Annotated in this window: 254 protein-coding genes, 11 tRNA genes and 1 pseudogene; 128 read left to right on the top strand and 138 right to left on the bottom strand. The window is 60.3% G+C overall.

Annotated features, from left to right (window positions below):
* Positions 1 to 793, top strand: a 793-nt coding sequence (locus tag QXU97_00005; GenBank protein ID MEM4034994.1) for a TCP-1/cpn60 chaperonin family protein, incomplete at its 5' end; no start/stop codon positions are given.
* A gap of 7 nt (positions 794 to 800) precedes the next feature.
* Here QXU97_00005 and QXU97_00010 read toward each other — a convergent pair.
* Positions 801 to 1853, bottom strand: a complete 1053-nt coding sequence (locus tag QXU97_00010; protein ID MEM4034995.1) for a DUF1152 domain-containing protein — start codon at positions 1851 to 1853, stop codon at positions 801 to 803.
* A 184-nt stretch (positions 1854 to 2037) separates the two neighbouring features.
* Between QXU97_00010 and QXU97_00015 the strand changes: the two genes are divergently transcribed.
* From QXU97_00015 to QXU97_00030, 4 genes are read left to right on the top strand one after another with little or no spacing between them, the layout of a single operon-like run.
* A complete protein-coding gene (locus QXU97_00015; protein ID MEM4034996.1) occupies positions 2038 to 3147 on the top strand; it encodes a radical SAM protein in 1110 nt (369 codons plus the stop codon).
* 4 nt (positions 3148 to 3151) lie between these two features.
* A complete protein-coding gene (locus QXU97_00020; protein ID MEM4034997.1) occupies positions 3152 to 4114 on the top strand; it encodes an ROK family protein in 963 nt (320 codons plus the stop codon).
* Positions 4111 to 5313 (top strand): hypothetical protein, encoded by a 1203-nt coding sequence (locus QXU97_00025; protein ID MEM4034998.1) that lies wholly within the window; start codon positions 4111 to 4113, stop codon positions 5311 to 5313. The genes QXU97_00020 and QXU97_00025 overlap by 4 nt, the downstream gene beginning before the upstream one ends.
* Positions 5314 to 5348: 35 nt before the next feature.
* Complete coding sequence (locus QXU97_00030; protein MEM4034999.1) at positions 5349 to 5927, top strand: flavin reductase family protein; 579 nt, start codon at positions 5349 to 5351, stop codon at positions 5925 to 5927.
* A 30-nt stretch (positions 5928 to 5957) separates the two neighbouring features.
* Here QXU97_00030 and QXU97_00035 read toward each other — a convergent pair whose 3' ends face one another.
* From QXU97_00035 to QXU97_00045, 3 genes are read right to left on the bottom strand one after another with little or no spacing between them, the layout of a single operon-like run.
* Entirely contained in the window at positions 5958 to 6977 is a 1020-nt protein-coding gene (locus QXU97_00035) for a hypothetical protein (protein ID MEM4035000.1), read from the bottom strand.
* 23 nt (positions 6978 to 7000) lie between these two features.
* Positions 7001 to 7537, bottom strand: coding sequence for an AAA family ATPase (locus QXU97_00040; GenBank protein ID MEM4035001.1), 537 nt, complete (start codon positions 7535 to 7537; stop codon positions 7001 to 7003).
* Positions 7534 to 9138: an oligosaccharide flippase family protein gene (locus QXU97_00045; protein MEM4035002.1), complete on the bottom strand. Its 1605-nt coding sequence runs from the start codon at positions 9136 to 9138 to the stop codon at positions 7534 to 7536. The genes QXU97_00040 and QXU97_00045 overlap by 4 nt, the downstream gene beginning before the upstream one ends.
* Before the next feature lie 125 nt (positions 9139 to 9263).
* Between QXU97_00045 and QXU97_00050 the strand changes: the two genes are divergently transcribed.
* The 10 genes from QXU97_00050 (at position 9264) to QXU97_00095 (ending at position 18474) form a co-directional block, all read left to right on the top strand.
* Positions 9264 to 9836, top strand: coding sequence for an XTP/dITP diphosphatase (locus QXU97_00050; protein ID MEM4035003.1), 573 nt, complete (start codon positions 9264 to 9266; stop codon positions 9834 to 9836).
* Positions 9837 to 9900: 64 nt separating this feature from the next.
* Entirely contained in the window at positions 9901 to 10359 is a 459-nt protein-coding gene (locus QXU97_00055) for a 30S ribosomal protein S15 (protein ID MEM4035004.1), read from the top strand.
* Positions 10360 to 10369: 10 nt separating this feature from the next.
* A complete protein-coding gene (locus QXU97_00060; GenBank protein MEM4035005.1) occupies positions 10370 to 11551 on the top strand; it encodes a hypothetical protein in 1182 nt (393 codons plus the stop codon).
* Between the two features lie 12 nt (positions 11552 to 11563).
* The gene (locus QXU97_00065) at positions 11564 to 11851 is read left to right on the top strand and encodes a KEOPS complex subunit Pcc1 (GenBank protein ID MEM4035006.1); all 288 of its coding nucleotides are present in this window, start codon (positions 11564 to 11566) and stop codon (positions 11849 to 11851) included.
* Between the two features lie 55 nt (positions 11852 to 11906).
* The gene (locus QXU97_00070) at positions 11907 to 12539 is read left to right on the top strand and encodes a 30S ribosomal protein S3ae (protein MEM4035007.1); all 633 of its coding nucleotides are present in this window, start codon (positions 11907 to 11909) and stop codon (positions 12537 to 12539) included.
* Between the two features lie 56 nt (positions 12540 to 12595).
* Entirely contained in the window at positions 12596 to 13684 is a 1089-nt protein-coding gene (locus tag QXU97_00075; protein MEM4035008.1) for an SPOUT family RNA methylase, read from the top strand.
* Complete coding sequence (locus QXU97_00080) at positions 13681 to 14988, top strand: sugar phosphate nucleotidyltransferase (GenBank protein MEM4035009.1); 1308 nt, start codon at positions 13681 to 13683, stop codon at positions 14986 to 14988. The genes QXU97_00075 and QXU97_00080 overlap by 4 nt, the downstream gene beginning before the upstream one ends.
* On the top strand, positions 14939 to 16369 hold the full coding sequence (locus QXU97_00085; GenBank protein MEM4035010.1) for a radical SAM protein: 1431 nt from the start codon (positions 14939 to 14941) through the stop codon (positions 16367 to 16369). The genes QXU97_00080 and QXU97_00085 overlap by 50 nt, the downstream gene beginning before the upstream one ends.
* A 3-nt stretch (positions 16370 to 16372) precedes the next feature.
* Complete coding sequence (locus tag QXU97_00090) at positions 16373 to 17599, top strand: redox-regulated ATPase YchF (GenBank protein MEM4035011.1); 1227 nt, start codon at positions 16373 to 16375, stop codon at positions 17597 to 17599.
* A 35-nt stretch (positions 17600 to 17634) separates the two neighbouring features.
* Complete coding sequence (locus QXU97_00095; protein ID MEM4035012.1) at positions 17635 to 18474, top strand: nicotinamide mononucleotide deamidase-related protein; 840 nt, start codon at positions 17635 to 17637, stop codon at positions 18472 to 18474.
* Here QXU97_00095 and QXU97_00100 read toward each other — a convergent pair.
* Positions 18445 to 19032 (bottom strand): hypothetical protein, encoded by a 588-nt coding sequence (locus QXU97_00100; protein ID MEM4035013.1) that lies wholly within the window; start codon positions 19030 to 19032, stop codon positions 18445 to 18447. The genes QXU97_00095 and QXU97_00100 overlap by 30 nt on opposite strands.
* A gap of 39 nt (positions 19033 to 19071) precedes the next feature.
* On the opposite strand from QXU97_00100, the gene QXU97_00105 reads away from it, so the two are divergent.
* Genes QXU97_00105 through QXU97_00130 form a run of 6 tightly spaced genes read left to right on the top strand, consistent with a single transcriptional unit; the run spans position 19072 to position 25740 of the window.
* Complete coding sequence (locus QXU97_00105; GenBank protein ID MEM4035014.1) at positions 19072 to 22392, top strand: S8 family serine peptidase; 3321 nt, start codon at positions 19072 to 19074, stop codon at positions 22390 to 22392.
* A 32-nt stretch (positions 22393 to 22424) separates the two neighbouring features.
* On the top strand, positions 22425 to 23153 hold the full coding sequence (locus QXU97_00110; protein MEM4035015.1) for a phenylalanine--tRNA ligase beta subunit-related protein: 729 nt from the start codon (positions 22425 to 22427) through the stop codon (positions 23151 to 23153).
* Positions 23154 to 24014: an inositol monophosphatase family protein gene (locus QXU97_00115; GenBank protein ID MEM4035016.1), complete on the top strand. Its 861-nt coding sequence runs from the start codon at positions 23154 to 23156 to the stop codon at positions 24012 to 24014.
* The gene (locus QXU97_00120; GenBank protein ID MEM4035017.1) at positions 24011 to 24166 is read left to right on the top strand and encodes a hypothetical protein; all 156 of its coding nucleotides are present in this window, start codon (positions 24011 to 24013) and stop codon (positions 24164 to 24166) included. The genes QXU97_00115 and QXU97_00120 overlap by 4 nt, the downstream gene beginning before the upstream one ends.
* Positions 24167 to 24169: 3 nt before the next feature.
* Complete coding sequence (locus tag QXU97_00125) at positions 24170 to 24712, top strand: NUDIX hydrolase (protein ID MEM4035018.1); 543 nt, start codon at positions 24170 to 24172, stop codon at positions 24710 to 24712.
* Complete coding sequence (locus QXU97_00130) at positions 24709 to 25740, top strand: hypothetical protein (GenBank protein ID MEM4035019.1); 1032 nt, start codon at positions 24709 to 24711, stop codon at positions 25738 to 25740. The genes QXU97_00125 and QXU97_00130 overlap by 4 nt, the downstream gene beginning before the upstream one ends.
* Here QXU97_00130 and QXU97_00135 read toward each other — a convergent pair.
* Genes QXU97_00135 through coaBC form a run of 3 tightly spaced genes read right to left on the bottom strand, consistent with a single transcriptional unit; the run spans position 25706 to position 28618 of the window.
* Positions 25706 to 26521, bottom strand: a complete 816-nt coding sequence (locus QXU97_00135) for a phosphopantothenate/pantothenate synthetase (protein ID MEM4035020.1) — start codon at positions 26519 to 26521, stop codon at positions 25706 to 25708. The two genes, QXU97_00130 and QXU97_00135, sit on opposite strands and share 35 nt — an antisense overlap.
* A complete protein-coding gene (locus QXU97_00140; protein MEM4035021.1) occupies positions 26518 to 27375 on the bottom strand; it encodes a hypothetical protein in 858 nt (285 codons plus the stop codon). The genes QXU97_00135 and QXU97_00140 overlap by 4 nt, the downstream gene beginning before the upstream one ends.
* Entirely contained in the window at positions 27356 to 28618 is a 1263-nt protein-coding gene (gene coaBC, locus QXU97_00145) for a bifunctional phosphopantothenoylcysteine decarboxylase/phosphopantothenate--cysteine ligase CoaBC (protein ID MEM4035022.1), read from the bottom strand. Before coaBC ends, QXU97_00140 begins: the two co-directional genes overlap by 20 nt.
* 123 nt (positions 28619 to 28741) lie before the next feature.
* Here coaBC and QXU97_00150 point away from each other — a divergent pair, with 123 nt between their 5' ends.
* From QXU97_00150 to QXU97_00165, 4 genes are read left to right on the top strand one after another with little or no spacing between them, the layout of a single operon-like run.
* The gene (locus QXU97_00150) at positions 28742 to 28987 is read left to right on the top strand and encodes a hypothetical protein (protein MEM4035023.1); all 246 of its coding nucleotides are present in this window, start codon (positions 28742 to 28744) and stop codon (positions 28985 to 28987) included.
* On the top strand, positions 28968 to 29624 hold the full coding sequence (locus tag QXU97_00155) for a hypothetical protein (GenBank protein MEM4035024.1): 657 nt from the start codon (positions 28968 to 28970) through the stop codon (positions 29622 to 29624). Before QXU97_00150 ends, QXU97_00155 begins: the two co-directional genes overlap by 20 nt.
* Before the next feature lie 31 nt (positions 29625 to 29655).
* Positions 29656 to 30036 carry a DUF2258 domain-containing protein gene (locus QXU97_00160; GenBank protein MEM4035025.1) on the top strand — a complete coding sequence of 127 codons (381 nt, stop codon included), beginning with the start codon at positions 29656 to 29658 and terminating at the stop codon, positions 30034 to 30036.
* A 21-nt stretch (positions 30037 to 30057) separates the two neighbouring features.
* Positions 30058 to 30681, top strand: coding sequence for a hypothetical protein (locus tag QXU97_00165; protein MEM4035026.1), 624 nt, complete (start codon positions 30058 to 30060; stop codon positions 30679 to 30681).
* A gap of 14 nt (positions 30682 to 30695) precedes the next feature.
* Here QXU97_00165 and aspS read toward each other — a convergent pair whose 3' ends face one another.
* The 7 genes from aspS to QXU97_00200 all read right to left on the bottom strand — a co-directional run bounded on the left by aspS (position 30696) and on the right by QXU97_00200 (position 36966).
* Positions 30696 to 32015 carry an aspartate--tRNA(Asn) ligase gene (aspS, locus tag QXU97_00170; GenBank protein MEM4035027.1) on the bottom strand — a complete coding sequence of 440 codons (1320 nt, stop codon included), beginning with the start codon at positions 32013 to 32015 and terminating at the stop codon, positions 30696 to 30698.
* Between the two features lie 91 nt (positions 32016 to 32106).
* The gene (locus QXU97_00175) at positions 32107 to 32697 is read right to left on the bottom strand and encodes a 2-oxoacid:acceptor oxidoreductase family protein (GenBank protein MEM4035028.1); all 591 of its coding nucleotides are present in this window, start codon (positions 32695 to 32697) and stop codon (positions 32107 to 32109) included.
* Positions 32694 to 33539, bottom strand: a complete 846-nt coding sequence (locus QXU97_00180; protein MEM4035029.1) for a thiamine pyrophosphate-dependent enzyme — start codon at positions 33537 to 33539, stop codon at positions 32694 to 32696. Before QXU97_00180 ends, QXU97_00175 begins: the two co-directional genes overlap by 4 nt.
* Positions 33536 to 34699, bottom strand: coding sequence for a 2-oxoacid:acceptor oxidoreductase subunit alpha (locus QXU97_00185; GenBank protein ID MEM4035030.1), 1164 nt, complete (start codon positions 34697 to 34699; stop codon positions 33536 to 33538). Before QXU97_00185 ends, QXU97_00180 begins: the two co-directional genes overlap by 4 nt.
* A complete protein-coding gene (locus QXU97_00190) occupies positions 34696 to 34902 on the bottom strand; it encodes a 4Fe-4S binding protein (GenBank protein MEM4035031.1) in 207 nt (68 codons plus the stop codon). Before QXU97_00190 ends, QXU97_00185 begins: the two co-directional genes overlap by 4 nt.
* A 121-nt stretch (positions 34903 to 35023) precedes the next feature.
* Positions 35024 to 36229, bottom strand: coding sequence for a SufD family Fe-S cluster assembly protein (locus QXU97_00195; GenBank protein MEM4035032.1), 1206 nt, complete (start codon positions 36227 to 36229; stop codon positions 35024 to 35026).
* Complete coding sequence (locus QXU97_00200; GenBank protein MEM4035033.1) at positions 36226 to 36966, bottom strand: ATP-binding cassette domain-containing protein; 741 nt, start codon at positions 36964 to 36966, stop codon at positions 36226 to 36228. The genes QXU97_00195 and QXU97_00200 overlap by 4 nt, the downstream gene beginning before the upstream one ends.
* Before the next feature lie 37 nt (positions 36967 to 37003).
* Between QXU97_00200 and QXU97_00205 the strand changes: the two genes are divergently transcribed.
* The 6 genes from QXU97_00205 (at position 37004) to QXU97_00230 (ending at position 40575) form a co-directional block, all read left to right on the top strand.
* Entirely contained in the window at positions 37004 to 38362 is a 1359-nt protein-coding gene (locus tag QXU97_00205) for a hypothetical protein (GenBank protein MEM4035034.1), read from the top strand.
* A gap of 126 nt (positions 38363 to 38488) precedes the next feature.
* The gene (locus QXU97_00210; GenBank protein ID MEM4035035.1) at positions 38489 to 38671 is read left to right on the top strand and encodes a hypothetical protein; all 183 of its coding nucleotides are present in this window, start codon (positions 38489 to 38491) and stop codon (positions 38669 to 38671) included.
* Between the two features lie 152 nt (positions 38672 to 38823).
* Complete coding sequence (locus QXU97_00215) at positions 38824 to 39105, top strand: hypothetical protein (protein ID MEM4035036.1); 282 nt, start codon at positions 38824 to 38826, stop codon at positions 39103 to 39105.
* On the top strand, positions 39069 to 39395 hold the full coding sequence (locus QXU97_00220) for a proton-conducting transporter membrane subunit (GenBank protein ID MEM4035037.1): 327 nt from the start codon (positions 39069 to 39071) through the stop codon (positions 39393 to 39395). Before QXU97_00215 ends, QXU97_00220 begins: the two co-directional genes overlap by 37 nt.
* A gap of 102 nt (positions 39396 to 39497) precedes the next feature.
* The gene (locus tag QXU97_00225; GenBank protein ID MEM4035038.1) at positions 39498 to 39689 is read left to right on the top strand and encodes a hypothetical protein; all 192 of its coding nucleotides are present in this window, start codon (positions 39498 to 39500) and stop codon (positions 39687 to 39689) included.
* Between the two features lie 43 nt (positions 39690 to 39732).
* Complete coding sequence (locus QXU97_00230; protein MEM4035039.1) at positions 39733 to 40575, top strand: hypothetical protein; 843 nt, start codon at positions 39733 to 39735, stop codon at positions 40573 to 40575.
* Here QXU97_00230 and QXU97_00235 read toward each other — a convergent pair.
* Complete coding sequence (locus tag QXU97_00235) at positions 40502 to 41851, bottom strand: replication factor C large subunit (protein ID MEM4035040.1); 1350 nt, start codon at positions 41849 to 41851, stop codon at positions 40502 to 40504. The genes QXU97_00230 and QXU97_00235 overlap by 74 nt on opposite strands.
* Positions 41848 to 42840, bottom strand: coding sequence for a replication factor C small subunit (locus QXU97_00240; GenBank protein MEM4035041.1), 993 nt, complete (start codon positions 42838 to 42840; stop codon positions 41848 to 41850). Before QXU97_00240 ends, QXU97_00235 begins: the two co-directional genes overlap by 4 nt.
* Before the next feature lie 90 nt (positions 42841 to 42930).
* Between QXU97_00240 and QXU97_00245 the strand changes: the two genes are divergently transcribed.
* The 3 genes from QXU97_00245 to QXU97_00255 are packed head-to-tail and all read left to right on the top strand — an operon-like array spanning position 42931 to position 47765.
* Positions 42931 to 43494 (top strand): hypothetical protein, encoded by a 564-nt coding sequence (locus QXU97_00245; protein MEM4035042.1) that lies wholly within the window; start codon positions 42931 to 42933, stop codon positions 43492 to 43494.
* Positions 43495 to 43499: 5 nt separating this feature from the next.
* Positions 43500 to 45590 carry a minichromosome maintenance protein MCM gene (locus tag QXU97_00250; GenBank protein ID MEM4035043.1) on the top strand — a complete coding sequence of 697 codons (2091 nt, stop codon included), beginning with the start codon at positions 43500 to 43502 and terminating at the stop codon, positions 45588 to 45590.
* A gap of 21 nt (positions 45591 to 45611) precedes the next feature.
* Positions 45612 to 47765: a DEAD/DEAH box helicase gene (locus QXU97_00255; GenBank protein MEM4035044.1), complete on the top strand. Its 2154-nt coding sequence runs from the start codon at positions 45612 to 45614 to the stop codon at positions 47763 to 47765.
* Positions 47766 to 47792: 27 nt separating this feature from the next.
* Here the strand turns inward: QXU97_00255 and QXU97_00260 are convergent, their stop codons facing one another.
* Genes QXU97_00260 through QXU97_00270 form a run of 3 tightly spaced genes read right to left on the bottom strand, consistent with a single transcriptional unit; the run spans position 47793 to position 50114 of the window.
* Positions 47793 to 48614, bottom strand: coding sequence for a KaiC domain-containing protein (locus QXU97_00260; protein ID MEM4035045.1), 822 nt, complete (start codon positions 48612 to 48614; stop codon positions 47793 to 47795).
* Positions 48611 to 48892 (bottom strand): winged helix-turn-helix domain-containing protein, encoded by a 282-nt coding sequence (locus QXU97_00265; protein ID MEM4035046.1) that lies wholly within the window; start codon positions 48890 to 48892, stop codon positions 48611 to 48613. The genes QXU97_00260 and QXU97_00265 overlap by 4 nt, the downstream gene beginning before the upstream one ends.
* On the bottom strand, positions 48858 to 50114 hold the full coding sequence (locus QXU97_00270; protein MEM4035047.1) for an ORC1-type DNA replication protein: 1257 nt from the start codon (positions 50112 to 50114) through the stop codon (positions 48858 to 48860). The genes QXU97_00265 and QXU97_00270 overlap by 35 nt, the downstream gene beginning before the upstream one ends.
* A 155-nt stretch (positions 50115 to 50269) precedes the next feature.
* Between QXU97_00270 and QXU97_00275 the strand changes: the two genes are divergently transcribed.
* Positions 50270 to 51646, top strand: coding sequence for an MmgE/PrpD family protein (locus QXU97_00275; protein ID MEM4035048.1), 1377 nt, complete (start codon positions 50270 to 50272; stop codon positions 51644 to 51646).
* Positions 51647 to 51670: 24 nt separating this feature from the next.
* On the opposite strand, the gene QXU97_00280 is transcribed toward QXU97_00275, so the two are convergent.
* Positions 51671 to 52249 (bottom strand): hypothetical protein, encoded by a 579-nt coding sequence (locus QXU97_00280; GenBank protein ID MEM4035049.1) that lies wholly within the window; start codon positions 52247 to 52249, stop codon positions 51671 to 51673.
* Positions 52250 to 52368: 119 nt separating this feature from the next.
* On the bottom strand, positions 52369 to 52881 hold the full coding sequence (locus QXU97_00285; GenBank protein ID MEM4035050.1) for a hypothetical protein: 513 nt from the start codon (positions 52879 to 52881) through the stop codon (positions 52369 to 52371).
* Between the two features lie 84 nt (positions 52882 to 52965).
* Here QXU97_00285 and QXU97_00290 point away from each other — a divergent pair, with 84 nt between their 5' ends.
* Complete coding sequence (locus tag QXU97_00290; protein MEM4035051.1) at positions 52966 to 54174, top strand: pyridoxal phosphate-dependent aminotransferase; 1209 nt, start codon at positions 52966 to 52968, stop codon at positions 54172 to 54174.
* On the opposite strand, the gene QXU97_00295 is transcribed toward QXU97_00290, so the two are convergent.
* From QXU97_00295 to hypA, 9 genes are all read right to left on the bottom strand, one after another.
* Complete coding sequence (locus QXU97_00295) at positions 54171 to 54671, bottom strand: adenosine-specific kinase (GenBank protein MEM4035052.1); 501 nt, start codon at positions 54669 to 54671, stop codon at positions 54171 to 54173. The genes QXU97_00290 and QXU97_00295 overlap by 4 nt on opposite strands.
* 211 nt (positions 54672 to 54882) lie before the next feature.
* Positions 54883 to 55344: an archaellin/type IV pilin N-terminal domain-containing protein gene (locus QXU97_00300; GenBank protein ID MEM4035053.1), complete on the bottom strand. Its 462-nt coding sequence runs from the start codon at positions 55342 to 55344 to the stop codon at positions 54883 to 54885.
* 100 nt (positions 55345 to 55444) lie between these two features.
* On the bottom strand, positions 55445 to 55858 hold the full coding sequence (locus tag QXU97_00305; protein ID MEM4035054.1) for a CopG family ribbon-helix-helix protein: 414 nt from the start codon (positions 55856 to 55858) through the stop codon (positions 55445 to 55447).
* Positions 55859 to 55898: 40 nt separating this feature from the next.
* On the bottom strand, positions 55899 to 58226 hold the full coding sequence (gene hypF, locus QXU97_00310) for a carbamoyltransferase HypF (GenBank protein ID MEM4035055.1): 2328 nt from the start codon (positions 58224 to 58226) through the stop codon (positions 55899 to 55901).
* 23 nt (positions 58227 to 58249) lie between these two features.
* Positions 58250 to 59305 carry a hydrogenase expression/formation protein HypE gene (gene hypE, locus QXU97_00315; protein MEM4035056.1) on the bottom strand — a complete coding sequence of 352 codons (1056 nt, stop codon included), beginning with the start codon at positions 59303 to 59305 and terminating at the stop codon, positions 58250 to 58252.
* Positions 59302 to 60429, bottom strand: a complete 1128-nt coding sequence (gene hypD, locus QXU97_00320) for a hydrogenase formation protein HypD (GenBank protein ID MEM4035057.1) — start codon at positions 60427 to 60429, stop codon at positions 59302 to 59304. The genes hypE and hypD overlap by 4 nt, the downstream gene beginning before the upstream one ends.
* Positions 60395 to 60658, bottom strand: coding sequence for a HypC/HybG/HupF family hydrogenase formation chaperone (locus QXU97_00325; protein ID MEM4035058.1), 264 nt, complete (start codon positions 60656 to 60658; stop codon positions 60395 to 60397). The genes hypD and QXU97_00325 overlap by 35 nt, the downstream gene beginning before the upstream one ends.
* Positions 60659 to 60664: 6 nt before the next feature.
* The gene (locus tag QXU97_00330) at positions 60665 to 61402 is read right to left on the bottom strand and encodes a P-loop NTPase (protein ID MEM4035059.1); all 738 of its coding nucleotides are present in this window, start codon (positions 61400 to 61402) and stop codon (positions 60665 to 60667) included.
* Positions 61403 to 61405: 3 nt separating this feature from the next.
* Positions 61406 to 61804, bottom strand: coding sequence for a hydrogenase nickel incorporation protein HypA (hypA, locus tag QXU97_00335; protein MEM4035060.1), 399 nt, complete (start codon positions 61802 to 61804; stop codon positions 61406 to 61408).
* Between the two features lie 175 nt (positions 61805 to 61979).
* On the opposite strand from hypA, the gene QXU97_00340 reads away from it, so the two are divergent.
* Complete coding sequence (locus QXU97_00340) at positions 61980 to 62363, top strand: hypothetical protein (protein MEM4035061.1); 384 nt, start codon at positions 61980 to 61982, stop codon at positions 62361 to 62363.
* 62 nt (positions 62364 to 62425) lie between these two features.
* On the opposite strand, the gene QXU97_00345 is transcribed toward QXU97_00340, so the two are convergent.
* The 9 genes from QXU97_00345 to infB all read right to left on the bottom strand — a co-directional run bounded on the left by QXU97_00345 (position 62426) and on the right by infB (position 68884).
* Positions 62426 to 62575, bottom strand: coding sequence for a hypothetical protein (locus tag QXU97_00345; GenBank protein MEM4035062.1), 150 nt, complete (start codon positions 62573 to 62575; stop codon positions 62426 to 62428).
* Positions 62575 to 62796, bottom strand: a complete 222-nt coding sequence (locus tag QXU97_00350) for a hydrogenase maturation protease (GenBank protein MEM4035063.1) — start codon at positions 62794 to 62796, stop codon at positions 62575 to 62577. Before QXU97_00350 ends, QXU97_00345 begins: the two co-directional genes overlap by 1 nt.
* Positions 62793 to 63362, bottom strand: coding sequence for a DUF359 domain-containing protein (locus tag QXU97_00355; GenBank protein MEM4035064.1), 570 nt, complete (start codon positions 63360 to 63362; stop codon positions 62793 to 62795). The genes QXU97_00350 and QXU97_00355 overlap by 4 nt, the downstream gene beginning before the upstream one ends.
* Complete coding sequence (gene spt4, locus QXU97_00360) at positions 63359 to 63544, bottom strand: transcription elongation factor subunit Spt4 (protein MEM4035065.1); 186 nt, start codon at positions 63542 to 63544, stop codon at positions 63359 to 63361. The genes QXU97_00355 and spt4 overlap by 4 nt, the downstream gene beginning before the upstream one ends.
* A gap of 27 nt (positions 63545 to 63571) precedes the next feature.
* Positions 63572 to 64093 carry a DNA-directed RNA polymerase gene (locus QXU97_00365; GenBank protein ID MEM4035066.1) on the bottom strand — a complete coding sequence of 174 codons (522 nt, stop codon included), beginning with the start codon at positions 64091 to 64093 and terminating at the stop codon, positions 63572 to 63574.
* Positions 64094 to 64166: 73 nt separating this feature from the next.
* The gene (locus QXU97_00370) at positions 64167 to 64604 is read right to left on the bottom strand and encodes a hypothetical protein (GenBank protein MEM4035067.1); all 438 of its coding nucleotides are present in this window, start codon (positions 64602 to 64604) and stop codon (positions 64167 to 64169) included.
* Positions 64586 to 65830: a translation initiation factor IF-2 subunit gamma gene (locus QXU97_00375; GenBank protein MEM4035068.1), complete on the bottom strand. Its 1245-nt coding sequence runs from the start codon at positions 65828 to 65830 to the stop codon at positions 64586 to 64588. The genes QXU97_00370 and QXU97_00375 overlap by 19 nt, the downstream gene beginning before the upstream one ends.
* 29 nt (positions 65831 to 65859) lie before the next feature.
* Positions 65860 to 66501, bottom strand: a complete 642-nt coding sequence (locus QXU97_00380) for a S6e family ribosomal protein (protein MEM4035069.1) — start codon at positions 66499 to 66501, stop codon at positions 65860 to 65862.
* 115 nt (positions 66502 to 66616) lie between these two features.
* Positions 66617 to 68884, bottom strand: a complete 2268-nt coding sequence (infB, locus tag QXU97_00385; protein MEM4035070.1) for a translation initiation factor IF-2 — start codon at positions 68882 to 68884, stop codon at positions 66617 to 66619.
* 101 nt (positions 68885 to 68985) lie between these two features.
* Here infB and rpl7ae point away from each other — a divergent pair, with 101 nt between their 5' ends.
* On the top strand, positions 68986 to 69372 hold the full coding sequence (rpl7ae, locus tag QXU97_00390; GenBank protein MEM4035071.1) for a 50S ribosomal protein L7Ae: 387 nt from the start codon (positions 68986 to 68988) through the stop codon (positions 69370 to 69372).
* A 75-nt stretch (positions 69373 to 69447) separates the two neighbouring features.
* Here rpl7ae and QXU97_00395 read toward each other — a convergent pair whose 3' ends face one another.
* Positions 69448 to 69687: a 30S ribosomal protein S28e gene (locus QXU97_00395; GenBank protein ID MEM4035072.1), complete on the bottom strand. Its 240-nt coding sequence runs from the start codon at positions 69685 to 69687 to the stop codon at positions 69448 to 69450.
* Positions 69688 to 69815: 128 nt separating this feature from the next.
* Here QXU97_00395 and QXU97_00400 point away from each other — a divergent pair, with 128 nt between their 5' ends.
* Positions 69816 to 70004 (top strand): 50S ribosomal protein L24e, encoded by a 189-nt coding sequence (locus QXU97_00400; protein MEM4035073.1) that lies wholly within the window; start codon positions 69816 to 69818, stop codon positions 70002 to 70004.
* 5 nt (positions 70005 to 70009) lie between these two features.
* Positions 70010 to 70432, top strand: a complete 423-nt coding sequence (gene ndk / locus QXU97_00405) for a nucleoside-diphosphate kinase (protein ID MEM4035074.1) — start codon at positions 70010 to 70012, stop codon at positions 70430 to 70432.
* On the opposite strand, the gene QXU97_00410 is transcribed toward ndk, so the two are convergent.
* The 16 genes from QXU97_00410 to QXU97_00485 form a co-directional block, all read right to left on the bottom strand.
* Entirely contained in the window at positions 70423 to 72165 is a 1743-nt protein-coding gene (locus QXU97_00410; GenBank protein MEM4035075.1) for a glutamate--tRNA ligase, read from the bottom strand. The two genes, ndk and QXU97_00410, sit on opposite strands and share 10 nt — an antisense overlap.
* Positions 72166 to 72211: 46 nt before the next feature.
* Complete coding sequence (locus QXU97_00415) at positions 72212 to 73231, bottom strand: polyprenyl synthetase family protein (GenBank protein MEM4035076.1); 1020 nt, start codon at positions 73229 to 73231, stop codon at positions 72212 to 72214.
* A 65-nt stretch (positions 73232 to 73296) separates the two neighbouring features.
* Entirely contained in the window at positions 73297 to 74415 is a 1119-nt protein-coding gene (gene fni / locus QXU97_00420) for a type 2 isopentenyl-diphosphate Delta-isomerase (protein MEM4035077.1), read from the bottom strand.
* Positions 74412 to 75218 carry an isopentenyl phosphate kinase gene (locus tag QXU97_00425; protein ID MEM4035078.1) on the bottom strand — a complete coding sequence of 269 codons (807 nt, stop codon included), beginning with the start codon at positions 75216 to 75218 and terminating at the stop codon, positions 74412 to 74414. Before QXU97_00425 ends, fni begins: the two co-directional genes overlap by 4 nt.
* On the bottom strand, positions 75187 to 76017 hold the full coding sequence (locus QXU97_00430) for a hypothetical protein (protein MEM4035079.1): 831 nt from the start codon (positions 76015 to 76017) through the stop codon (positions 75187 to 75189). The genes QXU97_00425 and QXU97_00430 overlap by 32 nt, the downstream gene beginning before the upstream one ends.
* Positions 76018 to 76036: 19 nt before the next feature.
* On the bottom strand, positions 76037 to 76921 hold the full coding sequence (gene amrB / locus QXU97_00435; protein ID MEM4035080.1) for an AmmeMemoRadiSam system protein B: 885 nt from the start codon (positions 76919 to 76921) through the stop codon (positions 76037 to 76039).
* A gap of 115 nt (positions 76922 to 77036) precedes the next feature.
* The gene (gene rpsB / locus QXU97_00440; protein ID MEM4035081.1) at positions 77037 to 77699 is read right to left on the bottom strand and encodes a 30S ribosomal protein S2; all 663 of its coding nucleotides are present in this window, start codon (positions 77697 to 77699) and stop codon (positions 77037 to 77039) included.
* A 9-nt stretch (positions 77700 to 77708) separates the two neighbouring features.
* Positions 77709 to 77951, bottom strand: coding sequence for a DNA-directed RNA polymerase subunit N (locus QXU97_00445; protein ID MEM4035082.1), 243 nt, complete (start codon positions 77949 to 77951; stop codon positions 77709 to 77711).
* Positions 77917 to 78324 carry a 30S ribosomal protein S9 gene (locus QXU97_00450; GenBank protein ID MEM4035083.1) on the bottom strand — a complete coding sequence of 136 codons (408 nt, stop codon included), beginning with the start codon at positions 78322 to 78324 and terminating at the stop codon, positions 77917 to 77919. The genes QXU97_00445 and QXU97_00450 overlap by 35 nt, the downstream gene beginning before the upstream one ends.
* Positions 78325 to 78330: 6 nt before the next feature.
* Complete coding sequence (locus QXU97_00455; protein MEM4035084.1) at positions 78331 to 78789, bottom strand: 50S ribosomal protein L13; 459 nt, start codon at positions 78787 to 78789, stop codon at positions 78331 to 78333.
* Positions 78789 to 79169, bottom strand: a complete 381-nt coding sequence (locus QXU97_00460) for a 50S ribosomal protein L18e (protein MEM4035085.1) — start codon at positions 79167 to 79169, stop codon at positions 78789 to 78791. The genes QXU97_00455 and QXU97_00460 overlap by 1 nt, the downstream gene beginning before the upstream one ends.
* A gap of 5 nt (positions 79170 to 79174) precedes the next feature.
* A complete protein-coding gene (locus QXU97_00465) occupies positions 79175 to 80056 on the bottom strand; it encodes a DNA-directed RNA polymerase subunit D (GenBank protein MEM4035086.1) in 882 nt (293 codons plus the stop codon).
* A gap of 21 nt (positions 80057 to 80077) precedes the next feature.
* Positions 80078 to 80479: a 30S ribosomal protein S11 gene (locus QXU97_00470; protein ID MEM4035087.1), complete on the bottom strand. Its 402-nt coding sequence runs from the start codon at positions 80477 to 80479 to the stop codon at positions 80078 to 80080.
* A 26-nt stretch (positions 80480 to 80505) separates the two neighbouring features.
* Positions 80506 to 81018, bottom strand: coding sequence for a 30S ribosomal protein S4 (locus QXU97_00475; protein MEM4035088.1), 513 nt, complete (start codon positions 81016 to 81018; stop codon positions 80506 to 80508).
* 7 nt (positions 81019 to 81025) lie between these two features.
* Positions 81026 to 81490, bottom strand: coding sequence for a 30S ribosomal protein S13 (locus tag QXU97_00480; GenBank protein ID MEM4035089.1), 465 nt, complete (start codon positions 81488 to 81490; stop codon positions 81026 to 81028).
* 62 nt (positions 81491 to 81552) lie between these two features.
* The gene (locus QXU97_00485) at positions 81553 to 81864 is read right to left on the bottom strand and encodes a 50S ribosomal protein L14e (GenBank protein ID MEM4035090.1); all 312 of its coding nucleotides are present in this window, start codon (positions 81862 to 81864) and stop codon (positions 81553 to 81555) included.
* Positions 81865 to 81978: 114 nt separating this feature from the next.
* On the opposite strand from QXU97_00485, the gene QXU97_00490 reads away from it, so the two are divergent.
* From QXU97_00490 to QXU97_00510, 5 genes are read left to right on the top strand one after another with little or no spacing between them, the layout of a single operon-like run.
* Positions 81979 to 82251, top strand: coding sequence for a 50S ribosomal protein L34e (locus QXU97_00490; GenBank protein MEM4035091.1), 273 nt, complete (start codon positions 81979 to 81981; stop codon positions 82249 to 82251).
* A gap of 53 nt (positions 82252 to 82304) precedes the next feature.
* Positions 82305 to 82868 carry a cytidylate kinase family protein gene (locus QXU97_00495; GenBank protein ID MEM4035092.1) on the top strand — a complete coding sequence of 188 codons (564 nt, stop codon included), beginning with the start codon at positions 82305 to 82307 and terminating at the stop codon, positions 82866 to 82868.
* A gap of 40 nt (positions 82869 to 82908) precedes the next feature.
* Positions 82909 to 83280: a hypothetical protein gene (locus tag QXU97_00500; GenBank protein ID MEM4035093.1), complete on the top strand. Its 372-nt coding sequence runs from the start codon at positions 82909 to 82911 to the stop codon at positions 83278 to 83280.
* Positions 83210 to 83989, top strand: a complete 780-nt coding sequence (locus tag QXU97_00505; protein ID MEM4035094.1) for an RNA-guided pseudouridylation complex pseudouridine synthase subunit Cbf5 — start codon at positions 83210 to 83212, stop codon at positions 83987 to 83989. Before QXU97_00500 ends, QXU97_00505 begins: the two co-directional genes overlap by 71 nt.
* Complete coding sequence (locus QXU97_00510) at positions 83986 to 84585, top strand: methyltransferase (GenBank protein ID MEM4035095.1); 600 nt, start codon at positions 83986 to 83988, stop codon at positions 84583 to 84585. Before QXU97_00505 ends, QXU97_00510 begins: the two co-directional genes overlap by 4 nt.
* Here the strand turns inward: QXU97_00510 and QXU97_00515 are convergent.
* Positions 84549 to 85550 (bottom strand): SIS domain-containing protein, encoded by a 1002-nt coding sequence (locus QXU97_00515; GenBank protein MEM4035096.1) that lies wholly within the window; start codon positions 85548 to 85550, stop codon positions 84549 to 84551. The genes QXU97_00510 and QXU97_00515 overlap by 37 nt on opposite strands.
* A gap of 92 nt (positions 85551 to 85642) precedes the next feature.
* Here QXU97_00515 and QXU97_00520 point away from each other — a divergent pair, with 92 nt between their 5' ends.
* Positions 85643 to 85909, top strand: a complete 267-nt coding sequence (locus QXU97_00520) for a transcriptional regulator (GenBank protein ID MEM4035097.1) — start codon at positions 85643 to 85645, stop codon at positions 85907 to 85909.
* A 55-nt stretch (positions 85910 to 85964) separates the two neighbouring features.
* Here QXU97_00520 and QXU97_00525 read toward each other — a convergent pair whose 3' ends face one another.
* The 8 genes from QXU97_00525 to QXU97_00560 form a co-directional block, all read right to left on the bottom strand.
* Positions 85965 to 87002: a type II glyceraldehyde-3-phosphate dehydrogenase gene (locus tag QXU97_00525; protein MEM4035098.1), complete on the bottom strand. Its 1038-nt coding sequence runs from the start codon at positions 87000 to 87002 to the stop codon at positions 85965 to 85967.
* Positions 87003 to 87011: 9 nt separating this feature from the next.
* Positions 87012 to 88268, bottom strand: coding sequence for a phosphoglycerate kinase (pgk, locus tag QXU97_00530; protein ID MEM4035099.1), 1257 nt, complete (start codon positions 88266 to 88268; stop codon positions 87012 to 87014).
* Positions 88269 to 88363: 95 nt separating this feature from the next.
* The gene (gene acs / locus QXU97_00535; protein MEM4035100.1) at positions 88364 to 90394 is read right to left on the bottom strand and encodes an acetate--CoA ligase; all 2031 of its coding nucleotides are present in this window, start codon (positions 90392 to 90394) and stop codon (positions 88364 to 88366) included.
* Positions 90395 to 90527: 133 nt separating this feature from the next.
* Entirely contained in the window at positions 90528 to 91604 is a 1077-nt protein-coding gene (gene asd / locus QXU97_00540; protein MEM4035101.1) for an aspartate-semialdehyde dehydrogenase, read from the bottom strand.
* A gap of 28 nt (positions 91605 to 91632) precedes the next feature.
* Positions 91633 to 92322, bottom strand: coding sequence for a Kae1-associated kinase Bud32 (locus QXU97_00545; GenBank protein ID MEM4035102.1), 690 nt, complete (start codon positions 92320 to 92322; stop codon positions 91633 to 91635).
* Positions 92310 to 93350, bottom strand: a complete 1041-nt coding sequence (gene kae1 / locus QXU97_00550; GenBank protein ID MEM4035103.1) for a KEOPS complex N(6)-L-threonylcarbamoyladenine synthase Kae1 — start codon at positions 93348 to 93350, stop codon at positions 92310 to 92312. The genes QXU97_00545 and kae1 overlap by 13 nt, the downstream gene beginning before the upstream one ends.
* Positions 93314 to 93484, bottom strand: a complete 171-nt coding sequence (locus QXU97_00555) for a 30S ribosomal protein S27ae (protein MEM4035104.1) — start codon at positions 93482 to 93484, stop codon at positions 93314 to 93316. Before QXU97_00555 ends, kae1 begins: the two co-directional genes overlap by 37 nt.
* Positions 93485 to 93491: 7 nt before the next feature.
* Positions 93492 to 93869 carry a hypothetical protein gene (locus QXU97_00560; protein ID MEM4035105.1) on the bottom strand — a complete coding sequence of 126 codons (378 nt, stop codon included), beginning with the start codon at positions 93867 to 93869 and terminating at the stop codon, positions 93492 to 93494.
* A gap of 118 nt (positions 93870 to 93987) precedes the next feature.
* Between QXU97_00560 and QXU97_00565 the strand changes: the two genes are divergently transcribed.
* From QXU97_00565 to psmA, 5 genes are all read left to right on the top strand, one after another.
* Positions 93988 to 94638 (top strand): 50S ribosomal protein L15e, encoded by a 651-nt coding sequence (locus QXU97_00565; protein MEM4035106.1) that lies wholly within the window; start codon positions 93988 to 93990, stop codon positions 94636 to 94638.
* A gap of 51 nt (positions 94639 to 94689) precedes the next feature.
* A complete protein-coding gene (locus QXU97_00570) occupies positions 94690 to 95142 on the top strand; it encodes an RNA-binding domain-containing protein (protein ID MEM4035107.1) in 453 nt (150 codons plus the stop codon).
* A 4-nt stretch (positions 95143 to 95146) separates the two neighbouring features.
* A complete protein-coding gene (locus tag QXU97_00575) occupies positions 95147 to 95773 on the top strand; it encodes a hypothetical protein (GenBank protein MEM4035108.1) in 627 nt (208 codons plus the stop codon).
* A complete protein-coding gene (locus QXU97_00580) occupies positions 95770 to 96255 on the top strand; it encodes an Rpp14/Pop5 family protein (protein ID MEM4035109.1) in 486 nt (161 codons plus the stop codon). The genes QXU97_00575 and QXU97_00580 overlap by 4 nt, the downstream gene beginning before the upstream one ends.
* 189 nt (positions 96256 to 96444) lie before the next feature.
* Positions 96445 to 97170, top strand: coding sequence for an archaeal proteasome endopeptidase complex subunit alpha (gene psmA / locus QXU97_00585; GenBank protein MEM4035110.1), 726 nt, complete (start codon positions 96445 to 96447; stop codon positions 97168 to 97170).
* Here psmA and QXU97_00590 read toward each other — a convergent pair.
* The 5 genes from QXU97_00590 to QXU97_00610 all read right to left on the bottom strand — a co-directional run bounded on the left by QXU97_00590 (position 97160) and on the right by QXU97_00610 (position 100359).
* Positions 97160 to 98215: an isocitrate/isopropylmalate dehydrogenase family protein gene (locus QXU97_00590; protein MEM4035111.1), complete on the bottom strand. Its 1056-nt coding sequence runs from the start codon at positions 98213 to 98215 to the stop codon at positions 97160 to 97162. The genes psmA and QXU97_00590 overlap by 11 nt on opposite strands.
* Before the next feature lie 46 nt (positions 98216 to 98261).
* Positions 98262 to 98345 (bottom strand) — tRNA-Ser (locus tag QXU97_00595).
* A 64-nt stretch (positions 98346 to 98409) separates the two neighbouring features.
* Positions 98410 to 99423: a hypothetical protein gene (locus QXU97_00600; GenBank protein ID MEM4035112.1), complete on the bottom strand. Its 1014-nt coding sequence runs from the start codon at positions 99421 to 99423 to the stop codon at positions 98410 to 98412.
* Between the two features lie 19 nt (positions 99424 to 99442).
* Positions 99443 to 99883, bottom strand: a complete 441-nt coding sequence (locus tag QXU97_00605) for an Lrp/AsnC family transcriptional regulator (protein MEM4035113.1) — start codon at positions 99881 to 99883, stop codon at positions 99443 to 99445.
* Between the two features lie 98 nt (positions 99884 to 99981).
* Positions 99982 to 100359, bottom strand: a complete 378-nt coding sequence (locus QXU97_00610) for a class II SORL domain-containing protein (protein MEM4035114.1) — start codon at positions 100357 to 100359, stop codon at positions 99982 to 99984.
* Between the two features lie 174 nt (positions 100360 to 100533).
* Between QXU97_00610 and QXU97_00615 the strand changes: the two genes are divergently transcribed.
* Positions 100534 to 101355 carry a radical SAM protein gene (locus QXU97_00615; GenBank protein ID MEM4035115.1) on the top strand — a complete coding sequence of 274 codons (822 nt, stop codon included), beginning with the start codon at positions 100534 to 100536 and terminating at the stop codon, positions 101353 to 101355.
* Here the strand turns inward: QXU97_00615 and QXU97_00620 are convergent.
* The gene (locus QXU97_00620) at positions 101342 to 101752 is read right to left on the bottom strand and encodes a secondary thiamine-phosphate synthase enzyme YjbQ (protein MEM4035116.1); all 411 of its coding nucleotides are present in this window, start codon (positions 101750 to 101752) and stop codon (positions 101342 to 101344) included. The genes QXU97_00615 and QXU97_00620 overlap by 14 nt on opposite strands.
* 89 nt (positions 101753 to 101841) lie before the next feature.
* On the opposite strand from QXU97_00620, the gene QXU97_00625 reads away from it, so the two are divergent.
* On the top strand, positions 101842 to 102312 hold the full coding sequence (locus tag QXU97_00625; GenBank protein MEM4035117.1) for an NUDIX hydrolase: 471 nt from the start codon (positions 101842 to 101844) through the stop codon (positions 102310 to 102312).
* On the opposite strand, the gene QXU97_00630 is transcribed toward QXU97_00625, so the two are convergent.
* The 4 genes from QXU97_00630 to QXU97_00645 form a co-directional block, all read right to left on the bottom strand.
* Positions 102290 to 102814, bottom strand: coding sequence for a hypothetical protein (locus QXU97_00630; protein MEM4035118.1), 525 nt, complete (start codon positions 102812 to 102814; stop codon positions 102290 to 102292). The genes QXU97_00625 and QXU97_00630 overlap by 23 nt on opposite strands.
* A gap of 4 nt (positions 102815 to 102818) precedes the next feature.
* The gene (locus QXU97_00635) at positions 102819 to 103397 is read right to left on the bottom strand and encodes a hypothetical protein (GenBank protein ID MEM4035119.1); all 579 of its coding nucleotides are present in this window, start codon (positions 103395 to 103397) and stop codon (positions 102819 to 102821) included.
* Between the two features lie 222 nt (positions 103398 to 103619).
* A complete protein-coding gene (locus QXU97_00640) occupies positions 103620 to 104996 on the bottom strand; it encodes a carboxypeptidase regulatory-like domain-containing protein (protein ID MEM4035120.1) in 1377 nt (458 codons plus the stop codon).
* Positions 104997 to 105144: 148 nt separating this feature from the next.
* Positions 105145 to 108627, bottom strand: coding sequence for a hypothetical protein (locus QXU97_00645; protein MEM4035121.1), 3483 nt, complete (start codon positions 108625 to 108627; stop codon positions 105145 to 105147).
* 922 nt (positions 108628 to 109549) lie between these two features.
* Here QXU97_00645 and QXU97_00650 point away from each other — a divergent pair.
* The 5 genes from QXU97_00650 to QXU97_00670 all read left to right on the top strand — a co-directional run bounded on the left by QXU97_00650 (position 109550) and on the right by QXU97_00670 (position 114383).
* The gene (locus tag QXU97_00650) at positions 109550 to 110134 is read left to right on the top strand and encodes a hypothetical protein (protein MEM4035122.1); all 585 of its coding nucleotides are present in this window, start codon (positions 109550 to 109552) and stop codon (positions 110132 to 110134) included.
* Positions 110119 to 111453: an ATP-binding cassette domain-containing protein gene (locus QXU97_00655; GenBank protein ID MEM4035123.1), complete on the top strand. Its 1335-nt coding sequence runs from the start codon at positions 110119 to 110121 to the stop codon at positions 111451 to 111453. The genes QXU97_00650 and QXU97_00655 overlap by 16 nt, the downstream gene beginning before the upstream one ends.
* Complete coding sequence (locus QXU97_00660; protein ID MEM4035124.1) at positions 111450 to 112172, top strand: hypothetical protein; 723 nt, start codon at positions 111450 to 111452, stop codon at positions 112170 to 112172. The genes QXU97_00655 and QXU97_00660 overlap by 4 nt, the downstream gene beginning before the upstream one ends.
* 80 nt (positions 112173 to 112252) lie before the next feature.
* Positions 112253 to 113113, top strand: a complete 861-nt coding sequence (locus QXU97_00665; GenBank protein MEM4035125.1) for a hypothetical protein — start codon at positions 112253 to 112255, stop codon at positions 113111 to 113113.
* Between the two features lie 25 nt (positions 113114 to 113138).
* Complete coding sequence (locus QXU97_00670) at positions 113139 to 114383, top strand: hypothetical protein (GenBank protein MEM4035126.1); 1245 nt, start codon at positions 113139 to 113141, stop codon at positions 114381 to 114383.
* Positions 114384 to 114424: 41 nt separating this feature from the next.
* Here the strand turns inward: QXU97_00670 and QXU97_00675 are convergent, their stop codons facing one another.
* Positions 114425 to 115627, bottom strand: a complete 1203-nt coding sequence (locus tag QXU97_00675; protein MEM4035127.1) for a hypothetical protein — start codon at positions 115625 to 115627, stop codon at positions 114425 to 114427.
* A 69-nt stretch (positions 115628 to 115696) separates the two neighbouring features.
* Between QXU97_00675 and QXU97_00680 the strand changes: the two genes are divergently transcribed.
* Positions 115697 to 116086, top strand: coding sequence for a hypothetical protein (locus QXU97_00680; protein MEM4035128.1), 390 nt, complete (start codon positions 115697 to 115699; stop codon positions 116084 to 116086).
* A 24-nt stretch (positions 116087 to 116110) separates the two neighbouring features.
* Here QXU97_00680 and QXU97_00685 read toward each other — a convergent pair.
* The 5 genes from QXU97_00685 to QXU97_00705 all read right to left on the bottom strand — a co-directional run bounded on the left by QXU97_00685 (position 116111) and on the right by QXU97_00705 (position 118817).
* Positions 116111 to 116198: transfer RNA gene (locus QXU97_00685), tRNA-Leu, on the bottom strand.
* Positions 116160 to 117845, bottom strand: a complete 1686-nt coding sequence (locus QXU97_00690; protein MEM4035129.1) for a PAC2 family protein — start codon at positions 117843 to 117845, stop codon at positions 116160 to 116162. Before QXU97_00690 ends, QXU97_00685 begins: the two co-directional genes overlap by 39 nt.
* Positions 117842 to 118315, bottom strand: coding sequence for a PUA domain-containing protein (locus QXU97_00695; protein MEM4035130.1), 474 nt, complete (start codon positions 118313 to 118315; stop codon positions 117842 to 117844). Before QXU97_00695 ends, QXU97_00690 begins: the two co-directional genes overlap by 4 nt.
* A gap of 40 nt (positions 118316 to 118355) precedes the next feature.
* Positions 118356 to 118432, bottom strand: a tRNA-Ala gene (locus tag QXU97_00700).
* Between the two features lie 52 nt (positions 118433 to 118484).
* The gene (locus QXU97_00705) at positions 118485 to 118817 is read right to left on the bottom strand and encodes a metalloregulator ArsR/SmtB family transcription factor (GenBank protein ID MEM4035131.1); all 333 of its coding nucleotides are present in this window, start codon (positions 118815 to 118817) and stop codon (positions 118485 to 118487) included.
* A 137-nt stretch (positions 118818 to 118954) separates the two neighbouring features.
* Here QXU97_00705 and QXU97_00710 point away from each other — a divergent pair, with 137 nt between their 5' ends.
* Positions 118955 to 119902 carry an RIO1 family regulatory kinase/ATPase gene (locus QXU97_00710; GenBank protein MEM4035132.1) on the top strand — a complete coding sequence of 316 codons (948 nt, stop codon included), beginning with the start codon at positions 118955 to 118957 and terminating at the stop codon, positions 119900 to 119902.
* Here the strand turns inward: QXU97_00710 and rqcH are convergent.
* Positions 119876 to 121780: a ribosome rescue protein RqcH gene (gene rqcH, locus QXU97_00715; protein ID MEM4035133.1), complete on the bottom strand. Its 1905-nt coding sequence runs from the start codon at positions 121778 to 121780 to the stop codon at positions 119876 to 119878. The two genes, QXU97_00710 and rqcH, sit on opposite strands and share 27 nt — an antisense overlap.
* A 15-nt stretch (positions 121781 to 121795) precedes the next feature.
* On the opposite strand from rqcH, the gene QXU97_00720 reads away from it, so the two are divergent.
* A complete protein-coding gene (locus QXU97_00720; GenBank protein MEM4035134.1) occupies positions 121796 to 122104 on the top strand; it encodes a hypothetical protein in 309 nt (102 codons plus the stop codon).
* On the opposite strand, the gene QXU97_00725 is transcribed toward QXU97_00720, so the two are convergent.
* From QXU97_00725 to QXU97_00735, 3 genes are read right to left on the bottom strand one after another with little or no spacing between them, the layout of a single operon-like run.
* Positions 122093 to 122698 (bottom strand): uracil-DNA glycosylase, encoded by a 606-nt coding sequence (locus QXU97_00725; protein ID MEM4035135.1) that lies wholly within the window; start codon positions 122696 to 122698, stop codon positions 122093 to 122095. The genes QXU97_00720 and QXU97_00725 overlap by 12 nt on opposite strands.
* Complete coding sequence (locus tag QXU97_00730; GenBank protein ID MEM4035136.1) at positions 122695 to 123399, bottom strand: GtrA family protein; 705 nt, start codon at positions 123397 to 123399, stop codon at positions 122695 to 122697. The genes QXU97_00725 and QXU97_00730 overlap by 4 nt, the downstream gene beginning before the upstream one ends.
* A gap of 38 nt (positions 123400 to 123437) precedes the next feature.
* Positions 123438 to 123818 (bottom strand): glycosyltransferase, encoded by a 381-nt coding sequence (locus tag QXU97_00735; GenBank protein MEM4035137.1) that lies wholly within the window; start codon positions 123816 to 123818, stop codon positions 123438 to 123440.
* 113 nt (positions 123819 to 123931) lie between these two features.
* Between QXU97_00735 and QXU97_00740 the strand changes: the two genes are divergently transcribed.
* Positions 123932 to 125590, top strand: coding sequence for a potassium transporter TrkG (locus tag QXU97_00740; protein ID MEM4035138.1), 1659 nt, complete (start codon positions 123932 to 123934; stop codon positions 125588 to 125590).
* A 14-nt stretch (positions 125591 to 125604) separates the two neighbouring features.
* Here the strand turns inward: QXU97_00740 and QXU97_00745 are convergent, their stop codons facing one another.
* On the bottom strand, positions 125605 to 126357 hold the full coding sequence (locus tag QXU97_00745) for a metallophosphoesterase (protein ID MEM4035139.1): 753 nt from the start codon (positions 126355 to 126357) through the stop codon (positions 125605 to 125607).
* A 100-nt stretch (positions 126358 to 126457) separates the two neighbouring features.
* Between QXU97_00745 and QXU97_00750 the strand changes: the two genes are divergently transcribed.
* Positions 126458 to 127636 carry a cystathionine gamma-synthase family protein gene (locus QXU97_00750; protein MEM4035140.1) on the top strand — a complete coding sequence of 393 codons (1179 nt, stop codon included), beginning with the start codon at positions 126458 to 126460 and terminating at the stop codon, positions 127634 to 127636.
* Between the two features lie 49 nt (positions 127637 to 127685).
* On the opposite strand, the gene QXU97_00755 is transcribed toward QXU97_00750, so the two are convergent.
* The 3 genes from QXU97_00755 to QXU97_00765 form a co-directional block, all read right to left on the bottom strand.
* Entirely contained in the window at positions 127686 to 128882 is a 1197-nt protein-coding gene (locus tag QXU97_00755; GenBank protein ID MEM4035141.1) for a class I SAM-dependent rRNA methyltransferase, read from the bottom strand.
* Positions 128883 to 128916: 34 nt separating this feature from the next.
* Positions 128917 to 131298 (bottom strand): DNA polymerase II, encoded by a 2382-nt coding sequence (locus QXU97_00760; protein ID MEM4035142.1) that lies wholly within the window; start codon positions 131296 to 131298, stop codon positions 128917 to 128919.
* A gap of 93 nt (positions 131299 to 131391) precedes the next feature.
* Positions 131392 to 131844 (bottom strand): hypothetical protein, encoded by a 453-nt coding sequence (locus tag QXU97_00765; protein ID MEM4035143.1) that lies wholly within the window; start codon positions 131842 to 131844, stop codon positions 131392 to 131394.
* 86 nt (positions 131845 to 131930) lie between these two features.
* On the opposite strand from QXU97_00765, the gene QXU97_00770 reads away from it, so the two are divergent.
* The 6 genes from QXU97_00770 to QXU97_00795 all read left to right on the top strand — a co-directional run bounded on the left by QXU97_00770 (position 131931) and on the right by QXU97_00795 (position 136835).
* Complete coding sequence (locus QXU97_00770) at positions 131931 to 133280, top strand: RuvB-like domain-containing protein (protein ID MEM4035144.1); 1350 nt, start codon at positions 131931 to 131933, stop codon at positions 133278 to 133280.
* 63 nt (positions 133281 to 133343) lie between these two features.
* Positions 133344 to 133757: a glycine cleavage system protein GcvH gene (gcvH, locus tag QXU97_00775; GenBank protein MEM4035145.1), complete on the top strand. Its 414-nt coding sequence runs from the start codon at positions 133344 to 133346 to the stop codon at positions 133755 to 133757.
* Positions 133758 to 133762: 5 nt separating this feature from the next.
* On the top strand, positions 133763 to 134545 hold the full coding sequence (locus tag QXU97_00780; GenBank protein MEM4035146.1) for a PAC2 family protein: 783 nt from the start codon (positions 133763 to 133765) through the stop codon (positions 134543 to 134545).
* Between the two features lie 15 nt (positions 134546 to 134560).
* On the top strand, positions 134561 to 134983 hold the full coding sequence (locus tag QXU97_00785; protein MEM4035147.1) for an Hsp20/alpha crystallin family protein: 423 nt from the start codon (positions 134561 to 134563) through the stop codon (positions 134981 to 134983).
* Positions 134984 to 135040: 57 nt separating this feature from the next.
* Positions 135041 to 135658 (top strand): ribonuclease HII, encoded by a 618-nt coding sequence (gene rnhB / locus QXU97_00790; GenBank protein ID MEM4035148.1) that lies wholly within the window; start codon positions 135041 to 135043, stop codon positions 135656 to 135658.
* 19 nt (positions 135659 to 135677) lie between these two features.
* Entirely contained in the window at positions 135678 to 136835 is a 1158-nt protein-coding gene (locus QXU97_00795; protein MEM4035149.1) for a TGS domain-containing protein, read from the top strand.
* A gap of 8 nt (positions 136836 to 136843) precedes the next feature.
* Here the strand turns inward: QXU97_00795 and QXU97_00800 are convergent, their stop codons facing one another.
* The 5 genes from QXU97_00800 to QXU97_00820 all read right to left on the bottom strand — a co-directional run bounded on the left by QXU97_00800 (position 136844) and on the right by QXU97_00820 (position 141726).
* Positions 136844 to 137245 (bottom strand): Trm112 family protein, encoded by a 402-nt coding sequence (locus QXU97_00800; GenBank protein MEM4035150.1) that lies wholly within the window; start codon positions 137243 to 137245, stop codon positions 136844 to 136846.
* A complete protein-coding gene (glmM, locus tag QXU97_00805; GenBank protein MEM4035151.1) occupies positions 137242 to 138624 on the bottom strand; it encodes a phosphoglucosamine mutase in 1383 nt (460 codons plus the stop codon). The genes QXU97_00800 and glmM overlap by 4 nt, the downstream gene beginning before the upstream one ends.
* Positions 138625 to 138758: 134 nt before the next feature.
* Positions 138759 to 139901 carry an ATP-binding protein gene (locus QXU97_00810; GenBank protein ID MEM4035152.1) on the bottom strand — a complete coding sequence of 381 codons (1143 nt, stop codon included), beginning with the start codon at positions 139899 to 139901 and terminating at the stop codon, positions 138759 to 138761.
* A gap of 45 nt (positions 139902 to 139946) precedes the next feature.
* Positions 139947 to 140933, bottom strand: a complete 987-nt coding sequence (locus QXU97_00815) for a hypothetical protein (protein ID MEM4035153.1) — start codon at positions 140931 to 140933, stop codon at positions 139947 to 139949.
* A gap of 88 nt (positions 140934 to 141021) precedes the next feature.
* Entirely contained in the window at positions 141022 to 141726 is a 705-nt protein-coding gene (locus QXU97_00820) for a CdvA-like protein (GenBank protein ID MEM4035154.1), read from the bottom strand.
* Positions 141727 to 141808: 82 nt separating this feature from the next.
* Between QXU97_00820 and gcvT the strand changes: the two genes are divergently transcribed.
* On the top strand, positions 141809 to 142951 hold the full coding sequence (gcvT, locus tag QXU97_00825) for a glycine cleavage system aminomethyltransferase GcvT (protein ID MEM4035155.1): 1143 nt from the start codon (positions 141809 to 141811) through the stop codon (positions 142949 to 142951).
* On the opposite strand, the gene QXU97_00830 is transcribed toward gcvT, so the two are convergent.
* The 3 genes from QXU97_00830 to QXU97_00840 form a co-directional block, all read right to left on the bottom strand.
* Positions 142944 to 143627: an orotidine 5'-phosphate decarboxylase / HUMPS family protein gene (locus QXU97_00830; protein ID MEM4035156.1), complete on the bottom strand. Its 684-nt coding sequence runs from the start codon at positions 143625 to 143627 to the stop codon at positions 142944 to 142946. The genes gcvT and QXU97_00830 overlap by 8 nt on opposite strands.
* Positions 143628 to 143771: 144 nt before the next feature.
* Entirely contained in the window at positions 143772 to 144278 is a 507-nt protein-coding gene (locus QXU97_00835) for a 3-isopropylmalate dehydratase small subunit (GenBank protein ID MEM4035157.1), read from the bottom strand.
* Entirely contained in the window at positions 144275 to 145531 is a 1257-nt protein-coding gene (locus QXU97_00840; protein MEM4035158.1) for a 3-isopropylmalate dehydratase large subunit, read from the bottom strand. Before QXU97_00840 ends, QXU97_00835 begins: the two co-directional genes overlap by 4 nt.
* Before the next feature lie 152 nt (positions 145532 to 145683).
* On the opposite strand from QXU97_00840, the gene QXU97_00845 reads away from it, so the two are divergent.
* The 12 genes from QXU97_00845 (at position 145684) to tpiA (ending at position 156104) form a co-directional block, all read left to right on the top strand.
* On the top strand, positions 145684 to 147153 hold the full coding sequence (locus tag QXU97_00845) for a hypothetical protein (protein ID MEM4035159.1): 1470 nt from the start codon (positions 145684 to 145686) through the stop codon (positions 147151 to 147153).
* Between the two features lie 86 nt (positions 147154 to 147239).
* On the top strand, positions 147240 to 148313 hold the full coding sequence (gene hisC / locus QXU97_00850) for a histidinol-phosphate transaminase (protein ID MEM4035160.1): 1074 nt from the start codon (positions 147240 to 147242) through the stop codon (positions 148311 to 148313).
* Positions 148314 to 148324: 11 nt separating this feature from the next.
* Entirely contained in the window at positions 148325 to 149191 is an 867-nt protein-coding gene (hisG, locus tag QXU97_00855) for an ATP phosphoribosyltransferase (GenBank protein MEM4035161.1), read from the top strand.
* A 33-nt stretch (positions 149192 to 149224) separates the two neighbouring features.
* On the top strand, positions 149225 to 149944 hold the full coding sequence (locus QXU97_00860) for a 1-(5-phosphoribosyl)-5-[(5-phosphoribosylamino)methylideneamino] imidazole-4-carboxamide isomerase (protein MEM4035162.1): 720 nt from the start codon (positions 149225 to 149227) through the stop codon (positions 149942 to 149944).
* Positions 149941 to 150519: an imidazoleglycerol-phosphate dehydratase gene (locus QXU97_00865; protein ID MEM4035163.1), complete on the top strand. Its 579-nt coding sequence runs from the start codon at positions 149941 to 149943 to the stop codon at positions 150517 to 150519. Before QXU97_00860 ends, QXU97_00865 begins: the two co-directional genes overlap by 4 nt.
* A gap of 1 nt (position 150520) precedes the next feature.
* Positions 150521 to 151282 carry an imidazole glycerol phosphate synthase subunit HisF gene (hisF, locus tag QXU97_00870; GenBank protein ID MEM4035164.1) on the top strand — a complete coding sequence of 254 codons (762 nt, stop codon included), beginning with the start codon at positions 150521 to 150523 and terminating at the stop codon, positions 151280 to 151282.
* Positions 151279 to 152559, top strand: coding sequence for a histidinol dehydrogenase (gene hisD, locus QXU97_00875; GenBank protein MEM4035165.1), 1281 nt, complete (start codon positions 151279 to 151281; stop codon positions 152557 to 152559). Before hisF ends, hisD begins: the two co-directional genes overlap by 4 nt.
* Positions 152556 to 152846 carry a phosphoribosyl-ATP diphosphatase gene (gene hisE / locus QXU97_00880; protein ID MEM4035166.1) on the top strand — a complete coding sequence of 97 codons (291 nt, stop codon included), beginning with the start codon at positions 152556 to 152558 and terminating at the stop codon, positions 152844 to 152846. Before hisD ends, hisE begins: the two co-directional genes overlap by 4 nt.
* A complete protein-coding gene (gene hisH, locus QXU97_00885; GenBank protein ID MEM4035167.1) occupies positions 152843 to 153469 on the top strand; it encodes an imidazole glycerol phosphate synthase subunit HisH in 627 nt (208 codons plus the stop codon). Before hisE ends, hisH begins: the two co-directional genes overlap by 4 nt.
* The gene (gene hisI / locus QXU97_00890; protein MEM4035168.1) at positions 153466 to 153873 is read left to right on the top strand and encodes a phosphoribosyl-AMP cyclohydrolase; all 408 of its coding nucleotides are present in this window, start codon (positions 153466 to 153468) and stop codon (positions 153871 to 153873) included. Before hisH ends, hisI begins: the two co-directional genes overlap by 4 nt.
* Positions 153874 to 154272: 399 nt before the next feature.
* On the top strand, positions 154273 to 155376 hold the full coding sequence (gene fbp / locus QXU97_00895; GenBank protein ID MEM4035169.1) for a fructose-1,6-bisphosphate aldolase/phosphatase: 1104 nt from the start codon (positions 154273 to 154275) through the stop codon (positions 155374 to 155376).
* A gap of 26 nt (positions 155377 to 155402) precedes the next feature.
* Entirely contained in the window at positions 155403 to 156104 is a 702-nt protein-coding gene (gene tpiA, locus QXU97_00900) for a triose-phosphate isomerase (protein ID MEM4035170.1), read from the top strand.
* Here the strand turns inward: tpiA and QXU97_00905 are convergent.
* Positions 156084 to 156872, bottom strand: a complete 789-nt coding sequence (locus QXU97_00905) for a 5-formyltetrahydrofolate cyclo-ligase (protein MEM4035171.1) — start codon at positions 156870 to 156872, stop codon at positions 156084 to 156086. The genes tpiA and QXU97_00905 overlap by 21 nt on opposite strands.
* Before the next feature lie 74 nt (positions 156873 to 156946).
* On the opposite strand from QXU97_00905, the gene QXU97_00910 reads away from it, so the two are divergent.
* Together QXU97_00910 and QXU97_00915 are read left to right on the top strand one after the other, a co-directional pair.
* Entirely contained in the window at positions 156947 to 157348 is a 402-nt protein-coding gene (locus QXU97_00910) for a 6-carboxytetrahydropterin synthase (protein MEM4035172.1), read from the top strand.
* A gap of 6 nt (positions 157349 to 157354) precedes the next feature.
* A complete protein-coding gene (locus QXU97_00915) occupies positions 157355 to 158176 on the top strand; it encodes a GTP cyclohydrolase, FolE2/MptA family (GenBank protein ID MEM4035173.1) in 822 nt (273 codons plus the stop codon).
* A gap of 57 nt (positions 158177 to 158233) precedes the next feature.
* On the opposite strand, the gene QXU97_00920 is transcribed toward QXU97_00915, so the two are convergent.
* From QXU97_00920 to QXU97_00945, 6 genes are all read right to left on the bottom strand, one after another.
* Positions 158234 to 159562, bottom strand: a complete 1329-nt coding sequence (locus QXU97_00920; protein ID MEM4035174.1) for a pyridoxal-phosphate dependent enzyme — start codon at positions 159560 to 159562, stop codon at positions 158234 to 158236.
* Between the two features lie 40 nt (positions 159563 to 159602).
* Complete coding sequence (locus QXU97_00925; protein ID MEM4035175.1) at positions 159603 to 159935, bottom strand: helix-turn-helix domain-containing protein; 333 nt, start codon at positions 159933 to 159935, stop codon at positions 159603 to 159605.
* 276 nt (positions 159936 to 160211) lie between these two features.
* Positions 160212 to 161429 carry a cysteine desulfurase family protein gene (locus QXU97_00930; GenBank protein ID MEM4035176.1) on the bottom strand — a complete coding sequence of 406 codons (1218 nt, stop codon included), beginning with the start codon at positions 161427 to 161429 and terminating at the stop codon, positions 160212 to 160214.
* 4 nt (positions 161430 to 161433) lie between these two features.
* Positions 161434 to 161688, bottom strand: a complete 255-nt coding sequence (locus tag QXU97_00935; protein ID MEM4035177.1) for a hypothetical protein — start codon at positions 161686 to 161688, stop codon at positions 161434 to 161436.
* Complete coding sequence (locus QXU97_00940) at positions 161685 to 162197, bottom strand: iron-sulfur cluster assembly scaffold protein (protein ID MEM4035178.1); 513 nt, start codon at positions 162195 to 162197, stop codon at positions 161685 to 161687. Before QXU97_00940 ends, QXU97_00935 begins: the two co-directional genes overlap by 4 nt.
* A gap of 41 nt (positions 162198 to 162238) precedes the next feature.
* Positions 162239 to 162955 carry a queuosine precursor transporter gene (locus tag QXU97_00945; GenBank protein ID MEM4035179.1) on the bottom strand — a complete coding sequence of 239 codons (717 nt, stop codon included), beginning with the start codon at positions 162953 to 162955 and terminating at the stop codon, positions 162239 to 162241.
* 301 nt (positions 162956 to 163256) lie between these two features.
* Between QXU97_00945 and ilvB the strand changes: the two genes are divergently transcribed.
* The 4 genes from ilvB to ilvD are packed head-to-tail and all read left to right on the top strand — an operon-like array spanning position 163257 to position 168090.
* Positions 163257 to 164954 carry a biosynthetic-type acetolactate synthase large subunit gene (gene ilvB, locus QXU97_00950; protein ID MEM4035180.1) on the top strand — a complete coding sequence of 566 codons (1698 nt, stop codon included), beginning with the start codon at positions 163257 to 163259 and terminating at the stop codon, positions 164952 to 164954.
* A complete protein-coding gene (gene ilvN / locus QXU97_00955; protein ID MEM4035181.1) occupies positions 164929 to 165417 on the top strand; it encodes an acetolactate synthase small subunit in 489 nt (162 codons plus the stop codon). The genes ilvB and ilvN overlap by 26 nt, the downstream gene beginning before the upstream one ends.
* Before the next feature lie 7 nt (positions 165418 to 165424).
* A complete protein-coding gene (gene ilvC, locus QXU97_00960; GenBank protein ID MEM4035182.1) occupies positions 165425 to 166417 on the top strand; it encodes a ketol-acid reductoisomerase in 993 nt (330 codons plus the stop codon).
* The gene (ilvD, locus tag QXU97_00965; protein ID MEM4035183.1) at positions 166414 to 168090 is read left to right on the top strand and encodes a dihydroxy-acid dehydratase; all 1677 of its coding nucleotides are present in this window, start codon (positions 166414 to 166416) and stop codon (positions 168088 to 168090) included. Before ilvC ends, ilvD begins: the two co-directional genes overlap by 4 nt.
* A 31-nt stretch (positions 168091 to 168121) precedes the next feature.
* Here the strand turns inward: ilvD and QXU97_00970 are convergent, their stop codons facing one another.
* Positions 168122 to 169210: a family 1 encapsulin nanocompartment shell protein gene (locus QXU97_00970; protein ID MEM4035184.1), complete on the bottom strand. Its 1089-nt coding sequence runs from the start codon at positions 169208 to 169210 to the stop codon at positions 168122 to 168124.
* Positions 169211 to 169433: 223 nt separating this feature from the next.
* On the opposite strand from QXU97_00970, the gene QXU97_00975 reads away from it, so the two are divergent.
* The 3 genes from QXU97_00975 to QXU97_00985 all read left to right on the top strand — a co-directional run bounded on the left by QXU97_00975 (position 169434) and on the right by QXU97_00985 (position 171442).
* Positions 169434 to 170741, top strand: coding sequence for a DUF438 domain-containing protein (locus tag QXU97_00975; protein ID MEM4035185.1), 1308 nt, complete (start codon positions 169434 to 169436; stop codon positions 170739 to 170741).
* Between the two features lie 2 nt (positions 170742 to 170743).
* Positions 170744 to 171145: a sigma factor-like helix-turn-helix DNA-binding protein gene (locus tag QXU97_00980; protein ID MEM4035186.1), complete on the top strand. Its 402-nt coding sequence runs from the start codon at positions 170744 to 170746 to the stop codon at positions 171143 to 171145.
* 120 nt (positions 171146 to 171265) lie between these two features.
* Positions 171266 to 171442: a hypothetical protein gene (locus tag QXU97_00985; GenBank protein MEM4035187.1), complete on the top strand. Its 177-nt coding sequence runs from the start codon at positions 171266 to 171268 to the stop codon at positions 171440 to 171442.
* A 98-nt stretch (positions 171443 to 171540) separates the two neighbouring features.
* Here QXU97_00985 and QXU97_00990 read toward each other — a convergent pair whose 3' ends face one another.
* The 3 genes from QXU97_00990 to QXU97_01000 form a co-directional block, all read right to left on the bottom strand.
* Positions 171541 to 171873: a hypothetical protein gene (locus QXU97_00990; protein ID MEM4035188.1), complete on the bottom strand. Its 333-nt coding sequence runs from the start codon at positions 171871 to 171873 to the stop codon at positions 171541 to 171543.
* Entirely contained in the window at positions 171822 to 172283 is a 462-nt protein-coding gene (locus QXU97_00995) for a hypothetical protein (protein MEM4035189.1), read from the bottom strand. The genes QXU97_00990 and QXU97_00995 overlap by 52 nt, the downstream gene beginning before the upstream one ends.
* A gap of 246 nt (positions 172284 to 172529) precedes the next feature.
* A complete protein-coding gene (locus tag QXU97_01000; protein ID MEM4035190.1) occupies positions 172530 to 172955 on the bottom strand; it encodes a DUF2258 domain-containing protein in 426 nt (141 codons plus the stop codon).
* 162 nt (positions 172956 to 173117) lie between these two features.
* Between QXU97_01000 and mtnA the strand changes: the two genes are divergently transcribed.
* The gene (gene mtnA, locus QXU97_01005) at positions 173118 to 174218 is read left to right on the top strand and encodes an S-methyl-5-thioribose-1-phosphate isomerase (protein MEM4035191.1); all 1101 of its coding nucleotides are present in this window, start codon (positions 173118 to 173120) and stop codon (positions 174216 to 174218) included.
* Positions 174219 to 175027: 809 nt separating this feature from the next.
* Here the strand turns inward: mtnA and QXU97_01010 are convergent.
* Positions 175028 to 176074, bottom strand: coding sequence for a hypothetical protein (locus QXU97_01010; protein ID MEM4035192.1), 1047 nt, complete (start codon positions 176072 to 176074; stop codon positions 175028 to 175030).
* Positions 176075 to 176724: 650 nt separating this feature from the next.
* Here QXU97_01010 and QXU97_01015 point away from each other — a divergent pair.
* Complete coding sequence (locus QXU97_01015) at positions 176725 to 179334, top strand: DNA-directed DNA polymerase I (protein ID MEM4035193.1); 2610 nt, start codon at positions 176725 to 176727, stop codon at positions 179332 to 179334.
* An 11-nt stretch (positions 179335 to 179345) separates the two neighbouring features.
* Here the strand turns inward: QXU97_01015 and QXU97_01020 are convergent, their stop codons facing one another.
* Positions 179346 to 180494 (bottom strand): NAD(+)/NADH kinase, encoded by a 1149-nt coding sequence (locus tag QXU97_01020; protein ID MEM4035194.1) that lies wholly within the window; start codon positions 180492 to 180494, stop codon positions 179346 to 179348.
* 86 nt (positions 180495 to 180580) lie between these two features.
* On the opposite strand from QXU97_01020, the gene QXU97_01025 reads away from it, so the two are divergent.
* The 5 genes from QXU97_01025 to QXU97_01045 all read left to right on the top strand — a co-directional run bounded on the left by QXU97_01025 (position 180581) and on the right by QXU97_01045 (position 183063).
* Positions 180581 to 181525: a DNA methyltransferase gene (locus QXU97_01025; protein MEM4035195.1), complete on the top strand. Its 945-nt coding sequence runs from the start codon at positions 180581 to 180583 to the stop codon at positions 181523 to 181525.
* A gap of 46 nt (positions 181526 to 181571) precedes the next feature.
* Positions 181572 to 181661, top strand: a tRNA-Thr gene (locus tag QXU97_01030).
* A gap of 379 nt (positions 181662 to 182040) precedes the next feature.
* Complete coding sequence (locus QXU97_01035) at positions 182041 to 182490, top strand: OB-fold nucleic acid binding domain-containing protein (GenBank protein ID MEM4035196.1); 450 nt, start codon at positions 182041 to 182043, stop codon at positions 182488 to 182490.
* Positions 182487 to 182780, top strand: coding sequence for a PqqD family protein (locus QXU97_01040; protein MEM4035197.1), 294 nt, complete (start codon positions 182487 to 182489; stop codon positions 182778 to 182780). Before QXU97_01035 ends, QXU97_01040 begins: the two co-directional genes overlap by 4 nt.
* Before the next feature lie 139 nt (positions 182781 to 182919).
* Positions 182920 to 183063, top strand: a tRNA-Met gene (locus QXU97_01045).
* Between the two features lie 546 nt (positions 183064 to 183609).
* Here QXU97_01045 and QXU97_01050 read toward each other — a convergent pair.
* The 3 genes from QXU97_01050 to QXU97_01060 all read right to left on the bottom strand — a co-directional run bounded on the left by QXU97_01050 (position 183610) and on the right by QXU97_01060 (position 184822).
* Positions 183610 to 184359, bottom strand: coding sequence for a hypothetical protein (locus tag QXU97_01050; protein MEM4035198.1), 750 nt, complete (start codon positions 184357 to 184359; stop codon positions 183610 to 183612).
* 13 nt (positions 184360 to 184372) lie between these two features.
* On the bottom strand, positions 184373 to 184633 hold the full coding sequence (locus QXU97_01055; protein ID MEM4035199.1) for a hypothetical protein: 261 nt from the start codon (positions 184631 to 184633) through the stop codon (positions 184373 to 184375).
* 75 nt (positions 184634 to 184708) lie between these two features.
* Positions 184709 to 184822, bottom strand: a tRNA-Pro gene (locus QXU97_01060).
* 130 nt (positions 184823 to 184952) lie between these two features.
* On the opposite strand from QXU97_01060, the gene QXU97_01065 reads away from it, so the two are divergent.
* On the top strand, positions 184953 to 185618 hold the full coding sequence (locus QXU97_01065; protein ID MEM4035200.1) for a Snf7 family protein: 666 nt from the start codon (positions 184953 to 184955) through the stop codon (positions 185616 to 185618).
* Between the two features lie 215 nt (positions 185619 to 185833).
* On the opposite strand, the gene QXU97_01070 is transcribed toward QXU97_01065, so the two are convergent.
* Positions 185834 to 185909, bottom strand: a tRNA-Asn gene (locus QXU97_01070).
* A gap of 124 nt (positions 185910 to 186033) precedes the next feature.
* Between QXU97_01070 and QXU97_01075 the strand changes: the two genes are divergently transcribed.
* Both QXU97_01075 and rimI read left to right on the top strand, forming a co-directional pair.
* Complete coding sequence (locus QXU97_01075; protein ID MEM4035201.1) at positions 186034 to 186309, top strand: DUF131 domain-containing protein; 276 nt, start codon at positions 186034 to 186036, stop codon at positions 186307 to 186309.
* 17 nt (positions 186310 to 186326) lie between these two features.
* A complete protein-coding gene (rimI, locus tag QXU97_01080) occupies positions 186327 to 186827 on the top strand; it encodes a ribosomal protein S18-alanine N-acetyltransferase (GenBank protein ID MEM4035202.1) in 501 nt (166 codons plus the stop codon).
* Here rimI and QXU97_01085 read toward each other — a convergent pair.
* Together QXU97_01085 and QXU97_01090 are read right to left on the bottom strand one after the other, a co-directional pair.
* Positions 186814 to 187047 (bottom strand): 4Fe-4S binding protein, encoded by a 234-nt coding sequence (locus QXU97_01085; GenBank protein ID MEM4035203.1) that lies wholly within the window; start codon positions 187045 to 187047, stop codon positions 186814 to 186816. The genes rimI and QXU97_01085 overlap by 14 nt on opposite strands.
* Positions 187031 to 187738 (bottom strand): PHP domain-containing protein, encoded by a 708-nt coding sequence (locus QXU97_01090; GenBank protein ID MEM4035204.1) that lies wholly within the window; start codon positions 187736 to 187738, stop codon positions 187031 to 187033. The genes QXU97_01085 and QXU97_01090 overlap by 17 nt, the downstream gene beginning before the upstream one ends.
* Before the next feature lie 81 nt (positions 187739 to 187819).
* Between QXU97_01090 and QXU97_01095 the strand changes: the two genes are divergently transcribed.
* Positions 187820 to 188455: a hypothetical protein gene (locus tag QXU97_01095; GenBank protein ID MEM4035205.1), complete on the top strand. Its 636-nt coding sequence runs from the start codon at positions 187820 to 187822 to the stop codon at positions 188453 to 188455.
* A gap of 109 nt (positions 188456 to 188564) precedes the next feature.
* On the opposite strand, the gene QXU97_01100 is transcribed toward QXU97_01095, so the two are convergent.
* Complete coding sequence (locus QXU97_01100) at positions 188565 to 189245, bottom strand: phosphoribosyltransferase (protein ID MEM4035206.1); 681 nt, start codon at positions 189243 to 189245, stop codon at positions 188565 to 188567.
* A 124-nt stretch (positions 189246 to 189369) separates the two neighbouring features.
* Here QXU97_01100 and QXU97_01105 point away from each other — a divergent pair, with 124 nt between their 5' ends.
* Genes QXU97_01105 through QXU97_01125 form a run of 5 tightly spaced genes read left to right on the top strand, consistent with a single transcriptional unit; the run spans position 189370 to position 193199 of the window.
* Positions 189370 to 190203, top strand: a complete 834-nt coding sequence (locus QXU97_01105; GenBank protein MEM4035207.1) for an S-methyl-5'-thioadenosine phosphorylase — start codon at positions 189370 to 189372, stop codon at positions 190201 to 190203.
* Positions 190200 to 191153 carry a hypothetical protein gene (locus QXU97_01110; protein MEM4035208.1) on the top strand — a complete coding sequence of 318 codons (954 nt, stop codon included), beginning with the start codon at positions 190200 to 190202 and terminating at the stop codon, positions 191151 to 191153. The genes QXU97_01105 and QXU97_01110 overlap by 4 nt, the downstream gene beginning before the upstream one ends.
* 47 nt (positions 191154 to 191200) lie before the next feature.
* Entirely contained in the window at positions 191201 to 191821 is a 621-nt protein-coding gene (locus QXU97_01115) for a hypothetical protein (GenBank protein MEM4035209.1), read from the top strand.
* Positions 191822 to 191838: 17 nt separating this feature from the next.
* Positions 191839 to 192468, top strand: coding sequence for an endonuclease V (locus QXU97_01120; protein MEM4035210.1), 630 nt, complete (start codon positions 191839 to 191841; stop codon positions 192466 to 192468).
* Complete coding sequence (locus QXU97_01125; protein MEM4035211.1) at positions 192450 to 193199, top strand: DUF120 domain-containing protein; 750 nt, start codon at positions 192450 to 192452, stop codon at positions 193197 to 193199. Before QXU97_01120 ends, QXU97_01125 begins: the two co-directional genes overlap by 19 nt.
* On the opposite strand, the gene QXU97_01130 is transcribed toward QXU97_01125, so the two are convergent.
* Positions 193136 to 193867, bottom strand: coding sequence for an SDR family NAD(P)-dependent oxidoreductase (locus QXU97_01130; protein MEM4035212.1), 732 nt, complete (start codon positions 193865 to 193867; stop codon positions 193136 to 193138). The genes QXU97_01125 and QXU97_01130 overlap by 64 nt on opposite strands.
* A gap of 66 nt (positions 193868 to 193933) precedes the next feature.
* Entirely contained in the window at positions 193934 to 195484 is a 1551-nt protein-coding gene (locus tag QXU97_01135; GenBank protein MEM4035213.1) for an aldehyde dehydrogenase family protein, read from the bottom strand.
* A gap of 174 nt (positions 195485 to 195658) precedes the next feature.
* On the opposite strand from QXU97_01135, the gene QXU97_01140 reads away from it, so the two are divergent.
* Positions 195659 to 196450 carry a hypothetical protein gene (locus tag QXU97_01140; protein MEM4035214.1) on the top strand — a complete coding sequence of 264 codons (792 nt, stop codon included), beginning with the start codon at positions 195659 to 195661 and terminating at the stop codon, positions 196448 to 196450.
* 29 nt (positions 196451 to 196479) lie between these two features.
* Here the strand turns inward: QXU97_01140 and QXU97_01145 are convergent.
* Positions 196480 to 196553: transfer RNA gene (locus QXU97_01145), tRNA-Val, on the bottom strand.
* Between the two features lie 169 nt (positions 196554 to 196722).
* On the opposite strand from QXU97_01145, the gene QXU97_01150 reads away from it, so the two are divergent.
* Entirely contained in the window at positions 196723 to 197070 is a 348-nt protein-coding gene (locus QXU97_01150) for a hypothetical protein (protein MEM4035215.1), read from the top strand.
* A gap of 17 nt (positions 197071 to 197087) precedes the next feature.
* On the opposite strand, the gene QXU97_01155 is transcribed toward QXU97_01150, so the two are convergent.
* From QXU97_01155 to QXU97_01165, 3 genes are read right to left on the bottom strand one after another with little or no spacing between them, the layout of a single operon-like run.
* Complete coding sequence (locus tag QXU97_01155; GenBank protein MEM4035216.1) at positions 197088 to 197792, bottom strand: ABC transporter ATP-binding protein; 705 nt, start codon at positions 197790 to 197792, stop codon at positions 197088 to 197090.
* A 5-nt stretch (positions 197793 to 197797) separates the two neighbouring features.
* Positions 197798 to 198571, bottom strand: coding sequence for an ABC transporter ATP-binding protein (locus QXU97_01160; GenBank protein MEM4035217.1), 774 nt, complete (start codon positions 198569 to 198571; stop codon positions 197798 to 197800).
* A 2-nt stretch (positions 198572 to 198573) separates the two neighbouring features.
* Positions 198574 to 199896, bottom strand: a complete 1323-nt coding sequence (locus QXU97_01165; GenBank protein ID MEM4035218.1) for an ABC transporter substrate-binding protein — start codon at positions 199894 to 199896, stop codon at positions 198574 to 198576.
* Positions 199897 to 200041: 145 nt separating this feature from the next.
* Between QXU97_01165 and QXU97_01170 the strand changes: the two genes are divergently transcribed.
* Together QXU97_01170 and QXU97_01175 are read left to right on the top strand one after the other, a co-directional pair.
* Complete coding sequence (locus tag QXU97_01170; protein ID MEM4035219.1) at positions 200042 to 200944, top strand: branched-chain amino acid ABC transporter permease; 903 nt, start codon at positions 200042 to 200044, stop codon at positions 200942 to 200944.
* A gap of 6 nt (positions 200945 to 200950) precedes the next feature.
* Positions 200951 to 202102, top strand: coding sequence for a branched-chain amino acid ABC transporter permease (locus QXU97_01175; GenBank protein MEM4035220.1), 1152 nt, complete (start codon positions 200951 to 200953; stop codon positions 202100 to 202102).
* Here QXU97_01175 and QXU97_01180 read toward each other — a convergent pair.
* Together QXU97_01180 and QXU97_01185 are read right to left on the bottom strand one after the other, a co-directional pair.
* Complete coding sequence (locus tag QXU97_01180; GenBank protein MEM4035221.1) at positions 202061 to 203662, bottom strand: CTP synthase; 1602 nt, start codon at positions 203660 to 203662, stop codon at positions 202061 to 202063. The genes QXU97_01175 and QXU97_01180 overlap by 42 nt on opposite strands.
* 33 nt (positions 203663 to 203695) lie before the next feature.
* Positions 203696 to 204160 carry a signal peptidase I gene (locus tag QXU97_01185; GenBank protein ID MEM4035222.1) on the bottom strand — a complete coding sequence of 155 codons (465 nt, stop codon included), beginning with the start codon at positions 204158 to 204160 and terminating at the stop codon, positions 203696 to 203698.
* 125 nt (positions 204161 to 204285) lie between these two features.
* Here QXU97_01185 and gcvPA point away from each other — a divergent pair.
* The 3 genes and pseudogenes from gcvPA to QXU97_01200 all read left to right on the top strand — a co-directional run bounded on the left by gcvPA (position 204286) and on the right by QXU97_01200 (position 207923).
* Positions 204286 to 205641, top strand: a pseudogene (gene gcvPA, locus QXU97_01190) (aminomethyl-transferring glycine dehydrogenase subunit GcvPA).
* Positions 205638 to 207146: an aminomethyl-transferring glycine dehydrogenase subunit GcvPB gene (gcvPB, locus tag QXU97_01195; protein ID MEM4035223.1), complete on the top strand. Its 1509-nt coding sequence runs from the start codon at positions 205638 to 205640 to the stop codon at positions 207144 to 207146. The pseudogene gcvPA and the gene gcvPB overlap by 4 nt, the downstream one beginning before the upstream one ends.
* 6 nt (positions 207147 to 207152) lie before the next feature.
* Complete coding sequence (locus tag QXU97_01200; protein ID MEM4035224.1) at positions 207153 to 207923, top strand: 6-hydroxymethylpterin diphosphokinase MptE-like protein; 771 nt, start codon at positions 207153 to 207155, stop codon at positions 207921 to 207923.
* Here QXU97_01200 and QXU97_01205 read toward each other — a convergent pair.
* From QXU97_01205 to QXU97_01225, 5 genes are all read right to left on the bottom strand, one after another.
* Positions 207887 to 208417, bottom strand: coding sequence for a protein disulfide isomerase family protein (locus QXU97_01205; GenBank protein ID MEM4035225.1), 531 nt, complete (start codon positions 208415 to 208417; stop codon positions 207887 to 207889). The genes QXU97_01200 and QXU97_01205 overlap by 37 nt on opposite strands.
* A gap of 316 nt (positions 208418 to 208733) precedes the next feature.
* The gene (locus QXU97_01210) at positions 208734 to 209495 is read right to left on the bottom strand and encodes an ACT domain-containing protein (protein MEM4035226.1); all 762 of its coding nucleotides are present in this window, start codon (positions 209493 to 209495) and stop codon (positions 208734 to 208736) included.
* A gap of 146 nt (positions 209496 to 209641) precedes the next feature.
* The gene (locus QXU97_01215; protein ID MEM4035227.1) at positions 209642 to 209863 is read right to left on the bottom strand and encodes a ferredoxin; all 222 of its coding nucleotides are present in this window, start codon (positions 209861 to 209863) and stop codon (positions 209642 to 209644) included.
* A 94-nt stretch (positions 209864 to 209957) separates the two neighbouring features.
* Positions 209958 to 210404, bottom strand: a complete 447-nt coding sequence (locus tag QXU97_01220; GenBank protein ID MEM4035228.1) for a metal-dependent hydrolase — start codon at positions 210402 to 210404, stop codon at positions 209958 to 209960.
* Positions 210405 to 210437: 33 nt separating this feature from the next.
* Positions 210438 to 210869, bottom strand: coding sequence for a DNA-directed RNA polymerase subunit G (locus tag QXU97_01225; protein ID MEM4035229.1), 432 nt, complete (start codon positions 210867 to 210869; stop codon positions 210438 to 210440).
* A 37-nt stretch (positions 210870 to 210906) separates the two neighbouring features.
* Here QXU97_01225 and QXU97_01230 point away from each other — a divergent pair, with 37 nt between their 5' ends.
* Positions 210907 to 211347 carry an Lsm family RNA-binding protein gene (locus tag QXU97_01230; GenBank protein ID MEM4035230.1) on the top strand — a complete coding sequence of 147 codons (441 nt, stop codon included), beginning with the start codon at positions 210907 to 210909 and terminating at the stop codon, positions 211345 to 211347.
* Positions 211348 to 211417: 70 nt separating this feature from the next.
* Positions 211418 to 213013 carry a tRNA guanosine(15) transglycosylase TgtA gene (gene tgtA, locus QXU97_01235; protein ID MEM4035231.1) on the top strand — a complete coding sequence of 532 codons (1596 nt, stop codon included), beginning with the start codon at positions 211418 to 211420 and terminating at the stop codon, positions 213011 to 213013.
* 658 nt (positions 213014 to 213671) lie between these two features.
* Here the strand turns inward: tgtA and QXU97_01240 are convergent.
* The gene (locus QXU97_01240; GenBank protein MEM4035232.1) at positions 213672 to 213953 is read right to left on the bottom strand and encodes a hypothetical protein; all 282 of its coding nucleotides are present in this window, start codon (positions 213951 to 213953) and stop codon (positions 213672 to 213674) included.
* 74 nt (positions 213954 to 214027) lie between these two features.
* Here QXU97_01240 and QXU97_01245 point away from each other — a divergent pair, with 74 nt between their 5' ends.
* A complete protein-coding gene (locus QXU97_01245) occupies positions 214028 to 214210 on the top strand; it encodes a chromatin protein Cren7 (GenBank protein ID MEM4035233.1) in 183 nt (60 codons plus the stop codon).
* Positions 214211 to 214219: 9 nt separating this feature from the next.
* On the opposite strand, the gene QXU97_01250 is transcribed toward QXU97_01245, so the two are convergent.
* The gene (locus QXU97_01250; GenBank protein MEM4035234.1) at positions 214220 to 215587 is read right to left on the bottom strand and encodes a DNA topoisomerase IV subunit A; all 1368 of its coding nucleotides are present in this window, start codon (positions 215585 to 215587) and stop codon (positions 214220 to 214222) included.
* A complete protein-coding gene (locus QXU97_01255) occupies positions 215584 to 217251 on the bottom strand; it encodes a DNA topoisomerase VI subunit B (protein ID MEM4035235.1) in 1668 nt (555 codons plus the stop codon). The genes QXU97_01250 and QXU97_01255 overlap by 4 nt, the downstream gene beginning before the upstream one ends.
* Before the next feature lie 157 nt (positions 217252 to 217408).
* On the opposite strand from QXU97_01255, the gene QXU97_01260 reads away from it, so the two are divergent.
* From QXU97_01260 to QXU97_01270, 3 genes are all read left to right on the top strand, one after another.
* Positions 217409 to 218080, top strand: coding sequence for a hypothetical protein (locus tag QXU97_01260; protein MEM4035236.1), 672 nt, complete (start codon positions 217409 to 217411; stop codon positions 218078 to 218080).
* A 52-nt stretch (positions 218081 to 218132) separates the two neighbouring features.
* A tRNA-Ile gene (locus tag QXU97_01265) sits at positions 218133 to 218232 on the top strand.
* Between the two features lie 135 nt (positions 218233 to 218367).
* The gene (locus QXU97_01270) at positions 218368 to 218694 is read left to right on the top strand and encodes a GNAT family N-acetyltransferase (protein MEM4035237.1); all 327 of its coding nucleotides are present in this window, start codon (positions 218368 to 218370) and stop codon (positions 218692 to 218694) included.
* Positions 218695 to 218711: 17 nt separating this feature from the next.
* On the opposite strand, the gene QXU97_01275 is transcribed toward QXU97_01270, so the two are convergent.
* On the bottom strand, positions 218712 to 219443 hold the full coding sequence (locus QXU97_01275) for an FKBP-type peptidyl-prolyl cis-trans isomerase (GenBank protein ID MEM4035238.1): 732 nt from the start codon (positions 219441 to 219443) through the stop codon (positions 218712 to 218714).
* 195 nt (positions 219444 to 219638) lie between these two features.
* Between QXU97_01275 and QXU97_01280 the strand changes: the two genes are divergently transcribed.
* The 6 genes from QXU97_01280 (at position 219639) to rtcA (ending at position 223838) form a co-directional block, all read left to right on the top strand.
* On the top strand, positions 219639 to 220583 hold the full coding sequence (locus QXU97_01280) for an RsmB/NOP family class I SAM-dependent RNA methyltransferase (GenBank protein MEM4035239.1): 945 nt from the start codon (positions 219639 to 219641) through the stop codon (positions 220581 to 220583).
* The gene (locus QXU97_01285) at positions 220559 to 221107 is read left to right on the top strand and encodes a hypothetical protein (protein ID MEM4035240.1); all 549 of its coding nucleotides are present in this window, start codon (positions 220559 to 220561) and stop codon (positions 221105 to 221107) included. Before QXU97_01280 ends, QXU97_01285 begins: the two co-directional genes overlap by 25 nt.
* A 53-nt stretch (positions 221108 to 221160) precedes the next feature.
* A tRNA-Lys gene (locus QXU97_01290) sits at positions 221161 to 221234 on the top strand.
* Positions 221235 to 221267: 33 nt separating this feature from the next.
* Positions 221268 to 222050, top strand: a complete 783-nt coding sequence (gene dph5, locus QXU97_01295) for a diphthine synthase (protein MEM4035241.1) — start codon at positions 221268 to 221270, stop codon at positions 222048 to 222050.
* Positions 222043 to 222774 (top strand): DUF357 domain-containing protein, encoded by a 732-nt coding sequence (locus tag QXU97_01300; GenBank protein MEM4035242.1) that lies wholly within the window; start codon positions 222043 to 222045, stop codon positions 222772 to 222774. Before dph5 ends, QXU97_01300 begins: the two co-directional genes overlap by 8 nt.
* Complete coding sequence (rtcA, locus tag QXU97_01305) at positions 222702 to 223838, top strand: RNA 3'-terminal phosphate cyclase (GenBank protein ID MEM4035243.1); 1137 nt, start codon at positions 222702 to 222704, stop codon at positions 223836 to 223838. The genes QXU97_01300 and rtcA overlap by 73 nt, the downstream gene beginning before the upstream one ends.
* Here the strand turns inward: rtcA and QXU97_01310 are convergent.
* The 3 genes from QXU97_01310 to dcd form a co-directional block, all read right to left on the bottom strand.
* Entirely contained in the window at positions 223825 to 224373 is a 549-nt protein-coding gene (locus QXU97_01310; GenBank protein MEM4035244.1) for a nicotinamide-nucleotide adenylyltransferase, read from the bottom strand. The two genes, rtcA and QXU97_01310, sit on opposite strands and share 14 nt — an antisense overlap.
* 395 nt (positions 224374 to 224768) lie before the next feature.
* The gene (locus QXU97_01315; GenBank protein ID MEM4035245.1) at positions 224769 to 225797 is read right to left on the bottom strand and encodes a hypothetical protein; all 1029 of its coding nucleotides are present in this window, start codon (positions 225795 to 225797) and stop codon (positions 224769 to 224771) included.
* Between the two features lie 99 nt (positions 225798 to 225896).
* A complete protein-coding gene (gene dcd / locus QXU97_01320) occupies positions 225897 to 226436 on the bottom strand; it encodes a dCTP deaminase (protein MEM4035246.1) in 540 nt (179 codons plus the stop codon).
* Between the two features lie 95 nt (positions 226437 to 226531).
* On the opposite strand from dcd, the gene QXU97_01325 reads away from it, so the two are divergent.
* On the top strand, positions 226532 to 227668 hold the full coding sequence (locus QXU97_01325) for a tryptophan--tRNA ligase (GenBank protein MEM4035247.1): 1137 nt from the start codon (positions 226532 to 226534) through the stop codon (positions 227666 to 227668).
* Positions 227669 to 227708: 40 nt separating this feature from the next.
* Positions 227709 to 227782, top strand: a tRNA-Val gene (locus QXU97_01330).
* Positions 227783 to 227819: the final 37 nt, after the last annotated feature.

Raw genomic sequence — 227819 nt, forward strand, 5'->3', positions numbered from 1 at the left:
CGTGATATGCCAGAAGGGGATAGACGACGTGGCTCAGCACTTCCTCGCCAAGAGGGGCATACTCGCGGTGAGGAGGGTCAAGAGGAGCGACATGGAGAAGCTCGAGAGGGCGACCGGAGGGAGGATAATCTCGAACATAGATGATCTGCAGCCCTCCGACCTGGGCGAGGCCGAGCTCGTGGAGGAGAGGAAGATCGGCGAGGACAAGATGGTGTTCATCATTGGAGCGAAGAACCTCAAGAGCGTCTCGATACTAGTGAGGGCTGGGCTCGAGAGACTCGTCGATGAGGCGGAGAGGGCCTTCAGAGATGCGCTGAGCTCGGTAGCTGACGCGGTCAGGTACAACAAGATCGTGGCAGGAGGCGGCGCGGTTGAGATCGAGGTGGCCAAGAGGCTCAAGGAGTATGCCGTGACCGTCGGTGGAAAGGAGCAGCTCGCGGTCGAGGCCTTCGCGAGAGCGCTCGAGAGCATCGCCGCCACGCTCGCCGAGAACGCGGGCTTCGACGCCGTCGAAATGATCATGAAGCTCAGGAGCGCCCACGCCAAGCCGGGCGGCGAGTGGATGGGGATCGACGTGTTTACCGGCGAAGTAGTCAACATGTTAGAGAAGAACGTCATCGAGGCCGCGGCCATAAAGAGAAACGCGATAAAGGCCGGCATGGAGGCCGCGACCCTGATACTCAGAATCGACGACGTGATAGCAGCCAGCAAGCTGGAGAAAGAGAAAGGAGAGAAGAAGTTCGACGAGAAGAAGTTCGAAGAAGAGAAGGAAGAGAAGAGCAGCAAGGACTGAGGCTTGGCTAAGCCCCAATTTTCTGCTCTCTTCGCATCTGTTTTTGTCTCCTGATTCTATTCCTCCCGATCCTCCTCAACTCGGCGATCTCCTCACCGGTGGGCCACCTGCCTCGCTCCTCACGGAAGGAGCGCGCGTCCTCCTCCAAGTCGAGCTCCGTGTAGACGCCTAGGGAGTTCAGTCTCCTTCTGGCTTCCTCGATCGTGGTGGTCTCGATTAAGCTTTTTGCGAGGTCGGACAGCTCGTAGACAGCTCGCGCCTCGAGAAAGAACGTGAGAGTTTGGAGGATAGATAGCTCCACGAACCTATTGCCTCTGAGCTTCGCGATGCCCCGCTCTCCGCGGAAGGCCCTCAGCTGCATAGCGCTCGCCTCCGTGCTCGCTACCGAGAGGAGCTTCTCGAGAACCTCGGCGTCGCGAGCTGTCAGACCTCGAGCCCCCAAATAGCCTCCTCTCTCAGCCACTAACGAGACCCTCTCGAGGACTCGCGCGGGCCCTAGCTCGCCGTCGGCTCCGGGCGAGTGAACCGCTATGATGGCCCTGGGGCCTCTCTCGCGTTCGAGTCTAGCTAGAGCTGCGAGGCCGATAGAGTCGGCGAGAGGAGACCATGCGTTCTCTTCACCGCTTTCGGCCAACACGTCGCCCCCCACGTCGACCCCAACGACGCACTCTAGCTCGAGGAGGCGAGAGGCCTCGCGCAGACCCGAGACCATTCCGTCTACTCCTAGGCTCAAGTCGAAGAGGTACGCGCCTTCCCGAAGCGCTCCGGCCACCAGAGAGGCTTGAGGCTCGACGCGTGTCCCGTCCCTCTCGGCCGAGCATCCTCCCTCGCAGATCGCCAGACCTCGGCTCAACGTAGTCGCTCCCCGCAACTGCGACAGAGGTATGGGGCCCGGCAGAGGGTCTCGGGGGAGGCGCTCCCACACCACACTCCCGAAGAAAGTTCTGCTCAGGCCCTCCCTCCGCGCCGCGAGAGCTAGGAGAGCGGCCGACACCGCATCGCCTCCGCCGCCTATGCCGACAAAAAGTGCGCGCTCGCACCACTTCAGCGCTTCGCGCAAGCGTCTTCTCCTCGCATCGCACGGCTCAGTCAGGATAACCGCTCGCTCATCGAGATCGCGCTCCCCGAGACCTCATCACCGCTGCCGCGGATCAGCGCATTCGCGGAGCTATGTATTTGAGTCCTCGAGGCAGTATTAAATTCACTGGACTAGGACGAGAGCCGCCGCTCGAGGTGCAGCCCGTGTGTGGTTCTCGCTGAGGCCTGACGCCTTAGTGGTGTGGCGCGATAACAGGGTCAGGAGGGCTCTGGCCTGGTACTACGACGTCATGAGCGACGCGAAGCCCGCCAAGTTCTTGATAGCCAAGTACGTCGAGGCTCCGCGCGACTTCGCCGAGATGAGCTTCGATGAGCTCTGGAAACTGCACGAGAGGCTGAGCGCCGAGTTCAATAAACTTTGGAGGAGAATACGGGACTCGGAGTCCCTAGAAGGACTCGAGCGCCCCGAGACCAGTTTCCTCGACGTCAAGGCGACGCTGGCTCGAGCCATGCTTCGGAGCTGCAGGTTCTGCGAGAATCTCTGCGGCGTCGATAGGTCGATCGGGCGGCGCGGGGTCTGCGGCATGGGCCGGGAAGCCGTGGTCGCGAGCTACTTCCACCACGTCGGCGAGGAGGCTCCGCTAGTGCCGAGCGGGACGATATTCTACGGCGGTTGCACCTTCAAGTGCGTCTTCTGCCAGAACTACGACATATCTCAGGAGCGCCCCTACTACGGCGAGCAGGCGAACCCGAGCCTCCTAGCCTCAATACAGCGCGAGCTCAGGCTCTCGGGCGCTAGGAATATCAATCACGTGGGCGGAGAGCCCACGCCAAACCTACACGTCATATTGGCCAGCCTCACGATTCTCGAGACGAACGTCCCGCAGATTTGGAACAGCAACTACTACATGAGCCTGGAGAGCGTGGCTCTTCTGGGGGAGGTGATAGATTTGTGGCTCCCCGACTTCAAGTATTGGAGCGACGAGTGCGCTGCTAGACTTAGCGGGGTCGAGAGATATCGCGAGGTGGTCACCAGGAACCTGCTCATGACGGTGGAGCGCGGCGACATGATAATAAGACACCTCGTCATGCCCAACCACGTCGAGTGTTGCACCATCCCAATACTTGAATGGGTGGCGAAGAATCTCCCGAGAGATAAAGTAATCGTCAACGTGATGGATCAGTATAGGCCAGAGCACCTCGTATTGCGGTACCCGGAAAAGTACAGAGAAATAGCTAGGAGACCCTCGAAAGAGGAGCTGCGGCGAGCTCACGAAGCGGCCAAAGCCCTCGGGCTTCTCTGCGACGTGGTGTGAGGTCTTGCGCGGCCTCTACGTTGGATTGGATATAGGGGCTAGCAAGATCAGAGCCTGCTCTTCGAGGGATCCGCCAAGGATAGATAGGAAGCGCGTGATCCCCTTCCCGCGCGGGGGACCCGAGAGCGTCGAGAGAGCGCTGATCGAGCTTGTCCTAGACGTCTCGGCGGGAGAGAGCATCCTCGGCATCGGCGTAGGCTCCATAGGCCCCGTGGATCCGCGGCACGGCAGAGTGGAAGGGGCCCCCAATGCTCCCCTCAAGTCCTTCCGAGTGAAGGAACCGCTCGAGATAACTCTGGGAACCGAGGTCTTGGTGGTCAACGACTGTCTAGCGGCGGCCTGGGGCGAGAAGATCTTCGGAGCTGGCAGAGATCTGAGCGACTTCGGTTACATCACTATCAGCAGTGGCATCGGTGGAGGCTTCGTGGTCGACGGAGAGCTGATCGTCGGGCAACGCGGGCGGTCGCACGAAGTGGGTCACATCGTCATCGACTACTCCAGCGAGGTGTCGTGCGGCTGCGGAGGCTACGGGCACTGGGAGGCTCTAGCTGGGGGGGCCAATCTGCCTCGTTCGCTTCCTGCGCTCGCGCGCAAACTGAGCCCAGAGGTCCTCAAGACGTCGCCTTTGTGGAGATCCTCGAGATCGAGCGAGGTGAGCTATGAAGAGCTCTTCGCACTCGCGTCGAGAGGGGATAGAGTGGCCCTTTTACTTCTCGAGGAGCTCTCGCGAATACACGCAGCCGGCCTGGCGTCTTGTTCCTCGACATATGATCCTTCCGTGATCTTTCTCGGGGGCTCCGTGTTCCTAGAGAACGAAGAGTATTTCCTCGGCAAGCTCCGAGAGCTCTTACCGCTCTTCTCAATGGGTCGCGAGACACCGGAGCTTCGTCGATCTACGTTTGGCCACGACGCCGTGCTCGTTGGCGCGCTATCGCTGCTAATCGAGAGGCCGAGGGCTCTAAGGTGAGGCTCATCCGCCGCGACGCGCTGGGCTCGGCAGCCCTCGCCGCAGCGGTCCTATGCGCGTCCTACGTCCTGCACTCCCCCAGAGCTCTCGCGCATTATAGCGATGTCGTCTCCCTCTACTACACGATATACTCGTCGCCCGAGAGATGGTTCGAGGGGCGACAGCTCAACCCGGGTGTCCCTTATTTCGATTACCACTTCGAGTACCCTCCCCTGGTGGGGCTCAGCTGGTGGCTGTCCACGCTCGCCGCCGAAGCGTGGGGGGGCGAGGACCTCTGGAGCAAAGTCGGCGTGCACTTCGACATCAACGCCGCCTTGAGTTCTCTCTTTTATGCTCTCTACGTAATAGCAGCGTTAAGCTTCTACCGCTTGATCGCTGCAGATCCGTTAGCGCTGGGGCTCGCTCTGGCCTCACCGTCGATGATTTATTACTTGTTCTATAATTGGGACATTCAAGCGACCGCTCTCGCTACGTGGAGCGCGTTGCTATTACTCCGAGGGTCGGAGCTGAGGAGCTCGCTCTCATTGAGCTTCTCGGCTTTGGCCAAGCTCCTCCCGCTCACCGCGCTCCCGGGCCTACTGGTCGACGCCTATAGAAGAGGGGGCGCTCGCGCCGCCGCTAGAGCTTTGCACATTCTGAGTCCCCTCGCTCTCGTGGGGCTCGTCGCCCTTATCTTATGCCCACGCGGCCTAGAGACTTTTCTCGAGCACCACGCGCACTGGTACTGCGAGAACTGCTTCTACGTGTTGGCGATAGGCGATTTATGGGACCCCATGTGGAGAAGGGCCTCCGTGATCCTCTCGATCGGAGTGGCCGGCGCTCTCGGAGTATATCTAGCGTCGTCGTTGGATGAACGCGACGCTCGAACTCCCATCAGCTTGTACTTTCTGCCCGTCGCCGCGTTCATCAGTCTATCCTACGTGTACTCGCCCCAGATGAACATTCTCTTCTCGCCTCTCTTCCTCGTCCTGCCGAGGCCTCTGCTATACGTTGCATTGGCACAAGACGCGCTCAACGCGTCGATCATGCTGCTGTGGCCTTATAACGATAGCTTCTGCGAGAGGTGGGGCGTCGGGTGCGATGGGCCCTGGACTAGGGAGAGCCCTATCCAGTGGGTAGCCTTCGCGAGAATCGCGCTGCTCTGGGTCGTCGTGGCTCTGGCGTCAAGAGCGCTCCACCGATCCGCGCGCAACGCTTAATTCGGATCCCTCAAAGCTTAGGTGGGCGGCATCTCTTGAGCTCGAGCGAGGGATTCCGCGCGCTGACCGAGGGAGAGAAATTCTACTACGTGCTACACCCCATGCCCACTGTGGTTATCGTGACGATCTGCGCCAGCGGTAAGGTCAACGCGATGCCGGCCTCTTGGGTCACTCCCGTGGCCGAGGAGCCCCCCAGCATCGGCGTGGCCGTAGACAAAAATTCTTTCACCCGCGAGTGCCTCGACGAGGCTGGAGAGGCCACAGTTAATGTCCCGAGCTTCGAGCAAGCCGAGCTGGTCTACAGTCTCGGGACCGTCTCGGGACGCGATGTCGATAAACCCGCGAGGTTCGGCTTGAGGTTGGCGCGAGGCGAGGCCGTGAGGGCTCCAAGGTGGCTCGACGCTCTCGCCTCGCTCGAGTGCCGAGTCGAGTCGAAGCTCGACGCGGGAGACACGATCTTTTACTTGTTAAGAGTGGAGCGCGTTTGGGTGAGATCGGACCTCTTCGAGAGATACGGCTGGAACATGAGCAAGACGAGCACGTTGCTTCACGGCTCTGGCAGGACCTTCTTCTCGGTGGGCAAGATGCGCAGAGTTCAGGGCCTCAGGGCCTAGGTCGTCCTCGCTGGACCAAAACACAGCGCGCTAGTACCACCACGTGTCCGTGAAGTTGTGCTCCGGCACCAAAAGAGCCGGATCCGAGGCAGCGGCGCAAATCTCGGCCAAGGGGCAGACTTCCCATTCGCAGCGAGGCTCGCGGAGCTCCGGCTTCTCGTCACGCCTAGGCCTACAGATGGGGGCTTCGCGCGTGCAACAAGTCCTTCCGAACTTCCACAGGAAGTCGTCGAGCACGAAGGGGTCGGCTCCACAGGCCCCCGCTAGTTTCTTGTATGCTACTCTAGAGGCCATTCTAAGGAGGACGTCCTCGTGTGCCTCGAACTCGCCTGCACGCGAGATCTTCTCCATAGTGGCCTGGTCCAGTCGGATCAGTCCAACTCGCAGAGCGATCCTGGAGAGGTGATTGTCGACAGGAACTTCCTTGTTGTGAGAGTCCTTGAAAGGTGATAGCCTCCGATCGAGGAACTTAGCTAGGAGGAATGCCTTCTTCTCGACAGGATCCTGATATGCGACGAAGACCTTGAGCCTATCGATGAGCCCTTCCCCCACTCCGCGCCTCAAGTAACCACCAGAGGCTCTCAGCAAGAGCAACGAGTCGCCCTCGTAGAGGGCCTCGAGCTTCGCTCCTAGATCCCTAAGCAGCGCGACTCTCCTCTCGAGGTCGCGCGGCAGCCTGACCTCTCCCCCCGCTCTGGCCCCCAGCCAGTCGGCCGCCTCGCTCACAGTGATCTTGGCCAGCCTCTCGGCCGCGAAGAAGTCCGGGTCCTCGTTGAGCTTCCGCGCTCCCAACCTGTAGAGAAGGTCCGCTCCCCGATATAGCTCGCCCTCTACATAACCCTCGTAGCGCGCGGTCCAGGTCCCGAGCCTGTGGTCTATCGCCACCATAGCGAGGAAATACGAGACAATGAGACTGGCCGGCGCTCTCGGTGAGGGATAGTAACGCGTGTCATCGAATTGGTCTATTGGGAGCTTCCGTAAGATCCCCTCTAACATCGTAGCCGCTTCCCAGATCTTGCCATGGTCTATCCAAATGCGCATCGAATGCATCGAGCCCTCGTCTTAGAGGCGCCTCAACGTTCTCCGCCACCTAGCGGATATGAAAATTTTTCCTCGAGGAGCTCCGATATCAGTTCCACGATCTGCTCGAGAGCTTCGGGGCGCTCGCTGTCCACCTCCACGACTCTCTCCCCGAGACACTCCAAGGCCTCCGAAGCTACGACGCCAGCGCGCTCGGCCTCTACGTTTTCTTCTATCTTAATGCGCGGCCAGCCACGCTCTCTCAGCCTAACCTCGAGGACTTCGGGTCTCGCTCTCAGGACCAATACGAGGTCTACCAAGGCGCCACGAAGGAGACAGGGTTGAGACGTATCGATGACCAGCAGCTCGCAGCCCCTCCGCTTAGCGAGCTCGATCTCTCGCAGCAGCTCGATTCTCAGCTTAGGCTCGTCAATCGTGCTGGTCTCGCGCTCGAAGTCGTAGTCCACGACGAGCTCTCTCTCCAGCGCGAGCCTCGCCACGTTCACGACGCACGCACCGAGCCTCTCCTCGAGCCTTCTCGATACGAGGGTCTTGCCGGTGCCCGGGGTCCCCGTGACCACCACAATCATCTGCTCCCGCTCCTCTCGAGCCTGGCGATCAAGGAAACGACCTTATCCTCGTAGTCTAGCGCCCGCTCGAGCAGAGGGCCGAGAGGGCCGAGCGAGGGCGACAGAGCTCTGAGCAGCGCGATGTCGCTCGAGCGAAGAGCTCCGGTGAGTGGGAGGAAGAGTGCGAGGGCCCCGAAGTACACGAGAGCCGTGGCGGAGAGCCTCAGGAAGCCCGGCTCCGCGAACGCGTAGACCAAAGCGGCGGCGAGGAGAGAGGCCGCGGTAGACGCAGCTACGCGAGAGGCCGCCTCTACGTTAACGCGAGCACCGAATCTAGCTCGAGCGCGGCTGAGGCCGTAGAGCAGAGAGGCCACGTTGGCAATCAAGATCGTCGCCACCAATCCGATGGCTCCTGAACTCCGCGTTAGGAGAGGCGCCAGGGGGACGGCGATGAACGCGTAGGATAGCGAGCTCCCGAGGAGAGAGCGCGCGTCGCCGAGGCCGCTGAGGAAGCTCCCGAGCACGGCCTGGCCGAACAGCGAGTAGACGTAGAGAAGCGCGTAGAGAGAAAGGATCATTGAGGCCTCCGCGTACTGAGGTCCATAGACCAAGGTTACGAGGTCGCGCGATGTTAAAGCTACGAGAGCTGCCAGCGTAGTTACAACCATCGAGGAGTACCTGACCGCGTTGCTGAAGACCCTCGAGGCCGCGTTCGAGTTCCCGCGGGAGTGGAGCGCAGCGAACTCCGGGAAGAGAGCTCCAGCTATGGGGCCTGAGGCCAGGGAGATCAAAGAGCCGAAGTTCACGGCGGCTCTGTAGCTCCCGACCTCGCGCTCGCTCGCCGCGTGGGCCAGCACTACTCCGAGGTACATGTCGACCAGGCTCCCTCCTAACGAGGAAAGATAGAGCGGGAAGCCGTAGCTCTTAACGACGCGTAAGATCTCGTCGACTTGGGAAGGTGCGCGGCGCTCCGAGCTAAGCCTCGCGAGTTTCCGACGCAGAGCCAGGAGGCCAGCCGACGAGGAGATCGCGAAGCTAGCCAAGTGACCTACTATCGCCCCTCCAACTCCAAGCCCGACCAGGATCAGCGCCGGCGAGAGGACGGCCTTAGAGGAGGCCTGATAGAGTTGCAGCTTCGCGTTGAGATCCGTCATCCTCAAACCTATCGCCACGGATGCCAAGGTCCCGTGGAGCCCGATGAAGAATATGGTGAGAGACGCCACTCGCACTAGAGGCGCTAGCTCCGGTCTCCCTGAGATGATCGAGGCTAGCTCTCCGGGGATGAGGGCGCAGAACAGCGTCGCGGGCAATAGACTCGCGAGCTTCAGAGCGAGGCCGGCGAGCAGCCTCTCCGACACCTCCTCCGCTCTGCCCTCGGCTAGGAGCCTCGAAGAGCGCCAAGTCAGCGCTGGCGTCACGCCGAAGTCCGTGAAGAGCGCTAGGAGCGAGGCCGGCAGCAGCGCGAGCGCGTATACTCCGTAGAGCTCCGGTCCAAGGAGCCTGGCCACGATGATCGCCGCGAGAGCGTTGATTGCGGTCGCGAGCGCGTTGCCGCCGAGCAGGAGCGTGGTTCCTCTGGCCGCGCGGATCGCTATTTCCTCCAGGTCCTCCCTCGAGCTCAAGCCCTTCTCGCCCGCCGCGAGCCTCTGCGCACTCTGTGCCCCGCTCGAGCGCTCGAGGCCCCTCTTCTACCGAAGGGCCGCATTAAAGGCTCGCTGACGATAGCAGCACGTGGTGGTGTTAACCGGTGTCTTCCACGAGGCTGGCGTTCGTGACGTCTAATCCTCACAAAGTCGCCGAGGCCCGCTTAGTGCTCTCGAGCTATGGGATAGAGATAGTTCAGGTCCCGGCAGAGAAAATAGAACTACAGTCGCGAGACATTGCGCGAATCTCGCTCCTAGCTGCTAAGCTCGCCTACGCCCGCGTCAGAAAGCCCCTCATAGTTGAGGACTCGGGGCTCTTCATTGATAGCCTGCGCGGCTTTCCGGGTCCCTTCAGCAGCTACGCCTACGAGACCATAGGAGTCGAGGGGGTGCTCAAGCTCATGAAGGGGGTGGCCGATAGGAGGGCCAACTTCGTCTCCGCCGTCGCGCTTCTCAGCCCTCCGATCGAGAAGGTGTTCATCGGAACAGTGCGCGGCACTATAGCGAGCGAGGCTAGAGGCTCGTCGGGCTTCGGCTTCGACCCAATCTTCGTGCCCGAGGGGGATACGCGGACCTTCGCCGAGATGAGCATAGAGGAGAAGTGCGCCGTGAGCCACAGGGCTGCGGCGCTTCGGCTAATGGCTGAGTGGCTGAAGAAGAGGACAAGCCAAAGTTAAAAAATCGCCTACCCCGAGTTCACCCCAGCGAAGCGCTGTGACGTGAGAGAGAGCGTGGGCCTCGTTGAATAAGAGGAGAGAGAAAGGGCGCTCGCAGAGCACCAGGCCTGCTAGGCTAGGCGTCCCTAAGTGGATAAGGTACGAGCCCGGAGAGCTGGAAGAGCTCGTAGCGGAGCTGGCAAGGAGAGGCTACGGCCCCTCTATGATAGGGATAATACTCCGCGATCAATATGGGGTGCCGCTGGTCAAGCCAATCACGGGTAAGACCGTGACCCAAATTCTAGAAGAGAGGGGGCTCGCGCCGCCTATCCCCGAAGACCTCTTAAACCTCATGAAGAGGGCCGTCAACTTGAGGAGGCACCTCGATGAGCATCCAAAGGATCTACACTCTAAAAGAGGACTGATAGAGATAGAATCGAAAATTAGAAGGCTCGTCAAGTATTACAAGCGCGTGGGAAAGCTGCCAACCGATTGGTCGTACGATCCCGATAGAGCGAAAATCTTGGTGCAGTCTTTATCGTGAGGCGCCCTTCTTGAGAGCGAGACTTGACGATCCTCTCTCCCTAGTGAGAGCCGAAGTCTCTAGCTTAGCTCGAGCCCTCTCTGAGGCTCTGAGCGAGTCTAAGTCCCTCGTGATATCTGCTCTCCCAACTCGTAGGTGCGCCACCTCTTCTCTCATCATGGCCGGCGCTCTGCAAGCGAAGCTGGAGCTCATCGCCGTCTCCTTCGACTTCTCGGTCGAAACTGGCGGCAATGCTCCAACGCTACGCCTCGAGGATTCGAGCAGCGGCAGCTCTGCCAGACTCTTGAGCTCGGGCTCGACTCCTCAAGCCGCGGCTAGCTCCGCTCTTCCTCTACCTTTCGTAGCTCTCGCTTTGTTAGAGGAGCTCGGCGTCATCGGCGATGTCGAGAAGTTCACCGCGGCGAGCTCGCTTCAGGATCACTCCGATTACATTGAGGTGGGCAAGCCTCTCAGGGACGCGCTCAAGGCTATGAGAGGCGTCTCGGTGAGAGAGAAGTTCCTGCCTTTTTACCAGGCAGACTCTCTCGCGGCCGTCGAGTCGGTGCGCAGGACCATCAGGCCATTCTTCCGCGGGTTCAGCTGCGAAGAGCCCGGGAAATTGGCGGAGAAGCTCAGAAGGCTCGGGCTCGATCCCTCGAAGCCGCCAATAGACCAGAGCCAGGATTCTCTGAAGGCCCTTCTCCAGGAGGTCGGCGCAGCTCTGCGCGTCGGCAAGAGCGCTAGCCTCGGATCGCTCTTCGCCACGGTCAGCTTCGGCGATCGTGAGCTCGACCTCAGGGAGTTGGCTACGGCTCTCGATGTGCTAATCGAGGTGGACCCTGGGGTTCTACTCTATTCCGTGGCCTCCAGCGACGTGGAGTTCCTCCGCTCCAACTACCTAGAAGCCTTCGAGGAGCTCTGCGAGCTGAGCGGGAGGATCTCCTCATCGAGCGAGCTCGAGAGGATCTCCATTGGGAAGATCCGCTTCAGAGTCTTCGAGTGCAGCGAGCCTCTGCTTCCCTACTCGATGTTATCCGAAGTTCTCAGGCGATTAGGGGTCGCGAGCGAGGACGAGCTCGTCGCGTGCAAGCAGGGCTCGGCGCTGTACACGTCGAAGGCGGAGCTCGCGAGAACCGAGCCGGAGGCTTTGAGAGGATTGAGGTTGAGCGAGCTGGCCTCTAGCCCGATGCTCGTCGAGGTCGGGGCTCGTTGAGGTCGAAATCTTATGGTGGCGAGCTCGACCAGAATCGTTGTGAGAATCTCCGTTGGAGACGAGAGACTCGCGCGCAGTTTACACCTATCGCTTCTCCCGGACACGACTGAGGCCCCTCTCCTCCGTATGCGTCAGAGCGTTGAGGGGGTCTCCGTCGTCTTCGCGGTTGAGTGCCCGAGGCGTGCTCTGCTCAGCGCTAGGTCCGCGGTGGACGATTTCCTCGAGAAGCTCGGCGCAGCTCTCGAGGCGCTCGGCGCTTCTGGCGCGAGTCACCGCGGCGAGGATAGAAATTCTCTTTAATCCGACCCGAGCGAGATGCGATATCGCTTGAGGGAGCGATCGAGGAGACTCCGCGATGTCGCAGAGAGCGACTGCGCGAGAGAAGAAGAGAGCGAAGAAATGGTACGTGGTTACGGCTCCTCCCGCCTTCGGTGGAGTGGTCATTGGCACCACGCCATCCGACGACCCGCAGAAATTGTTGGGGCGCGTCATCGAGGTCTCGCTCTATGACATAACAGGAGATTATACGCGGATACACGTCAAGCTCAAGTTCCAGGTGATAAGCGTCGAGGGCGACGAGGCGCGCACGATGTTTAAGAGCCACGAGCTGGCGAGAGATTACATAAAAGTCCTCACGAGGCGTAAGAGCAGCAAAATCCAGGGCATACTCGATGTGAGGACTAAGGAGGGCTACGCGCTTCGCGTCACAGCTCTGGCCTTCACCTCCTTCAGATGCAAGACGAGCCAGAAGAGGGCCATCCGAGCCATAATGAGACAGCTGATTGAGCGCAGAGCGAGCGAGCAAACGCTCGATGAATTCGTGCAGTCTATGCTCTTCGATAAACTGGCAACGGAGATCTTCGAACAAGCCAAGAAGATTTATCCGCTGAGGAGAGTCGAAATCTATAAGTCCAAGCTCTTAGAGGTCCCCACCCCTGAGGGACCGCGGAAAGCCGTCGTGACGCCCTACTCGACCGCGATCAAGTGAGCGACATATTATTAATGCGTGGTCGGCGCCCGCGTTTCCTTGGGAAGATCCTCGGCTTGCCGTATGACCTCTGCAGGTTCAAGGTGCTCGCCACGACTCCGGTGGGCATGGAGAGCGTCGCAGCTAGCTTCATTGAGGAGTCGATAGAAGGCGTCGAGGTCTTAGAGTCGCCGCGCGGTTTCCGCGGACTGCTTCTCGTGCACCGAGCCACGGGGAGCGCCGAGGACTTGGCCGGCGAGGTGCTCAGGGCCACGAGCCACGTCGAGAAAGCCTTTCCCATCCACGAATGCGTAGAAGCCTCGCCGGAGAGAATAGCCGAGGCGGCGGCTCGCCAGGCCGAGCTCCGCCTGAAGAGAGACGAGAAGTTCGCGGTTAGAACCGTGAGGCGAGGCTCTCACCCCTTCACGAGCCTGGACGTCAACGTGAGAGTCGGGGCCGAGGTGCAACGCAGGACGGGCGCCAGCGTGGACTTGGAGAGCCCGGACAAGGTCGTGCTAATCAACGTGCTGAGCGACGTGGCTCTCGTAAGCGTGGTCGACTCGTCGCAGCTTCGCGGGAAGATGCTCAAAGCCAAGCCCCCCTTCTATAAATTCTTCAGAAGACTCATCATAGCCCAAGAGCCCTACCTTGGAGACGAGAGATCCTCATACGTCATGGGCACCAGAGTGGGGCGTGGGCTCCAGAATTACGAGGTGGGCGATTACTACGTGGCGCTAATCAAGCCTGTGCCCGCCGCCCCGCTCGCCTACTTCATCAAGGGCGTGATGGACGGCATAAAGTCGAGGTACGAGGTCCAGGTCAAGAGCTACGGGCGCGACGTGCACATGACCAGGATCCACGTCTACGAGATGCACGAGCTAGTCAGGATGTTGCGCAATCACCCGATCATTGTGCTGGAGCCCGAGGGCAGATTCGTGTCGGAGGTGGCGGGAGAGCTCCGGAATTTGTTGTCGCGGAGGTCAAGGCCCGTGCTGCTCTTGGGCTCTAGAGAGGGGGTCCCCGGCGGCATCTACAGATTCGCCTCGCTCGTCATAGATGTCGCCCCGGGCATTACCCTGTCCACGGAGTACGCTCTGCCGACAGCCCTCGGCTTGCTCGAGCTCGTGTTGAGCCCGGAGTCGTTGGAGGTCGACGACGTGACTTGAGAACGCGGGCCGTGATACTGGCCGCCGGACGCGGAGAGAGGCTGTGGCCTCTCACTTCCACGAGACCTAAGCCTCTGCTCCCGGTCCTCGGTAGGCCGCTGTTACAACACCATATCGAGGCCCTGAAGAGCGCGGGCATCGCCGAGGTAGACCTCGTAGTGGGAGCGGGCGCGGAGAGCGTGTTGAAGACCGCGCAGGAGCTCGGCGCTATCGCCAGGCCTGTGTATCAACCAGTGCAATTGGGAACAGGCGATGCCGTCAGGCTCGCGCTAGGAGAGCGGAGCGGCGAGGTCGTGGTCGTATACTCCGATGTTTACGTCAAGCCGAGCGTTTACTCCTCCATCATCGAGAAGATCTCCTCGTCTAGCGCTCAGCTCGTAGTCGCGGCCAGAGTCGAGGACGTCAGCCTCTACGGAGAGGTGAGCGTTGACTCGGCTGGGAGGCTCGTCAAGATCTCCGAGAAGCCCCCCGAGAGGCGAGGGGGCCTCGTCTTCGCTGGCTTACTCTACGCGGAAGCGGACGAGCTGAGAAAAGCCTTGAAGGGGCTTGGGGCCTCGCCGCGAGGTGAGGTAGAGCTAACCGACGCGATCAATGCATTGGCCGCGAAGACGGACGTCGAGGTGATGGAAATACCGGTCGGCGCGTGGAGAGACGTGGGTACTCCCTGGGATTACCTAGAGGTCAACAGAGAAGCTCTGCTCCACGAGTGCGAGAGGCGCGGCGAGGAACCAGAAGATTGCGTAATTATAGAGGGGGAGGCGCGCATCGAAGAGCCCAGCGCGTTGGAGCCTCCCATCTACGTAGGACGGGGGGCCTCGATAGGCCCCTTCTCGCACTTGAGAGGTCCAACGGTGATATGCTCCGGGGCCAAGGTGGGTTTCGCGTCACAGATCAAGGCCTCCGTCATGTTGGAGGGGGCTCGAGCTCCTCATCTAAACTACGTTGGCGACAGCGTTGTAGGAGAAAGAGCAAATTTGGGAGCCGGCACGATAACGGCTAACCTCAGGCACGACGAGGCGCCGGTGCGCTCGGTTCTCCGCGGTAGACTCGTCTCGACGGGATTGAAGAAGCTAGGAGCGGTGATAGGAGGCGGCGCTAAAACGGGAGTCAACGTATCGATAATGCCCGGGGTCAAGATCGGGGCCGGCGCGTGGATAGGAGCGGGCTGCATCGTCGATAGAGATGTCCCGGACCGCGTCGTGATGAAGTGCTACCAGAGGCGCGACATCGCGCCGAGGGAGGTGAGCAAACAGAGTGAGACGCAGAGAGCTCAATGTAGTCCGCAAGAAGAAGTTCGACGTTAGGGTCTGCATTTTATATCCATCGACGTATAGGGCCTCTCTATCGAGCCTCGGCCTCCAAGTGCTCTATTACGCGTTGAACGAGTTGGACCGCGTCTACGCCGAGAGGGCGGTCAATGAGGGGGAAGTAGTCAGGAGCATCGAGACCGGGACCGAGCTCGGGAAGTTCGACGCGATCCTCGTGACGGCGACGTACGAGCTGGACTATCCGAAGATCTATGGGATCTTCGCGCGATCGGGGATACATCCGAGGAGGGAGATGAGGAGACAGAGCGATCCGCTCATAATTATCGGGGGCCCCTCGCCGACGGCCGACCCTCGACCACTCTATCACGTGGCTGACGTCGTCTTCCGGGGAGAAGGCGAGAGGCTCGTCGAAGTGCTCGTCGATGCTTTGCTCTCGTCGAGAGACAAGCGCGAGAGGCTCGAGGCATTATCGGTTGCTCGAGGCGCCTGGGTGCCCGAGTTGAAGGAAGAGGCCGAAATCGAGGTGGTCGAGGATCTCGGCGAGGCCTTTCACCCCATCGAGCAGATTCAGTGCCTAGACGAAGAGCCCATTTGGGGCAGAGCCTTCATGTTAGAGCCTTCGCGAGGCTGTCACCGATCGTGCTGGTTCTGCCTCGAGGGCTCTATAACGAAGCCCAGAAGAGAGAGACCCTTCGAGAAGCTCCTTGAGCTAATCGAGGTGGGTCCAAGGGTCAACAGAGTAGGTAAGGTGGCGATCTACGCGCTGAGTCTCTTCGCTTCCCACCGAGGCGAGGAACTGCTCGAATACGTGGTCGAGCAAGGGCTCCAAGCCAGCGTGCCGAGCTGCTCCGTCGACACGCTCAACGAGAGGAGGCTCGAGCTGATCAAGGCAGCAGGCCAGAGGCTCGTGACTATAGCACCCGAGACCCCAGTGCCGGAGCTACAGAGAGCGATAGGGAAGGTCACCCCCGAGGACTCTCTGATTAGCGTCGCGAGGACTGCGAGCTCCTTGGGTCTAAATATCAAGCTCTACTATATGTTCGGACTACCCGGCGAAGAGGAGAGGGATCTGCTCGAGATCGTGAAACAGGTGAGGGAAGTGTACGAGATATTTGGGAGAGACCCCAAGAGGGTCAGGGTGTCTCTCAATCCCTTCGTGCCGAAGCCCGCGACCGCTCTTCGTCGCGCTCAGATGGATTCTCCCTCGAGCCTGAAGAGGAAGGCGCGCTTCTTGATGAACTCCCTCAGGACGCTCGCTAGAGTGGAGGTCTACGGCATAGAGCACGCGCACATACAACATAGAATAAACTCCATGGGGAGGGGGGCGATCTTCCTCATGGAGAGGCTCGCCGGCGTGGAGCTCAAGGAAAGCGAGGAGCTGAGGGTCTTTGAAGAGCTGGGAGGGAGGCCTGACTGAGATTTGACGAATTATAGACCTCCGCTGATCGGCGTCATCGGTAAGACCAACGTTGGTAAGACTACGTTCTTCTCTGCCGCCACTCTAGTTAACGCGGAGATATCGAATCGCCCCTTCACCACGATAAATCCAAATATCGGAATAGGCTACGTGAGGGTGCGCTGCCCCCACGCGGAGCTGGGCTTGCCGTCCTGCGAGCCCAGAACGGGTTTCTGCCTCCGCGGCACGAGGTTCGTCCCGGTCGAGCTCATCGATGTCGCGGGCCTCATACGAGGAGCGCATGAAGGGCGCGGCCTCGGCAATAAATTTCTCGACGACTTGAGGAAGGCCGACGCGTTGCTTCTTGTGATCGATGCGGCGGGGGCCACCGACGATAGCGGCAACCCTCTGCCACCCGGCTCGAGCGATCCGGCCGAGGAGGCTGCGACGATATTGGACGAAGTGGCTCATTGGCTCGCGGGCATCCTAGCGAGCGACTGGAGGAGATTGATCACGAAGGTCGAAAGCCAAGCGATCGATCCGGCCGAGGCCATAGCCGAGAGGCTCTCTGGTCTTGGAGTCAAGCGGGTCCACGCCTCCGAGGCTCTCAGACGCTCGGCGCTCGAAAAGAAGAGGCTGAGCGAGTGGACACGAGACGACCTGCTGAGATTCGCTAGGGAGCTCAGAGCTGTGAGCAAGCCTCTCCTCATTGTCGCCAATAAGGCCGATTTGCCTGAAGCGAAGGAGGGTCTAGAGAGGCTGAGAGGAGCCTTCTCGGATATATTAGTGGTGCCGGCCTCGGCTCAGGCAGAGCTAGCGCTGAAGAGGGCGTGGGCAGCCGGCCTAATAGACTACGTGCCCGGCGAAGGTTCCTTCGTCGTTAGAGAGTCTGGGAGATTGAGCGAAGCTCAGAGGAGGGCGCTGGAGTACGTGAAGAGGCGCGTCCTTGAGATTTACGGTTCGACGGGGGTCCAGCAAGCGATCGAGAAGCTAGTGTTCGAGGTCGCGAGGTACGTGGCGGTCTTCCCGGTAGAGAACGCCGAGAAGCTGACCGACGGTGAGGGCAGAATCCTGCCCGACGTATTCCTAGTCCGCGAAGGCTCCACGGTCCGAGAGGTTGCCAGGCTCGTCCACACAGAGCTAGCCGAGAAGTTCGTGGCGGCGATCGACGCCAGGAGAGGCGTCAAATTGGGCGAGGACAGCGAAGTATACAATGGGATGGTCTTCAAGGTAATAACTCGAGCGCGCTGAGCTCCCCCAAATCGAGTAGCCGGGTGAAGAGGTCCTTGATCCGCGCGAGCGAGAGAGAGGAAGAGAGGAGAGCGGCGTGGATCATCAACGTAGGGACGGAGCTCGTGTTGGGAGTCACCGTGAACACGAACGGGGCGTGGCTCGCCAGGAGGCTCACGTCAATGGGCTTCGACGTGAGGAGAATCGTGGCCGTCCCTGATGACGAGGAGCTAACGACAGTATTGAGAGAGTCCCTGAGCAGCGGAGCACGCCTGATAGTTATAACAGGCGGGTTGGGCCCGACTCACGACGACAAAACCCACGCGCTCGTTGCCGAGGCCCTCGGCCTGAGGCTCGTCCTCGACGAGAGGGCCCTCAGGTTGATCGAGAGGTTTTACGCGTCGAGAGGTCTAGAGCTCACCGAGGAGCGCCTCAAGATGGCGCACGTGCCCGAGGGAGCCGAGGTTCTGCCCAATCCTGTAGGAGCCGCGCCTGGCTCCGCTATACGGCGGGGGCCCTCGCTTATCGTGTGCTTACCGGGGGTCCCGAGAGAGATGGAGGCGGTCTTCGAGAAGGCGGTGCCGCTTATATCCGCGATCGCGCCGAGGCTCGAGCTGGCCGAGGCATTCATCTACGTGAGAGGCGTCCCGGAATCTACTCTGGCCCCCTTTCTGAGGAGGATAGCCGCGCAGGAGCCCCTCTCTTACATAAAATCGCACCCGCAAGGCCACGAGCTGGATGAACCCGTATTAAAAATCCACGTGGTGGCGCACGGCTCATCGAGGGAGGAGGCGATATACCGCGCTAAGAGGGTCTCGGCTCTCGTGGCCGAGGCCGCTGAGAAGCTCGGAGGACAAGTCGAGCACTCAGGATCGGAGCGCGGCGGCGATGCCTAGAATCGCGGTCGCGGAAGCCGACAACGCGAGCGCCGCAAGGCCCGACTTCAAGGCCTCGCGGCGCCCGCGCCTCTCCGCGCGCGCACCGATCGCGAAGGCCAGAGCGTTAGCAATGAGCAGGCCGAGAGCTATGGAGCATTTTAGGCTTAGCGCGAGAGGCTCGCTCAGAGCGAGAGGCACTATAACCGCCAAGGGTGGAGCCACCGTACCGACTAGAGCCCACATGGCCACGTAGAGCGGGGCGAGGCGAGCGGCCTTCTCATAGATCGTGCCCTTGAGCTCTCTGAGCACGAGCTTCTCGAGTTCTCGCAGCTCGCGCAATCTCTCAGAGCGCTCGGCTAACAGCGTCCCGGCGAAGCTGCCGAATAGCCCCACCGCGAGACTGCCGCCCAGCACCGCTCCGATGTAGTGTGAGACCTCGACCGAGCCCGAGATGTAGGAGCCGAGGATCGCTCCAATTGAGACCAGCAGGGACTCCATAGCGTTTATCGTGAAGAGCTTGCGAGCCGTCTCCTCGCTCGAGAACACGGAGACCGCTCGCCTGAAGCTAAACTTCAAATTCGCGCTTCCCGGGAGGCTTCGCGAGAGCGAGGCTTAATGTGCTTCCGCTCCGCGCTCTCTAAGCACGGACCTCTGGTAGATCGCGCCTCGAGGACCCCGCTCCTCGCTGCCGCTCTGCTCGTCGCTATTTCTAGTAGCTTAGCCGTGGTCGCCATCTCGGCTAGAGCAGAGACCCCGGGGAATCTCGTGATCGTGCTCCCAAGCGGAGCGAGCGCGCGGTTGATTGTGCCCCCGGGAGTAAGTCTGCTCGCAATCGAGCAGACCTTCTCCTCGACCTCTCTCAGGGGGCCTCTGAAGGCTACTCTCGACTATAAACCCGCGCTCTTGAGGCCTCTCTCCTTAGCGGTTAGCTCAGCCCCCGAGCTCCCTGGACCGACCATGGAGGATCTCCTGAGCGAGATCGGAGCGACGTGGCCAACCCCGAGGGGCGAGGGAATCGTCGTAGGCTTCATCGATACGGGCCTCGATCTCGCAGCGGGGTGCGTGGGTCTGAGCGACGTGGCGCGCGACGTGGTGGGGAGGCCTCTGCTCTTTGATGCTGACTCCTTCGGCTTGGCTTTAACTCCGCTGAGCGTGTCGTACAGAGACCCCGAGCAGAGGTTCCTGGCCACGGGCGGGAGCCTCGTCCTGGTCTACCTGCCCGGCTATGGAAAGGCCCGCGTGCTTGTTGATGCCGATTGGGGGGCTCCGCCGATAAAGAGCTCGAGCGGGCTGTATAAATTCGGGTTCTTGGTCTCATTCTTCTTCCCCTCTAACGTCCTGCTCGATGCTAGTCTCCCGGGCCTCGCTCTGTTGGTGCCGGTGGTTCTCGTCGACACGAAAGAGCCCGGCATCTACGACGAGGTTTTCGCCGACCTCTCGACCTCTTGGTATGTGCTAGGAAGCTTCTATTATGGACTCGGGCTCTCCCGAGAGCCTCCGAGGGCTGAGCTGGCGGACTTGAGCTTCGCCGACGAGAAGGGGCTCAGAATAGGCGATGGCGTGGCAGTTTTCGATGCCAACGGAGATGGGGTCCCCGATTTCAGCCTCGGCGCGATCTCGGGCTACGTCTACGACGCGTTCGGTGTCGTGAGTTCAGAGGGGGTAGACCTCGAGCGCGCGTGGGAGCGCGCGTGGGAGCCTAGAGGCAGCGGCATCTACCCGGGCCTTGATCCGAGCGGCAGATACGTGGACTTCTTCTACGATCCAATCGGCCACGGAACCAGCGTCGTGTGCGCGGCGGTCGGTCGGCCCCTCGAGAAGCTCGCGCCCTCGCCTGCTGGTCAGCTCGTTATCGTTAGTCGCGGAGTAGCTCCCAGCGCTAAGGTGGCCGCCGCTCAGGCTCTGATGTTGGGCAACGTTGGGTCGGCGCTCAAGTGGATGGGGGGCTACGAATTCGTCGACGGTGAGTGGGTTCCAGCGAGTAGACCCAGGGTCGATATAGTCAGTAACAGCTGGGGGATCCCCTTCTGGCCGGAACTGCTCTTCGCCGATGGCGGAGGCTTCGCGCCGGGCCTCGATCCGTTGTCCGAGATCGTTGCGGAGGTCGCCTCGAGAGGAGTCATCCCCGTCTTCGCCGCCGGAAATGGAGGACCCGGCCTATCGACCGTGGCAGTCGGCGGAGCCTCGGGGAGAGCCGTGACCGTAGGTGCCTACGCGCTGGCCTGGGAGCCGCTGCGCGACGCGCGAGGCCACCTGCTGCTCCCTGGCTGCGTAGGCTCGAACGTAGTCTCTTGGAGCAGCCGGGGGCCGGGGCTCGCGGACTCTTTCAAGCCCGATGCCGTGGCTCCCGGAGCCTATGTCCTCCTGCCTACTTCCGTGAACAACGGCATGGGGGACGGGCGCAGAGCCTTAGACTTCTTCGGCGGCACCAGCCTATCGGCCGCCGTGACCGCTGGAGTGCTCGCCCTAGCGCTAGAGAAGGCGAGGAGCTTGGGGCTTAGCTACGACGCGCTCGGCGTCGAGTGGGCCAGGGAGATTCTGAGATCCTCCTCCAGGGATCTAGGCCTCCCGCCCGAAATTCAGGGAGCCGGGCTGCTCAACCTGTCTCGCTTGTTGGAGCTAATCGCCTTCAGCGGCGCCGAGGCCGCGTCAGAGGACGTGGCGTTAGTCGATGAAATGGGCGAGGTCGCTCTGAGAAGTCGAGGACTCGCCGAGCCTAGACTTGAGGCCTACGTCGCGGTCTCTAGGGTCGCGCCAATCGCGGTAGAGTTAAAGGACTTCGAGCTAAAGCGCGTATCACTCCCTCGTCTCGGCCCTAACGAGGTCCTCTACGTGGACTTAAGCTTCGAGAACGAGACGAGGCGCGGCTCTTCAGTGGTGGCCCTCTTAGGCGTCCAGAGAAGGGAGGGCCTAGAGGGCTTTATTCTGATAGACCATGGGCTGCTCGCGGAGCAAGGCCTACGCCTGGTCGCCAGTACGAGCTCCATCGAGAGGCTAACGCCAGATGAGGTGCTCGAGCTCCTACTCGTGCCGCTAGGCCCGGCGGATGGAGTCAGGTTGTGGGTGGAGGCGACGAAGCTAGCCAAAATCGAGCTGAGGCCCCGCTCCGGCGAGGGACTCATCTACCGCTTTAACGTGAGCCTCCTGTCACCTCCCGGGCGAGCGGCCGTCTATATCAACGAGAGCGGGGCCAAGAGGCCCCTAGTGCTGGACCGCCCTCTCACGCTGAAGACCGAAGACTTTGTGGCTAACCTCTCGACTCCGAGCCCCATCAGCTCGAGCCTCTCCGCGGCCGGCGAACTAGGGGATTTCTTTTATTTCAGATTGCGCGGTCCGCCAAGCGAGGAGGGCTCCGCGGTCTTGGGCTACGTCGTCGAGCCGAGCCCCTCATTGGAGCTCTACGTCATCGAGCGGGGCCCGCGTGGACTTGGCCTGGTGCGGCTGACCAGCGCGAGCCTTCCCCTGAACCTCCTCGTGAAGGATCGGCTGGAGGCTCGCTCGCCCGGGCTTCTGTTCTTGCCAGCGCGAGGCGTCGACGATCTCACACTCGTCGTGCACACCGCGCGCGGCCTGCGCGACTCGATCACTCTCGTGGTCCGCCCTATCCACGTAGAGGTGAGAGGCTCGATCTTGAGCTGCTTCTTCGAGCTGCGCCTCCGCACGAGCGCGTACCTCGGGCTACTCCTCGTCGAGCCTTGGAGCGTCATTGCTCGGGTCGAGCCGGGCCTGACTCGCGTGAGCTCGTGCTACGGGTCTCCCCCCACCTCGATCGTGTTCCTGGAGCTCAAGCCTAAAGCTCTGGCCGGCCTTCTCTCAGAGGTCGACGCGAGGGTCGAGGTGGTCTTCGAGCCCGCGAGAGTTGAGGTCGAAGTGCCCAGGTCGGCGCTCATCGCTACGTTATTTAATACATCGCGGGAGAAAGCTATCTCCTCCTAAGGTTCCGACACGGTTGAGAGGGCGAAGATGACGTGAGCGGAGGCTTCGCCTGCTTTGGCAGGCGCCTGAGCGTAGCGAGAGAATTGAGCGAGCGGGGAGTCTTTGTAGCAGCCTCGTGCCTCGGTATAGAGGGTCGCGACGAGAGCTTGGACTACGCGAGCAGATTACGCGAGCTGGAGGACAGAGTCCGACGGACTTTAGCCTCACGCGTTGGGAGCTCCGAATTCCTCAAGGACGATCCCATAGTCAGAGCCTACAGGAGCTTCTTCTGGAGCCTGGGGATAGATCCTACGAAGATCAGGCCGGCTGGTGAGGCCCTCGCCAGGAGGCTGTTGCGAGGGGAATCTCTTCCCACGATAAACAGGCTCGTAGATGCCGGTAACCTGGCGAGCTCCGAGACCCTCGTGCCTATTGGGATTTACGACGTTGACAAGCTCCTCCCGGGCGAGCTCTCTCTCGAGTACTCGAAGGGAGGAGAAGTCTTCGCGCCGATAGGAGGCGAGCGGCGTGTCCTCGAGCGGGGAGTCCCTGTGCTGAAGTCGGGCGGGGTTCTAGTCGTTCACGTTTACCCCTACAGAGATTCTAGGGAGACTTGCGTCGATGATGACACGAAACGCGCCGTGGTTATAGGAGCTGGCGTGGCTGGGGTCCCGGCGAGTCTTGTGTCGAAGGCCGTCGAGTTGGTGCACCAATACGCGCTCGAGCTGGGCCTCAAGCTCTCGATAGCGCGCGAGGTCTCGCTCATTGGAGGTGCTTCGTGAGTGTCCGAGTACGAGCCGCGAGATCTTCGGTCGCTGGCTCTGAAGATAACGGGCGAGGTGGCCGGCCTACTAAGGGACCTAAGAGAGGACCCCTCCTCCGTCGAAAAAACGGGGCCCGATACGACGAGAGCCGACATGGAGGCGGAGGCCTACGCGTTGGAGCTGCTGGAGGCCGAGGGGCTGCGTTGCCTCGTCGTGACGGAGGAGAGCGGCGCCCGCGAGTTGGGCGAGGAAGAGCTCGTGGCTGTGCTGGACCCGCTCGATGGCTCGGTTAATTACGTCTTGGGCGTGCCCTGGTGCTCCGTTAGCTTAGGCTTCGCCAATAAGCGCAGAGGAGCCAGGCTCTCCGACGTAGTCGCCGGAGCCGTGCACTCGGTCTTCTCGCTAGACTCCTTCAGCTTCTACAGGGGTGGAGGCGCCTATGTAAACGATGCTAGAATCGAGCAATGGAGTGTAGTGAGGAGCTTCGAGTCGACCGGCAAGTTCTCCGTAGCCTTCTACGTCGATGAGCCTTCTCAGCTGCGAGAGCTGGGGCCCGTGCTCGACTACGTTAGGAGAAGAGGCGGGGCACTCAAGGCTAGGTGCCTCGGGAGCTCCGCTCTCGAGTTAAGCCTCGTGGCTGTGGGCAAGATCGGCTACTTCGCCGACTTAAGAGGTAAGCTCAGGAACGTAGACGTGGTCGTAGGCCTCGGTATGCTGAGAGAACTCTCTGGAGGCTACATTGATGGGTCGGGCGATGAGCTAGACGTCGGTCTCGAGAGGGTTGAGAGGTTGAGGGGATTGATCGCCGCGTCGCTCGTCGAGGAGGTTGAGAGGTTGAGGGGGATCCTGACCTCGCGCGCGGGAGGGCCCGTAGCTTGAGAGCGCGCGCTCTCCTCGTGTTAGCTGCTCTTACCTCCGTAGGTCTAGCGCTGATGCTCGTGAGGATGATGCTGGGGCTCGTCGAGCTCCTCATCGTGTTGGCCCTCGTTTTAGGCCTGTTGGTCTCCCTCACGCTCGGCAGGAGCAGATGAAACGTGAGAACGGTCTTTCGAGGTAGAAGGATCGAGGTGCTCGCCGGGGAAGCTGTGCTCCCCAACGGCAGGAGAGTTTACAGAGAGTACGTGAGGCATCCTGGCGCGGTCGTTGTGCTACCGGAAGATGACGAGGGGAGGATCCTCCTTCTCGAGCAGTACCGCGTACCGGTGGGCGAGTGGATCCTCGAGCTGCCCGCGGGCACGCTCGAACCCGGAGAGGACCCGGCCTCGGCAGCGCTGAGAGAACTCGAGGAGGAAGCCGGGCTGAGGGCCCGCAGAATCGACTACATGTTCAGCTTCTACGCATCGCCAGGTATATCTAGCGAGGTTTTGCACGCTTTCATTGCGAGACAGTTCGAGGAGGGACAACAGAGGCTCGAGAGAGGGGAGCTCGTTAGGAGGCTCGTCTGGGTAAAGCCAGAGGACGTCGTCCCAATGATAAGATCACGCGTCATAAAAGACGGGAAGACGATAGCGGTCCTGTTATATTACTTGAGCGCGGTCAGCCCGAGACAAGGTAGAGAGCGACGCGATGCGACATGAGCTCCGGCTCTCCCTCGAAGATTCACGTATTCACGCACGGGGACCTCGACGGCCTAACATCGGCCGCCGTTTACCTGAGAGCGTTGGAGCGAAGCGAGGCGAGAGAGGAGGTGAGGCTACACTTCGCCGAGCCCTACTCGCTTCACAGGGCGATGCGCGGCGCGCTGGGATCCTCGACCCCTGCTCTCGTAGCGATCATGGACTTAGGAGCAAATCCTGGCACTTTTGGTCAAGTACTGCTGCTACTCTCAAAGCTCAGAGCTTCTGGGACCCGCGTAGAGTGGTACGATCACCACTTGTGGGAGGAGGAACACCTCGAGAAGCTACGCTCACTGGGGGTTGAGGTAAAGGTCGACCTATCGACCTGCACGGCCGGCGTGGTAGCGCGCTCGTTAGCCGAGAGGGGGGAGCTAGGCGAGGACGACTGCGTTTGGCAGCTCGTAGAGGCTACGTGCTCAGCGGATACTTGGTCGTGGACCTCTCCTCTGTCTCCCTTTCTATATCGAGTAGTCGGGACGCGGCGAGGACCGGCTGGAGACTCTTGGAAGAGAGCTCTGCTTGGTGAGCTGGCTGAGTGCAGGATATGGAGCGACGACCTCTCTGAGGTCGCCGAAGCGAATCTAAATGCGGAGCTCGGGAGCTATGGGGCCGAGGCGGTAGCCGCCAAGGTACTTGAGCTGCCAGGAGGGCTCAAAGCAGCATACTTGGTCAGGAGGCGCGCTCAGCCTCCTACGAGCTTGCTAGCCTCCTACATCATCTCTAGGACCGGCTCCGACTTAGTCGCCCTAGGGAGACTGAGCGGCTCGATCAGTTTTAGGTCCAGGTCCAAGAGCGTCAGATGCGTGGCCTCGTGCTTCGGGGGCGGCGGCCATGCGAGCGCGGCAGGGGCCAGAGTCAACGTGCCTGTGTACATAAGGCTCCTCGGTCTGCTCGCTAGTAGGGTCGAGGGGTGGTGGTTGGAGAGAAGGCTTAGGAAACTCCTCCTGAAGTGCGCTAGCGAGTGCTTGCCGGAGCTACTGAGCTCCTAGAGATGAGAGACGAGGAGAGCTCCTCGAGCCTCCGCTTGATATGAGCGAGGACCTCGGCCAGGACCCTGGCATTATCGTAGGTCTCTAGCCTCCTTCTGAGCACCTCGCGGGGGAGGCCCTTCGCTCTCCGCAGCTCAGACCTGAGGAGAGGTACGGCCCTAGTGACGTTGTCTACTATAGTGATGTTGGCGGCGAGCGAAGTCCTCGAGAGGGGGTTCAAGTCCACGGCCACGACGATTTTGCCCATAGACCTCAGAGCCTGCGTCCTATCTCCGTCCTCGATCATTACCAAGACCAGGTCGGCGCCTCCTATGCCTTCCTCGCAAACTCTTCTCCTCTCGCTCTCCGGGGCGGGGAGCTCTATTGGACTCTCGCACTCGACGAGATGCTTCGCTCCCAGCTCTCGGAGGTACACGTTTATCCTCCTGAGCCTCTCCTCGGTCCTGTAGAAAAGATTTACCTCGAGCGGTAGACCGAACTCGTTTGAGAGCTCGACGAGCTCTCTGCCCACGAGAGAAGCGGCGTTGCCGTTAACCGAGATGACCGGCTTAGCGGAGACGAGCAGAGCGGCGGCCGCCGCCTCGATGGCTCTACGCGCAGGCTCTATTGTGGTCTCGCCAATAAGATAGTCGAAGGCCTCGCCTCGGCCATGAGCTATGAGCCCCTCGGGAACGACCATGCCGGTCAGAAAACCCTCGACGAGCGTCTCTCTCTCCATCAAGCTCCTATATCTCGGGTGGCTCTCCGGGATTCGGACTCTGACGCGTCTCTCCGAGCTCACTCCATCTCCACCCCGCTCCAGGCTAACTCGTGAGTCCTCGTCTTAATCTTCAACTCACGAGCCAGCTCGACCGCGACGTCGTTGGCCCACTCGCGCTCTACCAAGAGGACCAAGAGCCCCTTCTTGAAGTACCACCCGAGGACTCCTCTAAGCCTTGCTCGAGCTTCCTCGAGGCGGTGGAGAAGCTCGGGAGGCGCCATCCCCGTCTCAAGCGAGAATCTCCTTGCCTCCTCGGCGAAGGACTCCAACGACATCGCCGCGAGGAATCTCTTGACCGCGCGCTCTCCCAACCTTTTGAAGACGTTCAGCTTGTCGGCCAGCATTTGGGGGGTCGTGTAAACCCTGTAAGGAGCTGTGATGACGGCGAGCCCGTCGGCAACGAGCAGAGAGTCCACGAGAGCCCTGGAAGGGCAGCCAGCGCGCAGTCTGACCGGCAAGAGTCTCCCGAGCGATATAGCAGAGACGTCGCCGAGCCCCGTCGACTCCTCAACTTCGGCCACGTGAGCCGCGTCGAGCGATTCGAGGAGGCTCCGGCGTCCGGCAATCCTCGCGCAGCACACCGCCGCGCCTAAAGAAGCTGCCGCGCTGACGGCGTAGCCCACTCCCAACTCGAGGGGCAGCTCGAGCTTGAGCGAGCAATCTCTTAAGCCTAGGATCGAGAGGACGCGATCGACTGGCGGTATCGAGATCCCAAGCTCCGAGGGATCTCCTTTCTTCTCCTCGCATTCTACTCTGAGGTACGGCTTGACGAGGAGACCGGCCCCCAGGCTTCCTGACGCGCGGGCATCCTTGGAGATCACGGGTCTCCAGAATCCCGAAATATGGTGGGCTACTCTAACCGCGCTTCGCCTCAATTAGACTCTTCACCACGTCGAGCACTCTCCTCGCTACGATCCTCTTCGGACTCCTCTCGATCTTCAAGACCTCTGGTTTCTCTCCATAGAGCACTAGAACCTCGTTGAAGTCGGAGGCGAAACCCACACCGGGGGTGCCTACGTTGTTCGCGACTATCACGTCGGCCCCGTACCACGTCTTCTTCTCGATTGCCTTCTCCGCGAGCTCCTCCTCGCTCTCGGCGATCTCAGCGGCGAAGAGAACCAGAATCGTGCCAGGCTCGCGGCGCTCGGCAACTTCTCTCGAAATCTTCGGGGTCGGCACGAGTTGAAGGTTAATTGGCGAGGAGCTATCGAGCTTACCGTCAAAGACCGCGGCCGGGGCGAAATCGGTCGGGGCCGCCGCCAGTATCACAACATTAGGCTTGAAGACCTCTAGCTCCTCGAGAGTCCGCCTCGCCATCTCCCGCGTAGTCTCTACGCGGAACGCCCTACCGACGTCGTGCTCGATCCCAGAGAGAGGCCCGTGGACCAGCGAGACGCTGGCCCCTCTATACGAAGCCTCGACGGCGAGAGCCACGCCCATCTTCCCCGAGCTAGGGTTGCTTATGAATCTGACCCTGTCTATGTACTCCCTCGTGGGCCCCGCGGTAACGAGGACCCTCAAGCCGTCCAAGTCTTTGCCTCGGACCACGAGCGCCTCGGCGTGCCAGGCCAGGGCCCTCGGGTCGGGAAACTTGGCTCTATTCCCCTCTACGCGAGGCTCGTGAACTACGAAGCCTGCCTCCCTGAGCTTACTCACCACGCCGAGCCTCTCCATTGATTTATATAGCGAGAGGTGCATTGCTGGAGCCAGTAATACTGGCTTGCCCTCTCCCAAGAATGAGTGAGCGGCCAGAGTTACGGCCGTGTCGGCGATGCCGTGAGCCAGCTTAGCCATGGTAGATGCGGTGGCGGGGGCTACGAGTATGGCGTCGTGGGTCTCGGCTAACAAGATGTGTCCGACCTCTCCAGAGAACCTACCGCGATAGACGGGTCTCCCCGTGGCCCACTCGAACAACGCGGGAGAAATCAGCCTGGTGGCTTCGGAGCTCATAACCACGGTGACCTCTGCGCCGGCTCGCATAAGCTCCCTAGCGAGGTCTACGCTCTTGTAGATCGCCGCGCTTGACGTGACACCTAACGCTATTTTGCGACCGCGGAGCTCCGTGGAGGCTTCCCCTATGATCTTCCTCGAGGGGTGATGCTCCCAGCCCCAACTCAACGAGCGAGCGCCTCTCGCTAGTCTCCAATGTCAAAGGACTTAAAAATTAAAAAAGAAATGATAAACCTGGGCTTCGATCGAGGAGGCAGACCTCTTCGCCTTATGTGGAGGAGGAAGGCGCATTTGTCGCGTAGGTTCTCTCCGAGCGAGCTCAAGAGCGCTCTGCTGCGCGATATAGCCGCCTCAAGCGACGAGGTCAAGATCGAGTTCTGTGAGTGGTTGAGCGATCTGACCGAGCGCGCGGTGGACTCTTGCGAGTGGAGTGAAATGTTGGGGATCGCGGAGAGGGAGGACAGCATCACGTGGCGCGACCTAGTGGCCTTCATGGTGAGTAGAGGGCTGAGGGTCAATGAGTCTTACTGGTTCTGAGCTCTCTATGTGTAAGCTTGTGGACTTGCTCCGAGAGCTCGTGCAGAGGTCCAAGATCCTAGCGACCCCCGCGGACCTCTTAGGAATACTCCTCGTGACGACGCGAGGAGGGCCTATGGGCAGAGCTAGGCTAGCTCGCTCTCTGGGCCTCGGCGAAGGAGCGGCGCGGAGCCTGATACAAGTAGCGAAAAGAGCCGGGTTGGTGGAGACGAGCTCTAGGGGGGTGCGACCAGTCGAGTCTATCGTCGGGGAGTTGTCTAAGCTCAAAGTGGCGGAGCTCGCTCCCTCGAGCGATGTGCTGCCCTGGTCGAGCGCGGTCTTGGTCCAACTATGTGCTCGCCCCCCGCGACTGAACAAGGCCAACGCTCTGCGGGTGAGAGACGGAACGGTGAGATGGGGGGCCCTCGGCTGCGTAATAGCGGTCAATCTCCGAGGAGGGTTGCTAGAGGCTCCAGGCCTAGACGAGCCCGAGATATTGGGATCGCTGAAGAGCGAGCTGATGGGGAGCGTGGAGGAGTGCGAGGGCGTGATCGGTGTGCTGGGACGCGAAAGCCCCTACGGTCGCCCGTGGCCTCTAGTCTACGGCTTCCTCGAGGCCCTTTGCGAAGTCCTCGCCGAGAGGCTCGAGACGACATAGCGAGGCGCTTTTTAGGAGGCGGCCCTCCTCGGTGGGTTGGGTGACCGTCGCGTTGTCTAGCAACACCGAGAGGTTGAGCACAGGTTACATCATAGTGGGAGCTTACGCCGACAAGGTCAGGAGAACTCTCTTCGCGCAAGCAAAGCGGCTCGGGCTCCAGGACAGCGAGGTCGCCAGAGCCTCGGCGGAGCTCAACATGGTGCTCTTCGAAGTGCTCGTGGGAGGGCTCAAAGCCGATAAAGGCGATGTGGTGAGGATCATCGTGAACTATAAAGTGTCCGACGGTAAGATCTCGTGGGATTACTCGAGCCTCAAAGTGGAGCTCTTTAAGAGGGTCCCCGATGATGATGTGACGCGCGCGCTCCAAGAGCTTCTACCGAGAGCCTTGGAGTCTGCGCGGCGGCGCCAGTGAGAGAAGCGGCGAACCCGACTGGTGCGTTATTTCGCTGTTTTAGTCGCCCTACCTCAGTTAAAACCTAGCGTTTATTCCTCGAGGCTCGTAGAGAGGCCGGGGGAGCTCTTGGTTCGGCCTCTCTCCGAGCCTCTGTTGACGCCGATCTTCGGGAGAGGCTTCTTCGTGCTCTGCCAAGACGGCGTGGCCCAGACCGTGATCTTCGACTATCTCGACAAGACCAAGTACTATTGGAGCCTCCTCGAGGCGGGAGACGTAGAAGCCCTCAGACGAGAGGAAACTATGATAGAGAGGAACATGCAGAGGCTCGTAGACGAGGAGCATATAACGTTCAATGGGAGACGCGTCAAACCTCGCGTGCTTTGCGCGAAGATCTCGTGCGATCTCCCCGGGCGTGTCTCCTTCGTGTTCTCGATTAGGTGGCCTCTGTCGTTGAGGCGAGGCGAGAACGTCTACGAAAATGTCTACGAACCCGAGGAAGCTGAGTACAGCTACCAGGTCATCTGGTATCTACCAAGGAAGGCCAGGAACGTTCGCTCGAACTTCGGCGTACCCGTCGAGCTCAGGAGAGGGAACGTCCTGCTCTTCTACGTCAAGCGAGGTTACAGAACGCCCGGTCGCGAGGAGCTGAGGTTCGAGCTCTGAGCGGCTCGAGGGCCTTAGGGGGAGAGCCTCTCCGGGTCCCTGGGGAGGAGCCTGGCCTCTCTGATGTTCTTGAGCTCGAGGAGACTCATGACGAATCTCTCGAGCCCGAGTCCGGCTCCCCCATGCGGAGGCATGCCGTAACGGAAGAATCTCAGGTAGAACTCGAATCCCTCGGGCCTCAACCCCTTTTCCTCGATTTGACGTCGAAGGACGTCTGGTCTGTGCTCTCTCTGACTACCGCTAACGATCTCTACGCCTCGGTAGAGCAGATCGAAGCTCAGCGTAAGGCTGGGATCATCGGGTCTCCTCATCGTGTAGAAGGGCCTAGCCTCCCATGGAAAGTCCGTTACGAAGACTAGGTCGGCTCCGTGCTCTCTCGAGAAGACCTCGCCCAGCGCGCGCTCCCCTTCGGCTCCGAGCTCCGCCGCGTCGACCGTCACACCTCGCGCTTCCAAAAGCTTCTTGGCCTCTGCAAAGGCGATCCTCGGGACCTCCCGAGGCTCCTTCACCTCGACTCCGAGGTGCTCTCTCAACTCCCCCCCCAACGAGTTCCTGACCCTCGATATAGCGTATTTCACCGCGGCCTCAACGACGTCCATGACGTCCTCCGGCCCGGATATGAAGCTCATCTCAATATCGATCGACTCGTACTCTGTCAAATGCCTCGTCGTGTGGTGCTTCTCGGCTCTATAGGCCGGACCCACCTCGAATACTCTCTCGAAGCCAGCCGCCATGAGCATTTGCTTGTAGAGCTGAGGACTTTGAGCTAGGAAAGCGCTCTTGTCGAAGTAGATTACCGGGAACACGTCTGCCCCCCCTTCGGTGGCCTCCGCCACGATCTTCGGCGTGAAGACCTCAACGAAGCCGCGACTGCGGTAAAACTCACGCAGAGCATTGACGAGCTCGTCCACCACTCGAAATATGAGGATGTTGCGGCGGCTCCTGAGGTCTAGGAACCTCCAATCCAACCTCTTGCTCAATCCCGTCTTTTCCCAATCGTTGGGGTCTATAGGGATGGGCCTCTCCGAGCGCGCCAGGACGTGGAGTTCTTCCGCCACGAGCTCTTTGCCACCTAGGCTCGCCGTGCTCTCGACAATCGTTCCTACGAACGCCACCACGTCCTCGCGGCCCAGATCCACGACCTCTTCGTATAGACTCGGGTTCCTGTCCTTTTTGACCACGATCTGCATTTTCCCAGACCTGTCTCGCACCACCACGAACGCGACCTTACCCACGACTCTGAGGGCGTCTACCCAACCGGCAACGACCGCGCGAGCTCCTGGAGGAAGTCTCAGAGCCTCGCTCGTGCTCACGCGCGCTCTCAAGACGTCCATGCGTGGTCTCACCTCTCGGGACAGAGCTTATCCCCGGCGCTGCAGACTCGAAAAATCATCATTCTCGAGCGGAACCTCACAATATATAATATTACGATATAATATTACGAGCTCGCTCCCGAGGGCCTCCACTCTTTTTAGCGAGCTCGGCCCCTGCTCTCAGCGCCTTGAGGTTCCGCTCGAGAGAGGAGCTTTGGCGAACGAGCAGGTCCTTCAGCGCCTCCTCGAGAGAGCTCAGCCTGACCAGGTCAGTCGCCGATGCCACGTAGCCGACGGCCACCACGTTGATCGCCGAGCGGGTTCCGGCTGCCTCGAGCGCTGTCGATATGAGGTCTTCACTCACGATCTTCGGCCCCTCGGCCTCGAAGCGGGCCCCCGTCGCCTCGACCAAGCTCCGTTCTATCAATATCAGCGAGTCCTCCGCTGCGATGTGTGCATACTTCTCGTAAGCCTCCTGAGAGAGCAGAACCAAGACGTTGGCTCTCCTCACTCTCGGATACGTTATCGGCTCGTCGCTGATCACGACGTCGCTTCTGCTAACTCCGCCTCGAGCCTCGGGACCGTAGAGCTGAGAGTGCACAGCGTGTAGACCTTCGTAGAGCGCTGCTGCTCTGGCTAGCAGAAGGCCCGCAAAGATTACTCCCTGACCTCCTCGACCCCCGAAGAGAACTTCGACTCTCAAGGCCTGCTCTTCCCCGCGAGCTCTTCGCTAATCGCGCTCATGGCGTGTCTGAAGTAGCTTTCCACGAAGCCCGGCTCGTCCCTGTCGGCTAACTCGCCGAGCCTCATCCTCCCGGCTGGCTCTTCCGATGGAAGCGCGAAGTTCTTCCTCAACCATGCCGAGAAATCGCCGAGGCTCTTGAGGCCATTGAGCCTCCCGAAGTACGTGGGACAGGGCGTTACGAATTCCACCAACCTGAAGCCGCGCTTCTTCTTGAAGGCCTTGAGTAAGCTGTTGATTCCGGAGACGTAATCTAGGAAGGTCCACCTGGCCGCGTAGTTCGCACCGGCCGCCGCGACGAGCGCGACTAAGTCAGTGGGCCTCTCGAAGTTGCCGCGAGGAGCGCTCGTTGTCGCACAGTGAGTCGGAGTGGTGGGCCCGGTCTGTCCGCCAGTCATGCCGTAGTTGAAGTTGTTCACGACCACCACCACGACGTCTAAGTTCCTCCTAGCCGCGTGGAAGAGGTGGTTCCCGCCAATGGCGGCCAGGTCCCCGTCGCCAGCGAACACTAACACCTCCAGGTCGGGCCTAGCCAGCTTCACGCCCGTGGCGAAGGCTAGAGCTCGGCCGTGCGTTGTATGAAGACTGTCGAATTTTACGTAGCCGGTCACTCTAGAGGAGCAACCTATGCCGCTTATCCAGACAAGCCTCTTCGGGTCGAGCTCCGCTAAGTCTATCGCGTGAAGCACGTACTTCAAGACCGTGCCTATGCCGCAGCCAGCGCAGAAGATCGTCGGGAGTCTGTCCTCGCGCAGGAATCTTCGCTTGAGAGAGGAGCTCAGGGCCAAATCTCGCAGCCTCAAGAGCTGGCCGCCCTCGCTATATCTTCGGGCTCCGGCAACTTCCCCCCGAGGGAGCAGACCGAGATGAGGTGAGAATCGCAGCACGTGTGGAGCCTTATCAGCCTATGCAGCTGCCCCAAGCTCATTTCGACAACGACCACCTTCTCGCGGTCGCTCAAAGCTCTTCGAAGCACCTCGCCATCGATGGGCCACAGAGTCTTTAGCCTCAGAAGGCCTGCTCTCACTCCGTTGCGCCTGAGGATTCTAACGGCCTCCGCTGCCGACCTGGCCGCTATCCCGTACGCTACCACGACCACCTCGGCTTCCTCTAGCTCCAAAGCGTCGTAGGAGAAGATCTTCCTCGCGTTGCCTTCTATCTTCTCCACTAGCCTTCTCACAAGCTTCTCGTGAATCTCGGGCTCGTTGGTCATTGGATATCCTCTCTCATCATGCGTGAGCCCGGTGACATGGACGGCGTGACCGCGACCGAGGAGCGGCATGGGGGGGACCTTCGTGTCAAGCCAATCGAAGTAAGGCAATGAGGCCTGCTCGGGGCTCGCCACAGCTCTGTACTTCACCTCAAGCTCGTCGGGCTCGGGTATTTTGACGAGTTCCCTCAGTCGCGCCACCTCCCCGTCCATTAGCAAGATCACGGGGACTCGATACTCCTCGGAGAGATTGAAAGCCTCGATGGTTAAATCGAACGCCTCCTGCGCGCTCCAAGGAGAGAGAACAATTTTGCTCTGATCGCCGTGGAGTCCCCAGACGGCTTGGAGGAGATCTCCTTGAGACGACATCGTCGGTTGACCGGTCGAAGGTCCTCCGCGTTGCACGTCAACTACGACAACTGGCGTCTCCGTCATCACGGCGTAGCCGAGCCCCTCCATCATGAGGCTGAAACCGGGACCACTCGTGGCGGTCATAGACTTGACTCCGGTCCAAGAGGCTCCGATCGCCGCAGCTAGAGCTGCGATTTCATCCTCGAGCTGCAGAGCCACGCCTCCGACTAGAGGCATGAGCCTCATCATGTTCTCAAGTATCTCATTGGCGGGCGTTATTGGGTAGCCGGCGAAGAATCTACAGCCGGCCATTATGGCAGCTCTGACCACGGCCTCGTTGCCTTGGACGAAGTCTCGCGTTCCCGCTGGGAAAGGAAGGCGACTCAGGCGCGAGAGCCTCAACGCGCCCCCCCGCTCGCGTCTACTTCGATTGCGAAGTCCGGGCATAGCATCTCGCAGAGCCTGCAACCCGTACACTTATCGAGGCGCAGGGGCTCGGGCAGAGCGTAGCCGCGGCTGTTAACTCTGCTTGGCGACTCTTCCAGGACGCCCTGAGGACACGCCTCGACGCACAGCATGCAGCCTTTACACAGCGAGGGCTCCACCCTCAATACGAGATCGCCGCGCGAGTAATTGAGGAGGCGGAGCTCAACTCGCCGCCTAAGAGCTCCCTCCGCGTGTTCTCGCGCTCTCATCGTGACGCTCAGCTCCGAGCCAAGAAGCTCCTCATCCCACGGCGTGGGCAGCGATTAAGTCGAGGATCTTGTCGATCTCGGCGCGCACGACCGATGGAATGCCCGGGGCCTCGACGCTCATGAAGCCTCTCACCAGAACGGACTTTGCCTCATCCTCGGAGAAGCCCTTGCTCATCAGGTACTCCAGCTCCTCCTGAGCGAGCATCCCTATGGCCGCCTCGTGGGATAGCCTGGCCTCGAGGGACTCAGAAGTTATCTCGGGGATAGACGTGATAGCGCTACCCCTAGAGAGGAGGAGACCCAGGCACTCGACGTGGCCGCGCGTTTCGCGCCCCTTCCCGACGATCTCCGCTCTAGAAAAGACCCTCGAGTTGTCTCGAGCAACGACTCTCGAGATTATCTCGGCCGACGAGCCTTCCCCGGCGAGCACCGCCTTCGAGCCAACGTCGTAGATTCCGCTCCCGCTGCCAGCGATCACTGAGGCCGAGTAGAGCCTGGCGCTCCTCTCGAGCTCCACCCTCGGGAAGGTCTGGAGGGAGGCTACGGGGCTGTATATGACGTAATAGCTCACGAATTCTCCCCCCTCCTCCACTTTCACCGCGGTCCTGGGCCTCACGTGGAGGCCCTCCGCCCAGGCATGTATCATGGAGAAGGTCAAGCGAGCTCCTCGACCCACGTAGAACTCGCTCACGCCGATGTGGAGACCTTCTCTGACTCCGTGAGGGACGGCACAGCCAGTGACTACGTGGACTTCTGAGCTCTCCCCTACGTAGATTACGTTATGAGCTAGCTGAGCTCTCCTATTCGACGTTATCGCCAGACAAGAGTATATGGGGGTGGGGAGCTTGGTCCCCGGCGGCACGAAGATGAAGTAGCCGAGCTCCCCTCCGTGCTCGTACGCGTAGGCCGTATATTTATCGGTCTCCGGGTCGACGATGCGCCACGCTAGCTCGCGCGCGAGCCCCGAATCTCTGAGGGCGAGGGCCAGAGGGATCACGCGCACTCCGTATCTCGCTAAGGAGCGCTCCATGGCTTTATAGAGCGCCAGTTCGTTGACTTGGACGTAGCTGGCCCTCGACGCGTCGATGCCGAGGCGCTCCGGGGCCGTGCCCAAGATAGAAGGGGGCGCGCTCTCGGGTCCCCCCACCTCGGGCTTACCAACCTCGTAGGCCTCCAAGTCTATGTCGGGGCCGTAGGGAGCGGGTTTCTTTAGAACCTCGGAGCTCGGCTTCCTCAAGAGGCCTCTCCTCTCCGCGCTCTCAGCTCCGATAGGGCCCTCTTGAAGCCCAGCTTTAGCACGAGGGGGAGGACCTCGTCGGGTCTCCCCGTGTAGATGAGCGCGCCTTCGAGCATTATGTGCACGTAGTCGAGCCTCGATAGTTTGCTGAGAATATTGCCCAAGTGAGTCACGAGTATCACCGAGGTGCCTCTTCTCGCCAAGTAGTTAATGGTCTCGGCGATCAGCTCCATGCTCTCTAGGTCTACTCCGCTGTCCGGCTCGTCCAACATGGCCAGCCTGGGCGCGAGGAGCATGGAGAGGAAGAGCTCCGCCCTCTTCTTCTCTCCTCCGCTGAAGCCGACGAAGAGGTCGCGGCCCAACAGCCCTTCGACGTTAAGCATCCTCGCAGCTAGCGTGTAGTCGGAGCAGCCGCACCTCCTGACGAGAGCTTTGGCGATCTCGGCGAGCTTGACCCCCCTTATCTGGGGAGGACTCTGGTGGGCGAGCACCATGCCCAGCGATGCCCTCTCGTGCGGGGGGGACCGCGTGACATCTCTCCCGTCGAAGAATATCGCCCCACCACACGGTCTCACTCGAGGTAGACCCATCAGGCACGAGAGCAGCGTGGACTTCCCGGATCCATTGGGGCCCATTATCACATGGATCTCGCCCGGCTCCACGGAGAACGAGACCCCTTTAACTATGGCCAAGTCGCCGATGCATACGCTGAGGTCACGCACCTCCAGCAGAGGCACAGCTCGCACCGGCCCATAACTGCCCAGCGAGCCTTATTTGCGCGAGTTCCCATTGGAGGAAGCGGTCGGTGACCCGATGTTTCTCGAGCGGAACCTCGACCACCTCTCCATAGCTCCTCCACTCGTGGGAGTAGGCCTCGCAGAGATGGGGAAGGGGAGCGTTGTCATTGAACACGAGGAGCTGGAGCGCGTGGCCGGCTGGTGGCTGGCGGCGCTAGAGAACCAAGTCGAGCGCCTGAGCTCGCTCGTAGAGGCCAGGAGCGTTCTCACCGCTCCTCCGCTCGACGCGCTCGAGGAAGAGCCGCTCGAACTAAGGAACGAGATCGTGTCGCACGAGCGGCGAGCCCACGTCTCGAGGAGGTCTCACCTCTACAGGCTGGGGATCTTCAATAGAGTGTTCGCCCCGGTTCACTTCGCCGCGCTGTCGGGCGAGAGGCTCCCCCTGGCGAGCTACTTCGCCGAGGCTCTCTTCCTCTCACTCGTGGAGCGGGGGCTGGAAGAGGCGGCAGATTGGGGCGGCTCGCTCGAGGCTCGGCGCAAAACGCGCGAGGCCGTGGAGTCTGCCCAGAGGCTCGGCGAGCTCGACTGGGTTTACGAGCTCTCTCTCGCCTTAGCCTCCGTGGCCGAGGAGCTCCGCCTCAGGCTCTCGGACCTCATCGAGAGGCCCCTACTGTTGAAGAGGGGCAAGAGATTCTACGTGGTCAGCCCGGCCGAGCTCGTGCTCTCCGGGCTCTTCGACGGGCGCGAGAGGTTGTCGTCTATGATCTCCGAGGGAGTGGAGCCGATGGAAGCTCTCGCCTCGATCCTCGGAGAAGAGGGTAGCAGGCCAATTGATTCGCGAGAGGGGGCGCTCTTTCTAAGCGAGATCTACGCCGAGGCCTACAGATTTCTCCTCAACGAGGAGGTCCGAGGGCGCTACGGCGTCACTGGTACGAGGCTCAGGGACCGCGAGTCTGAGCTCAAGCTGTCAACTTACATGAGGCTCGAGAGGATCCTGCCGCTCGCCTCGCTCGAGGCCAGACTGGCGGGCGGAAGGTACAGCTTCAGGCTGGCGCTGCCGGCCACGGAGGATTGGGACGCTCTGGTGGTCCCGGTGCTGGCGGCCACTTGTCTCCTCATCTCGGTCTACTGTTCTCTACTCTCATCCGTCGAATTCTCGTTCAATGAGGGCAGGGAGATCCGTCTGGGCGAGGCCAGCGCGCTCAGAATTCCCAAGCTAAGGGTCGGAAAGGAGGCCGGGGAGGCCGTGATGGCATCGGTGAGAGGTCTGGGGCGCTTTTACGTGAAGGCCGTGGAGAATTACTACAAAACGATGATAGGTCGGCTAGGCGACCGCGAGAGATTCCTGAGATTCGTCGAGGAGAGGCTGAGAAGCGGAGAGCTCAACGGATTCTAGAGAGCTGGTCATAGTTCCCCCAAGATCGCGCGATCCTCTCGGTCCGAGGTTCGCGCTCTGAGTTTTGGTTCAGTTAGATACTTGACACTCTAAATGCGGCTCGCTCCGAGGAGAATCACTGTTATATTGCTCGAGGCCCTGGCCGCATACGCGGGCGTCTTGCTCTTCCTCATCGCGCCACTAGCCCTTGTCGTCTGGCTCCTTTACAAGGTCGATCGACCCCTCGAGGAGGGGGCCGAGTTCGAGAGATTTGAGCAGTACTCCGTGAGCGCCGGATCGCGGCGGTCCTCCTGGTGGTCGTCGCTCTGACCAGCACGATAGAGGCGCTGCTCGCGTCGAGAAGAGAAAGAAGTGTGGCGTGAGGTAAAAAGAGGTCTGACGGTTAGCTCGGTCGACCGGCGAGGTGCTCGCGGCATCTCGTCTCCTCTTCATTGAGCTGACCGTAGCGGCGCTCCTGGAACTTGGCGTCGCCGCGAATGCTCACCACCAGGTCTCTGCTGAAGACATCGCTAAGGGTCGAGGTCCTGTTCAATGGAGCTCTCCTAATGCTGGTGAGCGTGGGGGCCCCGGTCCCCGAGCCCACCGGCCTCTACGCCGTTATGGCCGTGCTATTGGCCTCGGCCGAGGTGGTAGTGGCGGCGTCGATAGCAGCGCTGTGCTACAGGACCGTCATGAAGGTCGAGATGGTCCCGTTGGCAGCCCGAGAGTGGCCGCGGCAGCTCTCCTCTCCGCCTTCACCATGACCTTTGGCAACGTAGCGGCTCTCGCCTCGAGGAACCTCTACAGAATCCTCGCCTACAGCAGCATAGCCCACGTCGGCTATCTCATGCTCGCCACAACTGCCGCTCTGTACCATCTATCTCTCGGGGATGAGCGTGACACGAGCATGGCCTCTTACGCTCTCACAGCCGCTCTGATACATCTGACGGCTTATGCGCTCTCTAAGCCCGGGACCCTCCTAATCATTGGGGAGGGGCCTCGAGGCTCGAGAGGCTCCGAGGTTATTACAAGCGCGGTCCGGCAGCTGACGTAGCGCTGGCCGTCCTATCGCTCAGCCTGCTCGGCGTGCCACCCCTCGCGAGCTTCTGGGGGAAACTACACTTACCAGTTAGCCCTCGGCTACTCTTCGGCCCTCGTGTTGGTCGCTGTAGTCAACAGCGGGATATCGAGCTTCTATTACGCTAGAGTGGTCCGCGAAGTCTTCACCGAGGGGACGGGAGAGGCTCCGCCTCTGAGCGGAGGCCTGAGGCTCGCCGTCGTCGCCATGGCGTTCGCCACCGTGCTCTTGGGATTGAGGGGTATTGCCGCTGGCGCAGGCAACCATTAGGATGCTGATACCCTGAACTAGCCGGTAACGGAGGGCTCGTGACTTGGCTGGAAAGTCCCGCAGGGTGGTGCTCGCTCTCCTCTACGACGGCTCGGCGTTCTTCGGCTATCAGAGGCAGCCCGGCCTTCCTACGGTCGAGTCCGTTGTGTTGAGCGCGATCTCGGGCTGCGAGCCCGAGGGAGGTCTCCTCTACAGCTACTCCAGCAGAACAGACAGAGGAGTCAGCGCTCTGTGGCAGACACTGAGCTTCTTGGCGCGGAGCGAGTGCTCCCTGAAGGAGCTCGTGGAGAGGATCGAGGGCTCGTCGGAGAGGATCGGAGTGTGGGCAGCGAGCGAGGAGGCCCCGCCCGAGTTCCACGCTAGGCGCTGGGCTCTCTGGAGGGACTACGTCTATGTCGACGAGGCCTCCAACTACGAATGCGCCGACCTCCGAGAGCTCAACTCCGTCCTCTCAATCTTCACCGCGCTGCGCGACCACTCGGTGCTTTACAAGGATTGGCTCAAGCGACCTAGAGAGGGCTACTTCGAGAGGAGGATCCTAAGGATCGAGGTGAAGGCCGAGGGTAGAAGGGTCTTCTTATGGGTTAGAGGGGAGAGCTTCCCGATTCACTACGTTAGGAGGCTCGCGCACTTCGCGAGGAGCTATCGGTGCGGCACCGGCTTTCGAGCCCACGCCGAGCTATGGAGGCCCGGCGAAGCCGAGGGCTCGAGGCTCTTTCTGGTCGGGGTGAAGTACCCGATCGCGCTCCGAGTTCTCGATCCTCGAGCTAAGCTGAGCCGCGTCTTCCGCGGCGGAGATCTGCTTGATGACCTCATTTCTTTCCTCGAGGCCTCGCCCGAGGTGCTGAGCCCCTTTTCTCCGCTATCCTCTTCTCGAGCTCGGTGAGCTTCAACTCGACGAGCGAGGCAGCCTCGGGGTCTCCGACCACGACCGAGGCCTCCTCGGGGCTCAGGCCCAGCCGCTTCATAATGTAGGCAGCCCACGTGCTATCTATCGCGTGGGCGGCCCTAATCATTGGGATGTACTCGGATAGCGCGGTCCTCGTCGAAACGTGCGCCTGCTCTGCTATCTTTTTGGCCGCCGACTGCAGAGCTTCGCGCGCTCTCCTGAGCTCCGAAAGCATCTTTATCTTTTGGGGGAACCTGTAGGCGACCCACTTGAACTTCGTGTTCCTCCTAGAGAGAGTGACGGCGGGGCCCAGCATGTTTATCACGTGAGCCAGGAGATCCCACGAGCCCGTCCTCACTATCAGCCCCCTGTACACGTCCGCTCGCGATAGAGCCTCGAAGGCTCTGTAGAGGTCTTCCGGGTCCGTCAATTGGAGAGGGGCGTTCTCGCTGAGCCACTCTATGAGGGAGTCGTGGTCCAGCCTGCTGTGCGTGACGGCCGAGCGGCTTTGCCACAGATATCTCGCCGTCAGTATGGTCCTCACGGTATCGAAGGGGTCGAGCTCTCTGTCCCGATAGAAGACCTGCGTCCTCACGAGCTCCTCCGTTATCTCGCCGTAGGTCTCGGCCAGGGCTTGCAGATCGTTTATGCAAGATCTCAGGTCTCCCGAGTTCTTATCGTGAAGCAGAGCGAGAGCCGAGTCCTCGCAACGGATTCTCTCGCGCTGACATATCCTCCTCAGGGCCTCCACCACGTCTCTCTGCTTGAGCTTCTTGAGCTGGATCATGAGAGTCGAGTCTCTCAAGGGCTTGAGGTCTTGGCGCCAGGGGTCATTCGCCGTGAGGACCAGGGGGTGCCTCGTCGTCTCGATCAACCGAACGAGAGCCTCTAACCCTCCCTTATCGGCTGCGCCGCTCATGCCATCGACCTCATCGATCAGTACCAGCCTCGGCCTCCCACTCAGAGTCGCGGAGCGAGCTGCTCGCGCCGCCGACCTCTCGATGTCCTCCCTCCTCCTGAAGTCGCTGGCATTCATCTCGTGCACTTCTAACCCCAGCTCTCCCGCCACGGCCTCGACGAGAGAAGTCTTACCAACGCCCGGAGGCCCATAGAGCAGGACCGCTCTCTTGCTCGGGATAGAGCCTCTCAGCCAGTCCTTGATCCAGCTCACGAACTGCGCCTTAGCCTCCTCCTGATCGACGTAGTCATCGAGCCTCCTCGGCCTATACTTGATGATCCACGGCAGGTTCCCGTCGCTCGACAAGGCGCTCACTTCGCCGAGCCAAGCCTCTTGCCCAGGAGAGAGAGCCAGGCCAGGAATGCGCTGAGCTGAATCTCGTCGTCAGCTCCTTCGATCATCCTGAACTGGATCTCGCCCACGTAATCCGCTATTAATACCCTGACCTCGTCCGATAAGTCCGAGTCGGACTTGAAGATCTCCCCGTGGACCTGCTTTATCACGTCGATCCCGCTGAGGCCGTACTCTATCATGAGCTTCCTCAGCTTGTCACGCGCCGCGATGAAGTCTCCCCGAAGCGCGAGCCTCAGCATCTCCTTTATCTCCTTCGGGTGGGCCAGCCCGACCACTTTATAGACGGCCTCGACGGTAACGCGCCCCAGAGCGCTCGAGGCCTGGAGGACGTTTATGGCCCTCCTCAGGTCTCCTTCGCTTATTTCATATATGGCCTCGAGCGCTCTCTCATCGTAGCTCACGCCCTCACGCTCCGCTATCATCCTGAGCCTCTCCACCACGTGCTCTCTCCTGAGCGGCGTGAACCTGAAGAGGGCGGTCCTCGACTGTATCGGCTCTATTATCTTGCTAGAGTAGTTAGCTATGAGGATGAACCTGCTGGTCGGCGTGAATATCTCCATGATCCTGCGGAGAGCCTGCTGGGCGTCGGCCGTCATGTTGTCGGCCTCGTCGAGCACGATCAGCTTGAAGGGCACGGGCCCGGAGGCTCTGGTCCTAGCGAACTCCTTCACCTTGACCCTGATCGTGTCTATGCCTCTTTCATCAGAGGCGTTCAGCTCCAGGAGATACTTCCTATAGTCCTCGCCGTAGAGGTCGCGAGCGAAGGCCAGAGCGGCCGTGGTCTTACCGGTGCCGGGGGGCCCTGCGAACAGCATATGGGGGGCGTTCTTCTCGCGCACGAACTTCTTGAGTCTGACCACCGTCTCCTCTTGATCTACTATTTCGTCTAGGGTCCTGGGCCTGTACTTCTCGGTCCAGAGGACGTGGAACAGCTCAGCGCCCTCGCTCATTGAGAGCTCTTCACCTCTTCCGCTCGTAAGTCTGCGCGTCTAATGCTATTTAAGCGGAGCCATCAGAGGAGGGAAGAGGAATTGAGCCGAATGAGCGAGCTGACGAGCTCTCTCGAGTTGCTCAGAGCGGCCTTCGATAGAGCCCCGGTCCGCGTCATGGCTCTGAGGGACGTCGGGCCTCTCAGGCTGCCCAGCGGATCGATAGTCTCGGCAAAGCGCGGCGAGAGAGTGGAGCTGCCTCGCTGGATGGCCAGAGCGCTCGAGGAGAGGGGGGCCGTGGTCAGATTGCTCGATAGGTTCAGCGTCGAGGACCTGCTGAGAGTACACTACCGTGAGATGGAGAGGAGGTCGCTAAGCGAGATTCAGAAGCTCCCCGAGGACTTCTACAGGCTCGCCGCCGAGTACCTCGAGGTGCTCGAGGTCCGCCTCAAGAGCTCGCCTGATTACAGGCTGCTCGAGGAGAGGAGGAGAGTAGAGGAGTGCCTCTCTGAGGTGGCCGAGAAGAGATTGGCGAGCATCCTCGACCTCGTCATCGCTCCTCGCGGAGCTTCCGAGCTCAAGGCCAGGCTCGCGCCCGAGGAGCTTGAGCTGTACGAGCGGGTCAGCTCGTTGGTAGCTGAGTGGAGCAGAGTCGCGAGCAGAGGAGGTCGATAGGCGGTTTGCGCGAGCAACCCCAGGCCGTGGAGGCGGGGGTCGCGGACTACGAGGCGGGCTTCAGGTCGTTCTTCAGGAACTACGTGTCGCCGGGGGGAGTCAGGAAGTATATAGACATGATCAAGGAGATGATCAACCACGGAGGCAATGAGCTCGTCGTTAACTTCCTGGACTTGAAGTTCTATGACGAGAGGCTCGCGGCGGGCCTCGAGAGAGAGCCTGATCGAGTGCTCCCCTACGCGCACAGAGCCTTGCTGGGAGTCGTGAAGAGCCTTGACCCGGCGTACGCAGAGGAGGTAAAAGAGTTCTTCGTCAGGGTGATCAGGCTTCCTCAAGCGACACCGATCAGGAGCATCAAGAGCGATAAGCTGGGGAGGCTCGTGATGATCGAGGGCATAATGGTGAGAGCGACCCCCGTGAAGCAGAAGATGGTGAGAGCGGTTTTCAAGCACCTACGACGCGACTGCGAAGAGGAATTCGAGTGGCCCGGCGAGGGCGAACTGGGAGAAATCCTAGAGCTTCCCCCCTACTGCCCCAAGTGCCTGCAGCCGGGCCCCATGAGATTGGTCCCTGAGCGCAGCAAGTACGTCGATTGGCAGAAGGTGGTGATTCAAGAGAGGCCCGAGGACGTCCCGCCCGGGCAGATTCCCAGGAGCGTCGAGGTGCTCCTAACTCGGGGGCTCGTGGACGCGGCCAGGCCGGGCGACAGGGTCTCCGTGGTCGGCGTGGTGAGAGTTAAGAGCCCAACGGGCGCCAGGAGGATCGGCTCCCCCGTCTTCGACGTCTTCATCGAAGGCGTCGGCGTGGAGGTGAGCCAGAAGACTCTCGAGGAAGTGGAGATAACGCGCGAAGACGAGCAGAAGATCCTCGAGCTGGCCAAGGATCCCTGGATCAGGAAGAAGATCATCGCCAGCATCGCCCCCGGCATCTACGGGATGTGGGACGAGAAGGAGGCCATAGCGCTCGCCCTCTTCGGCGGAGTCCCGAAGGAGACCCCCGACGGCATGAGGATACGCGGCGACGTGCACGTGCTCTTGATAGGAGACCCCGGCACCGCCAAGAGTCAGCTGCTGCAGTACGTGAGCAGGATAGCTCCGAGAGCCATATATACGACCGGTAAAGGCAGCAGCGCCGCCGGCCTGACCGCGGCCGTCGTGCGGGAAAAGGGGACAGGCGAGTTCTACCTCGAGGCCGGGGCGCTGGTTCTCGCCGACGGCGGTCTAGCCCTCATAGACGAGATAGACAAAATGAGAGACGAGGACAGAGTGGCGATACACGAGGCAATGGAGCAGCAGACGGTCAGCGTGGCTAAGGCCGGCATAGTCGCCAGATTGAACGCCAGGTCGGCCATAATAGCGGCCGGCAATCCTAAGTACGGTCGCTACATAGACGAGAAGCTCCTCCCAGACAACGTAAACCTCCCGACGACTATCCTGAGCAGGTTCGACCTGATCTTCATCATAAAGGACAGGCCGGACGCGAGTCGCGACGACTCGCTAGCCGCTCACGTCTTACAGGTCCATAGAGCGTCCGAGGAAGTCGAGCCGGAAATACCAATAGATCTCCTCAAGAAGTACGTGAGCTACGCGAGGAGGCACGTGAAGCCGAAGCTCACCGAGGAGGCGAGCGAGATGCTGAGGAGATTCTTCGTAGAGATGCGCAGGATAGGCGCGGAGAGCGGAGGCATCGTGAGCATAACCACGAGGCAGCTCGAGGCCCTCATCAGATTGACCGAGGCCCACGCGAAGATGGCCCTCCGCGAGTGGGCCACAGAGGAGGACGCGGCCGAAGCCATTAGGCTGATGAAGGTCTTCCTGGATCAGATCTCCGGTGGGACGGGCGAGGTCGTGCCCGACATAGACGTCGTGATCGGCAAGCCGAAGAGCAAACGAGAGAAGATGCTGCTCGTGGACGAGGCAATAAAGGAGCTCCTCAAGGAATCCGGCGAGGAGTGCGTCGCGCTGAGGCGTCTGACCGAGAGGCTAAGGGAGGAAGGAATAGAGGCCGCCGAGCTCGAGGACATCGTGACCAGGATGGCGAGGGAGGGCATGCTTTACGAGAGGAGGCCTGGGTGCTTCGGGAGGACCCCGCCCTAACTGAGGAGCGGGGTAGGCGAGTTGAAAGTAGAAGATCTGCCCGTGGACCCCAAGCTCAAAGAGCTCCTCTTCTCCTTCGGTATTGTCGAGCTCTACCCGCCCCAAGAGGAGGCGTGCAGGCGGGGGATCTTCGAGGGCAAGAGCATCGTGCTAGCCGCTCAAACAGCCTCGGGCAAATCTCTCCTGGCCGAGATCCTGGCGGTCGAGAAGGCTCTCAGGGCCCGCAGCAAGACGGTTTACTTGGTCCCGCTCAAGGCTCTAGCGAGCGAGAAGCACAGGGACTTTGAGAAGTACAAGCGATTGGGGGTGAGAGCCGCCCTCTCGGTAGGCGACTACGACAGAGAGGACCCCTATCTACACGAGTATGACGTCATCGTAACGACCTACGAGAAGATGGATAGCATGTTGAGGCACAAGCCCAAATGGTTCTCGAGCGTCGACCTCGTCGTGATAGACGAGGTGCACTATCTCGACGACCCGGAGAGGGGGCCCGTCCTCGAGAGCCTGGTGGCGAGATTGAGGGCTCGGGGCGAAGGTCCGCAAATCGTGGCACTGAGCGCTACGGTGGGCAACCCCGAGGAGATCGGAGAGTGGCTCGAGGCCGAGACCGTCGTAAGCGACTGGAGGCCCGTCCCTCTGAGGGAGGGGATATACTACGACGGTGAGATAGTCTACGCAGACGGATCGACGAAGCGGGTCGCCCGAGTCTTCTCGCATCCCATCATGGATTTGGTCCACGACGCACTACGAGAGGGAGGTCAGACTCTCGTCTTCGTCCACAGCAGGAGGAGAGCCGTGGAGTTGGCCGAAGCCGCCTCGAGGAAGATGGTTCTCGATCGTTCGCCGGAGCTTGGGGAGCTCGCGCGAGAGCTGGCCGAGTCCAGCGACGCTCAGAGGCTTAATGAAAAGCTCGCGGAGGTGGTCTCGAGAGGCTTCAGCTTCCACCACGCCGGCCTCACTCTGGAGCAGAGGAGGATCGTGGAGAGAGCGTTCAGGGAGGGCCTCCTCGCGGCGCTCTTCGCCACGTCCACGCTGGCTGCCGGCGTAAATTTGCCCGCACGGAGGGTCGTCATAGAGAGCCACAGGAGGTTCAGCTCCATTGAGGGCAGCTCGCCGATAAAAGTGATAGAATATAAGCAGTTCGCCGGTAGAGCCGGAAGACCTGGCTACGACGAGTACGGCGAGGCAGTGCTCGTGGCCAAGAGGAGAGCCGACGTCGATGAGCTGATCGACTTCTACGTCCTCGGGAGACCGGAGAGCATAGAGTCCAAGCTGAACTCGCCGAGAGCTCTCAGAACGCACGTGCTGGCGTACATCGCCAGCGAGGGGCCTCTCAAGCGAGAGGAGGTGGTCTCGTTCCTGAGGGGCAGCCTCTTCGCTAAGCAACGTGGGGAGAGAGGCCTGCTCGCCGAACTCGACAACACGTTGGAATTCCTGTCGTACAATGGCTTCGTCGTCGAGCTCGGCTCTAGAGAGCTGGCCGCTACTCGGCTGGGCAAGAGGGTGTCCGAGGTCTACGTGGACCCGTACTCGGCGTTGCTCCTCGCGAGGGGGTCCTCGAAGAGGAGGGGCTCGACCATCGGCCTCCTGCATCTCATCGCGGCGACGCCCGACATGCCGAAGCTAATTCTGAGGAGGAGCGAAGTGAGAGAGCTCGAGGAGGAACTCGACATGCTCTACCCCGAGCTGCTCGTCGGCTACGAGGATAGAGAGGAGCTAGACCCGGAGACTCTACTCTCGGAGCTCAAGACCGCGCTGCTGCTCAACGATTGGATCAACGAGGTCCGAGAGGACGACATAGTTGAGAAGTACGATGTCGGTCCGGGCGACGTGAGAGCGCTAGCCGAGAGCGCTGAGTGGATCGCGCACGCGTTCCGCAGGATCTCCGAGCTCCTGCCGGGAGCTGAGGAGCTCGGGAAGAGCTACGCTGTCTTGGAGAGGAGGCTCAGATACGGAGTGAAGGAAGAGCTGGTCGAGCTGGTCCTCCTGCCGGGGATAGGCAGAGTGAGGGCTCGCAGACTTTACAACGCTGGCTTCAGGAGCCTCGAGGACGTGGCGAGAGCTCAGCCCTCCGAGATCGCGAGGGTGGAGGGCATAGGCGAGAAGATAGCGCGAGAGGCCGTGGAGCTCGCTAGAGCGCTGATAGCAGGCGGAGCTGGTGCTCGCTCGAGGTAGGAGGCCCCTCGGGCCCTCTCGGGCTAGCTATCTGCTCTTCTCGGCGGAGCCGGGCCTCGAGTCGGCCGCCCTCTCCCTAAGCTTCTCGGCCACCTCGCGCGGCATCCTCAGGTCCTCGGCTCTGTAGGGGGTGGGCCTGAGGACCCTCATGCCGAGCCTCGGTCTTATTTCGATCTCGTGGACTCTCAGGTCGTGAGCGGTCTGGCGCATCTTCTCTACCAATACATACCTCTTCAGGACGCCCTGAGAGATCGTCTTCTTGAACCTGATTATGCCGTCGGCCACGTGCTCCAGGCCAAAGCCATAGGCCATCTCGCTCGTCACCGCGTACTGAGACACGAGAAGAGCCGTCATGTCCCACTTGTACAGCACTCGCTTGACATAGTAGCTGAGCTTCCTGGCCGCCACGGGCTTATCGAGCCAGAACGCGCTCATGCTATCGACGACCAGCCTAGTTCTGCCGTATCCCATTCTCCGTTTCGCCTCGATTACCTTGGCCACGAGCTGCTCGACGTCTAGCTCGAGGATACTCCACTCATCCTCCTTCCCCCTCATGAGGGCGTCCAAGACGATGAGCTTGCCCCTCTCGATAGCCTCGGAGAAGTTCATGTCGAATTGAGCCGCCTGCCTGATTATCGACTCTCTGCTCTCTTCGGTCGTGACGTAGATCACGTTATCACCGTCTGACACGCCAGCCCACGCGAAGTGTATGCAGAAGACTGTCTTCCCCGAGCCGGGCTCGCCGACGATAGCTACGAAGAATCCCCTCGGTATCCCCCCCTCGATCAGCTCGTCGAAACCCTCGACGCCCGTCCTCAATCTCTCTAGATCTGAGCCCTGCGGCGTCACGTCCAGCCGACCTCCTCTAGCGCCTCGAGCGCGTCTCTCAAAGCCAGGACTCTGGGGTCCGCGTAGTTGAGCGAGTAGAGCTTAGACCTGCCCAGGGTCCTCTCGATCACCAGCCCCGCCTCGGTCATCTCTCTTAAATGCCTCGAGACTGCTCTGTGGTTGAGGCGCGTCTCCCTCACGATCCTCGTAATGTTGACCTCTCCTAGAGAGTATAACACGCGCAGTATCTTCGCCTTGCCTCGGCTACTCAGTGGGAGCTCGCCGCTCCGCGCGCCCAACTGCCCTCCTCTCGAGCAACTCCTCGAGTCTCCTCTCGAGTAAATCAAGCGGGGCTCCGCTCACGCCGACGAGCGTGCTCTTGCCCCTATAGCCTTTTCCGCTGCTCTTCGTCTGCACCACGTGCATGTTCCTCAGGTCCATGACGTGCGTGTAGACCTGCGTGTGTCTCCTCGACCTCACGCCGTAGCTCTCGCAGAGGGCCCTGTAGAGCCTCTCCACGTCTCCTATTCTAACGAAGGGCGCGCCCGACCCCCTGAGCGATTTGACCACGGCGAGTAGCAGGAGGAGCTTGTGATCGTCCAACGCCGCGACGGTGTCCTCAAGCATGGCAAGCTCCGGCTTCACGACGACATGGGCCCTCCTCACGTCGTCCATCGTGACGTGACCTCTGCCCGCGCTGTCTGCGCTCTCCCCGGCCCGGGCCAATATCTCGAGCGCGGTCCTCGCGCTCCCTCCCCCTTCTCCGTCTATCCCCTCAAGATAGGCCACGTACTTTATCACCTCTTCGTCGACCGTGCCCTCATGGAACGCCAGCGCCGCTCTATCGCTCAGTATGTCCCTTAGCTCTCTGGACGTGTAGGGCGGGAAGTCCACGACGCTTCTCAGAAAGAACGTGCTCACGGCGGGCTCGAGCCCCTCGAGCGCACGAGTGCTTCTCGTGATCATCAAGAAGTGGACTCTCTTGGGGCGGGCGGGCTCGTCATCGTAGAGCCTTATCAACGAGTAGATCGATGGAGTCCCCGCGTTGACCGAGAGGAAGTAGTCGAACTCGTCGAGGGCTATTATCGCGTGGCGCTTCCTCCTATCCAGCTCGTCGAGTATACCCCTTAGGACCTCCTGCGCACTCAACCCTCGCTGGGGCACGGAGAGGCCCAGTTCTCTCGCTATGGTCAGGAGAACTTGGGGAAAGGTCCTGGCCTTGTAGCAGTTGACGTGGACGTAGGTGAGACTCAGCCCTCGCTTCGAGGCCGCCGTCTCGAGAAGCTTGCCGAAGACCCTGGCCGTCGCGGTCTTACCCGTGCCGTAGCCGCCAACGAGAACAACCCTCTGGCTCGCCGACCCCGGCGAGACTAGAGCTTGCTTGAAGGCCTGAGCCAGCGCTCTCAACTGCTTCTCGCGGTGAGGCAGCCTCTGGGGAAGATACTCCGGGTAGAGGACAGATTTGTCCCGGAAAACGCTGGGGGCCCCTATCACGCTCTCCACGAGGTCCTCCGCCGACAAGCTCCTCTCCGCCGAAGGAAAGGACGAACTCCTATAAATCACTAGTAAGCCGAAAGTATTTGTAGGCCCGGCGAAGTCTCGCAAAAACGCGATAAACCTCGCTAGGTCAGTTACAATAGGCTTCGCGTCGAGGATTCGACTCGAGATGAACTCGCATGGCTAAGAGCACGATCCTCGAGGAGATAGTCTCGGCCTCGGTCCGCGAGGTCGAGCGCTCAGGCGAGGCTCAACTCGAGAGGGTCAAGCTGCTCATGGGCGATCTCGTGAGCGTGGCAAGTGCCGGCTTCCTCTCCGACCCCAAGCCTCTTCAGCTCTACTCACTCCTAGCGCGCGAGTCGGGGGGGCCCAGCACGGTCTTCGGCCTGTGGACCAAGACGGAGACCCTATGCGCGGTCATAGTCAACGCCTTCTCGGCCCACACGCTGGAGTTGGACGACTGGCTAGCCAACAGCCTAATGTACGTTGGGGCCTCGATCGTGCCGGCCGTGCTGGCCTTCGCCGAGAGGAGCGGGTCAACTCTATTGAGAGCGGCGAGGGCCGTGATGCTGGGCTACGAGGTGGCCGGCAGGATCGGCCTCCTGCTCGGCAGGAGGCACTACAGGCACTGGCACACGAGCTCCACGGCAGGGGGCGGCGGAGTGGCCGCCGCCCTGGTGTATCTCACCGAGGGGGCCAGCGTCGAGGACATAGTCAAGGCGGTCTACGCGGCCATGCTCTACGCTGCCGGCCTGAGGACCAAGATATGGAAGAACCTCGCGGTGAAGCCTTTCAGCCCCGCCCACGCCGCGTTCGTGGGCTTGTCGTCGCTTGCTCTAAAGTCGTTTATCAGCAGGGTCGACGAGATTTTCTCAAGCTCGAACGGCCTGTGCTCGCTCATGGACGGAGAGTGCTCGGTGGAGCTAGCCCTGAACCCGCCGTGGAGGTACGCCGTCGAGGTCACGCTCCACAAGCTCTTCCCGGTATCTCGCTGCGCTCAGACCTCCGTTAAGGCTGCCCTCGAGCTCCACGGAAAGGTTGAGCCGGAGCGTGTGAGAGAGGTGAGGCTCGAGACCTTCGATGAAGCTTATAGACTCGCCGACATCGTTTACCCGCTCACGGTCGAAGAGGCGAGGTTCAGCCTGAGCTTTCTGGTGAGCGCGTGCATAGCTAGGGGCTGGCGCGGCATCTACGACTTAAAGTCGAGCCTTCACGACGCGCGAGTCAGAGAACTCGAGTCCAAGGTGAGAGTGGAGGCCCGCGAGGACTTCGCCGCGATTTACCCGGAGAGGCAGCCGGCGCGCGTGGTAGTTGAGACGGTGAACGGGGAGGTTCTAGAATCTTACGAGGAGAAGCCCCTCGGGTCTCCCTCGGATCCGAGGCTCAGGAGCCTCATTGAGTCTAAAATCTCGATGCTCTCCGAGATCTCCGGCGATTTCGTCTCCCGCCTCTTCTGCAAGCACCTGATGAGCGCCGACCCCGAGGCCACCGTGGTCGAGCTGATCGAGGGAGCGAAGCGCGGCACTCAGGAGCTCTGCCGCTCTCGTCGGGCCTGACGCTCTTTTGGCTCGGTCGCCTGCTCAGAGGAGGAGAGGCCCCCGCAGTTCCTGCCTCAGCGCTACGCCTCGGAGGCTCGCTAGGTCCCTGTGGTCTCCGAGGGCGAGTAGAGCCTCTAGGTCCTCTTCTCCGAGCATCCAAATCCTCCGCAGAGACCACGAGCACTCGGGGGATAGGATCAACTCGATTATCCCCCCATTCGCGAAGAAGGAGTACGTTGACGATAGGTCGGCCCTCGAGGGGAGGCAGCTGCCCGCCGGGTGTGTGTGAGCGAAGACGCACGCCCCGAGCTCGGGGAGCACGATCTTGTCCCTCTCGCCCTCTAGCTCTATCGCCCCTCTCGACCACTTCGGTATTATCAGAGCGTGCTCGGATCCTCTCCGCGAGCTTCTCTCCAGTATCAGAGCCAAGCGCCGCGATAGTCTGCGCAAGAGGAGGTCGGCGAAGGCGTCGTAGGCTTCTCTAAGAGAGACGAAGTTGGGGGCGAGGAGCTCCTGAGCTCCCGATATGACCTCTACCCCCAGCTCCGAGTACTTCTCCCCGAGCTCCTCCACGTACTCTGCCCCTACCTCCTCGGTCACCGCGACTATCCCTCTCTCCAAGTCAACGCGTAGGCCCTCGGATCCCGTGTCGGACCACGCGTCCTCGAGAGCGTAGATGGCGTGGCAAGCTCTCGAGATGCCCGCGACGTCGGGGTCCCCCTCGACGAGTCTGTGCCACCTCAGCCCCCGTCACCCGGCCTCTCCGCTCGTAACGGTTTAACCGCTCTCAGCCCTTTATCCGTCTCGATCAACACGACGTCGACCCAACTCGGAGCCTCGACGAATCCCTCGAAAACGTGGTATTCTCTCTTGTCGGGCCTCAGCCACTTGATCGTCTCGCCCTTGGGGAGCCCCACTCTCACGAGCCTGGCGGGCCTGGGGAACAAGACCGTCTCGCCCGGCTTAGGCCTCTCGCTCGACCTCCCCACGTGGAGAGCGAAACCTCTCCCCTCGGCGTCGACCTCGACCAACAGCTCCTCGGCGGGCGAGGAGACCTCCTTGAGTGCTCTCGTGATCCTCCTGAGCAGAGGCTCGACCACGTCGCCCTCGCCCCTCGCCTCGACCTTCTCTATCTTCTCTAGCTCGGGCAGAGCCTCGTAGACCTTCAGGAGGAGCTCGCCCACCCTCACGAGCCTCGGCACGTAGCGCTTGACGGTCATTATTCCTTCGATCTTCTCGGGAGCTCCGCTCATCTTCCTCAGCCGCTCGGCTACTCTGCTTCGACAACGCTTAAAGAGGCTCGCCCAGCAGCCGAGAAGTCGAGGAGCGAGAGGAGCTTGAGACTCAGCCCCCTCCTCGAGGAGGTCCAGGGAGAGCAGGTCCACTACTACGCAGCTAAGGCTCGAGAGCTCGAGAGGAGGCGAGGCGTTCGCGTGATAAACTTCGGCGTCGGTCAGCCCGACCTCGACACGCCCGAGCACATTAAGGATGAGGCGAAGAGAGCCCTCGACGCCGGCTTCACGGGCTACACCGACGCGGCCGGAATACGCGAGCTCAGAGAGGCCATCGCTGACTACCTGCGCGAGAGGACGGGCGCGGACGTGAGGCCCGACGAGGTGGTGGTGACGACTGGCGGCAAGACGGCCATATTCATGGCATTGGCAGCCGCGGCCAGGCCCGGGTCCGAGGTCGTGATCGTGGAGCCAGCCTACTACGCCTACCCCCAAGTCGTCAAGTTCCTCGGGGCTAGGCCCGTCTACGCGAGCATGAGGTGGTCGCCGGGGCGGGGGCACGAATTCGACGTGGACGAGATCGCGAGGCTGATCGGCGAGAGGACCAGCGCGGTCGTGCTAAACAGCCCCCACAACCCCACGGGCGCCGTGTTGGAGCAGAGAGCTATGGAGGAGATAGTCGAGGAGGCCTCGAGGGTCGGGGCGGCGGTGATCTCGGACGAGGTGTACGAGTGGTTCGTCTACGAGGGCTCGTTCGCCAGCGTGCTCGAGACCTCGGGGTGGAGAGACTCGGCGATCCTCGTCCAGTCCTTCAGCAAGACCTTCCGCATGACTGGCTGGAGGCTTGGCTACGTCGTCGCCAGAAGGGACGTGGCGGAGAAGCTCGTGAATCTGGCCGTGACCCTCTACACCTGCGCTCCCAGCTTCGTGCAGAAAGCGGGCGTGGCGGCGCTGAGAGGAGGGCTCGAGGAGGTCGAGGAGATGGTGAGGCTGTTCGACGAGAGGAGGAGGCTCGCGGTCGAGCTACTCCGAGGAGTCCCGGGGCTCGAGGTGCCGGAGCCTCGAGGGGCCTTCTACGTGTTCCCGAGGGCGGTCAGGCTCCTCGAGGCCTCGGGCCTCGACGAGAGGGCCTTCGCCGAGAGACTCCTGGAGGAGGAGGGGGTCCTCGTGACGCCGGGCACGGTCTTCCCAAAAGAGGCCGGGCGGGGCTTCGTCAGGCTGAGCTACGCGATGAAAAAAGACCTCATTGTCGAGGGGATCTCGAGGCTGAGAGCCTTCGCCGAGAGGATCCTGTCGGGGGCGAGGCGCTGCTAGCCCCTCTTGTAGCCTATTCTCCTCAGGAATTCTACCCTCTCTCTCCTCTTCTCCTCGTTCTCCACGCCGAGGGGAGTGAAGCCGTCGACTACGCCTAGCAGCGCTCTGCCCTGAGTGGTCTCAGCCACTATGGCCTGGACGGGGTTGGCGGTGGCTGCCACTATCGTGAGTACCTCGTGCACCTCCTTGAGCCTATTCAAGACGTTGATGGGCCACGCGTCTCTCAGGTAGACGACGAAGACGTGGCCCGCTCCTATCCTCCGAGCCGCCTCGATGGCCAGCTTCACGAGCTCCTCATCGTTTCCGTCGAACCTGATCAGCCTGTCTCCGCTGGCCTCGTTGAAGGCCAAGCCGAACCTTATGTTGGTGCTCGACGTGATGAGAGCCTCGTAGATGTCCTCGACCGTCTTGATGAAGTGAGATATGCCTATTATCACGTTAGTGCCCTTCGGCACGGGCACGTCGACGGCCTCGAGCTTGACGCCGAGGCCCGACAACTTCGATCCCCAGCCTCGAGTTGGCGCCGAGGAGTCCTTAGGCTTTACTTCGAGAGGGCGAGCGGCTCGGCACTCAAGACCCTCGTCACGGCTCGAGAGAGCTCGGGCCTGCCGAGCTCGTCACGGCCCTAAAACTAGTACGAGCCGGAGGAACGAGAAAAAACTTCGCCTCTTCTAGAGCTTAGTCGATCGGCCTCGTCGAAACGAGCCCTTACTTCGCTCTGACGCTTAAGTAGTCGGTGCTGCCCGACGGTGAGACCACTCCTATTATATAAGTCGTGCCCGGCGTCACACTGATGTTCGTAAAGTTGAGGACGAGCCCTGTCACGTTGCCGGGGACGAGCTCGAAGTTCAGCTGTGTAAGGTTGGTCGCGATGAACGTCCAGTTCGCGTGATACAAGGTCACGGTCCAGTTGCCGGCGGGGATGCTCGCTGAGCCGACGTTTCTCACGTAGACCTTGGCTTCCGTGTCGCTGCCCTTCAGCTCTAGCCTCGCGCTCTCGATCAGTATCTGAGTCTGACTCTGTTGCGAGGCTCCCGAGACTACCGACGACTTGCCGCCCGAGACCATGCCCACCACGACGACGTAGAGCACCGCGGCCGCCGCGACGCTGACGAGGATCAACAACAGCGTCGCTATGATGGGCGAGACCGCCCTCTCCTTCTTGACCATCTCATTTCTACCTCTTCGCGATCGATCGAAGTTCTATTGGAGCTCTGTTACTTTGTTTTTGTGCGCACGCCTTAATTTTATTAGCCGTCTGAGAGAGGACTCATTCTATCGAGATCACGACGGGGACGGCCTGCTTCACTCCCGGAGAGCTGCGGAGCCTGGAGACCAGAGACTTGATCCTCGGTATTTCCCCCCTAACGGCCACGATCAGTAGGCAGTCCTCCTCGCTCAGGTGCACATGAGTTGAGGCCGGTATCACGTCCATGTGCTCGTGCTGGGCGTCTGTCAGAGCAGAGTCCGCCCCCTCGGCCTCGTGCGAGTAGTGAACCAACACGGCCCCGGCCACGACGCCTCTGTTAAGCCTCCACTCGTTCTGAGCTATGAACTGCCTCACCGCCTCTTGGATCCCCCTGGACCTCGACGGGATCCCGAGCTCCTTGAGGAGAGCGTCGAGCTTCTCGCGAAGGTCGGCGGGCAGAGAGACCCCGCTCTTCACGGTTCTGCCTCCTCTCACGCGAGAGCGACCTCCGATGCTCTATCGAGGAGCCCCCAGATTAGCGCTCCGACGCCAAGCCCAGGAGGACGGCGTAGATCTGACCGAGGGCTATGCCCCCATCTCCGGGCGGCACAAGCCTGTTGACGTGCGCTCTGAGCCTGCCTCCGCTCGCCGAAGCGAGCGCATCGATTATCCCTCTGTAGATGAGCTCGTTCACCGCCGCTCCACCCGAGACGTGCACTCTCTCGACCCCTATCTCCAGGGCCTTCTCGGCTGCTAGCTCGCCCAGGCGAAATCCGACGGCGTATTGAGCGCTGAAGGCCAGGTCCCTCGCGCTCACCCTCCCGCGGAGGTCCCCCCTCAGCCACGACACGACGAGAGGGGACGTCCTCACGACGCGCGAGCCGCCCTCGCGCTCGGCCTCGACTAGCTCCAAGACCTCTCTCGAGAGGGAGCCGCCCCGCGCGAAGGCCTCGAGCTTGATCGCCGGCTCTCCCTCGTAGGTCCTCAATCGGCAGATCCCCAGCATGGCCGAGACCGCGTCGAGGAATCTCCCCGCGCTCGAGGTCAGAATTCTCTCCCTCTCGTGCAGAGCGGCCAAGAGCTCGAGCCTCTCAGCCCCATCCGCTAGGCCCGCGCTCGAGAGGAGACTCGCCGCCTCCTCCGCCCCGAGCTCGCTGGCCGCCATCGAGAATGTCATCCTGAGAGGCCTGAGCGCGGCCAGGTCTCCTCCGAGCATCTTGTGGTACTGCAGGTGGCCCACTCTCTCGTAGCCCTCGCCTCCATGTATCGCCAGCACTTCTCCGCCCCACGCGTTGCCGTCGTCTCCGTAGCCGACGCCGTCTATTGCAATGGCGACGCCGACTTCGTCGCCGGTCTCGGCCATCGCGGAGAGAGCGTGAGCCACGTGATGTTGAACCTCGAGGAGCTCGGAGCCGTGCCTCCTGGCGAGCCTCCTGCCGAGAGCGCTGCTCGCGTACTTCGGGTGCTTGTCCACGACAATGACCGAGTCCTCGTATCTCACGCCGTAAAACTCCGCGAGCCTCTCGACGTAGAGTTTGAGCTCCGCGAGAGCGTCGGCGTCGTCGACGTCTCCGATGAATTGGGTGAGCACGGCTTTATCGTCGAAGCCCACGCCTCCGGCCGCCTGGAGCTCAGCCCCGAAAGCTATCACCCCTCTCTCCAGCCTCCCTCTCAGCTCGATCCACCTCGGCGCATAGCCTCTACCTCTCCTGAGCATCGTGGCGCTCCCTCCGGTGAATCTGAGAACGCTGTCGTCTACTCTATTGACTATGGGTCTGTCGTGTAGCAGGAAGTAGTCGACTATCTCCCTCAGCTCCCTCCTCGCGGCCTCGTTGTCCACGACCATGGGCTTTCCGTGCGAGTTCCCGCTGGTCATGATCAGAAACTTCGGCTCGCACGACTTCAGCAAGAGGTAATGGAGAGGAGTATAGGGCAGCATGACCCCGAGGGAGTCGAGGCCGGGGGCGACGAGCTCCGATACCGGGGCCCCCGGCCTCTTCGGGAGTATCAGGATCGGCCTCTGAGAGGACTCCAGGATCCTCCTAGACTCCTCGCTCAGCTCGACTAGCCTCGAGGCCTCCTCGGCGCTCAGAGCCATTAGGGCGAAGGGCTGCTGAGGCCTCCTCTTTCTCCTCCTCAGCTCCTCGACCACGGAGTCTTCGTCTGCTCTGCACGCCACGTGGAAGCCTCCTATGCCCTTCACGGCCACGATGCGGCCCTCGCTTATCAGCGAGGCGGCGAGCGCTATTGGGTCCTCGGCCTCGATCTTTTCCCCCCTCGAGTCCTCGAGCCATACCCTGGGCCCGCACTTCGGGCAGCTTATCCCCTCAGCGTGATATCTCCTCTCGTTCCAAACGTCCTCGTACTCTCGCCTGCACTCCTCGCAGAGCGGGAAGTGCCTCATGCTCGTGTTCTCCCTGTCGTAGGGGACAGAGTACATCATCGAGTATCTCGGCCCGCACCAAGCACACGAGTTGAAGGGATAGCCGCGCCTCCTATCTCGAGGGTCCTCGACCTCTCCGAGGCAGTGGGGGCACGCGGCCATGTCCGGCGGTATCATCGAGCGGACCAGCCGCCTCTTCTCGCTCTTCTCTATGCTGAACGACGTCAGGCCTAGAGGCTCCGCCTCCTCGATGACTACTCGCCATATCTCGGCCGGGGGAGGGAGGCTCGTCTTGAGGATGCCGAAGAACTTCTCCACGTTCTCCGTCTCTCCCTCGACGTGGACGAACACATCTCCTCCCCCCAGATTCTTCACGTAGCCAGCCACTCCGGCTCTCAGCGCGGTCCTAGCCAGGAACGGTCTGAGGCCCACTCCTTGGACGATCCCGGATAGCAGGATCCTCCTTGCTACTCTGACCAAGATGGGGCCATTCCTCCCCCGGCTCAACAGATCCTGGGGACGGGGTCCCCAATGGGCGGGGGAACCACTCTGAGGCCGCCGATGGCGGTCCTCATTACGACGGCTTCGTAACGGTCCGTGACCTCGCCTATTATCTCGGCGTGCCTCCCCTCGGGGGTCTCTCTGACGGCCTGGAGGACCGCCTCGGCCAGCTGAGGGGCGACCGCCAGGACCGCCTTCCCCTCGTTGCCCAGCTCGAGGGGATCCAGCCCCAGGTACTCGCAGGCGCTCCTGACCTCGTCCCTTATCGGTATCTCCTCCTCCTCGATGATTATGCCCAGACCGGTCTTCTCAGACCACTCATTGAGGAGGGAGGCCAGCCCCCCTCGCGTCGGATCCTGCATGGCCACCACGCCCCCCGCCTCGAAGGCCTTCTCGACCAATCTCGTGAGGGGCGCTACGTCTGATTTGACCGGGGCCTCGAACTTGAGGCCTTCCCTGGCCGAGAGAAGAGCGATAGCGTGGTCCCCGACGTGGCCCGTGAGTATCAGCTTGTCGCCCGGCCTGATGTTCCTATCGAGGAGCCACCTCGATCGCATCTCCCTCCCCACTCTCGCGAGGACCTCGAAGTTGTGATCGAGGAGCCTGTGCCTGAACCCTATCCCGGTCGTTGTCAGGACGACCCCGTCCAAGGCTCCCCTCTCGACCACCTTGGTGTCGCCCGTTATCACCCAGACCCCGGCCTCCCTAGCCGTCGAGGAGGCGCTCTCTAGTATCCTCTCGAGGACCTCCAGGGGGAGGCCCTCCTCGAGGACCATGGCCAGGGCCAGAGCCTTGGGCTCTCCCCCAACCATCAAGACGTCGTTGACGGTGCCGGCGACGGCCAGCCTCCCTATGTCGCCTCCCGGGAAGATGATCGGCTTCACGGTGTAGCTATCGGTCGAGATGACGACGCCGTTGTATGCTCCCGCGTCGTCTAACTCCTCGAGCGGTATGTCGGCCCCCGAGCCCCCCAGCCTCTTCACTACGACCTCGCGTATCAGCTCGTGCATCGCGGCGCCGCCGGCTCCGTGCTCCATTCTGATGACCCTGGAGCTCAAGCTCGCTCGACCTCCCTCCTGAGGATCCTGTGGTCGGCCCATATCTTGCACGTCCCCTCGACCGATACCATGCAGGGGCCCACGGGAGTTCTAGGGGTGCAAACCCTCATGTAGAGGGGGCACTCGGTGGGCGTGGCCTTGCCGATTATCACCTCGGCGCATCTGCACCCTCCCGGCATGCCGGGGTCGCTCCTCGGCTGCTCGATCCCGTAGACCGCCCTCGCGTCCACTCGCGAGTACTTCTCCCTGAAGTCGAAGGCCGACCCCTCTATCAGACCTATCCCCCTCCACAGCCCCTCCTTCAGCTCGAAGACCTCTAGGGCCGTCGCCATGGCCCTCGCGTTGCCCTCCCACGTGACCGACCGCGTGTACTCGTTCTCTATGCTGTACCGAGCCGTCGAGAGCTGCCTCAAGACCATATATATTGAAACTAGGACGTCGAGGGGCTCGAAGCCGCTGAAGACTATGGGCCTCGGGTTCCTCTCGAAGTACTCTCGGTAAGGCCTCATCCCCGTCACCGTGCCCGAGTGGCCAGGCGCTATGAATCCGTCCACCTCCAGGTCCTCCCTGCACATGACCCACCCGACCGCGGGGGGCACGTACCTGTGGCTGCTGAGCACGACCATGTTGCTCGGCAGCCCCCTCAACACGGCGTGAGCCACCGAGGGGCACGTCGTGTCGAAACCCACGCCGAAGAAGACGAACCTCCTCTCCGGCTCGCGAGACGCTATTTCGACGGCGTCCTGGAAGCTGTAGACGATGCGCAGGTCCAAGCCCAGTCCTCTCGCGTCCTCAAGGGACAGCCCCCTCCCTCCTCTAGCTCTAGATACGTCGCCGAAGGTTAGAATCGAGATCCTCTCCTCGAGCCCCAGCCTTATCATGGAGTCTATGTCGGCGGCGGGGAGGACGCAGACGGGGCAGCCGGGTCCGGCTCTCACCTCGACGTTCTCGGGCAGAACGTGCCTTATCCCATAGTGGGTTATGGTCCACTCGTGCGTCCCGCAGACGTGCATTATCAGGATCTTCTCGCCGATCTTCGAGGCCAGCTCCCGGATCTTCTCGGCGATCCTCCTGGCCAGCCTCGGGTCTCTATACCTCTCGAGCACCTTCTTGAGCTCGCTCATATCGTAGCCCCTCGAGCTCGAACAGCTCCCTCCACAGCTCGAGCGTTCTCTCCGCCTCCTCCTCGTCTAGGACCTGTATGGCGTAGCCGGCGTGAACTATCACGTAGTCCCCCACCTTGGCGTCGACGAGCGAGATGAGTACGTTGTCCTTAACCACGCCGCCCCCGAAGTCGACCTTAGCGAATTCTCCGCGTATCTCGACGATCTTGCCCGGATAGCCCAGGCACACTCATCCTCACCCGCCGCGCCTCTCGAAACCCAGCTTCCCCAGGACCGCCGCGACGTGGGGGGCGATCAAGCGCTCTAAGGCCGTAGCGTCTCTCTCGACGAGTTCGTCGAGTCCTTCTACGTACGGCACGCTACCTAAGTATCTGAGGCCCAATCTAGCCGCCTCTTCCTCGACCCTCGAGGTCGAGCCCCCCCTCCTCATGTTCTCGACGACGCCGGCTATCTTGCTCGCCCCGGCGAGCGCCTCCGCTGCTCTCCTCAGCGATGTCGTGGCCAGGAGGGAGTTCGTGGCGACCAACACGAGCTCTCCTCTCGGCACGAGCGAAACCACGTCCAAGATCTCGTCGCCGAGCCCAGGCGGCGTGTCAATCACGAGGACCTCCACGCCCGGCCAGCGCGTCACCGCCAAGATCTCCTTGACTGCCTCGTCGACTTCGTGGCCCCTGAGGGCGAGGGGCTTATCGCCCGAGAGTTGAGCAATGCTGAGGAACCTGATCCCGCGCTCCACGGGAGGGACGAGCCCTTTGTCTTCTAGAGGTCCGCTGAGCCTCGAGCCGAGGAGGTGGTGACACGACGGGTTAGTCAAATCGAGGTCAAGCAGGCCAGCTCTCCAGCCGAGGTCTCTCAGGCTCATCGCCATGGCCACGGAGATCGTGGTCTTGCCTACTCCCCCCTTGCTGCTCGCCACGACCAATGTCCTCAGGCCCTCGAGCCTTCTCCTGATCGCGGCGGGTCTGGGGTCCAAGGTCTACTCAGCCTCGATGCTCTTTATCGAGACTCCTCTCCCCCTAATCACGTCGAGGTCGCTCGAGCCGCAGCGCGGGCACTTAGCGTATGCGTGCAAAAGCTCGGGGACGAAGTGAACCGCCTCGCGCTCCTCATCCGAGAGGCTCAGCTCCTCGAGGAGCAGAGTCTCGTAGCACCCCCTGCAGAGCAGCACAGCCTTCTCGCGCTCGAGCTGGAAGCCCTCTATCCTAGGCTCAACGGACTCCCCGAGGAGACTGAGGGCCTCCTTGAATATGCCCACATCTACCGCTTGGAGCTCCCCGAGGGAGATCCTCACGAGCTTGACGCGCTTGGAGCCATGCTCCCTCGCGAAGCTCGCCACCGCCTCGACGACGGCCTCGGCTAGGCTCCACTCGTGCAAGCTTCACGCCCCGCGAGAGTGTGTCTAGGGGAGGAGGAGTGCATAAAGCTTTTATATTGAGAGTTACCACGTGCGCGAGGGCTCTAGGGCTCTTTAATTAACATAGGACAAAAACGTTGTGAGGATGATCTATTAATATGTTAAGGCTCCAAAATCTGTTAAGACTCCAGAACCTGTGCTGCAAAGTTTCATTGACCAGCTCCACGATGTCGCCCACTACGAGGTCCTCGCTGGAGCGCTCGACGCAGTATCTAGCGCGAGCTCTTATCTTTTACCCGACGCGATGCTCAAGCGGGACCGCAGAGCCTTTGGAGGTGCTAAAGAGGGCGCCGCCGGAAAGTGTTGTCTCTTCGTTCTCTTGGTCGAGGGAGCGGCCCATGACGAGGAGAGGGCGGGAGAGGGCTTCTGGTGCATAGTCGGCGAGGAAGGCAGCAAGACCACACGACGAGCTGTTGACTCGACGAGCTCTCTGAGAAGGCCGCATGTCGTCGTGGCCGTTGGGTCCTGTGCGATCTATGGAGACGCGCGGCGTCCTGGATCACTTGGGGGACAAGAGTGAAGGAGCGGGCCCCGGCCTTCCCGTCGTCTATACATATTGCTCTCCATTGGGCAACGGACAGCTCAGATCAGACCCTCGGAGCCTTTATCCTCTCGCTGAGAAGCCTCGGGCCCGAGGAGGAGGCCAGCTCCAAGAATGTCGCGTATCGTGAGCCCGTGGGAGTCGACGCGTTTGCTCCAGAGGAGATTCTTCCCCTCGAGCTCGATGACCATTAGCGTGCCGGACTCCTCGCCGGCGTCACCGCGTCCACGAAGATCACCGCGCCGTAGGATCCTCCGAGGATCTTGAGGAAGACGTCGTAGAGATTCGTGTCCGCGTCCAGCACCTCGACGTCGTCCGGGAGCCTTCTCTCCGCCGGAGCCCTAACCACAGCGGATCCGAGCCCATCGTCTCTCCTGAGCTCGTTTCCCACTCCCGCTATTAGGACCCTCAAGCCGACTCCACAGACCTAGAGGCTGCTGCGACCTCCATGAGCGACAAGAGATCGCAGGCCGCGGCCCTCCACGTCGCACTCGTCGGTAAGACCACCGCCCCCTCGCCTGGCTGCCCGTACATCAGCAAGGCTCCGCCGAGGAGTCGAGTCGAGCGCGAGCACAAGATCGCGAGGGGCGCGAGGTCCTCCTCGCCTTCCACCACGAGTAAAGCCCCTCTCCTTGCTCCTCGACCTAGCGCGCGCTCGAGGACGAACTCCAGCTCGACGACATTGAGATGGCCGGGGGGATTGGCGACCTCGGAGACGACCTCGAGCTTCGATATCGCCGAGCCGAGCTCCGGGGGGGCCGCCGAGCGCTCCACTCTGCCATCGATCACCGCGAGGATCAGCCTCTCCAGCGCGACCAGGGAGCACTCTCTCGCAGTAACATCCCCCACCGCCACGAGAGCCGGGGACTCCTCGGCGAGGACCTCTCTCGCTCCTCCCTCGACGAGAGGACCGAGAGGTCTCTTGAGCTCTCTCCTGAGGCTCTCGGGCAGAGCCAGCAGGACCACTCGTTTAGTCACCTGATCTTCAGCGCATATCTCCCGGGCTTCTTCACGTCGAGGATCCTCGCTACCTCGGACCTCTCGGCGTCCAAAACAATGACTACGCCCTCCCACTCCGTCGTGAAGGTCTTGCCGCCGCAGTTGGGGCAGACCTCCACCTCCGGCTCCACCAACAGCTTGCACCTAGTGCAAGCTTTCATGCTCGTCGCTCTCTTGGACAGGACTCGTCACCTTCTCTTCCCTAAGTATGGCTGCCTCATGGTGAGTTGCACTCTCAGCCCCTCGCGCTCGCTGCTAGCGCTCACGCCAACGACTCTGGCCCTCACGGTGTCTCCCACCTCGATGGTCTCATTGAGCTTCTTAATTATGAAGCCCGGGCGCGAGGGATCGTACTCGACGTACTCGTCGGATATTTGAGACTTGTGCACGAAGCCGTCGACGGGTCCCAACCTAACGAAGATCCCGAAGTCCTTGACGTCGACTACGGGGCCCTCCACGACCTCGTGGAGGACCGGCTTATAGCACAGAAGCATGGCCTCGACGGCGTGGTAGCTGCCGCCGTCTCCCGGGAGGATCCTGCCCATAGGTTCCACCTGGACGTCGTAGACGCCGATCACCACGCCGAGCTCGCGGTCGACGAGCCCTATGTATTTTTGATTTAGGGTCTCGAGGGCCACTTGCTCCAGCGGATCGAGCAGCCTGTGGGGAGGTATTCTCACCACGTCCCTTAGCTTAACGACATAATACATAGCTCGACGCCGCTCCTTCATGCTCCGCGCGGCTCTTAATTTCCCTTAAATTATCGAGAGACAGTCTCCGGCCTCATATCAGCGGCTCTCTCTCTAGCTCGAATCTCCTCTGCGACTCTCGATAGAATAGAGTAGGCACACCGGCTCGCCTAAGTCTTCCTCGGAGCTCCCTATCGCTCGTGGCCACCACGACTATCGCTCCGCTCTCTCTGAGCTCGAGAGCTAGCTCGAGCAGAGCTTCGTCGGCCTTCTCGGCCTTCTCCGCGGCGGGGGTATCGCTGCAGATCCTCGCGGCGATCTCGAGAGCCCTCTCCGCTCTCCTGCCCAGTTCGCCGCCTCTGGCTCTCAGAGAGACTAGCTCCTCGATCACGGCTCTCGGGCACAGGACTCGCGGCTTCACGTCGAGCAGCTCGGAGAGAGCCTCCTCGACCGGTAAGCCCTCGGCCCTCATCAAGAGGGCGTTGCTGTCCAGCAGGAGCAGAACGCCTCTCGCTACCTCAGGATGCCCCAACCTATGAGCCTCCATCTCCCCAATACCTGTCTGCCCAGAGCTACTCTGGACCCCTCGATGTGGGCCACGGGCCTCCTCAGCGACACCTCCATAGAGTCCCCGCTCACGCTCGTCACAGTGCCCAACGTTATCGCCGTCCCTATAGTCAACATGAGGAGCTCCTTAGGTCTCACGGGCTCGACGCGCTTGAATTCGCGTAGACCCACGACTCTCTCGAGGAGGTGGTACTCGACCTCGATCTCCGTGAGACTCTCGGGCTCTTTGCCAGAGAGCGTCAAGACGTTCCCCACGAGCCCGTCCGCTTTCGCGAGAGAGGGGTCTAGCTCGGTCCCAATCGCCACCAAGCCTCCCGGCCTAGCCCTCTCTACCTCCACGTCTCCGAACCTCATGGATGTTATCTTCGTGCGGAGGGGCTCGTAGGTCTCGCGACCGCTCGGCTTTACCACCTTAGTCCCCGGAGTCAGAACCACCTCTTGCCCCACCCTCAGCTCCCCCTGCATCACGCTGCCGCCCACCACTCCTCCCACGAGCTTATCCGCGGGCGTACCGGGCTTATTGACATCAAAACTCCTGGCCACGTACATGAGGGGGGGCTTCGATGGATCTCTCTCGGGAGTTGGTATGTACTCCTGTATGGCCATCAGGAGGGCGTCCACGTTAGCTCTCTTCAACGCGCTCACGGGTATTATCGGAGCGTCCTCGGCCCACGTGCCCTCGACGAGCTTCTTTATCTCAGCATAACTCTCCTTGGCCCGCTCCGGGCTCACAATATCGACCTTGTTCTGAACTATGATGAGCCTCTTCGTCCCAATTATCTGGAGCGCCACGAAGTGCTCCAGAGTTTGAGGCTGAGGGCACTTCTCGTTCGCAGCCACCACGAGCAGCGCCCCGTCCATGAGAGCCGCGCCGGAGAGCATCGTGGCCATTAACACTTCGTGGCCAGGGGCGTCTACATACGACACCCTCCTCTCGAGCAGAGGCTCAGAGCCCTCGGGGCACTCAGCGCAGGTGGGGAAGGGCGAGTAAGCTTGGGGGGGCTCGCAGCCCGAGCACCTGTATATGGCCCCATCCGCGTAGCCGAGCTTTATCGTCATGCCTCGCTTGAGCTCCTCGCTATGCCTAGACGTCCAGACCCCCGTCAGCGCTGCCACGAGTGTGGTCTTGCCGTGGTCCACGTGACCGGCAGTCCCTATGTTGACCTCCGGCTGCCTCCACTCCTCACCCATTCGATCTCCTACCTCCGCGGCATCGCCCCTCAATCTAGCACGAGCTTCGCGTTGACCTGGACCAAGTCGTCGACTATAGTGTTGCCCCTCACGATTCTGCGCTCTCTGAGCCCCCTCTTCTTGGGCCTGAAGCCGGGAGGCTGAGAGATCAGTACCCTCTTCTTCGCTCCGCCCGGCACGTCCGGCCTCATGGGGAACCCGCTGCTATCCGAGCCCCCAGTTATGACGAGCTTTCCTCTGAGCCCTACGAGCGAGGCGTCGATCTCGTCCCCTATCTTGAGACCCAGGAGCCTCCTGCTCTTAGAGTCGTCGAGTTGGAGCTGGAAAGCGCGGGACGGCTCTATTTCCCCTCTAGCCTCTTCGCCGCCCGTCGCCTCGATCAGCAGAGCCGCCGGCAGCTTGACGAGGTCCTCCTCGAGAGAGTCGCTGAGATACACCTGGACGTGGTGCTTCGCTGTTTTCCCTTCGGCGCTCGGAATCTTAATGAGGGCCACGTCGCCCTGGCTGAGCCCGATCCTCTCGGCCAAGCTAGGGCTTATCAACGCTCGGGGGAGAGCTCTCTTCTCTCTGTGGCTCTTGTCGAGCTTCAACGAGTCGTCGGCCATCAGCCTGACCTCTGCTCTCTCCGCTTTGCTCCTCGGTATCGACACAACGAGCTTGAACTCAGGCATGCTGGGCCCCTCGGCGTCGAATCCTCCTCGCTTTCTCGAGTCGCCGGAAAGTAGGTTCGCTGGATTAAAATGATTTAGCGGCGGGGTCTCTCCGCGCGCCGAACCGGCCGAGAATTTAGACCAGAGCGTAGAGAGGATCCGTTCTACGCTTTATCTCGGCTATCTCTTTGAGGACGTAGACCTCATCGTCGCTTATCATTTGCCTGAACTTCGTGAGCAGAGCCCTCGCGTGAGCGTCCGGCACGTCCGTGTAGAGCACGTCGCCCTCCTCGACGTGTCTCCCCACCATAACGTTGCCGCGTATAGAAATCGCGATCTGGGCTCCAGCTCTAGCCTGCTCGACGGCGCGGCCTTTGTCTTGCAGTTGCATAACTACGCCGAGCCTCCTGCCGTCGCTCCTCATGAGCGGGGCCCCTGGCCTCAGCACTCCCCCCAACACCTCGACCCCCACTATGGCCGGCTCGCTCCTCCTGAAGACGCAGCCCGGTATTATCCTAATCTTCGCTGGTCTAACGATTGTCTCCAGCTCTCTCATGACCTCCTCGAGCTCGAGCCTCCTCTTCCACTCCTCGTATTCCTCGATGATTCTGTACGTTATGTTGCCGAGTATCACCTTGACGCCCTCTCTCGCTGCCTCAAGCTCGGCCTCCTTAGTTAACTTCACGTTGAATCCCAATATCACGCCGAGAGACCTCGACTCTCGAAGCGAGACCGCAGCCTCGATCACGTCGCGTCTCACGATGTGCCCTACGTCGGCTAGCCTCACGGGGATATCGCGCTTTCTGAGAGCCTCAACGAGAGCTTCGAGCGTGCCGAGTGTGTCGGCCTTTACTACGAGGCCCGATTTGTCCGTCTTGATCCTAACGCTCTCTATCTCCTCAATGACTCTCCTCTTATACTCCTCGATCTCCGCCTCATTGGCGACCGAGTAGAACGTGCCGCCGGGCACCGCCTCCTCCAGGCGAGGGGCAACGATCTTGACGCCGCAGGCCGCGTGAACCTCTTCGACGGAGACGAAGCGATCCTCCGGGCTCCGTATCTCCTGCAGAGGCTTCGGCATTAAAAGGGCCCTCACTCTGGTCACAACAGCTCCGGTCGAGGACCCGAACACTATGGTGTCGCCCCGTCTGAGCGCGCCATCGTATAATATGGCGTCGGCCGTGAGGCCCAGCCCCGGCTCCTCCTTGAGCTCTAGGAGCACGCCCCGCCCCAACCCCTCGGCGTAGACGAGCTTGTCTTTGAGGTACTGCTGCGTCAGTCCGGCCAACACGGCGAGAAGCTCGGCTACGCCTTCGCCGGTCTTGGCCGAGACAGGGACTATGGCTACGGTCTTGGTGAAGTCTCGGATTCTATCGAATCTATCGGATAAAAAGCCGCGCTCTGCCAGTTGACCGATCAATCTATATATCCTATCGTCGAGGGCTCTCAGAGCCTCCTTCGACTGCTTCTTGGCGCTCAAGATGAAGGGCTCATCGGGCTGGGGCCTCCAGCCCGGCACCCTGTCTATCTTATTCGCGGCCACGAGGAAGGGGACCTTCCTCTGCCTCAGCAGCTCGATGCTCTCGTCAGTCTGCTCCTTGACCCCCTCGTTTACGTCGATCACCAACACGGCGAAATCCGCGACCGAGCCTCCGCGCCTCCTTAAGCTCGCGAAGAGTTCGTGGCCCGGCGTGTCTATGAAGAGCAGGCCCGGTATGGTCAGCTTGAAAGGTATTAGAGCCTTGAGAGGACGCGCTATCTCCTCGATGACGTGCGCCGGAACGAGGCTCGCTCCAATGTGTTGCGTCATCTCGCCTGGCTCTCGCCTCGCCACGGTCGTGCCTCTTATCTTATCGAGGAGCGTCGTGTTGTGAGCCACGATCTCCTCGGCGACGAAGTTCTGGAAGCCCGGAACGCTGAGGTCGTACAGAGGGCCCTCGTAGCGCTCGGCGGTCACGCGCTCTACGCGCTCGAGAGAGGGAGAGAGCCCCTCGACGACTACTATGCTGTCCCCGGCACGGAGCTCGCGAGCTGGGACCCACCCGCGCGTCGTGGCGAAGGGGTGGGTAGACGAGCTCCTGAGCCTCTTGCCCCTCTCGGTGACGACTTCGTAGATCTCCCCCTCGTAGTTTACGCGCCAAGCGTGAGAGGCCCTCGCCGCTCGCAGCCTCGACTCCTCTGGATCCAGCGACAGCACCACTACGTCGACGCGCCTCCTCTCGTGCGCCCCCACGCGCTCAATCGTTCCCCTCCCGGACTCGAATAGCTCGGATATCTCGACGAGCTCCGCCCCCCCTTTCTCGAGGACTCGCACTCGCTCATCTGGATGGAGGCACTTGCCGTGGTCCACGTGGCCCAGCACGGTCACTATAGGCTGCCTGAGCCTCCTACTCTTCTCGCTCACCGCCTCTTCACCTCGGCTCATCGATCTACGACACACAATCTATTAATCCCCCCCTAAAATGATATAGAGAGGTCGATGAAGAACCCGAGGGGTGATGATGATTGAGCAAAGCCGCGGGGAAGGCCTTCTACGTTAAGTTCAACGTCCCGCCCGAGTTGGCCGAGAAGGCCTATAAGCTCGTTCAAATAGCTCGCGAGACTGGTAAAGTGAAGAAGGGCACGAACGAGACGACGAAGGCCATCGAGCGGGGCCTGGCCAAGCTCGTCGTCATAGCCGAGGACGTGGATCCGCCCGAGGTCGTGGCCCATCTGCCTCTCCTCTGCGACGAGAAGAAAGTGCCGTACGTCTACGTGCCGAGCAAGAAGAGGCTAGGCGAGGCCGTCGGCATAGAAGTGCAGGCCGCATCCGTGGCCGTGATAGAGCCAGGAGAGGGCCAGGGCCTCCTCAACGAGATCGTGAGCGCCGTCAGCTCGCTGAGGACGCGCTGACTCGGTGGCAGCTCAGAAGGAGCTCGACTCGACGACTAGCCGACGAGTGGTGTCGCGTCTCTCGGACCTTATATCTCATCTCCTACCGGTGAGCTTTCTAGCTTCTCTCTCGGTCTCACGCAAGATCAATATGTCGCCCAGCCTGACCGGGCCCCTCACGTTCCTCGTTAGGATCCTCCCTTTATCCCGACCCTCTAGAACTCTCACTCGAACTTGAGTGACTTCGCCGCTCACGCCGGTTCTACCAATGATCTGGATTACCTCGGCTGGAAAGCCTAGCTCCTCCGTGATGTCCCTGCCGCTCTCCCCGCTCATGCCACAGGTCCACCGTCTGCTCCTGAGAGCTAGCACGGATTTAAGACTTAGCGAGCGGCCCGCTACTCCGGCGCGCGGAACTGTTATTAGCGCCGCGTCCTCACGGCTGTAGCGAGAGATGGTGCATCGTGACGCGCCTAAAGAAGTGCAGCTTCTGCGGAGCCGATATTCCGCCCGGGCGGGGCTTGATGTACGTCAAAAACGACGGTAGCATCGATTGGTACTGCAGGGGCAAGTGTTACAAGAGCGCCGTCGTGCTCGGCCGCGATCCTAAACGAACGGCCTGGGCCAGAGCTTCCAGGGGGGCTCAGCGTTGAGCTCCGTGGAGAGGACCTTCGTGTTGATAAAACCGGACGGAGTTAGGCGAGGTCTCATTGGGGAGATTCTTAGCAGGTTCGAACGAAAGGGGCTCAAGATAGTCGCGATGAAGATGCTGAAGATGACGCGTGAGCAAGCCGAGGAGCTATACAGTCCTCACCGCGGCAAGGCCTTCTATGAGTCACTCGTTCAGTTCGTGACTAGCGGGCCAGTGGTCGCTCTAATACTCGAGGGGAGCTCGGCCGTCGAGGTGGTTAGGGCCATGATAGGGTCCACCGATGCGAGAAGAGCTCAGCCCGGCACGATACGCGGCGACCTAGCCATCGACATCCAGGAGAACCTCGTGCACGCCTCAGACTCCAGGGAGAGTTACGAGAGAGAGGCCAGGATATTCTTCGATCTCAACGAGCTCGGAGCTCAATCGTGAGCGTATATCATCCTGACTCGAGGGGTCTTCTCTTCAATCCTCGCGAAGCCTACTCTCACGAGTTGGACTACGCCGACGCGCTCTACCTGCTCGGAGCTCGCCACAGAGTCCTCGACGAGCCCCTCGAAGACTCTCAGCTCCTCGCCCTCCGGCTTTAAGAGCTCCGCGCTCAGCGACCTCTCTCGCTTAACCCATTGGATTATTGGTATCCTCTCTCGCCTGGCCTCCTCGAGTCCTCCGCCCACGTTCACGAGCGCGCCCTCTCTTACTTCGAAGTTGCCCAAGCCCATGAGCCTCACTCTCCTCCCGCGAAGCTCGCCGTAATCGTCTGAGGATATCGCGAGGACGTCGCCGTCGCAGACCTCATAAGTCCTCGAGCCCAGCTCTGAGCGATCAGGATGGAAGGGGATCTCGGCGGAGATGCAGCCCCCCAAACCCTCCGCTTTCAGAGCGACGGGGTCGCGGGCGAACATCACGCGGGGCGCCAGAGGGTCCAGCAATTTTCTGTTCTCAGAGGCCAAGTTCGCGTAGCTGAGTTGAGAGTCCGTCCCCTTGATCCCAACGGTCAACATGATATTCCTGATAGCCGTAGGCGAGATGCCTCGCCTCCTGAGCGCCGCCAGCGTGCCGAGTCTCGGATCATCGTAGCTTTCCAAGCCTCTTCCGCCCTCGCTCAGTGCTCGCCTAATGATAGACTTACTCATTATGAAGCCCTCGAGCTTGAGTCTACCGACGTGTATCGTGTTAGGATAGCTCCAGCCCATGTGGGCGTAGAGGAACCTCTGCTTCATCGTGTTCGACTCGTGCTCTCTCCCGCGAATTATGTGAGTCACGCCCATCAGGTGATCGTCGACCGCGGCCGCGAAATTGTAGGTGGGCCAGACCACGTATTTCGAGCCGGTCAGAGGATGCGGGTGCCTCTCCGTGTCTATCACCCTGAGGGCGACCCAGTCCACGGCGCTGGGGTCCTCGAGCTCCCACGACGTCTTCACCCTCACCACGGCCCGTCCTTCTTCGAAGCCTCCTTCCAACATCTTATCGAAGAGCTCGAGGTTCTCCTCGGGAGAGCGCTCGCGCGGCGGATACGGCTTCCTGGCCTCCAGGTGAGAGGAGAATTCCTCCTTGCTCATCGTGTCGACGTATGCTCCGCCGACCTCGATTAGCTTCTCGGCTACGCGATAGTACCGCTCCATTCTCAGGCTCTGAATGTACTCTTCGTCCCAATAGACGCCTAACCACTTGAGGTCCTCGCGTATTTTGGAATACGCGTCGAGCAGAGGCGTCTTGGTCCTGGGGTCCGTATCCTCGAACCTCAAGATCATCTTACCGCGATACATCCTCGCGTACTCGTGGCTCAGGATAGCCACCCTGCTATTGCCTATGTGAATGACGAAGTCCGGGTTCGGGGCGAACCTCGTGACGACGGCCCCGTGCTTAGCGTTTGGGAGAGGAGCCAGAGCTCGGCCTCGGTCCTCCGCCGCTCTCTCCACCTCAGCTCCTAGGAGCTCCGGGTGCTTCTCTTCCAACAGCTTCTTCTGCTCCTCCGGGCTCATGGAGTTGACCTCTCGCGTCGCCTCCTCCGCCGCTCTAGCTACCTCCTGCACTCTAGCCCGCAGGTCGGGCCTCTCAGCCAATATCTTGGAGATTATCACCTTCGCCGAGGCCTTTCCGCCGTGCTTGTAGGCGTTGAAGAGTGCGTGCTTTAGGGCCAGCTGATAGAGCTCCTCGCTCATTTCCAAATGCTCTCGCCCCGGCTCCGATCGGTCCGGCTTCCTCGTGCTACTTCGACCTCTCTACCACGTATAGAGCGAGAGCTCTGAGCGCGTCGATGTACTCGGGCCTGGGAGCGTCCCTTAATCTCTCGAGATGCTCCAGGGCCTCGAGCGCCCGACGCCTCGCCTCCTCTTCCACCTCCTCGGCTATGCCCTCAGCTCTCAAGAGCTCCGCGACTTCCTCATACGCGCTCCTGGGAGCGTCTCTCTTCCCCAACACGCCTAGGAGCTTGTCGCGCAGCTCGTTGCTTCCCCGCGCGAGCGCTCTGATGACGAGCAAAGTCTTCTTGCCCTCTCTCAAGTCGCTGAACACAGGCTTACCGATTTCCTCCTCGGTCCCGTACATGCCGAGCAGATCGTCCTTCACCTGGAAGGCCACCCCAACGTTGAGCGCGTAGCGCCCTAGGGCGTCGACGTGCTCGTCGGGCGCTCCGGCGAGCAGAGCCCCCATCCTGGCCGAGGCCTCGATGAGGGCTCCTGTCTTCTTGCGGACCATCTCGAAGTACTCGTGCTCAGACACGCTTGGGCTGCTCTCGAAGTACATGTCGAGAGCCTGGCCCTCGGCAACGACCCGAGCGGCTCTGGCCAGCTCGAAGAGGGCGGAGAGAGTTCTCCGAGGATCGACGCTCGCACTCATCAGGGCACTTGACGACGCTACCTCGAACGCTTTCGCGAAGAGAGCGTCTCCGGCTGTTATGGCCATTGGGACACCCCACAACCTATGGACCGTCGGCACGCCCCTCCTGAGGTCGTCGTTGTCCATCACGTCGTCGTGTACGAGCGTGAACGTGTGGACCAGCTCGACAGCCGCGGCGAAGGGCAGGAGGACCTCGTAGTCGGCCCCGCTCGCTAAGCCCGATGCAACTAGGAGGACCGGCCTGAGCCTCTTGCCGCCGACTTTGATCAAGTGGGTCGCCGCGTCGTAGAGCTCGCGCGGCTCTCCCGTCACCGTCCTCGCTATAAGCGAGTTTACATCGGAGCTCACGCGCCTGATTAGCTCCGCGAGGAGCTCGCGATCTTCGCTCAATCTACCTCCTACCACGTTCTCGATCCTCCGAGCCTATTTCTCTGAGGTTGCCGTGCCATCGCTCCTCACGTAATCGGCAAGCGCAGTAGAGCCTGCCATCCGGGGATCCTCTGCTGGAACCAAGATAAGAGCCTGGGCCCCAACACTATGGGTGCTCTTCGGAGTTCTTCGAAATTCCGCGAGCCTGTCAAGAAGAGGGCTCTCCTCAGCTCGGCCTTGAACCTCTCTACGTAAGCGTCGAGGCTCTCCTCGGAGCGGAGAGCCAGCCTGAAGAGCGGGAGAGCCATGCCGACGGCGCCCGCGCCGAGCCTCATCGCGGCGGCCGCGTGGAGGCCGCTCCTAATACCGCCGCTCCCGATCACGAAGGCCTGGGGGTGAGCGGCTTTTACCTCGACTATGCTGGCAGCCGTGGGGATCCCCCACGAGAGGAACGACTTGGCTGCCCCGGCCAATACCTCGTCGCCTCTTCTCTTGCATCTGAGCATCTCGATTTTGATCCAACTCGTACCGCCGCGACCCGCCACATCTATATAGCTCACTCCGGCGTCTCTCAGCATTCTGGCGGCTTCGAACGAGACGCCGCACCCCGTCTCCTTAACTATGAGCGGGACCTTGAGGGACCTCGCGAGCCTCCTCACTTTCTCGAGCGCACCGGAGTATAGGGCGTCTCCTTCGGGCTGAAAGACCTCTTGAGCCGGATTGAGGTGCACCGCCAGGGCGTCCGCGTCGACCGCCTCGACTAGGCGATTAGCCGCGTCGGCGGGATCCTCGTCGGGTAGCTGCTGAACCCCGATGTTGCCTATTACGGGAGCTTCTCCAGCCTCCTCGCGGAGGACACGATAGGAGCGCAGTATCTCCTCGTTTTCGCCAGCCTCCATGAGGGCCCGCTGGCTCCCCATCTCGACGGCCAATTTGTGCCTACGAGCGAGCCTAGCTAGCCTCCTGTTAACCTCGACTGAGAGAGGGTGGCCCCCGGTCACTCCCTCGACCACTATCGGCGCGTCGAGCTCTCTCCCGAGAAACTCGATCCTCAGGTCGACGCCTCTCAGGTCAATCTCGGGCAAAGGATTATGGACGAAGACGACCTCGTCGAGTAAGGTCTCGCCCTCCTCTACGTCCTCGCTGAGAGCTAAGAGCATGTGCTCCAGCTTCCTCGAGACTGTCTCCTCCAGCTCTCTCCTCACGTCCTCCTCGCCTCGAGTAGCGTCCCGATCACGGGCTCTCCCGTGAGGGCTCTCTCGAGATTGCCGGGCTTGAGGCCCGTTGTGAATAAGACTCGCCCGGAGTAACCCCTCTCGATGTACTTGGCCACAACCTCGAGCTTCGCCGCTATCCCTCCTGTCACGTCGTAGACTCCGCCTATTCTCCGCCCCAAGCTCTTGGCTAGTCTCCTGAGCTCCTCCGGCTGTATTGTTCTCAAGACCCTCTCGCGCCTCCCTCTACTCGGCACGAGGATTCCCGGCACGTCCATCGCGAATACCACGAGCTCAGAGCGCGTGAGCAACGCGAGGTGCATGGTTAGTTCGTCGCCCGATAAGATCATTGGAGCGCAGTCGCCGACGGGGTAGACGGCGTCGCCGTGGAGGAGAGGCACGTGACCTCTCTCGAAAGCCCTCACGACGGCCTCGTAATTACATTCGAGAGCTCCTCTCTCACAATCAAAGTAACACGAGGAGCTGGGGTGAAACACCAGAATTGGGAGGCCGAGCTCTTCCATGCTCTCTGCGACGATCGCGTTGAGTCTTCTCATCAGGCCCGAGATCTTTGGCACAGAGTCGACGTCGAGCTTGCCCTTCTCTTTGATCTCGTGCTCGACCGCATAGTGGCCGAAAGATCCCCCGCCGTGCACCACGACGAGCCTCGAGCCCCTTCTCCAGGAAGTCTCGAGTTCGCGCGATAATCTGCGCACGACGCGCGCTCTCACTCTCATCGGTTTGCCCTTGTCGGTGATGAGGCTACCGCCCAGCTTCACTGCGAGTCTCTCCATCGACACGACGTATCTCCACCTCCACCGCCTCGCCGGGGAGAGAGGGAATAGTCAATTTGACCCTCTCGCGGTTGACCATCGGCACCCGCGCCCCATGCAATACGTGCCACAGAGAGTTGCTTGACCTCAACATAGTAATATCCTCATCGCTGAGCTCCTCCCCCGACGCGAGCTTCGGCAGAAGCCTGGCCAGCGCAGCTACGACTCGAGCCGACAGCTTAGCGGCGTAGTCTAGCAAGTAAGTCGGGTAACCCTTAAGGCGCTCTAGCTTTACTCGACGCATCCCCCCGAGGGCTACCGGCTCTCCCTCGAGCTCGAGCAGCCCCTCCGCCGCGCTATAGATTACAGGTTTATCTAGCTCGATCGCGTTAGCGAGAGCGAGAGCCTCGGTGTGCGTCGAGCCGCGCTCGACTAGCAGCGCTGCCAGAATCGACGTCCTCTCCTCGCGGGTGAAGCCCACCTCGAAGAATCTCTCGAGCGCTATGATGATAGAGTGAGCCGCGAGGGCCGTGGTCGTCATTGCTCCGAGACGTCGAGCACCAGAGACCTTCAACTCTATCTCGACGGGGGTCGGTAGGACCTCTCTCGCCAGCGAGTCGAAGACTAGCTCGACCTCTCGGCGAACTTCGGCGGGTCCTCGCGCGATTACCGACGAGGCTCTGCTCCCGGCTCTTGCTTCGACCCTCAAGGAGATCACGTCTAGCGTAGGATAGGCCAGAGCGGGGGGATCTCTGCCGGGGACCCTATGCGATATCAGCAGCGGAGCGCGCTTCTCCACGAACACCAGAGAACGTCTCAATTCGATCTTCTCCGTCTGCTCAGATGGCGCCCGAGGCTCTGAGCGGGAACTTGGCCGCCACGTAGCCGACGGTGTGGCTCAGGTCGCCGCTCGTGTCTCCCGAAGTGGCGTGCGCGAGGATCTCGGGCCTCCCTCCTCTTCTCCTCCTAGCGAGGAGCATTAAGACCATCACGCCGAGAGGCCCGCACACGCTCACGTCCTCTCTCATGACCACTCTGTAGAACTCCTCAACGTCGAGCGACTCCATGGCCTCTATAGCTCTCATGTCCTTCCTGAAGGTAACGTCGTGGGGGTCGTAGTGATTGAAGTCGGTGCTGGCCAGAATAACGGCGTCCCTGCCTAGCGCCTCCACCGCCTCCTCGAGCTCCGCGACCACGGCCTCGGCCACCGAGGGGGTCTGCTCCAGTGCAACTATCGGTAGAATTTTGACCTCTTCGCCGTATACATATTGAATGAACGGCAGCTGTACTTCGAGGCTATGCTCGAAGAGATGAGCCTCGTAGTCTGGCACGATCACTCCTCCCCTTTTGACCAAGTAGTCTCTGAGCTCTACGTCAACCTCCATGATCCCCAGGGGAGTCCTCCACTTCCTCCACGGGGCGAGGGAGACGGGGGGGCCTGCGCCGGTGTGATTGGGTCCTATCAGGATGATGGTCTCGGGCCTCTTCTCTCGAGAGAGGGCATAGTAGGCGTGGGCAGCGACGGGTCCGCTGTATACGTAGCCGGCGTGCGGCACGACGTAACCTATAGACTCCCGCTCTCCCTCCCCGCTTCTCTCTGGGAGAAGGCCCGGCCCTATTCTGTGCCTGAAGCACCACTCGATCCTGCGTCTCAGCTGAGAAGCGTCGGCCTCGTAGAAGTACCCGGCCACGGCGGGCCTCCTAATGTCCTCCACTTTGCTCACCAAGCAAACGCTCGAGCAAAGGCCTCCGAATACTTTACGGTTCTGGAGATGTATAAGTCGGGGAAGCGCGATAGACGCTCCGTCCGGGCTCCGGCCCTCGCTCGCCTAGGAGCCCTCAGGCCGCGACCTTCGATGCCTTGGCCTCGAAGGCCGCGGGCGGCTCCGGTAGGCTCTGATGCTTAGCTATGAGCCCCCTCGCTCTCAGGATCTCGCGGGCCAGTAGCCAGTAGAGGAGGGCCAAGCTCTTTCTGCCCTTGTTGTTAGCCGGTATCACTAGGTCGATGTCGTCGGTCCTATTGTCCGTGTCGACAAAGGCCACGACCGGGATCCCCATGTTCGAGGCCTCCAACACGGCGTGCTCGTCTGCTCTAGGGTCGGTCACGAGGACGACGTCGGGCTCCACGTACCACTCGAGCCTCGGGTTGGTCAACGTGCCCGGCATGAATCTACCAATCACAGCCTTGGCCCCCGTGTAGTGAGAGAACTTCTCTACAGGGGTGAAGCCGTATTGCCTAACGCTAACGACAAGCAGCTTCCCGGGCTCCGCGGTCGAGAGCATGTTAGCGGCTATCCTCAGCCTCTCGTCGATCTTCCTCACGTCGAGGATATATATGCCGTCCGGCCTTATCCTATAGACGAATTGCTTCATAGTCTTAGTGCAGATGTGCGTCCCTATGTGGACTCCCGCTGCTAGGTACTTCTCTATATCGATGAGGAGCTCAATTTGTGCTCTTCGAACCTCGAGCTCCTGCTCGGTCTCTCTCATGTACGACGACACGGCGCAGTCTCACCTCAGCGACCTAAACTTCATGGCCTGCTCTATTAAGGGCACGTGAGCCACGAGCACTCTCCTACAGCAGTACCTATCTACGCCCAGCTCATCGAGAACGCTCTCGGGCTCCTCGCCGGCCTTCACCCTCTCGCTGAACTCCTCCCAGAGGTGGCCCAGGAGCTTGCCGCACGTGAAGCACCTGACGGGGATCAACAAGAGCTCCTCACCTGTAGGACTTCTGCCACCTCCTCCTAGCACTCCTCCTCATGTACTTCTCGGGCTCGGTCTGCCTAGGGTCCCCGGCCAACATCGTCCTATCGTAAGCCGTGTAGATCCTCCTGAGCTCCTCGGACCCGAAGTACTCTACGAGCCCGCGCGCCAGGGCCATGCGCGCCGCGTCGGCTTGTCCCATGACTCCTCCCCCCTCGACTTTCACTTGGATATCAACGCTTCCCCAGAGGGCCTCGCCAGCTAGTAGGAGAGGCTCCATTATCTTCAATCTCACGAGCTCGTTGGGCAGGAGCTCTAGCGGGACCCCGTTGACCCACACTCTGCCCCTGCCCGGCTTAATCACGACTCTCGCTCGAGCCGTCTTCCTCCTCCCGGCTGCTATGACGATCCTCGTGCTCACTCTACCTCACCCTCGCCAGCCCAGCTGCCTCGCGAGCTCTCCGACAGAGACGCTCTTGCACCTAAGCTTCGAGGCGTCGGCCTCGGGGAATTTGATTTTAATAGCCTCGGCGAACTCGCTCGGCACCCCCGCGTAGACCATGAGGTTCTTAAGGGCCGCCCTCCCTTTGTGCTTGTCCACTGGCAGCATTCCGCGCACCGCGCTCTTGACTATTCTCTCGGGGCTTCTCTCTCTCCTTATCCCCTGCCTCTCCGGGTTCCTGTAGGTCTGCACCTCGAAGATCTTCTTGTAGCCCTCGATGACCGTCCTAGGCTCGCCGCTCAGCAAGGCCTTCTCGGCGTTGACGATTACGATTTTGCGCCCCTCTAGTAGCAGCTTCGCCACTCTACTGGCTAGCCTCCCCAATATCTGATTCTCGGCGTCGATCACCAGGATCCCGGAGCTAACGCCGACCTTACCCGTCATCACGACACCAACCTCTTAGGTCGCGAGAGCACCTCGCGTAGCAGGCTCTCGTCTCTCACCACGTCCTCGATGAGCAGAGGGGTTCCCCCGGCCTCTTTAATCTTCCTCCACGCTTTCACGCTGTACGAGTAAGCCACCACGGTCAGCTTCTTCGTTAGCTCTCCTCCTCCCAATACCTTCCCGGGAACCACCAGCACCTCGCCCTCTCGGCCTATCTCCTCCAGCTCGCCCACGTTGACTGCCACGGCTCTGCGCCTGGGCGACCCCAGCTTCTCCGCGACTCTTCTAAGCAACCTAGATTTGTGAGCTCGAGAGAGCGAGACGAGTCTTCTCAGGAGCCTTCTCTTGAGAGCATTGGTGCTCTTCGTCTCGATCGTCAAGGTCCTCACCCCCCAGCGCCTTCTCTCTCGATCTCCTTCAGCGAGGCCAGAGTTCTCAGGACCTTTCTCTTCAGCTCCTCGATCCCTCGCAGCACGATCAGGTCGCAGGGTAGGGCCCCCGTGCCCTCGATCTTCAGTATCCTCTTGGTTCCAGAGTACGTTACCTTGAGAGCTCCCGAGCACTTCTTCGCCTCGCAGTACCTCAGCAGCGAGGTGTTCCTGAACCTGGTCAACTCGATCGTGCCTCTGAGCTCTCTCCTAACGCGCTCGGCCAGCTCGCGGCTCAAGCCCTCGAGGCAGCCCAAGCACTCTTCGAGCTCTTTCTCGCTTACTCGGGAAAAGTCGAAGGTCACTCGAGGGACCGCCACGACGACTGCCACCGTGACAGGGCTCCATTTAGCGTGCTCCCTGCCGCGCCCCAGCCTAGCCTCGGCCTCCAACGCAATGCTCTGTCCCCTGGCCAGCTTCACGATGGGCACGCGGTCGTGCACCGGCCTCACGTCGGGGTCCTCGGGCTTCAAGTCGCCCGAGTACACTGTCAGCTCGTCTAAGTCGACGTTCTTCACGTCGAGGTAGAGCTTAGTCGTGCAATTCTCGCAATCGACGCACTCTCTACACTCTTCCGGGGGCCTGTACTTCCTCAGGGCCTCCTCGCTGCGGAGGGGGATCATAGCCAGCCTGTGGGCCAGGACCTCGTCGTGGAGCGCGCTGCTGTTCTCGAGGAACATGACGGCGCTCACTGCCATGGTGGGTACCTCCTCAATCACTGCTCTCCTCAGCGCCGCCAACAAATGCAGAGGCACTCCGTCGAAGAGCAGGCTGAGTTTATCCTCGCTTCTCTCCAGGACCTCGACTCTCCATCCTCCATCTCCGCTTTCTCCGCTCATCGAAGCCTCAGCTCCTCTGCGTCAGACTCTCCTACCCCGTCTTCCGCCGGGTCTCCTCGTAGTGTCGTGCGGTATCGGCGTCACGTCCTCTATTCTACCTATGACGAAGCCGGCTCTCGCTAGAACCCTAATGGCTGGTTGAGCTCCGGGTCCCGGGGTCTTGGGGCCGTGCCCCCCCGGGGCTCTGACCCTAATGTGTATCGCCGTGATGCCCTTATCCATTGCCTCTTTGGCCGCTCTCGCCGCGCAAAGCATAGCGGCATAAGGCGACGGCTTCTCTCTGTCGGCCTTGACCACCATTCCGCCGCTCACTCGAGCGAAGGTCTCGGCTCCGCTGAGGTCGGTTATGTGGACTATGGTGTTGTTGAGCGAGCTGTAGATGTGAGCCACGCCCCACTTGAGCTCTCTAGAGTGTAGCGACAATCGCGACCACCTTCTGCCTCACTACCTCAGGCGCTCGGCGCCGCGAGGACCCGCCTCATGGGGCTGTCGGGGAGCAGGTCCACGAGCTCCTCCTCTTCGGGCGAGACGAGGCGGCCGGGGCTCCTCACCCTCCTCCCACCGATGCCCACGTGGCCGTGTACTATGAGCTGCCTAGCCTCGTGAATGGTCCTCGCCAGCCTCTTCTTGTAGACCACGGTCTGGAGCCTCCTCTCGAGCACGTGCTCGGCCGTGATAGAGAGCACGTCGTCGAGGCTCGAGGCCTCGCGGAGCAGACCGAGCTTGCGCGTGACCAAGTCGAGCAGCCTCCTCTCCTCTACGGCTCTGACCTCGAGCGGCAGAGCCAACAGGCTTCTGGCTCTATGCCTCAGCCTCCTAGCCAGGCTAGCGGCGGCCCAGAGCTCGCGCTTGTTCCTGAGGCCGTACCTCCCCATGAGCTCGAGCTCGTGCTGTAATCTCTCCTTGATCCACGGGTGGCCGGGTCTCTCCCACTTTCTCTTAGGCTTCTTCGGATCTCCCATGGCGCCCTCACTTCTTGGCCTTGCTCTTCTTCACGCCAACGGTCGGCCCGAATCTGCCCGTGGTCGCGGTCCTCTGCCCTCTCACTTTCAGGCCTAGCGCGTGTCTTATGCCGCGCCAGCTCTTTATCTTCTTCTCTCGCTCTATGTCCTGTCTCACCTTGAATATTAGGTCAGCACCGACGAGGTGTAGATCTTCTCCGCTCTCGTAGTCCTTTCTCCTATTGAGCATCCAGCTAGGGACGCCGTACTTGGACGGATCGAGCACCGCGTCCTCCAAGGTCGCCAGCTCGGCATCGGTGAGCTCGCCTATCTTCCTCGTCGGGTCCATCCCGAGCCTCCTGACGAGGGCCGCCGCTAAGTTCACGCCGATCCCCTTGATGCTCGCTAAGCCGTGGACTACGTCTAGTTTTCCCTCCAAGTCCACGCCGGCCACTCTGACTATGTGCCTAAATTGTTGAGAGCTCGAGGACACCCGGCGCACCTCCTCGCCATCGGGCACGGTCCTATGCTGCCGCGCTTAAAAAGCTGAGACCGTCACCGTGCTCCCCCGAGAAGCTGAGGTCTCGGTCCGATCTTAACGCGCTGCCGCATGTAGTCCAGGAGCCCCGCTCTCTCTAGGGTCTCCCTCACGATCTCGTCGCCGGCCCCCCTGGGCAAGTCGATCTTCTTGTCGGTGGGCTCCAGGTGCTCTATGTTGACTCTCCGCCTCCTGACCCCGCTCAATTCCTTGGGGCCCGTCACTAGGACAAAGTCGTCATCTATTATGTCGACTACCACGCACTTTCTCCCGGCTTCGCGCCCGAGCGTCTTCACGCATATCCTACCGACTTCTATTATCGCGGGCAATCTCCTAGCACCGCCTCTTCGGCCCTTGGAGGGGTAAGGCTCTTAACCACTCTCCGAGGTGAACTCGCGCCAGCTAATTAACTCTCGCCGCGATCAATCGCTCAGGTGACGCCCTTGCCCAGGCCCTCGTACAGGACGAGCAGCCTGGCTAGGGTCCACGTGAGGGTCCCGAGCGGAAAAACCGTCGTGCGTTACCGAGCGAGGAAAGCCGGGAGAGCCCAATGTTGTGTCTGTGGTAGAGAGCTCGCGGGGGTGCCGGCTCTGAGGCCGAGCGAGCTCAGGTCTCTGTCTAAGACCTCGAAGAGGCCGGAGAGGCCGTACGGCGGGGTCCTCTGCCCGGCGTGCCTGTCGAGGGCGATCAAGGAGGCCGTGCGGGCCTCGAGCTAGGTTGCGGGAGGGCTCAGTCCTCCGAGGGCTCGAAGTCGCGGGAGATGGGGGCGTTGAGGCGGCGAGGCCTTATAATCGCGGTGAGCGGGAGCGCCGGCAGCGGTAAGACCACGTACGCGGCGCATCTATCCAAAGAGCTAGGCCTAAAGCTCGTCAGCGCCGGGAAGATCTTCAGGAAAATTGCCGAGGAGAGAGGGCTCACGCTCGAGGAGCTCAACAGAGAGGCCCTGGAGAGTCCGAGCGTTGATTTCCTTATCGAGTCGGAGGTCATCAGGGAGGCGTCGAGCGGCGGAGCGGTCATCGAAGGGCACCTGGCGGCGTGGGCCGTGGCCGGCGTGGCCGATCTGCTCGTGTTCCTCGACGCACCTCTCGAGGTGAGAGTCTTGAGGATCGCCTCGAGAGAGGGTAGACCCCTCGGCGAGGTCGTCGTCGAGACCACGAAGAGAGAGCTCCTCGAAGCTCTGAGGTACAAGAAGTTCTATGGGATTGACGTTACGGATCAGGGGTTCTTCCACGTGAAGCTCGACACCTCCCTAGCAAGCGAGGAAGAGATTAAGGAGACCTTGACGGACCTCGTTAAACGCATCCTGAAGCTCGGCGCCTCGACTACACATTAATTCTCCGCCCGCCCGATAAAAGTCGGCGGGTGAGAGAGGAGTGGACGCGGAGGAGGCGCTCAGGAACATAGATCGCCTGGTCCACGGCTTCTGCGGCGAGAAGAAAGAGTGGGTGGTGCTGATCGACGAGCAGCTAGATCCCGAGCTCGGGGTCTCGCCGACGGAGAGGAGCCTGAACGATCTCCTGAACCTGGGCGTGATCAACGTCGATAAGCCCCCGGGGCCCACCAGCCACGAAGTCGTCGCGTGGATCAAGAGGATGCTGGGCGTGAGCAAGGCCGGCCACGGGGGGACCCTCGAGCTCGGCCCCGCGCGAGCGGGTCGAGCGGGGAGACCCCAAGGTGACCGGCGTCCTCCCGATAGCTCTCGGCAGAGCCACGGCAGTGATGAGAGTCGTAATGGGGTCGGATAAAGAGTACGTGTGCGTTGCGCAGTTGCACGGAGAAGTCGACGTCGAGGAGATAGAGAGAGTGGCTCGGTACTTCACGGGTCTTATATATCAGAGGCCTCCCGTTAGGTCAAACGTCAAGAGGACCCTGCGAGTGAGGAGAGTTCGCCGCCTCGAGGTCCTGGAGAAGGTCGACAGGCTCGTCCTCGTGAGGATCTCGTGCGACGCCGGGACCTACGTTAGGAAGCTGTGCCACGACATGGGAGTGCTGCTGGGGACGGGGGCCCACATGCGCGAGCTGAGACGCACGAGGAGCGGGCCCTTCTCGGAGGATACGTCGCATACGCTGCACGAGATAAGCGAGGCCGTCTATGCGTGGAGGTGCCTGGGCGAGGAGGAGATGCTCAGGAAGATCGTTATGCCCGTCGAGGTGGCCGTGTGTCGCCTCCCTAAGATCGTGCTTAGGCAATCCGCCGTGGCGGCTGTGGCGAACGGAGCCTACTTAGCGATCCCCGGAGTCATGGCATTCACCAGAGACGCGAAGAGGGGGTCGATGGTCGCTCTGATGACTCCGAAGGCTGAGCTCGTGGCGCTCGGGAGAATCGAGGAGAGCCCCGAGGCTCTGGCCAAGCGGGGGCGGGGCGTGGTGGCTCGCCCCGAGAGGGTGATAATGTCGCCCGAAGCCTACCCTCGCGCCTGGAGGAGCTCGGGAGAGCTGGGCCGAAACCCTTGATCGAGCACTACTACTCGCCGAGGCCTCCGAGGGGTAAGCTGAGGCTGATACTAGATAGCGTCGCCGGGATCCAGCTCAAGCTCTATACGTCTAGCGGGGTCTTCTCCTCGAGCAGGATAGATCCGGGTACGAGACTACTCCTGGAGCATCTCGTTGTCCCCCCGGAGGGCGCGGTCCTAGACCTAGGCGCTGGGATAGGCGTGATAGGAATCTTCGTGGCCAAGGCGAATCCGCGTCTGACGATCTACATGAGCGACGTCAATCGGAGGGCTCTGGAGCTCGCGAGGCTCAACGCTAGAGCTAATAACGTTGAGGAACGCGTAAGAGTGGTGGAGTCGGACGTATACGATGGATTGAGGGGCCTCAGATTCGCGGCCGTGTACTCCAACCCTCCTCTCTCGGCCGGGTGGAGAGTTGTCGAGAGGATGATACTCGAGGCCCCCGGGGTGCTCGAGGACGAGGGCTTCATGCAGGCTGTCTTCGCTCGAGGGGAGAGGAGAGCCATCGAGCTGGGCTCGCGCGTCTTCGAGTCGGTCGAAGTGCTCAAGCGTAAGTCCGGCTACGCGGTCCTCCTCTTTCGAAGACCCTCTCGCTGATCGAGAGCTCTTCTATACGCGTTGATCTCCGGTGTCTCGACTGGATCCACCCCCGCCGCCTCGGCGAGCTTGATGCTCGTCAGACCCGCTATCCAAGCCCCCCTCAGCATCTCCTCGAGGAGGCTTCTACCTCTCAGCCTCCAGAGCGCCGGCTCAGACCCGACCGCTTCGGCGAAGCTCTCGACGAGAGCCTCGCACTCGGTGGCGCGGTGGCCGACTATTCCGATGAATTTGTAATCCCGCTTAGACGCTCTGGCCCAAGCTACCACGGCGTTGTGGCCGGCGTTTGGGAGAGTCTCCAGCAGCGAGAGCCTCTTGGAGTTCTCGGCCAGCTCCTCGCGCAGCCTCGTCGCCACGACCTCGTAGGGATCGCAGCTGAGTAGCACCGGCGTGGAGCTCCCGATGACCTCAGCGAGCTCTCTCGACTCCTCCTCGGCTGATACCACATCTGCGAGAGCCTCGTCGGCTCCACTGAGCTCGGGACTTACTCTCACGCCGACGGCCTCTAACGCCCTCAGGCTGGCCGAGAGCATGAGGGGTAGGCTAGCGCGGGGAAGAAGCCCCCCCGGTAGCCTGACCACGGGGAGGCCTCTCTTCTCCAGCAGCTCCAGCAGAGGGCCTCCCGACGTTACTCCGATCACTCGAGCTCCTAGCCTCAGGGCGCGCTCCACCGAATGCAGCGTCTCGAGCGTCCTGCCCGAATAACTCAGGGCGAGGACGAGGGTTCTCTCGTCTACGGGCCCGGGCAGCCCGAGAGACCTGTGAGATATTATTAGGGCCTCCACCTCGCCCCACCTCGCCAACGCCGAGAGGAACGCGCCAGCCGAGCCGGAGCCCCCGACTCCCACAGCGTAGATTTTATCGTAGTCTCCTCTCAGAGCCTCCACGCGCTTGTCAACGAGGGAGGAGCCCGCGATGTAGAGCTCGCGCCACTTAGCGTAGGCTTCTAGCAGTCGCGAGGGCAAGCGGTCCCGCACTCCACAAAGGCTTGAGCAGGGGGTATAGCTTTATATCAAGCTGTTTGTACCCAATTGAGGGCCCGAGGTGCCGTCCCTCGATGTCGCGCGATCGCGTTATCGGCTTCTCCCTCATCGCGGTGAGCGTTCTCGTCGTGTTCTTCTACATCTACGCGCTGTTCACTGAATATGCCTTGATCGTGCTCAAGCTCACGGCGGCGGTGGCGGTCGCCGGCGTCTTCGGGATACTGGCCTGGATAGGCTACACGCTCGCCACGACGCCCCCGCCTAAGCCCGTAGAGGAGATAGAGAAGGAGATAGAACAGGAGCTCAAAAAGCTGGATGCAGAAGAGAAGACCTCCTCGTGAGCCCGAGAATTTTCCTTAAGCGAAAGGTTTGAAAATCCGCCTCTCGAGCGAGCCCTCAGGCGATCTCGTGTAGGTAGCCGCGCTTCAGCCCCAGAGCCCTATCGGTTTTCTCTATAGACGCCGCGGCGCTCACCTCGAGCCGAGTCGAGGCTCTTACCGCGTCCACGTTCTCGGGGACCACTATCGATTCTTGATGGACGCTCTGCGTCAGAGAGACTTCGTCCCCATCGACCCAGATGCTCTCCTCCCACACGATCAGCTCCGGCACGTCGTAGCGCCTCCTGCCGTAATCTCTGAAGAACTCCACGAGCTGTCCTGTGCTGATTATGCTCGTCGCCTCGCTGCTCACTACCAGGATCCTGGGGGTCTCGAGGAAGAGCTCCACGAGGTCGCGCTTCTCGACTCTCCTCTTGAGCTTGAGCGTGACATGATGCGTGTGCATGAGAGTGGTCGGCACGGCTATGGCCGCCGTCACGATGTCGATCCTCGGCATCACCGACTTCACGTCGAGGCCGTGGTGACTCGGGACCTGAGGAGGGTCGAGCACGATGCTGTTGATGGGGCCTCTCGCGTGCTCCTTCGGGTCTGCGCCGCGCCTAACTATGAAGGCTCTGGCCTTCTCGAGCCCGAAGGCCCTGGCCACCGTGCAGAGCAATCTGAGGAGGCCCGTCGTGTTGCACGAAACGACTCGTATGCTGCTCTTGCCGAGCGCCTCCTCGTAGTTGCAGAAGGAATTGAACGATATCTCGGCTACTCGAGCCTTCTCGCCGCCCTGAAAGACGGCCCTCACGCCCCGCTCGGCGTAGATCGGCTTGTACTTCTCGCCCACTCCTCCCGGGGTTGCGTCGACGATCACGTCAACCGATCTCAGCAGGTCGTCGAGCGTCCCTTTGACCTTGATCCCTCTCTCCTCGAAGTCCTCCGGCTTGCTCCCGGCTACATAGATGTCGTAGCCGCGGGACCTGGCGATGAGGGCCTCGTAGTCCGGCTTGGTCTTGGCTACCCCCACGAGCTTCATGTCGTCCTGAGCAGCGATCGCCTCAGCGATCCTCTTGCCTATCGTGCCAAATCCGTTGACTCCAACGCGCACCATCGCCAAGCCTCAGCACCTCCACCCTAAGAACCTCTTCGCAGAGAGCTTCAGGGCTTCGAGAGCCGGGAGAGGCTCGCCGGTCAATAGGCTTATCAACGCTCCGCCGCCGGTGCTTATGTGAACGTTGGGTTTATCTCGGAGCCCGAGCTCCTCGGCCACCATGCCGATGTGGCCCCCGCCTATCAAGAGGAGCGCCCCCGAGCTCGCCGCAGCCTCAACGAGGGCTCTGGTCCCCCTCCTATATCTTGGATCTTCCACGACCCCCGCCGGCCCGCGCATCACGACTACTTTGGCTCTTCGGATCTCGTCCGAGTAGGCCTCGATCGTCTCCTCGCCGATGTCACGCACGAGACCCTCCACGCTCCTTGAGGAGCAGCTAGCTATTTCGCTCCCGCGCTCCACTACGAAGTCCCTCGGCAGTTCCACCGGGGCTCCTCTCTCCAGCAGCCTCCTCGCCGCCTCGAGGAGACGCGGCGCTCCGGCCTTCTCGAGGACCCTATAGTTCTCGTGACCCAAGCGGGCGCCGGTGGCCTGCAAGAATAGCTCGGCGACGAGACCTGTCGTGAGGATCTTGTCGGCTACCTTCTTCTCGGCGAGCTTCTCGATCAGCTTCACGCTATCCTCGAGCTTGCTCCCGCCTAACACGAAGACCTTAGGGCTCATCGACGGATCGAACGCTCTGCTCACCGCCTCGAGCTCTTTCTGCAGCAGTCTGCCGGCCGCCGAGGGCAACACAGCCGGGAAGCCCACCACGCTGGCGTGGCTTCTGTGGGCCGAGGCGAAAGCGTCGTTCACGTAAGCATCAAAGAGTTTGTAAAGTCGCTTAACGAAGAGGGACCTGGCGTGGAAGTCAGGATCGCCCTCGATCGATTCCTCCGAGAGAACGCGGAGATTATCTAGGAGCAGAAGCTCTCCTCTCTTCAGCTCTTTTATCGCGTTTCTGGCCGCAGGCCCTATCACATCGTCGACCCACCTCACCTCTCTCCCGACGAACTCGCTCAAGGCTACGGCATGAGCTCTGAGCTCAACGAAGTCGCTCGAGCCCGGTCTCCCCTGATGCGACATCGCTACGACGCTGCACCCGCGCTCTATTAGCTCTCTCAGAGTTGGCACGTGCGCCCGTATCTTCCCGGGATCTAAGATCTCGCCGGTCTCGGCATCGATGGGGACGTTGATGTCAAGCCTCACGAGAATTTTCTTCCCGTCGGGCTCTATGTCGTCGAGAAGAGGGACGGACAAGCCGCGTATGTTCGAGGCGCTCTGCACGCCCCGGATACCCCCCAAGTACGTCCACTAGCTGGGGGGAAAAATCTCCGTTTGTTTTCTCCTCGACGGTGCGCGACCGGGTCGATCTCGGCGCTTTACGCGACCGTAGCGCCTCTCAGCTCCTCGAGGGCGACCCTAACCTCCTCGAGAGCGGTCTCGTCCTCTATCGTGGAGAGATCGCCGGGGGGCCGCCCCGTCGCGATCGCCCTCAACACTCTCCTCATTATCTTGCCGCTCCTCGTCTTGGGGAGCTTCCTCACGAAGAAGATCCTCGATGGGATGGCCACCGGACCGTATTTCCTCCTGACCCATTCTCGAAGCTCATCCGCGACCCCGCTCGAGGGCTCGAAGCCCTCCTTCAGTACGACGAACGCTATAGGGACCTCGCCCTTTATGGCGTCCGGCACGCCGACTACGGCCGACTCGGCCACCTTGTAGTGAGAGGCTATGATGCTCTCCAACTCGTAGGTTCCGATCCTGTGCCCCGCCACTTTAAGGACCTCGTCTGCTCTGCCCAGCACCCAGATGTAGCCATCTCTATCTTTTATCGCGTAGTCTCCTGTGTAAAACCAGCGAGTTCCGGGGAACTTGCTAAAGTATACCCTCGCGTAGAGCTCCGGGTCTCCCCACACGCCCGTCGGGGGACCCGGCATCCCGGGCCAAGGCCTCTTGATGACGAGATATCCCTTCGTCTCGGGCGGGAGGCTCTCGCCCTTCTCGCCGACGACGTCCGCCTCCACGCCGGGCAGGGGGAGGCCGTTGGTGCCCGGCTTCAGGGGGATGAGAGCCAGGCCGGGGGCGTGGCTTATCATTATGCCCCCTGTCTCGGTCATCCACCACGTGGAGCCCACGGGACAGCGCTTCTCGCCCACGACCTCGAAGAGCCAGCGCCACGCCGAGGGATTTATCGGCTCCCCAACGGTGTGGATGATCCTCAGAGTGCTCCGATCGTGTCTCTTGACGTATTCGTCGCCAAACCTCATGAGCATTCTGACGGCCGTGGGCGATGTGTAGAATATCGTGACGCCGTACCTCTCGATTATGGACCAGAACCTATCGGGCTCCGGGTAATCGGGGGCTCCCTCGTACATCACCACGGTGGTTCCCTCGATGAGGGGGCCGAAGACCACGTACGAGTGCCCCGTTATCCAGCCTATGTCGGCCGTGCAGAAGTACACGTCCTCGTCGCGAACGTCGAAGACAAACTTCATAGTGGCGTGAAGTATCGTAGCGTAGCCGCCGTTGTCGTGTATTATGCCCTTGGGCTTTCCCGTCGTGCCCGACGTGTATAGAACGAAAAGCGGGTGGTCGCTCTCGAGGGGCTCGGGCTCCACGTAGGCCGATGTGGGAGCTCCACGTAACAGATCATCGTACCACCAATCTCTGCCCTCAACCATGTTGACCTCATTGGAGTTCAGCCTTTTGACCACGATGACGTTCTTGATGCTTGGACAACGCTCGACCATCTCGTCGGCAACGCTCTTGAGCCTCACGACTCTGCCGCGCCTGTAGAAGCCGTCGGCGGTCACCAGGAGCGTAGCGCCGAGGTCGTTGATCCTCGCTGCCGCCACCTCGGCCGCGAATCCGCTGAATATCACGGTGAAGATCACGCCGAGCCTAGCGGCCGCCAGCATGAATATGGGAAGCTCCGGTATCATGGGCATGTAGAAGGCTATTTTGTCTCCCTTCTTCAGTCCGAACTGCTTCTTGAGCACGTACGCCGTTCGATTTACGGCTCTCCAGAGGTCGTAGTAGGTGAGCTTGACGACCTCCTTCGGCTCGCCGTGAGGATCGACGGGCTCTCCCTCCCATATCAGAGCTAGCTTGTTCTTCCTCCATCCGCGAACGTGTCTGTCGAGGGCGAGATACGATAGATTGATCTTGCCGCCAACGAACCATCTATAGACGTGCTCGTGCTCTCCCGGCTCGATGACCCTGCTCCACGGGGCGAACCAATCGAGCTCCCTGGCGATCCTAGCCCAGTGCTCCTCGTAAGCCTCGAGGCTATTGGCGTGCAGCTCCTCGTAGGCCTCGATCCTCACGTGCTTGCCTCGCCAGTTCTCGAGCTCTATCTTCTCGTCGAAGGGTAGCGTGGCCTCTATGGGGGACGCGTCGCGCTCCTCCAAAAACGCAGCACCGTTTCCCTCCGCTAGGACGCGTTTAATAAGTGAATTTAGATAATTTAAATCTCTCAAATTCTCAAGCAACTAATATCTCAATTTTAATCGTTAGTAGTCTATCGATCGCTAATCGAGATTCTCAGACCACGAGCCCGAGCTTTATCAGCAGCTCGGCTATGAGCAGGCCAGTGCCGGCAGCTCCCCGCACGAGATTGTTGCCCAGCACCACCATCTTGAAGCCGTTCTCCAGAGCCCGATCGAGTCGGAGCCTACCCACGACGACGCTCATGCCCGAGCCCTCGCTCCTATCGAGCCTCGGCTGAGGCCTGTCGACCTCCCTTCTAACGACGATCGGCCTGGACGGGGCCGATGGGAGTCCCAGGCCTCGTATCTTGTTGGCGCTGAAGGACTCGAGCGCTTCAATTACCTCCTCCGGCGAGGCGCTCCTGCTCAGCTCGACGAAAACGTTCTCGAGGTGGCCCTCTAACACGGGCACGCGGTTGCACGAGGCGCTCACGCGGACAGAAGCCGGCGAGACCTCGCTCCCTCTCAACACCCCCAAGACCTTCGGAGCTTCTCTCTCTATCTTCTCCTCCTCACCCTCTATGAACGGCACAATGTTATCTATTATCGACATCGAGGGGACCCCTCTCAGGCCCGCCCCCGACACAGACTGCATGGTCGAGACTATGACGCGCTTGAGGCCGAACTCGTCTAAGAGGGGCTTCAGGGCCAGCGTCAATATCGCCGTGGTGCAGTTCGGGACCTTGAGTATCCCTCCGCCCCACCCTCGCCTCCTGTGCTGTTCCTTTAACAACTCGACGTGATCGGCGTTTACCTCGGGGTTGAGGAGAGGAACGTCCGGGTCCAATCTCATGGGGCTCGCGTTCGAGACTACATATATGCCGGCTCGCGCAAGCTCCGGCTCTATGCGCTCAGCGTCATCGGGCGGCAGAGCCGAGAATGCTATCGATATTCCCCTGCGCTTCAGCTTCTCGACCGACGTCTCCTCGACCAGAGTGCTTGAGAGCTCCTCTGGTACGCATGATTCGCCGCACCAAGCGACCTCTCGATAGGGTTTCCCAACGCTCTTCTCCGAGCCCGTGAGGGCCACTATCTCGAGCCAAGGATGACGGGCCGCGAGCTCGACGAACTTGTGGCCCACGAGGCCGCCGGCTCCTAGGACGGCCACGGGGATCTTCAAGGCGAGAGGCACCGACGCCGGTTCTCGGAGCTCAGCCCCCTTAAATCTCAGCGCCTCGAGCCGGAGCGGCCCTTCTCCTCTCCCTCACATACCTACCCATTAGAGTAAGCCTAGAATAACTCTCGGAGATTTCCTCCCAATCTCTGAGGCCCTCGCTGTAGCTCTCGAGAAAGGACCTCATGAACACTTCTTTGAGCGAGGGGTGCGTGCTCGAGACGGCGCGCTCGAGCACTCTGATGTCCACGGCCTTATCCTCCGGTCTGCCGCTGTAGTACGAGAGACCGAAGTCTATGAGGTAGAGGGGGCCCTCGTCGGATACGATGACGTTCGACGTAGTGAGGTCGCCGTGGATTATATCGGCGTTGTGGAGGCTCCTCACGACTTCTCCAAGCTCGCGCGCTCTCTCCTCGGCCCACTCCGGGCTCCTCGCCCCCAGCTCGTCGCGTAGCAGGGGGCCACGCAAATATTCCATGACTATGAGCCCCCTCTCGGGATCGACGTAGAGGGGGAGAGGGGCTCTTACTCCGGCTCTGCTCGCGTCAAACAGTATTTTGGCTTCTTGCACGGTCCTCTTATATACCAGTCTCCTCGCCAGCCTCGAGTCCATATATGGCTTAAGGAATCTGATCTTCACCACGACCCTCCTGCCCATATAGGTGGAGAGGTAGAGGTTAGACTCCGCTCCCCACGCGAGGGGCTCGAGGGGCCGAGGCCACTTTAGGCTCTCCACGGCACCTCGACCTCATCTACTCTCCACCTCTGCGCGACGAGAGCCTTCTCGGGGTCAACCCGCACGCCGCGGAGGTGAGCCAGGACCCCGGTCCACGCGATCATAGCACCGTTATCGCCCGCGTACTCCGGGGGTACGCCGTAGAACTTCGCCCCGTGCGACTCTGCCATGACCTTGAGCTTCTCCCGAAGCTGCTCGCTAGCCGCGACGCCGCCGGTCAACAGAACCTCCTTCTTCCCCGTGTGGGCCAGGCCTCTCTCCGCCACTTCGGTGACCATGGAGAAGCTGATCTCGACGAGGCTTCGGCAGATCTCGGGAAGGCTCGAGGGTCTCTCTCTCAGCATCTTGAGAGCCGCGGTCAGCAGACCAGAAAACGAGACGTCCTGGCCCTTAACGACGTAGGGCAGATCGAGCAGCTCCTCCCCACGCGCCTCGCTGGAGCAGAGGTGAACCACGTGAACTCCCCCCTTCACGTAAGGAGGCGCCAGGCCCGCCTCTCGGGCGAACGTGTCGAGCAGGTTCCCCAGCGCCACATCGAGGGTCTCGCCGAAGGTCCTATACTTACCCTCCTTGAATGCTATCACCGCGGTGTTGCCGCCCGAGACATAGACTACGAGAGGATCCTCGAAGCCCGACAATAGAATCCCTATCTCGATGTGGGCCACGGCGTGGTTGACCGGAACGAGAGGCTTCTCGTAATACGCGGCGAGCGCTCTGGCCACCGTAGCCCCAACTCTAAGGCAGGGGCCCATGCCGGGCCCGAGCGCCACGGCCACGGCGTCTATTTCGTCCATTCCGAGCCTCGAGGCCTTGAGAGCCTCCTCGAGCACGCCCGGGGCGTTCTCGGCTAAGAACCTCGAGGCCTCCCTCGGGTGAATGCCCCCGGAGGCCGGGACGTATCTCCTATTGACGTTGGCCAGGAGGTGAGGAGGTTTATTGCTGGCGACCCCGACCCCGATCGTGTGAGCCGTCGACTCTATGCCTAGGACGATCACTTCCTTGTCTCCAGGAACTCCGTGTAGCCGCATGCTCCGCAGTGCCACCTAGCTACGGGCTTTTCGTGGCGACCCATTATATTACCACATCTGGGGCACTTCTTGTTCTTCAACCTTATCTTACCGGTCTTATAGTCGAACTCATAGAGCTTGTGGACGTGAGCCAAGACCTCCTCACGCTCTCTTGCTCCTCTCCGCGTTCCTCCTCACGACGTGCTCGGGCTCGATCTTCAGAGCTAGCTGAGCGTCGTCGTATACGTGCACCGTGGCTCGCGAGACCGCCGCTCCGTACTCCGTCAGGAGCCTCCTAATATAGAGCCTCTCGATCTCGACCCTCAGCACTTTAGCTAGCAGAGCCCTTAGCTCCGCCAGAGGAGGAGTGCCTCGGCCCGCGTGGTGTATCGCGAGGACGTACTCGGTCCTCCCCAGGAGGTTGTTCCTCTTCTCGCTCACCACGACAGCGCTTAGGTCTTCGCTTAAGCGAAGCGCCGGGGCCTCTTCCGCTCGCAAAGCGCAGCGCCTCGATTTCTGGCTCTTCCTCGACGTCTCCACGATGAGGGGCTCTCGGCTCTTAAAAATCTGGCGGAGCGGCGGAAATTTGATAAGAGCGGGCGCGCGATTCCTCGCGAGCTCGGGGAAATGGCGCGAGCGCCGGCGGAGATGGCCGAGGATGACTAAGTCCGCGTACCACTACATGGGTGAACTGTGGAAGCGGGAGATCAAGGGGGAGGAAGAGCTGAGGGAGCTAGTTAAGCAGAGGCTAATGCAGTGGAGGCGAGAGCCCTCGATCGTGCGCGTCGACAAGCCGACGAGGATCGACAGAGCGAGGGCCCTCGGCTACAAGGCCAAGGTCGGAGTCGTCGTGGTCAGAGTTAGGGTCAGAAAGGGGGGCAGGAGGAAGGAGAGGCCCAACTCCGGGAGGAGGCCGAAGAGGATGGGAGTCTACGGCTACGCCCCGGCGAAGAGTCTGAGGCTCATAGCCGAGGAGAGGGCCGCTAGGAAATACCCAAACATGGAGGTCCTCAACAGCTATTACGTGGGCGAGGACGGGGTGCACGAGTGGTACGAGGTCATATTGGTGGACCCGAATCACCCCGCCATTAAGAGCGACCCGGAGCTCAAGTGGATCGCCGAGCCGGCCAATAGGAGGAGAGTCTTCAGAGGGCTGACTAGCGCCGGCAAGAAGATGAGAGGGCTCAGGAAGTCGCGGGGCCTGAGAGGGACTGTCAAACAAAAGTGGAAGAGGAAAGCCAGAGAGAGGGAGGAGAAGAGGAGACACGAGGCAAGCCGAGGAGCGAGGGTCGTCGCCCCCTCCGAGTAGACTCTAAATAAGCCGCTCACGCTTACTCGAGGCTGGCGGCGAAGAGGCGCCGTGACGAGTGGAGCTAATCGGGGCTGCCGCGCCTCGTCCCTCGAGATCGCGGTCATTCAACACGCCACCGAGAGCAGAGAGAAGATACTCGCCGCTCTCGCGCTCATTCTACCTCCCCCCCTCATGTCCGCGGCCCGCGCGGAGGAGCGCCGCATCGAGGGCCACTACGGCAATCCCATCTCGTACTTGAGGTGGAGGCTCGAGGGAGAGAAAGCGTGCGAGGTCCTCGAGATCCTGGCCAGAGCGCTGGACGAGGCCTCGAGGTCTCTGCTCAGAGCGACCGCGAGAGAGAGGGTCGAGGGCGCCTCAACTCTCCACCTCAGGCTCCACAAGCACGAGCTGGGAAGAGGAAGAGCCGTCCTGTGGGAAGGCGACGAAACGGTGAAGATCGTGGCGAGATTCCGGAGCCGCAGAGCTCTCGACGAATTCATTGAGCGTCTCTCGAGCGTGTAGAACCTTGTGGGTGGACCTCTACGTTCGACCCGAGGACGAGGCCGAGCTCGAGGAAATGCTCTCTCTCCACAGGAGAATGGGCTACAAGATCGTCGGAGTTGACAAGGGATTCTTGCAGACGAGGGGAGAGGTCGCGCTGATCGCCTCTCGCGAACTCGGAGTCAAGATCATCCCCGTGGAGGTCTTAGAGCCGCGCAACGTTGGAGAGGCCAGAGCCGCTCTGAGGAGGGTGAGGAGAGGAGAGCTGACCCTCGGGAGGCCTCGCAACCCTCAACTGTTCAGGCTCTTCTCCCGCGACAGTAGAGTAAGAGTCCTAGAGGTATGCCCCAAGCTCTCGTGGGGGATAGACGCTCCGGGAGCAGAGCTCATGAGGCGAGGCTCCACGGTGATCGGGGTCGACCTATCGCTCCTGCTCGAGAGGGTCGAAAGGCTGGCCTGGCTCTCGGAGCTCATAGCGAGGGCGACGAAGCACGCCGTTCCCCTGACCGTCTACAGCGGAGCGAGGACGTGGGACATGCTTTGGCACCCAGCGCACGTCAGGGCTCTCGTAGAGTCGCTCGGCTTCCCCGGCTCTCTCGCCGCTAGCGCTCTGAGGCCAGCGTTCATCGAGTTGACGGAGCTGAGAGCTTGAGCCTCGAGCTCTACTTGGCTGCGACGGCTCTCGCCGCCTCCACAGTGAGTCTGGCTCTAGCGCTCAGGAGCCGAGGCCTCTGCGGCCGCGCGATGAGGGCGGTCAAGGAGATCGCGGCCGCGCTAGAGGGAGTGGGCTCGCGGCCTCTCCGCGCCCCCCTCGCTAGGAGGAAGAGATACGTCGTGTTCAGAGCGGTGAGCTCCGGTCCTCTGAGGCCGGAGGAAGTCGAGAAGGCCCTCGAGGCCTCGCTCGCGGAGCTCTTCGGGAGGCCGGCCCTCGCCGAGAGCAGACTCGAGCTCGTCTTCTACGATGAGAAGACCGGCTATGGCGTCCTCAGAGTAGCCAGGGCCTGGAGGAGCCGCGTTCTACTCGCCACGGCTCTGGCGAGGAGGGTCGGCGAACGCAGGATCTTCGTGGTCCCCGTCAAGATCACGGGAAGCGCGAAGAGAGCCAGAGAGCTCGTCGCTGAGCTGACCAGATAGCGCTTCCGTTTATTACCGTCCTCCGCGCTAATATCGAGCGGAGACCCCCGGTCGATGATGAGGCCGCTCCAGTGAACGAGGCCACGGCCAATGAACTCCTCGCGACGATCTGAGCGCGCTTCGAGCCGAGGAGTCAGCATTTAATAAGGCGGCGCTCTGCAACCGTTGCCGGGGGAGGGGCGAAGCGGAGTGGCGTTCTCGCCGATGGTCATGGGATATGATAGGGCTCTCACCATATTCTCCCCCGACGGTAAGCTGTACCAGGTCGAGTACGCCTTCCAAGCCGTGAGGCAGGGCTGGAGCACCCTGGGCATTAAGGTGGCCGAGGGAGTGGTGCTGGCTGCCGAGAAGGCCCTCTTCAAGGAGCTCGTCGAGGTGAGGGAGCTCGAGAAGGTCATGCCGCTCGACTCGCACATAGGCATAACGTTCGCGGGCTTCGGCAGCGACGGCCGAGTCCTGATAGATTATGCGAGGGTGCTCGCGGTTAGGCACAGGCTCCTATACGGCGAGCCCATACCCGTCGAGTTTCTCACGAAGAGCATAAGCGACATTAAGCAGGCCTACACGCAGCACGGCGGCGTCAGGCCCTTCGGGGTCTCGCTCCTGATAGCCGGCGTCGACGCCACGGGCCCCCACCTCTTCAAGACCGATCCGGCCGGCCAGTACTTCAGCTACAAGGCCACCGCCATAGGCAGAGGAGAGCAGAAAATAGAGGAGATCATAGAGAAGAAGTATAGAGAGGACCTGCCTCTCGAGGAAGCGGTCCTCCTCGCCGTGGAGGCCTTGAGGAGCTCCTCCTCGGAGGAGCTGAAGCCTAGGAACATAGATATCGGCGTAGTCCCCTGTTCGACGAAGCAGTTCAGAAAGCTCGCCGAGAAAGAGATAGAGAATTTGATGGCTAAGCTCAAGAAGTAGAGCCGAAGAGCTCCCCCAATAGCGCGAGAGAGAGCCTTTTCACCTCCTCGGCCACCTCGCGAGTCGAGGCAGAGCCTCCCAAATCGGGCGTGAGGGGGCCTCCTCTCTCGACGAGACGCCTCATCGCCCTCTCGAGAGCGGAGGCCGCCCTCCTCAGCTTCTCGTCGCCTCGAGACTCGGCTAAGTGCTCCAGCATGAGGGCTGCCGCCTTGAGCTGGCCGAGCGGGTTGGCCACGCCTCGCCCAGCTATGTCGGGGGCCGTCCCGTGGACCGGCTCGAAGACGGCGATCCTATCGCCTATCTGAGCCGAGCCGCAGAGGCCCAGGCTGCCCACGAGCGCTGCGGCCACGTCCGATAGAATGTCTCCGTAGAGATTTGGAGATACTATGACTCCGAAGCGATTGGGGCTCCTGACGAGATTGTAGGCGGCCGAATCCACGATCATCTCATCTACCTCGAACGCTCCCGCGTAGCTCGAAGCCTCTCGTAGGAAGACCTCTCGGAACAGACCGTCGGTCTCCTTCATTACGTTGGCCTTGTGGACCACCGTCACTCTCTTGTAGCCCCTCGACGCGGCGTAGCGCAGAGCGAAGCGGGAGACCCTCCTGCTCCCCTCCTCCGTGATGACTTTGAGGGAGAACGCCGAGCCCCCGTGCCTCCCCTCGATCCCCACGTAAAGGTCCTCCGTGTTCTCTCGAATAATGACGAAGTCGAATCTGCCTATGGACACTCCCTCGTAGCTGGCGAAGGGCCTGACGTTGGCGTAGAGATCGAGCTCTCTCCTGATCAACAGATTGACGCTCCTCGGGCTCTCGGGTCCGGGCGGCGTGTGGAGAGGCCCCTTGAGTATGGCGTCCAGCTCTCGAGCTCTATCGAAGAATCCCTCCTCGAGTAGTCTCCCAGTCCTCTTATAGAGCTCGTAGCCCGCCCTCAGCTCGACGAGCTCTAGGTCTTCCGCTAACTCGACCAACACGCTCAGCGCCGCGTCGACTATCTCGGGACCCACGCCGTCTCCCCTGATGTAGCCGACGCGGTACCTCCTCAAGGCTTCAGCCCTCTGGCCGCTGTGGCGGAAGAGCTTAATCTACGCGCGCCGGGGGCGGGATTCGAACCCGCGCGGGCGGAGACCCACCGGCTCTCAAGGCCGGCCCCTTGGTCCGCTCGGGCACCCCGGCGCCCTCGCCGCACTCTGGGGGAACGGCTAATAATATCCCCTTCCTCTCCTCGCGGGATTCGAGGTCAGGTTAGAGTTAGGAGGGCGAGCGCTCCCACGACCGCCTGGAGCGATAAGATGAAGGCAACGACCCCCCTCTCCGTTGCTCTACCCCTCAATCTCCTCAGGGCGACGAGCGCCGCGTGAGTGAGACTGTAAATTTTGTCATAGGGGGGGTCGAGAGAGCCGTCGGGCCTGGGGATCCCGAAGTTCTCCTTATAGACTCCGTTGGCCAGCCCGCGGAGGAAGAGAGCGAGCTCAACGAAGTAGAGCGAGAACAGAGCGAGCCCGAACTTCTCGAGGTTCCCCAATATCACGAGGCTCGCATAGTAAGCGCCGAAGCCGTAGGTCAAGCTGTTCCCCGGGAAGACTCTAGCCGGGTACCTATTGTAGAGGAGGAAGGCCGCGAGCGACGATGCGGCCAGAATCGAGCCGACGAGAGGCAGCTCCAGCCCCTTGACGAGCGAGAAGGCCGCGAGGAAGACGCAGAGCAAGAGCCCCATGCCGGCCTCGAGACCGTTGTAGCCGGCTATCATGTTGAAGGCGTTGCTCGCTCCCACGACCCCTAGGGGGACCGCCGCGAGGGGGTAAAGCAGGCCGAGGTCCGTGGGGCCCGCCAGGGGGAGGTCGATCACCGAGGTCCCCGCTTTTATCACCACGAGGGGGATAGCGAGGGGCGCCGTGAACGCCACTCTCTGCCAAGCTCTCAAACCTCTCTTCCACCCCAAGATGTCGTCGAGGAAGCCGAGGAAGCCGGCCAACAGGAGGAGGAGGGCCAGCGCCATGTAGCTCTCCGAGTCGCTCGAGCCCTCTAGGTATCTCCGCATAGCGATGAGGGTCAGCACCCCGAAGCTGAGGCCGATCGCGACCCATACCCCCCCGGCCTCGGGGACCTCGCGAGGCTCTAGCTTGTTCATGTCCCTACCGACGAGTTTGACTCTCCTCGCCGCCTCGACCCACCACCTTAGACAGAGCAAAGTGACGGAGAAAGAGACGCTCGCCGAGGTGACTAGAGAAGCAGCGCCCGTCAGCGACGCCAAGTCTGGCCCCTCGAGCCTCTCAGGCTTTGTAGATCCCCGTTACGACGGCGGGACACACTCTCTTGACGCCGGGCAGCTCGGAGATCTTCTTGGTGATCGAAGAGAGCTCCTCGAAGTCCCTCGCCCAAATGATCGCTATTATCGCGTGGTCTCCGCTCGTCATCGCGAGGTACTTGACGCAATCTATTGACTTCAGCTCCTCGAGCACTCCTACGAGGCGCTCGGGCTCGACGTCTATGCCCGTTATCGAGACGACCTCGTAGCCTAGCTTCCGCGGGTCGACTCTGACCGTGTAACCCTCTATGACGCCGAGCCTCTCGAGCTTCCTCACCCTCTTGAGCACGGCCACGTCGCTCAAGCCTAGATCGCGCGCTATTCTAGAGAAGGGGGTTCTGGAGTCTCTCAAAAGAGTCTCTATTATCTTCGCGTCTATTTCGTCGACCTTAGCTCTCCTGGCCAACGCAATCCTCCTCGAGTCTCCTCGATGGGACACGCCGAAAGGCGATTAACATGAAAGAAGAACAAAAGAGTTCTTTTTTTTTTTTTTAAGTGGAGAGCTCAAGCCGTCACTCTCACTTCTCTGCCGGCCTCCCAGAGCCCGTGCAAGTTGCAGTACTCCACAGCGTAGATCGTGCCACTCCTCGAGAGTTTGAGCGTCATTTTGAGGACGGGCTCGGCGTAGACCGGGGCCAAGTCGATGCTAGTCACGAGGATCGGATTGAATGGCCTCCCCTCCTCGTAGAAGTAGACCTCGATCCTCCTTATCGAGTGCTGCTCGGTATTGGGGTGAGGGCCCACCTTAATCTCGACCTCGAACGGCTCGCCCGCTCTCACGGACTCGGGCGCCGTTATCTTGGGCGTGTGGCTCTCGACCTTCGAGAGAGCCTCGCCCGAGGCCCTCTCGGGAGAGTATATGAGTTCTCCGAAAGCTTTCATTTATTTTGCTCACCTACGAGTTAGTTTTGCTCTCTGAGGATATAATAAGCTCAGCGACTCGAGAAGCGCGATCGGTGGGGATCCTCGCTCGAGGGCTCTCGGCGGCACGCGAGGGCTCTCAGGCCCTTCGACCCGTGGAGCTCTCCCCTCTGCACCTGCCCGCCTAAGCTCGTTCTGAATCTCTACACGGGGTGCGGCCACGGTTGCCTCTACTGCTACGCCAGGTTCTACGTCTCGAGATTCGACGAGCCCAGGCTCAAGGAGAAGATCGCGCAGATGCTCGCCGAGGACTTGGCCCGGCTGAGGAGCGAGGCTCTAGTCGAGCTAGCCACGAGCACGGACCCCTATCAGCCTCTAGAGTTTAGGCTCTCCGCCTCGAGGAGATGCCTCGAACTCTTGAGCTCATCGAGGGCTCGCGTCCTGATAACCACGAAGAGCGATCTCGTCCTCAGAGACCTCGACCTGCTCGGGAAGATGAGGGGCAGAGTGGCCGTCGCGATAACCGTGACCACGCTCGACAGACGAGTCGCCTCTATCCTCGAGCCCGGGGCCCCTCCGCCTGAGAGGAGGATCAGAGCCATCGAGCTCCTCTCTCGAGAAGGGATCCCGTCGGTCGTCAGAATAGACCCGGTGATCCCGGGCGTGAACGACGACCTCGACGAGATCGAGGCGCTCGTCGACAGAGCGGCTAGAGCCGGAGCTCTCCAGATCACGTCATCTACTCTGAAAGCCAAGAGCTCTCTGCTCGAGAAGCTCTCGCGCTCGTTCCCCGGGGCTCGAGCCGAGCTCGCCGAGCTCTACGTCGAGAAGGGGGTCAGAGTGAGAGGCTACCTCTACGCGGACTCCGGCTGGAGGCTCCGCGTGTTGAGGGAGATCAAGAGCTTATCCGAGGAGAGGGGGCTCGTCTTCAAGGTCTGCAGAGAGGGTCTCCCGGGCCTCGCGTCGACGGGGTCCACGTGCGACGGCTTCGGCCTGATAGATCTCATTCCCCGATGACCGTTACGTGAATTCTCCTGGTCCTCGGCCCGTCCAGCTCGATCAGCAGGAGCTCTTGCCACGTGCCTCTGACGAGTCTTCCGCTCTCTATCGGCAAGATCGCCGAAGAGCCCAGAGTCAAGGAGGCCAAGTGGGCGGAGGCGTTGTCGTCGACCCTGTTGTGCTCCCATACCCCATCGTCTGGGAAAGCCCGCGATATCCACGCGAGGACGTCCCGCCTCAGTCCCTCCTCGTCCTCGTTGACGACGAGGGCTGCCGTGGCGTGGGGGACGTGAACCAGGCAGAGGCCCCTCCGGACCCCGGCCTCTCTCACTATCTCCTCGACGAGCTCCGTGACGTTGATCGTTTCCCTTCGAGCCCTCGTCGCCACTCTCAGCTCTCTCTGCTCGATCCTCATGAAGGGCTCCCCGGCCCCGAGCGCGGCTGAGGAGAGCCGACTTTTTAGGCTTGGCGCGCCAGCTGCTCGCCGCGAGAGGGTCCTCTCCATTGAGCTGTCGTCCTCAAGTCGGAGTGGGCGTGCTCGTCTTCGATGAGAGGGGCAGGATACTCTTGGTCAGGAGAGGCCACCCCCCGGGGGCGGGGCTCTGGAGCCTGCCCGGCGGCAGAGTAGAGGAGGGCGAGAGGGTATTCGACGCGGCGAGGAGAGAGCTCTTGGAGGAGGCCGGGATCGATGGGGAGCCCAGAGCGATCGTGGACGTGAACGAGCTCGTGGTGAGGAGGCCGAGCGGCGAGCTGGCCTACCACTACGTGCTGCTGGCGGTCCTCGTCGAGCCGAGGAGCCTCGAGGCCAGGCCGGGCGGAGACGCCGTAGAGCTCGATTTCTTCGAGGTGGAGCGAGCCCTAGCGCTCCCCGACCTCAGCCCCAGCACGAGGGCTCTCTTGACGAAGATGCTCTCCGGCAGGAGGGCCGAGATCTCGCCCGTCACCGTCCAAATCACCGAGGCTCCGATATCCTGAGCTCGAGCACGTTCGCCCTCGAATGGACCGAGAGCCTCTCGCCGAAGGCCGCTCTCGCGAAGCCCGTCAACATCTCCGCGAGCATCGCCCCCTCTCGCCCCTCCGGGAGCCCTATCACCACTCTCGTCTCGCCACTCACGCTTAGCATGATCCTCCTCCTGCCAACGAGGAGGCTCGCGAGCTTGACCAGAACCTGCTTCGGGTCTGGGGATCTCTCCCTCGACGAGGCGATCCTCCACAGCATCTCTCCGAGCGCCGCCGCCTCTCCCCCGTCGAGAGGAGGAGGGCAGAGCCTGAAGCCCATCGTCGTCAGGTCGCCGATGAGAGCGAGCTCGAGCGCAGCGTCGACCGGGTCGGGGTAGCCTGAGCTCTCGAGACTAAGATAAGCCTCGATGAGTCTGTTCGTCAAATTGTACAAGCTAACCCCGATCCTCCTCGCCGCTCTCAACAGCTCCGACGCTAGCTCGGCGTCGGCAGCTAAGACCTTCCTACTGCTCGGCAAGCTCTCAGCCCCTCCTCTCGTAAGATAACACGAGGGCTCCCGGGCCCAGCTCCTCCTCCGTCTCAACGTAGCCGAGCTCCGAGAGAAGCCCCCTGAGGAATCTGGCTCCGAGCTCGAGGCTCTTCTTGGACCTGCCGTGAGCCACCACGACGATCCTCAGCGAGGTGCTCCCGGGCTTCACCGCCGCCTCGGACGCGTCGGGGAACACCGCTCTCACGATCGCGGCCAGCTCCTTTTCCGAGGGAGCTCCACCGAGCGCGTAGACCGCTCCCACGCTTCTTCCGAGCCTCTCGGCCTCCTCGAGGGCCTCTTCTCTCTTCCCCTCGAGGAGGGAGTTCAACACACCGAGGGGAACCAGAGCTAGACCGAGCCTCGAGAGGCTCGATACAGCTTTGTAGTCCAGCTCGATCCTCTCCATATCGCCGTGAGCCAAGAGCAGGAGGTTACAGCCGTGCTCGGCGACTCTCCTGAGGACTTCGCGAAAGGGTATGCCGAGACTCTCGCCGGCTCTCCTCAGCTTATCGACGAGCTCAGCGCTCATCGGTACTAGCACGACCCTCCTCGAGCTCGGCAAGACCGCCACCGGGACGAGGTCTCGGAGTTCTACGAGTCTACAATTATATATGAGATTCGCTCGCGTCCGGCATCTCTCCCGAGCGCTGGGCCGAGGAGCGTTCTCTAAGCGGGGAGCTCGGGAAGACCTAGGTAACACGATCGAGCTAGGTCCTTTGGAGGCGGAGAAGAGCTCGGGGCGCGCCCCGAGCGCGACTCCGCTGGAAATAAAAAAGCTGGGGGAATTCTTCTCTCAAGCGGATATTTTCCTGTAGATGAAGATCAGGGCGACTACAGCGATTATCAGCGCTATTACGCCCACGGCCACGGCGGCTTGAGCCAGGCCCTTGGCCCCTTTCAGCTCGCCGACGCTGGCGCTCAGGCTGCTCACGGTCTTCTGGAGATCGCCGACGGTCTTCTGGAGATCCGAGACCGTCCCGCTGAGGTTCTGCAGAGCGTCGACGCTCTTAGCCAGCGAGCTCACCTGCCCGGAGATCGCGTCGACCTTGGACTTTAGGTCGGCTATCGAGGCGTTGATGGCTTTGGCCTGCTCTACCCCGGCGGCCTGCAGCGCGTTTACCGTGGCGTTGAGGGCCGCTAGGCTCTCGGAGAGGGCCTCGAGTTGGACCTGGAGAGAGGCTATGGTCGCGTTGAGAGCCACGATCTGAGCCACCGTGGGGGCGGGGGTCAGCACGATGAAGTCGGCCTTGGCCTCGGCCGACTCCGCCGCCCTCGTCGCCTCGACCGACACGGTGTAGATGCTGTCGACGCCGGTGACCGGCAGGCTCGCCGTGCCTAGGTACGCCTTATCGGCGGCGCTGTAGGCTAGGTCGATCGATATCGGCGGGAGCCCAGCGGCCTCTCTTATAGGGCTGGTCAAGTAGGCCTTGGCCGTCGCGTCCCCGATCGGGGTCCCTCCGTACGTCACGACGGCCATTATCGTCAGCTTATCGCCCTCTCTCGCCACTCCGGCTAGAGGCTTCCCGTCCTTCAGCAGAGTTATCGAGGCGATCTCCAGCCTGGGCTTCTCGAGCGTCAAGACCACGCTGAGCGTGGCCGGGAGAGCGTCGACCTTCACGGTCTTGCTGACGCTGACGTAGCCGGGGGCGCTGGCCGTCACGACGTAAGTCCCGATCTCCTTCAGCTCTACGGAGAACCCGCCATCTGCTCCGCTGATCGCGGAGGCCACGAGGATCCCGTCCCTCGTGACCGTTATCGTCGCTCCCGCTATCGGATTCCCGGCCGCGTCGACGACATTGCCTCTCAGCGTGGCGAAGGGGGTGGCGAACTCGACGCTGAAGCTGACCTCTTCTCCCGTGGCCGTGTCCTTGACCGTTACCTTGTAAGTTCCCAAAGGCACCGTGGCTGTCGGCGTCGTCGGGAACCTCATCACGTCCTTGGCGAAGGCGCCGTCGGCTCCGGCGGTCACTTGGTCTAACGCGACGAGGCCCGTCGGGCCCTCGACGACTATCGAGACTATGGCGTTGGGCGTGGCCGCGCCCGCGACCCTCAAGGTCTCGCCGGGATAGTACGTTTGCTTGCTCGGGGCGGCCGTGAGGGCCAGAGCGGCGGGGGCTAGCAGCAGAGCCGTCAGAGCCAATAGCGCGATGACTCCTAGCTCTCTCCTCATTACCATTGCCTCCTCGCACCTCGAGCGGGGTCTCTCTCACGGGGTTCATTTAAGGTAAACGGGGCCTCTTCGGCCGAGCTCGGCCCTCCGAGGGGCCGAGGAGAGCAAAAAAGCGGGGGGTTTGGGGTCGTCATCGTCTTGAGCCGCCTCACCCGACCGTTATCGTCAGCTCGAGAGGCTTCTCGGAGAGCGGCGTCTTGGCTGCGAGGTCCCAGAAGTAGGCGGTCGCGAGGAACGTGCCCTCGGCCGGCGGTATCCAGCCGACGGCCGCGAGCGCGGTCTCGCCAGGCCCTAGCGTGATCCTCGCGTAGCTGATCCCAATCGGCACGCCGTCGGGCGTCTTGATGAGCAGCACCACGTCGACGGCGACGCTCCTGGTCGTGTCGGCGTTGGTCACGGGCATTCTGAGCAGCATGGGCTTGCCAGCGGCCGGGGCCGTTGGGGCTCCGGTCACGTCGACGAACGTCACGTTGGCGGGGGCCGGAGGAGTCACGGGCAGGACGGGCTTGTAGCCCACCTGTATCTCAATGCTGATCTTCTTCTCCTTTCCGTCTGCTCCTATCTTGTCGGTGTAGGTTATCGTGAGCTTGTCTCCCACTCTGAACGCCGGCCTGAGGCCTCCGGACTCTATCGACAGCAGCGTGAGCGGGGCTCTGAAGACGCCGGTGTTGGCTCCTGTCTCGACCAGGGTCACCGTGGCGCCCGCCGGGTCGATGGGGCTCGTTATCCTGACGTCCACGGACTCGATATTCGCGGGGTCTCTGTTGGCGTCGGGATCCCTCACGTATATCACTATGTCCTCCTTATCGTTGTAGAACGGCTTCTTCGGCTCGACCCAGACCACTCCGTCGTAGGCCACCACCTTGGCCGTGAGCAGTATCGGCGCGACCTTGCCGTCGGCTCCGACCTCGTCGAGGTATCTGAGCACGATCGTGTCGGGCACCGTCACATCGAGCCTTTTCCCGTCCGTGACCGTGAGGTTCAGAGCCAGCGTCGCGTTGAAGAGCCCAGGCTTGCCCGGCACGGCGCTCAGAGTGTTGATCCATTCCTCGCTGATCCCGCTCCTCACGTAGATCTCGTAATCTTTGCTCAGAGTCAGCGTGCCCTTCTCCCAATACACGATGAGGTCGGGGTCGTACAGATAGACTCCGACCTTGGTGAACGGGGAGAGCTCCGCGAGCCTCACGTCGGCTGTGCCGAGCCACACGTCGGCCGTGGTTGACTTGACGCTCACCGAGGCCTCGAGCTCGGCGCTGCGCTTGGCGGTGACCGAGGTGGCCGCCGTGTACCCGTCGGTGTAGCTGAACTTTATCTTCTGACCGGCCCTCACATTGCTGAGATCGTCGAAGCCCACTCTCAGGGTCTTCTCGAAGACGCCGGTGTTCTTGCCCGTCTCCTTGAGCGTTAGCGTCCCGAGGAACTTACCGTCCACGGTGACGTCCACCTCGATTTCGTTCACGGCGCCGCTGTCTTTGTTGGCGTCGGGCTCCACAACCGTCACCTTGATGTAGTCTCCCATCGCGACGGTCGTCGCGTTGACTCTGAGCTCGGCCGTGCTGGGGGCTATCGTCGCCTCGGCCTTGTACGTGGTGCCCTCGTAGTCGTACGCCGCCGTCAGCTTGGCGCCCGTGGCCTCGTAGACCTTTATGCCTAGTAGATCCGTTAGATTGACCGTCGCGGTCCCTTTGAAGACGCCGGTGTCGACGTCCGTCTCCGTGAGCTCGATATCGGAGCCGACCACTAGCGATGTGCCGTTCCACAGCGTCAGGTTCAGCTGCGTCAGTTTGATTTTATCTATCACGCCGGGATTCACGTTCTCGTACGGGTTGTTGACCGTTATTATGACTTCGAAGACTCCATCGTTCGGCATCGGGTAGGTCGCTCTGTCGAGGCTCACGGTCACGGCCGGGATCGTCACGGTCACGGTGGCCGAGGCCGTCGCGTTGGTGTAGGGGTCGTACCACTTGAACACGACCTTGCTGCCGTCCTTCAGGGTCTCGTTGAGCACGGACAAGTCGAAGGTGGCCTTGAAGACTCCTGGGCTCACCTCGTCGAAGAACAGGAAGAAAGTCTTCGTGGCGTTCGTGGGCTTGCCGTCGACCGTGACGGTCAGATTGCCCCTGGCTGGCGTGCCGATGCCGCAGTCCTTGAGGATCGTGTTAGGCTGGATCGTCTGGCCGAAGCTGTCCTTCACGTCGTCGCCCTCGTCGTTGAGGTCTCTATCGATCAAGGTCAGCGTGACCTTGCCCTTCGGCAGGACCGTCGCCGGCTCGGCCGTCAGAGTCGGCGCGTAGGAGGTCATCGAGACGACTACCTCGGAGGTCTTCTTGCCCTCGTCCTCCGAGGGGTCGACGTACGTCACGTTGAGCTTGGCCGGGCGGTCGGCGCTCGAGAAGTTGACGTATATCTTGGAGTCGGTCACATCGGCTCCGCTCGTGCGTAGCGCGAGCGGCACCTTCCCCGAGAACTCGCCGGTGTTGTCGCCCGTCTCCTTGAGATTCACGGTGAGGGGGCCTATTGTCACGTACGCGCTCCCGTTCCACACCAGCAGGGTGACGTTGACGTTGAGGGAGTCTTTTTTGCTCGTGTCGATGTTCATGTCGGGATCGCTCACCCTTATGAGGAGCTCGGTCTCGGTGCTGACCACGTCGGTCGACGCGGGCCTCGTTATCAGGCCGGGGTAGGACTTGAAGGAGAACTCGGCCTCAACGGTCTCCCGCGTCTCATTGAGGAACTTCAACTTCACGGACTTGAGCGGCACGGCGTCGAGCGTGAAGTTGGTCAGGTTCAGGACTTTGTATTCCGCGCCGGCCACGTCATAAGTGGTTTTCCAGCGACCCGTGATGCCGAGACTGCTCAGAACAGAGGTCAGCGTATCAATGATATCTTCTTCCAGCATTATGCTCCCGCGGAACCTGGCGCTGTTCGCGTCGGTCTCGCTGAGCTCGATGGTGAGGGTGGACAGGCTCGTGTCATCGGGGCGGACTCTGCCGTCCAGGTACACGAGGCTTACCGAGAACTCCGCGATGATCGTGTCTTTCTTCGTCGGGTCCCTGTTGTAGTCCTGGTCGTACACCTCGATGTATATCGCCGTGTTGTTGAACGGAGGCACCACGGCCCTGTCGAGGGAGAGCGTGGCGATCGTCTCCTCCACTTTCACGTCTACGTAGACTCTCCCTCCGGGCCCGTAGTACTCGAACGTCAGCTTCGTCCCTCCCGGAGCCGAGAGGTTGTAGAGCGCGTCGGTGAGATTGCGTTCAGGCAGCAATCTGACGTTGATGCCCTCGGTGGTGTTGACCGCGGGCACGCTCACTGTTGTATCATTGATGAAGAAGTACCCGTAGAATATGCCGCTCGTTCCGACCTCCCTGAGCAGCACCGCTCCATCGGGCAGGTGAGCCGTCGGGAGGGGCGTGCCGTTGGCGTATATGGTGACGGTCGCGTTCCTGGCGCCCCTCATGCTCGGGTCAACTACTTTGACCTCGAGCCACGACAGGTTCCATATCCTGCCGCCGTGGCGATCCGCCGACGTCTCTATGGTCGGGGCCTCGGCTCTGGCGGTCGGCACGACGGCTATCGGCAGAATCAGCAGAGCGACGAGGAGGATCGATAGAGCTTTGCGATTTTCCATGACCTTATCCGCACCTCTCACCCTAGCGTCGAGCCGGAGCTCTGGGGAGCTCGATATATAACCGGTGCGGCGACAATTGTATACAGAGCTCCGTCGGGCTCGGCCGAGCCGGGAGCGGAGGTCGCTCGGGCGGATCGAGAGACCCGAAACGGAGAAGAGCGCCCCCTCGGGACGATCCCCTCGGGTTTGCGAGTAGTCCGCCTGGAGTCGACCTCAGGCGACTTCAGGTCGGCTTGGAGCGAATTCGATGCGACATCGATGTCGCATCGAATTTCCCGGAACTCGACTCGAGATTGACCCGAATTCGAGCCGAGTCCCCCCGAAGCTCCGAGCGATTTCGCCCGAATTTCGGCGGAATTTCCCCGAGATCTCGGGGAAATTCCGAGAAATCTCCCGGGAAATCCTCGAAATCCGACTGGCCGGGCGCTAACGTTCGCTCAGCGAACGGTGGCGGGCCGCTAGCCTTCGCTCGCGTTCCTGAGCGAACGTCAGCGCGAAGCAATTAATTAGAAGAAACCGAAGGAGTCGGCTCGCGGAGCTAGGATCCGCCGGGCTCTCCGCCGATCGATGGAGGAGGATCCTCCGAACGACTCCGCGCAAGACGCGCGCAAAGAGCGGATCCTCCGAGGCGCAGCCCACCCTGCTGTCGTGAGGTGAACCGCGCCTCGGGGTCGAGTTGATCGCCGGGTTAGCCTGACCCGGGGGGTCCTCGCTCCCCCTCCCCTCGATGAGCGAGGGGATCCTCTCGATAGGATGGGCTTCGGCTCTCGGCGATGCTCGCCTCTCTCGCGGGCCCGGTCTCGGCTCGAGCGAAATGGGCCGACCCGCCGCGATCGCGCGGTCCAATCTCTACTCATTCGCGAGTGGCAACCAATATTTTGGCGATTCTAAAAACGCGGGCCCCCGAGGAGGTCGAGGGCTCTTGGCCCCTCGCGCCGAGAGGCCCGGCGCGGCGGCGGAGATCGCCTGCGCGGCCTCTCTCTCTGCTCTAGCCGTCGCGCTCCACGCGGTCAAGGTCCCCTTCCCTCTCATGCCAGCTCTCAAGTACGATCTGGCCGGAGTCCCCGTGGCCCTCCTGGCCCTGGCTTCCGTCAGGCTCTCGCTGGCCTCGCTCGTCGCGCTTTTCGTCGGGGTCCTGGCCCTCGGGGGGGACGCGGTGGGGGCCTCCATGAAGGCTCTGGCCGAGCTGACCACCGCTCTCCCGCTGGCTCTCGGCCGCAGGCTCCTCTCTAGGCCCAACCCCCGGCTCGGGGGGGTCCTCTCCGTCGCGCTCGCCACCGCGTCGAGGACTGGGATCATGTGCTTGGCCAACTACTTCGTGCTGCCCAGGTGGGCGCTCGCCGTGGGGTGGGCCTCGAGCCCCGAGGCGGCTCGAGAGCTCATGGTAGCGGCCATGCCCTTCGTCGCTATATTCAACGCGAGCCTGGCGGCTCCCGTGGCGGCTCTGAGCCTGGGGGCGTTCAGGGCGCTCGCGAGGGCCGGTGTGAGGCCTTGGGCCTCGCTCTGAGAGTCGAGGGCCTCTGGTTCAGGTACCCCGGGGGCCCGTGGGTTCTCAGAGGAGCGTCGATGGCCCTCGGCGAGGGCGAGATAGCGCTGATCGCCGGGGGCAGCGGCTCCGGGAAGACCACGCTGGCCAGGGCGATAACGGGCTCCGGGGTCGAGGTCTACGGGGGGGAGATGAGGGGGGTGGTCGAGGTGGGGGGAGTCAATCCCCTCGCCCATCGAGGCAGGATATCCGAGCTGGTCCAGGTCGTGAGCCAGAACCCCTGGGCGCACTTCGCCGAGCACGTGGTGGGGGAGGACCTCCTGGCGTACGCCGAGGAGCTCTACGGGCCGAGCGAGGGGTCGAGGAGGCTCGAGGAGGCCCTGGAGCTCGTCGGGGCCGAGAGCCTGGTCGACAAGCTGGTCTCGGAGCTCTCGGGGGGTCAGCTGAGGAGAGCCGCCATCGCCAAGGCCCTCCTCAGCGACCCCGAGCTGCTGATATTGGACGAGCCCATGATGTGGCTCGACGAGGAGGGGGAGGCCCAGGTGATCGAGGTCGTCGAGAGGCTCAAGGCATCGGGGAGGTCTGTCCTGATACTGGAGCACAGATACGCCCCCCTGACGAGGATCGTCGACAGGAGCTACGCAATGGAGGGCGGGAGGATCGAGGAGTTCGAGCCGAGGGTCCCCGCCGCGAGAGCTCGCGGGCCGCGCGAGCGCCGAGGGCCCGGCGAGGTCGTGCTGAGGGCGAGGGGGCTGAGGTTCAGGTACTCTAGGAGGGGCCCCTGGGTCCTGGAGGGGGTGGACCTCGACGTCGAGATGGGGGAGCTCGTGGCCGTGTACGGGAGGAACGGCAGCGGGAAGTCCACGCTCTTGAAGCTCCTGGCCGGCTACCTGAAGCCTACGAGCGGATCCGTGGAGAGGAGGGGGAGGGCGTTCTACGTTCCTCAGATCCCCTATCTCCTCTTCTCCGAGGAGACCGTCGAGGGGGAGATCGAGGCTCTCTGCCCACCGAGGTCGGAGTGCGCCGAGAGGGGGGCCGAGCTCGCGAGGACTCTGGCGGGCCTAGACGGCCTCGACTCCTCCCCCTTCTCTTTATCGTGGGGGCAGCAGGTCAGGCTGGCCGTGGCCCTAGCCCTCGCGTCGAGGGCCTCGATACTCCTCATGGACGAGCCCTTCTCGGGCCTCCCCTACTCAGATAGGCTGGAGCTCTCCTCGATCCTCCGCTCCGCCCCCGCCGCGAAGATAGTCAGCGCCGCGAGCAGGGAGTCCCTCGAGATCCTGGAGCCCGATAGAGCCCTAGAGCTGAGCGGGGGGAGGCTGAGGGAGGTCGACCTCGCTTGAGCCACGCCTCGAGGATCGCGAGGGATCTCTCGTACGCCTTCGCGGGCTCTCCCAGGACCTCGAGGCTGAGCTTGTCGTTCAGGCTCGGGGCTCCCTCGCTCCTCTTGGCCTCCGTGATCGCCTCGTGGGTGGAGCCCTCGCCAGGCCCCAACGCAGCCCTGGGCCTGACGGCGCTCGGCTGGGCCCTGGGCCTCTCTCTCGCCTTCGAGGGGCTCGAGAGGACGGGGCCCGCTCTGAGGTTCGCCGCCCTCTTCGCCTCTCTGGGCCTGGCCCTCACGCTGCTCGGGGGCCTCGCGGGCTATTCCGTGAGGCTCGAGGGGGCTCTCGGGGGGGCTCTAGAGCTGTCCGCCGCCTTCGCCTCGTCTAGTCTGCTGGCGAGGTGGATCAGGGCGAGGGATATCGCGTGGATCTCGAGGAGGCTCGGGGCCGGGGCCTCGGCCTCGCTGGCTCTCCTCGGCCTCTCTCAGCTCCCTCGCTCTCTCGCGGCCTACTCCGAGGCCCTCGCCGCGATATCGCTGAAGCTCGGGCGTCGCAGAGCCTCGTCCGCGGTCAAGCCCGTCGTGTTCCACGCCGTCATAGCCGGGAGAGAGCTGGCCGAGAGCATCTACCTCCACGGCACTCCGAGCCCCGCGCCCCCGAGGCTCTCGCCATCTATTCTCGAGGTCGCGCTCTTCTGCGCTCTGGCGGCCTCGCTCTCTCTCGCGTGGCTCGCCGGCTGAGCCGGCGCGAAGCTCTTGAGCCCTAGAGCTAGATCCTCGAAGCTGGGGGAGAGGAGCTGCTGAAGATACTAGTCGTCGGCTTGGTGAGGCACGACGCCGGCAAGACCACCGTGGCCGAGGGCCTCCTGAGGAGCGCTCTGGAGAGGGGCCTCGACGCCGCCTTCTCGAAGCCCCTCGGGGCGTTCAACGCGTGGTATCAATTCGAGGTTCTGCTCGAGAGCGCGAAGCTGGGAGTCCTCGCCGGCGAGGACCTGCTGAGGCTGCACAGAGCCTCGAGGAGCTCGAGGCCCATCGAGGTCGAGGGGCCCGTCGCCGGGCTCGTAGCTCCGCCCGACCCGGAGGCCGTCGAGTGGAGGCTCACGCTCTACGAGGCCCTGGCCTCGAGCGTCGAGTGGCAGCTCGCTCTCCTCAGGCTCACCAGGTGCCCCGGCCTCTCCTCGTCGTCTCCGTCGTCGCTCTACCTCGTGTCGAGGAGGGCCCTCTCGAGGACCACGCCGTCTATCAGAGAGGCCGTCGAGGAGCTCGTCTCCTCGTGCGGGGTGAGGGCCGTCGAGGTCGAGCAGGGCGAGCTCTCGAGGATCCTGGCCGAGGAGGGCCCCGCAGTCGCCGAGGAGTGCCTCGGAGCCATCGAGGCCGAGGGGCCTGACCTGTTGCTCATCGAGTCCTTCAACGACGCCGTCGCTCCCACCAGGTCCTCGCTGAGGGCCGACGCCGTCGTGCTGGTGGCCCCCGGCAGAGCGGTCGTGGTCGGCGGTCGCGACTACGCGAACGCCTCCGAGGCGGCCGGGGCCTCGAGCAGGCCCTGGGCCTCATCGACGGGCAGAGTGGCTCCTCTCCTCAGGCGCGCCGCTAGCGTTGAGGTGGAGCCGACGCTTAAGAGCTCGGCGTGGGCCGACGAGATATTGGACTCGGCCCTATCGGTGAGCGGGAAACGCTTTTGAGGAGGAGCCGGGGGACCTCGAGCGGGTGCGCCCCCTGCCTCTCAGGCCCGTAGTCGCCGTGGCGTTCGCCTCGAGGATCCACCCGCGGGAGGAGGCCGAGGCCTCTCTCGGCGAGATCCTCCGCGCCGCCCCGAGCCTGCCCGTGAGAGGCGTGGTGGCGAGCGAGGAGGAGGCGAGGAGAAAGGGGGAGGAGCTCGTTGGCTCGATCCCCATAGCGTTGGTCCTGACGGGCGGGACCTCGCGCATGATCGAGGCGTTCGCCTCATCCGGGAGGTTCAGGGGGCTGCTCCTCGTGGCCGGAGACGCGAGGAACAGCCTGCCCTCCGCCCTCTCGGCGAGGTCCAGGCTGTCCGAGCTCGGCGTGGGATCGGCGCTGTATCTGTGCAGGGGGGGTCCCGAGGGCGAGTGCGGGGCGGCGCTCTCGAGGGCCCTGTCGGTGGCGAGGGCCGCGGCGTCTCTGGCGGGGGCCAGGATCCTCCTGGTCGCGAACGAGCCTCCTCCCGCCTCGGAGGTCGAGGGGGTCTCGCGGTTTGGCGCATCGATGGAGGTGGCGAGCTGGGACGAGGCGCTGAGGGCGGGCTCGGGGGGCGGGGCGGGAGAGCTCGAGAAGTCCCTCGGCTTCTCGCTCTCGGGAGGAGAGGCGAGCGCTCTCAGGACCATCGCCGACATCTACGCGGGGATCAAGAGGCTCTGCTCCTCGGCGCGTTGCGACGCCGTGGCGGTCGACTGCTTCCCCCTCATCGCGGAGAGAGGCGTGGCTCCGTGCCTCGTCGTAGCGGCCCTCAACGCCGAGGGAGCCGTGGCGGCCTGCGAGGCCGACCTCAGGTCTCTCGCCCTCATGATCTTGATGAGCTCGCTCGCGGGCTCCCCGGCTTGGATGGCCAATCTATCCTCGGTGTCCGGGGGGCTGGTGCATCTGGCCCACTGCACCGCCCCGCCCGCCATCCTCGAGAGGGCGGAGCTCGCGATGCACTTCGAGTCGGGCCGCCCCTATTCTCTGGCGGGGAGGCTGAGGACGGGGATCGTCACGGTCGCCTCGATGAGCAGGAGGTTCGACGAGGTTAGAGCCTTCGTAGCCGGCGTGGTCGCGTCGGGGAGGCTGTCAGAGAGGATGTGCAGAACTCAGGCCGCCCTCGGGGTCCAATTCGATGGCGAGAGGCTGCTCGAGGAGGCCCCGGCCAATCACCACGTGCTCGTCGCCGGCGACGTCAGGCGAGGGCTCAGAGAGGCGTGCGGAGTGCTGGGCCTGAGATATCGCGAGATAGCGTGAGGATCTCTCGTCGAGCTCCGAGCCAGGCATCGAGCTCCTCTTCACCTAGGAGCGAGCTCCGCCAGCACGAACAGGAGCCTAGGCCTAGAGGCCCAGAGCTGAGCTCCGTTGTAGGCTCCCCCCTCGACGTAGTGGCTGGCCCTCAAGATGGGCGAGCTCGAGTAGTAGATGTAGAGGGAGTCGGCAGAGCCCGAGCTCCCGAGGAGTGAGAGCTCGTCTCTGCTGACCCCGGTCCCTCCCTCCCAGAGCCTCACGTCTCTCGAGTCAACGACGAGCAGGGGAGTCAGCGAGCCCACGTAGTACAGTCTGAGCTCCAGCGACCCCCCGACCCCTGCGTAGGGAGAGATGTAGCTCCAGGAGTTGGTGCAATAATAGAAGGGGTCGGGCGACGAGGCCGAGAGCTTAACCCACAAGCTCGCGTAGAGCTCGTACTCGAGCTCTCGAGCCTCGGTCAGCCCCTGGCGGGGGAGGTAGACGTAGAGGGACGCGTAGTCCGAGCCCGAGCCGGGCGAGCTCTTGAGAAATCTGAGCTCGCCGGACTTGGAGCCGACGAGCGCTCCCCCCCTGTAGACCTCGATGGCGTAGCTCGCCCTAGCCCCCCACGAAGAGACTCGCGAGTAGCCGGGAGGGCACCCGCTCGACGTAGTCTGAAGAAGATACTCGACGTTGTACACTCTGACCGCGACGTCGACGGGGAGGCTCGCGTTGACGACTCCAACGCTCGAGACCCCCGACGACCTCTTGACGAGCGCGTCGTAGGCCGCCGCGGGCCCCAGGGCGGCGTCTACGATCTCGATCAACAGGGCCTCCAGCGAGCCCCGAGAGCTCGAGGGGCTCAGGGGGAGGCCCGAGATCGTGAACGATCCCCCACCCCGCAGCAAGAGAGAGACCCCGGCTCCGCTCTTGAGGGCGTCGTACGCCTCCCCCACCACGAGGGCTCCGCCGTCGCTCGCTCTCACGCAGCACGAGGCGTCGAGCCTCGAGACCTCGCCCGAGCGTAGCACCACGAGGAGCTCCACCGAGGACGGGTCCACGCCTCGGAGAAGGAGGCCCGACCCCGTGTCGATGGCCTCGAGAGAGGAGGAGTAGATCCTCCCGATAGCCCTGGCCTCGGCCGCCTTCGCCGCCTTATCGAGCGCGCTCGAGCTTACCTCGAGGGACGAGGCCAAGATCAGGACGCCGGCCGTGATCGTCATGAGGAGGACGGCGGAGGCGGCCACGCCCGAGAGGCCCCTGGCGCTCAAGCCCTCTCCTCCAAGAGCGTCGGGCTCCATTTAAAGCGGCCTCCATCCCCTCGGGAGGCGCCCGGAGAGTTGAAGAGGAGAGCTCTCAGCGAGGTAGTGAGCGAGGCGATACTCCTGGCCCTCGTGGCCTCTTGGGCCGTCGTCCTCTCCGCGACGCTGAACGAGCGCCTCTCGAGAGCGAGCGGGGCCGCCGAGGCTCCGGTCCTCGAGCTCGTCGGCTGCGAGGGGGGGTCCGCCGTGCTGAGAGTCGTCGAGAGAGGAGTGCTGGAGTCGAGCTCCGCTCGAGTCTTGAGGCTCTCCTCGTCGGGCTGGGTCGAGTTAGGCGAAAAGGCTCTGCTCGAGAAGAACGACCTGCTCTCCGTCTCGGCTCGAGGAGGGCTGGCCGCGCTCAGGGGCGGCAAGCTCGTGTACTTGGTCGATGCCGCCTCGTGTTCTCTCAGAGTGCTCGCCGCGCCCTGAGGTCCGGCTGGACTCGAGGCGCCGTGGTGCGGGGGGCGGGATTCGAACCCGCGCAGGCCTAAGCCAGCGGATCTTAAGTCCGCCCCCTTTGTCCCGGCTCGGGCACCCCCGCCCCCTCGATATTCGCGCTCGGGCGACTTGAGCTTTTCCGCTCCGCCCCGACGACCAGCGCCAGGCCCAGCGCCGTGAGGGGGACCCCGAGCGCGGCCGTTCGAGGAGGCGCCTGGCCCAGAGCTATCAAGGCTAAGAGCGATGCCCCGGCCGGCTCGCCGAGGGCGATCGACGTCACCGAGACGGTCCTCGCGTGCTTGAGGAGATAGTTCATGACCGTGTGGCCTCCGAACATGGGCACCGCCGCCAGAGCCAATAGAAAGGGCCACGAGCTCTCCGGCGGCGTGAGGCTCTCCCCGGAGGCCGCGGAGTAGAGCAGCAGCGTCGCTGATGCCGAGAGGTAAGCCGTGGTCGCGTAGCTCCACAGGCTCTCCCCGCCGACTCTGGCCGCTCTGCCCAAGCTGAAGTATCCGGCCGCCAGCGCCGCCCCGAGCGCGGCGAGGGCGGCTCCTTCCAGCTGCTCGCGGGAGGAGCCGAGGCTCAGGAGCGGGGCGAGCAGCAGCAGAGTCCCTAGGCCGGCTATCCCGAGGCCCGCGAGCTGCCTCCTCTCGAGCCTCTCGCTCAGAAGGGCTCTATCTATCAGGGCAGATATGGCGGGGTACCAGACGACTATGGACGTGCTGAGAGCCACGGGGATCAAGAAAAGGCTGCGCATCCAGGTCAAGAAGTGGAGGCCGAGGAGCGCTCCGGCCAAAACGGCGCGAGGGCTGAGAGGGGGCCTCCCCCCGAGGACCGGCGCCAGGGCCAGTAGAGCGAGCGAGGACAGAGCCGTCCTCCAGAAGGCAGCTTGGAGGGCCGTGGCGCCGGACGCTAGGACGAGGACAGACGATGAGCTTATGCTGAGCCAGGCCACGACCAGCAGAGCTATCGTGATCGGCGTCGGCCTGGAAGGCGAGTCGAGATCGCCTCCAAAGCTAAGCTGTATGTAGGGCCTCTCTTCGCCTCTCCCCGCTCTGCCGAGCTCCTCCTCCAATCTGCTGAGCTCCGCCTGGATCCTAGCGGCCTCGGCCAGGAGGGGCTCGACCGCCACGTCGAGTCCGAGAAGACTATTGAGCCTAAGCACGGCGACAGCCGCGGCGGCCGGGTCGGGAGCGTCCGCTCTAGCGTAGGGCAGGATCGCAAGGGTGGGGATCGCCAGAGCCTCGGAGAACATCAGCTGGAGGGCTAGAGGGCCCACCACCATGAGTCCTCTCTCGAGCTCCGGGTCGGGGGGCAGCGGGCCTCGGTAGTGTCTGTTGGCGACCCACCTGGCTTGGTCGCTCGGGCTTTGCTTGTATCTACTATCGAGCCCCCCGACAGCGAGGAGGACCTCGGCCCCCGCTCTCCTCGCGAGCCTCGTGATCCTCCAGACGTACTCCGCTCTCACGGGCCTGGCCGGCAACTCTCTCGAGACGAGAGCTAGGAGCCTCCTTTCTCTCTCGACGTATACCTCGAAGGGGTAGGCTATGCCTCTCTCGTCTCTGAACGCGTACTCGGGACCTCCGCTGGTCGCCACCACGCCTACTCTCTCCATGCCGAGGCTCTCTACGAGGTGGAGGAGAGCTATCAGTCCGACCGCCCCGAAGCCCTTGTAGCCGACGATCGCTCTGTAGCCGGGCCCCATCCAGCTCTCGTCGAAGAGGAGGAGCCTGACCGCTCCGCGCCTCAAGTCCCGAGCCTCCTCCTGATCCTGGCAACCTCGCCGCGCTTGAGACCGCGGAGCTCTTCCGCGCTTATTAGGGCTTTCCCCAAGGCCAGGAGCCTCCCTCTCTCGTCAACTATGAAGACCTCGTCGCCCGCTCTCACGTCCTCGCTGACCGCCTTGACGGCCGGGGCCAACACCACGTTCTTGGCGAACTTCTCGAAGATCTCGCCGTCAACGATTATCCTCTTCCCCTCACACCGCTCGAAGACGAGCTTGGCCGAGTGCTCGCTGAGCGTGAGCCTGCCAAGTCTCGCGTCGACGTAGAAGTAAGGCTCTCTGCCGTCCAAGTAGAATGCTCTAGGACTCCCCCCGGCGTATCTGGTGACCCACAGCCTCTCGGCCAGCTCTTCGGCGACCTCGCGCGCTCTCCCGCCAAACTGCATGTCTAGAGCCGCGCGGAGGAACGCCACGTCGCGCGGCCTAGCCCTCTCCAACGGCCTTCATCTCCGGCGCCGATCGAAGAGAAGACGAGCTTGGTGGACCGGCCGGGACTCGAACCCGGGACCTCTGCCGTGCGAGGGCAGCGCTCTTCCAGGCTGAGCTACCGGCCCCGCCGTGACATGAGCTGCGTGTCGGCTTATAAATGATGCCGCGGCGCGGCGCTCACAGCAGCTTTATCCTTATTTCGCGTATCTTCGAGTGGCAGCTCTTCTTGACCCCTCTCTGCCCGGGTCTATAGAACGTCTTGATGAGCCCGGCCTCTTCGAGCTTCTTTATTTGAGCGCTCGCGTTGGCCTTGCTCTGCTTTATGTGATCAGCTATCTCGCCGACGTCCGCCTCCTTCTGAGATACGTACTTGAGGATCTTAAGTCTGGTCGGATTAGAGAGAGCGCTCGTCACGCGCAACACGTATTCTTCCCCGGATACGATCAATATCCCGTTTTCTTCTTGTATGCCGGGCTTAGTGGTAGCTTCAACCCCAATTTCCTCTGACATTAATATCCACCGCTCAGACTCTCGATATGCAGATATTTAAAATTTTACTTGTACAGCTGTATCAAGAGTTTTTCGATTATAGAGAGCGGGGAAATATAAAAAGCAGAGGGCTCTCAGCTCCGCTCAGCGCGGTGGCCTTGGTACTGCTGGGGAAGCTCTACAGGTCGCTGGACGAGGAGGCCCTGCGAGTCCTCCTCGCGGTCGAGAGGTCGTCGAGAGGGCGCGAGTACGCTCCGGTGGAGCTCGTGGGGAAGATCTCGGGGATTCCCCCGAGGAGGCTCGACGCTCTGCTCGAAGCTCTAGTGGCTAAGAAGATGCTCGCGAGGAGAGTGGGGCAGTTCGTCGGCTATAGGCTCTCGTTCCTCGGCCTCGACATGCTAGCGTTAGACGACTTAGTGAAGAGAGAAGCTCTGGCGGCGGTCGGAGAGAGGATAGGCGTCGGGAAGGAGAGCGACGTCTACGAGGCCCTGGACTCCTCGGGCTCTAGGGTGATCCTTAAGCTCTATAGAATAGGGAGGACGAGCTTCAGGAGGACGGCGAGAGTCAGAGCTTACGCCCTAGAGCGCGAGCTCGCCGACTGGCTGGAAGAATCCAAGCTAGCCGCCGAGAGGGAATTCGCGGCTCTCTCGAAGCTGTCCCCCAGGACGCGCTTCGTCCCCAAGCCCATCGCTCGGAGCCGTCATGCGCTGGTCACGGAGTTCGTCGAAGGGCTGGAACTCTATAGAGTTAAGGCTCTCGAGAAGCCGCGCGAGGTCCTCGAGGGCGTGCTGGAGGTCGTGAGGGTGGCGTTCCTCGACGTGGGGATAGTGCACGGGGACCTGAGCGAGTACAACGTGCTCGTGGCATACCCGGACGAGAGGCCCCTCGTGATAGATTGGCCCCAATACATCTACCGAGAGCACCCGGGAGCGCGAGATGCCCTGGAGAGGGACGTGAGATACTTGTCGAGGTTCTTCGAGAAGAGGTTCGGCGTCGAGTTCGACTGGAAGAGCTTTTTGAGCGAGCTTCTCGGAGCGGCTCGCGGCTCCTCGGGAAGAGTTGAGGACGATCTCGGGCGCTCAGATCAAGAGCCTCTTTATCCTTGAGCGGCCCGGGATCAGGAGAGCGAGCTCCTCGGGAGGCGGGTGAGCTATTCCGCGAGACCTCAGAGTCTCGGCGATCTTCTCGGCCACGTCGATTGGCGGAGATTCTCCGGGGACGAGTAGAGCGACGAGCCTCCCTCTCGCCGCGACGCTATCGGGGCTCCCCACGATGTATCTGGCTCCCCAATCTTCGAGCTCCTCAACTCCTACGGCCAGCTCGAGCGGCACGCCCCGCACGTAGTTCCTCTGCCCGTATACCATGAAGCTTCCCCTCGGTAGATACTCCCCCGAGGGAGGCGACTTAGAGACTTGCTCGCCGCGAACCCAGAAGACGTCGACCGCGGCGTAGCCGGCGCTCCAGGCCTTCGAGTAGCACGCAGCGATCCTCGCCGCGTCGAGCAGATCCTCGTCCGAGGGCTCTTCGCTCGCTCCGAGCTTTAGCACGGTGGCCGCCGCCCCGTGCACGTCAGCGTGGAGGAATACGTCTCTCTCGCTCAAGTGCCTCCGCACTATGGCCTCGTTCTGTTGCGCGTTCCTCCCGGCTATCACGAGGAGGCCCCTTCTCGTGAAGCTCCAATTGAATCTCTCGTACCAGCGCCTGACTCTGGCCGCCGCGCGGGCCTCGACTCTCTCGACCTCTCCGCGCTCGACGACCTCTCGGATCTTGCGCTCAAGCTCGGCGAGCTTCTCTCGAGCGCTCTCCGCCTTTCTCTTGAGCTTCTTATACCTCTCAAACCTCTCCTCTATCTGCTCCCGTAGGCTTCTGTGCACCGCGAGCTCCAAGACCTTGCCCCCCACGTCGACCCACACGAGCCCCCTAGAGGGCTCCGCTCTCTTGACCCCGAGGCAGGACTCAACGACCTCGCTCCACCCGCTCGACTCCCGCGTCCTCCTCACGCACTCGAGCGCGCGCTCTAGCTCCTCGCGCGCCGCCAGAATGAGCTCGGCCTCGCTCTTCGCCTCCTCCGCCTCTCTCTCGTACCTCCTCATCGACTCCGTCTCGCGCTCGAGCGCGGCCCTAAGCCTGGCCGCCTCTCTCTCGGCTTCCCTCGAGGAGAGCTCCACCAGCCTGGCTCTGTCGAGAGAGGAGAAGTACTCCTCGACGGCCTCGCTGAAGCTATCTAGGACTCTCACCTCGAGGCCCGCGCTCTCGAGCCTTCGGGGGCGGAACGGCGCGAAGTACACGAGCGAGCCCCCGGGACTCGCGGCCAGGTAGCCCCGCCCCTCCTCGGCCTCCTCGAAGAGAGAGCGGAGGGCCTCGCAGATTCCCCGCTCTCCCCCCCGGAACATCGCCTCCTCCACGAGCTCTCCTGGCAAGCTCAGAGCCCTCGAGAGCCTCGCCGGGCCCTCGGCGAGAGCCGCCGCTCTGCACTCCTCGATCGTTGGGGGGGCTCTTCGAGCTCCGGGAGGGGGCTTGTACTCGGCGCCTCTCTCTATGGCTCTGTCCCTCATCTTCGCGTACTCGCTCGCGTGCAGAATCCTGCCCGCTTCGTCCAGGACCGCCACGACCCCCCTCGGAAGCAGCTCGAGCACTAACGTGCTGCCGCTGCTTAACCTGAGCGCGAGGATCCTGTCGAAGCCCAACTGCTCCGCGCCGACGAGCCTGGCGCCGCGCACGCGCTTCCTGAGCCCCTGCACGAATTGATCGAGAGTGCGCTCTCTCGGGTACGCGAGGCGAGCCCAGTGGATCCTGGCGGAGGGCTCCACCACGAGATCCCCTTTAGCCCTGTGGAGCCTAAAGATGAGCGCCTCCATGCCCTTGACTCTGTGGACGTTCTTGACGATGGAGCCTTCGAGGAAACTCTTATTTTCTCTCAACCAGCACGCTAGGTCGAGCGCCGTCATGCTCTTCTTGGGTGCGAAGGCGATCTGCTCGCTCAAGGTGCCTCGCCCGTCATGAGGTCCCCGATCCCCCTCACCTTGAGGCTCACTCCCCAGGGCATAATCCTATTGGTTAAGGGAGCGCTGGGGGCCGCTCTGGGCGTCGCCGCTCCGCTCTTGGTCCCAGCTCTCGGGCTCGCGTACTTCGCCGCTCTCACGCTAGCGCTCTACATCGTCGCCTCCCTGACAACGATCGGGGTCGCAAAGAGAGCCAGGCCTCCTTTAAACGTCTACGCTTACGCGCTCCTCAAGGGGTCCCTCACGTACTACCTCTCGCTCTACTTGGCGTGGACGGCGCTGCACGCGGCGCTATCAAGCCGATAGCGATCCTGCAGCGGCTATCTCCGAGAGCCTAGCCAGGTCTGCTCTAAGAGCCCCCAAGAGCCTCGGATTCCTGAGAGCGGCCGCGGGGTGATACGTGGGCATGAGAGCAATGCTCAGGCCCCCGATCTCGAGGCGGAAAATCTTCCCCCTCAGCTCGCTCAGCTTAGCCGCAGCGAGCTTGGTCTCTCCCCCCATCGCGAGGATGCTCGAGGAGGCCAGCGCCCCTAGAGCGAGAACGAGCCTCGGGGCCACCAGCGATATCTGCCTCTTCAAATAAGGAGCGCAGGCCGAGACCTCGTCGCGGCGAGGCGCTCTGTTGCCCGGGGGCCTGCACTTGACGACATTCGTCACGTAGGCCTCTTCTCTCTTCAGGTTGACCTCCTCGAGCAGAGAGGTCAGAAGCCTGCCGGCTCTCCCAACGAAAGGCCTACCCGACGCGTCCTCATCTCGGCCCGGGGCCTCGCCCACTATCATCAGAGCGGCTCTCGGAGGCCCCTCTCCCGGCACGGCCCTCCGCCTGCTCGCGCTCAGCGCGCAGCGCGAGCAGGACGCGATCTCCCTCGCCAGGCGCTCTAGCTCCTCAGCCGCGCTCAACATTCAACCCCTCCTTCGACCGCAGCGACGCGGCGCCACACGTACCGCTCGCTCAACGCATAATTCGCCAGAAAGCCCGCGGCTATGCCAACGAGATTCGAGAGCAGAGGATTGAGGCCCAGCAGGAGCGAGAAGAGCAAGAGCAGCGAATAATTCACGGCGAGCCCAGCGGCCACGGCCAGGTGATACTTGAAGAGCCTCGCGACAACGCCACCCGACGCTTCAACTCTTCTGAACGTGAAGAGAGAGTTCCACGTGAAGTTGTTGAGGACGCTGAGCTCGATCGACAGCGCCCCCGATAAATAGAGGGGCAGCCCGAGCACGGCGTGCAGGAGCCAGAGAACGCCCTCGTTGACCAGCACGCCGGATAGGCCGACCAGAGCGAACTTGAGAGCTCTGTACTCGTTGAGCTCCAATATGTAGATCGCGAAGGAGATTATCTCGCCTACCCCCAGCTTGCTCTTGCCCGCGTGTCTCCTCGCGAACTCGTACTCGACCTCGACTATTCCGCCGCCGCGGTAGCGACCTCTCGCCAGTAGGTGGAGCAATATCTTAAAGCCTCTGGGCCTCGGCCCGTTCTCTCCCAGCACGCCTCTCCTAAATCCGAAGAAGCCCGACATGGGGTCTCTCACTCCTCTGACTTCCGGCACGAGAAGGCGCGCCATCAGCTCGGCCGCCAGGGACAGAATCGCTCTCGGCAATCCCATCGAACTCAGCCTGTTGCGCCTGCTCCCAATGACTAGGTCGGCACCGTCGACCAGCCTCGAGTAGATCTCCGGGACCTTCTCTGGGGGTGCTGGAGGTCGGCATCCATGACGACGAGGTACTTGCCTCGAGCTAGCTTGACCCCCTCGAGCACCGCCGTGGAGAGACCCAGTCTGCCCGGCCTCACGATCACCCTAACTTTATCTTCTATGCTCTCTTTCCTGGCCGTCTCCTCGGCCACCTTAGCAGTACCGTCGGGGCTGCTGTCGTCTACTATTATCACCTCGTACTTATCCCCAACGCTCGAGGACTCCAGAGCTCTCTTCAGCCTCCTCAAGAGAACGGGGATGTTCTCTGCCTCGTTGTACGTCGGGATTATCACGGAGAGCTCCGTGCTTTTCTCCTCGCCGCTCACGCTGCCCGCCTCTCGCCCTTCCCCGCAGCACTAAGCGCAGAGAGTGAGGCACCGATAGATTATTTTAAAGTAACAAGGCCTCGTGAAGGTGCGAACGAGGCGAGGCGCGAGCGTTGGGGAGCGGGGGATCGGCTCCGCGGAGGCCCTCCACTGCTCGCGCAATCGCGGGCCACGCGGGGAGGATCCTTCTCATAGCCTCATCCACCCAGCTCGCGCCCGGAATCCTGGCTCTCTCTCTGGACCTGCTCGAGGCTCCCGGCTCTAGGGAATCTATCACCGCTCTAGCGTTCGTTGCGCTCTCGAGCTTTGTCGTCGCGTTCGTTGGGGCTCTCCGCTCGCTGAGGTCTTCGATCGCGTGCGCTCTGTTCTTATCGTGGGTCATTGGGGCGAGCCTGTCCGGGGCTCTCTCGCGCGTCTCTACGTGCTTCCTAGCGGTGGGGACTTCAACTCTGCTCGCCGGATTAACGCTGACGCGTCTCGAGCGAGGGAGACGGGAGCCCGGCACGAGAGAGGCTATTCTCGTGGTGGTCCTCACCTGGTTTCTCGTTCCACCGATATCCGCGCTGCCCGCGTGGCTAGCGCTGAGGATGCCCTTCGTCGATCTCTGGTTCGAGAGCGTGAGCGGCTTCACGACCACGGGTTTCACAATCTTCGATGGAGGCGTGGACCACGCCGGAGTTCGCGTTCCGAGAGTCGAGGAGCTTCACCCGGCTCTGATCCTCTGGAGAGCCTTCGCCCAGTGGGTCGGTGGGCTCGGAATAGTAGTGCTAAGCCTAGTCCTCTTCACGCGACCCGGTCTGGCCGTCGTCAGGCTCGCCGAAGCCGAGACGCGGTTGGAGCGCATAGGGCTGAGCGTGAGGGCCACGCTGAGGGAGATGCTCAAGCTCTACGCCGTAATAACGGTGATAGCTCTGCTCGCTCTGACGGCCGCCGGATTGAGAGGCCTCGACTCTCTCGCGCTGGCCCTCGCCGGAGTGGCCACGGGAGGTTTCTCGACGAGTTCTAACAGCGTTCAGTCCATCGCCTCCGCCGAGGTCCTGAGCGCGCTGATCATTGCAATGGTGCTCGGGGCGAGCAACTTCAACGACCTTCACAGAGCGGTGAGCGAGCGCAGGAGTCCCCTGGCGTCTCCGGAGCTTAAGGCCATGGCAGTTATAATAGCGCTCTGGACTCCGGTCGGCGCCGCGATCCTGTGGAGCCACGGTTGGGGGAGCATGTGGGACTCGCTAGAGGCCTCGCTCTTTCACGTCGTGAGCGCTCTCACCACAACGGGCTTCCAATCAATGGACCTGAGCTCCGCTCCTGTGCCCTTCAAGGCCCTGCTCCTCCCCCTCATGATCTCGGGAGGCAGCGTTTTCTCGACTGCTGGCGGGATCAAGCTGATGCGAGTTCTGATCCTAGCGCGCGCGGCACTCGAAGAGGCCGCCGGGCTCGAGAGGCCGCCGGGCCTCCTCAGGTCAATGAGGCTCGGCCGCTACGAATTCGCCGAGAGCGAGATCATGAGAGCCGCCGTGGTGCTGGCACTCTATCTCGGGCTCGCGCTGGCCGGCTACATCTACGCGGTGATCAGACTCGCGGAGAGCGCCCCGACCTTCGACTTGCTCTTCGACGTGGTGAGCGCCTCGTGCAACGTGGGATTGAGCGCTGGCGTGATCGGCTCGGGTCTGCCGGTCGACCTGAAGGTGTTGCTCGGGCTGATCTTCACCGCCGGGAGGCTCGAGGTCCTCCCTCTGCTGTACATAGCGGGCTCCGCGACTAGGAGGAGGATATGAAGGTTCCTCGACCCTCATGGGCCGACGAGCTCGAAGAGACTGCGGAGCGGGGGGAACTCGAGAGGGGCCTCGCCCGGCTCCACCACCACGGGCACGGCCTCCTCGAGCACTCCGTACTTCCTTATTATCGGAGATAGATAGTGCTCTCGGATCAGAGTAACGACGTTGCCAACCTGATAGTAGCCGGCCGCTGGTAGCACCACAGCAACCGCGCCCGTCCGCAGAGGGACGAAGAGGAAGCTCCGAATCTTCACTACACCCCCCAGCTCGTCAGGTATCCTAAGAGCGGGGTGTTCGTGACCTATCACCAAGAGCTCCCCAGCACGGGGCTCGCGCTTGGGCTCGACGTGTCCGTGGAGGACCAGGACTCCTCCGCTGAGTCCGAGCTCGTCGACGAGAGGGATATCGAAGCGGGAGGCTATGAGGTTCACGTAGTTGTCGTGATTTCCGCGGACCAGCTCGACCCTCTCGAATCTGTCTTTCGCCTCGGCGAAGATTCTCGAGAGCTCCTCGCGCTCCTGAGAGCTCAGCCTAGAGAAGCACTGCTTCACGTCGCCGTCTATTACGAGCTTCTTGGGCTCTACGGCCTCGCTGAGCCCCCTTATCAGCTCAAGGGCTTTCCTAAGCTGGAGGCGCGGCAGGTATACTCCTTCTCTTTGGGCCTCGCTCTCGAAGCCTAGATGCAGGTCGGCTATTATCGCTGTCTTGTCTACTCTGTGATAGAGAGCCGGATAGCCCGATACGATAGAGAGCGGGCCGAAGTCCATAGCGGATCCGCTGCGTTAGCCAAACGCTTCTCGACACACATCGGCTTAAATTTAAATGCAAAGGGGCCCCCTAACCCCCCGACGCTATTGGGGTGAGACCTTGAGGGATTCTACGATTTGCGTCCACGGGCACGGCTTTTACGACGAGAAGCTGGGGCTCTTCATCCCCCCAATATACGTGTCAACGGTCTACGAGCAGAGAGGAGAGACTCTCGCGACCGATAGGGGGACCGAGCTCAAGTACGGTAGAGAGGAGAACCCGACGACGAGGTTCCTCGAGAGAGCCCTGGCGAAGCTCGAGCGGGGAGCGGATTCCCTGGCGTTCAACAGCGGCATGGCCGCTATATCGGCTCTCCTAGTCCACGAGCTCGGGCCCGGCTCGAGGCTCCTCGTCCCACTCGAGGCGTACGGCTCGACTCTACAACTGTCTCAGCTCCTCGAGGCTAAGATGGGGTGTCGCGTCCACTTCGCGTGGCCCGACACGAGCGGGTTCGTAGAGAAGCTCCTGGAAGTGAGGCCCCACGTGGCCTTCGTCGAGAGCATCACCAACCCGACACTCCGAGTGGTGGACGTGGTGGAAGTGGCCAAGGCCTGCCGCGACGTGGGCTGCAGGCTCATCGTCGATAACACGTTCGCCACGCCGCTCCTTCTCAAGCCGCTAGAGCGAGGCGCTCATTATGTAGTACACAGCCTCACCAAATACCTCGCCGGCCACAACGACGTAGTGGGCGGAGTCGTCGTGGCGGGAAGCGCCGATGCTCTGGTGAGTCCTGGTCCAGATGGGGTGAGCCTGTGGGATTGGAGGAGGCTGCTCGGGTCGATTATCCAGCCGCTGGACGCCTTCCTCGCCCTCCGAGGCCTGAAGACTCTCGAGCCGCGCTTTGCCAAGGTCTCGGCGACCGCTATGGCCGTGGCCGAGTTCCTCGAAGATCACCCGGCCGTTTCGAGAGTCTGCTATCCCGGTCTCCCCTCGAGCCCCTACAAGAGCGTCGCTGACAGGCTATTCGAGCGTAGGCTCTATGGGGGCGTCGTCTCGTTCGAGGTGAAGGGAGGGCGCGAGAAGGCCGTGAGCGTCTTAAAGAGGCTCAAGCTGATCAGGCCCTCGCCGAGTCTCGGCGCCACAGAGTCCCTCATGACCTACCCGCTCATCAGTGCGTCTAGGACTATACCCGAGCACGTGAGGGCGAAGCTAGGCATAACCGATGGCCTCCTCAGGCTCTCGGTGGGGCTCGAGGACGCGGAGGACATAATAGAGGACCTCGGCGGCGCTCTCAGCTAGTTCTAGCCGAGTCGGACCCGGCGGCGGTTTTTTCCCCTTTGCCCTCTCGTCATTCTACTTGGAGAATGAAGCCCTTAAGGTACCTTAGCTCCGCGTCTCGTAACCTAGTCCAGGGGGTGGCGTTGATCGGGGCGTGCTCGTAGATCACGCGGAGTTGCACTCCGAGCTCGCTGGCCGCCTCATCGAGTACCTCGAGCAGCTCGCTCCTCTTGAGGAAATAGCTACAGCTGGACGCGTAGACGAGTCCCCCCCGCTCCGTGACCTTGAGGACGCCCTCGTAGAGTCTCCGATAGGCCATTAGGCCCCGCTCGCGGTGAGCTCTCGATGGGATAAAGGCCGGAGGGTCCGCTATCACCACGTCGAATTTCCTTCTTTTGGCAACGAGCGAGTCTAGGAATCTCTCCACGCGCGCTCTAAGCGGCATGCCGCGCCCCTCCAGCCCGTTCATTGCCAGGTTCCTCTGCATCACCTCTAGAGCGTCGAGGTCTTCCTCCACCATGACGGCGTGAGAGGCTCCGGCGAGCAGAGCGTGAATGGCGAAAGCTCCCGTGTAAGAGAATAAATCGAGCACGCTCATGCCGTCGAGCTTCATGCGCGAGAGCCTGAGCCTAGCCTCGCGTTGGTCTAAGTAGAAGCCCGTCTTGTGGCCTCGAGCTAGATCGACGAGGAACCTCGCGCTCCCCTCGATTATCACGGTCTCGGGAGGCCCTTCCCCCATCAGGAAGCCCGAGAAGATCGGCATTCCGAAGGTCTTTCTAGCTCTCTGGTCGTTCTTCAGGTAAACCCTTCGGCACCCCGTCACCTCCACGAGAGAGCGGGCCAGAAGCTCTGCGTGCTTGTCCCACCCCCAGCTCGTCGACTGCACCACCGCGACGTCGTTGTACACGTCCACTACGAGGCCCGGCATGCCGTCGCTATCAGCGTAGACGAGCCTGTAGCCGCTCTCCTCGCTTTCTCTCGACATTTTCCTGCGAGCGAGAGCGGCCTCCAGCCTCCACGCTATCAACTCCTCCAGGTCCTCCGGTGGGTCCTCGCCCACGTAGGCCAGAAGGCGGAGCCCCACCGCTCCTATCTTCTCGTAGAATCCGTAGCCCACGAGCTCTCCGCGGTAGAGGACTCGGACGTATTCGCCGACACCTAACGAGGGGTCTCCGTTGACCCACTTCGAGTATATAGTGTAGGCTCTGCTCTTGAGAAAGCGCTCCGAGCCCTCGAGGAGTCTGACCTCGGAGACGGGCCTGGGCATGGTCGTGCTACCGGGACCGCTCTCGGTCGATTCTCTACTTCCCTCCTCGCAGGAAGTCGAAGAGAGAGCGCTGCCCCGAGCGGGCCGCGCTCTTGAGCGCCGACTCCGAGACGCCGAAGTACTCTAATATCCTCATGGCGGCCGGCACGATCTGGTGATCAACGTAGTAGTCCGAGTCTATCTCGTCAAGACTGACCTGAAAGAAGGGCCTGGCTCTATCGCTTATCTTCCCGGCTCCTTTCACCACGACGTAGCCTATCTTGTCGCCCGGCGAGATCTTCAGCCCCGCTTCCACGTACCTCTTCGCGGCCATCACGTGAGGAGCGTCGACCTCATAGTCTTCGATCCTCCTCGTGAGGGTCTTCCATATGGTGAGCTTTTCTATCGGAACTTCGCGGCGTCTCAGCTTTTCGATGAGCTCTCTCACGTACTGCACGGCCCTCTCGGTTCTGCCCTCCTCGAGGACGAGCCTTGCCACCTCGAATTGCACCTCCTTCGCCACCTCGGCCCAATCGCCTCTGATTGCCTCGAAGCCTACCACGTCGGTGAGGCCCTCGACGGTCAGACCGACGTAGCGCTTCTTGGCCTCAGTGAAGAACACCTTCTTGTAGAGTTTGTCGAGCTTTATGTCGAAGCCGAGCTCCTCTTCGACCCACTTCGAGAACTCCTCGACCTTCTCGGGGTCGTATTTGACGAAGAGGCTGTCCGTGTCGCCGTAGACTACGTCGAGGCCGAGCTCGCGGGCCTTCTTTATGGCTGCCGTGATGCTGTGCCGGCCCCATGCCGTAACGGCCTCGGCGCACTCTCTGCAGTACCACCTAGCGACCGCCCAGCCCATATAGCCGTAGGCCGCGTTCGCGAGGACCTTCATGGCCTTCTGGCGCTCGTCTAGCACCTGATACTCCGGCGAGTCTCGAGGCAGCTTCTTCAGTTCTTCCCTGATCCTCCGACGAGCCTCGAGGAGAGACTCGAGAACGCTCCTGAAGAGGCCGGGCGGGCTCTTCCTGAATTTGTGACCCACGTCGGGGGCCACGTAGACGTCGCTCTCCTCCTCGTCTCCCCTCACCAGGGTATCTGGCCCTATGTTGTACCTGACCATGATCGTGGGATACATGCTGGTAAAGTCTAGGACGGCGACGTTCTCGTGGACGCCGGGCCTCGGCTTCAGCACAACCGCGCCTTTGTAGGTCTCGTAGCCTCTCTCGACCCTATTGGGCACGAGCTCCCCCCGCTTGCTGGCCTGGCGCATGAGATAGAACTCAAGCCTAAAGCCCACGCTGGCCGCCATGACCTGGTCGAGGGGGATCCCCGTCAGGCTCGAGAGCTGTACGCCGAAGGGCAGGAACTTATCGGCTAGAAGGCGCGTGGACACCACGTCGTCTCGATTATACTTGAGAAGCCTGGACCTACCCTCGAGCCCGGAGTCCCAGAGCCTCGGTATCTCGTACCAAGCCACGATCTCCCTCTCGCTGGATTTCATTACGCCGAGGTAATCACAGACCTCGTCGAGAGTCTTCATCTTGACCTCGTGTATTTCCTCCGCGAAGTCGTAGAGGTCGACGTTTAGTCTGCCCTGAATGCTCACGTGGCCGTGGACGCTGGGCGAGGGCTCGGCCCCCGCTCTTCTCCCGACGTCGAGCTTTACGCCCAACCTCTTGGCTCTCTCCTGAAGATAAGGCCAGTCGAATCTGTTGCTGTTGTAACCTACTATTACGTCGGGGTCGTAGCGGAGGATCTCTTCGACGAATCTCCTAATGAGCTCCGCGTCGCCGTCGGCGGCTACGAGTTGGCGGACTTCTCCGTTCGCGATGCCGATTATTATTATTTTATCTACCTCGGGCCTGGGGGTCCCGGCGGGGTTGTAGACCTCTATGTCGAACGCGAGGACTCTGAGATTGGGGGGGGTCTTGACCTCGGAGAGCTCGACGGGATCTGAGACGAGCTCGTAGACCTCGTCTACGCGTAGGTCGTGCCTCGGAGTCGAGACCCTCTCGGCCTCGGCCTCGTACCATCTCAGAGGCTTGAGGTCTTTATCGATCATGTACCTCAGCGTGAATCTCACGTCCGCCTCCAAGACCTCCTCCACCTCGGAGAGCTCGGCCACTTTCTCGCGATATTCTCTGACGGCCTCCGGGATCACCGTGGTTATCTTCAGAGCCTTAACGGGTCTCCCGTAGTACTTCCTATCGACGACTTCGACCCCGATTATCGGCGAACGGGGCACGCTGAGCGCGAGTATTTTCCTCTCGAGCTCGGCGAAGTCCCCGGCTCCGCGCCTCGGGATGACATAGAAGTAAGGCCTGAACCTCCTCTCGAGTAAGACTAGAGAGCGCCCCGTCTCGCTCTTCGCCCAGAGCAATAGGACGGGCTCTCTGCCTTCTATCTCGTAAGTCACGTCGAGCAGAGCGAATTTCACTCTCAACCAGGCACACCGCTGAGGGCCGGGGGAGCTCTACCGGTTTGACTCGCGGATCTAGTTGAAATCCGTTATCGGGCCGGCTCTCCGAGATTACCTGCGAGACCTCGGGACGTGGGAGAGCTCCGCCTCGGCGTCCACGGTCGCCACCTTGGGTCTGAGCTTCTCCACGGCCACGCGCACTCTCTCTTTGAAGTCCTCTGGCACCGAGGCCTTCTCGAGCGCCTCTCTGCCCGCCCCAGTGAGCTTGAGCTTTCTCGCTCTGCCCGACACCTCGAGAAGCTCAACGTAGAGGAGGGAGAGTATGTCGTCGCGCAGCATTTTGTTAATGAGCGCCCCCCCGAGCTGAACGAAGGAGTACCCGAGGTCTATGCCTTGGCTCTTCAGCTCATTCAGCATGTAGGAGAGGGCCTTCTCGCTTATCTCGCCGTAGGCGTTCACTACGAAGAGCAGCTTCATTAGACGGTCGCTGCGTAGGACCTGGTCCAGAGTCACCATCTGCTTTGCCTCGATCTTTATCTCCTTCCGCTTCTCGGTGGTGGACAATTGAACTCACCTTTAGCGCTCGCGCTAAGGCTTTACGCCTCTAGCCTTTAAATAAGAAGCTCGAGCGCGCGGGGGGTCGACTCGCTTTGTCGGTCATCGAGGAGGTCAGGCCTAGGGTCTTCAAGAGAGTCGGCTTCCACAGTCACATCAAGGGCCTGGGCCTTGACGAGAGCGGCAAAGCGAAGAGAGTAGCGGACGGCATGGTCGGCCAAGAAGAGGCCAGAGAGGCCGCTGGCATAGTTGTCCAAATGATCCGAGAGGGCAAGATGGCGGGTCGCGGTATACTGCTGGTCGGTCCGAGTGGGACGGGCAAGACCGCTCTGGCGGTAGCGATAGCGAGGGAGCTGGGCGAGGACACCCCCTTCGTCGAGTTCGGGGGCTCCGAGGTCTTCTCGACGGATTTGAAGAAGACCGAGCTCCTGATGCAGACTCTCAGAAAGGCCATAGGAGTCAGACTGAGAGAGAAGAGGCTCGTCTACGAGGGAGTGGTCAAGGACCTCAAAGTGAGGAGAGTCAGCCACCCCTTCAATCCCTACCTCAAGATACCCAGGGAGGCCAAGATAACGCTGGAGACAAAAGACGACAGCCTCACGCTTACGGTTACCGAGGAGATAGCTCGCCAGCTCATACAAGAGGGGGTCAGGATCAACGACGTCATCTGGCTCGACGCAGAGACTGGGAGAGTCTTCAGAGAGGGAAGGGTCAGAGGAGACGGCGGATACGACGTGAGCGCCGTCAGAATAGTCGAGATGCCCAGAGGGCCCGTCAAGAAGGAGAAAGAGATCGTGAACACTGTGACGCTGCACGATCTAGACGTCTACGTGGCGAGCAAGAGAGTCGGGCTCGAGCTTCTGCTGGGCTTCGCTGCGCCCAGAGAGATAGGACACGAGGTCAGGAAGATGGTCGACGAGGAGGTCAAGAGGCTCGTCGAGTCGAGAAAGGCCGAGATGGTGCCGGGGGTCCTGTTCATAGACGACGCGCACATGTTGGACCTGGAGACGTTTAGCTTTCTGTCCGAGGCGATGGAGAGCGAGCTGGCTCCCATCCTGATCCTAGCGACGAATCGAGGCTTCACCAAGATTCGAGGGACGGATCTCGTGTCTCCTCACGGCATACCGCTCGACCTCCTCGATCGCCTCTTGATAATAGTGACGAGGCCGTACACGAGGGACGAGATACGAGAGATCCTCATGATAAGAGCCGACGAGGAGGAGGTCCCCCTAGAGAAGGAGGCCCTGGAGAGGCTGGCCGATGTGGGCATCGAGAGGAGCCTGCGGTACGCCGTTCAGCTCCTCGAGCCTGCTAGGATAATCGCAGCTAGAAAAGGGCGCCCAAAGGTGACCGTGGAGGATGTGGAGGAGGCCGCGAGGCTCTTCCTCGACTTGAAGCGCAGCACGGAGTATGTAGCGAAGCACGAGGAGCTTATGTTGAAGTGAGCTAGGTAAAAACTCGATGGGAAAGTAGAAAAAGATCGGCGCGTGATGATGATCGGGTGAGCTGTGCTCTTGAAGGTCGGAGCCTACGAGGTTCCCGACGACAGGCTTTATACTGAGACGCACGAGTGGCTCAAGGTGGAGGGCTCGAGGGCTAGAGTAGGCGTGACGGATTACGCTCAGAGGCAGCTAAAGGACGTAGTCGGAGTCGAGCTCCCGCGCCCGCGAGCCCGCCTCAAGAGGGGGGACGTGGCGGCTGTGATCGACTCAATCAAGGCCACGGCCGAGGTCTATGCTCCAGTGAGCGGCGAGGTCTCGGAGGTAAACGAGGAGCTCCTCGAGAGGCCCGAGCTCATAAACAAAGACCCTTATGGGAGAGGGTGGATCTTCGTCCTGACGCTGGAGGACTCCGAAGAGCTAGGGGTGCTCCTGAGGCCCGAGGAATACGCCGAGAAGATCAGAGGGAGGGGTGGTGGGTGAGGGGCGTGCCGCGCGTGGTCCGCGAGGAGTCATACGACGGGGCCGTCATCATGGAGTACGAGGACTTCACGTTAGCCGAGAAGTCCTACATGGTGATCGGGCTCCCCGACGCGGGCCTCGTGGGGGGCATAACTGTGAGCCACCTCGTTCGCGAGCTCTCCCCCAGAGAGGTCGGCGGCATAGATCTGGCGCGCGCGGTCCCACCGGTGGTGCTAATAAAGGGAGGAGAGCCCAGGCCGCCCATTAGGATGTTCCTAAAAGACGATAACATACTGATGCTAGCCTCGGAGATCCCTCTGCCCCCGGCAGCCTTCTATCCCTTGAGCTACGCTATCTTAGACTACTGCGCCAAGCGCAGAGTTGACATGTTGGTCTCCATCACCGGCCTGGGCTCCCCCGAGAGGATCAAGTCCGAGAGGCCGAGACCCTTCTGGGCCGCCAACGGTAGGAGGGCTCAAGAGATCGCGGAGAAGCTAGGCGTTGAGAGGTTCGAGGACGGCGTTCTCATAGGACCCTACGCGGTGATGCTCAAAGAGGCCCTGAGGTACGGGCTCGACAACGTCGTCATTCTCGTCGAGAGCTTCCCCGACCTCCCCGACCCGGAAGCCGCCTCAGTCGCCGTCGGTCTACTCGGTAAGATGCTCGGGATCTCGGTCGACGTGAGCAAGCTCCTCGAGGAAGCCGAGCTGATAAGGCTCAGGACGAAAGAGCTCATGAAGTACACCTCTAGAATGCTCGAGCAGATGGGCAAAAGCCTCGAGATGAGGCCTACATTACTCTACACGTGAGGCGATGGCTCAGAGATGTACTGGTTCGACGAATTAGAGAGGATGCGTAGAGCCTTGAGAGAGCGCGTGAGGGAGCTGCTAAGCGAGTTGGAGACCTCGACGGCGCTCTTCCTCGAGGAGGAGCGAGAGCCTAGGCTCGATGTCCCTCTACACACTCTACTCGATCTCGGAGACCGCTACGCGGTCGTCGTGGACCTTCCCCTCTGCGACTCCTCGAGCGTGGAGATCCTAGTTCACGAGAACGGCCTGGAGATCAGAGCGAGGCTCCGAGAGGCCGTGGACGCAAGCGCCCTGGGTTACAGGTGCAGGGCCTCCCGCGTTAGCGAGTACGTTAAGAGAATAGCTCTGCCCCCAGACGCCGACCCCGAGAAGGCCCGCTACCACCTGCGCTCGAGCAGAGTGTTCGTCGAGATTCCGAAGAAGCTCCAGATAGCTTAAGGCCCTCCCGGATACCGCGAGAGTATGCCCCGAGCCGAGGAGGTCGGTGCTCTGTAGATGCGAGTCCTTGGCCTAGACGAGGCTGGGAGAGGCAGCTTAGTGGGTCCTCTAGTTGTGGCCGGCGTAGTGCTCAACGGCGGCGCGTCGGAGGAGCTCAAGGAGCTCGGCCTGAAAGACTCTAAGCTCCTCTCGAGAAGCGCGAGAGAGCGATTGTTCGAGGAGGTGCTGAGGAGAGCAGTCTGGCACCGAGTGATCCTCGTGCCGCCGAGGATCCTCGACGAGCGTAACATCAATAACGTGACGCTCGAGTGCTATGTTCTGCTAGCGAGGCTCTCTGCGGCTGAGGCTGGGGTGGAGGCCGTGGTGGCCGACATGGTTGGCGCGGGAGCCGCTCGACGAGAGCTGCCTCTCCCCGAGGGGCCTAAGATAATCATGGAGGCGCGAGCCGATAGGAGGTACGTTGAGGTCTCCGCCGCGAGCGTGATCGCGAAGGTCACTCGCGATAGGATCATCGAGATCTACAGAATGGACGTAGGCCTGAGGGGGAGCGGTTACCCGAGCGACCCTAAGACCGTCGAATGGCTAGTAGAGCGGTGGTCGAAGGACCCCGCTCTCGAGGTGGTCAGGACCAAGTGGAAGACTCTGAGGAGGCTCGGCCTGGGGCCGAAGAGGTGAGGGTCCCACGCCGACTAACTTGCCTCCCGAGGCCAGGGCCAAGTGGCTCAGGGTCGTGGAGGCCAGGACGCTCGAGGAGAAGATCTCGGCGCTGGAGGAATTCATCTCCGCGGTCCCCAAGCATAAGGGCACGGAAAAGCTCCTCCACTGGGCCAGGAGAAGACTAAGCGAGCTGAGGGAGGAGCAAGAAGAGAGGAGGAGAAAGCGCGTTGGAGGAGGCTCTAGATTCTTCGTCGAGAAAGAGGGGGCGGCTCAGGTAGTTCTAGTCGGCGGGCCTGACTCGGGGAAGAGCGCGCTGCTCTCGAAACTCACCGGAGCTAGGAGCGAGCCAACGGATTACCCCTTCTCCACTAAGGTCCCAGTGCCGGGCATGCTCTTCGTCGGTGGGATCCCGCTGCAGCTGGTCGATACCCCCAGCTTGGTTCTCGATAACGAGGAGGGGCCCTCGTGGAGGGGCCGCGTCATAGGCCTGGCCAGAAACGCCGACGCGATCCTCCTCGTGGTCGATTTGACGCGAGATGCCGTGGCTCAAGTCCGCGGAGCCATCGAGTTGCTCTCTAACGGAGGCGTGCTCGTGACGAAGCCGAAGGCACGTGTGACGATATCGAAGATCAGCTCCGGTGGAATCAACGTAGTCCTCAATGGCAAGCTGGTGGGATGCTCGGTCGATGAAGTCAAGCGCCTCCTCCGGGAGTACGGCGTGCATCACGCGATCGTCAGGATAAGCGGCGAGGCCACGATAGATGAGATCGAGAACTCCATACTGAGAGGGGCGGACTACAAGCCCACGATAATCTTAGCAAACAAAGTCGACGTTGAGGGGGCCGAGAAAAGACTAGAAGAGCTCAGTAGAGCTTACGGTCGGGACTTCAGAATAATACCCGTCTCGGCCGCGACGGGCCGCGGCCTCGACGAGGTGGGGCCGGCTCTCGTCGAAGAGCTAGAGCTCATTAGAGTCTACACGAAGCAGCCCAACGGGGAAGTGTCGAAGAGTCCGCTCGTTCTCAGGCGAGGAGCAACCGTGCTCGACGTGGCGAAAAGCATACACTCATCGCTATGGAAGAATTTCAAGTACGCGAGAGTGTGGGGGAGAAGCGTCAGGTACCCGGGCGAGAGGGTCGGAGCGAGCCACCTGGTCGAGGACGGCGATGTGGTCGAGATCCACGCACGCGGATAAGCGCGAGCCTACGCGTGCTCGGCCAGATTATGCGGTCTACCAGCGAGCGTGATCTTCTGGGGCAAAGCGTCTGCGTATCTCTTAAGGAACTCGAGTTCTCGCTGTCTCTCCCTTGCTCTCAGCTCGTCGGGGAGCATATGCGGTATCGAGTCCATAACGGGGTACCATCTACCGCACGAGGCACAGTACAGCGCTCCGCTGATTATTTCCTTCTTGATGCAATCGCCGCATGGGGGAGGAGCCGTCAACTCCTTCAGGGGGGTCCGGAGCAGTGCGCAATACAACTCGCAGAGAGGGGTCCTTCCGCTGACCCTTCTCTCGGGGTGTTCTTCGAGCTGCAGCACGAAGAGCTCGAGGGGGAATTGCTTACACATGGGGCACGCGAGCAAATCCACGAGCCTATATTTCATTTGCGCTCCCTCTTCTCGACCTCTCTCACAACGAGCTCGGCTTCGCGGAGGATCTCGTGGGCTCTCTCACGCGTCGTAGCCTCGACCATGATTCTCAACACGGGCTCGGTCCCGCTGGGCCTCGCGAGGAGCCACCCGTCGCTGAAGAACACTTTGACTCCATCTATCATGACCTGCCTGTGCTCCGAGAACTTGGCCGAGATCTCGCGCACCACCTCCATGGCCTTGACTCTGTCCATCGGATACTTCGTTTTTAGAGCGTGAGCTCTCGGGAGCTCTCCGTAGAGCTCTGAGAGCGTTGCGCGCTCCGTGGCCAGGAGCTCCAGCACGAGGGCCACGGCCATAGCAGCGTCTCTCACGAACTGATGAGGAGGATACATGAGGCCTCCGTTTTCTTCGAAGCCCAAGAGCCCTCCGCGCTTCGCCAGCTCGCGAGATATATCGACGCTGCCCACTCTCATCCACTCTACTCTGATGCCCCGCGAGCTCAGGTAGCTCTCAATGAAGGCGCTGCTGCTGACCCCCGTATATACCACCGGGGGAAGTTCCGCGTGTTTTTCTCTCAAGCGGGCCGCTAGCAGAGCCGCCGTCCTGTCGCCCCAATGAGCCTCGCCCCGCTCGTCAATCACTATGGCGCGGTCGGCGTCGCCGTCGAGCCCCACGCCGAGGTCTGCTCGAGCGCTCACCACGAGGCTCGAGGCCTCGACCAGAGTGTCGGGCGTGGGCTCCGGCTCTCTGCCGGGGAAGTACGGATCGAGGTGCGAGTTCAACGATATGGGTCTCCCGCCCAGAGCTCTCACGAGCTTGGGCACAACGAGCGAGCCGACGCTATTAGCGCAATCCACAACGACGACGGGCGCTCTCCGCTTTATGGCCTCGGAGTCCACGCATTCGACCACGCCCCTAGCGTAATGCTCCAACACGCCCGCGATCCTCTTAGCCGATATGTCGGCTCTGCTCCAGTGGATCCTCGCTAATCTCCCCTCGCGAAAGACCTCTTCCACCTCGCGCTCTTTTTCCCTTGAAATCTCTATGCCGTCTCCGTCTATCACCTTAATGCCATTGTACATCGGGGGGTTATGGCTGGCCGTCACCATAGCCCCGCCGTCGAAGCCTCCCAGGGTCTTGACGGCATATTGAACGGCTGGCGTTGGCGCGTAGCCGCAGTAAATGGGGGAACAGCCCGCGCTCTCTAACCCGGCCATCAGAGCATTGACGAGCATATCGCCCCCGAGCCTCACGTCGCGACCAACGAGAATGCGCGAGCCCTCGCCAAAGACCGTACATATCGAGGCGCCGAGCCTTAGAGCGAGCTCGGCGCTCATCGTCTCGTTTACCACTCCCCGCACTCCATCCGTCCCGAAGAGCCTCCACGACATTTGCCCTTCACCGCGAAGACACGAGATCGGGAGCGCTCCGAGCTGCTCCTAGTGCTCGGAGCCCGTATCGAAATAGTCCCGAGGAGAGATAAATAATTCGTCTCCGAGGTGAGCGATCGGGTTTTCCCATTTCTCTATAATGCTTCGTACTCGCGAGCCCACGCCTCTATCTTCTTGACGATCTGATCATCCAAACTCGGCCTCCTGGCTCTGATCACCTCGAGGAAATCTGACATCGTCACGGGCCTCGGAGTTCCTTCGCCCCCGCGTTCGAGGAATTCACTTACCACCTTGCTATGGGCTTCTCTGACTATGTCCTCGATGTCGCTGCTGCTGTAGCCCTCCGTGTAATCGGCCAATCTATCGGGGAGCACGTCCTCGCTCACGTTGAGTCCCCTGAGGAACTTCTCAAAGAGCTTGGCTCTCGTCTCGCGATCAGGCGGCGGCACATAGATCCTCTTGTGGAATCTCCTTATGAAGGCCTCGTCGAGCTTCCACGGTTTATTCGTCGCCCCAATGACGTAGACGTAGCTCTTTTTGCCCTTGTCGCGGAGCCCGTCCATCTCCTTGAGGAACTGAGTCCTTACTCTCGCCTCGCCTCCGACTTCGCTCGAGTAGACGCCTAATAGATCTTCGACCTCGTCAATGAATATAACGACGGGGACCCCTTTCTCCGACTTCTCGCGAGCGAACGCGAAGATCTTGGCGACGTTCTTCTCAGCCTCTCCAAGCCACTTCGACATTACCTTGGCCGCGTCCACGTAGAGGAATATCCCATCTAGCTCTCTAGCCAGAGCGGCCGCGAGCAGGGTCTTACCGCAGCCAGGCGGGCCGAACAGCAGAATGCCTTTCGGCCATCCGAGCGGGTACAGGTCCGGCCTCTTAGTCGGGTAAATTATGCTCTCGCGTAGAGCTCTCTTCGCTTGCTCGAGGTCGACCACGTCGTCGAAGCGCACCTCGGGCTTCTCGGTGACGATGCAGCTCTCCGGGAGGCCGTGATCGCTTGGGGCGCCGTCCTCGCTCGAGCCGGTCACGAGAAGTTCGGCCGCCTTTTTCTCGAGCTGCTCTATGCGCCGCTTGTAGCTCTGGAGGGCGCTTGCGTAGAGGGGAGCCGCTGGGGAATTCGGGTACAACCTGAGGATCTTCTCGAGAGCCGAGTACGCTATTTTGTAGTGCCTCAGGGCCCTCTCGAAGTCTCCGCTCCTATCCGCGCTTATTGCCTCGCGAGCGTGCTTCTCGGCTGCTTCTCTAAGATACTGAAAGGCCAGGCCAGACACGGGGACTCGCCCTCACACGGGCCGCCACGATGAGGCTCGGCGTACTTAGCGCTGAGCTTTCTCCACGATCTTTATCTTGCCCTTCCTCTCGAGGCTGCTCAGCGCCTCAAGCAACTTTTCCTTGGGAACGCCGTACTTCCTACTGCACTCGTCTAAGTTGAGCTTGCCACCGCAGGTCTTTATCTCGTTGAGCAGCACCTCCTCTAGATTCCCCGCAGACGCGTTCGCCGAGGCCGAGAGCGACCGGGCTGCTTCGACCCCGGTCTCCAGCTTCTCTCCGCTCAACGCCGGCGGCTTGGGAGAGCTCGTCAAGCTCACCTCCAGCGCAGCCCTCGAGCTCTTCTCATCTTTCTTGATCGGCTTCTGATCTAAACCGAGCAGCTTCGAGGGCTCGGGGACGTTTCTCTCCACGCTCTCGTTGGCGGCGGCCCAAGCTTCGCTCAAAATCTTGTCGACGTCCTCGTCGCTCTTGAGAAAGCCGCTCGGGAGACCGCGCATGCCGGCGCTCGTATGCGCCATGAGCTCGTATATGCTCTTGTTTATTTCGTCGAGAGCTTGAGCGATGCTTGGGAATATCGGCGAGATCTCGTCCTTCACGTTCGCGAGCAGGACGGCTATGGGGCCTAGCACGCTGCGGAAGTCCTTTATATCGCGGACAGTTTGAAGCCTCATAGCAGCCCTCTCCAGCGATATCGACGTAAACCTCACCGCCTTGAGAAAGCGCCTTATCTCGTAGATCTCTTCCGCGCAGGTTTTGGCCAAATTGTAGTGGACCTTCTTCTCGTCCTCAGCTAGGCTGGGCCCGCGAGCCTTCTTGAGGTGTTCCACCGTCTTCTCGAATAGCTCGGCGGCTCTCTGCTCCATTCTGAAGGCGAGCTCGTCGAGTCTGCTCTGTTGCTCCTTGATTCTAAACACTATAGCCTGTATCTTGTCCTCCCACTCGTCTCTCTCTTCCCCCTCCTCGAGAGCTAAGAGCGACCTCAGCCAACCAAAGAGGCCGCGCCTTCTCCTCTCGGTCTCGGAGAGGCTCACTCGATATCACCTCGCTTCGAGGATCTCTCGCGACGCGGCCCTCCTCGAACAAAAACGGCGCCGCGAGCCGTTGAAGAGGGCATAGCGCTCAGGCCTCGGAGACCGCTCCTTCCTGCACGAGCTCGACGACTATCTGAGGCTCCGCCTGTCTCTCAACCTTGGCGGGCTGTTGGACCTCGCGCTCTATCTCTCCGCTCTCGAGCCGCCTTATCACCTCGAGGATGCGCTTCGCGTCGTTCTTCTCCTCGATGTTCCTATCTCTCCCCTGCCTAAGAATGTCGGCGGCCGGCTTGTAGCTCCTCTCGCCGATCTCGCCCGCTATGTAGCTCATCTTGAGGGCCGCGAGGGCCTTCTCGGCCTGCACTATCTGGTCCTCAAGCTCGCCGATCCTCCTCTCGATCACGACTTTGACCTCCTTGGCCTCGGTCTTCAGCTTCTCCAGTTCCGACGAGACCTTTGCCTTGAACTCCTCGTAGGCGTGCCTAGGTATCTCGCCCTTCGCGTAGAGGTCCTCCAACGCCTTAGCTCTCCTGCCGCTCCTTTCGAGTCTCTCGATGAGCCTGAGGGCCGCGAACTTCCACTCGGGGAGGAGGAGGACCTCGCCGCTCTGGATCATTATCCTGCCGACGTCAATCGTCTTGAAGGTCGTCTCGCCGAAGAGCATCTCCACGGCCTGGACTCTCCCGTCGAAATCGCTATATATACTAGCCAGCGTCCCCACGGTCCTACCGTAGGGGTCCTTCACTTTCTGGCCCACGTATCTCTCAAGAACGTCGACCGTGTAAACGAGCACTTCTCCGCACCTCAGCCCAGCGTTAGAGGCTCTCGCCCACGATGCGTTTAAAAGGAGGGGCGCGGAAATGTGAGCTCTGCTCTTGACGGCGGAGCGTGGGGGCGCGATAGCGAGGCCCGTTCCGCTCCTCGACCTACACGAGAGGCTTGGCGCTACTCCGGGTGAATTCGCCGGCTTCGTCGTTCCTATGGACTACGGCAGCGTCTTCGAGGAGCACATGGCGGTTCGGACCTCGGCGGGAGTCTTTGATCTCAGCCATATGACCTTGATCCGCGCTCGAGGACCCGGAGCTGAGGAGCTTCTCGAGCTCCTCGTGCCGAGGTCTCTCGAGCGAGGGGCCGAGGGAGTTATAGTGGGACCCACGGCTTTCCTGAACGAGGGGGGAGGCATTAAGGACGACGTGATGATCTATGAGCTGGGGCCCGGGGACTTCCTGGTGGTTGGCAACGCGATCAATCTCGAGAAGGACCGAGAGTGGCTCGTGTCCAACGCTCGCTCTCGCTCTCTCGACGTGAATGTGGAGGTCCTCAACGGCAATTACTGCTTGCTGGCTCTCCAAGGGCCCTCCTCTGCTGAGATCGCGGAGAGGCTAAGCGATGGCCTCTCTCAGTTGAAGAGGTTGACTTTTGAGGTCGGGCGCTCCGTGGGGGGCTTCGAGACGCTTGTAACCAGTAGGAGCGGCTGGACTGGGGAAGACGGGTTCGAATTCGTGCTTAAGTGCTCGACTGCTCGAGGACTATTTGAGGAGCTGAGAAGAGCCGGAGCGAGGCCCTGCGGTATAGCCTCGAGAGACACGCTTCGGCTCGAGATGGGTTACGTGCTCTACGAGCAGGACATAGACGAGTCGATTTCTCCCGTCGAGGCCAGATATTGGGCCGTCTTCGAGCTGGGCAAAGTGAGGCGAGGAGAATGCATCGGCTGCGACGCTCTACTCGAGAGATTGAGGCGAGGGGCCGAGCGCGTCAGGGTCGGCGTGAAGCTCGGGAGGGGCGAGAAACTGGTTCCGAGGCGCGGTAGCAGAATCCTCGTGGAGAGCGAGACGGTGGGGGTCGTCACGAGCGGAGGCTACTCCCCGGTCCTCGGTAGGCCGATAGCTATGGGCTATGCGAGGGCCTCGCATGCTTTGATCGGGCTCGAGGTAGAGATCGAGGCCCGAGGTAGGAGGGCTCGAGGCAAGATAACGGATTTCCCCTTTGTTGAAGCGCGCGTAAAAGCGCCTAAGTAGAGCGCCGACGCTCTACCGCCCGAAGCAAGTTCAAGGCCTCTCTCGTCACCTCGAGCGGATCGCTCGCCCCGACTATGGTCGAGCCCATCACCACTATATCGGCTCCGGCTCTCGCGAGCTTCTCGGCGTCGCTCAGTCTGACCCCACCGGCCACCGAGACCAGAGCTCGTTCTCCCACCCTGGCTTTCAGCTCGCGGACCAAGTCTATGAAATCGATCACTCTGGCTCCTCGAGCGCGTTGCTCGTCGACTCCCACGTGTAACCCGACTATGTGAGCGCCGAGCTCGAGCGCCTCGACCGCCCTCCCAATGGGGTCCCTCACGTTTATCAGGTCAACCTCAACGAGCCCCCCGAGCTCGCCGGCTACTCTAACGGCCTCGGCCACGGTTGCGTCGCCGGCGGCTCCAAGCACGGTCATTACATCAGCACCGCTCTCGAAGGCGAGTCTCGCCTCGAGAGCCCCCGCGTCGGAGGTCTTGGTGTCAGCCAGAAGAATGGTCTCAGGAGACTCGTTTCTGAGCTCGATCGCGATCCTCACCCCGTGCGCCTTGATGAGAGGGGTCCCGAGCTCTATGATTACTCCTTCCAAATTCGCGAGAGCTCGAGCGAGGCTCAGAGCCCTAGCTCTATCCGTCAAGTCGAGCGCTACTTGGAGCAGAGGACCCTCTCGAGCCAACTCGAGAATTCGCGACGATCTGCGTCCGCTACCCCAGGAGGTAGCGCTCATGGGCCTCTCAGGCCTCGCTTGGCATGACTCTCTTCATCCGTGCTCAGGTTTCGGGAGTTGAGGAAAATATTTCGTTGGCTCGGAACCCGGTCTTCACTCCCACGGGAAGCGGCGGTGCTTTTTATAATACTCGACGAGTCCTCCCTCGCTTAGGATCTCGAGGAGAAAGTCGGGGAGAGGCTTGAACCTTATCTCAACGTTCTTCGTCTCGTCAACCAATACTCCCTCGCGCAGACTCAGACTGACCACGTCGCCTTCGTCGATCACGTCATAAGCCTCGGGAGATATCACTACGGGGAGGCCCACGTTCACAGAGTTCCTGAAGAATATTCTCGCGAAGGATTTCGCCACGACGGCCCCCACTCCAGCGTGCTTCAGCACCAGAGGCGCGTGCTCGCGACTCGAGCCGCAGCCGAAGTTCTTTCCCGCCACCACGACATCACCAGGTCGGACTTTCCGAGCGAATGCGGGGTCTGCCCCCTCCATGGCGTGTTTGGCCAGCTCCGCGAAATCTAACGTGCTGAATTTGTACTTGCCCGGTATTATCAGGTCTGTCGAGATGTTATCGCCGAATTTCCACGCTCTCCCGCGTACTATCACGACGTGCCCTCCTCCGGGTATTTTATAGCTCCATGCAGAGCCGCGTGCGCCGCCACTATGGGAGAGGCCAAGTATATCTTGGCTTCGGCGGAGCCCATCCGCCCCTTGAAGTTTCTATTGATCGTCGCTACGACGGTCTCGCCTGGTGCGGGTATCCCGTGGTGGCCGCCAACGCAAGGGCCGCAGCCGGGCACTCCCACCGCGCAGCCGCTCTCGAGGAGCACTCTTATCACCCCCTCCTCCAGCGCTTTGAGATAGACCTCGCGCGAAGCTGGCATAACGATGGTCCTAACCTTGACGCGCCTCCCTTTTAGAACCTTGGCAACCTGTCTGAGATCCTCGAGCCTTCCATTAGTGCAAGAGCCTATGAAGACTTGGTCAACGGGAGTGCCCTCGACCTCAGTCACGGACCTCACGTTGTCCACCTCGTGGGGAACGGCCACGAGGGGCTCGAGCCTGTCGGCCTCTACGACGAGCTCGTCCGCGTACTCCGCGTCCGGGTCTGAGGCGAGCTTTGAAAGAGGGGCGCTCACTCTGCCGGCGAGGAAGCTTAGCGTCTTCTCATCGGAGGGCATGAGGCCGGTCTTCGCCCCCATCTCGACGGCCATGTTAGTCAATGTCATGCGACTGTCCACGGACATTTTCTCAACGGTCTCGCCGCCATACTCCACGGCCATGTAAGTTGCTCCGTCGGCTCCCACCTCACTCACCACGTAGAGAGCGACGTCTTTAGAGGTCACGTTGGGCTTCAACTCGCCAACAACGACTACTTTGAGCGACTCGGGGACTCTCAGCCAGATCCTCCCCGAGGCCATGACCGCTGCTAGCTCCGTCGACCCCACGCCCGTGCCGAAAGCGGCGAAGGCCCCGTGGGTGCAGGTGTGCGAGTCCGCTCCTATTACGACGGCACCCGGATAAACGTGCCCTCTCTCCACGAGGACCTGATGGCATATGCCCTCTCCCACGTCGTAGAGCCTGATACCGTGCCTCGCAGCAAATTCCCTCATGATCTTATGGAGGCGCGAAGTGCCCTCGTTAGAGCTGGGGGCCACGTGATCTATAACGAACACGATCCGCGAGCCGTCCCACACCTTCTCGGCTCCCATTGACTCGAACGACTTTATCGCGAGAGGCGCTGTGCCGTCGTGCGCCATCGCCGTGTCGACGCGAGCTACCACTAAGTCGCCGGGCGATACTCTTCTCCCGACGTTGAGCGAGAGAATCTTCTCGGCCAGCGTCTGCCCGGAACCCACAGAGGAGACCTCCTCCGCTCATGCGCCGTCGAGGGACTAATTAGTGTTATAGCCTTCTGCGCGCTCCCGGCGGCTCCCTCGTCGATGCTCGCGCCGCTCGCGACGGAAAGTTTAATAGTGCGAGAGGGGACGCAAGATGGTCGATTGTTGGGGTGCCCTTTATTGCCGGAGCCGGGGAAATTCGAGCCAGGAAAGCCCGCGAGGAGTTCCTGCGCTTCGCGCGCAGAGAGTCCATAGATTTCCCCGATTACGACGTAGTGGAAGTAGAGGCCCCCGAGCTCTTCGAGGATCTCTTCCCCTGGCCAGATCCTCCGCTCGCAGTCTTCGACGGAGTTCGCGTCCCGATGGAGCTGCCGGAGCGGCTGTGGATAACCGACACTACGTTCAGAGACGGGCAGCAGGCGCGTAAGCCCTTCACCGTCGAGCAGATCACGAGGCTCTACGAATTCCTACACGCCATTGGGGGGCCTCAGGGTAAGATTCTGTTCACAGAATTCTTCACCTATACCTCGAGAGATAGAGAGGCCCTGAGGAGAGTGCGCGAATTAGGCTACGAGTATCCCATGGTGACCGGCTGGATCAGAGCTAGCCTCGAGGAGCTGAGGAGGTTGGCCGAGCTCGGGCTGAGTGAGACCGGCATGCTCGCCTCGATCAGCGACTATCACATCTTCCTGAAGCTGAGAGAGGCTGGCAGAAGACGTGCCATCGAGAAGTACCTGACCGTGTTGGAGGAGGGGCTCAAGAGGGGCATAACGATGAGAGTGCACCTCGAGGACTGCACTAGAGCCAACATCTTCGAGGTGGTCGTCCCCTTCGTTAGGAGAGTCCTGAGGCTCTCCGAGAAATACGGCGTAGCGGTGCGCGTCAGAGTTCCCGACACGCTGGGCGTGGGTCTGCCCTGGCCCGAGGCTTCTCTGCCCCGCAGTGTGCCTAAGATAATGTGGGTTCTCAGGCACGTTTGTGGCGTGCCTAGCGAGAACCTCGAGTTCCACGGTCACAACGACTTCTACTTGGGGGTAGCCAACGCGGTCGCGGCGTGGCTCTACGGAGCGGCGCTGAACAACACCACGCTCCTCGGCATAGGAGAGAGGGCGGGGAACGTGCCGCTCGAGGCCATGGTGTTCGCGCACGCCTCGCTCAAGGGCTCGTTCGATGGGATGAACCCTCGGGTTCTGCGTGAGGTCGCCGAGTACTTCGAGAGAGAGCTCGGGCACCGCGTGCCGGACCTGCAGCCCCTCTTAGGCAGGAACTTCTTCGTGACTCGAGCGGGGATCCACATAGACGGCACGCTCAAGGATGTCAGGATTTACCTGCCCTTCGATACTAAACTGCTGCTCGGAGTGGAGCCAGGGGTGGAGATAACGCCATACTCGGGAGCGGCCGGCGTGGCCTTCTGGATAAATAATTTCTTCAAGTTGGACGGAAGCAAGAAGGTGAGCAAAGACCATCCGGCCGTGCAGAGGATCCACGCGGAGCTCGTGAGCTACTTCGAGGGCTCAGGAGCCTTGAGCGCGCCCGAGTCGCTCATGTTAGAGCTCGTCAGGAGGCACATGCCAGAGCTCTTAGTCGAGCGACAAGAGGACCTCGGTATGCATCGATCACGAAGCAGCGCCGAGGCGTGACCTAGGACCGCGGAGCGCGAATCACCGAAACTTTAAAAAGCCGAGCCTCAGCGAAAGCGAGTGGTGCGCTCCATGCGCCAACACGCCTGAGAGGAGGGGTCTTTTATCCATCGACTCCTTCGCTCGAGAGTTACACCCCTCCCCCCCGAGCTGTCCTGGCGAGACTTGATAGGAACGAGAACCTCTTCGGCCCTTCCCCCCTAGTCTTAGAGGAGATTGTGTCGGCTCTAACTTCTGCTCACTTATACCCGGCTCGCGAGGACTTCGAGGAGCTCGAAGAGGCCGTCGCTAGGTACTGCGGGGTGAGCCCCGAGAACGTCGTCCTCACCTGCGGCTCCGACTGCGCCTTAGACCTCTTCTCGAAGTGTTTTGTTGGGCCCGGCGATAGGGTCGTGGTGACTCCGCCGACATTCTCGATGTACGAGCGAGTAGCGCTCACGCGAGGCGCTAGAGTAGAGAAAGTGCCTTTGACTCGAGAGAGGTTCGAGCTAGACCTGCAAGCCGTCTCGAGCAGGCTCAAAGAGTCCAAGGTCCTCTTCTTGGCTAACCCCAACAATCCCACGGGCAATCTACTGATCGACTCGAGGGAGCTCGAGGAGCTCTTGTCCTTCGAGGGTCTCGTGGTGCTCGACGAAGCTTACTACGAATATAGCGGCGTTACTTTCGTCGAGCTCGTGCGCCACTATCCGAACCTTGTTGTCCTGAGGACTTTCTCGAAGGCCTTCGGTCTAGCTGGTCTGCGGGTCGGCTACGTCGTAGCGGCCGAGGAGACGGCGAACGCAATGAGGAGAATTAAGCTGCCCTACGACGTGAGCCTCCCAGCCGCTCGAGCGGCGCTGGCTGCCCTGAGAGACCTCCCCTACGTGAGGTGGGTAACGCTGGTGACGACCAGAGAGAGGGAGAAGCTCGGCTCTAGGCTGAGAGAGTTGGGTCTCAGGGTCTATCCTAGCCTGGCCAATTTCCTCTTGATCAGCACGGAGAGGACCTCGATCTCAGCGAGCGAGCTCGCCTCTTCTCTCCTGGAGAGAGGCGTGGCCGTGCGCGACCTCTCCGGCGTCGAGGGCCTCACGATTTATCACGCGCGTGTGACCATTGGTAGGCCCATCGATAACGCGCTGCTGCTGGACGCGCTCGAGGAGGTGCTGAGAGCTCAACGTTGAGGTGATTGGCCGTGGAGCAGCTGAAAGTGGCTCTGCCCAGCCGCGGGAGGCTGAGGCGCCCCACGCTGGCGCTCCTGGCGCGAGCGGGTCTGGCGGTTCAGCACGCTAACAACAGATCGCTCATATCTCCCACGATTGATCCCAGGTTCTTGGCCTTCTTCGTGAGGCCGAGCGACGTCCCAGCCATAGTGTCCTCGGGAGCGGCCGACGTCGGGATAACCGGTCACGACTACGTAGTCGAGAGCGGCGCCGACGTCGTGGAGCTCCTCGACTTGGGCTTCGGTAAAGCTAGGCTGGTCGTGGCGGCGCCCACGTGGAGCGAGCTGCGCTCTCTAGAGGACTTCCGCGAGGGGACTAGGGTGGCCACGAAGTACCCGAGAATAGCCTCGCGCTTCTTCGAGGAAGTCGGCAAGAGCGTTAAGATAGTCAAAGTCTCGGGCTCCGTCGAGGTCATGCCCGCTCTGGGCGTGGCTGATGCCGTCCTCGACGTGGAGTCCAGCGGAGCTACTCTGAGGCTGCACGGCTTGGAGCCCCTGGTCAAGGTCATGGACACGAGCGCGAGACTCATAGCGAATTCCTCGGCCCTCGAGACGAAAAGGGGGCTCATCGAAGAGCTAAGGCTCGCTCTGAAGAGCGTCGTCGATGCCGAGGAGAAAGTCTGGATCTTAATGAACGTGCCCGAGCGCTCGCTCAGAGAAGTACTATCAGTGCTGCCCTCGATGGCTGGCCCCACTCTGGCTAAAGTGGAAGCCCCCGAGCCCATGTGGGAGGTCAACACGGTGGTCCCGATGGAGAGCGTTTACCGAGTGATCCTCGAGGCCAAGAAGCGAGGAGCTCGGGACATCCTGGTCCTGCACCTCGAGAGAGTGATACCTTAGCGATAGCATTTGGGAGGGACTTGGTCCTTGCTCGTGATCCCCTCTATCGACTTAAGTCGCGGCATCGCGGTGAAGCGTGTGAGAGGGGAGCCCGGGACCGGGCTATCGCTGGGCGATCCTGTGGCTCTAGCTCTACGGTGGGCCGAGGCTGGAGCCGAGAGACTACACGTCGTTGACCTGGATGGAGCCCACGAAGGGAGGCCCCTCCACCTCGACGTCGTGTCACGCATAGCCGCCGCGAGTCGGATACCGATTCAGTACGGCGGAGGACTGAGAAGCGTCGAGGACTGTCTGAAAGCTCGAGAGGCCGGAGCAGCCTACTTGGTCCTTGGCACAGGCGCCGCGACGAGTCGCCTCGTTGATGTGGTAGTCGAAGAAATTGGCGCCTCGTCCCTTATCGTAGCGCTCGATGTGCGCGGGGGAAAGCTGGCCGTCGATGGTTGGAGGAGAGACATCAGCAAGAGCCCCGATGAGCTGATCGATGAACTGGACGGGCTCGGGCTGCACGCTTTCCTCGTCACGTGTGTCGACGTCGAGGGCTCGCTGCGGGGCCCCTGCCTAGACCTAGTTCGCGGCCTGGTGCGGAGAGCGTCAACGCCTATATTTTATGCGGGAGGGGTCTCCAGCCTCGAGGACCTGATCGAGCTAGGGAGAGCGGGGGTAGCCGGCGTGATCCTCGGGATGGCTCTTTACGCCGGCAAGTTCTCATTACAAGAGGCGAAACGCGTGGCCGAGAAGGTGATCACGTCGTGAGGAGAGCGCGGCTCGGCAGGACCACGAGAGAGGTCTCGGTGGAGGTCTCCGTCTCTCTCGAGGGGTCGGGGATCGCCGAAGTTAAGACGGGGATCCCTATGCTCGACCACTTGCTCGAAACTCTGGCCTTCTACGCTAGGTTCGACTTAAGCGTCGTCGCGAGTGAGTTGAAGCTCGTGGATGATCACCACGTGGTCGAGGAAGTAGCCCTAGCTATCGGGCGAGCGCTCGACGAGGCTCTCAGCGATAGACGCGGAGTAAGGCGATTCGGAAGCGCCGTAGTTCCCATGGACGATGCCTTGGCCTTAGCCGCGGTCGACTTGGGGGGCAGGCCCTTCGCGCGCGTCGAAACGCGTCTGACGCGTGAAAGCATTGGGGGTCTATCCGCCGAGAGCGCGTCTCACTTCGTGAGGTCTCTCGCTTCGTCATCGAGATCGACGATTCACGCTCTCGTGCTCTACGGCGAGAACGACCACCACAAGATCGAGGCCCTCTTCAAAGCGCTAGGCCTAGCTCTCGGAGAGGCTTGCAGAATAGAGGGCTCGGTCGTGCCCTCGCTCAAGGGGGCGATATGAGGTGCAACCCGTTAAGCGCGTGATCCCCTGCCTGGACGTACTCCACGGGCGTGTGGTCAAGGGGGTCAGGTTCGGGGATCTGAAACCTGTTGGGGAGCCGAGCGAGCTGGCCGCCACCTACGAGTCTCAGGGGGCAGATGAGTTGGCGCTCCTCGACGTGAGCGCTTCGTTAGAGGGGAGGCTCGCGCTGCTAGACGTCGTAGAGAGGACTCGCGACGTCCTCTCGATCCCCCTAATAGTCGGAGGAGGGGTCAGGCGATTAGAGGATATCAGAGCCCTCCTATTAGCCGGAGCGGATAGAGTCAGCATAAACACCGCAGCCGTCGAGAGGCCCGAGCTGGTTAGAGAGGCCTCCGAGCTCTTTGGGTCGCAGTGCATAGTCGTCGCCATAGACGCCAAGAGATCCGCGGAAGGCGCGTGGGAGGTCTATACGCACGGGGGCCGGAGACCGACTGGGATAGACGCCGTGGAGCACGCTAAGAGGATGTGCGACCTCGGGGCGGGCGAGCTCCTCGTCACGAGCATAGACGCCGATGGTACGAGGGTCGGCTACGACATCGAGCTCCTCAAAGCGATCGTGGAATCGGTCGATATCCCGGTAATAGCCTCGGGTGGAGCCGGGGGGCCCGAGCACATGTTGGAGGCCATCGTGAAGGGCGGGGCCGACGCGGTACTGGCGGCATCGGTCTTCCACTACGGCGAATATACCGTGGCCGACGTGAAGAGATTCCTGAAAGAGAGGGGGGTGAGGGTAAGGCTTTGACTCTGATAGGACCAAAGAGAATCTCCGAGCTCTCGCCGAGCGAGCGCTCTCTACTCATTGAACGCTTCGCGGACCTCGAATCCGTCTCTGAGAAAGTGAGGAAGATCCTTGACGACGTCAGAAGAGGAGGCGACGAGGCTCTCATAAAATATACTGAGCTCTTCGATAAGGTCAAACTGGAGCCGCACCAACTGTTAGTCCACGAGGACGAGATCGAGAGAGCGCGAGACCTCGTCGACGCGAGGCTCCTGCGCTCCTTAGAGCGTGTAGTCGAGGCTCTCGGCAGATTCCACTCGAGGCAGCTACCTCCCCGCGAGCTATGCGTTGAGACCGCGCCCGGCTGCGTCACGAGATTGCTGGCTCTCCCCCTCGACTCTGTCGGCATCTACGTGCCCGGGGGCCTACACCCTTATCCCTCGACAGCTCTCATGCTAGCGGTCCCGGCGAGAGTAGCTGGCGTCAACGAGATCGCCGCCTGCACTCCGCCGCGCAGAGACGGGAGCGTCGATCCGAGCGTGCTCGCGGCTCTGGCCCTGGCGGGAGTCAAGCGCGTGTATAGGGTAGGAGGAGTACAGGCTCTAGCGGCGTTGGCCTTCGGCACGGAGACCGTGAAGCGCGTGGACAAGATAGTTGGGCCGGGCAACGTCTACGTTGCGGCCGCGAAGAGAGAACTCTATGGCAGAGTCGGTGTGGAAATGCTAGCCGGGCCGAGCGAGATAGTGGTGGTGGCTGACGAGTCTGTCGATCCCAAGCTCGTGGTGCTTGACATGCTAGCGCAGCTCGAGCACGGGCCCGGCTCTCTGGCAGCGTTGATCGCGTTGCACGAAGGCCTCGCGAGAAGCGTGAGCGAGGAGTTGAGGAGCTCCCTCTCGAGACTCGGTCTAACGGGAGCTCGTGTCGCGGTGCTCATCGCGGAGAGCGTTGAAGAAGCGGCGCTGTTCGTCAACGAGATCGCCCCCGAGCACGTGGAGTTGCTGCTTGAGCAGCCCGAGGCCCTCGCTTATAAGATCAAGAAGGCGGGCTCGGTGGCTCTAGGACTCAACACGCCGATCGCGTTGTGCGATTACCTCACTGGGGCCAATCACGTCCTCCCCACGAGCGGGGCGGCGCGCTTCAGGGGGGCTCTCACCGTCTATGATTTCCTCTCCTTCGTGCAATTCCAGGAGGCCTCGCCTCAGTGTCTCCGGGAGGCCGCCCCATTCTTAGAGGCCCTGGCCGAGGCCGAGGGCATGAAACTCCACGCTCTCTCCGTGAGAGCTAGGGTGGGGAGCTCTTGAGCTCGGAGATCTTGTTGGAGCTCTGCGAAGTGGTCGAGGAGAGGCTGAGAGAGCCCAGACCCGGTTCCTATACTTCCATGCTCGCCGCTCAGGGTCTCAACGGTATAGCCAAGAAGCTCGGCGAGGAGTGGGTCGAGCTCTTGCTCGCCGCCTCTTCGGGCTCCACCGATGACCTAATCAACGAGGCCGCCGACGTCGTCTACCACATGACGGTTCTACTAGCTCGTCGCGGAGTATGTTGGAGAGAGGTGCTAACGGAGCTGGAGCGCAGGAGGCGTGAGAGATGAAGAGGGTCGCTCTCATTGACTACGGGGTCGGGAACATTGCCTCTATAGCGTTGGCTTTGCAGCGAGTGGGGGCCTTTGTCGAGATAGTTCGAGACCCGGCGAGCGCCTCTCAGATCAGCTCGAGCTGCCTCGTATTACCGGGCCAGGGCACCTTCGCTGCGGCAGTTCGCTGGCTCGAGCGCGGAGGGGTAAGGCTCGTGGAGAGGCTTCTCGAGAGGGGAGCGTCGCTCCTGGGCATATGCCTAGGTCTTCAACTGCTCTTCGAGGAAAGCGAGGAGGGGCCAGGCCGAGGACTCGGACTGCTGAGGGGTAGAGTAGCTCGCCTGCCTCGAGGCTGCAAGAGGATACACATCGGCTGGAGCGCTATCGAGGTGGTCAGGCGCGATTGCCCTCTTCTCGAAGGGATAGAGTCGGGCCAAATGTTCTATTTCGCCCACTCTTATCGTGCCCACGCCGAAGACCCGGAGCACGTCGCCGCCACAACGAGCTACTGCGGAGTTGAGTTCCCCAGCGTGATCTGGAAAGGTTCAATTTACGGAACGCAGTTCCACCCCGAGAAGAGCGGCTCAATTGGGCTGAGGCTCCTCGAGAACTTCGCTGAACTCTGCGGTGACGACGCTTGAGCCTAAGGCTCAGCAGAGAGGAGGCGGAGAGGATAGCCGACCTCCTGGACTACAAGCGCGGAGGCTTCGTCGTGGCCGTGGCTCAAGATGTCGAGAGCGGCGCCGTCCTGATGGTAGGTTTCATGACGAGAGAGGCGGTGATCGCGACCCTGACCTCCGGCTACGCGCACTATTGGAGCACGTCACGAGGGAGGCTGTGGATGAAAGGGGAGACCTCGGGCAATGTCCAGGAGCTCGTGGACTTCATCGTTGATTGCGACGGCGACGCGGTCTTATTGAAGGTGAGACAACGCGGGGCAGCCTGTCACACGGGGAGTTTCTCCTGCTTCTATCGTCCCACGAGAGAGCTCCTACGAGGGTCTTTGCGCTGGGGTCCGAGCTCTAGGTCTGAGTCCTCGCTCTAGCTTGGCAAAGAGCAACTGTTTCACGAGGCTAGCTTTACTGAGCAGGGGACTGCACAGCCTCCTGCAATACAGGAGGGCCTCCCGCTCACTAGCTTGATAGACTTCCATAGAATACTCCACGCAGGCCTCCATGCAATAGCCGTATAATCTCTTCTTCGGACTCATCTCGCTTCTCGAGCTTCTCTGCGCGGCTGGAGTTTATAACAAGTTGCACGGTCAAATTAAGTCGATAGTCGAATGAGGTCCCCTCGACACCTTTTTCAAAGGCGCCTCACGGCTCCGTGACGCTCCAGCTCTTCGACTAGAACAATGAGAAGCCACGGTGAGAGGCCTTAGCGTCACGCGTTGAGCCGTTAAGCTTTTCAGAGACGCTCTCCCAGGCCACCGAGGTCGAGACTCTTGGGTCGAAAGACCACCTTGAGCGTCATCAAGGCCGATGTCGGGAGCCTCGCTGGCCATCACGTCGTTCACCCGGATCTCCTAGCTACTGCCACGAGAGTTCTCGCCGAGGGAAGGGAGGAGGGCATCATCGAAGACTTCTACGTGACGAACGTAGGCGACGATCTCCAGCTAATAATGACTCACTTCAGGGGCGTGGACAACAGCGAAGTCCACGGCCTGGCCTGGAGGGCGTTCCAAGAGGCGACCAAGGTAGCGAAGGAGCTAGGCCTCTACGGCGCTGGTCAGGACCTACTCAGCGACGCCTTCTCCGGGAACGTGCGAGGCTTAGGGCCCGGCGTAGCGGAAATGGAGTTTGTCGAGAGACCGAGCGAGCCCGTGGTCGTATTCATGGCCGACAAAACCGAGCCTGGCGCCTTTAATCTGCCCTTCTATAGGATCTTCGCCGACCCATTCAACACAGCCGGCCTCGTCATCGATCCGAAGCTCCACGAGGGCTTCAAGTTCGAGGTTCTAGACCTCATAGAGCACAAGGTCTACGAGCTCAACGCGCCCGAGGACTCCTACGATATTCTGGCTCTCATAGGGACTCCGGGCAGGTTTACTGTTAAGAGGATCCATAGAAGAGCAGACGGCGAGATTGCTGCCGTCGTGAGCAGCGAGAGATTGAGCCTCATAGCCGGGCGCTACGTGGGCAAGGACGATCCCGTAGCCGTGGCGAGGGCTCAGGCCGGCTTCCCGGCGCTTGGAGAGCTCCTCGAGCCCTTCGCGTTTCCCCACCTCGTGGCGGGCTGGATGCGAGGCAGCCACCACGGACCTCTGATGCCGGTCTCTCAGAAAGACGCCAGACCCACTAGATTCGATGGGCCTCCGCGAATCGTCGCTCTGGGCTTCAACGTGAAGGACGGCAAATTGATAGGACCAGCCGATCTATTCGACGACCCGGCATTCGATGAGGCTCGTCGACAGGCCCTATTGATAGCGGATTACATGAGGAGGCACGGGCCATTCATGCCTCACAGGCTCGGGCCCGAGGAGATGGAATATACTACTCTACCTCAGGTGCTGAAGAAGCTGGCAGCAAGAGCACGCCCGGCCGCGTGACCGTCTAGAGCTGGTAGCTAGATTCGGTGCGAGGGTTGCCGGCGCGGAACCCAATATTGATCCTAAACTACAAGACCTTTTCCTCGGGGCTAGGTCAGAGCGGGCTCGCCATAGCTCGGGGCGCCGAGCGCGCTTCGAGAGAGTGGGGGGTGGCGATTATGGTGGCCGTGCCTTACACAATGATTCACAGAATCGCCAGCTCCGTCGAGATTCCCGTTCTGGCTCAACACGTCGACCCGGTGGAGCCAGGCAGGGGCACAGGCTACGTGACGGTCGAGGCCGTGCGCGAGGCCGGCGGCAGAGGCAGCCTCGTGAATCACAGCGAGCGTAAGCTCGCGCTGAGCGAGTCCCAGAGGGTCATAGAGCTCCTCCGAGCCAGCTCGTTGACCAGCGTAGCTTGTGGAGATACCCCTCGCGCTGCGGCGGCTATGGCGTTGCTCGGAGCCGACATCGTGGCCGTCGAGCCGCCCGAGCTCATAGGCACTGGGATAGCCGTGTCGAGGGCGAGGCCCGAGGTCGTGACGAACTCTATAGAGCTCATTCGGGGAGAGCTGAAGCTCGCTCTCCCGATACTAGTTGGAGCAGGTGTAGTGAGCGAGGAGGATTGCAGGAGAGCGATCGAGCTGGGAGCCGACGGAGTGCTCGTGGCCAGCGCCGTCATGAACGCCAAGGATCCTCTCTCCAAGATAAACGAGCTATGTCGCGGCTTAACGAGCTCGCCTCGGTGAGATCCTCTCTAGCTCTGCGAGAATTGGGATCCTCGCCCTCATCTCGTCATCGACGCATTCCCAGAGCACTCCGAGAGGTCTAATCGCGGCTCTATCGCATCTCAGCAGCCTCGAGTTCGTGGCTATGATATCTACGGGAACGTCCCAGGGGTCCTGCGGTAACTCGATCTCCAGGAGTTGCATTTCGTGCACTGTGGTGGCTATCGGCGTCGAATCATCGACTAGCTCCAATTCTCGAAGCACCGCGAATTCGAGCTCGCCGTAGCCTTCCCCCTTACCCAACCTCTCTCCTCTCTTGTTTACGGCCACACTTCCCTCCACGATGAGGTCCACGCGTCCCAGCGATCTCAGCTCGCCGAGCGAGATCCTCCGCCCATACTTGAACGACCCGGCTATTGTCGCCGCGCGGTCGATCTCTCGACGCGTGAGACGAGAGGGTTCCAGTAGAATGAATCCCTCCCGCAGCCTGGGCGTGGGAACGACCAGAGTCTTGCCTTCTAAGAGGGTAGCTCGTCTGACGTGCTTCTGCGGGGAATCCGGGTTGACCTTCACCGTCTCGGCCCGCTGCCACTCGGGCGTGGAGAGGAGAGCGAGAGCCGCCCTCTCCGCTCCAATGAAGTTGGGTATCCTCCCGCGAACTGGTCTAGGCGGTGCCGTCACGCCAGCCTCCTCGAGCGCTCTCCAGACGCTCTCGCGGATCTCGGCCTTGAGCCTCTTGATCTCCTCGTTGCGCTTGCAAAGTGAGCCCAAACGAGAGTCACCGACCAAGTCTCTCGCCCTCCACTTGAGCTCCCTCGAAGATAATTACCTTCTCTCGCAACTAACTCGCCGAGGAGCTCTCCATGCCGACCGTCGGACTGAGAGGCTTAAAGTTCGACGCCGCACACTACACGTCCGGCTCGAGTTCCAAGTGCGGTAATCTACACGGACATACCTTCAAAGTGACCGTCGAGGTCGAGAGGCCTATAGACCCTGAGACGGGTATGGTGCTCGATTTCGATTTCTTGAGACGCGTCGTGGTGGATGTGCTCTCAGAATACGACCACAAAGTTCTCCTGCCATCGTCGGGAGCTCGAAAGCTCGAGTGCCTCGACCGGGGCGAGGTCAAGCTTCTCAAGTACCCCCACGCGACGACGGAATACATAGCCATGGAATTAGCCGAGGAAATTAGCAGAAGACTGGGGACTCGAGTGCGGCTCGAGCTGCAAGAGGGCGAAGGAGGCTATGTCCGCGTGGAGGTGTGAGCCGCGGTGAGCTCGAAGTCGGTTCCGGATGTGCACTCGGAGAGTCCCGAGCACCCCGTGGCTCTGAACCTCGTCGGCCTCAGCCGCTACCCTGTGCTGCTGCGCTTCGAGTCGAGCAGAGGCTCTTGCAGCGAGAGCCCCGGTCTCGCGGAGGCTCACGTCGATCTGCCGGCTCACGTGCGCGGACTGCACGCCTCTAGGACCTCGAGAGCTCTGCGCGAGGTACTCTACGAGAAGGGGGATTGCCGCCGATTAGAGGAGCAGGCCCTCCTTGCAGCGGAGAGGCTGCTCGACTTGCACGAGTATTCTAGCAGAGCTCTTGTGAGACTACGCTCGCGCTTGATAATCGGTGACCAGGCCATCGACGTCTCGGGCGGAGCGATCGTTGATCGACGAGGCGAGAGAGTCGTGAGCCTCGGCGTGTCCTTCGAAGGCCTGACCTCCTGTCCCTCGGCTCGGGAGATCTTCGCCTACTTCGAGGGGCTCGACAGGAATAAAGCACCGACGCACACTCAGAGAGCGAGGCTGACAGTGGATCTCGAGTTCGTAGATGGTCTCCTCGCCATTACCCCCGTCGAGCTCTACGAGATGCTCGCGAGGGTCTTCGTCAAGCTGCCGGCTGGCTCCTTGAGCAGGGTAGAGGAGTACGAGGTGGTGAAGAGTCTCGTCGAGAGGGCGCTGTTCGCCGAAGACGTGGCCAGGAGAGCGGCCAAGATCATCGAAGAGGGCTTCGCCGGCTCGAGGCGAGGGCGCGCCCACATTGTGGTGAGGGCCGAGGAGTCCGTGCACAGCTACGACCTCCTCGCCTCGACTCTCGTTCAATTTTGAGTCGACAGAGAAGGGCAAGCGATTCACGTCTCGAAGCGCGAAAGCGAGAGAGCGTTCTCAACATAAGCCAGCGGGCGCTCGCTCGCGCGCGGTGAAATGTCTCTCGAAGTATTCGACGTATTTGAAACCCGAGTCGGGGAAGATCAAGACGTAGGCGCCAGGTCCATCACGCCGCGAGACTTCCTCGAACGCTTTCACGACGGCGCCCGAGCTCAGCCCAACGATTAGGCCGTCGCCCCGCGCGACGCGTAGCGCTCCTTCTATCGCCTCGGCCTGAGTTACGTCGACTATCTCGTCGAACTCGACCCAGTGTATCCACTTCATCCCTGTCTCCTTCCTCCTTATCCCCGGTATGGTCTCGCCAACCGCGGGCTGCACCCCCACGACCTTCACGTCTCTGTACTTGCTCTTGAAGTAAAGCGCCAGAGCGCTCATGTGGCCGGACGTGCCTATCCCCCCTATGACGTGAGTGGGCCTCAGCCCCACCGAGGCCAACTGCTCGTCGAGCTCTCTGGCTGTTTGCTTGAGATGCACCTCCAGATTAGCGTCGTTCTCGAACTGATTCAAGTGGACCGCGCCGTCTCGCTTAGAAACTTCCTCGACTTCTCTCACAGCCTCAATGGTCAGGTTGACTGGGACCCTGACCACATCCGCTCCCAGGACCCTCAGGAAGACGTCGGAGGCTCTCTGGATCGTCTGCGGAATGAAGAGTTTGACCCTCGCCCCCAGCACGTTGCCTATCGCCGTCAGGGCTATCCCAGTATTCGTCGAGGTGGCCTCGTAGAGCGCGCCTCTCAGCGTCCCCTCTCTCAGCGCCCTCATCATCATGGACCAGCCTATCCTGTCCTTGACGCTATTGCTGAAGGGATTGTAGCACTCGAGCTTGGCCCAAGCTTGGACCTCGCCCGAGGAGAGGGACCTCAGCCTCACCAGCGGCGTGGGCCAGCCGCGATAAAGGAGCTCCAACGTGCTTTCATACACTCTGAGCCTGAGGCGCGGGCTCTGCTCCTCGGGCAGCCTCAGCCTCTCTAGCTCGACTGGCGAGATCCTCGGGAGCTCTCTGCGAAAACGCACATTGACCTCTTCCGGTGCGAGCTTGGGCCCGAGGAGAGCTGCTCTGGCTATCCTCGAGAGCGACGAGGGCTCGGCCTCCACGTCCGAGAGGTCCACCTCAATCGTAGGCGCGAGGTCCGCGGCCAATAGCTCCAGAGCGCGCAGGACTTCGAAGCCGCCCAGGACTATCATCGAGGAGCTCTCCGCGATCACGGGCTGATCGACCACGCCAGTTCCCACTATGGAGCGGTAGATGGGGAGAGCGCGGCTCAGGGGGACCTCGACGGGCGACTTGAGGGCCCGGATCGGCACCAGGGATGGTTTCGTCGACAACGATGGTCCCTCCACCGGAAGCACTCCAAGAGGTGAGGGCTCACAGCGTCTTCTCGCCGACCATTATTGGCGCGCATTTTTTCCTGAAGGTCATGCAAACGTCGCACATGTCGACGACTTTGCCCAAGTTAATGGCGTCGGCTACCCTTCTAATGATCTCGGAGGCCTCGTTGCTTTTCTCGATCTCGCTCAGACCGCGTATTCTCCTCTTGCCCTTGAGCACGTAGTTCAGCAGAGGCTGAGAGATCCCAACGAGCTTTGCAGCTTCGGTCTGGCTGTAGCCGTATTTGTTTATCAGCTCCTTGGCCACGGCGACTCTTATGGCGGTGGCGCACCTCTTCAGGTAGAGCTCGCAGAACGAGCGCGTGAGCATGTTCTCAGCTCTATTACTTGTCTTCTATTGTTCGAGCCTTATCTTAGTTATGGTCAGCTCGTAGCAGCCCTCTTTCTTTTTTACCTCGACTGAGCCGAGGCCTCCTTAGGCTACACACTCTCTGTTATGAGCTAGACGCATTCTTTCTCGTCTGTCAGAACCTTCAGAGCGTCGCCGTAGTCCATTCGAGCGAGTCTCCTCTCCTGACAACCTTGACGAGCGGAGCAGGGCATTCCTCGCCACGCAGGTCGAGCGTCTCCGTCGACCTCGACTCACCTACGCGGGGCTAATGCTCCTCAGTCTCGCGACGGCCCGCCGCAGGACGTCGAGCGCGTAGTCTACGTCCTCGTCCTCGTGATAGCGGGAGACCTTCATCAGCAGGCTACCGTGCGCTTCCTCGTGTCTCCTGCCTATGGCCAGCAGGACGTGGCTGGGCTCCAGGATCCTGCTGGTGCAGGCGCTCCCGCTCGATACGTAGACGCCATTTAAGCTGAGCTCTACGCTGAGCGCCTCGCCCTCTACTCTGAGGAAGCTCGCGTTGACGTTGTCCGGAGCTCTCTTCTCTCCGAGGGGACCGTTTACGAGGGTCTCGTCGATCGTCTCGAGGATCCCGCGCAGCATCTTGTCCCTGAGGGTCCTCATCTTCGACGCGTTGCCGTCGAGATCACGGAAGGCTAGCTCGATAGCGCGCTTGAAGCCAGCCACTAGGGGGACGTTCTCGACGCCGGGCCAGAGCTTCTCTCCACTGAGCTGCCCGCGGAGCGGAGACTCTAGGGATACCCCGGGCCGCGCGTAGAGCACCCCAACTCCCCGCGGCCCATGTATCTTGTGCGAGCTGAGCGTGAGCATGTCTACTCCAAGCTTCTCTACATCGATGGACAGCCTGCCGTATGCGTCGGCCGCGTCCATGTGGAAGACGGCATCGGGGTTCGCGCTCTTCACCACATCGACCAGTTCTTTGATCCTCTGGATCGTGCCTATTTCGTGGTTGACGAGTTGCACGCTGACCAACGCGACGTCTCTGCTCACGTAGTATTTGAGGATCTCGGGATCCACGAAGCCCTCGCCGTCGACAGGGACTCGGACCACCTTAGTCCCAAGAAGCTCCGAAGCCAGCTCCGCGGGGAATATGACGCTCAGGTGCTCAACCGCGGACACCAATACTCTGCCGCCTCTCTTCCTATTGGCCAAGAGGTAGCCCAACACCGCCAGGTTGTTCGCCTCAGTCCCGCTGTGAGTGAAATTTATCGCCTCGTAAGACTCTGCTCCTATGGTCTCGGCGATCAGCTCCTTAGTCGAGAGCAGCAGCTCTTGCGCCTCCCAGCCCGGTCTGTGCGTTATCGATGGGTGGCCGTAGCCCCGCTCGTTGAAGTAGGGGAGCATCGCGTCAATTACTTCTCGCGGGACCCAGCCGCTGTTCTCGAGGTCGAAGTACACCTCGCGCTCCGGTCTGCCGTGGGCCTCGAGTAACGCTCGAACCTTCTCGCTGGCCATGACCTCAACCTCCTCCCCCAGCTCTCCTAGCCTCGATTCTCAGCCAGTCCTCCACTCGTTCGACCCGCACCATCGCGTAGCCTGCGCTCTTCAGATACATCTCAACGACCTCGAGGGGTAGGTCGCTGGGATTCACGAGCACTGTGAGCTCGGCCACCCCCTCCTCCCTGCTCGCGCGGATCCGAGTCGCTAGAGCATAGACCGGGTGATCTGTGCAGCTCTTGCCCCCGCTTCTGAGGTCCAGCGTCCTAGAGGTCAAGTTTTTTCCCCCTCGGCCGACGCGCTCCGCCGCAGAAGCCTCTCCATCAGCTCCTCCTCGAGAGCCTGCTTCTCCTCTTGGGTCAGCTCGGAGGGGAGCCACGCCGGTCTGGAGCCCGCGCGCCTCTCGAAGTAAGTCCTAATGGCTCTCTTGAGGGCGCCCACCGCCAAGATGCTGCAATGATATTTTATCGGGGGCAGCCCGCCCAGTTCGTTGGAGATTTCCCTCCACGAGATCCTCCAGGCTTCCTCCAGGCCACGCCCGGCGACCTTCTCCGTCAATATGCTCGCCGCCGCTATGTTCGCGGCGCACCCGTAGCTCTCGAAGGTCACGCGCTCTATCTTCTCTCCCCGAGGATCCACCTTGAGATAGAGCTTTATCATGTCGCCGCATGCCGGGCTCCCGGCCGTGGCGACTACGTCAGCGTCCTCCATCGGTCCAGCGTTCAACGGCTTCCGGAAGAGCTCCAGCACTTTGGGGCCGTAGGGTAGAGGGACCCTAGTGCTCACTGCTATCTCCTAACACTGTTATAGATGCCGCGTTATTATATCTATTTGTTGCCTTCGAGCGATCGACCCTCGAGAGGGCGAAGCGCTCCCTCGACCGCGCGCCTGAAGATATAGACTGCGAGCAGATTCAGAGGTACGAAGGCGAGCTTCACGGAGCTCAGCCCCACGATTATATCCAAGAGCACGTCGCTGGGCAGAGCGCCATAGAAGGCTATCGGGGTGAATACGAGCGTGTCGATTATCAGCGCGAAGGGGTCGCTGTAGAGGGTCCTCGCCCACCACACTCTCCTATATCTGTGGGTCACGTAGGCGTTGAAGAGCTCGGCCGCGAGATACGCCACGGGGCTCGCCACAGCCACCCTAGCTGAGATGGCCAGGAAGGCGTTGACCGCCTCCTCGCTCACCCACTCCGGGCTAGGCGTCTTGATCGTTGAGAGGTTCGAGACGGTCAGGAGAACCTGGAGAAGGAATCCCGAGAATATGACCTGCCTGGCCACGCTGAGGCCCGCCGATATTACTATGGCGTCCATTAGGGCCACCGTTGCTACGAAGGCGATATTGCCTCCAGGTACGGTCAAGCCCAAGAAGTAAGTGTACTTCGGGGAGAGATACTGGCAGATCACGTAGCTCCCTATGTAAAACGAGACGAGAGGGTGAACGCTCCTGTAGCGCCTCACGAGCGGAACGACGAGCATCAACATGATCGAATAGTAAACTAGCGCTAGGATCGGCTGATTGAGGTCGCGCCAAATCTCCAAGGCGGCCCGCCTCGATGAGGGCGTGAAGCGTGAGCTCGGCGGAGACAAAATAGTCTTCTTTTTAATCCGGCGCGTGCGAGTTGAGCCGCATCTCCGCTTTATAGCCGTTTCTCGAGAAGACGGGCTCGAGGCTGCGCGAAAACGTTAAATTCGCATTGCACCTAGAGCGTAGGGGTGCCCGGGGGGTGGCGGAGGACCTCCAATTGGAAGTAGCGAGGCGGAGAGGAGGCTAGCGCCTCGAGCTCCTTCTAGCGAACCCTGCGAGACGCGAGACGTCCTCCCGGGCGGAGCGCGATGAGAATTGATCTCGGGAGCGAGAGCTCTAGTCGAGTCTCTCGAGAGGCTCAAGGTGAGAGTAGTCTTCGGGGTCCCCGGCGGCGCGGTGCTTCCTCTCTACGACTCTCTACTTGAATCCAATATCAGGCACGTGCTCGCTCGCCACGAGCAACAGGCGGCACACATGGCCGATGGATACGCCAGAGCGGGCGGGCGCCTCGGAGTCTGCATAGCCACCTCGGGTCCAGGAGCCATGAACCTCGTGACGGGTCTGGCCACGGCCTATATGGACAGCTCGCCCATTCTAGCGATAACGGGTCAGGTCGCGAGGCACCTCATAGGTCGAGACGCGTTCCAAGAGGCCGATACGGTCGGCGTGGTCACGCCGATAACCAAATACGCATTCCAAGCGCGAGCCGCTAGAGAGATACCGTCGATAATAAAGACGGCTGCCGAAGTGGCGACTACGAGGAGACCGGGCCCGGTCCTAGTCGACGTCCCTGTCGACGTTCAGAGAGAGTTAGCCGATGAGAGTGAGTTCGACGACGGACCATATCTTGCGGGCTATGACCCTAACCCGCCAGAGCTCGACCGAGAGAGTGTGAGAAGAGCGGCGGCCGCTTTGGCTGAGGCCGAGAGGCCCCTAATATTGGCCGGGGGAGGAGTCGTGGCCTCGGGTGCTCACGAGGAGCTAAGAGCGCTCGCCGAAATGCTGGGAGCGCCCGTCGCCACGACTCTCATGGGCAAGGGAGCGTTTCCCGAGGACCATCCGCTGGCCCTCGGCATGATAGGGATGCACGGGAGACCGAGCGCCAATGTCGCCGTGAACGAGTGCGACGTCCTGCTGGCCGTTGGGACTAGATTCTCTGATAGGAGCACGGGCAAGCTAGACGAGTTCGCTAAGCAGGCCCTCAAGATTCACATAGATGTGGACTCCTCGGAGATAAATAAGAACGTGCGAGTCGACGTGGGAATAACGGCCGACGCCAAGGAGGCCCTCTCCGCGCTCTTGAAGGAGCTCTCGAGACTCGCCAAGAGAGGAGCGAGTGAAGCCTGGAGAGCGAGGCTCGGCGGTCTCCGCGAGGTCCTGAGCACGAGAAGCTCCGGAGAATTGGACCCCCCCTCGGTGATAAAGCTCATAGAGTCGACGCTCGATCCGGGCCGTCTCATTGTGACCACCGGCGTCGGCCAGAACCAGATGTGGGCGGCTCTATACTTCACCGCTAAGCACCCTAGAACCTTCATCACGTCGGGTGGGCTCGGGACCATGGGTTTCGGATTACCGGCCGCGATTGGAGCTAAAGTAGCGAGGCCCGACAAGATCGTGGTTGATATAGATGGCGACGGGAGCTTCCTGATGACCGCTCAGGCCTTGGCCACTTCGGTCTCCGAGAACATCCAAGTGATAGCGGTGGTCCTCAAGAACGACGCGCTAGGCATGGTGAGGCAGTGGCAACATCTATTCTACGCGAGAAGATTCATTGCGACGGACTTTGAGCGGTCCCACGACTTCGTCAAGCTGGCCGAGGCCTTCGGGGCCGAGGGGGTGAGGGTGGAGAGCTTAGGGGAGCTCGAGAGGGCTCTGAGAAGAGCTGCCGGTAACGAAGTCACCACCGTCATCGAGGTGCCCATCTCGAGAGAGGAGAGAGTCTTTCCCATGGTCTTCCCGGGCAGGTCTCTACGCGAGGTGATGATCGATGAACGGCAGAGACTCCTCTTCTAAAGCCATAGTAGCCGTGGTCGAGGACAGGCCCGGCGTGCTGTACAGGGTGAGCTCTAGCATTAGAAGGAGAGGAATCAACATAGACTCTATGAACGTCTCACCCATCGGGAACTCGGGCTTTTCCAAGATGGTCTTCATAGTGAGGGCGGAGGAAGAGACCGCGGAGCATCTCGTCAAGAGCATAGCCAAGACCCCCAGCGTCCTATCGGTCGAGCTCCTAGAACTCGGAGAGAGCGTGGTCAGAGAACTGGCGCTCCTGAAGGTCGCGGTCCACGGTAAGAGGCGCGAGGTCGTCGAGGTCTTGAGGCGCTGCGATGCCAAGGTGCTCATCGATGAAGGAGAGACCCTGATCGCCGAAGTCGTCGGAGCCCCAGAAGAGTTAAATGCCGTGGTTGAATTGCTGGATAGCCTAGCGGTCCTTTTGGACGTGTCGAGGAGCGGGCCGCTCGCTCTGAGGAGGTGAAGCGCGCTTGGCGAGAATCTTCTTACAGAACGAGATAGACGAGAGCATCCTGAGAGGCTCAACCATAGCGGTCCTAGGCTATGGGAGTCAGGGCAGGGCTCAGGCTCTAAATCTCAGAGATAGCGGCTTCAACGTAGTGGTCGGGCTGAGGAGAGGAGGGGCCTCGTGGGTCAAAGCGTCGGAGGAGGGCTTCGAGGTGATGGAGATGGACGAGGCCGTCAAGAGGGCTGACGTTGTCCTAATGCTCATCCCCGATATGGAACAACCGAGAGTCTACGAATCTAAGATAGCGCCCAACCTGAGGCCCGGCCAGGGGCTCTGCTTCGCTCACGGGTTCAACGTACACTTCGGTCTAATCAAACCCCCCGACTACGTCGACGTCTTCATGGTGGCTCCTAAGGGGCCTGGACCTAAAGTTAGAGAGGAATACCTACGCGGGCGCGGGGTGCCCGCCTTGGTAGCCGTAGCCAACGACTATACGCGGAGAGCTCTCGATAGAGCTCTGGCCATCGCCAAGGGCATAGGGAGTGCGAGAGCCGGCGTCCTCCTGACCACGTTCAAGGAAGAGACCGAGACAGACCTAATGGGTGAACAATGCGTGCTCGTGGGAGGTCTCATGGAGTTGATAAAGAGGGGCTTCGAGGTCCTCGTGGAGGCTGGCTATCAGCCCGAGGTCGCGTACTTCGAGGTCTGCAACGAAGCGAAGCTCATCATGGATTTGATCTATAGCGGGGGGCTCCTCTACATGTTGAGGAGCGTGAGCGATACCGCGAAGTATGGGGGACTCACGGTCGGGCCGAGAGTGATCGACGAGAGCGTTAAAGAGAGAATGAGAGAGGCTCTTCGCAGGATCCAGAGCGGGGAGTTCGCTCGAGAGTGGGTCGAGGAGTATTCCTCCGGCTCGAGAAGGTTGAGGAGCCTCCTCGAGGCTGTGGCCGCTCACCCGATAGAGTCTACGGGAGCGCTCGTGAGGAGGCTAAGCGGAGCGGAGAGCCAATGAGAAGGTTTTTGAAAAGCGAAGCGCTCAAGGTCTTCCCCGAAAGGGCGCCTCACAGGAGCCTCTTGAAGGCTCTGGGGCTCTCCGACGAGGACCTCCGCAGACCTTTCGTGGCAGTGATCAACTCTTATGCCGAGGCCGTGCCCGGCCACTTCCACCTCAGGGCCGTCGCCGAGGCCGTGAAGAGGGGGGTATTGAGGGCGGGCGGGTTTCCCTTCGAGTTCAACACCATAGCCATATGCGACGGCCTTGCCATGGGTCACGAGGGCATGAGGTATTCTCTGCCCTCGAGAGAGATCGTGGCCGATTCCATCGAAGTGGTCTTGAAAGCCCACGCTTTCGACGCAGCAGTGCTCGTAGTGTCGTGTGACAAGATGGTGCCCGGAGCTCTCATGGCGGCCGCCAGGCTCGATATTCCGGCCGTCATGGTCACGGGAGGACCCATGCTCCCCGGCCGCTTCCGAGGAATGAACGTGACCCTCGCTCACGTTTTCGAGGCGGTGGGCCGTCACAGGGTCGGAGAGCTCGACGACGAAGATTTGCTCGAGCTCGAGGCCAGAGCTTGCCCGGGCCCCGGCTCCTGCAGCGGGATGTTCACCGCGAACACTATGGCCTGTCTAGTAGAGGCCATGGGCATGGGGCTACCCGGAGTAGCTACGGCCCCCGCTGTCTCAGCCGAGAGGCTGAGGATAGCCGAGGAATCGGGCGCGCTGGCGGCGAGGCTCGCCGAGACAGGGCTCACTCCCAGGGAGATATTGAGGCGCGAGTCTTTCCTCAACGCGATAGCAGTCGATGTGGCGCTCGGTGGCTCAACCAATACGGTGTTGCACCTGATGGCCGTAGCACGCGAAACTGGAGTCGAGCTCGAGCTCGAGGACTTCGACGCTATCAGCAGGAGGGTGCCGCAGCTCTGCTCCATTTCGCCAAACGGTCCTCACACGATGCTCGACCTCCACGAGGCGGGAGGCGTGATGGCTCTGATGAGCGAGCTGAGAGACCTAATACACCTGAACGCGCCGACCGTCACCGGCAAGAAGATCGGAGAGCTCTTAGTCGAGGCCAGAGTCTCGAGACGCGACGTGATACGAAGCATCAACGAGCCCGTCTCGAGAGAGGGGGGGCTGGCCGTGCTCCGCGGATCGCTCGCCCCAGAGGGCTCGGTAGTTAAGCTCGCCGGAGTGCCGAAGAGCATGAGGTTCTTCCGCGGAGAGGCCGTAGTCTTCGACTCCGAGGAAGAGTGCGTCGAGGCTCTCAGAGGAGGGAGGGTGAGCAGAGGAAGCGTCGTGGTAGTGAGATACGAAGGTCCGCGCGGGGGGCCGGGCATGAGAGAGATGCTAACCGCGACTTCCATGCTCGTGGGAATGAATCTGTGGGAGTCCGTGGCGCTCGTCACGGACGGTAGATTCTCGGGAGCCAGCCGAGGCCTCGTGGTGGGTCACGTGGCTCCGGAAGCCGCCGCTGGAGGCCCCATAGCCAGAGTGGTCGATGGCGACCTCATCACGATAGACATAGAACGGAGGAGGCTCGACGTAGACTTCGTCGTCGATGAGCAGGAGAGGGAGAAGAGGCTCGAGAAATCGGGACCTAGGTGGAGGCCGAGCCTTGGCTACTTAGTCCGATACGCTCGCTCGGTCGGCTCGGCTAGCAGAGGAGCTACCCTGGAGATAGCCCCATGAGGGGGAAAACATAGCGTATCGAGCTCGAGCCCTAGCGTCGCTCCCTGAGGATCACGACGGCTCTCGGGTTCCTCGCTCTCAACGCGTAGAACGACCACAGTCTGAAGACGTGGAGCCCGTCCTCGGGTCCAACATAGTTTATCTCGTAGTCAACGCCGACGACCAGATCCACGGAACTCTGATCTCTAGCGATCAGAAGGGCCACATCGTCCGGCAGGTCGGGTAACATCACCACGTCCTCGACGAGAGCTTTGAGCCTCGCGAGCTCTGTGAGACCCGTCTTCTCATAGATCGCTAGGAGCCTCGCGTATCTGGTCGTGCCAACCAAGAGCACGTAAGGTCTAGGCATGCGCTCGCGGAGCAGAGCAGCTAGCGCCTTAGAGACGTCGAGGAGAGCCTCCCCCGGGGCCTCCCAGCTCCCCAGAGCCTCCTCCAATGCTCCCGGCAGAGCTAGGAGGGTCTTAGTCAAGTCCTCATCCTCTCGCCGCGCCAAGATGGCTGCCGCCCTCGACGCCGGGGCCGTCAACTCTGCGGATGATCCCAGCCTTCTGGCCGCGTCGATAGACCTCTGAGACAACGCGAAGAGCTCCTCGAGCTCCCTCAGTTCCACCAATTCCCTCCCGCCGGGGACCACGCGCTCCCCCTCGCTCAGCTTCTCGACGACCAGAGCATCAACTCCTCTCCCGACCCGCGTGACAGGCAGATAGCGCCTCAGCACCCGCGCTCTACTGAGGACTTCCTCTACGGCTCTGCTCAGATGCTCGACCTCTTCGCGCGTCAGAGGGCCCTCCAAGGCGGGCGGATCCCCCGAGCTCTGCTCGGCGACGTGCTTCCCTCTCGTCAGCTCCATCACTTCTCTCTCGCCGGCCTCTAGCTCGGCCGCCTGCTGCGGGTCGAGCTCCTTGAGCAGAGCGAGGAACTCGCCGACGTGAGTCTTCTCCTCTCTAGCTATGTCTTCGAGAACCCTCTTTACCCTCTCGTCGCCGACCGCATCGGCCAGCTGAAGATAGAGGCTCACCGCGTCGAGCTCCGCTATTATCGAAAGCCTGAGGGCGTCGGCCGTCCTCTCGGGGCCTAGCTTCTTGTCTCGGAGCAGCTCGAGAGGGTGCTTCGATAACACTTCTCATCTCCCACGCTATCTTGAGAGGCCTCGTTAAGTATTCGTATCGCGCTACTTACTATAGAAAAGTTTATATAATGCTAGCTACGAATCAACACGTGGTGTTGACGCATGTCAACAACGAGGTTCAGCTCGAAAGGTAAAGCCAACGCCCCGAGCCTATTCCTAGTCGAGGGGCTCTCGCCGCTGGGGGGAGGCTCAAGAGGCTCTGAGCAGCTTGAGGGTGAGGAGCTTGAACGACACTAAGACCGCGATCAAAGAGGCTCTGAAGGCCATCCATCGAGGAGAGAACGTTGAGGAGCTCAAGAAGAGACTATCCGGCTTGCTCTCGAAGATCTCCCCGACCGACATACCTCTCATAGAGCAGGAGCTCATCAAGGAGGGCGTCTCCGTCCGTGAGATCCTGAAGCTCTGCGACCTGCACGTGGCTCTCTTCCGAGAGCACCTGGCCGGCAGAGAGCTGGCGGGCGTGCCTCAAGGACACCCGCTCGACCTGCTCTTACGGGAGAACGAGAAGATAACAGCGCTCGCCGAGGCCCTGGGGCTCTACGCGAAGGCCCTCGAGAGGGCCGAGGAGGTCGAGAAGGCGAAGATCCTGGCCGAGCTGAGGGCGCTCGAGGGGGAGCTGAGGTCTCTGAGGTCTCACTATAGCAAGATCCAGATGCTGTTGTTCCCCTATTTGGAGAAGATGGGCCTGATCGCTGTGCCTAGAGTCCTGTGGGGCAAAGAGGACGAGGTCCTCCTCAAGGTGAGAAAGTTGTTGGGTTCGCTGCGAGGAGAGCGGGTAGATCCCGGCGAACTGGCGGCTCTGGCATCAGAGGTCTCTAGGGGCCTGCAGGATCTTGTTTTCAGGGAGAACAAGATCTTGTTCCCCTCCCTGTGGGCCCTGCTCGACGAGTCGGCGTGGTCGGCCATACTCGAGGAGATGAGGAGGTCGCGCCTCGGCTCCCTAGTCGAAGGACTCGAGGAGGGTTGGGCGCCCTCAGTCGAACCGAGGCTCCCCCACGAGTGGGGGCTTGAGCTTAGCCCCTCTAAGATAGCGGGGCTGGCGCCGGAGATACACCTCATACTGTCATCGCGCGGCCTATCGCCGGACAACTACGAGCTGCGCCGAGACGGTGACCTGGAGCTGGGGACGGGCTACCTATCGCCGAGGGAGCTCGCCGGGATTCTAGCGAGTCTACCGCTCGAGCTCACGTTCGCCGACGCCGAGGGGAGAGTGAGGTTCTACTCCGAGAGTAAGTTGGCGAAGGCCTTCCCGAGAGCCAGAACCGTGCTGGGGAGGAGGCTCGAATTCTGCCACCCGCCTAGGCTCGAGCGCTTCGTTGGGGAGATCTTCGAGGAGCTGCGAAGGGGCAAGAGGGACGTCGTCGAGTTCTGGACTCGGAGAGAGGGCAGAACGTACAGGGTGCTCGTCGTGGCGGTCAGAGGGGAGAGAGGAGAGTTCCTGGGAGCGCTCGAGATCGCCGAGGACCTGACCAATGTCATCGAGAGAGCGAGCGAGATCGAGAGCGAAGTCCTGGTGGTCTGAGCGTGCTCACTCCCCTTGAATTGGGCGAGAGATACGTGTTGCCCGCTTTTAGGAGGAGGCTCGTCGAGCTTCTACGCGAGAAGGGGATGAGCTACTCCGACATAGCCTCGGTCCTCGGAATAACGCGCTCGGCGGTGGCCAGATACCTCTCGGCCGAGAGGGGGGCGCGCTTCGAGCCGGCGGAACTGCGCGACGTAGACACGCGGCTCGCGAAGCTGGCCGAGGACATATCGTTGAGGAGAATCGGGAGGAGGGAGATCGAGATGGGGCTGATCGAGGAAGCGCTCCGAGCAATGGGTCGCGGCTACGTTTGCCGGCTCCACTCCTCCCTCGAGCCAGGCGCTACTAGAGGCTGCAGACTGTGCGTCGAACTCTTCGGGAGCTACTCTAGGGAATCACGGTAATACGAATATTTTTTCGCGTTGAAGAGCTCCGGGGGGAGCTCCTTCAATCGATGGAAAGTCAGCCCGTCGGAAGCTCAACATTTATAAGCATCCGATGCAGAGCTCTCTCTGGTGGAGGGATTGCCCGAGAAGCTGAAGTTCTTCGATATCAAGGCCAAGAAGGCCTTCGAGACCAGCGACTACGAAGTGGTCGTGAAGGAGCAGCCCAAGAGAGGGAGGAAAGTCAAGATAGCCATCACCAAGAGCCCGTACACTGGGATTCGGGTGGCCAGGATACTCGGACCCGTCAAGGAGTGAACGCGCCCCTCACCCGCGCCGACTCGATGCTTTTTGTCCCTCTTTTCCCTCCTTTCCCCATTCGCGATTTCGAGTGCGCGAGGCGTGTTTGCCTCCGCTCAAGCGGATGGCTGGTCTCTCCTCCCAGCCTCGAGCTCTTCCTCGACGAGCTTCCTGAACGCGATTTTTAGCTCGACCGGGTGCACCCTCATCACGTGTAGATAAAAGCCTAGATTTGTGAAGGGCCCTCGGTCGCATAGGGCGCAGGAGAGCCCCTGGCGACCTCGCTCGGCCAGAGAAGCGAGGAGGAGGCGCGACAGCTCCGTAGCAGATTGCCTCAGGAAAGGCGGTAGATGCTCTAAGAGCTCCTCCAGCTCTACTCCGAGCCTGAGCTCATATCTCAGCGCGAGCTCTGCTGCCTCATCCAGTCGACTCCCGGCAGATCTCTCCAAGGCTCTTCCGTCCTTGCGCGGAGAGCTCTATTCAATATATGCGCCCACACAGCGCTCAAAACCTTGTGCCTCGGAAAGCCGGCCGCTTCCATTGAGTCGACCAGGCTCAGCAGCTTCTCTTCTTCATCCTCGTCTACGAGCGCAAATAGGATGGCCTCCCTCTCCTCGACGTCCTCCAACGATGGAGCAGAGGATGACAGTAGCTCGAGGAGCGCCTTGACTCCTTCCTCGCCGACTCTCTCGAATACTTCGTTGAGGCTCTTGTAACGTAGTCCCTCGTAGATTAGCTCGTTGAGTCTCGGGTCGTAGGGTAACGGCGCGGACCTCTCTATCAGGAGAGCGAAGAGCGCATCAGACACGCGCTCCGTCTCTCCACCAAGCTCGACTATGGCTGATTCTATGGACAGCACCTCAGCGAGGAGCTCTACGAGAGCTCCGTCGAGTTCCGCAGAATCGAGCTCCGGGCCTCGAGGCTGGGTGGGCTGGGTCTCTGCCTCGGTCAATCTCGACGCCGGTCGGGATCCTCGGCTGGTCTTTGGTTTAAATCCGACCGCAGAGTATTACCCACGCTGGAGTCGCCGGTCTGACGTTTCCAGGAGATGCTGCGTCTGCGCTTCTCTCGACGTTCCTGCTAATTCTCTCGTGCGCGAGGCTTTTTAGCTAGGTCTCTCCGGAGCGCTCGGAGCTCCGGCTCCGCCCCCCGCGGCCTGACTGCTCAGCCTCTTCAGGACCTCTTTGGTCAGCGCTCTACTGAGAAGCTCGTCTCGGTTCCACAGTTCAATGAGAACGTTCTTCACGACGACGACGCTCTCTCTCTCCTCGAGCTCCACCTGTACGTTCACGATGGACTCCTTGGGGATCTCGTAGCGTCCCACCATCACGTCGTAGATCACGCGGTTCAGCTCAGTTATAGTCTGATTGACTTGCCTCGAATCCAGCCTCCCGCTCTTATAGGCGTCTCTCAGAACCGCATTGACGGCTCTCCGTAGCTTGAGGGCGTATCCGCTCGTTCTCACGGGCCCGGTCCTGACCAAGTGGAGGCGACCCGCCGGGGGAGATACCTCCACCTGCTCCGCGACCATATTACTCTCCCGTAAATATATACCAGGAAAGACGATAATAATATCCCTTACCTTTTCTCCATCGAGCCCTTATGAATGTGCCCGGTGATTCGGGGAAGAAGAAATCGGAGGAGAAGAAAAATTATTCCTCTCGTCGGCGAGGAGTCGCTTCGGAGTCCGCTCTTGTCGCGAATAGACGACCTCGTGAAAAAACTCGAGACCTACCACCGAGAGCTCGGGCCGCTTCCCATCGAGTGGCGCGATGGTAAGCTCAGATGGCTCGACGTCTCTCGCTTACCTTGGGAGGAGAAGTATGTGGAGAGCGACGTCGTCGAGAGAGTAGCCGAGGCGATAAAGAGGCTCGAGATTCGCGGAGCCCCGGCCATAGGCGTGGCAGCTGCTCTAGCGGTGGCCCTCGCCGCGTTCAAAGCCAGGGGGGGAGAGGAGGCCGTCGCCTCGGCCGCGAAGAGAGCCGCGGAGCTGCTCGCCCGAACTAGGCCGACCGCTCGCAATCTCTTCTGGGCTCTCGAGAGGATGGAAAAGGCTCTGAGAGAGGGCTCGGGCTCCGGGGCCGAAGCTCTGCGCGAGAGGTTGCTCGAGGAGGCGCTCAAAATACAAGTCGAGGACGTGGAGACGAACCTGAAAATAGGAGAGTACGGCGAAAAGCTGCTCGAGGACGGAGATAGAGTCCTGACGCACTGCAACGCGGGCTCTCTGGCGACCGCCGGCCACGGCACAGCGCTCGGCATCATCAAGACTGCGTGGAAGAAAGGGAAAAGAATCGAGGTAATAGCCACGGAGACGAGGCCTCTGCTCCAGGGGGCCAGGCTCACGGCTTGGGAGCTAGCCAAAGAGGGTATACCCTTTAAGCTCGTGGTCGACGGCGCGGTGGGCTACGTCTTCTCGGCGAGGCTCGTTGACAAGGTGATCGTCGGGGCCGACAGGATCTTGCTCAGTGGTCATGTGGTCAACAAGATAGGCACATACATGATCGCGGTCCTCGCCGCGAGGCACGGCCGAGACTTTTACGTGGCCGCCCCGATCTCGACCGTGGACCCGCGAGCTGGCCCGAGCGACATCGTGATAGAGGTGCGGGACCCCGAAGAGGTCCTCACGATCCTTGATAGGGTCCGTGTAGCGCCCGAGAAAGCCGACGCGCTTAACCCGGCCTTCGACGTGACCCCGCCGGAGCTGATCAGCGCCATCGTGACAGAGCGCGGCGTGGCGCGCCACCCGCTCGGGAGCAGCCTAAGGAGGATGCTCGAGCATCCCCCGAGTGAATAGCGAGAGCGGACTCAAGCCAGTTAAGAGCGCGTCGCTTCGGGTCCTCGGGGCAGCGCGGCCTACGACAATTTACTTCGAACGGGGCTCGGCTTCGAAAAATACACTCTTATGAGAAGGAAAATACACTCTTATGAGAAGGGCCCTATCCTCCTACCAATGCGGCCAAGGCGGCCAAGAGCCTATCTACGTGTCTACATGCCAGATGTACGCTCGGAGTACGCGGTGAGAAGAGGTCTCTCCTCGCGACTAGAGGAAAAAGGTAAGTGCCCTCTTTAGAGTAGAATGCCGTGCGTCTAAAGGACGCGGAATGATTGAGACAATAACCGATGCAGCTCCTGATCGAAGACGAATAGGAGAGCCGAGTAGGCCGTTCAACGTTGTATCCGAGCACAAAAGAAGCCATTGTCGTAGCCTATAGAGATAGGCTTACCGGATTTGGCCTCGAGTACCTGGGACGATCATTTCGCCAGGGCCCTCGATTCTATCCGCTCACCGCTCAATTTCTGAGGCGCGGCCGAGAGGAAGCTTATTCTCAGACACGCAGGTCACGGCGCACACGTAGCAGCCGTAGCACTTACTAGAGTCATCGAATGCGACGTTACGCTTAGACTCGCTTTAGGCCCCCGGACTACCCTTATCGGTATCTCGGAAAGTGCCTCGGCGCCGAGAATAGCCTAGGCAATTGAGGCTTTTAGGAGCTCTTAAGGGGCTCTCGCTGTCCTATGGAGAGCTCTGAGTCGCGCGCTCTCAAGTTATGTAAAGCATTCTCTGGGCTAGTTACGTAAATAACTTATAACTAACTTAACTACTTAAGATTGAGATCTCTTGCCCCTTTCTAGCGCTATCTCGACACACGCACGCGAAAGCTCCCGCTTCAACTTCTGCAAGTCGACCCCGGCGGCGAGTCTTGCCACAGCGACGTTCCTGTGCCCACCCAAATCTGTAGCTAGCCTCTCTCGTATCATCTTCTCGCCGAGGAGCTTGGCCGAGCCGTCTCGCGTCTTGATCACTAGGATCTCGGATTCGCCGATCTTGGTTAGGAGGGCGACGGGGGCCCCGAGTATTCTGCTCAGTCTGTTCGCCAAACTCGTAGCGCCGCGCCTTCTCCACCTCTTTCTCGCGTCAACGAATCTGAGGCAGGCCAGCTTCTCCGCCGAGAGAGCCAAGTTGACGGCCGCTTCCTCGAGCTCTCTGTCGCGCTCCCCGATTTCTTTCTCGATCCGCTTCAGCGCCTCGAGCTCCGCTCTGCCCAAAGGCATGGGGAGAGGGTTAGTCATCCAATTGACTAGCCTGAGCCAGAGCTCCTCATCGCGCTCCAGTTTGAGGACCCTAGAGATCGAGGCGACGAACTTCACCAGACCGGCCCGCTCGTCGGGCGGCCTGAGACCCAACTCCATGATCTTAACGGCCTCGACGTGTTTCGCGAGCTTCTCGTGAACTTGGGCTCCTCGCCTCGAGGCCTCCTCGGCCAATAGTTGCGCCGTGGGAGCCTCCCCTTGGACCGCGAATTTCACCGCGAGCTCCTCGAGTAGGGCCCTCCTTTCAATCGTGAGAGGATGGTGGTCTACGTAAATTATCTCGGAGCCTCGACAGGTCTCTGAGAAGCGCCTCAGGCCCGCCGCGACGTTATCGGTTAGGGGGATGTCCAACAGGAGCAAACCATCCGGACACTCCTTCGCTACCTCGCTCAAAATAGAGCCAGCTTGTCGGGGTCCTGCGGGTCGAGCGCGGACTTCGACCTCCTTCCCGCCCCAGCAACTCAGAGGAGGCTGACCAGTCTTGAGGAGATAGAGCGCGAGAGCTGCGGAGACGCAGCCGTCGGCGTCCCAATCGGCTATTATGATCACTCTCTTCACGCATCCCCCTCTCTCGACTCTCAAATGCCCACCTACCTGAGCCGGGAGGGATCCCCTCGGAAGGAGGGATTCGCGGATAATATGCCGTAAATAAGAATGGCCAGGCGCTCTCCCGAGGCGCTCGGCTTCTCCTCGTCGCTCGGCCCCCCGGCCCCCGCAAGCCCTCGACCTTGGGGGGCTAAGGGCCGAGGGCCCGCAGGAGCCCGAGCGACGAGGACCCGAAGATCCCTCGGAGCTCGAAAGAAGCCGCCGGGTCGCGCGGTGGTCTACGGAGATCGTGTCCCCGAGCTCTCTCCGGAGCTCGGGGGACTCTCTCCGAGCCCCGCGAGACCGCCTCGGCTTCTCTCTCGCTCCAGGGGACCTCGGGTTTTCGGCCAAGCGCCTCGGGAGAGCGCCTGGCGCGGGGAAAGATTGAGCGCCATCAACTATATAATTAATGCTGAGCTTGTTACCATCTTTTCTCGTGACCAAACGCTTCTTGGTAGCTCTTCAGCCCGGGGATCCTTGTCTAGTCGGCGAAGGTAATAACGCTCCTCCCTCTTTATTTCCGCTCTCGAAGGCTGCGAGCTTTATTTTCGACCGCGTCATTGGAGTCTCCCGAGTTGCGAGTGTGAGCTAGCCAGCGGGATGCTCCTATGATAGCATCGGGCATGCCGAGGATTTCGCCTCTCACCAACTACGCCGAGGTGAGGCGCGAGAGCAAAGCTCGTTGTCGCACCAAGATCGTGCCGTGGTACGTCGTGACCGACGCGGCGCGCGTGAGCAACGGCTACCTACTGGCGTGCTACTATGACGCGGACAGGAACTCGGCCGTGCTGGCGTTTTACGACGTGGACGAACGCAGAGTGAAGTACTGGTTCGACAAGTCGGGCCACAAGCCCTACTTCCTAGTGAGAGAGAGAAACGGCGAGATCATTAAGAAAATTCCGCAGAACCTGAGGCAGAGGATCGTCGAGACGGAACTCGTGAAGAAGTTCGACCTCCTCAGGTCGAAGCACGAGATCCTCACGAGAGTGAAGGTGTCGGATCCTCTAGCGGTCAGAGAGTTGAGAGGGTATTTCGCTGCAACGTGGGAGAGCGATATAAAATATCACCAGAACTACATCTACGACCTAGGCCTTGTCCCAGGGACCAGGTACGAAGTTAGAGAGAAGCTCCTCGTGCCCAAGCTCGATTCGATTGAGTCATTGGAACTCGACGAGCTGATGGGGGAGGCCGGCAGCCTCTCGAAAGACGTGATGAGGGGTCTGGCCTCGATATTGGAGTCCGAGCCCCCGATGCCCACCATGGTCGCGCTCGACGTGGAGGTATTCACCCCGTTGGAGGGCCGAGTGCCCGATCCTAAGACGGCACCTTATCCCGTGATCAGCGCCGCGCTGGTCGACTCCGACGGCAGGAAGATCGTACTAATGCTGAGCCACGAGCGACTCAGAGGTCTGCGGGCGGACGAGCTAAGAGACTTCGAGCTCTTGCTCTTCGATAGTGAGGCGGCGCTCCTCGAGGCCCTCTTCGCGGAGCTCTCGAATTATCCTGTCGTCTTTACGTTCAACGGCGACAACTTCGATTTGCCGTACCTCCTAAGACGAGCGGAGAGGTTAGGCTTCAGACCCGAGGAGGCTCCCATAAGGAGAGCTCAAGATTACTACACGTTTAAGACGGGTATTCACATAGACCTCTATCACGTCTTCGACAACAAGGCGTTGAAGACCTACGCTTTCGGTGGCACATATAGAGAGACCACTCTGGACGCCGTGGCTCGGGCCCTACTCGGGGTCGGAAAGCTAGAAACCGGAGAAGTAGTGAGCCAATTATCTGCCGAGGAGCTGGCCCGCTACAATCTCAACGACGCTCTATTGACGCTTAGACTGGCAATGTGGAGAGGGGGCCTAACGTGGAAGCTACTCGTGGTTCTCTCTAGGCTCGCCAAGACCTGCGTGGAAGATCTGTCTCGTTCTCAGATCAGTGCCTGGATCAGGAACATGTTGTACTGGGAACACAGGAGAAGAGGCTATCTCATTCCTCGGCGCGAGGACCTGCTGCGCGAGAAGGGAGAAACGAAGAGCAAGGCAGCTATCAAGGGCAAGAAGTACGCTGGAGCCATAGTCTTAGATCCTCCAGTAGGAGTTTTCTTTGATGTGCGGGTGCTAGACTTCGCCAGCCTGTATCCCTCTATCATTAAGCTCTGGAACCTCAGCTACGAGACCGTGAACCCCAGCTACGAGTGCCGCAGCGTTCGAGAAGTACCCGAAGTGGGGCACAGAGTCTGTCTGGACAGAGAGGGCATAATGTCGAGCATCATAGGGGCGCTCAGGGACCTCAGGGTCAAGGTGTACAAGAGGAGAAGCAAAGCCGAGGGTTTGCCGGAGGACAAGCGTCAGTGGTACTCCGTCGTCCAGTCCTCTCTCAAGGTCTTTCTCAATGCGAGCTACGGAGTCTTCGGGAGCGAAAGCTTCGCCCTCTACACGCCGCCCGTGGCCGAGAGCGTTACGGCTGTGGGCAGATACCTCGTCAAGCGGACCCTCGAGAAGGCCTCGCGGCTCGGCTTATTGGTGATATATGGAGACACTGACAGCATGTTTGTATGGAGCCCGAGCGAAGAACTTCTCGAGAACTTCATCGAGGAGATAGAGCGGGAGAGTGGGTTGGACTTAGAGGTCGATAAAGTCTTCAAGTATGTGGCTTTCAGCGGCCTCAAGAAGAACTACCTGGGGCTCACGAGGGAGAGCGAGGTGATCATCAAGGGCCTGCTCGGCAAGAAGAGGAATCAACCGCCCTTCGTGAAGAGGGCCTTCGAGGAGGTCATAAGAGAGCTATCCTTGATCGAGAGGCCCGAAGACTTCGAACGTAGGAAGAGCGAGATCGTCGGAAGGATCAAGAGAGTCTTCGATGCGCTCAGAAATCGTGAGTACACGCTTAACGAGTTAGCGTTCAATGTAATAATCAGCAAGCCTCTAGACGAATACGATAAGAATACGCCGCAGCACGTCAAGGCCGCCGAGATGTTGCGTGCTTTGGGGCGGAGGGTTGGGAAGGGCGACATCATCTCTTACGTGAAGGTAAGAGGGAGGGAGGGCGTGAAGCCGGTTCAGCTAGCCAAGCTTGCTGAGATAGACTTCGGGAAATACGTGGAGGTTCTGAGGTCTACATTCGAGCAGGTGCTGTTGGCACTCAACGTCGAGTGGAAAGAGATAGAAGGCGTGCTCAGGTTGGAATACTACATGAACTTGACGCCCACCTCGGGGGATTTCGAGCGGCGCTGAGGAGTGGCAACTCAGAGAGCTTCGATCTTCTTCACGGCGAACTCGCCGTAGCCCACCACAACCCTCTTGTAGCCCGAGAACTTCTTACTCAGTTCCCAGTCGTCGAGATCTACGAAAAGCTTATCGATTTTGGCTAGCTTACTCCACGCCGAGACTATTATCAGCGAGTCCGGGTCTATCTTAGATAGCACGCGCTTAGTGAGAGCCCCCGAGCCTCTCCCTAGCACGAAGCCTGATCGCCCGAGAGGGGACACCACCAGCTTCACTGGGCCTGACCAGCTCTCGACTATCGAGCTCAGCTCACGCGACTCGCAGCTCGCGCAGAAGAGGTCGGGCGGGTTACCGCAGGCCAGACCAATGAGAGGCTTGCTCCAACCTAATCTCTCGGCCACTTTTCGGACCGTAGAGCCCGGGCCCAAAAGTACGAGGTCGCCGGGCTCCAAGAGCTCTCTAGCGACGAACTCGGCCACGGCCTCTTTCTCCTCGTCTGTACCGGAGTAGAGTTCTTTCGTGAATTGATGGAAGCCCTCCGAGGTCTCCAGCGTATTGACCGGCAGTACGTCTATGACTTCGAAGAGGCCCCGAGCCAGGGAGGCCTCGTTCACGAGAACTATCTCTGATTCGCTCACGTGGGCCGAGTCCTCGAGGTAAGCCACGAGCAACTCAACTGCCGCCCTTAACGATCGAGCGAAGACGCCGCTGTAGGTTTTCGTCCCCCCTGGCACCCCAACGAGAGGCTTATCGGAGCCTAGGCTCCTCGCTACCAGGTGAGCGGTGCCGTCTCCTCCGACGAAGAAAATGACGTCGGTCGTCGAGCCTATCGTCCTGGCGGCGATCTCCATATGAGCCGGGGTCGTTGGCGTGGACCCGTCGTAAACATCGATTATCTCCGCTTCGAGCTTCACGCCAGCGCGGCTGAGGGCCTCTTCTCCCAGAAATCCGTTGGGCATTACTATCTCGAGCTCCGCTCTCTCGCTTCTCTGGCGTCGCTCGAGGACTGAGCCAAGCTCCCTCAGGAAGAGAGCTGCTCTCTTGAGGGCGGGGCCCACGCTAGGGCTTATCTCGAGGGGGATGTCATCGCTGCCAGGCAGACCGAGCCTGCCGCCTATACCGGCTATGGGATTCACCAGGAAGCCGACTCGCCTCCTCTCGCGCGACATCACGATTAGCTCACCGACCGGCCTCAGCGCTCTACTGGTTTTAGCTCTGCTGGAGCGTTATAAGATGAGGCCTCGGGGCCTCCCGCTTGTCCATCATCGATGGCCTAAGCTCGGTGGAGCTTGCGCGCTATTACAGCAGCGGACGCATGGAGCAGATAACGTTCGAGGACTTCGTGGCATATAGTTCCGGAGTAGAGCACGTCAAGATAGGCGGCGAGGTGCTGCGGCTCAAGATAGAGCCTCCTAGCTCTCTCGAGCCCGAGGACTTCACGTTGGAGAGCACCACCGTGTGGAGCTTCCCGGAGAGAGGCAAGTGGGCCACGCACGCTCACAATGCGCGCTACAGAGGCAATTGGGCCCCGCAGGTCCCGCGCAACCTGATCCTGAGGTACACCGAGCCCGGCGACCTGGTCCTCGACCCGTTCGTCGGGAGCGGCACGACTCTCATCGAGTGCGTCCTGTTGAAGAGGCGTTGTATTGGAGTCGATATCAACATCAACGCCGTCATGTTAACGTGGAGCAGGCTCCAGCACTTAGAGGAGGCGAGACAACGCGTCAGGCTCTACGTGGGGGACGCGAGGAACCTGGAGGCAATCGAGGATTCAAGCGTAGACCTCATAGTGACGCACCCGCCCTACGCCAACATCATCAGATACAGCGAGAGGGGGTGCTCAAAAGGCGACCTTAGCCACGCTGGGACCATTGAGGAGTTCGTGCGCGATATGAGAGACGTGGCCAAAGAGATGTTCAGAGTGTTGAGGCCCGGCGGACACGCCGCCGTAATGATCGGCGACACCAGGCGCAGAAAATTCATCGTCCCGGTGAGCTATAGGGTCCTCGACGTCTTCCTATCGGAGGGCTTCGCCATCAGAGAGCACATAATAAAGGTGCAGCACAACATGCGAGGAACCAAGAAGTGGGCGAGGCGCGACAGGGATTTCCTGTTATTGGCGCACGAGCACATATTCGTCTTCAGAAAACTCGCCGAGGGCGAGGAAAAGCTCTACAAGCTGAGCCTCAAGTGGTGGTAGAGCAAGGCTGCGTTAATAAGTAGGAAGAACGAACACCCGTCGGAGAGCCGCCGTAGCTCAGCGGGTAGGCCTGCGCGGGGCTTAAAGCGCCGGCCTTGTAAGCCGGTGGTCGCGGGTTCGAATCCCGCCGGCGGCTCTAGTGGCGTCCATGTGAACTGGAACCTTTCACTTCGAGCCTTCTCGACTCATCGAGTGAGAGAGCCTCTCGAGATCTCGCCGACCCCCCACGAGGCGCAACTCTCGTCGCGACCCTCACAACGTGAGCACACAAAAAACCCTTCAATAGAGGCTACGCCCGCGCCCTCGCTAGCTTAAGCACCAATATGTTGCGCGCGTTTGAGTCGATGCCGAACTAACGCGGTCTCCGGGACTTTTGCTAACGTATCGGCGAGGAGAGGGCCCAATCTTCATGGGAGAATCTTCGCCGAGTAGTTGGCGAACGCTCGAGCGCAATCTTTATTAATAGGATAGGCGAGGGTCGAGCAACCACATAGCGTAGCACGAGATGGAAAAGTTTGAATATAGCCGAGAGTTCTGGAGGAACTAAAAAGATATCCCAATTGAAAGAAGGCGAGCAGGACGTTGCGGTCAAGGGAAGAGTGATAGAGGCGGGCGAGCCCAGGACTATAATAACGAAGCGGGGCCAGCGCACAATAAGCGATGCCGTGTTGGGGGACGAGACTGGGCGCGTCCGCGTGACATTATGGGGAGATAAGGCAGGCAGCCTCGAAGCGGGCCAAGCAGTGAAGATAGAGGGGGCCTGGACCACCGCCTTTAAGGGCAAAGTTCAGCTCAACGTCGGCGCGAGATCCAAGATCGAGGCCCTAGAAAATTCCGAGGCTCCCGAAGCAGACGAGATCCCGGAGAACGAGCCGAAAGCGACGAGCGGATTTTCCGGCGGATTTGAGGGGAGGCCAGCGGGGAGGAGCTTCCGTGGGCCTCCCAGGAGAAGGCGACAGTGGTGAGCTCCGTGGAGTACGAGAAGGTCAAAGACAAAATATACGTCAAGCGAGGACAGAGCGTTGGAATGACTGACGAGAACTTCGTTGTGGCTCTCAGCGACGAAGACGTCTACGAGCTCTCTCCGGCCGCCTACTACATTTGGGAGCTTATGGAAGGCGATAAGACGGTAGAGCAGGTGGTTGCGCGCATAGTAGAGGAGCTGGAGATGAGTCCGGAGGAGCTTAAAGAGCCTGTAGCAGCGATGGTAGAGAAACTAGCCGAAGTAGGTCTCCTAGAGGAGCTCGAAGGATAATCTTCTGCGGAGAGTTCTCGTGGCGAGTAGCCGATAAATCGACCACGCGGTCGGCGAGCGCCGGTTTTTCACCGCCGCTCCAGACGCTTTAAATTAAATAGCCCTCTCTATACTAAAAACCAGGCTGGCGGGGTAAAACAGCGGGGTAGGGCAGCCAGGCAGCCCGCGGGAGGAGGGGGGGAACCCTCCCGCGAAGCTCATAAGCGGCTGCTCGCTCGGAGAAACCCCGAGGTCGGTGGTTCAAAGCCGAGCCATAGGCTCGGTGAGAATCCACCCCCCGCTATCACGCGGGGCCCCGCCGCCAAGCTCTTCGGCGCACTCTTCGTTTATCGCGCGATCCGCTCTCTCGGCGAATTCGGCGCACTTGTCTCTCAACTCATCAAGAGTCAACGTCTTCTCCAGGCTATCGCACCAGCGGGGCAGCAGCGAATAACCGCGCGCTCTCCCCACCGATTCAACGAAGATCACGTGAGGCGCGGCGCCGCGCATCGGCACGAGCTCGACCTCTCTGGTAGCGTTTATCAAGCTCTCCTCGACCTCGCGATAGCTGCGGAGTTCCCCTCTCAGCTCGCGTTTAATACTCACGAGAGACCCCTTGGGCAACAGTGCGCGAGCGACGCAGAGCAGAGACCTCAGGCTCGGCAGAAGCGGCAGAATTCGAGCAGCGCCAGCGAGACGAGTTTTCAGCAATACTCCGTAGGCCTTATAGGAGTTGATCCTCGTGTAAACCACGGCAGCTCCTCGATGGGAGATCTCTATCGAGATGCCCGAGTCCTTAGGAAAGAGCGCGTCGGCTACCTCCAGGGCGGCTTCTCTCTCGCGTCCGACCTTACTCGTGACGATCAGCGCCCACCGAGCGGCGCCGCTCACGTCCTATACCTCGGCGACGCGCTGAGCCTCTGAGCGCGTACTCGCAGTAAGAGCGCAAGGGGCAGTTCGTACAATGCGGATCTCTAGGTCTGCAAAATCTTCTCCCGACCTCTATGAGGCCCAGATGGGCCTCTTCGACTTCGGTAACACGATAGTCCGAAGCTCTGGCCCAGAGCTCTGAAGTTTCGTCATAGCTCGCCCGGCGACCGAGCAACCTCATTGTTATCCGCACGATGTGCCTGTCCACGGGCATCACTGGGCGCCTACAATGAAAGAGCAGATATATGTCGGCCGTCTTGCGCCCTACTCCGGGCAACTCCATTAGAGATCTTCTAGCCTTGTCGACCTCTTCTGCGCACACTTCCTCGAGCAGTCTCGCGTTGACCGCGAGACGCACGGAGAGGTCTTTCAAATTAGACGCCCTCACATTGTGCAGTCCAGCCGGCTCGATCAAACGCGCAATCTCCTCGAGAGGGGTAGCCGCCAGCGCCTCGGGGCTGGTTAGGCCGGCATCGATTAGGTTCTCCAGCGCCCTGCTCGAATTCTTATCGCTCGTGTTCTGGCTGAGCACCGCCCCCACGAGAAGCACGAAAGGACCGCGACCACGCGCCCGCAGCACGGAGAAGCCCTCTACTCTTAGCCTGAGCGAGGCGAGCGCCGCGTTGAGCGCTCGGCGCGCTCTTTCGATCTCTTCGCGAGCTGGGCTCACGTCGAGCGTTCCTCTACTCGGACGAGTCTGACCGCTCTGTCTCCGCTTCTCCGCTTAAGAGACCATAAGACCACACGAGCCAGGCCGGCACACGCTTCGCCAATTCGTAGGCCTCTTCCCAGCTCTCCAGGCCAAGGTCTTTAGCCAGCTCCTCCAACGTCATCTGCGTCTCGAAGTACCTCCTCAACGTCGCGAGGACCTTGGCTTCTAGCTCCACTTCTCTATCGTTCGTTTTAACACGCAGCGGGGGGTTCCTCGCGCTCAAGAGGATCACCGGGGCTTCATCTCGACACAACGCTTTCGGCTTATTTTGTGTTTTAGGTGCCAATTCGATAGACAAGAGCGTACTTGGTGGGGCCGCCGGGATTTGAACCCGGGACCACCAGCGCTCCGGTGGCCACCGAGGTGGCTAGGCGGGTCTCATCCCCAGGCTGGCATCCTCGCCAAGCTAGACGACGGCCCCGCGGTCTTCTCGTTTCACCTCGTTGCACTTTATTACGATTTTCGTCTTCATTCGCAGCGCTGGAGGCTCGGACCCCGCGCCCGACCCCTTTTAAACTTACACTAGGTGATATGCGATGTGGTGAAGCGACGTGGGCTCCATCGACGCATTCGCCAAGAAGTGGGCTCCAGTCGAGGATAAGCCCGGCGCGTGGAAGAGGCTAAGAGAGGCTGTAGCGCCGCCTCCCCCCATAAGGCACAGACTGGCCATGGCTCTCTTCAAGATAAGAGTGCAGAAAAACAAGATGGAGTACACGCTGAATAAGCTGCAGAGCAGGAGCGCCTCGCTTTTCGAGAAAGTTGTAGACGCCCAGATCAAGAGGGACAACGCTAGGGCGTCTATGTACGCCGCCGAGGTCGCGGAGATCCGCAAGATAGCTAAGGCCATCTTAAGCGCTCTCTTCGCCCTCGAGAGGATAGAGTTAAGGCTCGAGACGATACAGGACGTTGGCGACTTGGTGAAAGCCCTCGGGCCGGCTGTCAATGTTGTTAGAGAGATCCGGGGCTCTCTCATGGGCATAATGCCGGAGGTGGCCTTCGAGCTCATGGAGGTGGATGAGATGCTGCAGACCACGATAGTTGAGCTGGGCGAGTTCGCCGGAATACAATTGACCGAGGTCGCTACCGGGGAAGAGGCCAAGAAGGTCTTAGAGGAAGCCTCCGCCATAGCGGAGCAGAGAGTGAGAGAGCAGTTCCCGGAGATCCCGGCCGCTCTCGGGGAGAAGGGCTCTTTGCCCTCCACAGGCACGAGAGCTTGAGTCAAGAGTTCTCTCGAGATACATCTAACTTACTTCAAAAATTTTAGAATAATTCTAGACATTTTTACTTATTTTTATCGTGGTGTTGGTCGCTCTCCTAGAGGTGCCCGGGGGGCCGCGAGGCGGGCTCAGCAGCCTGGTCGCAGTCATCGTTCAAGCGAACTCCTCGCTTTTGACCCTCATCACGAGGGGGTACAATGAGTTTACCGAGGCTCTGGCGCCGGGGGGAGGGCTCGAACCTCCGACCACCGGGTTAACAGCCCGGCGCTCTACCCGCTGAGCTACCCCGGCAGTCTCACGGATACGCTAAGGTCGTTTCCACGATTTTTATCGTTAACTCCAACGATCGTCGGCATCGAGACTAGGCAAAAAATATGATGCTCCAAGACGATAAAAGAGTCCGGAGATCGTCGAGTTGAGCGACCTCTTCCCGACCTTACTATCGGTGGGACTGCTGCTAGTATTGCTCGGAGTAGTGGTGCTAATAGCGGGCTCCTTAGCGTTGACGTTCAAGACCCTCAGAGAGGGGGGCGGCGAAGTGGAGACGGGCGGCATCATATTCGTGGGCCCGATACCGATCGTCTGGGGCACCACGAGGAAGATCGCTCTGTCCATGCTTCTCTTAGCTCTGGTCCTGACCGCGGCTCTAGCCTTGGTTTACCTGTTGCTCGCGCGGGGAGCGAGGATCTGAGGATCGGGGCGAGGGGGTTGATCGCAATAAGTGGGCCTAAATGCTCCGGTCTCTTCAAGATCAGGAGGGCCTCTCTCGAGGACCTGCCGGCGGTGATAGAAATAAACCGTTCTTCTCTACCCGAGAACTACCCCTTTTACTTCTTTCGTGAACATCTCGAGAACTGGCCCGAAGCGTTTCTCGTGGCCGAGATAGAGGGTAAGGTCGTCGGTTACGTAATGTGTCGAGTGGAGGTGGGCTTCGGTCATCTCAACAAGGTCCCAATGAGGAGAGGTCACGTGATCTCGCTGGCTGTGGCTGAGAGGTACAGGAGGCTCGGGATAGGCACCGCGCTAATGAAGGAGGCAATCGAGGCGTTGAAAAATGTGTACAAAGCGCGCGAAGTGTATCTCGAGGTCAGGGTCTCTAACAAACCAGCGATAAGTTTGTACGAGAAATTGGGATTCGAGGTGACGCGCAGAATTCCGGCGTATTACCACGATGGTGAGGACGCTTTCCTCATGGCTAGGGCCCTCTGAGCGCTTCCAGTCTCCACTCCAACCTCAGCGCCCCACGTTCGCACAAGAGAACGCAAGCGTAGCACGCGATACACTTCTCGCTCTCCACGACGAGCGAGGAGCGGCCCATAGCGAGACATCGGGCTGGGCATACCTCAACGCACTTCCCGCATAGATCGCACTTCTCACGGTCCACTATCAGCGAGTAGCTTGCTCTGAAGACTCTAAAGGTCTCCGCCAAAGCCTCTTAGCTCCCTAACAACGCTCCAAGCGATCCTCTCTAAAAGAGCCGTTGAGCTTGCCTTCCTAAGACGCAACCTTAGCTTTCCTCGTCTGATCAATTCGAGTGCCTCTCCTACGGACTCGGGCTTCGAGGGGAACTCCGAAGAGTAGACGCCGACGTAGCTCAGCACGTGGGCATCGCTCGACGCGATACACGGCTTGCCGAGAACTAGAGAGGCGCTCCTAGCTCTTTCGTTGAGGCGAGAAAAAGTCTGAGCGTTGTAGCACTCGATAGCGTCTAGATGGCGTGCTATCTCGTAGATTCGCGAACCCACGCCCATCCTAGAGAGATCGAAGGGATGCGCGGCTACGGTGAGGCACCCATTCTCCTCGGCCTCGTCCATTAGCTCCACCCAAGCTCGAGGCAGGGTGGCGAGGGGCTCCTCGCAATACACGAGGATGTCGCCTATGTCGGTCCTAACCTCAGACCCATATACTACCAATACGTCGTCACCGAGCCCTCTCGCACGCGCATAAGTCGAAGCCAGAACCGAGCCCTTGAAAGTGTTGTGATCCGTGACGCTGAGTACGCCGAGCCCTCTCCTCCTGGCCTCCTCCACGAGCTCCGCGGGACTGGGGCGACCGTCGCTGACCGAGCTGTGCACGTGTAGGTCAGCGAGAGAGTAGGGGCCGCTGGAGCTGCTCTTCATCTTGCACTCGCCCGCCTTGCTCAGCTCTTCGTCGAAGGTATATATTCGAGCGACCTCTCTAGCCGCTCAGGGAGAGGGCTTTTGTGGAGAACTATCAATGCCGAGCGCGAGGGCTTAGTAGAGCCTCTAAAGACTGTGGCGGAGAGAGTCAAGGCTTTCCTCGCAGCTTACGGCGAGCGGGGCGAGCTAGTGCTGAGGGCCGCTCTCGAGAGGGCCTGGGAGCTGGAAGCTAGCGGGGCCAGGGTTCTCGGAGACTTCGATAACAGAGGGCTTAAGAGGAAGCTCGAAGAGCGAGGCCTCAAATATAATCCAGGCCAACTGCTCAGGAGGCTGGAGCGCGATTACATGCTCATAGAGACAAGCTACAGGTCGTCCACGCAGCGGTGGTGGAGATTCGTCGATAAAAGCGAAATAGAAAGGGCGCTCGGGTGGAAGCCCAGCGAGGTAGATGTAGAGGGGAAACTCGTTAGGGCGCAGTTCGCCTCGATCCAGCCTGCGAGGCTCGTTAAAGATCTCGAGGAGATCTCATCGAAGGTCGCGCTTTCGCGTGACGATGTTGAGAGGCTCCGCAGGCTCCTATTCAACGAGTTGGAGCTCGCCGTCAAGCTCACAAAGAAGATGAGAGAGCTGGGAGGCTTTGAAGAAGAGTTGACGATCCTCGGGAGACTCATGGAGCTGGCCTTCCGAGCAGCTAAACGCTTGGAGCAGAATCTGTGATATGGCGCTCAATGATGATAGACCCGAGACTCCGAGGTCAGCCGGCCTCTGACGATCCGTGTGAGGGCTGAGAGCGCCCTCGGCTGTTGGGCTGTTAGACCGTTTAGACTTAGACCATGAAGTACTGTTCTCGGAGCCTCACCCGGTCCCCCTCGATCTTAAAGACGTTTCGCCTAGCGCCCTCCCTGACCGGTTCTTCTATTCCGAGCGGGGGCGCTATGCCGTAGTCCTCCTCGAATCTCCTCGAGAGCTCCTCAAGCGTTAGGGCTCTCATCGGATTTTCTTGGAGTATCTTCTTGATCAGATTTATCGAGTCCTCCATGTAGTTCCACGGATACATGTACCAGACCCACTCCTCGACCAAGTCAACGTAGAAGTCCGGCTCTATTTGCGCTACTGGTTTGATGTACTGCATAGTTGCAACTTTGAGTTCCTTGGGTCTGCAGCTCTGAATTAGGTAGCTTCTGCTCACTACGATGCTTCTCCCCGTATCACAAATGTCATCGACGAGGAGCACGCTTTTCCCGGAGAAGTCGACGGATAGGGGATACTTTACGACGGCGTCCTCGTGGATCCTACCGGCCGTTTCCACCCAGTGTTCGACTTTCAAAGCGAGGAGATCTAGCACTCCGAGGTAGTCGCAGAGCAATCGGGCGGGCGCCACGCCTCCTCTCGCTATCGCCACTATGACGTCTGGCTGGAAGCCGGTGGCGACGATCCTGCGCGCGAGCTCTCTGGACCAATCGACCACGTCCTTCCACTCAACCACCTTGACCGGGATCTTGGGCAAAGTCCTCGCCGAAAGAAGCTGTCGTTATCGGAGGTTTTCTCTTTATCGCTAGAGGGCTCGCGCCCCTCGGAGAGGTCTTATTAAGATGCTTGGGGAGGAGAGCCCTCGTTGAGGTGCACATTGGGTGACCTCACTCAAAATCGAAGAACTCGAGCCTAAGATCGAGGCAGAGATCGGCGTCATTGGAGGAAGCGGGCTCTACGAGCCCGGCTTCCTGGAGGAGGCGCGGGAGCACAAAATCTACACGCCCTATGGGGAGCCGAGTGATAATGTTTTGATCGGCCTAGTGGCGGGCCGGCGCGTGGCATTCTTACCCAGACACGGGCGAGGTCACAGGATACCTCCGCACAAGATAAACTATAAGGCCAATATATGGGCGCTCAAGAGCCTCGGAGTGAAGTGGGTGATCAGCGTCAGCGCGGTGGGTAGCCTGAGAGAGGAGATGAGGCCCGGCGATTTCGTGCTACCTGACCAATTCATCGACATGACGAAGAGGAGGGAGTACACGTTCTTCGAGGGTCCTCTCGTTGCCCACGTGAGCATGGCTAGGCCTTTCTGCGAAGCCTTGAGAAGAAGGCTCAAGAGCGCGTGCGATGCGTTGGGGATTCGAGCGCATTACGGGGGCACCTATGTTTGCATAGAGGGGCCTAGGTTTAGCACCATAGCCGAGAGCAGGCTCTGGAGAGATGTGTTCGGCGCGCACGTGATAGGGATGACGCTCGTCCCGGAAATCAACCTGGCCTGCGAGGCTCAAATATGCTACGCGGCACTGGCCATGGTGACAGACTACGACGTGTGGGCCGAGAGGCCCGTTACGGCTAGCGAGGTAGCCAAGGTGATGAGCGAGAACGTTAGGAGAGCTAGGCAGGTGGTCGTTGAGACCATCAAGTCTCTCCCGAGTGAACCAGAGGAGGAAGAGTGCAGCTGCTGTAGGAGCCTGGAGGAGGCCTTGCTGTGAGCGAGGCTCTCATTGAAGAGGTAGAGAGAGTCGTAGAGGAGGCCCTGAGCTGGGCTAAGTCTTCAACGAGGATCGTCGAGGATTTTTTGCTCTCCGTGGAGAGGCCCGTGGTTTCGTACTCGGGCCTCGGCATAGTACCCGCCAAGACTTTTGCCAATGCCGCTCGGACCTTGACGCAAGAGCCGTGGCTTTATGCTCTACCCGCCTCTGAGGTAGCAGTGCACGTAGCCCCATATCGCGAGTGGAGATACGCCGTCTTACACTTTATGGTGGACCCGTGGGGGAGGTCTGAGACCGCGAGGCTAGCCGACGTTCTTTACTTGATGGAGGTCCCGGCTCTCTATGTCTTGCCGGAGTCGGAGGAGCTCGTCCTGGCCCAGAAGATCCCGGAGGGGAGCGCTCTCCGCGTGCCCGCCAACGTTGATGTGCTATCTCACGAGGTCCTCTTGGCCGCGACGTCTTCGGTGAGCTTCTCGGCGAAGAGAGCTAAGAGGGGAGACCTCAGGATCTCGAGGCTTATGAGCGAGTTCAGCGACATGAGGGGAATAGCGCGCGAAGTCTCGGAGAGATACTCCGATTTCCTGCGCGAAGTTTCGAGCCTAGTGGAACACGGTAGGAGACTCACGATACTCTACTCGAGCATAATGGAGCCAGCTGCTCTATCACTGGTCAGAGCTCTCAGGAGAAGAGTTTGCGTCGAGCTTTTCGAGTTGAACGAGGGGCTTCCTCTCTTGAGTCGAGGAGATAGTGTTCTAATCGTTTGCTCCTCCACCGAGGAGAGTTCATGTAGGGACGCGAAATTTAGAGCGGCCCACGCAGGCTTCGAGGTACGAGACTTGGTATTTGGGACGGATCCTCTGTCCGCAGTGATCTACTGCTACATCTTATCTCTCTTGGTAGAGCGTGTGATTGGACTCAAGTCCCTAGAACGCTTGGGCCACCGTTTTTAAGCCCGAGTCTCGAGCTGGCTCGGGGAGCGTTCAGCGCGGTGCTCAAGATGCTATCGAGGAGCTCCAGGGAAGAAGAGATGCCGGCGGGCGGAGCCACGGTAGTAGGCCTGAGGTTTCCCGAGGGCGTGGTGCTTGCCGGCGAGAGGAAGGCGACTTACGGGTCGCTTGTCCTCACGGTCCATCACAAAAAGGTGTTCCTAGTTGACGAGAGACTGGCCTTGGGGTTCGCCGGATTGATCGCGGATGTGCAGAGTGTGCTGAGGATGCTCCAGGAGGAGCTCCGCTACTACTCGCTCGTAGCCAAGACGAGATTAAGCGTAGAGGGGACGGCGAAGCTCCTCTCGCGCATCCTCTACTCCTACAGGTATTTCCCTATGTTCAGCGAGGTGCTCGTCGGGGGAATCGACAACGACCAACCCAAGCTCCTAGTTCTCGACCCCTTAGGATCTACTCTGAGCGACGACTTCGCCGCTATAGGAACGGGGGCTCCCATAGCGATAGGCGTGTTAGAGGAAGGGTACAAATCTGATCTAGATGAGGGGGAGGCGCGCGAGCTCGCTCTCAGGGCGGTGAGAGCGGCTCTCAAGAGAGACGCGCTCTCGGGCGGAATCATAGATGTAATAAGAGTGACCAAGCGAGGCGCATTCGAGGAGAGGGTCGGCGCTTAGACTTGAGGGCTTTTCCGTTGCTCGACCTCGAAAGAGCTTCCAACGTTCAGCTCGAGATAGCGAAGAGGGCGAGATTCGATGGCCTAGGTCGCGCGCCGAAGCGCGTAGCCTGCGTCGATGTCGCATACTCCCGAGCTCTCGCCGTAGGAGCGGCCGTAGTTCAAGACGTGCGCTCGCGCTCCACGATTGATGAGGCCGTTTGCGTGACGAGGGTCTCGGTTCCTTACGTCCCAGGCTTCTTGGCCTTTCGGGAGCTACCTCCAATGATAGCGGCTCTGAAAGCCCTATCGAGTGACTTCGACGTGGTCTTAGTCAATGGACACGGTCGAGCCCATCCCAGGCGAGCAGGCATAGCCACGCATCTGGGCGTGGTCCTAGGCGTGCCCAGCGTCGGTATAGCTCGGAGGAGGCTCGTGGGCTCGGAAGTAGAGGGCCGAGCCGGGCTTCTGTTGGTAGAGGGCTCAGAGGTTCTGGGAGTCGTGCTCGTGCTCGGAGGCTCGAAGTTCTACGTCAGCCCGGGCAATATTCTCACTGTGGACGAGGCTAAGGCCGTTGTTAAGTTGGTATCGGACGATCGAGGCGTGATCCCTCTTCGGGTCGCCGATGAGCTGAGCAAGGTGGCCGTGAGGTGGATTACAGAGAGCTAAAGCTCGTGGCATTCCTGGTCCTATGCATGGAAGGCAAGTCCAAAATTTGGACCACGCAGTCGAGGATAGCATCGCTGGCGGGGGTGAGTCAGCAGAGCGTCTCTAGGCTTCTCAGAGAACTCGAGAAGCTGGGATACGTGAGCAGGAGAATTAGCCGTCGAGGCGAGCTCTTAGAGCTGACCCCGCTGGGCGTTAAGGCTCTCGAGGAGCTGCACTCTATGATAGCCTCAGTGGTGGAGGGTTCCCGCGGAGTTCTCCTTCTCGAGGGGGTGGTCGTCAGCGGTCTCGGCGAGGGCAGATTTTACCTGAGTCGTCGCGAGTACTCTGAGGTCCTCGAGAAGATATTAGGCTTCAAGCCCTTTCCGGGCACGCTTAACGTAAGACTCGCCGGGGAGAGCGTCTGGAAGAGAGCAGCGCTTGATGTCGGAGGACGCTTCGTGCCCGGTTTCGAAGATGAGACTAGGACTTACGGAGGAGTCAGAGTTTACAGAGCAAGGATCAACGGGTACGAGCCAGCAGGCCTCGTGCTGCCCGAGAGGACGAGTCACCCAAAGAGCGTCGTGGAGCTCGTGGCTCCCGTGAGCCTGAGGCGAGTTCTCGGGCTGAAGGACGGAGACGTCGTCTCTATTGAGGTATTCTTAGGCGAGACGAGCGATACAGAGTCCCCTCATATAGGGGGCAAGAACAGCGGGAGCAGGACCCTCAACACCCCTAGGCTCGGTGGAACATAGATCACTCTCTTCCCCCTCTCTATGCCGTCGGCGATGATCTTCGCCGTCTCCTTCGGGCTCATTCCCTTTCCGTGGACTTCTCCTCCGCCTTTGACGTGGAATTCCGTGTTAATGTAGCCCGGATAGATTGCAATGACCCTTACCCCTCTCTCACCTAGCTCTCGCCTCAGCGATCTTACCATGTAGTGGAGACCTAGTTTAGCCGCCCCGTAGACGGGTAGTCTCTTCATGAAGAAGTGCACGCCGGCCGTGATGACGAATACTACCGCGGAGCCCCGTCCCATGAGAGGTAATAACAGCTTGGTTAGAGCCACGGGCGATACCATGTTGACCTCGATCGTTGAGTAGAGCTCCTCGAGATCGTGATCTAGTACTCTCTTGTATAGACCAAAACCGGCATTATTAATTAACACGTCGACATGACCGGCGACCTTCGCGATCTCCTCTGCTAGCCTGAGGACTTCACTCCCCCTCGATAGATCGGCGACTCTATACTCGAAACGTCCTCGGAGCTCGCGGGAAAGCTCCTCGAGCCTGTCCCTCCTCCTGCCGATCCCAACGACCTTGTAGCCTCTAGAGCACATCTCCCTCGAGATCTCCCTACCGATTCCACTCGAGGCGCCAGTAACTACGACGACCCTCGAGGAGCCCTCCAAGATGATCGGCACCTTAGCGTCTAATTATGTTCAAAAAGATTTTAAAGTTAGACCATGCGATCTTGGAGGAAGAAAATCTTACAACACGTAGTCCCAGATCCTCGCGCCCTTGTAATTGAACACTATGCTCTTGTAGGCGCTGGTGTACTCAATGCTATAGCCTATGCCCTCCACACCAACTCCCGACTCTTTCCTGCCACCGTACGGGTAGTAGCCTATGCCGTGTCTGGGGAACATGTTGACGTAGACTGCCCCGACCTCCAAGTATCTCGCCGCTCGCCTTACGTAGTCTAAGTTCTTCGAGAATATACACGCGTCTAAGCCGTAGGGTCTCCCATTGGCTAACCTTAGAGCGTGATCGAGGTCCGTCACCTCTACGAGTAGAGCCACTGGAGCGAAGACTTCTCTTCTATAGAGTTCCATCTCTTGGACTTTATCCGCCGGCGCCTCGATCAGTGCCGGCTCAATATAAGTAGGCCCCAACCTTTTACCCCCGAAGAGTAGGCGCCCTCCCTTCTCGAGCGCGTCTCTTATGGCCGCCTCCATTTTATCGACAGCTTGGACGCTTATGAGAGGACCCACCGTCACGGACGGATCGCGGGGATCGCCTACTCGGACCCTCCTCTCGAGCTCGCTCACTAAAAGTCTCCTCATGATATCGTAGACTTGAGACTCGACGAGGACTATCTTGATAGCATCGCATCTCTGCCCGGAGTAGCTGATTATACCGGTCACTATGTCTCTGGCCGCACTCTCGAGGTCGGCGTCTCCTAGCACAATAGCTGGATCGCCTCCGCCCAGCTCGAGCAAATAGCTCTTCACCCCGGCCGTGGCGAGCACCCGCCTGCCTGTCTCACTGCTACCGGTGAGAAGCACAGCTCCTATTCTTTTGTCGGGAAGCACTTTGCTGAACTCTTCGCCCTCCATGACAGCTAGCATTAGCGCCCTCGGCGGGAAGCCCGCCTCGAGCAGGAGCCGTGCGAAGAGAATAGGAGCTATCGGGTCGTGGAGCGATGGTTTGAGTATAATGGCGTTGGCGGTTACGAAGGAGGCCACGACCTTCATTACGGAGTCGTAAAGCGGGTAGTTGAAGGGCGTTATACAGGCGACGACACCGTAGGGCTCCCTCCTGACGAGTCCCTCGGTCTCGAGCGTATGAGCGTCCCAGTCCCCCGGTATGTAGTCCCCAGAGAATCTCCTGAGGTCGAGCAGGGCCTTCTCGAGTCTATCAATGCTAGCTTTGACCTCTCCTCGAGCCAGCTCGTAGGTCTTGCCAGCGTCAAGCACTAGAGCTTCGACTAAGTCGTCTGAGTATTTGACCAAGAGGTCGGCCGTCTTCTCGAGGATCTTGAGCCTCCTCTCGCCGGGCGTGTTCCTCACGTCCCATCTGCCACTCGAGTGGAGCTCGCCGAGCTCCCCGAGCGCCTGCTCCGAGTCCATGACGTGATATTTAGCTATGATGCTTCCGTCTATGGGGCTCACGTCATCTCTGACCCCCCCTCTCCCGGTCACCCACCCGCTCGATGGAGCGTAGACCTTGAATATGGGGAGCCCTCCCGGGTCGAGCTCGAAGGTCTCGCGGAAAACGCTAGCTTTCGGCATGAAAGCCTCGCGCTTGGCGCCGCTCAAGCGTAGTTTCACCGCTTAAACTTTTAATTTAGAGGCGTTATATTTTTTTTCTCCCTTTGAGTAATAATTTAAATAGCATTTCAAAGTTCATCTATGGAACTTTTAACTATGATATAAAAGATAAATTTAAATAATATGGGTTGCTTTATAACGAAATCGGGCACCGTGATTGTCATGGAGAAGTCAGGAGAAGAGTTGCTGAGAGCCCTCTTGGGCCTTGCCGAGAAGAAGGTGATCTCGTTGTCCCTGAGCGTGCAAGAGGGAGAGCTCGGGAGGGTTCTGTCCTCGCTGATCGCCAGCCTCAAAGCAGCAGAGGCCAAGCTAGAGCGGTTCGTAGCCTTTCCTTCTATGAATGGCCGGTTCAATGTCTATATAGAGGTGATGGGGCCTTCGCTCGAGAAGATAAAGGCGACCCTCGGGAAAGTGCGAGAGCTCGCGATAGTGAGCATGAGAGAAGAGAGAGCCAGTATATATATGCGTGACGAGCTCGGGCGCGTTATCTCGAGATGGGGCGGCCGCGCTATGCCGATCGATGAGCTGGAGCTCTATAATTTCTTCAGATACGCCGAGGAGAAGTACAAGAGCGTTGGGAAGCTCGTCGTGGCCTCTCTGGCTATGGCGATGGGCAGATCATCGGCGGCAGTATTGCTCCGGCTGCTCGACCGAGACGCGATCGGCGATCGAGAGCTGGAGCTGGCGACGAGGTTCCTAATCAACGTCATAGAGTCTAAGAACCTCGGGAGGGTGCTCGAGTGGAGGGCCTCGCCGAACGTTGTAGAGATCAAAGCGACGGCTGCTGAGATGAGGGCCTTCGCTGGAGAGCCTGAGAGGATGATTCTATTCGTTGAGTCCTTCCTCGAGGGGTACTACAACGCCCTATACCCCGTGGCCCATTACGAGGTTGGACACGTACTCGAGTCGACCAATGTCGTGAGGTACTTGCTCACGCGAAAGAGAAAAGAATGAGGGGGTGTGCTCTTTGAGTCGTGTCGTGATGGGCCCGCGGGGAGTCGAACCCCGGACCTCCGCCTCGTAAGGGCGGCGTCCTGACCAGCTAGACTACGGGCCCTCCCGCAGTCTCTATTCCTCACCATAGGGCTTTTGTAGTTAGCGCAAGCACGGTCGCTTCTGCACCGAGTCTCGCCCGCAAGCTGTAAAAGCCTTGGTGAGAGCAAGAGGCCGAGTCGAAGGCATCAAGCTTTTTCTACCGCCGCGCGAGAAGACGAACGGGGTCTACTTTGGGCACTGAGGGGAGCTGCTTCCGCGAGGCCTTCGAGAGGCTCACTCAGGAGTTCATAGTTAATCCTCTCGTGAGGCCGACGACTCTGCAAGGCTTCATAGAGAAGATGGTCTCAGCTTTCTCGGGAGCCTCGCTCGAGTGCAAGAACTACGCGTTAACTAGCGAGGACGTGGACTTCGCCGCTTCCACCGTGTTGAGGCTCCTCGAGACGTACTACCGAGGGTTCTCCGCATCGAGCGCAGCAGAACAGTGTCGTAAGATCGCTCGCGGGCTGCCGAGTGTCAGAGATAAGCTGTGCGCGAGCCTTTCGAGATTGGCCGAGAAGGTCAGCGTCACCGGCACGTGAGCTTTTCTCGAGCTTTCTCACAAGCCTAGGTAAAGCTTAGACAACTCTGGGTGGCTCGCGAGAGACGCAGGGTCCCCCTCGTATTTTATGCGTCCACTGACCAGGAGATAGGCTCTGTCCGCTATCTGCAGAGCGCGAGCGGCGTACTGCTCGACTAGCACTACGGTCAGTTTTAAGGAGTCTCTGAGCTCCACGACCTTATCCAGGACCTTCTTGACATAGACGGGCGCCAAGTCGGTGGTGATCTCGTCGAGGAGCAGCACTCTGGGATTTCTCATCAGCCCCATCCCTATGGCCAGCATCCTCCTCTCACCCCCGCTCAGCGTCTCCGCTTTCCTCTTAGCGAAGGTCTTGAGAACTGGGAACATCGCGTAGATCTCCTCGAGCTTCTCCGAGACTCTGTAGTCAGGTAGGCCGTAGCACGCCAGCCTGAGGTTCTCCTCGACGGTCAGGCCCGCGAATACGTTCCCGATCTGTGGGACGTAGGAGATGCCAAGCTTGGTCACGATGTAGGGCTGCAGCCCCGTTATCTCCTGTCCGTCTAGGAGGATCTTGCCTCCATGTATCGTGGCCATGCCGGCGACGCTATTGAGCAGCGTGGTCTTGCCGGCGCCGTTGGGACCCACTACCACGGTTATCTCGGATCGTTTGGCCTCGAAGTTCACATCGAAGAGGACCCTAAGCTTGCCGTAGCCCGAGCAGAGCGAAGAAGTCCTCAGCAAAGCTTTCAACCGCTCAAGTAAACTTCTATTACTCTTGAGTCGTTCACTACCTTCTCCGGCGAGCCCTCCGAGAGGATCCTGCCTCGGTCCATGACGTAGACGTAGTCGGAATAGCGGAGCGCCACGTCGATCCTGTGCTCTATTATTAGGAAGCTCACGTCGATCTTCTCTCTCAGGCTCCTTAGCTTCTCGAATATCCCGACGGCATATGCCGGGTCAGTTCCTCCTATCGGCTCGTCGAGGACTACCAGCTTAGCGCCCGCGGCCAGGGCCCTCGCCACCTCGAGCATCTTCAGGTGCCCCGCTCCGAGCTTAAGAGCCTGAACGTTCCAGACGCCCTCGAGGCCGACGAGCCTCAAAACGTCAAAGGCTCTTTTGATCCTCTCCTCCTCCTGTCTGATCCAGAGCCTCCTGAAGAGGGCCTTGAGGGGGCCCTCTTCGTTACCTCCCATTGCGACAAGCACGTTCTCGAGCACCGTGAGACTCAAAAAAGGCCGAGGTATCTGGAAAGTCCTAACGAGACCCGCCGAGTAGATCTTGTGAGAAGGCCACCCGGTTATGTCGAGCCTCTCGTCGTCTAAAGGACTGAAGTAGACTTTGCCGGCGTCTGGCTTGAGGACGCCTGTGCACACGTTGACGAGCGTGGTCTTGCCGGCGCCGTTAGGCCCTATCAAGAGCGTCAGCGTCCTCCTGAGCACTTTGACATCTACATTGTCTAACGCAACTAGCCCGCCGAACCTCTTCGTCAGCCCAACGGTCTCGAGGATCTCCGGCGGCATTCTCAGCTATACCACTCGACGGTGCCTGTTAGGCCCTTATATAGTCCAGCGATCTTCCACACGTACGTCCCGTCCTTCGGGGTGACGACCCACAGGTCGAAGTCGGCCACCGACCTATCGCCATTCTCGTCGAGCTCTATGTAGCCTGATGCTCCGATGTAGTGCTTGAGCACGAGAGGCAAAGCATTGTAGACCGCGATGGGGTCGTACTTCCCCACGGCGTCCAACGCGAGGGCCAGCGTCCAGGCTATGTCGTAAACGAAGTACGCGTATCCTATCGGGTCCATGCCGAGCTTCTGCTTGATGTAGTCCCTCACCTTGTCCGCGTGCGGGGAGACGCCCGGCGACGCCATGGTATTGTACATCTTGGTCTTGACCACGAAGTCGGCAATAGAGGGGTCGAGGAACTGGCTTATGCCGGCAGTCCCGTCAGATCCCTGCCATACGACCTCGCTGAGCGCCGGGTAGGCCTTGGCCGCAAGGACCAGAGCCGCCGTCTCCTCGAAGCCTATCGCGAGTACGCCGACCTTGTCTTTCCCGTACTTAGCCACGGCATCTCTGACTATCGCGTTGAGCTTAGCGGCCTCGGCCGAGAATTCTTTAGCGGCCGGGTCATATCTGATGCCCTCGAGGACTCCGCAGCTCTCCTTACTGGCTCCGCACAACTCGAGGAACCTCTTAATCGTGTACTCCTTCAGGCCATCGCCCCAGGTATCTCCTCTCCACACGGGGGCGACCCATCTGACGCCTCTCTGCCACAACACGTCGGCTATGGCCTTCCCTTGATAAACGTCGTTCGGCGTAAACCTCAGGGCCGTGTCCTTCAGCGCTAGGGCCGGAGAGGTCGAGGAGGGGCTAATTATGAGCAGCTTGTTAGCCGTCACGTAACCCAGCGACTCCCTCAGCTCGGCGCTCGAGGCCCCGCCAACGAAGATCTTAATACCCGCTCCGTGCAGCGCTTGCAACTTATCTAAGTGGGTCTTTGGGTCCGTTGCCGTATCCTCGATCACGAACTTTATCCTCCACGGCCTTCCGATGGCGTTGAGGTAATCGTTTATCTCCTTCTCGGCGAGAAGCAGCGATTCCCTGAATTGGGCCCCGAAAGTCGAGAGGACTCCCGTCAAGGGCAGGAGGGCCCCGATTTTGACCTCCCCGGTTAGCCCAACGGGAGCCGCCGTGGCGGTGACGGTGATCGTCGTGGTCTTTATCACGGGAGTGGGGGCGGCTCCTCGACCGGCGACGAATCCCACGGCCACGCCGATCAACAGCAGTGCTACCATAATAGCGTAGATATAGCCTGAGATTCCTTTCTTCTCGGACGCCATTCTAACTACCTCTTGTGGTATTGTTTAGAGGGAGTTACTACAAAGGGTGTTAAAAAAAGCTTGCTCCCGGGCGCAAAGCGAGGCTACCGAGAGGCGAGAAAAACATAATAGCGCCTCGCCTCGCTCGATGCCCTGGCGTGAGCCTTTGCTCGACATAGTGGTCAAGGCCGCGGCCTACGCCAGCTGCATCGGGCTCGGCGCGGCATCCATAACATTGATATATAGCTCAACGCGGACGTTCAACTTTGCTCACGCCTCTATGGTTGCGTGGGGATTCTACGTCACGTTTGCTCTAACCTACGCTACAGGCCTCTCCCCCTACCTCTTCGTGCCGATCGCCGCGCTTTTCTCGGCACTGCTAGGCCTCATCACGTACTACTCCGTCAATAGAAGGCTGCTGCGAGTCGGCGCCTCGGAGCTGACCCTAATGATGTCGACCCTGGGCGTGGATCTCGTACTCTTTGGCGCTTTGAACATTTTTGCGGATTACCTGCTTAAGGTACACAAATACCCGGCCAAGTACTTCTTGCTGGAGACGAGAGAGATCTACATAGCCGGGCTCAGGCTCGTGGGAGTAGTCGCGCCAGCGGTTCTGGCTCTCGCGGTGATCCTGTTGGGAGTGCTGCTCTATAGGACCAAGCTAGGTATAGCCTTCAGAGCCACGATAGAGAACCAGGCTCTGGCTCAACTCTGTGGAGTCAATCCGAATAAAATCTACAGCCTCGCGTGGCTAATTGGGGGAGCGCTGGCCGGACTCGCCGGTTCACTCTTGTCGCTCGTGGTTTCAGGCTACACGGCTGTCGGTATGACCCTCATAGTGACATTCTTCGCCGGCTCGATAGTGGGGGGGCTGTACTCAGTCTACGGGAGCCTGTTGGGCGGCCTGCTCGTTGGCCTGGGAGAGTATCTCGGCGTGGCCCTGTTGGGTCAGGCGATCGGAGGTTGGATCTATGCGTATAGGCCCGCGATACCGCTGGCCCTCATCGCCGCCACTCTTCTATTGCAGCCGAGCGGCCTCGCCGCTCTCATGCATAGGACGTCGAGGTGATAGTACGTGGAAGTTCCCCCGATCCTCCTCATGATCTTGGTGAACTTCTCCGCGGCTCTCATGGTAACAACGAGCCTCAACGTGGAGGTGGGCCTACTCGGGATCCCTCAATTCGGCAGACTCCTAACCGTAGTGACTGGAGCCGTCGTGGCGGCCGCGGTGCCCGGCAGGATCCTAGCTGCGCTGTTAGGTATGCCGTGGGGGTCCAATTACGCGTATCATCTATATAATTATGGTGTGGTCACGGCGATAAACTCGTGGCTCGCCGAGCGCCCGCTGGCCTCCGTTGCCACGCTGCTCTTCACCCTAGTGTTGTCGGCAGTGATCGGGGCTCTGGTCGGCTACGCGTGCAGCTACCCTGCTCTCAGACTCAGAGAGGCTTATCTCGGGATAACTCTTCTGGCCTTCGGAGACCTGCTCGTAACCGTGGCCAAAAACTACGTGCCACTGGCCGGCGGCACGATGGGAGTCATTGTGATCGATCCCTTCAGGTTCGTTGGCGCTGGTCAGTCGAGATTCCTCTTCGCCACGTCAGTCTTCCTGCTTTTCGCGGTAGCGACGCTGATCTACGCCGAGCTGCTAGTGAGGTCGCCCCTGGGCAGGACCCTGAAGGCAGCGAGAGACTCCGAGGTGGCCGCCAGCGTCTTTGGAAAGGACGTGGTCAAGCTCAGGAAGCAGGTCCTCATGATTGGGGGAGCGCTGGCTGCTATGGCCGGCGCCCTCTGGGCCTTGTACACCGGGAGCTTCATGGCGGATACCTACACGAGGCTCACGTGGACGTTTTGGCCTTGGGCCTTCATGATGTTGGGCGGAACTGGAAACAACATCGGCATATTGCTCGGCGTGGTTCTATACACTCTGACCAGGACGGCGATATTCCTCTACAAGGGGGCGATAGCGTCGATCGTTGGGATCAATCCCGAGTGGTTGGAGTACATAATGATCGGTGCCATGATACTGGCCGTCGTCCTTTTCAGGCCCCAAGGGCTACTCCCCGAGAGACCTACTCTGACTCTGTCGAGAGAAAAGATCGAGGAATTGGCCGGATTGATTGCAACGAGAGGCGACGGAGGTGGGCGGTCGATGATTCGCCGCCTGAGCTCCTATCTCTCGAGGCTAGCGCGCCTCGAGCGAAGCCCTCAGAAAACCGACGAATAGAGGCGCCGGCCGAAGAGGCTTGCTGTTGAACTCCGGGTGAGGTTGAGAGAGTACGTAGAACCTATGGCCTCTCAACTCCATGAACTCTACCCTCCCGTAGCGGGTGTCTCGACCTGATACGATGAGCCCCGAAGATTCGAGAGCATCCAGATACTTCGGGTTAACCTCATAGCGGTGTCTGTGCCTCTCCGACACGACGTCCATCCCGTAGAGCTCGTGGACCTTGGTCCCCTTGACGAGCTCTATCTCATAGGCTCCCAGTCTCATTGTACCTCCCAAGCGGTCAACGGTCTTCTGCTCCTCGAGGAGAGAGACCACAGGGTGCGGGGTATTAGGATCTATCTCGGTGGAATTCGCCCCCTCTAGGCCAGCGGCGTTCCTCGCTATCTCTACGACGGCCAGCTGGAGGCCATAGCATATGCCCAACAGAGGGAGCCCGTGCTCGCGCACGTGCTTCAGGACTTTGACCTTGCCCTCTGCTCCCCGCGCACCGAAGCCAGGCAGTATTATCCCCCCATCGACGTCGCTCAGAGCTTCCTCGATGTCAATCTTCCCGTGCTCCACATTCGTGGCCTCAATCCACTTGAGCTCGACCTTCGCCTCCACGACAGCGGAGGCGTGGACGAGGGCCTCTCTGATGCTGAGGTAGCTGTCGGGGAGCTCGGTGTATTTGCCCACCATAGCGACCCTGACTCTCCTATTGGCGCTTCTCAGGCGCTCGACGAATTGTCTCCAATCCGATAGCTCCGGCTCTCGGTACTCGAGCCTCAAAGTCTCGGTCAGTCTAGCCGGCAGACCCTCGCGAGCTAAGATCAGGGGCACCTCGTACACGATCTCGACGTCCGGGTTATCGATCACGTTTTGTCTCGGGACGGTCGCGTAGAGCGCTATCTTCTCCTTGACCGCGCGGCTTACGGGTCTCGGACTCCTCGCTACTATGATGTTGGGCTGGATACCGATCCTCCTGAGCTCATTGACGCTATGCTGGAGCGGCTTGGTCTTGTGCTCGCCAGTTTGCGGGAGTATGGGCACGTAGGCCACGTGCACGTACGCAACATTGCTCTGCCCCATCTCCACGAGCATTTGTCTGGCCGCTTCGAGGAAGGGCAAGCTCTCTATGTCGCCGACCGTGCCTCCAATCTCGACGAACATCACGTCTGCGCCTTGAGAGCGCCCGATCTCGAGGAGCTCCGATTTTATCTCGTTCGTCACATGCGGTATCACTTGGACCGTCTGGCCAAGATACTCGCCGCGCCTCTCCTTCTCTATGACCCTCGAGTATATCTTGCCCGTGGTGATGTTATTCCTCTTGGAGAGGTTCTTCCCGAGGAATCTCTCGTAATGGCCTATGTCGAGGTCCGTTTCTCCTCCATCCTCCGTGACGAAGACCTCGCCGTGCATGTAGGGATTCATCGTGCCAGCGTCAACATTTATGTAGGGGTCTATCTTCACCACAGTCACATTGTAGCCCATTCTAGAAAACAGCATTGCGATGCTCGCGGTGGTTATCCCCTTACCTAGGCCGCTCATCACCCCACCAGTGATGAAGACCACCTTCATCGTTCCTCGCCGCTGATCGGGCGTCGAGTGTCCCTAGTTAGCGGCTCTCAATAATAAGCCGAGCACGCCTACGTAGGGTAACTTGAATGGTATGCCTAGCGGAGACCACACTACTCCTACCACGCGCTCGTAGGGAACGCCGCGCCCGACTCTGTATTCCCCGAGGAAGCTGTCATCGAATGGATTGCTGTCGCCCTTCGTGACAAACTCTACGCCGGTTCCAGCGTCCACTACGCCGATTACTCTATGTATTATAAGATGCCCGCGCACACTTCTGTACACGATTATGTCACCAACCTTTATCTCATGGGACTTTTTGGCCTCGACGAAGACCAGGTCCCCACTACGCAGAAGGGGCAACATGCTCGATCCCGAGACGACAGCTACGAGCGCTCTCCCCTCAAGCGCTGAGTGAATCGAGAATAGCGCCAGCAGCGCGACGATCGCGAAAATCGCGATCTTAACGAGGCGCGTAGCCGGCCCACCGGAGCGCCTCATCTCATCTCGCCGCGAGCCCAGTGAGGACGAGGAAGAATATATCAGAGAGCTTTAAGAGCTTAGACGGCTTTTGCGCATAGCAGAGTCGCGGACGAGGTGTCAAAGCTACGCTACATCCATGGCTTCCAAACGCCTCAGAGCTAGCCAGGGCTCTAAGCTCGCTGGGCGTGAGCTCAATCGAAGAGCTCATGAAAGCCGCGATACCTCGTGATCTCCTAGATAGAGCGATCTTCAGGTCTATCCCGCCTCAGCCCAGCCCTCCTTGGGAGGTCGAGAAAAGAATCAGAGAGCGATTGGAGCGCGGGCCGCGAGTCAATCTAGATAGGATCTTCGCAGGAGGCCCGGCATGCCCGCATTACGTTCACCCGGTGACGTTGTATATCTTATCGAGAGGGGAGTTCCTCACGGCTTACACGCCCTATCAGCCCGAGATTAATCAGGGAGCTCTACAAGCCCTCTACGAATACCAGAGCCTGGTCGCGGAGCTCCTCGGCGTAGATGTGGTTAACGCTGGCATGTACGATGGAGCTTCCTCGCTGGCCGAGGCTTCTCTCATGGCTGTACGAGTCAAGGGCTCAAAGGCCGTTCTGATTCCATCGAACCTCTACCCATCGTATAGAAGGGTCTTGGCTACCTATTTAAGGGGTCCAGAAGTGACCCTGGTCGAATACTCCATCGATGAGAGGGGGGCACCAGACCTCGGAGATCTCGAGGACAAGGGCAGAAAGATCAAGCCCTCCGCGGTAATTCTTGAGCTACCTACCTCGGAGGGGGTCCTCCACGATAGATTGAGAGAGGGGATAGAGCTCGCGCACTCGCTCGGCTCTCTCGCTATATCGATCGTAGAGCCGACGCTGATGGCTCTAGTCAAGCCACCCGGCGAGCTTGGCTCCGATGTCGTGGTGGCTGAGGGGCAGCCTCTGGGCTTACCGATGCACGGAGGAGGCAACAGGCTCGGGATACTCGGCATTAAGATGGACAGGGCGCTCTTGAGACAGCTGCCGGGAAGGCTCGTCGGCGCCACGCTAGACGTCGACGGCAGAAGATCTTACGCCCTGATACTCCAAACGAGAGAGCAACACATAAGGAGAGAGAAGGCGACGAGCAATATAACGACTAATACTGCTCTCAACGCCATCGCAGCGGCCGTGCATCTTTCGCTCCTCGGGGGCCGAGGGCTGCGCTACATAGCTTCTCTGATCTACGAGAGATCTCGGCTTGGGCTCGAGCACCTGAGGAGGGGGGGCGTTGCGCTCAAGTACCCCAACTCGAGGCACTACAAGAACATAGTGTACGCTCTCCCGCCGAGCTCGGACGCGAGAGCGATCTACGCGAGAGTGCTCAAAGAGGGTTTCGTCCCGTTCTCCCTATTCTCGAGAACAGAGAGGCTCGCTCAATCTTGCTTCACAGAGGTCCATAGCCCCGACACGATAGAGCAGTTCGCGAGAACCCTGTCGCGGGCCATCGGTGAGGAGCAATGAGGTATAGGCAAGCGGACTGGGACGAGCCCCTAATATTCGAGCTTCCGCTTCGCGAGAGGACCGGCTTCGCTCCTCTTGGGGAGGTCGAAGTTCAACTCGTTGAGAGAGTTCTGAGAGAGCTCGGAGAGCTCGCGCGCGAGTCCCTCGAGCTACCCTCTCTCTCGGAGTTAGAGGTCGTGAGGCACTTCACTAGGCTCTCGCAGCAGTCCTTCGGCGTCGACACAGGCACGACGCCTCTGGGCTCTTGCACGATGAAGTACAACCCAAGGTTGGCCTGGAAGATGCTGCTGTCGGAGGAGCTCGCGGAGCTGCACCAATCGATGCTCGAGTTGGAGAGCTCGCAGGGAGTCCTCGAGCTTCTCTATGAGCTCCAGACCTGGTTCTCCGAACTTACAGGTCTGCCGGTATGCTCGCTTCACCCGCCGGCTGGCGCTTCGGGTGAGCTGGCGGGCGTGTTAATGATCAAGGCCTATCAGCGCGACAAAGGGCGAGCCCACAAGGACGAGATCCTAATCCCCGATAGCGCTCATGGCTCGAACCCAGCCAGTGCGGCCATGGGTGGTTTCAGGGTCGTAAGAATTCCCACGGGACGCGACGGCCTGGTGGACCTCGAGGCCCTCAGGTTCAGCGCCACGGAGAGGACCGCGGGCATGATGCTCACCAATCCGAACACTCTGGGCCTCTTCGAGGAAAGGGTTACGGAGATCTGTGATATCGTCCACGGCGTCGGCGGCTTAATGTACTACGATGGAGCGAATTTGAACGGAATAATGGGCTGGGCGCGACCAGCCGACATGGGCTTCGACATAGCGCATCTCAATGTGCACAAGACCTTCTCGGCCCCCCACGGTAGCGGCGGTCCGGGAGCCGGAGTTCTATGTTGCACGGAGGAGTTGGCCGAGTACCTGCCCGGCTACGTGATCGCCCAAGTAGGCGGTCGCTACGTGTTGAGAAGACCCAGCAGAAGCGTGGGCGATATGACCTCGTCGCTTTTCAATCTCCCCGCGTTAATTTACGCGTACATATTCATACTCGGCCACGGCCTTCGCGGTCTGCGCGAGGCGGCGGCGAACTCCGTGGCGTCTACGAATTACTTCATAAAGTTAATAGAAGGAGTAGATGGGATAGATTTGCCTATGGCTCCTTCCAAGCCGAGAATGCACGAAGTGGTCCTTAGCGCGAAGAAGCTGGCCGAGGAGACGGGGGTAACGGCTAACGATGTCGCTAAGTTCCTTCTGGACCAGGGCCTCCACGCACCAATAACTTATTTCCCCTTGATAATTGAGGAGGCTCTGATGATAGAGTTCACCGAGACAGAGCCCCTCGAGATTGTCGAACTCTACGCGAAGGCGATTAAAGACGCAATAAAGCTGGCCCGCGAGAACCCGGCCCACCTAAAGAACGCCCCGAGCTCGACCTCGAGAAGAAGATTGGACCTCGTGAGGGCAAATCACCCCTTGACCCTATCGCCAAGTTATCGTGTCGAGAAAAGAGGAGTTCGTTGATATATCATGAGGCGCGACCTCTATGAGCTGGTCAGAGCGTGGACAGGCATAGATTATCTCTCAGACCTGCGGGCAAGAGAGCTAGCTCGACATTTGGCCGTGAAATACGGCAGAGAGCGCCTGCTTTCACCCAATGAGCTCGAGAGAGGAAAGTGCTTCGTTGCGGCCGGGGCCGGGCCTTCATTAAGAGCGAAGTCGGCTCTGGTCGAGGCCCTTGTTGAAGAAAAAGACTGCGTAGTCGTAGCGGCCGACGGCGCTTACCGCTTGCTCAGTGCGCGGCCTAACATCGTGGTCACGGATCTCGACGGCTTAAGCCTCGCCGAGTTGCTCGACGCGTCATCTCGAGCTGTTCTGGTCATTCACGCGCACGGTGATAACTTGCGAGAGCTCCTCTCGCTCGTCCCCCCTCTCCTGAGAGGGGGGGCGCGAATCCTCCTGACTTCTCAAGTGGGCTCCTCGCCTCCAGTCTACGACATCGAGGGCTTCACCGACGGCGACCGCGCTGTTGCGCTAGCTGGCGCGCTAGCTGAGCGCGAGCTTTACTTGATCGGTATGGATCTCGGTCTACAGCACCTTGAGAGCTCACTCGCGCCTCGGGGACGGCCTCTTTTTTCCGTAGCCAAGATGAGAGCCGCGATGTGGTTGCTCCGAGAGATGCTATGCGAGCTTTCGAGTAGAGTGCGCGTGGTGAATCTCTCGTACACGCCTTTTCCATGTTCCGAGGAAGAGCGGCCCCAACTCTACTCCCCAGCGACAGCCAGAGAGGCGTTGCGGTAAAATGTTATAGCCTCATTGAATAGTTTGAATATCTCGTCTGCGGCAGTGGGAGGGACTCCCTTATAAAGTATCGTCATGTTGTATATTACCATCAGGGTGGGGCTCTGATAAATCGAATACGCATTGAAAGTTGCGCGCGCGGTGGGGTCTGAGCATGAGATCGCGAACCATGTGCACACCACTTCGACGAGCGTGAAGTTCTCTCTCCCATATTTCTTAGCGAAGTCCTCCCAAGTTGGGTCGAAGGCTCTGCAGGCGGGACACCTCAGATTATTGAAGTACACTATATAGCCTCCGTTGTCGGGGGGAGACCAGAAGTAGCCGTCGAGTTTGACTCTGGTCCATCTGCTTTCGGTTAACACGTAGACCCCCTCGGAGCTTACCTCGTAACTCTTTTCCAGAAGGGATCCAATCAGTGGGAGCAAGTACCCGGCCAATAACACGAGCACTAAGAGTGCTCCGAGAGTCGCCGCGAGCAATCGCGTAAGTCTCATACAACTCCACGCGCTCTGAGCTCTAGAGAGGCTTCGTGTTCCCTCGCAGGTACCGCCTCAACGGGGAGAGAATATTTTAACCTTCTCGCGTGCGCGCGTTCTCGGAAGCGCTGATCCGCTCGGCTGAGCGATGCGTCGAAAATGAGAAAGAGCGGTGAGGAGCCTTCGGCGGGGAGGGCGAAGAGAAGGGCGCGAGAGCTCGGGTGGAGATATGGGGCAAGAACGCTTACATAAAGCTCGAGGGAGGGGGCGAAGCTCTCGTTCCTCTCAGCGAGTTGTGCTCGTTTGCCAAACGCTTTAAATTGAAGCTCGAGGGCTACGTTTGCGAAGACCGAGCCGTGGAGGTTCTCGACGCGTGAGCTGAGACCAGCTTTCTGCAGCTCTCCACGATCTCTTGGAGGGCCTCGAGGGCTTTGATCGCCTGATCTCGACTCACTACTATCATTGTGTCGGTGTAAGAACTTATCACCTGCGTTATGTTTATGCCCCTATTGAATAGATGTCTGGAGATGTGGCTAATAACGCCGGGAGTTGTGGTTATTTCGTGTGGACTTATGAGGACTATTATCGATTGACCTGTGAGCTGCTCAAGCACTTCCTCCTCGCTCAATTTGCGGACGATCTTAGAGGCGTCTTCTGAGCTGATCGTCACGGTATAAAATCTCTTCGACTCGACCAGACTGAAGAATCTGCTCTCGGAAGCGAGTCTCAGTAGGTCCGGCATGAGCTGCTCTGCCGCGTGCCTCCGGATGGTGATGACGGTTATATCGTCTTGGAGCTCGATCGAGCTTCGAGCCAGCACCTCGATCACACTTTTCCTTTCTATTTCAGCCTCATTCTTTAATTCATCATGATATCTTATCAATGCAGCTTTTATGGCATCAACGTTGACTCTCTTGCGTCCGGAGAGCTTGAGGACCTCGCTCATTATTTTCTCTGATGCCCAGGTATAGTTGACGACCCCCATTCTGAGGCACTCGAGGAGAGGGATGTTCAAGTCGATGATCTTCCTAACGACTTCGGCTATGGGGATCTTGCCTACGTGTTCTTCTGCTCTTTTCTCCCTTCCTCGCTCCACCAAATCCTCCGGCCCGACGCTCACTTGAGTCGTCGATGGAAAATATATTTACCAACTGAGGGCCCGCTCATCCTTCTCGAAGGGGCCCGAACATTCGAGGAGGTCGAGGGGAAAAAACGCTAGTTGGCTCGCAGCACCCCCACTCGTTACTCCACGATTATTATCCCGACCGGGCAGGACTGCGCAGCGGTGTTGACGCAGTCGCTCTGCGCGTCGGGGACCTCGCCCTCGGCTATGTTCCCCGCCACGCGATATGCCTCCACGATCGCGGCCTTGCCGTCGCTGTAGCGAACGAACACGGCTGGACATAGATTTACGCATATATCGTCTCCCAGGCATTGGTCTCTAGGGTCGATCCTCACCTTCATTTCTCTTGCACCGCGCGAGGGATCACTCTCGCCTAGGTTAATTATGCTTGTTGCTCATTTATCTGGTGTTTTCGCAATCGCGCTTGCGCCCTCTTCAACGAAGCGAGTAAGCTCCCAGCGCCCACGCGAGCAACAGGAGCGCTCCCGCGACCGAAAGCGATGCGTTGGCGAGGGGGTCATCGTAACGCAACACGCCGAGTCCGTAGCTTCCCCGTCTCAGAGGCCAAAGGGCGTCGATGCCGCGCTTTGTTAAGCCATCGAGCACCAAGTGCGAAGCGTAGGAGAGGGCATAGGAGAGGGCGAAGAGGAAGGGAGAGCCGAGCTCCGACAGGTGCTGCGCAAGGATGTATACTCCTATCGAGGTCGCAAGTAAAGATGGGAGTCCGTGGAGAGTTCTTCTATGTCCTACGCGTAGATCCACATCGGGTGTCAAGCTCCCTAACAGTGCTGAGACGACGGTCAAGAGAGCGTCTTCGGCGTTAGGATCTAGAACAAAAAGGGTCAGCCCGACCCCGAATAATATGTGAGTCGCCCTTTTCATGGTTGCGGACCGCTTCTCTCCCGTCCGTCGAGTCTAGACCGCGCGGCGCGCCCTCCTGAGACAGAAGTAGTATTCTTTGGCCACTTCGAGGTCTGCCAATTCTCGAGGGCTCGCTATCCTTAGAATGAAGCCGCCTATGGAGAAGAGGTAGACTTTTTTATTTTCCTTCTCTTTTATTGAGTACAAGAATGCTCTGCCACAATAATCTTTTCTCTCTTTGAGTTCCGGTCGGGAATACGTTAACTCGAGCTCGAGCTCCTCGCCGATTTCGTAAGAGAGCCCAAACTCCTCGTGGAACTCCACCAACACGTCCTCGCCGCTCGAGCCATCGCAAGCGAGCACTTTGACTTTCGGTATAGCGGAGGTTTCGAGCCCTCTCACACGAAGCGCCATTATCATGAGATCTGGCCTCTCATTGTCGAACTTTCGACGATACGTAGCATTATTTATCGGTTTAGCCGACATAGACGCCCAGAGCTCCCGAGAAAGGGGTGAGGTCTCGGTGAGCGTCTCAAGCGCGACCAGAAGATTCATGAGCGAGCTCAACGCTCTACTCGATAAAGAAGTGAGCGTGAGATTGAAAGACGGTACGGTGATTCGAGGAAAGCTCTACGGCTTCGACACGAACACATTTAATGTTCTCTTGAAGGACGCCACAGACTCCGTTAACACTTTCCCTACCATGTTTCTCTTTCACGATAGTATAATATCGATTTCGGCTCTAGAGGCTCCTCTCTTCGACCCCGAGGAATTTGCCAGCATAGTCGCTAGCAAGCTGAACCTCCGCGAGGCCGATATGCGAGTCATACCTGAGGCCGGCATGGTGGTAATACTCAACAGCGTGAAAGTAACGGAGAAAGGGGTAGAGGGGAGCGGCCCTTTGGCCCACAAAATATATAGCATTTACACCGAGTACTTGGAATCCAAGAAAAAGAAAAGTTGAAGTTTTAGTTAAATTTTTGAATTAGAGTTAGACCGCGCGAGTTCGCGCGGGGTGATGTTCCATCTTTGTAGTGAAAGAAAGATGTCTAGCTGGCAGGGTGGGTGAGCTCAGAACACGCAGAGGTACCATAGAGACGCCCTACCTATTCCCTGTCATAGATATGGCTCGTCAAGAGGTGAGCCTCGCCGAACTGATGGCGGTCGGCTTTCAGGCTGTGACTATCAACGCTTATTTGCTCCTCAAGCGGGGGCACCGCGGCTCAATTCACGAACTACTCGGCACGCACGAGCTCGTAGTCATGACGGATTCCGGAGCATATCAACTCCTAGAGTACGGTTCCATAGATGTAGACAACGAAACCATAGTGGAGTTCCAAAAGGAGATAGACAGCGATATAGCCGTAATACTCGACGTGCCGACGGGCGACTCCTACGATAGAGACTGGGCACTCTATACCGTGGAAGAGACACTGCGGAGGGCCCAATCCGTCGCAAACAAGCTTGATCGCGATAAGAGACTCTGGGTCCTACCGGTGCAAGGGGGCCTGCACTTAGACCTCGTTGAGAAGAGCGCCGCGGAGAGCGCTAAGCTCGACTTCGATTTGTACGCGCTCGGCAGCCCCACGCGTATGTTAGAGAAGTACAGATACGATCTCGTGATTGATATGGTAGCGGCCTCGAGAAAGCACATCCCCCCTGCTAAGCCTCTACATCTCTTCGGAGCGGGTCATCCTATGATGATTCCTTTCGCGGTGGCTATGGGGGTTGACCTCTTCGACTCCTCCTCGTACATCCTCTTCGCTCGCGATGGCAGATACGTGACGAGCTCTGGAACCAGACGTCTTGAGCAATTGAGCTGCCTCCCCTGCTGTTGCCCCGTGTGCTCCAAGTTGGACGTGACCGAGCTGCTCGAGCTGGAACCGTCCGAGAGAACCAGGCTCCTCGCCACCCACAACCTCTACGCGATACAATTGGTCCTCCGAGAGACGAAGCAGGCGATAAAAGAGGGTAGGCTATGGGAGCTCCTCGAGGAGTACTCGCGTAAGCACCCCTCGCTTCGCAGAGCGTTAGGGCTCATCGCTAGGAAACACGCTAATTACCTCGAGAAACTCGACCCGCGCTACAACTCAGGAGCGAGAGCACCTCTGATCTACTCGACGCTATCGCTGACGAATCCCAGGATATCTCGAGCACTCAAATACGTTAGAAAACAATATACTCCGCCGCGTACCGTGAAGCGCCTTATCATGCTCCCGAGGTTTCGGAGAGACGAGGAGAGCATCACCGAGGAGGACCACGTCGTCTACTACGATGAGCTATTGGGCATAATACCATCGGAGCTCTCGCGAACTTATCCTCTCGGTCACGCCGTAACACCAGGCCTCAACGAGAAAGGCCCCTCGCCGCGTCTGATAAAAGCTATTTTATCGTATCTACGCAGGCACGGCGAGTCTTATCCGGATTCTAAGACCGTCGTGCTCTGTGCTGAGTGGCGAGCTAGCAGCTCCCGCTTGGCAGAGTTCGTTAGCAAAAGCGGCGTGAAGGTCGAGTGGGCCTCGTGCTTTGCCCCTATCTCAGAGAAGGCTCTTGAGTATTCGGAAAGGCTCCCGGACAACTTCAGCGCTCTTAACTCTCTCGATAATAGGGACCTTAGTCGTTTAGCGTGAGAGAGGCTGACGCCCGTCTCGGTTGCTACGCACCTCAACGCGCTCGCATTTAGCGGCTCACCCCTCATAGCCTTCAATATCATCATGGCCAAAGCCGCCTTCGCTCTATCCGTTCTACAGTTTAGCCTTGGAGAGCGCTTAATCACGCTCTCCAAGATTTCCGCGAGCTCTCCGTTTTCTCGAAGCAGCTCGGCAGCCCGAGCGCTTGCATCGCTCAAGAGCAACCTCGCACGCCCGCGCTCGCCTCGTAAATACTCTCGGAAGGCGCTTTCGTTGAGGAAGAGCTTGCCAGAGGCTAGGCCAGAGCTCGCTCTCACGAGCGCTGCGAACTCTCTATAGGCGCTCCTTCGAGGTCCAGAGGAGAGGACAGAACGCGAGGGGCGCTGGCGTTGAGCAGATCGGCGAGGCTCCTCGGGAGGCGCGCGGGGGCACGCGAGTATTGCGTCGACAACTAGGCCGCAGCCCGCGCATACTATCTCGCCGCTACGATAGTTCCACACGAGCTCCGCTTTACCACAGAGCTCGCAAGAGTTCACCGAGATCCCTCGTTTAATGTGCCCGTGTCCGGGTCTACATAGGGCCATAGGTAACGAGGTTCCGGAGAGGGAGAGGCTTTTCCGAAAGTTTTCCGAGAGCTTATAATTCTCCTCGGAGCGCGCTAACGCTTAGAGAAGAAGTAGACTTCCGTGTCGATCTCGACCTCGCGCTCACCAATTCTTAATTTCGTTTTATCTCTCTTGAAAGTATACGCGGCTCCATAGCGGTCCGCGTACTCCTGTAGCACATTATGTGGTATGCTCCCAGCTGGTACTCTGACCACGTACTCGCCGCCGCGATCCGAGAGACACCTGAGTAGTTCCGCTATGAGCAAGAACGGGTGTTCCGCGCACTCGGAGAACTCGAGCACATCGTGGAATCTCACGTCGCAGTTTACCTTCATGCTTGAACTCTCTGCCTCCCGGAGAGATTGCGATGTAGGAACCCTTATATCTCTCGAGTACGTCGGGGATTTCGGTGACGACGTTGAAGGTCAAAGTCAAAGATAAGACCACCGGGAAGATTGTTGAATTAGAGCCCCTCAAGGTGTGGTCGCTCGGTCCCCGAGGCAAGAGGTCCGTCAAGATAGGGCTCTTTCGGAGTCCCGATACCGGCATGTACTTCAGAGCTAGGGTGCCAGATGACTACCCAACCGGGTGAGGATCCTTTTTACTCCAGCCAATCTTTAGTTTCGATTTTCCTCGGTAAGTATTCCTCTGTCAGGAATTTGAGCCCTTTGCTGACCACCGCTTCTATCTCCAACTTGGAACGGGTCAGCAAGAAGATCCCGATCTCTTTGATCCACTTCGGGTCCTTGAACCACGGATAACCCGGCGATCTCTTGACTTTCTCGCCACCTTTCCCCGACCTGATCTTAGGCTCTTTCCCCAGCAGCGCCTTCGCGACGTCGTAGCCCACGAGCTCGATGGCTCTAGCGACGTCTCTATGCGTCGCTTTAATGATGAACCTCTTCCTCTCTTCGGAGCTTAGATAGGGCTTCTTCGCGAGTCTCCACTTGTAGCCGAATTTTCTCAATGCCTCAACGTAGCGCTCCTTCAGCTCGCGCTTAATGCCGACCTTGTCCGCGTCTTCCGTCTCTTCCGAGCTTACCTCTTCGAGGGGAGGGTCGTCGCCAAAGACGTCGCTCATCATGACTCCTAAGAACCTTGCCGAAGGCGTCGCGAGTCTTTCGCTCTCGTAGCTGAGCGTTATGGAACCTATCTTGAAGACACTGTATATGTAGAAACCGTAAGGGTCCGAATCTGTCAGCACGTAGACCGGGAGCTTGAGCTCCTCGTTGAGCCTTCTGACGAACCTCCTCGTGGCTCTATCGGGCTGTCCGGCGCTCGTGAGAAGGAGGCATTTATGTTTGCGCCAATAGCCTATCCTATGGAGCTGTTGGAACACCGCGTCTTTTTCCACCACGAGGACGTACTCGGCATCGTAGTCTAAGAATTCTATGAGGTCGGGCGTGGGCTCTATAGCGTAGGCGCCGTGGCCCATTTTGCTTAGATCGATTACGTCGCCTCCGCTCCTCAAGCGCATGTTGCCAACGACCTTGCCCTTCTCCTTGCTGAGAATGAGCATCTCTTCGCGGAGCTTCCCAGTAAGGACTTCTATGTCGCATAGAACTGTGTCGCTCTCTTTCTGTTCGTCCCACGTATTGACGGGCTCGTCGTTGGCGAGCACAGGTGGGATCGTGTGCTTCCCTCGATAGAATAGGTCCCTTATCGTGGGGTATTCGTTGTTGATCAACGCCTCGTAGATTATGCTGGCGATCAAAACGGTCTGCATGAATCTTCGCGTCTCGCCCTCGTCTAGGAGCCTTCGCGTGATCTTCTTGTCTCCCAAGAGCAGGAGCTTCCTCCTCTTGTCGTAGACCGTGTTGTCTAGGGTTCTCTTCGGTAACACGAGCCGAGGCTCGTCGCCTCGCTCGATCATGGCAACGAGCTTCGTAAAGGTCTCCCTAAGGATCGTGATCGATTCTCTGCGAGCCGAGAGGTCTGCGCTGTCTTGGAAGTCGGGATACGAGGTCAAGCCCTCTCGCCTCGCATCACATCATCTTTCTTCTTGAGGCCAACGATTTCGTAGGCAAGACTCTTCAACTTCTCCTCGAGCGCCTTAGCGAGCCTCTCACCGTTCTCCCGCGAACCGTCGCTTGCTATGAGCGCTAGCGAGCGGCTGACCTCCGGGATGTACTTTAGAAAGGTGGCCAGCCTCTCCATCGCCTCAGACTCTCTCCTCTTAGAGCTTAAGAAGTCGCGTAATCTCCTCGCCAGCTCTTGCACGAGCACTCTAACCTCCTGCTCTATCGGCTCTACCTGCGCGATGCTCTCCTTCCCGACTCCCTTGTACGGCACCTTGGTTGAGGCTATGTGGATCAACACGACAACAACGTCGTTCTCGTTGAGCTTGTATGTTGCTCTCCAAGGGAACTTCTCGGGGTCAACCACGGTCCAGGCTACATCTGCTCTCTCATCGTGAAGGAGCGGTATCTTGTTGGCGTATCTTAGCAACACTACGAGGGGGCCCCGTTGACCTCTAAGGCTCTCGAGTGCTACTTTATCTAACCTTTCCAGGAGCTTGCCGCCGTACGCTATGCCGCCCTCGACTACGAAGGGGTGACCTCCGTACGACTTCGGCTTTCTCGTGATTACCGCTACGAACTCGGGCTCGAACGCGCTTCGGAGTCCGACTTCGATTATCTCGGGACCTATGGGCGAGAGCGAGTCGCTCGTTGGCGATATGTAGCTCTCTGCCCTGAGAGCCTTGTATAGATTCTTCAGTTCGTCGCGCGTGAGGCTCTTCGGGTCTCTATCGGGCTCGAGCCCCGCGCTTCTCAGGATCTCGCCTGCTTTCTTCTCGCCAATGCGCTGGAATTCGCGCGTCAAGAAGCTCGTCAGCGTTCTCGAGCGCGTCTCCGCCAACATGAGCTTTAGCATTTCGAGGTCTACGCCCATTGGATGAGGCTTACTCTCTCTGGGGGGCTTGGGCATGAGCTCGGTGACCCTCGGGAATCTGTGAACTTCGACGTCATTGACTCCTCGCTCCTCTGAGTCTAGGGCTGGCATCAACAACGTTATGTCGGCGTAGGGCGTTACTATAGCCGTCCTCTTGACGTAGACTAACACCTGCTCGCGCGTTCTTCTATTCCACTCGCCCTCTATTGTCAACCTAGCTATGGTCCCGTGCCAGTTCGACCGCTTCTCCCACACTCCGCGCTCTAGCACTATGGGCTCGTTCTTCTTGACGTCTATCAAGAGCTTGAAGTAGTATATGTTTTTGGAGCGCGGCGTGCTGCTGTAGACCTCAAAGGGCTTCCCGGTGGTCAGTTGACCATATAATATGGCCATCTTGGCTCCGAGCCCGTACATGCCGCGGCTCTGCTTGTACTTGTACTTAGATGAATAGAGGACTCTCCCGAATGCATCGGGGATTACCTGAGGCGGCAAGCCTATCCCGTTGTCTTCCACCTCAACCGTGATGTGATTGAGGTTGCTCGGATCCTCCCTCAAAATGCTCACGATTATTTCAGGGTGTATGCCGTGCGCCTCGGTGGCATCGAGCGCATTTTCTAAGAGCTCCCTCACGGTCTGATAAAGTGCTCGCGCCGGGCTCGTGAAGCCCGCTATTTCTTTGTTCCTATAGAAGAACTCCGAGGGACTGAGCTGTTTGAAGGTCTCGGGGCTCGAGGTCCTCACAATGTAGTCACCGTCCCGACTCTATGCCGAAAGTGTTTCTATGGAGCGACTACCGGCCCACTTACTGTTCGTTACAGGCATCTATTACCTAACCACGAAAAGGAATTATATGCCCTAAGATGGCTTTCTCCTTCGCGAGTTAGGTGCGCTCGGTACATTGAAGAGCGCTATGGGAGATGTAGAGGGAGAGCTTGAGGTCATTCTCACCAGGATTAGGGAGCAGCTCGACGGACTGGAGAGAGCGAGAGATTCTGCGGTGAGGCTGTCCAGAGATCTCGTGAAGCTTTCGGGGAAGGTCGTCACGTGCGTGATATCCGGCGAGCTCGCCGGCCTTGTCGAGCTTCTACGGAAGCTGGAAGAGGCGAAGAGCGCCCTCGCATCACTCGTCTCGGAGCGCCCGGCTCTGCTCTATGGAGGCCCGATCGTAAGTGCTCTAGCCGAATACGCCGAGGCCAGGATTCTCCACGACCTCGTGGTACTCGGCAAGCTGCCGAGCGAGTTAGAGCTAAGCGTGCCGCCCGCTTCATTTCTGCTGGGCCTCTGCGACGTCATTGGCGAGCTCCGTAGACTCTCACTCGAGCACGTGAGAGCCGGTCGCCTCTCTGAAGCGTGGAGTGCTCTCGATCTCATGGAGATCATATTCTCCAACGTATCAACGTTAGATTATCCCGAGGCCGTGGTGCCTGGCCTGAGGCATAAGATCGATTTAGCCCGCAGATTAGTCGATGACACGAAGACCCTCTTGGTGGAGCTAGACAGCAGAGAGAAGCTCGAGCGCGCGCTGCGCTCTATGAAGGAAACGATTAATAGGCTCGGCCCGAGCACGTGATAGATTGAGAGCGGCGCCGCCTCGAGGTGGTCGCTCTGCGCTCCGACCGGGTGGGCCCGTAGCTCAGCCTGGCAGAGCGCCCGGCTCATAGGGCCTTCACCTCTTCGCTTTGAGAGACCGGGCGGTCCGGGGTTCGAATCCCCGCGGGCCCATCAAGTAGGCCGACGCAAGCAGATTTAAATGCCTCGAACTCTCGATGTCCTCTTCTACGTAGGAGGAGCTCGCGTTTGCCTACATGGAATTCGGAGAGCGCCCGCCCGCGGATAATTCGTAGCCAGAGGCTCTTCGTGGCGCTAACCGGGACCGGAGAGAAGCCTTTCCTTGAGTACGAGGTCGATGAGGTCGCGAAGAAGTTGAGGATCCTGAGAACCTATGTGCCGCCCAGAATGCGAGGGAGGGGTCTGGCGAGGATCCTCCTCGAGGAGGCTCTCTCCTTCGCCCGCGAGAGGGGGCTCTCGGTCGAGCCTCTCTGTAGCTACGCGCTCCAATATTTCGTTGCAAATCGCGAGGCACGCGATATGTTGATTGAGGAGCTGAGGGGGCTCTCCGACGAGGAGTTGAAGAGGGCTCTAAATGAGAGAAGATCGTGGGAGAGCTCTGAGAACAGGGGCTGAAGAGGCTAAGTCTCCGCTTAGGCCCCGCTAGCCGCGCCTCTCGAGTTCGAGGGCTCCTGCTCTTTCTCTAGGATCTCCACATAGACTATCTTCTTGGCCCACTCGAAGTACTTGAACACATCGCGGGCGAGAGCCCTTTTCGCGAGCTGGATATCCGGGCTTCCTTGCTCCTCTCTCGGAATAGTTACTTCCACGACCCCCGATTCCTTATCGAGTTTTAGCGCGAACCCCTCGAGGTTCTTCGGCCTGAACCTCCTCTTCAGGAGGTACTTGATCTTTTCCTCGTCATCGAGCAACCTCTTCACGATCTTCGTTCTATACTCTATGCTCTTGCCTGCGAGCGGGTGGTTGAAGTCCACCGTGACCCTTCCGCCACTGATGTCACGTATCACCGCCGGGACTCCACCGATACTCACCACCTTGCCCGGCGCGACCTCGACGTTGGATCTTTTGAACTCCCTCAGCGGTATCACTCTGATTTTGTTGGGATCTCTGAGGCCGAAGGCCTTCTCCGGTGGAACCGTAAAGGTCTTCTCTTCGCCCTCGTTCATGTTCGTGAGCTCTTCCTCGAAACCTCGAACCATTCTGCCCTCGCCGATTACGACGAGAACCGGGCCGTATTCTCTGTCCTCTTCATATTTGCCACTCCGCTTAGCCTCCTCCGGGTCCGTGGTCTCGACGAGCTCGCCCGTCTCCTTTATCCTAGCCGTGTACTCGACCAAAACGAATTCTCTATGGCCGAGCGGCAAAAGTGACCTCCTCCGAAGCTACCGAGCTTGCCATTCCCAGCGGAGCAAGCGCCTATAAATCGTTGCGATCTTGAGAGTGCCTGAGGGCGGCAGCAAGGAGCTAGAGGGCTGGCTTCCTGTTTGATGGACGCGCGCTGCTCCTGCGAGACTTGCTCCCAAGTATTCGAGCTCGAAATATCGACCGAGGCACTGCGCATGGCTAGTGAGCGCGGTTATCCTCCCTACATGGTGGAGCGGTATCTCCGTCTCTTAGGATCTTCGACCGAAGTGGCCGAGTTCCTGGAAAGCGTCGAGAGAGGAATTCCCAAAACCATAAGGTGCAATACGCTGGCCATCGACGATTGCGCTGAACTCAAGGAGAGGCTCGAAAGGCGCGGCGTGACGCTCGAAAAGATACGTTGGCTTCCTCATGGCTATCGCGTGCTCTCGGGGGTCGACGTCATTGGTCGCCTCGAGGAACACATCTACGGCCTCTATTACATACAGGGACCCGGCAGTATGGCTGCTTCGTACGTCCTAGACCCGAGGAGAAACTCTCTGGTCGCGGACTTGGCTGCCGCTCCCGGAGGAAAGACCACACACTTGGCGCAGCTCATGGAGAACACCGGAGCGATTCTGAGCGTCGATAAGAGCAGAGCTAGGATCCGCGCTCTGATTTCCAACGTGCAGAGAATGAGGGCGACGAACGTGGTCGTACTACTTGAAAATATGTTGAAACTGAGGGGACTAGATGGTCTATTCGATAAAGTGCTCCTAGATGCTCCGTGCAGCGGCGAGGGCCTGCTCCCAGTCAAAGAGGAGAGGAGGTACGTGAGGACCTTGTTGGACCTGGCTAAGATGTCATCGTTACAGGTCAGAATGTTAGAAAAGGCCGTTGAGCTAGCTCGCGATGGAGGTCACGTGCTCTACGCGACTTGTAGCATAGGCATAGAAGAGAACGAGCTAGTGATCCATCACGTTCTCGAGCGAAGAGAGGACCTCGAGGTTCTAGACAGTAGGCTGAACGGCGTCGGTGAAGCCGGGGTGACCGAATACGGAAGAGCGAGACTGCGAGACGAGCTACGGAGATGCTCTAGGCTTTACCCTCACATACACTCAACGGAGGGGTTCTTTCTTTGCCTCCTGAGAAAGAGATCGTGAGGAGGAGCTGCGAAGTCGGAGGAGAGGCTTTAAGGCTCTTGGAGGAGGCTCTGGGAGTGCGGAGTTTATCCGAGGCGCTGGACTGCAACGAATTGCTCTGTGTTAAGAGGGGGGATGCCACCGATTTGTTCTGTGTAACCGACAGCCTCTCGCAACTCATCGAGAGAATAGAGCGAAGTTGCGAGCCGCTAGTCGGACTCACGCACGCGGGTATATTGCTCGGATCAATGAGAGGTGAGCTCTTTGAACCGTCGATTCATTTAGCATATGTTCTAGCGAGAATGATCTCCCGGAGAAGGCTTGAGCCGCGAAGGGGGATCGCCGTGGTCCTGGGCCCTGGCGAGGGAGTGTTCACGCGCTCAAAGGTGGTCGGGCGACCTCTATATGAGTTAAGAGGCGCCAACGATCTTAATCTCTACTTGGTGCTCTCAGAGAGAGGCGACCCCCTTGGGTGGGGAAGAATCGAGAGGGGGCGCCTCGTTCCCCTCGTCGACAGCGGCTGGTTCCTCAGGGCGGGCGGTTGAGACTTAGACCGGGCAAAGGCTTTAACACCGCTGCGGAGAGAGGAGAAATTCAAGGGCCCGTAGCTCAGCCAGGTAGAGCAGCGGGCTTTTAACCCGTTGGTCCCGGGTTCGAATCCCGGCGGGCCCGCGAGCTTCTCCTCGAAGGCGTGGTGCCCTCGGCTTGAGAAAGCCGGTCATATACTTCATTGGCGCAGGCCTGGCGCCTTCTCACGTGACTCTCGAGGCTCTAAGCGCGTTATCATCGGTAGACCTCATTCTCGTCGAGACGTACACGAGCTTCGTGGATTGGGACCTAACAGCTCTGATTAAGCGAATCGCGCCGTTCGCCGAAGTGGTCCCAGTCTCGAGAAAGCTGCTCGAGGAGAATAGCGAGGAAGTAATTAAGGAGGCCATTGAGAGGGGGGCCCTCGCGGTGGTCTCTCCCGGGGACCCATTCGTAGCCACCACACACACTGCACTCAGGTTAGAGGCTGCGAAGCGCGGCGTGAAGGCGATCTACGTGCCTGGCACGAGCGCGCTCCACTACGCTTTCTCGGCAGCTTGCTTATCGATCTACAAGCTCGGGGGCTGCGCGACCGTCGTTTATCCGAAGTGGGGGATCCTCAGCGAGAGTGCCTACCTGCTTGTACAGATGAATAGGGAGAGGGGGCGCCACACGTTCCTCTTTCTCGACTTGGACGAGGAGCTCGGTCCCATGGATCCGAGCCAAGCTCTGCGCCTTCTCCTCGAGGCGCAGAGGAGGCTCGGAGGGTCCGCGTTGAGCCCCTCGGAGAAGATCGTCGTGTTGCAGAGGCTGGGTCTGCCTCGGGAGAGAATATACTATGTGACGATCGAGAGCGCGTTAAGTAGGGAGTGGAGAGATCCGCCCTACTCCATTATTATTCTTGGCCAGCTCCACCCGGTTGAGAGTGAGTGCCTGGAGGTAGTCTCGCGAGATGAGTGAGCTCGGAGGCGGCGCTCAGTTTGGACTCGAAGAGCGGGTCTCGACTTACGCAGCATCGGTCGAGAGAGCGCTCAAGCTCCTCGAGACTCAACTAGCTCAACTTAGCTCGGAGGAGAAGGCCGTCGTAGAGTTAGCGCGTCTATACCTCGAGGACGCGAAGTATTATTGGGGCTTGGGGGATCTCGCGACGGCCCTCGCAGCCGTCTCGTACGCCGAGGGCCTGATCGACGCACTAGCGCGTTTGGGCAGGATCTCGATCGAGTGGAGGAGAGCAGCCGTTCCGAGGGTTGTCGTGGCGGGCACGTTCGACCTCCTACACCCTGGCCACGTATGGTTGCTCCGTAAGGCGTCCGAGATAGGCGAAGTCCACGTCATAGTGGCGAGGGACTCGAGCGTCAGAAAGTTCAAAGGGAGGGATCCCATCGTCCCCGAGGACTCTAGGCTCTACATTATTGAGAACCTGAAGCCCGTGAGGAGAGCTCATCTAGGCGATCCTGAGGACTACCTTAAGCGCGTGGTTGAGCTCAAACCAGATGTGGTGCTCCTCGGCCCGGACCAGTGGCCGCGCGAGCCCGAGCTGGAGGCTGAGCTCAGAGCCCGGGGTCTCAGGGACGTGAGGATCGTTAGGGTGAGCGAGAGACTTGAAACGACGTGGCCCAACAGCAGCACTCAACTCATCTCGAGGATCCTGGAACAGTTCTGCCGAGAGGAGTCGAAAGGATGATACACGTAGATGGTAGCATCGGCGAGGGGGGAGGTCAGATACTGAGAACCGCCCTCGCCCTCTCTGCCGTCTCGGGCAAACCTATCAAAATCTACAACATTAGGGCCAAGAGAAGCAATCCCGGCCTCCAGAGACAGCACTTAATGGGAGTCAGAGCCGTAGCCGAGCTTTCCCGAGCGCGAGTCCGAGGAGCCGAGCTCGGCAGCACCGTCCTCGAGTTCGAGCCGGGGGGGCTAAGAGGAGGGAAGATCGAACTCGACATAGGCACGGCAGGCAGCGTCACCTTAGTGCTTCAAGCAGTGATGCCGGTGCTGCCCTTCCTCCCCGAGCCGGTCGAAATCATCGTGAGAGGGGGCACCGATGTGCCATGGAGCCCGACGATAGATTATGTGAGGTTCATCGTCGTTCCCCTACTGCGCTTCATGGGCTTAGAGCTCAACGTCGAACTACTCAAGAGAGGACACTATCCACGCGGCGGCGGCCTCGTCAGGTACGCCGTGCGCGAGCCCCCCGGCGAGTTGAGAGGTCTTACGCTTGAGGAGCGCGGGAGGGTCTTTGCCGTGAGAGGCTTATCCCACGCCGTGCTGCTGCCAGAGCACGTCGCCAGGAGGCAGGCCTTCTCCGCGGAAGAATATCTGCGCTCGAGATTGGGGGGAGTGGATGTCGACATTCGAATCGAGCACGCCCCGAGCGGAGCGTTGGGTCCCGGTAGTGGGATCACTCTCTGGGCCGAGTGTGAGAAGAGCCTATTGGGCTCGGATTCGCTCGGCCAGAAGAGCAAGAGAGCGGAGCTGGTCGGAGAAGAAGCCGCCACGAAGCTTTTGGAGGATCTCCTCACAGGAGCCGCCCTCGATAGATACATGAGCGACATGATCATACCTCTCCTAGCACTAGCGAAGGGGGTGAGCGTCGTGAGAGGAGCCAGGTACACTCTCCACGCTCAGACCAATGTGGAGATTGTGAGGATCCTGCTCGGTGATGAAGTCGAGATCCGTGTAGAGGGCGAGGCTGAGAGACCCTTCAAATTGATGGTGAAAGGCTCGTCTAACATCAGAAGATCTTAGAAGTTGGTGGCTCGTCTGTACTCAGTAGCTGCTTCATACGCTCTATTATCCCCGCCTCCCTGATTATTCTAGCGACGGCTCTCGGCACGAGGTCATCCCACTTCCCGCCCTCGATCATCATCTTCCTTATACGGACCCCACTCATCTGCTCTCTCATATAAAAAGGGGGCTCGTGGACGGGGTAACCTTTCTCGGAAAACAGTCTCTTGACGAGAGGGTTTCCGGAGATAGCGCAGTGGAACCTGGGGATCAGCGTCTCGAGATAGCTCACCCATAGGCTATTATATTGTATGTCCGGTACTGGGATTATGATGAATCTCTCCAATGGTAGTCCCTCCTCTTTAATGGACTCTCTGAGAGCGAGGATCCTCTCACCAGCCGTCATTGGGTTGGTCAGCGTGTGACTCTTCTCCGCACTGCCCACCACTACTACGATCTCCTCGGCCAAATTGAGCGACCACCTGAGAGCGTAGAGGTGGCCGAGGTGGGGTGGTTGGAACCTCCCGGGAAACACTGCTCGTTCGTAGACTCTCATTAAGAGTCCCTCGACCTTTCGAAGCTACCTTGACTCTCAATTTTCTTTCTCCCTAAGCTTCTCTTATCCTCCAACACGCACCTGTACTTGTTCCACTTGAAATTGAGGGGTCTCGCGAGACGCCTCCTCCGAATTACGGGGGAAAAGATCGAGAGCATCGATGTAAACATCAATGGAACCCCCTTATTTCAAGTGGAACGTTTGGAAGGGCGCTCTCATTAAGAGCCCCCAACCCCTTCTCTTCCTCTGGAACTCCCTTTCAACGCTCTTGGTAGCGAGATATCAAAAACACGATGTACATTTTGTTTGGCTAACTCGAGCTCGTTCTCTCTTTCATTCACTCTGAAGCACGACAGCGGATAGGTTTCCATTTGAAAAAGAGGGGTCTAATGGCTTCAGATTTGGAGCACGAATACTATGATGCCGTATGTGATGAACCAAGCTAGGCCGAGAGCCATGACTTTCGTTGATATATAACCCTTTCTGATGTAATAGAGGATCAATAACACTATTGAGAGAGTAGCCATCACGCTCAAGTATGCATGTATGTCGAGGTGCCAGGGGACGACTAGCATGCCGAGACCTGGATAGAATGTAGCGTACAGTATATTTTCACCCACCACCGCACCAACGGCTAGCGTATCTTTACCACGATAGGCCCATATCATAGCGCTCATAGTCTCCGGGATCGCCGTAGCGGCTGGGGCTAAAATCACCGCGGCTCCGAGAGGGCTGACTCCGACCTCTTTTGAGACTACATCTATAGACTCAACGAGGATCTCGGAGCCGTAGTAGAGCACCAAGACTGCAACGAGGAGCTGGAAGAGGGCTAGCCCGAGCGGGTGTCCTCGCCTCCTTAGGAATTTATAGAAGTAGGGATCCTCAACCTCACTTTCCTCACTTTCGACTCCGAGCCTCCTCCTTCTATACATTAGAGTCACGTAGTAGATGTAGAAGCCTAGGAAGATCGCCCCCAATACATGTTGTAATCCGGCTCGTATCTTCAAAGCGTCAGGCAATAATGTGAGCGGGAATAATATGGCCATGAAGGTGTAGGGGATCGCTAGAGTTCTCTCTACTTCTAAGACCATATCGTTACGTTTTCCAACTCTATAACCCAATATCATAGCTATTAGGACAAGGCCGTAAGCTAGAGAAGACGCCATGAAAGGTTGCCCGTATAGAGTGCCTATGCCTATCTTCTCGCCGGCAGCGCCGCCGTATGCGAATACCGCTACTAGGAACAACACCATTTCTGGGATAGATGTGAAGAGCGGAGCCAGTATCGCGCCAACAAACGACGCACCCCACCTCATTCTGTGACCAACATACTCGATCGCGTTGACGAAAATGTAGGCTCCAATGAATACTACGACCATTCCGAGCGGCAGCTCAAGCAGAGCATAGAGTAGTTCGCTCTCCAAGGCTCGACCCCAACTTCTTTTTACATTAGCCGATGGTGATGAGAGAAGTTGGGGCATTAATAAGCATGTAAAATTTTGTGAGTAGAGAAGAGGAGATGGTTAGAGCCTCGAGCACTCTCTCATAATATTGGGGGGCTTGATCCCCCGCTGCCCCTGGTAGACCCCAGCATAAGGCCTTTGCACGGGGGTCGTGAGCCTTGAGAATATCAAATGGACGAATCTCTCACCTGCGTAAAGCCTGATGGGGAAGGATCCTCCCATCACCTCGATGGTTATAGTACCCTCAAAGCCCGCGTCTACTATAGTTGGTGGGATCTTGAGGCCTAGCCTCGCGTAAGTGCTCCTCAAGTTCACGAACGCCATGAGGTCGTCGGGCAGCTTCAAGTACTCTATCGTGGAGAGAAGGACGTGTTCGCCCGGCCAGACGACGAAGCTCTCCCCTCTCTCGATCACATAGAAGTCCTCCAAGCAGCCCCCCGATCTCACATCGAGGATCTCGGGGCTGCGTCTCAATCTGGCGATCTCGGGAGCAAGCCTCAGGTCGAGGCCGTTCTCTCGCACTATCTCCTCGTAGTAGGGCGAGACCACAAGCCTGCCGCTCTCTATGTAATAGCGTAGATCTCGATCGCCGAGTATCACGTGGCGACCACCTGCTCCTACCTCGCCCGAAGGCTCTGAAGGCTCTCGCGAATAGAAATATTAAACTCGGGGGGTACCTCCATCGCGGCGTCTCCGTGAGGGGATGCGATATTGTGGCTCGGAGAGACGAGGGGATCCTCGACCCATGGGGCGAGGTCGTCCTCAGAGATTATGAGAAGCTCTTCAAGTTATTCGGTATAAGACCCTTCAGAGAACTACTGAACTCACTCTACTCGCCTCACAGATTAATGAGGCGCGGCGTCGTCTTCGGGCATAGGGACTTCGATGTTACGCTGGCTGCTCTCAAGCGCGGCGAGCTCGTGGCTCTCCTCACAGGCTTTATGCCCAGTGGAAAAATGCACTTCGGTCACAAGATACTAATAGATCAAATGATCTACTATCAAAGCCTCGGAATACACATAATCATGGTGTTGGCCGACATAGAAGCCTACGTCGTCAGGCGCGTCCCGAGGAGCGAGGCGTTGAGGCTGGCCTACGACGAGTATGTAGCAAATGCCATAGCGTTGGGCCTTAAGGACTCTAACCTCAGAATATACTTCCAATCTAACGTGGAACCCCCGGCTTATTACAGGCTTGCTCAGATGCTCAGTCAGAAAGTAACGAGAGCAGAGATGGAGGCCGTATACGGTGAGATCACGCCGGCCAAGGTAATAGCGTCGCTTACGCAGGCGGCCGACATTCTCCACCCAATGCTTCCCGAATATGGGGGATACGACCACGTCTTCGTGCCGGTGGGACCGGATCAAGATCCTCACATAAGGCTAACGAGGGACCTCGTCGATAGATTACACAGGGAGCTTAATCTCTCGAGACCCGCCTCCACCTATCATAGATTCATGACGGGACTCGATGGTGGTAAAATGAGTAGTAGCAGGCCCGACAGCGCGATCTTCTTGACGGATCCGATAGAAGTCTCATTGTCTAAATTCATGAGAGCTCTGACCGGGGGTAGAGCGACGGTCGAGGAGCAGAGAAAATTTGGTGGAGATCCCGATAACTGCACAGTCTTCGAGATGTACGTGTACCACCTAGTTGAGAGTGATGAGGAACTTGTTAAAATCTATGAGGACTGTAAGAGCGGTAGGCTGCTCTGTGGCGAATGTAAGCTCATGGGAGGCGAGTTATTAACCAAGTGGCTCGAGACGCATCATCAGAGGCTCGGTGAGGCGAGGGAGATAGCGAGGAACCTCGTGAGACCTCCGAGCTTTTAGCAGAAGCTTTAATGCCCCAAAGCAACGAAAAACGGGAGAAGGGCCCGTAGTCTAGCTGGTCAGGACGCCGCCCTCACGCGGCGGAGGTCCGGGGTTCGAATCCCCGCGGGCCCATCAAGTAGGCCGACGCAAGCATAGTTCGAAGCTCCAC

The organism is Fervidicoccaceae archaeon (assembly GCA_038878695.1).
Taxonomy (GTDB): domain Archaea; phylum Thermoproteota; class Thermoprotei_A; order Sulfolobales; family Fervidicoccaceae; genus JAVZVD01.

Bases quoted from the DNA above. Each gene is read 5' to 3' on its own strand.
- QXU97_00105 (MEM4035014.1), top strand. From the start codon at position 19,072: ATGTGCTTCCGCTCCGCGCTCTCTAAGCACGGACCTCTGGTAGATCGC.
- QXU97_01205 (MEM4035225.1), bottom strand. From the start codon at position 208,417: ATGAGACTTACGCGATTGCTCGCGGCGACTCTCGGAGCACTCTTAGTG.
- QXU97_00800 (MEM4035150.1), bottom strand. From the start codon at position 137,245: ATGAAATATAGGCTCGTGGATTTGCTCGCGTGCCCCATGTGTAAGCAA.
- gcvPB (MEM4035223.1), top strand. From the start codon at position 205,638: ATGAGGTATAGGCAAGCGGACTGGGACGAGCCCCTAATATTCGAGCTT.
- QXU97_01200 (MEM4035224.1), top strand. From the start codon at position 207,153: ATGAGGCGCGACCTCTATGAGCTGGTCAGAGCGTGGACAGGCATAGAT.
- QXU97_01185 (MEM4035222.1), bottom strand. From the start codon at position 204,160: ATGAGGCGCTCCGGTGGGCCGGCTACGCGCCTCGTTAAGATCGCGATT.
- QXU97_01220 (MEM4035228.1), bottom strand. From the start codon at position 210,404: ATGAAAAGGGCGACTCACATATTATTCGGGGTCGGGCTGACCCTTTTT.
- QXU97_00520 (MEM4035097.1), top strand. From the start codon at position 85,643: ATGTCGCGCGATCGCGTTATCGGCTTCTCCCTCATCGCGGTGAGCGTT.
- rnhB (MEM4035148.1), top strand. From the start codon at position 135,041: ATGCGAGTCCTTGGCCTAGACGAGGCTGGGAGAGGCAGCTTAGTGGGT.
- QXU97_00705 (MEM4035131.1), bottom strand. From the start codon at position 118,817: ATGTCAGAGGAAATTGGGGTTGAAGCTACCACTAAGCCCGGCATACAA.
- ilvD (MEM4035183.1), top strand. From the start codon at position 166,414: ATGAGAAGGTTTTTGAAAAGCGAAGCGCTCAAGGTCTTCCCCGAAAGG.
- QXU97_00300 (MEM4035053.1), bottom strand. From the start codon at position 55,344: ATGGTCAAGAAGGAGAGGGCGGTCTCGCCCATCATAGCGACGCTGTTG.
- QXU97_00130 (MEM4035019.1), top strand. From the start codon at position 24,709: ATGAGCTCCGGCTCTCCCTCGAAGATTCACGTATTCACGCACGGGGAC.
- QXU97_01240 (MEM4035232.1), bottom strand. From the start codon at position 213,953: ATGAAGGTAAACTGCGACGTGAGATTCCACGATGTGCTCGAGTTCTCC.
- QXU97_00930 (MEM4035176.1), bottom strand. From the start codon at position 161,429: ATGGCCAGCGAGAAGGTTCGAGCGTTACTCGAGGCCCACGGCAGACCG.
- QXU97_01300 (MEM4035242.1), top strand. From the start codon at position 222,043: ATGAGTGAGCTCGGAGGCGGCGCTCAGTTTGGACTCGAAGAGCGGGTC.
- QXU97_00720 (MEM4035134.1), top strand. From the start codon at position 121,796: ATGAGGTCCCCGATCCCCCTCACCTTGAGGCTCACTCCCCAGGGCATA.
- QXU97_00155 (MEM4035024.1), top strand. From the start codon at position 28,968: ATGAGTCTTACTGGTTCTGAGCTCTCTATGTGTAAGCTTGTGGACTTG.
- QXU97_00380 (MEM4035069.1), bottom strand. From the start codon at position 66,501: ATGCCTGAGTTCAAGCTCGTTGTGTCGATACCGAGGAGCAAAGCGGAG.
- QXU97_01140 (MEM4035214.1), top strand. From the start codon at position 195,659: ATGGAGAAGTCAGGAGAAGAGTTGCTGAGAGCCCTCTTGGGCCTTGCC.
- hisH (MEM4035167.1), top strand. From the start codon at position 152,843: ATGAAGAGGGTCGCTCTCATTGACTACGGGGTCGGGAACATTGCCTCT.
- spt4 (MEM4035065.1), bottom strand. From the start codon at position 63,544: ATGAAAGCTTGCACTAGGTGCAAGCTGTTGGTGGAGCCGGAGGTGGAG.
- QXU97_01310 (MEM4035244.1), bottom strand. From the start codon at position 224,373: ATGAGAGTCTACGAACGAGCAGTGTTTCCCGGGAGGTTCCAACCACCC.
- QXU97_00745 (MEM4035139.1), bottom strand. From the start codon at position 126,357: ATGGACTTCGGCCCGCTCTCTATCGTATCGGGCTATCCGGCTCTCTAT.
- ilvN (MEM4035181.1), top strand. From the start codon at position 164,929: ATGAACGGCAGAGACTCCTCTTCTAAAGCCATAGTAGCCGTGGTCGAG.
- QXU97_00785 (MEM4035147.1), top strand. From the start codon at position 134,561: ATGTACTGGTTCGACGAATTAGAGAGGATGCGTAGAGCCTTGAGAGAG.
- QXU97_00465 (MEM4035086.1), bottom strand. From the start codon at position 80,056: ATGAGCGGAGAAAGCGGAGATGGAGGATGGAGAGTCGAGGTCCTGGAG.
- QXU97_00565 (MEM4035106.1), top strand. From the start codon at position 93,988: ATGACTAAGTCCGCGTACCACTACATGGGTGAACTGTGGAAGCGGGAG.
- QXU97_01160 (MEM4035217.1), bottom strand. From the start codon at position 198,571: ATGCCGCCGGAGATCCTCGAGACCGTTGGGCTGACGAAGAGGTTCGGC.
- QXU97_00475 (MEM4035088.1), bottom strand. From the start codon at position 81,018: ATGGGAGATCCGAAGAAGCCTAAGAGAAAGTGGGAGAGACCCGGCCAC.
- QXU97_01180 (MEM4035221.1), bottom strand. From the start codon at position 203,662: ATGAAGGTGGTCTTCATCACTGGTGGGGTGATGAGCGGCCTAGGTAAG.
- QXU97_01020 (MEM4035194.1), bottom strand. From the start codon at position 180,494: ATGTCGCGCGAGAGGAGGCGAGTCGGCTTCCTGGTGAATCCCATAGCC.
- QXU97_00070 (MEM4035007.1), top strand. From the start codon at position 11,907: ATGTCGCAGAGAGCGACTGCGCGAGAGAAGAAGAGAGCGAAGAAATGG.
- QXU97_01280 (MEM4035239.1), top strand. From the start codon at position 219,639: ATGGCTAGTGAGCGCGGTTATCCTCCCTACATGGTGGAGCGGTATCTC.
- QXU97_00525 (MEM4035098.1), bottom strand. From the start codon at position 87,002: ATGGTGCGCGTTGGAGTCAACGGATTTGGCACGATAGGCAAGAGGATC.
- QXU97_01015 (MEM4035193.1), top strand. From the start codon at position 176,725: ATGCCGAGGATTTCGCCTCTCACCAACTACGCCGAGGTGAGGCGCGAG.
- QXU97_00425 (MEM4035078.1), bottom strand. From the start codon at position 75,218: ATGGAGAGACTCGCAGTGAAGCTGGGCGGTAGCCTCATCACCGACAAG.
- QXU97_01165 (MEM4035218.1), bottom strand. From the start codon at position 199,896: ATGGCGTCCGAGAAGAAAGGAATCTCAGGCTATATCTACGCTATTATG.
- QXU97_00065 (MEM4035006.1), top strand. From the start codon at position 11,564: ATGGTGGCGAGCTCGACCAGAATCGTTGTGAGAATCTCCGTTGGAGAC.
- glmM (MEM4035151.1), bottom strand. From the start codon at position 138,624: ATGTCGTGGAGGCTCTTCGGGACGGATGGAGTGCGGGGAGTGGTAAAC.
- QXU97_00365 (MEM4035066.1), bottom strand. From the start codon at position 64,093: ATGTATTATGTCGTTAAGCTAAGGGACGTGGTGAGAATACCTCCCCAC.
- QXU97_00610 (MEM4035114.1), bottom strand. From the start codon at position 100,359: ATGAAAGCTTTCGGAGAACTCATATACTCTCCCGAGAGGGCCTCGGGC.
- aspS (MEM4035027.1), bottom strand. From the start codon at position 32,015: ATGGACGTCTTGAGAGCGCGCGTGAGCACGAGCGAGGCTCTGAGACTT.
- QXU97_01000 (MEM4035190.1), bottom strand. From the start codon at position 172,955: ATGGTCGCGGAGCAGGTGGAGGTATCTCCCCCGGCGGGTCGCCTCCAC.
- QXU97_00755 (MEM4035141.1), bottom strand. From the start codon at position 128,882: ATGCCCAGGCCCGTCTCCGAGGTCAGACTCCTCGAGGGCTCGGAGCGC.
- QXU97_00455 (MEM4035084.1), bottom strand. From the start codon at position 78,789: ATGACGGGTAAGGTCGGCGTTAGCTCCGGGATCCTGGTGATCGACGCC.
- QXU97_00285 (MEM4035050.1), bottom strand. From the start codon at position 52,881: ATGAGCGGAGCTCCCGAGAAGATCGAAGGAATAATGACCGTCAAGCGC.
- QXU97_01225 (MEM4035229.1), bottom strand. From the start codon at position 210,869: ATGTCGGCTAAACCGATAAATAATGCTACGTATCGTCGAAAGTTCGAC.
- QXU97_00410 (MEM4035075.1), bottom strand. From the start codon at position 72,165: ATGAGCGAGGAGCTCTATCAGCTGGCCCTAAAGCACGCACTCTTCAAC.
- QXU97_00395 (MEM4035072.1), bottom strand. From the start codon at position 69,687: ATGAGCGGGGAGAGCGGCAGGGACATCACGGAGGAGCTAGGCTTTCCA.
- QXU97_01115 (MEM4035209.1), top strand. From the start codon at position 191,201: ATGCTATCGAGGAGCTCCAGGGAAGAAGAGATGCCGGCGGGCGGAGCC.
- QXU97_01215 (MEM4035227.1), bottom strand. From the start codon at position 209,863: ATGAAGGTGAGGATCGACCCTAGAGACCAATGCCTGGGAGACGATATA.
- QXU97_00620 (MEM4035116.1), bottom strand. From the start codon at position 101,752: ATGAGGATCGAGCAGAGAGAGCTGAGAGTGGCGACGAGGGCTCGAAGG.
- QXU97_00345 (MEM4035062.1), bottom strand. From the start codon at position 62,575: ATGGTCATCGAGCTCGAGGGGAAGAATCTCCTCTGGAGCAAACGCGTC.
- kae1 (MEM4035103.1), bottom strand. From the start codon at position 93,350: ATGCGGCTACACGGAGTTCCTGGAGACAAGGAAGTGATCGTCCTAGGC.
- QXU97_01090 (MEM4035204.1), bottom strand. From the start codon at position 187,738: ATGAAGAGCAGCTCCAGCGGCCCCTACTCTCTCGCTGACCTACACGTG.
- QXU97_00925 (MEM4035175.1), bottom strand. From the start codon at position 159,935: ATGCTCACGCGCTCGTTCTGCGAGCTCTACCTGAAGAGGTGCGCCACC.
- QXU97_00645 (MEM4035121.1), bottom strand. From the start codon at position 108,627: ATGGAAAATCGCAAAGCTCTATCGATCCTCCTCGTCGCTCTGCTGATT.
- QXU97_00245 (MEM4035042.1), top strand. From the start codon at position 42,931: ATGAGCGAGCTGACGAGCTCTCTCGAGTTGCTCAGAGCGGCCTTCGAT.
- QXU97_00035 (MEM4035000.1), bottom strand. From the start codon at position 6,977: ATGCATTCGATGCGCATTTGGATAGACCATGGCAAGATCTGGGAAGCG.
- QXU97_00040 (MEM4035001.1), bottom strand. From the start codon at position 7,537: ATGATTGTGGTGGTCACGGGGACCCCGGGCACCGGCAAGACCCTCGTA.
- QXU97_00275 (MEM4035048.1), top strand. From the start codon at position 50,270: ATGGCTAAGAGCACGATCCTCGAGGAGATAGTCTCGGCCTCGGTCCGC.
- hypD (MEM4035057.1), bottom strand. From the start codon at position 60,429: ATGAGCGAGCTCAAGAAGGTGCTCGAGAGGTATAGAGACCCGAGGCTG.
- QXU97_00910 (MEM4035172.1), top strand. From the start codon at position 156,947: ATGCCGACCGTCGGACTGAGAGGCTTAAAGTTCGACGCCGCACACTAC.
- QXU97_00375 (MEM4035068.1), bottom strand. From the start codon at position 65,830: ATGGGTGAGGAGTGGAGGCAGCCGGAGGTCAACATAGGGACTGCCGGT.
- QXU97_00640 (MEM4035120.1), bottom strand. From the start codon at position 104,996: ATGAGGAGAGAGCTAGGAGTCATCGCGCTATTGGCTCTGACGGCTCTG.
- QXU97_00240 (MEM4035041.1), bottom strand. From the start codon at position 42,840: ATGAGCGAGGGCGCTGAGCTGTTCCACGTCCTCTGGACCGAGAAGTAC.